The organism is Rathayibacter festucae DSM 15932, assembly GCF_004011135.1.
Lineage (GTDB): Bacteria > Actinomycetota > Actinomycetes > Actinomycetales > Microbacteriaceae > Rathayibacter > Rathayibacter festucae.
The window spans coordinates 2030855-2256626 of the sequence record NZ_CP028137.1 but is presented as its reverse complement, the minus strand read 5'-3'; the positions used below and the strand labels follow the sequence as shown (position 1 = coordinate 2256626).

The window sequence follows — 225772 nt, the reverse complement described above, 5'->3', positions numbered from 1 at the left end:
TGGCGGCCGAGGGGCTGACGCCGTTCCAGCGCGCCGTCGCCCGCGCCTACGGCTCGCGGATCGGCCTCGGCGGCACCCCGCACCACGTCGGCGGCGAGGAGGGCCCGGCCGACACGGTCTACCTCGGCGTCTTCCGCCGCTCCGCCCTCGAGCGCGCCGGCCTCTTCGACGAGCGCTTCAAGCGCGGTCAGGACTGGGAGCTCAACCGCCGGCTGCGCGAGGCGGGCGGACTCGTCTGGTTCACCCCGCGGCTCACCGTCACCTACCGGCCCCGGCCGTCGATGCGGGCGCTGCTGCGGCAGTTCCTCTCCACCGGGATGTGGCGGGGCGAGCTGACCCGGCTGTTCCCGGCCTCGCGGTCCCTCCGCTACTTCGCACCCCCCGTCCTCGTGGCGCTGCTCGCCCTGGGTCTGCTCGCCGGCATCGCCGGAGCGCTGCAGGCGCTGCTCGGCGCCGCGCCCTGGTTGCTGCTCGGCCTCGTCGTCCCGGTCGGCTACCTCGCCCTCGTGGCGGCGGCCACGATCGCCGTCGCCCGCGTCGACGGACCGCGCACGATGCTGTGGTTCCTCGTCGTGATCCCCGCCATCCACGTGGCCTGGGGCACCGGCTTCGTGCTCGGCTTCGCGGGCCTCACCAGCAACATCGCGGCGCACCGCCACCACCCCGCGGCCGACCCCGCCGCCGACTCCGCGAGGGACGCATGACCAGCACCGACAGACCGCGATCGATCGCCGAGCTCCGCGCGGTCGCCCAGCCCCCCGAGGTCCGCGGGCGGCGCAACGCCGAGCACTGGACGGCGTCGCTCTACCTGCGCCGCTTCTCGCCGTACCTGACCATGCAGCTGCTGCGCACCTCGATCTCGGCCAACGGCGTGACCGGGCTGATGATCCTCGTGGGCTGGAGCGCGGCCGCGGCGCTGCTGATCCCCGGGATCGCCGGCGCCGCCCTCGCGCTGATCCTCGGCCAGCTGCAGATGCTCGTCGACTGCTGCGACGGCGAGGTCGCGCGCTGGCGCCGCACCTCGTCGCCCGCCGGCGTCTTCCTGGACAAGGTCGGCCACTACACGACCGAGTCGCTGATCCCGATCGCGCTCGGACTGCGCGCCGCCGGGATCCCCTTCGACGCTCCGGAGGACTTCCTGTGGACCTCGATCGGCCTCGCGCTCGCGCTCGTGATCGTGCTGAACAAGGCGCTCAACGACATGGTGCACGTCGCCCGGGCGAACGCCGGGCTGACGAAGCTCGCCGACACGAAGGGGGAGGCGACGCCGTCCTCCTCCGCTCTCGCGCGCCTGCGCCGTGCCGCGCGGTTCGTGCCGTTCCACCGGCTGTACCACTCGGTCGAGCTGACCATGCTGGCCTTCGCCGCGAGCCTGGTCGGGCTGGTCGTCGGCGCCGGAACGGCCGACCGGGTGCTGGTGTCGGCGCTGCTGCCGCTCGCGCTCCTCGCGCTCGTCGGCCACTTCGTCGCGATCATGGCCTCCAAGCGTGTCCGGTCCTGAGCCGGGCGGACTGCCGCGCGTCGGCGTCGTCGTCCTGACCCAGGGCACGCGTCCCGACGACCTCGCGGCCGGGCTCGCGAGCGTCCTCGCCCAGGAGGGCGTCGAGCTCGACGTCGTCTGCGTCGGCAACGGCTGGGTGCCCGAGGGACTGCCCGAGGGGGTCCGCGCGCTCGCCCTCCCGGAGAACCTCGGCATCCCGGCCGGCCGCAACGCCGGCGTGCCGGCCGTCGCGGGGGAGTACCTGTTCTTCCTCGACGACGACGCGCGCGTGCCCTCGCCGAGCTTCCTCCGCGACGCGATCGCGCTGCTCGCCTCGCCGCGCCGGATCGGCATGGTGCAGCCGCGAGTCGACAGCGTCGACGGCACTCCCGCCCCCCGGCGCTGGACCCCGCGCATCCTCAAGGGCGACCCGCGCCGCTCCGGACCCGTCTTCTCGGTCTGGGAGGGCGCGGTGGTGCTGCGCCGCGACGTCTTCGAGCGGACCGGCGGCTGGGCCGCTCCCTTCTTCTACGCGCACGAGGGCATCGAGCTGGCCTGGCGGGTCTGGGACACCGGGCGCAGCACCTGGTACGCGGGCGAGCTCGTCGCGCAGCACCCGGTGATCCAGCCGACCCGGCACGCCGACTACTACCGGCTGAACGCCCGCAACCGGGTGTGGCTCGCCCGCCGCTCGCTGCCGGCTCCGCTGGCGCTCGCCTACGTCGGCTCATGGACCGCGATCCAGTGCCTGCGCTGGCGGAACGACCGCCCGGCGCTGCGGGCCTGGTTCGCCGGCTGGCGCGAGGGCTGGACCGCCGACCCCGGGGAGCGCCGCATTCTGGCAGGCCGGACGCTGCTGCGCATGACGGTCGCCGGGCGTCCCCCGATCGTCTAGCATCGGGGAATCCGCCCCCCGCCGGGCGGACGCCCCTCGGAAGGACGACGGTGTTCGATTCGACGCAGCCCCCCTCGACAGCTCTGCCCGGTGCAGTGCTGGACGAGCCGGTGCCCACCCCCGACGACCTGATCGCGGCCGTGCGCTCCCGCGTGGACGCCCTCGGCGGGCCGGTCGCCGATCCCGAGTTCCGGTCGCGCCTGGACGCCCGCCTCCCGCGGCTGGTCGATCTGCTCGCCGCGGTCTACGCGCGTCGCGACGACCTCGTCGAGCAGATCGTCGCCCTGGTCGAGCTCGCCGCGACCTCCTGGCAGGAGCGCCCGGAGGACCTGCGCGTGCTCGATCGTGCCCGCGGGCAGCACCCGGACTGGTTCCTCTCGAACAAGGCCCTCGGCGGCGTCTGCTACGTCGACCGCTTCGCCGGCGACCTCGCGGGGCTGCGCGCCGAGATCCCGTACTTCCGCCAGATCGGGCTGAACTACCTGCACCTGATGCCGGTCTTCGACGCTCCGGAGGGGGAGTCGGACGGCGGCTACGCGGTGTCCAGCTACCGCCGCGTGCGCCCGGACCTCGGCGACATGGACGATCTCCGCCTGCTCGCGGCCGAGCTGCGCGAGCACGGCATCGCGCTCGTCGTCGACTTCGTCTTCAACCACACCTCGAACGAGCACGAGTGGGCGCGGAAGGCGCTCGCGGGCGAGCAGCGCTACGAGGACTACTACTGGATCTACCCGGACCGCGAGCAGCCGGACGCCTTCGAGCGCACCACCCGCGAGATCTTCCCGGACGACCACCCCGGCTCCTTCGTGCAGCTCGAGGACGGGCGCTGGGTGTGGGCGACGTTCCACCGCTACCAGTGGGACCTCAACTACTCGAACCCCGAGGTCTTCCGCGCGATGGCGGGCGAGATGCTCTTCCTCGCCAACCAGGGCGTCGACGCGCTGCGGATGGACGCGGTCGCCTTCATCTGGAAGGAGCTCGGCACCACCTGCGAGTCCCAGCCCGAGGCGCACCTGCTGCTGCGCGCGTTCAACGAGGTCTGCCGGCTCGCCGCGCCGTCGCTGCTGTTCAAGTCCGAGGCGATCGTGCACCCCGACGAGGTGATCGAGTACATCGACCTCGAGGAGTGCCAGCTCTCCTACAACCCGCTGCAGATGGCGCTGACCTGGGAGGCGCTCGCGACCCGCGACGTCCGGCTGCTCGCCCAGGCGCTCGAGCGGCGGCACGCGCTTCCGGCCGGGACGGCGTGGGTCAACTACGTCCGCGGGCACGACGACATCGGCTGGACCTTCGCCGACGAGGACGCCGCCGAGCTCGGCATCGACGCGGCCGGGCACCGGCGCTTCCTCAACGACTTCTACACCGACCGCTTCGAGGGGACCTTCGCCCGGGGCGTGCCGTTCCAGGAGAACCCGCGCACCGGCGACCGCCGGGTGTCCGGCACGACCGCCTCGCTCGCGGGCGTCGAGGCGGGCGACCCCTACGGGATCGACCGGGTGCTGCTCGCGCACTCCATCGCCCTCAGCACCGGCGGTCTCCCGCTGCTCTACCTCGGCGACGAGGTGGGACAGCTGAACGACCACACCTACCTGGACGATCCGAGCACCGCGGGCGACTCCCGCTGGGTGAACCGACCGCGGCGGCCCGCCGAACGCTACGCCGAGCGCGAGACTCCGGGGGCCGACGCGGCCGAGATCTTCGGCGGGCTCCTGCACCTGATCGCGGTGCGCAAGCGGACGGACCTCTTCGCGGGCAACGCGCTCACGGTCTTCGACGCGGTCAACGACCACGTGCTCGGCTACCAGCGCCCCGGCGACGGCGAGGCCGTGCTCGTCCTGGCCAACGTCTCCGACGAGGCGCAGGAAGTCGCGCCGGAGCGCTTCGGCGGCTTCGCGCCCGAGGCGGTCGACCTGGTGACCGAGATCGCCGTCGACCTCCGCGAGGGCTTCCGCCTCGCCCCCCTGCAGTTCGTCTGGCTCCGCGTGACCCCGGCCTCCGCCTCGCCGGCCGAGTAGTCCGCAGAGCCTTGCTGGTCGAGTGGACCCGCAGCTCCATGCTGGTCGAGTAGCCCCGGAGGGGCGTATCGAGACCCACCGTCGCGCACGGGCGATGCATCCATGTTGGTCGAGTAGCCCCGCAGGGGCGTATCGAGACCCACCGTCGCACGGAGGCCGGTCTGCAGAGCCGGCCTTCCGGCGACGGTGGATCTCGATACGCCCGCTGCGCGGGCTACTCGATCAGCATGGTGGTCGCTGCTCGGGCTGCTCGATCAGCATGCTCGAACCCGGCTTGTAGCCTGGTCCGATGACACCCGCCCCCCGCGCCGTCCTCTCCCGCCTGCTCCGGGACGCGACGCTGGCGCGCGGAGTGGCCCGCGACCTGCTCACCGCGCGGCGGGCCCGCCGCGACGTCGCCCGCGAGCTCGCGGCCCGGGCGCCGCTGACACCCGGCGTCTTCGAGATCGGCGTCTACTTCGCCGACGGCGACATCAACCTCTACCAGCTGCGCCAGTGGTACGCGCCGCTACAGGAGCTCGCCAAGACCCATCCGGTCGTCCTCCTCTCCCGGAACGCCACCGCCACCCGGGCGCTGCTGCGCGAGAGCCCGCTCCCGGTCGCGCACGTGCGCTCCGTCGCCGACCTCGAGACCGCCATCGACGAGCAGCCGCTGCGGATCGTCCTCTACGTCAACCAGAACGCGCGCAACTTCCAGATGATGCGCTACGGGCGCCGCTGGCACGTCTTCGTCAACCACGGCGAGAGCGACAAGATGTACATGACGACCAACCAGTTCAAGGCCTACGACTACAGCTTCATCGCCGGCGACGCCGCGCTCGCGCGCCTGCGCCGCGTGCTCTGGGACTTCGACTTCGACAAGCGCGCGATCGCCATCGGCCGCCCGCAGGCGGACCACGTCTCCGGCCGCACCCCCTACCCCGCGGACGAGCGCCGCGTCGTGCTCTACGCGCCCACCTGGGAGGGCGACCGCCCCGCCGCCGGCTACGGCTCGATCCGCACCCACGGCGTCGCGCTCACCCGAGCCCTGCTGGCCGACCCGCGCTACCGCCTGGTCTACCGGCCGCACCCGCGCAGCGGCGCCGTCGACCCGGCCTACGGGGCGGCGGACCGAGAGATCGTCGCGCTGATCGCGGCGGCGAACGCGGCGGATCCGGCGGCCCGGCACGTGCACGACACCTCCGCCGAGCTCGGCTGGCAGCTCACCGCCGACATCGCGGTGCTGGACGTCTCGGCCATGGTCTACGACCGGCTCGCGACCGGCCGACCGCTGCTGGTCACCCGGCCGATCAGCCCGGCGGCCGAGGTCGACGAGTCCGGCTACCTCGGCGATGCGGAGTGGCTGCGCGCCGAGGACGCGGCCGCGATCGTCCCCCGGCTCGAGAGCGTCGAGCACGACGAGGCGGCGGTCGAGCGCCTCGAGCGCTGGGTCGCCCACTACTTCGGCGACACGAGCCCCGGAGCCGCGACCGCCCGCTTCCACGCGGCCATCGAGCAGCTGCTCGCCGAGTGGGACCGGCACGCCGAGCTGCACCGCGACGACGCCGCCGTCGACGAGCACGATCCCGAGCACTGAGCGGGCCGTCGGCCACGCTGCCGGGCACCCCTCCGGCGCCCGTCCGTCAAGCCTTCTCCCGCGGCGCGGGCGGCCGTCCGGGCCCCGCTACGCTCGACGCATGATCACCCCGCGCGCCTTCGCCCGCTCCCGCCGGCGTGCCGCCGCGCCGGCCCAGCCCGTCGTCGAACCCGACATCGTGGTGTCGAGCGACCCGGAGCGACCGCAGTTCACCATCCGCTCGTTCCGGATCGGCCTCTTCGGCGGTCTCGGCGTGCTCGTCGCCCTCGTGGTCGGCGGACTGGTCGTCTCGCTGGGCACCGTGCTCACCTACGTGTTCGTCGCCCTGTTCTTCGCCCTCGGCCTCGACCCGCTCGTCTCCTGGCTGGAGAGCAAGAGGATCCCGCGCGCGCTGGCGATCACGATCGTGCTGGCCTCGGTGCTGCTGATCTTCGCCGGGCTGCTCCTCTACATCATCCCGATCCTGATCGAGCAGCTCACGATCTTCGTGACGAGCGCTCCCCGGATCGTCTCCGACATCGCCTCGCAGCCGTGGGTGCTCGACCTGGAGCGGCAGCTCAGCGGCGTCGTCGACGTCGACTCGCTCATCGGCAGCGTGCAGAGCTTCATCGGCAACCCGAACAACCTGCTCTCGCTCGGCGGCGGCATCCTCGCGGTCGGCAGCGGCATCGCGAGCGGCGTCACCGGCGCGATCATCGTGCTGATCCTCACCCTCTACTTCCTCGCCTCGCTGCGCTCGATGAAGTCGGTCGCGTACCGCTTCGCGCCCGCCTCCCACCGCCCGAAGGCGCGCGAGGTCGGCGAGGAGATCACCGGCGCGGTCGGCCGCTACGTCGTCGGCCAGGTCTCGCTCGCGGCGGTCAACGGCGTGCTGACCTTCATCCTGCTGCTGATCATCGGCGGCCCGGTGCCGGCGCTGCTGGCCTGCGTCGCCTTCCTCGGCTCGCTGATCCCGCTCGTCGGGACGATCTCGGGCGCCGTCATCATCTCGCTCGCCTGCCTGCTCGCCTCGCCGGTGACGGCGCTCGTCGCGGCGATCTACTACCTCGTCTACATGCAGGTCGAGGCGTACGTCCTCAGCCCGCGGATCATGAACCGCGCCGTGTCCGTGCCCGGCGCCGTCGTCGTCATCGCGGCCGTCGCGGGCGGCACGCTCGCGGGCGTGCTGGGGGCCCTCGTGGCGATCCCCGTCGCGGCCTCGGTGATCATCGTGGTGCAGAAGGTCGTGTTCCCGAGGCAGGACACCAAGTAGGGTCCTCTGGCGCGTCGCTTCGCGACGGCGCGGGGCGGCTCGGGGCGCGTCACTGCGTGACGGCGCGGGTGCGGTACCTCGCCGCGGCTCCCTCCCGCGCGCCTGCGGCGCGCCCGCCAGACCCGAGCCAGGAGCCGCGACGAGGCACCGCACCCGCGCCTCGTGCTCGGCGGCGGGCCTCAGCATGCTGGTCGAGCAGCCCCGGAGGGGCCCGTCCATGCTGGTCGAGTAGCCCCGGAGGTGCTCATCCATGCTGAGCGAGTGGGCCCTTAGGGGCCCATCCATGCTGGTCGAGTAGCCCCGGAGGGGCCCATCCATGCTGGTCGAGTAGCGCCGCAGGCGCGTATCGAGACCCATGGTTGTCAGCAGGGCAGATCTGCAGACCCGCCTGCTGACGCCGGTGGATCTCGATACGCCCGCTGCGCGGGCTACTCGATCAGCATGACGGCGCCGCAACCATGCTGGTCGAGTAGCCCCGGAGGGGCGTATCGAGACCCGCCGTCCTCAGCGGGGCGGGTCTGCAGGCTCGTCCTCCCCTGACGGTGCGGGATCAGCGGAAGGGCGGCACTGTGCTGTCGATCGTGCTGGTGAAGGCGGTCGCCGACGCCGGGAGCTCGGGCGCGGACCCGGGGGCCCGCACCGCGGGGAGAGTGCGGGTGACCAGGGGGACGGTGCCCGCCCAGACGCCGGGGGTCTGAGCGTCGTCGTCGGAGGGGCCGGCGGCGCGGATCTTGAGGCTCGCCTCGGCGAGGGGCAGGCGCAGGACGAGGGTGGCGGCGATCTCGCGGGCGGTGCTCGGGCGGGTCTCGGCGGGGCGGCCGGGGAGGAGGCGCTCGGTCAGCAGGTCGAGGGCACGGGCCTTGCCGGGGCCCTCGACGGGCTCGGCGCGGCCGAGGATCATCGCGGAGCGGTAGTTCATCGAGCTGTCGAAGGCGGAGCGGGCGACGACGAGGCCGTCGACGAGGGTCACGGCGACGGTGAGCAGCGAGCCGCGCGCCGCCTCGCGCAGGAGGCCGCCGCCGCTCGAGCCGTGCAGGAGGAGGTCGTCGCCGTCGCGGGCGAAGAGGATCGGCAGCACGATCGCGGCTCCGTCGCGGACGACGGCGACGTGCGCGATCAGCGCTTCGTCGAGCAGGGCGTCCAGGGCGCCGCGGTCGAGGACCTGGCGGTCGCGGAGCCGGGTGACGCGGGTGCGGTCGGTGGTGTCGAGGGTGTCCATGGTCCGAGGATCGCGTCCGCACTGGATCTGCGAGAATGCCAGGGAGCCACGGGTCGAGTGGTCCAGAACGGGGGAGTCCATGGCGTCCGGTGATCTCGAGGTGCCGCTGCTGCTGCGTGCGCCGGAGCGCGGAGCGGTCCGCTCCGGGCTGGCCGAGGCGCTGCGGGCGGCGGTGCTCGACGGGCGCTACGGGGCCGGCGATGCCATCCCGTCCAGCCGGGTCCTGGCGCAGCAGCTGGGGGTCTCGCGCGGCTCGGTCGTCGCGGCGGTCGATCAGCTGGTCGGCGAGGGCTACCTCGTGGCGCACCCGCGCGCGGCGGTGACGGTGGCGGCGGACGGGGTGGTCGTGCCGATCCGGTCCCGGGTCGAGCGGGCGGAGCCGGCGGTGTTGCCGGCGACGGCCCGGCTGGATCTGCGGCCGGGGCGCCCGGACACGCGCGATCTCGACGGGCCGGAGTGGCGGGCCGCCTGGCGGCCGGCGCTCTCGGCGCCGCCCTCGGAGCTGCCGTCGGCGGCGGGGCACGCGGGTCTGCGGAGGCGGATCGCCGAGCAGCTGCGGCGCTCGCGCGGGATCGACGTCGAGGCGGAGGACGTCCTCGTGACGAGCGGGACCGCGGATGCGGTCGCCCTGCTGGTGCGGGCGGCCGCCATCGCGCTCGGCCGTCCGGTGCGGGTCGCGGTCGAGGACCCGGGCTACCCGGCGGTCCGGCGGCGGCTGCGCGCCGAGGGGCACGAGGTCGTGGGGGTGCCGGTCGACGCGGACGGCATCGACCTGGACGCGCTCGCGACGAGCGGCGCGGACGTCGTGGTCGTCACGCCTTCGCACCAGTACCCGACCGGGGGCCGCCTGGCGCTCGCCGCCCGGCTCGAGCTGGTGCGCCGCGCGGCGACGGAGCGGCTGCTGGTGATCGAGGACGACTACGACAGCGAGTTCCGCTACGTCGGCGCACCGCTGCCGGCGCTCGCGTCGCTCGACGGCGGCGGGGGAGTGGCGCACGTCGGCTCGTTCTCGAAGACGGTGTCGCCGTGGCTGCGGGTGGCGTATCTGACTCTGCCGCCCTCGTCGTGGCTGCACGGGGCGGTGCGGGAGGTCGACGCCGAGCGCGACGCCTCCGTCTCGGGCCCGACGCAGGAGGCGCTCGCCGCGTTCATGGCGGGCGGCGGCTTCCGGCGGCACCTCACCCGCTCGCGGCGCCGCTACGCGCACCGTCGCGGGCTGGTCCGCGACTTCTCCGAGGCGATCGACTGGGGCTCGGCGCGCGGACTCGACGGCGGGCTGCACGTGGTGCTCGGGCTGCCCGCGCCGCTCACGGCGAGGGCGGTCGTGGCGGCGCTCGCGGCGGAGGGGCTCCTCGTCGCTCCGCTCGACGACTACGCCCTGGCCGACCGCGCGGAGCAGGAGGCGCTGGTCCTCGGCTACGGCAGCGCGAGCGATCTCGAGCTGACCGCCGCGCTGAGCACGATCGACCGGACGGTCCGCGCTCTGCTCGGCGGCGACGCCGGTGTCCGTGGTATCCCTGGAGGATGACCGCCGACTCCGCCCTGCACATCACCGACGACGCCGACGCCGACGCGCTGCTCTCCCGCGACCCGCTCGCCCTGCTGATCGGCATGCTGCTGGATCAGCAGGTCGCGATGGAGACGGCGTTCTCGGGACCGCTCAAGCTCGAGCAGCGCCTGGCCGAGGAGGGGTCGTCCTTCGACGCGGCTGCGATCGCGGACTTCGACGAGGACCGCTTCTCGGAGCTGTCCCGGACACCCCCGGCGATCCACCGCTACCCGGCGAACATGGCCGGCCGGGTGCAGACCCTCTGCCGCGCGATCGTCGACGACTGGAACGGCGACGCCTCGGCCATCTGGACCCGCGACGACCCCGACGGCCGCGAGGTGCTCGCCCGCCTCAAGGCGCTGCCCGGCTTCGGCGACCAGAAGGCCCGCATCTTCGTCGCCCTGCTCGGCAAGCGCCGCGGCTTCGAGGGCGAGGGCTGGCGCGAGGCCGCCGGCGCTTACGGCGAGGAGGACTCGTTCCGCTCGGTCGCCGACATCGTCTCGCCCGAGTCCCTCGCGAAGGTCCGCGCCACGAAGCAGGCCGCCAAGGCCGCCGCCAAGGCCAAGAAGTAGTGCATCGCAGCTCGCGCCCCGGCTTCTGAGCGGACCGCGCCGTCCATGCTGGTCGAGTAGCCGCGCAGCGGCGTATCGAGACCCCGCGTCGTCCGGTGGGTGGATCTCGATACGCGCCCTGCGGCCGCTACTCGATCAGCATGCTGCGGCGGCCGCCACGCATCCGACTGCTGCGGTTGCGGCCGCGCCTGCGACTGCACCTGCGACTGCGCCTGCGCCTGCCGCGCCTGCTGCGCCCGCTGCGTCTGCTCGACGGCCTGCTGAGCGGGACGCAGCCCTTCATGCTGGTCGAGTAGCCGCGGAGCGGCGTATCGAGACCCCGCGTCGTCCGAAGGGCGGATCTCGAGAGGCGCCGCGCAGGCGCTGTTCTATCAGCGGGGAAGCGGTGGACCGAGAGGCGCGGGAGCATGTCCTGCCGGTAGCGTGACGCCGATGCTGCCGTCCGACACCGCGCACCTGCGCTTCCGCGAGATGACCGAGGCGGACCTCGATCTCCTGGCCGAGCTGCTCGGGGATCCCGAGGTGATGCGCTACTACCCGGCCCCGAAGACGCGCGCAGAGGCCGCCGACTGGATCGCCTGGAACCGGCGCAACTACGAGCGCGACGGCGTCGGGCTGTGGGTCATCGAGACGGCGGACGGCGACTTCGTCGGGGACTGCGGCCTGACCTGGCAGAGCGTGAACGGCGTCCCCGAGCTGGAGGTGGGCTACCACGTCCGCTCCTCGCTGCAGGGGCGGGGTTACGCCACGGAGGCCGCGACCGCCTGTCTCGAGCTGGCTCGACGGTGCGGCCTCGCGGAACGCCTCGTGGCGATCATCCATCCCGAGAACAGCGCCTCCCAGCGCGTCGCCGAGAAGATCGGGCTCCTCGTCGCCGGTGAGGACCGCGACGGAGGCCCGCTGGTGCGGATCGTCCTCGCGACGCCGCTCGACGGGTCCCGGTCCCGTCCCGAGGAGGGTTGAGAGACCGGAGAACGGTTCGGCCTGAGCTGCGCGGCCGAGGTCGTCCGGTGGGTGGATCTCGATACGCGCCCTGCGGGCGCTACTCGATCAGCATGCTGCGGCGGTTGCCACGCCTTCGACTGCTGCGGATGCGGTGGCGGCTGCGACTGCTGCACCTGCTCGACGGCCTGCTGAGCGGGCCGCGCCCTCCCCTGCTGGTCGAGTAGCCGCGCAGCGGCGTATCGAGACCCCGGAAGCCGGATCGACTCGTCGATTCCGTTCGGCAGGTGGCCGGCGTCCTCACAACGAAGGCTGAGTGCGTCGAACACGAGCGGGTCCGCTCGTTCGAGACGCTCAGCCTTCGTCGTGCGGGCGCCGAAGGCTAGAGGCGGTCGGCGAGGGCCGAGATGAGGGCCGCGCGGTCCTCGCGGAGGATCGAGGCGCCCGCGCCGGGGATCGTGCGGACCTCCGCGCCGTGGTCGGCGAGCACATCACCGAGCGAGGAGTGGCCCAGCGGGTCCTCGGGCAGCACGACGAGCGTCGGCACAGGGAAGGCGTCCGGAGCGTCGGCGGCGCCGCGCGCCGTCAGGCCGGAGGCGGACTCCGGGTCCCAGAGCGCGTGGGCCGAGACGTCGAGCTCGATCTGCTCGTCGGTCCAGATCGGGTGGCGGTGACGCAGGTCGTCGGCATCGCCCTTCTCGACGTGCGCGATCGAGCCGCCGCGGCGCAGAGCGCTGCCGAGCCCCTTCGCGTCGGAGAAGGCGGGGTCGAGCAGGATCAGCCGTTCGGCGCGGTACTCCGGGGCGAGCCGCGCGGCGACGACCGCGCCGAGGCCGTGGCCGATCACCAGGTCGGGGGTCTGCAGCACCGAGGCGCGCACGTCCTCCGCCCAGTGGTCGACGGAGTAGGCGGGCGACTTCGGCGAGCCGCCGTGCCCGGCGAGATCGGGCGCGACGACGCGGTAGCCGTGCTCGTGCAGCGTCGGCACCAGGGCGTACCAGACGCGCGAGTCCGTGCCGAGGCCGTGCAGCAGCAGGGCGACCTTCTCGCCCGTTCCGCCGTAGTCGCGGACGTGCAGCTCGAGCGGTTCGGCACCGGCCGCGAGCGCCTTCCGCTCGGCCTTGGTCGGCGGGAGCACGAAGGTGTTGCCGAACTCGCGCGGGGCCGGACCGAAGGCGTCCCGCGCGCTCTGCACGACCTTGCGGCCGAGCATCGCGTTGCCGACGCCGCCCAGCGCGGCGCCGATCCCGAACGGCATCGCCCGCCCGACCAGCCCCGCGCCCTGCTGCGCGAGGAAGTGCTTGGCGAAGGACTTCTTGGCCCGGTCGGCCAGCTCGCCGACGAGGAACGACGGCAGCCCCTTGGTCACCACCGAGCCCCAGTACTGGTTCATCCCGGTGCTGGTGCCGGTCGCGTGCCCGGCGACCTGGCGCACCAGCTCGCTGCCGGAGGAGCCCATCATCAGCGTGAGCACGAGGGCGCGGGCGCGGTCCGGGTCCTCGAGGCGGATGCCGTGCACCTCGGTGACCGACTGCGCGAAGAGGGCGCTCGCCTCGAGGAAGCCGATCGCGCCGGCGCCGGAGAGCGCGACGGACGCGGCGGTGCCGATCCCGGGGACGACCGCGGTCGCTCCGATGGCCGCGCCACCGGCGGCGACGCTGGAGAGGTACTGGCGCTCGAGCGAGGTGATCAGCTGCTCGGGAGTCGCGTTCGGCCGGCGACGCCGCAGCGCCCGGATGTTCGCGAGGACCGCGGGCCGCTGGACGGCGAGGACGCGGTCCAGGATCCGGGCCAGCTGCGCGTTCTCGACGTCGGCGGTGCCGGCCTGCTCGAGCTCGTCGCGGTCCTTGCGGTCCTTCTTCGAGGACATGTCTGCACTCCTGCGTCGTGAGGACCCGCGCGTCGCGCTGTCACGGCGAGCTCCGGGCCGTGCGGCTCGGACTGCCGGTCACTCCGCGGCGGGCTGCGCTTTCGGCGCGTAGTCCTCAGAATACCGGGCGAGAACCTGATCGATCGGTGCGTCGAGCACCAGCGCGCCCTTGTCCAGGTAGAGCCCGCGGGTGCAGAAGCGGCGGAGGTCGCGCTCGTTGTGCGAGACGAAGAAGAGCGTCCGGCCGGCCGCGAGCAGCTCCTCGATCCGGGCATAGCACTTCTCGCGGAACGCCTTGTCGCCCACCGCGAGCACCTCGTCGACCAGGATGATCGGCTCCTCGAGCCGCGACACCACCGAGAAGGCGATCCGCACCTTCATCCCGCTGGAGAGGTGCTTGTACGGGGTGTCCAGGAAGTCGCCGATCTCGGCGAACTCGATGATCGAGTCGAACCGGTCGTCGACCTCGCGCTTGGACATGCCGTGCAGCCCCGCGGTCAGGTAGACGTTCTCCCGGACGCTGAGGTCGGCCACGAAGCCGCCGGTGATCTCGATCAGCGGAGCGACCCCGCCGCGGACCTCGACCACGCCCTCGTCCGGCAGCACGACGCCGGCGACGAGCTTCAGCAGCGTCGACTTGCCCTGGCCGTTCCGGCCGACGACGCCGATCGCCTCGCCCGCGTGCACCCGGACGTCGAGCCCGCGCAGGGCCCAGAACTCGCCGGGCCGCGAGCGTCGCGTCCCGCGGGAGAAGAGGTCCTTGAAGGAGCGACGGCCGCGGCGGTTCCGCCGGAACCGGATCCCGAGACCCCGGCACTCGATCACGACGGGCGAGTCCCCGGCGGGAGCGCGGCCGGCGGGGGAGTCGCCGCCGGAAGCGCGGTCGGGGGCGTCCATGCTCACAGCTCCTTCAGCACCGCGCGCTCGGAGCGGCGGAAGACGATCAGGCCGAGACCGAGCACGAGGAACGAGATCAGCACGGAGGTGAGGATGAGCGGCAGGTCGAGCTCGCTCGCGAAGAAGGTGGAGCGGTAGAGCGCGAAGATCCCGCTGAGCGGATTGAGCGCCGCCCACGGCCGGATCGCATCGGGCAGGTTCGCCGTCGAGTAGATGATCGGCGAGGCGTAGAAGAGGAAGCGCAGCACCAGCTTGATCGCGCGCTCGAGGTCGCGGAAGAACACGACGAGCGGGGCGACCAGCAGGCCCACGCCGAGCGTGAGCACGCCCTGAAGCAGGATTGCGAGCGGGAAGAGCAGGATCGCCGGCGTCACTCCCGCTCCCGCGACGACCGCGAAGAGCACGAGCACCGGCAGGCTCGCCACGAACTCGATGCCCTTGGAGAGCACGATCCGGCCGACCCAGATGGTGCGCGGGATCGACGTGGAGCGCACGAGCTTCGCCTCGCGGAGGAAGGCCCGCGTCGCGTCGGACGTCGCCTGGTTGAACCACATCCACGGCAGCAGGCCCGCGAGCAGGAAGACGATGTACGGGTCCTCGCCGACGGTGCGCTGGAACACCACGGTGAAGACGAAGTAGTAGATGCCCGACATCACCAGCGGGTCGAGCACCGACCACACGTAGCCGAGCGCGCTGGTGGCGTAGCGGACTGTGAGGTCGCGCTTGGTCAGCAGCCAGAGCGAGTGCCGATAGCGCCAGGCCCGCGAGCGGTGCGGACGCAGGGCGGTCGCACCGGCGTCGACGCGTGCGGGGCTGCTCACGGCAGGCGACTCCTCTCGACCGGCTCGGATCGAGCCGGACGAGACGCGAGCCTCAGACGAAGAGGTTCGCCCGCTCGAGATCCTCGGCGAAGTCCACCTCGACGGCGTAGAGGTCGGAGATGTCCATCGGCTCGACGAGCAGTCTGTCCTGCTCGATCGCCAACTCTATTCCACGCTCGAAGTAGTCCTGGGCGTCGACCCGGGCCAGCTGGCGGATGAGCGCCGGCTTGTCCGCGGCCGAGACGTAGTTGATCCCAACGGCCTCGCCGAGACCGCGCTTGACGGTCTTGGACAGTTCGTCGATGTAGCCCTCGGCGCTGGTCGTGTACTTGACCTCCTCGTCGGACACCTTCGCGGTGTTGACGGTGACGAAGGAGACGTCCTTCGCGATGAGGTCCGCGGTGCGGTCGAGGATGCGCGGGTCGAAGACGACGTCGCCGTTCATCCAGAGCACGCCGCCCTGGCCCGAGGCCTGCAGCGCGCGGAGGAGGCTCTTGGACGTGTTGGTCTGGTCGTACTGCTCGTTGTAGACGAAGGTCGCCGAGGGGAACGCCTCGATGATGTGCTCGAGCTTGTAGCCGACCACGATGCTCACCGGCACCTTCGTGCCGAAGGCGTGATGGATGTTGTCGAACTGCTGCTGCATGATCGTGCGGCCGTCGCTCAGCGGCGTCAGCGGCTTCGGCAGGGAGCGGCCGAGCCGGCTCCCCATGCCCGCGGCGAGGATGACGACGGAGGCGGGCGCGCCGGTGGAGCCGCCGGCGGAGGCGGTCGGGAAGGGCTTGCTCGTCATGTGTTCTCCTCGCGTCGATCGCGGCGGAACGATGTGTTCACCGCCGCGTAGCGATCCTTAACCGGCGTGCAGCGACCTGATCGCTTCCTGGGTCGCCACTTAGTGTACTGTGCACGCCTTCGAAGGCCAGGGGTTGCCAGGAGCCGTGTCGGGGAGGCGGATCCCAGGCTCCTCTCCACAGGGTCCGGCGCGCCCCGTCCCCGTCCGGAGCGACTTGGTACCGTAGCCGGATGACGTCCGCGACGAACGCCGAGGAATCCGAGCGCGACGGCGCTCCGCCCGCCGAGTCGCCGACTCCCGCAGAACCCGTCGCGACGGAGACCGCGGATCCGGCCGCTCCCGCGCAGACGGCCGACCCCTCGCCGCAGCCCGAGACCGCCCAGCCCGCCGACCCCGAGCACCCCGTCGTCTTCGAGCTGCACGCCCTCACCCGCACCTTCGGGCGCACGGTCGCGGTCGACCGCATCGACCTCGCCGTCCGCGCCGGGACCTTCTACGGGATCATCGGCCCGAACGGCGCGGGCAAGACCACGACGCTGTCGATGATGACCGGCCTCCTCCGCCCCGACACCGGCCGCGTGCTCGTGCACGGCGTCGACGTCTGGAAGGACCCGCGCGCCGCGAAGCCGCTGATCGGCGTCCTGCCCGACCGCCTGCGCCTGTTCGACCGGCTGACCGGCGCGCAGTTCCTCTACTACTCCGCCGCGCTGCGGGGGATCGACCGGAAGACCGCCAAGCAGCGCACGGTCGAGCTCGCGGAGGCGCTCGGCCTGACCGACGCGCTCGAGCGCCTGATCTCCGACTACTCCGCGGGCATGGCCAAGAAGGTCGCGCTCGCCGGCGCGATGATCCACGCGCCCCGCGTCCTGGTGCTCGACGAGCCGTTCGAGTCGGTCGACCCGGTCTCCTCCGCGGCCGTGATCACCGTCCTGCGCCGCTTCGTCGCGGGCGGCGGCACCGTCGTGCTCTCCAGCCACGGCCTCGACTTCATCGAGCGCGTCTGCGACGACGTCGCGGTGATCGTGGGCGGCAAGGTCCTCGCCGCCGGGTCCGTCGAGGAGGTCGCCGGCACCGCGACGCTCGAGGAGCGCTTCCTCGAGCTCGCGGGCGGCAAGCAGATCGCCGAGGGGCTGCAGTGGCTGCACGACTTCTCCGGCTGAGGCTCGACGTCTTGCTCGGCGCCTTCCGCTCGGGCGCGCGGCACACGGGCGGTGCCCTGCTCGGAGTGCTCGTCGTCGTCGTGGCGACCGCGGCGCTCCTGGCCGGTCTCGGCACGCTCGAGCCCGGCTCCTGGCTCGCGGACGACGCCGTCGTCGCCGGGGGAGCGGTCGTCACGCTCGGCTTCCTGGTGCTCCCGTTCCTGCTCGGGCCGAAGGATCCGATGGACCCGCGAGCGTTCCGGCTCTTCGGCATCCCGAGTGGCCGGCTCGCGGCCGCGCTCGCGCTGGCCGGGCTCGTCTCCCTCCCCGTGCTCGCGCTCGTCGTCCTCGGCGCGGCGTCGATCCGGCTCTTCCCGGGCGCCGGACTCCTGGCCGTGCTCGGCCCGCTGCTCGGCGTGCTGACCGCGGCGCTGCTGGCCAGGATCGGCCTCGCCGCCTCCTCGGCGCTGGTGCCCTCCCGCACGGCGCGGGAGCTGCTCGCGGTGCTCGGCCTCGTCCTCCTGCTCACCGCGCCGGTCGCGCTCGTGCTCACCACCGGACTCGACTGGGGCGGCGAGGGCTCCGAGGCGCTGGAGCGGCTCGCCGCCGTCCTCGCGCCCACCCCGTTCGGCGCCGCCTGGGCTATCGCGCCGAGCGCGGCCTCCGGGGCGGCCGCCGGCCCGCTGCTGACCGCGCTGCTCACCCTCGTCGTCGCCGGGGCGCTCTGGTGGCTGGTCGTCCGCGCGCTGACCGTCCGCCCCGAGCGCACCTCCCGGCCGCCGCGGGGGCTCCGCCTGGGCTGGTTCGACGTCCTCGGCGGCAGCCGCACCGGTGCCATCGCCGCTCGGAGCACGACCTACTGGCTCCGTGACCCCCGCTACCAGGCGTCGCTCGTCGCCGTGCCGCTGCTCCCGGTGCTCGCCGTGGTGCTGCTGGCCCTGGTGGGAGTGCCGTTCCCGCTGCTCTCGCTGCTGCCCGTCCCGCTCGTCGCGCTGTTCCTCGGCTGGTTCCTGCACAACGACGTCGCCTACGACGGCTCGGCCTTCTGGCTGCACGCCGCCGCCGGGGTGCGCGGCTGGTCGGACCGGCTCGGCCGCGCCTTCCCGACGCTGCTGCTCGGCCTGCCGGTCGTCGTGCTCGGCTCGCTCGTCAGCAGTGCCACCTCCGGCTTCGACGATGCGCTGCCGGTCCTGCTCGCGGTGAACGCCGCGCTGCTCCTGGTGCCCGCGGGGGTCGCCAGCGCCCTCTCCGCGCGGCTCGCCTATCCGGCACCGCGTCCCGGCGACAGCGCCTTCGTCCAGCCGCAGGCACCGGGAGCGAGCGGGGCCGGCTCGCAGGCGCTCGCGTTCGGCCTCGGGCTGCTGCTCTCGGCACCGGCCGTCGTGCTGGCGGTGCAGACCCTGTTCTTCGAGGGCGACCGGGACCAGGCGATCCTCGCGGGCCTCGGCAGCGCGGTCGGCGTCTTCGCCCTGGGCGTGCTGCTCGGCGGCTTCCTGTTCGACCGCCGCGCAGCCGAGCTGGTCTCGTTCACCAGCCGCTACTGAGCCTCAGCGGGCCCCGCCCGCTCCCGCGCTCCGAGCGTAGGATCGGAGCCATGACGTCCCGATTCGAGAACAGCAGCACCGACCCCCTCGAGGGAGGCGGAGGAACCGCCACCCTCGACCGCGAACTCGAGGAGCTCCTCAACCAGGAGACGATCGAGCCGGGCGACCACGAGCGCTTCTCCCACTACGTCCCGAAGGACAAGATCCTCGAGAGCGCGATGACCGGCAAGCCCGTCCGCGCTCTCTGCGGCAAGAAGTGGCTGCCGGGCCGCGACCCGGAGAAGTTCCCGGTCTGCCCCTCCTGCAAGGAGATCTACGCCCGGATGAAGTAGGGCGCCGGCCCGGCCCCGCAGCGGGAGCCGGGCCCGCCCCGTCCGGGCGCTCCGCGCTCAGGCGTAGCGGGTTGGGATCACCGGGTCGCCGCGGCCGAGGCGCAGCGCGTCCAGCGGCAGCTCGAGCACCGCGTTCGCCCGGTGCTCCCGCGCCGCGACGACGCCGGCTGCGCCGAGGTGCTCCTCGCGGATCCGGCCGTCCTCGATCAGTGGCACCAGCAGCGCGCGCTCGTCCTCGCCGACGGCGCCCTTGGGCCCGGCGCCGACGTGCACGACCTCCTCGACGGCCACGCCGTCCTCGGTGAGGCGCCGCCCCGCGGACTTGCGCCCGCCGATGGAGGCCTTCGCCGCCGACTTCTTGGCGACCGAGACCCACTCGCCCGCGTCGTCCTCGTGCGCGACGAGCTTGTAGACCATGCCCGCGGTGGGGTGGCCGGAGCCGGTCGCGACGGAGGTGCCCACGCCGTAGGAGTCGACGGGGGAGGCGGCCAGCGCCGCGATGCCGTACTCGTCCAGGTCGTTCGTGACGGTGATCCTGGTGCCGGTGGCGCCGAGCCCGTCCAGCTGCGCGCGGACGGCGGCGACCTGCTGCGGCAGATCGCCCGAGTCGATCCGCACTGCGCCGAGCGAGGTGCCCGCGACGCGGACCGCGAGGTCCACCGCGGCGGTGACGTCGTAGGTGTCGACGAGGAGCGTCGTGCCCGGCCCGAGCGCGGCGACCTGCGCGCGGAAGGCGTCCTCCTCGGAGTCGTGCAGCAGGGTGAACGCGTGCGCGGAGGTGCCCATCGTCGGCACGCCCCAGCTGCGGCCCGCCTCGAGGTTCGAGGTCGCCCCGAAGCCGGCGATGTGCGCGGCGCGCGCGGCGGCGACCGCCGAGCGCTCGCCGGCCCGGCGCGAGCCCATCTCGGCCAGCGGGCGGCCGTCGGCGGCGGAGACCATCCGGGCGGCGGCGCTCGCCACGGCGCTGTCGTGGTTGAGCACGCTCAGCACCAGCGTCTCGAGCAGTACGCCCTCGGCGAAGGGCGCCTCGACGATCAGCACGGGGGAGCCGGGGAGGTAGACCTCGCCCTCGCGGTAGCCCCACATGTCGCCCTGGAAGCGGTAGTCGGCCAGCCAGTCCAGCGTGCGGGCGTCGACGACGCGGTTCTCCCGCAGCCAGTCGAGCTCGGCGTCGCCGAAGCGGAAGCGGGAGATCAGCTCGAGCAGGCGGCCGGTGCCCGCGAGGATCCCGTAGCGGCGGCCCGGCGGGAGGCTCCGGGCGAAGACCTCGAACGTGCAGCGCCGGTCCGCGGTGCCGCTGCCGAGAGCGCCCTCGACCATCGTCAGCTCGTAGCGGTCGGTGAGGAAGGCCGTCGCGTCCATCCGACCAGTGTTCCATGCACCGTTCCCCGCACGGGGCACCCTCCCCGGGCGCGGGTAGGCTCTTCCTCCGTGACGGACGCACCCCTCGGCATCTTCGACTCCGGCGTCGGCGGACTCACCGTCGCCCGCGCCGTGATCGACCAGCTGCAGAACGAGTCGATCGTCTACCTCGGCGACACCGCGCACTCGCCCTACGGGCCGAAGCCCCTCGCCGACGTCCGCGCCTACGCCCTGGACACCCTGGACACGCTGGTCGACCAGGGCGCGAAGCTGCTGGTGATCGCCTGCAACACCGCCTCGGCCGCGATGATGCGGGACGCGCGCGAGCGCTACACGATCGGCCGCGGCATCCCGGTGATCGAGGTCATCCAGCCCGCCGTCCGCAGCGCCGTCCGCGACACCCGCAACCGCCGCGTCGGCGTGATCGGCACCGTCGGCACGATCCGCTCGCGCGCCTACGACGACGCGTTCGTCGCCGCACCGGACCTCGAGCTGGTCACCGCCGCCTGCCCGCGCTTCGTCGAGTTCGTCGAGGCCGGCGTCACCTGGAGCGACGAGCTGCTGGCGCTCGCCGAGGAGTACCTCGCGCCGCTGAAGCAGGCGGGCGTCGACACCCTCGTGCTCGGCTGCACGCACTACCCGCTGCTGCGCGGCGCCATCGCCTACGTGATGGGCCCCGACGTCCGGCTGGTCTCGAGCGCCGAGGAGACCGCGCTCGACGTCTACCGCACGCTGGTGGCGCACGGACTGCAGCGCACCGCCGCCGCCCCGCCGACCTACCGCTGGGAGGAGACCGGCTCGAGCGACTTCGTCCGCCTCGCCCGGCGCTTCCTCGGCCCCGAGGTCTCGAGCGTCGACCTCGTCGAGACCGGCACGATCAACCTGCGCGAGCTCGACCGGGCCGCGCGCCGCACGACTCCAGGGAGCCCCGAGTGACCGACAGCACCGCCGCCCAGCCCGCCGCCGCCCAGCCGACCGTCAAGCGCAAGGACGGCCGCGCGCCCGACGAGCTGCGCGCGATCACCATCGAGCGCGGCTGGAGCACCCAGGCCGAGGGCTCCGCGCTGATCTCCTACGGGAACACCAAGGTGCTCTGCACCGCGTCCTTCACCAACGGCGTCCCGCGCTGGCTGCAGGGCAAGGGCAAGGGCTGGGTCACCGCGGAGTACGCGATGCTGCCCCGCGCCACCAACTCCCGGATGGACCGCGAGGCCGTCAAGGGCAAGGTCGGCGGGCGCACCCACGAGATCTCCCGGCTGATCGGCCGCAGCCTGCGCGCCGTCGTCGACACCAAGGCCCTCGGCGAGAACACGATCGTGATCGACTGCGACGTCCTCCAGGCCGACGGCGGCACCCGCACCGCGGCGATCACCGGCGCCTACGTGGCGATGGTCGACGCGATCGAGTGGGCCCGCGGCAAGAAGTACGTCGGCCAGAAGGCGCAGCCGCTGATCGACAGCCTGTCGGCGGTCTCCGTCGGCATCATCGACGGCGTCCCGATGCTCGACCTGGCCTACGTCGAGGACGTGCGCGCGGAGACCGACATGAACGTCGTCGTCACCGGCCGGGGCCTCTTCGTCGAGGTGCAGGGCACCGCCGAGGGCGCCCCCTTCGACCGCCGGGAGCTCGACGCGCTGCTCGACCTCGCCGTCGGCGGCGCGGCCGACCTGGCCCGCTTCCAGACCGAGGCGCTCGCCGCGGGGCAGGACGCGTGAGCCTCGACCTCGTCCTCGCCACCCACAACGCGGGCAAGGTCGAGGAGTTCCGGGCGATGCTGGCCGGAGCGCTGCCGGGCGTCTGCGTCCGCGCCTACGACGGGCCGGAGCCCGTCGAGGACGGTGTCTCCTTCACCGAGAACGCGCTGATCAAGGCGCGGGCCGCGGCGGCGCACACCGGCCTCGCGGCGCTCGCCGACGACTCCGGCCTCTGCGTCGACGTGCTCGGCGGCTCGCCGGGCATCTTCTCGGCGCGCTGGTCAGGCCGCCCGCACGACGCGGTCGCGAACCACGAGCTGCTGCTCGCCCAGCTGGCCGACGTGAAGCCGGAGCACCGCGGCGCGCACTTCGTCTGCACGATCGCGCTGGTCGTCCCCGAGTCGGTCCTGCCCGGCGGCCGCGAGGTCGTGGTCGAGGGCCGCTGGGACGGCGCCATCGCCGCCGGTCCGCGCGGCACGAACGGCCACGGCTACGACCCGGTCTTCGTCCCCTCGGACTCAGCTCTCTCAGCCGCGGAGATCGCCCCCGCCGAGAAGAACGCCCGCAGCCACCGGGCCCGGGCTTTCACCGCCCTCCGAGCCGAACTGACCACCCTGGCGACCACCCTCTCCTGATCGGGGGCGCAGCCTCCCGACCGCGAGATGCCACTTGTGCACGCGACACGCCGTGTCGAGCGTGCACAAATGGCATCTCGCGGGATCGGTCAGTGCTTGCGGCGCTTGTCGTCGACGGCGGTGGGGTCGAGGACGAGGGCGCTCGCCTCCGACGCGTCGGTGTCCTTGTCGGCGGCGAGGCGGGCCTTGCGGCGCTGCTGGAGCAGGTGGAAGACCGTCGGGATGATCGCTAGGGCCACGGCGCCGATCAGGATCACGTCGATGTAGTGCGAGACGAAGTCGGCGACGGGCGGGATGAAGGCGAGCAGCCAGCCGATCAGCGTCACGCCGCTGCCCCAGATCAGGGCGCCGATGGCGTTGTACAGGCTGTACTTGCGGTAGTTCATGTGGGCGACACCGGCGGCGATCGGCGCGAAGGTGCGGACGATCGGCACGAATCGCGCGAGGATCACGGCGAGGCCGCCGAAGCGCTCGAAGAAGGCGTTGGTGCGCTTGACGTTCTCGACGCTGAAGAGGCCCGACTCCTTGCGCTCGAAGATGCGCGGACCGGCCTTGTGCCCGATCAGGTAGCCGACCTCGCCGCCGAGGAACGCCGAGAAGCCGACCGCGAGGCAGATCAGCCAGATCGGGACGCCCAGCCCGCCGTTGGAGGCGTTCTCGTGCGCGAGCAGGCCCGTGATGATCAGCAGGGTGTCGCCGGGGAAGAGGAAGCCGATCAGCAGGCCGGTCTCGGCGAAGACGATCAGGCAGACGACCAGCACGCCCCACGGACCGAAGGAGGTGAGGATCGTCTCCGGGTCCAGCCAGGGGATCAGGGCGGCGTGGTTCAACGGTTCTCCAGTCGATCAGTGCCGTGCGGCCGGCCGACGCCGCAGCCGATCCTCGGTCTGCGGCGGCTCGACCGCGCTCACTGTACCGGCGAAACCGGGAAGACGGCCGGGGCGGCCCCCGAAGGTGGCGTGCCACGCCGGTCACTCCGGTCGCCCCTGGTGCGGAAGGTGGGACTCGAACCCACATGCCTCTCGGCACAGGAACCTAAATCCTGCGTGTCTGCCATTCCACCACTCCCGCGTGCGCGCTCCAGTGTAGGAGGGGAGCGCGAGCAGGGGCCCGCGCGGAGACCGCGTGGCCGCCGGCTGCGCTGCCGGTCAGGTGCGCGGGCGCCGGTGCGGCAGGTACCGCGGGATCCAGCGCGAGAGCGCGGCGGCACCGGCCAGCCCGAGCACGCCCATCGCTCCCGCCGCGAACGGCAGCGAGACCGCCGCGGTCAGCGCGGACACCGCGATCGGGGCCGCGGCGTTGCCCGCGTCGCCGGTGAAGCGGAACGCCCCGAGGAAGGGCGCCGGATCCTTCGGCGGTGCGAGATCCGCGGCGATCGTCATCAGGATGCCCGAGCCGATCCCGTTCGCCACCGCGAGGACGCAGGCCACCGCGATGAACCAGGGCACCGGGTCGGCGGCGAGGAGCGTCGCCACCAGCAGCAGGTGCCCGACTCCGAGGCCGATCATCGACGGGATCGCCGTGGCGCCGCGGCCGAAGCGGTCCATCACCTGCCCGCCCGCGTAGAAGAGGGCGAAGTCGAGGGCCCCGGCGATGCCGATGATGATCGCGGTGTCGGTCTCGGCGAGGCCGAGGCTGACCGCCCAGAGCGGGAGGATCAGCGTCCGGCTCGCGCGCAGGGCGCCGATCACGGCGGCGCCGGAGCCCATCCGCGCGAGCACGCCGCGGTGTGAGCGGAGGGTGCGGACCAGGCCGGGGGAGGACTCCGGCACGGCCGCGGCCTCGGCGGCGGCGTCGAGCACTGGGTCGGCGGCGGCGGAGGCGGCCGCCGCGCGGCGCAGCACCGTCGCCGGGTCCGGCACGAGCAGCAATACGACGACCGCGGCCACGCAGCAGGCGATGTGCACCCAGAAGATCGACTCGACCGAGCCGCTGAGGTGCACGACCCCGGCAGCGAGGAACGGGCCGATCAACCAGCCCGCGCGGAACACCCCCGCGAGGGAGGACAGCGCCCGCGCCCGGTGGCTGATCGGCACGAACGAGGTCATGAAGGCGTGCCGGGCGAGCGCGAAGACCGCCGTCGCGAGGCCGATCAGGAAGACGCCCACGGTCAGCGTCACCCAGGAGGTGGAGACGAGGCAGATCACCAGGCCGAGGATCGAGGCGGCCGAGGCGCCGAGCATCGCGCCGCGCTCGCCGATCCGCGAGACGATCCACCCGCTCGGGATGTCGCCCGCGAGCTCGCCGATCATGATCATGCCCGCGACGAGGCCGGCGATCGCCAGCGTCGCCCCGAGGTCACCGGCGACGGCGGGGAGGAGGGGGATGATCGCGCCCTCGCCGACCGAGAAGAGCAGTGTCGGCAGGAAGGTCGAGAGCAGGAGGGGCCCGACGGGGAAGGGGCGCTCGGCGGTACTGCTCACCAGCCCCATCCTAAGCGCCGCCCGGGCGGCCGCCCGCGGTGAGCCCCGGCGCCCCCGGTAGTCTGGAGCCACCATGCTGGACAACGACTTCACCGAGCAGATCACTGCTCTCCGCTCCACCTTCTCCGACATCCTCGCCGTCATCGACGTCGACGAGCTCCGCTCGAAGATCGAGGAGCTGAACGAGCAGGCGGGCGTCCCCGATCTCTGGGACGACACCGACAACGCGCAGAAGGTGACCAGCGCGCTGAGCCACCGCCAGTCCGAGCTCGCCCGGATCACCGCGATCGAGCGCCGCCTGGACGACCTCGAGGTCCTGGTCGAGATGGCCAACGAGGCCGATGACGCCGAGTCCGAGCAGGAGGCGATCGCCGAGCTCGACGCCCTGCAGAAGACCATGGGCGAGCTCGAGGTGCAGACCCTCCTCGACGGCGAGTACGACGACCGCCCGGCCGTCATCACCATCCGCGCGGGAGCCGGCGGCGTCGACGCCTCCGACTTCGCCGAGATGCTGATGCGGATGTACCTCCGCTGGGCCGAGAAGCACAAGTACCCCGCGACCGTGATGGATGCGAGCTACGCTGAGGAGGCCGGCATCAAGTCCGCCACCTTCCAGATCGACGCGCCCTACGCCTTCGGCACCCTCTCCGTCGAGGCCGGCACCCACCGCCTCGTGCGGATGAGCCCGTTCGGCGCCGCCGGCAAGCGCCAGACGTCCTTCGCCGCGGTCGAGGTCATCCCGCTGATGGAGGAGGCCGGTGCGATCGAGATCCCGGACAACGACATCCGCGTCGACGTCTTCCGCTCCTCCGGTCCCGGCGGCCAGTCGGTCAACACGACCGACTCCGCGGTGCGCCTGACCCACCTCCCCACCGGCCTGGTCGTCTCGATGCAGAACGAGAAGAGCCAGATCCAGAACCGCGCGGCCGCCATGCGCGTGCTGCAGTCGCGCCTGCTGCTGCTGCAGAAGGAGCAGGAGGCCGCGACCAAGAAGGAGCTGGCCGGCAACATCACGGCGAGCTGGGGTGACCAGATGCGCAGCTACGTCCTCGCGCCGTACCAGATGGTCAAGGACCTCCGCACCGACCACGAGGTCGGCAACCCCTCGCACGTCTTCGACGGCGACCTCGACGGCTTCATCGCCGCGGGCATCCGCTGGCGCAAGTCCGCCTGACCCGCGGCGGCCCGGCGCGAGCCGGGCCGGCCCCCTCCGCCCGGGAGCCCCACTCGAGCACGGGCGCGAGGCGGAGCCGACGTTCCGCGAACCCGGAAGGGCCTGAGCGTCGACCGGTTCTACCCTGAGAACGTCTCGATCCGAGACTCTCTCAAGAAAGGTGGAACCATGTCGAAGACTCCTCTCCTGATCGCTGCCGGGGCCGGCGCCGTGCTCGCCCTCGCGGCAGCCGCTCCGGCACAGGCGGACGAGCCGATCGCCGGCCTCCCGCTGTCCTCCGAGACGTCGCTCTCCGACGCCCTCGGGGAGGACATCGCGCTGCGACTCGGAGAGACCCCCGCGAACCCGCTCGCTCCCGCCCGAGCAGCGGACGCCGTCGGGGGTGCCTCCGCGGGAGCGGTCGCCGGCGCCGGGCTCCGAGTCGACGGAGCCGCGCTGCTCGACGGCGTCGAGCTGAGCACACTGGTCCTCGAGGACGAGTGGGCGTCCCTCCCCGTGGAGGGCGACCTCGCGCTGCCCTCCGAGCCCACGGGCTCCGTCGTCGCCGGCGGTGCCGTCGCGGACGCCGCCGCCGTCCTCGACAGCGCCGCTCGCGTCGTCCCGACCGGGGCGGTCGACGGCGATGCGGGCGACGCCCCCTCCGCCGACCGCCGCTGAGCACGTCTCCCCGCCGGCCCGCCGCCCAGCGGACCGGCGGGGAGACCCCCGGGAGCACTCCGGCCGAGCGCCCGGTGGGGCTCGCGCTCCTCGGGCTCGCTGCGCTCGGTGCGGCGGCGGCCGCGTTCGTCGTCGCGTCCGTTATCGGCAACCGGACCGGTGCGTTCGACGCCGTGCCGGACGAGGGGTGGCGGGTCGGCTTCGCGGTGGCGTCGGCGCTCGCCGGTCTGCTGCTGCTCGGAGCCGCCGCGCTGCTCGGACGGGCCTGGGGTGCCGAGCGAGGGGGGTACGTCCTCGCGCCGTACCAGATGGTCAAGGACCTCGGCCGACCACGAGGTCGGCAACCCCTCGCACGTCTTCGACGGCGACCTCGACGGCTTCATCGCCGCGGGCATCCGCTGGCGCAAGTCCGCCTGACCCGCAGTAGCGACGCTCGACGCAAAGCTACGGACGGCTCGCGCCGATACGTCGAGCCGATCGTTGCGGTGCGGCGGATCAGGGTGCTCCTGGTCGAATCAGGGGCGGACAATTCAGGCTCACCGCCCTATCTTCGAGGAGTCCTCATAGTGAGGATCGTTCACGAGGGAGTGAGTCATGTTCAACAAAATGATGAAGATCGGGGCAGGTGGCGCCGGGCTGGCGCTCGTGTTTGGTCTCGTTCCACCAGCCCAAGCTGACGAGCAAGGCGTCCTCAGCGATCTAGCGTCAGTGTCATCGTTCTCCGATAGCGTCGCGACAGACGTCCTTGCTCGGGTCGCCGACGTCTCCGCCCGAGAGGGCGGAGCGGCGATCATGGAGGCGACAGTCGACGGCGTCGAGCTTTCGCTCCCTAGGGATCCTGAGACGCCGATAGAGCTGACGACGACTGGCGATGGAACCATCGAAGTCCTCCTGCCGTTCTCGGAGTCGGCAGCCGACGCAAACGTCGAGACCGATGGGGTCGTCTCGTACGACAACGGCAACCAGTCGACCACCGTTCCGATCCTCAAAGAGGACGGCTCCGTGCAGATCACGACCCTCATCGAGGACGCGTCGTCGCCCACCACTTACGACTACGGTCTCGTCCTCCCCCCTGGAGGATCAGCATCCCTCCAGGACAACGGCGCAGTGCTGCTTGCCGCTGAGACCGGCGACTTCGTCGGCATCGTCGCTCCTGCCTGGGCCACGGATGCGTCAGGGGCGAGCGTTCCGACGCACTACGAGATCGGCAGCGGCATCCTTCGTCAGGTCGTCGAGCACTCCGCCGCTGATACCGCATATCCGGTCGTCGCTGACCCGTGGTTCGGCGTCAATCTGATCGACAGGTTCGCCTGGTCCAAGCCTGACCACCCGACCAATCACGGTCGGGGCTGGACGATCTCTGTCGCTGTCACGCCGATGATGGCTTTGGTCAACGAGCTCGTTGCATCAACGGCAGGGTGGGACGAGCTCGTCTCTCGGATCAGTGCCGACAATCCTGCCGGAACCAACTTCCCGAACCGCTCTTATCAGCTGCAATGGCAATGCCATTCCCTGGGGAAGGCCGCGATCGGGCTGAGCGGATGGCTCGGCATCGACCAGCGTCCGACCTGGGATCTGGAGAGCTGGCGACGAGAGATCAGCGTCCCCGAGGCCTGGGGCGGCGTCATCGACAAGCACTGCAACTGGTAGGGAATCTCCCATGAGCTCTCCGATCGTACGTCCGGTCCGCCCAGCTGTGCTCGGGCTTGCGGTGTTCGCGGCGGCGGCGGCCGCGTTCGTCGTCGCGTCCGTCATCGGCAACCGGACCGGTGCATTCGACGCCGTGCCGGACGAGGGGTGGCGGGCCGGCTTCGCGGTGGCGTCGGCGCTCGCCGGTCTGCTGCTGCTCGGAGCCGCCGCTCTCCTCGGGCGTGCGTGGGGTGCCGAGCGAGGGGGGAGCACTGCCCCCGTGATCGCGACGACGGCGGCCGCGGCGGCGGTCTGCCTCCTCGTCGGGCTGTCGCTCGTGAGCGTCGGGACGGAGGCGGCGACGTCGATGCCGGCTCCTGAGTCGCAGAGGGCGTCCTCGGCTCTCGCGATCGCTCTCCTCGCCTGCGCGGCCGTCTCCGCCTGCTCCTTCGTCGTCGCCCTGGTGCGGCGGCCGGGGGAGTCGCGGGGCGCCTGACTCCCGGGTCATCACCGCCGGAGCGCGCTCGGCTCGACGCGCCGGGCGGCCGGACGGGTCACTCTCCGGGATCGTCGCTTACCCTCGTACCGACATGATTCGCTTCGACAACGTCTCCAAGCAGTATCGGGGTGGCACGAGACCCGCCCTCAACGCCATCGATCTCGAGATCCTCCGGGGCGAGTTCGTCTTCCTCGTGGGCGCCTCCGGGTCCGGCAAGTCCAGCTGCCTCCGCCTGATCCTCAAGGAGGAGCGGCCCTCCTCCGGCTCGATCCACGTGCTCGGGCAGAACCTGGGCAAGATCTCGAGCCGCAAGGTCCCCTACTTCCGCCGCAACATGGGCGTGGTGTTCCAGGACTTCCGGCTCCTCCCGAACAAGTCGGTCTTCGACAACGTCGCCTTCAGCCTCCAGGTGATCGGCAAGTCGAAGGGCTACATCCAGGAGGCGGTCCCCGACACGCTCAAGATGGTGGGCCTCGCCGGCAAGGCCGCGCGCCTGCCGCACGAGCTCTCCGGCGGCGAGCAGCAGCGCGTGGCCATCGCCCGCGCTGTCGTCAACAAGCCCGCGGTCCTCCTCGCCGACGAGCCGACCGGAAACCTCGACCCGACGACCAGCGCCGGCATCATGGCGCTGCTCGAGCGGATCAACGCCGGCGGCACGACCGTGATCATGGCCACCCACGAGGCCGGCATCGTCGACCAGATGAAGCGCCGCGTCATCGAGCTCTCGGCGGGCAGCATCGTCCGCGACGAGAGCCGGGGCGGCTACGGCCAGACCGAGAGCATCACCGTCGTGCACGACGGCGTCGTGGTCGTCGCGGCCGACGACCACCCGACCACCACGTCCTCGATCGCCGTCCCCGTGATCACCGAGAGCGCCCTCGCGCCCGCCGAGGTCCCGGAGGTCGACCTGCGCCACGCGCCGGCGCCCGCCGCCGCCGCGCCGGAGCTCCCCGAGCACGGCGCCGCGTTCGCGCGCCCGCGCCTGCAGCAGACCGCGCCGCAGCCCCGCGTCCCGGAGGGCCGCCGCTCGGCCGCCGCACCCGAGACCCACGTCGCTCCGGCGCGCCCCACCACCCAGTCGAACCCGGTCGTCCCGCCGCCGCCGCCCGCCCCGACCGAGGCGCCCGTCTCGCCGCGCGTGGTCGAGCTGCAGAGCCAGACCGGCCCGATCTACCTCCCCGCCGACACCGGGGCCCTCCCCGAGGAGTCCCTCGCGGCCCGCCTGGGCCTGCGCGCCCACGCGGGCGAGGGCGACGAGTCCGGGGACGACCAGCAGGATGTAGGACCCGTCAAGTGAGATACGCACTGATCTGGTCGGAGGTCTCCAGCGGCCTCCGGCGCAACGTCTCCATGGTCGTCTCGGTGATCCTGGTGACCTTCATCTCGCTCACCTTCGTCGGCACCGCGATCCTGCTGCAGATGCAGATCGGCCAGATGAAGAACTTCTGGTACGACAAGGCCCAGGTCGCGGTGTACATGTGCACCGCCACCTCCGGCGGCGCGAACTGCAGCGGCTCCGACGCGACGCAGGAGCAGATCGACACCGTCGAGTCGCAGCTCGCGGGCGCGACGCTCGCCCCGTACATCGACCGCTCCTACTTCGAGGACCACGACCAGGCCTACGCGAACTTCCAGGAGCAGTTCGCCGGGAACCCGGTCGCCGAGTACGTCACGCCCGACCTGCTCAACCAGACCTTCTGGATCAACCTGAAGGACCCGACGCAGTCGGACGTGCTCGTGGAGAGCCTGTCCAGCGTCTCGGGGGTCGAGAGCGTCACGGATCAGAAGCAGTACCTCGACCAGATCTTCTCGATCCTCAACGCGGCCAGCTACACGGCCATCGGCATCGCCGTGCTGATGCTCGTGGCGGCGGTGCTGCTGATCGCGACGACGATCCGATTGTCGGCGTTCTCGAGGAGACGGGAGCTGGGCATCATGCGGCTCGTGGGCGCCTCGAACCGGTTCATCCAGACCCCCTTCATCCTCGAGGGCGTGTTCGCGGCGCTGCTCGGCTCGATCCTCGCGGGGGTCGCGGTCGTGGCGATCGTGGTCTTCTTCGTGCAGGGGTTCCTCGCGTACCGGATCCCGCTGACGTCGTTCGTGGGCGTCGACGACGCGCTGATCGTGGTGCCGATCCTGATCGTGGTGGGCATAGTCCTGGCGGCGATCTCCGCCAACGTCGCGATCGCGCGGTACCTGCGGGTCTAGACCGCCCGGCGCTCTCGGCCGCGTGCGGCCGTATACTGGTGGGCTGCCCCGATCGGGGCGGCCCACCATCGCTCTCGGACCGAAGGAGCAGCCGTGCCCAGGGAACAGGGACAGAAGGTCGTCGCGACCAATCGCAAGGCGCGCCACGACTACCTCATCGAGGACACCTACGAGGCGGGACTCGTGCTCTCGGGCACCGAGGTCAAGTCGCTCCGCAACGGCCGCGCGTCACTGGTCGACGGCTACGCCTTCGTCGACGGCGGTGAGGCGTGGCTCGACGCCGTGCACATCAACGAGTGGGCCCAGGGCACCTGGACCAACCACCCGCCGCGCCGCAAGCGCAAGCTGCTGCTGCACAAGGCGCAGATCCTCAAGATCCACAACAAGGTGAAGGAGGGCGGGTACACGCTGATCCCGCTCTCGCTCTACTTCAGCGACGGCAAGGCCAAGGTCGAGCTCGCGGTCGCGAAGGGCAAGAAGGACTACGACAAGCGCCAGGTGCTCCGCGAGCGCCAAGACCGCCGCGAGGCCGACCGCGCCATGTCCACCCGCCGCCGCATGGGCGAGTAGGCCGTCCGCGCCGATGTCCCGCAAGCGGGGGAGGCGCGCGCTCCGGTCCTGAGAGACTGGAGGACGTGACCTCTCCCGACAACGCTCCCGACGCGCCGCCCACTGCCGCAGAGGAGCGGACGCGCTGGCGGGCGTTCGCGGTCGCGGTGTCGGTCGCCGCCTTCACGATCCTCGACCTGTCGAAGGTCAACGTCGGGCTGCCCTCGATCGAGAAGTCGCTCTCGGCCGATCCGAGCCAGCTGCAGCTGATCGTCGCCGGCTACGCGCTCGCGTTCGGCCTCTCGCTCGTCCCGTCCGGCAGGCTCGGCGACATCAAGTCGCGGCGCCTGCTGTTCCTCGTCGGTCTCACCGCGTTCACGCTCGCGAGCCTGCTCTGCGCCGTCGCGCCGACGATCGAGCTGCTCGTCGTCGCCCGCTTCATCCAGGGCATCGCCGCGGGCATCCAGATGCCGCAGGTGCTCGGCCTGGTGCAGCAGCTGTTCACCGGGGCCGCACGGGCCCGCGCCTTCGGCGTCTTCGGCGCCGTGATCGGCCTCTCCACGGCGTTCGGGCCGACCCTGGGCGGACTGCTGATCGCGATCGGCGGCGAGCAGGACGGCTGGCGGCTGCTGTTCTGGATGAACATCCCGCTCGGCATCGCCGCGCTCGTCTTCGCCTGGAAGCTGCTGCCGAAGGTCCAGCGGACACCGCAGGGCGACACCTCGCTCGACCCGGTCGGCCTGCTGCTGCTGGGCGTGACGATCTTCGCCTTCATGCTGCCGTTCCTGCTGACCACCGGTGCCTCGACGGACTCGCCGTTCCGCTGGTTCTGGCTGCTGCTGGCGGTCGTCGCCGCGTACGCCTTCGTGAAGTGGGAGGCGCACTACGCCGCGAAGGACCGCACCCCGGTCATCGACTTCCGGATCTTCCGCACCAGCTCGTACCGCAACGGGATCCTGGTCGCGACCTCCTACTTCGCGGCCATCCCGGCGACCTTCCTGCTGACGACGCTCTTCCTCCAGCAGGGCCTCGGCCTCGCGCCGGTGTTCGCGGGAATGGTCAGCATCCCGTTCGCGCTGACCTCGGCGGTGACCGCCTGGTACGGCGGCAAGCTCGTCCAGCGCTACGGGCGCGCGCTCGTCGTGCTGGGCATCGTGCTCGTCGTCATCGGCTTCACGCTGGTGCTGCTGGCGGCCGAGCTGCTGCCGGCCGAGACGGCCGCCTACGGGATGGGCGCGGCGATGCTCGTCGCCGGCGCGGGCGGCGGCTTCGTCGTCTCGCCGAACCAGACGCTGACGCTCGCCGAGATCTCGCCCGAGCAGGGCGGCGTGGCGGGCTCGGTCGGCCAGCTCGGTCAGCGCGTCGGCACCGCGGTCGGCACGGCCTGCGCCTCGGCGATCTTCTTCGCCACCCTCGCCAGCGAGGCGGGGATGGCGGAGGGGCTCGACCGGTACCACGACGCCTTCCGCAACGGCTACTTCGTCACCCTCGGGCTGATCGCACTCGCCCTCGTGCTCGGACTGCTCGATCTGCGCCGTCGACGGGTCACCGCCCGCGCGACGAGGTAGACTCTTCTCTCGTAACTCCACAGTGTGCGACGACGACCCACTCCACCCGGCCCAGTGTCGGCCAAGGCTCAGTGCCGGTGAGTGCTCGCGGGGATGATCGGTTTCGACATTGCCTGCGAAACTGCGAGAAGCGGGTCGAGGATTCAGGGTTATCTCGTTAACGATCTCTGAAAAACACAGGTGCCGAACAGAAGCGCACCGACTTCGCTCTCGCTGCCTAAGCCAGAGTAGATAGTCCGTCAGCCCGTGGGTGCGTCCTCGCCCCGGATCCTGGCGTCATCTAGAGGACTTGCTGCGTCGTTACGCCTGAGGGCGACGCGGGACTTGAACTCGGGCTGGGCCCGTCGACCGATGCGCCAGTGGTAACGGTCGGGGCCGAGTAGAACGCTCTCACTGGCTACACCCGTAGAAGGCGCAGAATCACAGCGATGGACGGGGGTTCGATTCCCCCCATCTCCACCACCGGTCGTCGTCGCACACAGGAGCTGCCGCTCCGAGCCGCTGCCGCTCCGAGCCGCCGCTGCCCTGAGCCGCTGATGCTCCGCGCCGTCACTCCGGACGCACGTCGAGCTGGCGGACGCGGCCGTAGAGGGTCAGCAGCGCGAGGCGCTCGTCGTCGTCGCGCTCCGCGCCGTTCTCCGGACCCTGGAGCGTCTCGGGAGGCGTCCACGCGCGGTAGAGGTTCTCGGGCGTGACGACCGTCGCCATCGCCCCCTCCGGGTAGTTCGGGTGGGCATCGAGGGGCAGCTCGGCGAATCCGCTCGGGAGCATCCGCGCGAGTGCCTGCGTGAGCGGTGCGAGGCGCTCGGCGCGCTCGTCGTCGACGGTCAGCGTCACCGCGTTCATCGCCGCGAGAGCGGCAGCCAGGTGCTCGACGGCATGGTCGTCCGCGCACTCCTCCGTGACCAGGAGGGCGACGACGCCGCGGGGTTTCAGCCAGCCCAGCACGGCCTCCTCGGCGCCGCCGTGCACCGACACGACCCGGTCCGAGGTCAGCGCGTAGTCATGGATGAGCCGGGACCAGCGCCGGACGGAGTCCTCGGTCGAGTCGGCCAGCGCCTCCGCCGCCGAGAGCAGCGCGCACTGCCGCTGCAGCCGGGTGAAGAGGCTGTCCGCCGGCCGGAACTCGTGCTCCGCCGTCGCCGAGCGCTCCGGCTCCGCGCTCTCCGGAACGTCTCCTGCGTGCTCGTGCATCTTCGACTCCTGCAGCGCTTCGCGGCACCCCCGAGCCGTTCGCCGATCGTGTGTGATCGTCCTCCCACAGTGCGCGTGCGCCGCGAACCTGTCAATCGAGGTGCGGAGGGGATTGACCCCGACGCCGGGCGTCCGGGCTGGTCGTCAGCGCGCGGCGCCGAAGAGGCTGCCCGCGGTCTCGCCGGTCGCCGGGTCGAAGACGGCGCAGAGCACGGCGCGGTCGCCGTGGCGCCAGCTGACCTCGGACGGGACGAAGCTGCGGTACTCGAGGGCGGAGTCGCCGTAGGCGATGCCCATCACCGCACCGAACTCGGGCTCGCAGCCGGCGTCCGCCTGGGCCAGCAGGGTGTTGCGGCTGGTGTAGTCGTCGCCGGGCTGCGCGAAGACGTGGAAGACCTCGAGGTCGTGGCTGTCCGCGCAGGGGACGGCCACGAAGTCGGCGACGCGGTCGTCATCCGGCTCCCGGAGGCAGTCGCCCTTCGCCACCGAGAAGGCGTCGACGACGCCCGCGGTGGTGACCGTGCCGCCCTCGTCGCGGAGCGCTGCCGGATCGTCGGAGCCCACGACGGACGAGCACGCCGCGAGCGGGAGCACGGCGGTGAGGAGTGCCGCCGCGAGGAGCGCCGAGCGCCGGCTCATCGGCGGGCGGCGATCGCGAGGACCTCGTCGTGCAGGAGGCCGTTGGTCGCGACGGCGCTGCCGTGCCAGGGGCCGTCCTCGCCGTCGGCGGAGGTGAAGCGGCCGCCCGCCTCCTGGACGATCGGGACCAGGGCGGCGAGGTCGTAGGGCTTCACGTCGAACTCGCCCGCGCCGTCGATGAGGCCCTCGGCGACCAGCATGTAGGGCCAGGCGTCGCCGTAGGCCCGGTCGCGCCAGACGGTGCGGGCGAGCTCCAGCAGCTGCTCGAGCCGGCCGGCGCCGTCCCACTGCTGGATGCTGTTGTAGCTGAAGGTGGCATCGGCGAGGGACGCGACTCCGGAGACCTGGAGGCGGCGCGGCTCCTCGGCGGCGGGGGCGACCAGGACGCCGCGCAGGCCGTCCGGCAGGTCGAGGCTGCCCAGGGGAGCGCGGCTCTCGTCCACCCAGGCGCCGGCACCCTTGGAGGCCCACCAGCGCTTGCCGAGGGCGGGGGCGGAGACGACGCCGACCACCGGGACGCCGTCGATCGCCAGCGCGATCAGGGTCGCCCAGATCGGGACGCCGCGGACGAAGTGCGCCGTGCCGTCGATCGGGTCGAGGATCCACTGGCGAGAGGCCTCGCCGGAGGTGCCGAACTCCTCGCCGAGGATCGCGTCGTCGGGGCGCTCGGCGGCGAGGAGCGCGCGGATCGCCTCCTCGACGGCGCGGTCCGCGTCCGAGACGGGCGTGCTGTCGGGCTTGGTGTCCACGACGAGGTCGAGGGCGAGGAAGCGCTCGCGCGAGATCGCGTCGGCGGCGTCGGCGAGGCGGAGGGCGAGGCGGAGGTCGTCGTCGAGGGTCACGCGTCCACGATACTGAGCGCCCCCGCTGCGCGCGGGTCTCCCCGCCGGTCGAGCGGCGCGCAGCGCGTATCAAGACACGCGTGTGCAGAAGGAGGATCTCGATACGCCCGCTGCGCGGGCTACTCGATCAGCATGGCGCGAGTGTCGATTTGACGAAACGGGGGTGGGCGCTGGTAATGTGATCCCTCGGTTCGGCACGCACGATTCGCCGGTCGCCACGCACCTCTAGCTCAATCGGCAGAGCAACTGACTCTTAATCAGTGGGTTCTCGGTTCAAGTCCGAGGGGGTGCACCACATCGAGACGCCCGCCACTCCGGCGGGCGTTTCGTCGTTTCCGGAGCGTCCGACGTCGTCGCGCTCCGCCTGGGCATCCCCGCAACGTGCGGCGTCGCCCCGTGCGCTCCCCGCCGTGTCCATGGGAGGCTGCCCTCTTCGTCCGATCCGCTCGATGGTGCGCGCCCCTTCCCCCACCCGAAAGGACCGCCGTGCCAGAAGACGCCCTGCAAGAAGTCGGCTCCATCGCCCTCGCCGTGCTGATCGCCGTCGTGATCGCCGTCGTCGTGACCGCGGTCGTGGCGCTGATCATCCGCTCGATCGGCAAGCGCAAGACGTGGGCCCGGCTGCTGATCCGCCGGGTGCGCATCCCGTTCCGCGTGCTGCTGCTCACGATCGCCGTCTGGGCCGCGCTCGCCGCCACCGTCTCCGGTGACACCTGGCCGGGGCTCGTCGACCGGATCTTCCAGATCGCCACGATCGGCGCCGCCGCCTGGCTGGTCGGCGCGACCTTCGTCTTCCTCGAGGACCTCGGCGCCGAGCGCTACCGCACCGACACCGCCGACAACCGGCGCGCCCGACGCCTGCGCACGCAGATGACGATCATCCGGCGGGTGGCCGTTGCGGCCGTCGTCGTGATCGCGATCGGCGCCTCGCTGCTGACCTTCCCCGAGGCGCGGACCGCCGGAGCCTCCCTGCTGGCCTCGGCCGGTGTGCTCTCGATCGTCGCCGGTCTCGCCGCGCAGTCGAGCCTGACCAACATCTTCGCGGGGATGCAGCTCGCCTTCAGCGACGCGATCCGCCTGGACGACGTGGTCATCGTCGAGAACGAGTGGGGCCGGATCGAGGAGATCACCCTGACCTACGTGGTCGTGCACCTCTGGGACGACCGCCGCCTGGTGCTGCCGACCAACTACTTCACCACCCAGCCGTTCCAGAACTGGACCCGCACCGGCTCCGAGCTGCTCGGCGCCGTCGAGCTCGATCTGGACTGGCGCGTGCGCCCCGACGAGATGCGCGCCGAGCTGCACCGGATCCTCGAGGAGACCGACCTCTGGGACCAGCGGGTCAGCGTCCTGCAGGTCACCGACGCGGTCGGCGGCTACGTCCGCATCCGCGTGCTCGTCACCGCGAAGGACGCTCCGACGCTCTTCGATCTGCGCTGCTACGTCCGCGAGGGGCTGGTGAGCTGGCTGCACGAGAGCGACCCGATCGCCCTGCCGCGCCAGCGCGTGGAGATGCAGCACGAGGAGGCGGGCACCGCCCCCGCACCGCGCAGCCGCACGAAGTCGGCGCCGGACAACCTGTTCTCGGGCGACCCGCAGTCCAACGAGCGCGGCGCGCTCTTCACCGGGCTGATCGACCTCCGCGAGACACCCGACCGCGACGGCCGCCGGCACGACTGATCGCCACGGCGGGCGGGACCGGGCCTAGCCCCGCTCGCCCGCGAAGGCGAGCAGCGCCTCGGCGATCTGCGCGTCGGCCTCCTCGTGGCTGATCGTGGCCGTGCCGTCGCCCGGCTGCGGGCCGTACCAGCCGAAGTCGGCGTGGTTCGTCCCGTCGATCTCGACGAAGCGCGCGTCGGCGGGCAGCTGGTCGCTCGCCGCGGAGACCTTCTCCGGGGTGCTCAGGCCGTCCTCCGAGCCGCTCACGCTCAGCACCGGCAGTCCCGACGCGGACAGGTCGTTCGCGCAGTAGCTGCCGAGGAGCACGAGGCCCGCTACCTCGGGGTCCTCGCCCCACTGGCAGGCCTTCACGCCGCCCAGGGAGTGGCCGCCGACCAGCCACTCGTCGACGCCGTCCGCCTGCGCCGTGAAGCTCTCGAGCGAGCGCAGATCGAAGAACGCCAGGTTGAGGATCGGCCGGGTGATCACCACGCTCGCACCCTCCTCGACGAGCGGCGCGAGGGTCGCCTCGTAGGAGGCCGCGTCGACCTTGGCGCCGGGGACGAAGACGAGGCCGACTCCGTCGAGGTCGGTGCCCGCGTCGTCCCTCGGGGTGAGCACGATCGCGGTGTCGGTGCGCTCGACGGCGACCGCGGGGTCCGCGTCGACGCGGGCGAGCGCCTCCGGATCGGGGCCCATCACGATCGAGGACCAGGTCAGGAAGCCGAGGACGGCGACGGCCACGAGGGCGCCGAGGCTCACGAGGACGATCCGCAGCGGGCGGCGGCGCCTCCGCGCGGAGGTCGCGCGCGCGGCTCCGGCGCTCATCGGTGCCGCGCGATCGCGTCGGCGGCCTGGACCAGCGCGAGGTGCGAGAGCGCCTGCGGGGTGTTGCCCGCGTGGCGCCGGTTCTCGACGTCGTACTCCTCCGAGAGCAGGCCGACGTCGTTGCAGAGCCCGACGAGGCGGTCCATCAGGGCGCGGGCGTCGTCGAGGCGGCCGGAGTCGGCGTACTGCCGCACCAGCCAGAACGAGCAGGCGAGGAACGGGTGCTCCCCGCCGGCCAGGCCGTCGACCGAGGACTCGGTGCGGTAGCGGTGCAGCAGGCCGTCGTGCATCAGCGCCCGCTCGAGCTCGGCGACCGTGCCGAGCATCCGCGGGTCGTCGGCGGCCACGAAGCCGACCATCGGCAGCACGAGCAGCGAGGCGTCCACCTCGGTGGAGCCGTAGGACTGCACGTAGTGGCCGCGCTCGGAGTCGAAGCCCTGCTCCTCGATCTCGGCGCGGACGGTGTCGCGCAGCCGCTCCCAGGTCTCGACCGGGCCGTCGAGCCCGTGCTCGCGGACGGCGCGGACGCCGCGGTCCAGCGCCGCCCAGACCATCACCCGGGAGTGGGTGAAGTGCCTCGGCTCGCCGCGGATCTCCCAGATGCCGTTGTCGGGCCGCTGCCAGTTGCTCTCGACGAAGCCGAGCAGCGCGCGCTGCAGCGGCCAGGAGAACTCGGTCTCGTCCACTCCGGCCACGCGCGCCTCGTGCAGCGCCACCATCACCTCGCCGATCACGTCGGCCTGGTACTGGTCGACGGCCGCGTTGCCGATCCGGACGGGGGAGGCGCCGTCGTAGCCGGGCAGGCTCGGCATCTCCCGCTCGGCCAGGTCGCGCTCGCCGGCGAGGCCGTACATGATCTGCACGTCCTCCGGCGAGCCGGCGACCGCCCGGAGCAGCCAGGCGCGCCACTTCTGCGCCTCCTTCTCGAAGCCGTGCGCGAGCAGGGCCTCGAGGGTGAGGGACGCGTCGCGGAGCCAGACGTAGCGGTAGTCCCAGTTGCGGCTGCCGCCGAACTCCTCCGGGAGGGAGGTGGTCGCGGCGGCGACGATGCCGCCGGTCTGGTCGTCGGTCAGCGCGCGCAGCGTGAGCAGCGAGCGGACCACCGCGTCGCGGTGCGGGCCGTCGTAGCGGATCGCGCCGGCCCAGTCCGTCCACCAGCGGACCGTGCGCTCGATCGCCTTGTCGACGTCGAGCACCTTCGGGGCGCGCTGGTGCGAGGGGAACCAGGCCATCGAGAGGTCGACCGTCTCGCCGGCTGCGACGTCGAACTCGGCGGAGTGCACGTGGTCGGTCGCCGAGAGGCGCACGCCGCGGACGACGACCGCGTCGGGGCCGGCGACGGCGACCAGCAGCGGATCCTCGTCCGTGCCCTCCTGGCGCACCCACGGCATCGTGCGGGCGTAGTCGAACCGGATCCGCAGCTCCTGGCGCATCCGCACCGAGCCGAAGACGCCCTTCACGCGGCGGACCAGCTCGGCGCGGTCGTCGCGCAGCGGCATCACGTCGGTGACCTCGACGACGCCGGTCGCGGTGGTCCAGGTGGTGACGAGGGCGAGGGTGTCGCCGAGGTAGTGCCGCTCGACCGTCGCCTCCGCGTCCACCGGCCGGAGCGACCAGCGGCCCTGGTCGTCACCGCCGAGGAGCGCGCCGAAGATCGAGGCGGAGTCGAAGCGGGGGAGGCAGAGCCAGTCGATGCCGCCGTCACGGGAGACGAGAGCGGCGGTGCGGCAGTCGGAGAGGACGGCGTAGTCCTCGATCGGGGAGACCATGCGCTGATCCTGGCAGCAGAACGCTGGGCGCTCCTGCGAGCGGGCGGGGCCGGCCGACCGTGGCGCACCACCGTCAAGGCCGGGAAACGGTCGGCGGGGGCGCCGTAGGGTGTGGCGCATGCCTCAGTCGGTCCACACGCTGCTCATCCTCGGTGCGACGGGCGACCTGTCCGCCCGCCTCCTCCTCCCCGCTGTCGGTCAGCTCCTGACCCGCGAGCCCGATCGCCGCCTGCACCTCGTCGGCGCCGGTCAGGAGGACTGGACGCAGGAGCACTGGCACGAGGTGGTGTCCACGTCGTTCGCCACGGAGACCGCCTCGGGCGCCGGCATCGACGCCCTCGTCTCGGGCACGCGCTACCAGCAGGTGGACGTCACGGATCCGGAGGCGCTCGCCGCGCTGCTCGCGAGCTGCGAGGGACCCGTCGCGATCTACTTCGCCCTGCCGCCGGCGATCGCCGCGAAGGCCTGCGACGCGCTCGCCGCGCACGAGCTGCCGGAGGGGACGGTGCTCGCGCTCGAGAAGCCGTTCGGCACCGACGAGAAGAGCGCCCGGGACCTGAACGCACGCGTCGCCGCGCTCGTCCCCGAGGACCGCGTGCACCGCGTCGACCACTTCCTCGGCCGTGCGACCGTCATGAACCTGCTCGGGCTGCGCTTCGCGAACCGCATCCTCGAGCCGCTGTGGTCCGCGGAGCACATCGAGAGCGTCGCGATCGTCTACGACGAGCAGCTGGGCCTCGAGGGGCGCGCGGGCTACTACGACGGCGCGGGCGCGCTGATCGACATGATCCAGAGCCACCTGCTGCAGGTGCTGGCGGTCGTCGCGATGGAGCCGCCGTCGACCCTCGGCGCGGCGGACCTGCGCGACGCCAAGGGCATCGTGCTGCGGGCGACGCGGCTGCACGGCGAGGACCTGAGTGCGAACTCGCGTCGGGCGCGCTACACCGCCGGCTCGGTCGACGGGCGCGAGCTCCCCGCCTACACGGACGAGAAGGGCGTCGACCCGTCGCGCAAGACCGAGACGCTGGCCGAGCTGACCGTCGAGATCGACACCTGGCGCTGGGCGGGCGTGCCGTTCACGTTGCGCTCGGGCAAGGCGCTGGGGGAGCGGCGGCGCGAGATCGTCATCCGCTTCAAGCCGGTGCCGCACCTGCCGGCCGGCTTCCACGGGACGGCGGAGGCGTCGGTGCTGCGGCTGTTCCTCGCGCCGGACCAGATGGCGCTGGAGCTGAACATCAACGGCCCCGGCGACCCGTACACGCTCGAGCGCGCATCGCTCGAGGCCACCTTCGGCGCGGGGGAGCTGCTGGCCTACGGCGAGGTCATCTCCGGGATCCTCGACGACGACCCGTCGCTCTCGGTCCGCGGCGACGCGGCCGAGGAGTGCTGGCGCATCGTCCAGCCCGCGATCGACGCCTGGCGCGCAGACGACGTGCCGCTCGACGAGTACCCGGCCGGCAGCGAGGGCCCGGAGAGCTGGCCGGCGGTCTGAGCGCGTCCTTGGTGGTCGAGCAGCGGCGGAGCGGCTTCGCGTCTCGGTGGTGAGGGAAAGGACGCGGCTGCGCCGCGACATGCTGGTCGAGTAGCCCCGCTGGGGCGTATCGAGACCGACCGTCACCAGAAGGGCGGGTCTGCAGACTCGTCTTGTGACGATGGTGGATCTCGATACGCCCGCTCCGCGGGCTACTCGATCGACATGGGGACATGCTGGTCGAGCAGCCGCGGAGCGGCGTATCGAGACCCGGCGGCGGGCGCGCAGGGCGTTTCGCGCCACAGCACGGCCGGGCTCCGCTCCGACCTACTGTGATCGGCGACCGGTGCCGAGTACGAGCCGGTCTCCGGTTCGAGGGAGTCTCCGTGGTCGTCGTCCTGTCCCCACTCGCCGGGCGCGCCGTGCCCCTCTCGGCCGTGCCCGATCAGCTCTTCGCGGCCGGCGTGATGGGAGCCGGAATGGCGATCGAGCCTCCCGCGGAGCGCGTCGAGGTCCTCTCGCCGGTCCGCGGGGTCCTGCTCCAGGTCCTGCCGCACGCCTTCGTGGTCGTCGCGGACAGCGGACGAGCGGTGCTCGTCCACCTCGGGATCGACACGGTGGGGCTGAAGGGCGCCGGCTTCACGGTCCTCGCCGCCAAGGGCGACCGCGTCGAGGCCGGGACCCCGGTCCTGGAGTACGACGTCGCGGCGGTCCTCGCCGCGGGACTCCCGACGGTGGTGCCCGTCGTCGTGCTGGAGCGGACCGCGGACCACGTCGACGCCCTCGTGGAGGACGGCGCGTCCGTCCTCGCCGGTGATCCTCTGCTCTCCGCATGACCACCCGCCCTCGGAGCGCGCCCGCCTCCCGCCGTCGCCTCGTCGTCCCCGGCTTCGCCGGTCTGCAGCGCCTCGGCAAGAGCCTCATGCTCCCGATCGCGGTGCTCCCGGCGGCCGGGCTCCTCCTCCGGATCGGACAGCCCGACCTGCTCGGGCGGATCGATCTGCCGGTGATCGGCCCGTTCTTCCAGGCGATGAGCGCGGCGGGCGGTGCCCTCTTCGAGAACCTGGCCCTGCTGTTCGCCGTCGGCGTCGCCATCGGCTTCACCAGGAGGCCGGACGGGTCGACCGCGCTCGCGGCCGTCGTCGGCCACCTCGTGCTCGCGAAGGTCTTCACCGTCCTGTCGCCGATCGTCCTGGCGGGGCGGACGACGGCCGCCGGCGACCAGGTGCAGATCGACTACAGCGTCTTCGGCGGGATCGTGGTCGGTCTGCTCACGGCCGTGCTGTTCGACCGGTTCCACACCATCGCGCTCCCCGCCTACCTCGGTTTCTTCAACGGCCGGCGGTTCGTCCCGATCGTCGTCTCGCTCGCGTGCCTCGTCGTCGGCTTCGGTCTGAGCTGGTTCTACCCGGTCTTCGAGTCCGGCCTCACCGGTCTCGGCGCCTTCATCGGCGGCACCGGGGCGCTCGGCGCCTTCGTCTACGGCTTCGCCAACCGCATGCTGATCCCGCTGGGGCTGCACCACATCCTCAACTCGTACGTCTGGTTCCTCCAGGGCTCGTTCACGAACGCCGACGGCGGCGTCGTCACGGGGGAGCTGACCCGGTTCGCCGCGGGCGACCCGACGGCCGGCGCGCTCACCTCGGGCTTCTACCCGGTGCTCATGTTCGGACTCCCGGCGGCGGCGCTGGCGATGATCCACGTGTCGAACCGCTCGCAGCGCGCGGCCGCGATCGGCATCCTCGGTGCCGCCGGGCTGACCGCCTTCCTCACGGGCATCACGGAGCCGCTGGAGTTCGCGTTCATGTTCGCGGCGTTCCCGCTCTACGTCGTGCACGCCGTGCTGACCGGGCTGTCCCTCGCGATCGCTGACCTCCTCGACATCCACCTCGGCTTCTCGTTCTCCGCGGGGCTCGTCGACCTGCTTCTCTACGGCACGGCGCCCGCCGCGAGGAACGTGGGGCTGCTCGTGGTGATGGGAGTCGTGTACTTCGCCGTGTACTACCTGCTGTTCCGGGTGGTGATCAGGAGGTGGAACCTGCGCACACCGGGGCGGGAGGAGGTCGTCTCCGGAGTGGACGAGGGTGAACCCGTCGCGGTCGCGGCGGAGCCGATCTCCGCGGCGGACGCTCCGCCGGAGTCCGAGGCCGAGTCGCTCATCGCGGCCTTCGGCGGGCGCGGCAACCTCGTCCACGTCGACGCGTGCATCACGCGGCTGCGCGTCCAGGTCGGCGACCGGGCGCTGGTCGATCCCGCGCGGCTGAAGGCTCTCGGCGCGGCCGGTGTGCTGGAGGTCGGCGAGAGCGTGCAGGCCGTCTTCGGCCCCCGCGCGGAGGTGCTGAAGAACGACATCCTCGACGTCCTCTGACGGACGCGGGATCTAGATACCCCCTCTGCGAGGGCTACTCGATCAGCATGCGCGGCCGCGCTGAACATGGTGGTCGAGTAGCCGCGGAGCGGCGTATCGAGACCCGACGGGTCAGCGGGTGGCGTCGGCCGGGGTCGCGACGGAGGCGGCGTCGGGCTCGGCCCAGACGGCGATCGGCTTGGGGTCCCAGGTGAGGGCGGCGGGCTCGGCGACAGGGGCGGCCGACTCCGCGGTGACGGGGGGAGTGGAGGCGCGCATGACGGGGATGGCGGAGGTGATGGGGTTCGCGGTGGCCTCGACGCCGGCGCGGAGCTGCTCGGCCTGGATGGCGGCGGAGAGCTCGTGGGCGAGCGAGCGGGCGAGCATCCCGTGGAAGATCGGGTCGCGGTCGTCCTGGCTGCGGCGGGTGACGACCCAGGCTCCCTCGGCGCCGACGAAGGCGGAGAGGCGCTCGTGCACGACGGCGAAGAGCTCGTCCTGCGTGAGCACGGGGGCCGCGACGACCTCGGGGGCCGGCTGACGGCGCCTCAGACGAAACCTCATGACGAACCCCGTTTCCCGTGCCGCGTGCTGGACCTCCAGTGTCCAGGGGCGACGGTGCCGGAGCGCGCTGACACGCCGCGGCCGGTGGCGCGCGGCGTGTCAGAAGGCGGTCAGCGGTCGCGCTTCTTGCCGTTCTGCTCCTTGACGAGCTCCTTCGAGTCGTAGGAGACCGAGCCGATGGCGACCGCGAGAGCGATCGCCCAGCTGACCCACTGCAGGGCCAGCCGCCAGTCGCGCGGACCCTTGCGCGTCGTCTGCAGGATGGACCAGCCTCCGACGATCGCGCTGATGACGCTGGAATTGAGGATGAACTTGCGCATCGATTGCCTCCTGTGTTCACCACGACGCTAGTGGCCCGGCCCCGTTCCCTCCCAACGGTTGACACCGCCGACGGCCAGCGGACGGCTCCGTCGTCGGTCCCGCCCGCTACGGTGAACCGCTGCTCGGCGCCGGGCCGCGGCAGGGACCGAGGAGAACGGATACGAGATGCGCACGGCTGTGATCGGGGCGGTGCTCCTCGTGCTCGGCGTGATCGCCGCTCTCACCGGGGTCCTGCCGATGGACGCGCTCGGCGAGCTGGTCGAGCGCACCGCGCCGATCCTCGCCTTCGTGGTCGCCGTCACCGTGGTGGCGGAGCTGGCCTCCGAGGCCGGAGTCTTCACGGTCGTGGCCGAGCGGGCGGCGATCTGGGGCCGCGGGCGGACCGCTCTGCTCTGGCTCCTGGTGGTCGCGATGGCGATCGTCAGCACCGTCTTCCTCTCCCTCGACACCACCGCCGTGCTGCTCACGCCGGTCGTCGTGCTGCTCGCCGCGCACGTCCGGGTGTCGCCGCTGCCGTTCGCGATGGCGACCGTCTGGCTCGCCAATTGCGCCTCCCTGCTGCTCCCTGTGTCGAACCTCACCAACCTCCTGGCAGAGAGGCGGCTCGGCGTCGACGGGCCGCTCGCCTTCGCCGCGCTGACCGCCGCGCCCGCGCTCGTCGCCGCGGTCGTCCCAGTCCTCGTGCTCGCGATCCGCTACCGCCGCGAGCTGGCCGGTCGCTACCGGACGGGGGAGCGGACCCCGGTCGAGGACCGCGTCCTGCTGATCGTCGCCGGCGTCGTCGTCGCGCTGCTGCTGCCCGCCCTCGTCTCCGGGCTCGAGGTGTGGATCCCGGCGGCCGTCGCGGCGCTCGCCCTCGTCGTGCTCTTCGCGGTGCGGAGGCCGTCCGCCCTGAAGGTCTCGCTGCTGCCCTGGCAGCTGGTCGTCTTCGCCTCCGGTCTCTTCGTCGTGATGGAGGCGGCGCACCAGCTCGGCCTCGGCGCGGCGCTCGCCGTGGTCGCGGGCGACGGGAGCGGCGTGGGCGAGCTGCTCCGGCTCGCCGGCTCCGGTGTCGTCGCCGCGAACCTCGTCGACAACCTGCCCGCCTACCTCGCGCTCGAGCCGGTCGCCGCCGACCCGGTGCGCCTGGTCGCCCTGCTGATCGGCGTGAACGCCGGTCCGCTGATCACCCCGTGGGCCTCGCTCGCCACCCTGCTCTGGCACCAGCGGCTGACCGCGCTCGGTGTGACGATCTCGTGGCGGCAGTACGCGCTGCTCGGCGCCGTCGCGGTGGTGCCGACGGTCGGCGGTGCGGTGCTCGCGCTGGCCCTCGCCCAGGGCTGAGCCCGGCCCCCGTTCGAGTGCGGCTGGTAGCCTCGGCGGGTACGAAGACGGGCACGACCGACGATCGGGACCACCATTCCTCCGCACTCCGCCTCCGCCCCCGCACCCCTCGAGGACAGCGCCGACGGGACGACTCCAGCCGCCGCCGACCACGCCGCCGGAGCGCGCAACGCGTTCGTCGTGGTCTCGAACCGCCTCCCGGTCGACCGCGTCGTCGACGCCGACGGCACCGCCTCGTGGAAGACGTCGCCCGGCGGGCTGGTCACCGCGCTCGAGCCCGTGATGCGGGCCAACGAGGGCGCCTGGGTCGGCTGGCCCGGGGTCGCGGACGAGGAGGTCGCGCCGTTCGAGAACGACGGCGTGCTGATCGTCCCGGTCGCCCTCAGCGCTCAGGAGCTCGAGGACTACTACGAGGGCTTCTCCAACGACACCCTCTGGCCGCTGTACCACGACGTGATCGCGCCGCCCACCTACCACCGCGAGTGGTGGGACGCCTACGTGCGGGTGAACCGCCGCTTCGCCGAGGCCGCCGCGGCGGTCACCGAGCAGGACGGCGTGGTCTGGGTGCAGGACTACCAGCTGCAGCTGGTGCCGAAGATGCTCCGCGAGCTGCGCCCGGACGTCACGATCGGCTTCTTCAACCACATCCCGTTCCCGCCCTACGGCATCTTCGCCCAGCTCCCGTGGCGCAGGCAGATCGTCGAGGGCCTGCTCGGCGCCGACGTGATCGGCTTCCAGCGCCAGGGCGACGCGGGCAGCTTCCTCCGCGCGGTCCGCCGCCTGCTCGGCTACGACACCCGCAGCACCGTCGTGGAGGTGCCGGTCGAGGACGACGCGGTCGACGGCACCCGCCGGGTCAACCGCTCGCGGCGCGGCGCCAGCGTCCGCCCGGTCGTGGCCCGGCACTTCCCGATCTCGATCGACTCCGCCGCCTTCGAGGCGATGGCGCGCACCCCCGAGATCCAGGAGCGGGCGCGCCAGATCCGCTCCGACCTGGGCGACCCCGAGACCGTCATGCTCGGCGTCGACCGCCTCGACTACACGAAGGGCATCGGCCACCGGCTGAAAGCGTTCGGCGAGCTGCTCGCCGACGGCCGGCTCAGCACCAAGGACGCGGTGCTCGTGCAGGTCGCGAGCCCGAGCCGCGAGCGGGTCGAGACCTACAAGCAGCTGCGGGACGACATCGAGCTGCAGGTCGGCCGGATCAACGGCGACTACGGCACGATCGGCAACCCGGCGATCAGCTATCTGCACCACGGCTACCCCCGCGAGGAGATGGTGGCGCTCTACCTCGCCGCCGACGTGATGCTCGTGACGGCACTGCGCGACGGGATGAACCTGGTCGCCAAGGAGTACGTCGCCTCCCGCTTCGACAACGACGGCGTGCTCGTGCTGAGCGAGTTCACCGGAGCGGCCGACGAGCTCAAGCAGGCCGTCCAGATCAACCCGCACGACATCTCCGGCCTCAAGGACGCGATCGAGAGCGCGGCCCGCATGCCGCGCGCCGAGCGCACCCGCCGGATGCGGGCGCTGCGCCGCCGCGTGCTCGAGAACGACGTCTCGCGCTGGTCGGCGAGCTTCCTCGATGCGCTGAGCGAGCACGCCGCGGGCCAGCAGCTCGACGTGCATCCGGCCGCGCGCGGCCAGGAGGCGCCGCTCGGCCAGGAGGCGGAGCACCACGAGGACGGCGTCCGCGGACGCGCCGCCGAGGACGCGCACCACCAGGACGCCCGCCGCGACGAGGCGGAGGCGTCGCGATGACCGCCGTCATGCCGACCCCCGGCGAGCACCTGCCCGGAGTGCCCGACCGCCTCGTCGCCGCGCTGCACGAGCTGGCCTCTACCGGCCGTCTGCTGGTGGCGCTCGACTTCGACGGGACGCTCGCCCCCGAGGTCGACGACCCGGCGCACGCCCGCGCCCTGCCCGAGGCGCGCGAGGCGGTCCTCCGACTGCTCGCGCTGCCCGGCACCCGCGTCGCACTGGTCTCCGGCCGTGCCCTCGGCAGCCTCGAGGAGGTCGCGCAGCTGCCCGACGAGGCGCTGCTGGTCGGCTCGCACGGCATCGAGATCCGCCTGGACCCGGGCGACGACGCCGTTCGCCTCGACGAGACCGAGCTGGCGAAGGTCGGCGTGCTCGAGGACGTGCTGAAGGGCATCGCCCGCGGGATCGACAACGTCTGGATCGAGGACAAGCCGGCCGGCTTCGCCCTGCACACCCGCCTGGCCACCGACCGGCACAGCCGCGTCGCGCACGTCGTCGCCCTGTCGGAGGCGCGCGCCGAGGTCGAGGGCGTCACTGTCCGCGAGGGCAAGAACGTGCTCGAGTTCTCGGTCCGCTCGACCACCAAGGGCGAGGCCGTGCAGCACCTGCGCCGCTACACCGGCGCGACCGCCGTGCTCTACGCCGGAGACGACGTCACCGACGAGGACGCCTTCGCGGTCCTCGGCACCGGCGACGTCGGCGTGAAGAGCGGTCCCGGCACGACCTCCGCCGCCTACCGCGTCCGCGGCCCGGAGCAGATCGCCCACGTGCTGTCGCTCCTCGCCGACTTCCGCGCCACCGCGGACTGAGTCGTCACCAGCCGCGGCGGGGGTCCTCGCGGTGCAGACGGCGGAGCTCCCCGCTCGCCGCGGCGAAGGACGGATACGCGGCGTCGATCCGGCCCAGGATCGACAGCATGTCGTTCAGTCGGTGCGGGAGTGCCACGTCGAGCAGATCGTCGTGATGGGCGACCCGGTTGCGGAGCCGCCGGAGTGTCTCGAGCTGGTGCCCGAGAGCGACGCGCGACGCGTCGTCCCGAGGCGCGAGCGGGAACGCGCGGTGCAGCGCCTCCGACCAGAGCAGGGACTGGCGAGTCGGGTCGGACGTCGCGTGGAGGAGGCCCACCCACGCCCCGAAGGTCAGCCTCGACACGACATCGTCGTGCTCGGGTGTCGGAGGGCCGGGACGTCCCGATCGTGATCGCCTGTCCGTCTCACCGTGGGAACGTCGCCGTGCCGTCGTGAGCGGAGCGCGAAGCAGGCTGTAGAGCGGGTCGCCGGTCGCGTGCGGCGACGTCCAGTCGGGGCCCGATCCTCGGTCCGCGTTCCACGTGCGCAGCTCCCTGTCCATCGCGTTCCGCACCGCGATCTCGACGAAGAGGAGCTGGGAGTGCAGTGCTCCGGCCACCCGAGTCGCCCACTGACAGAGCTCGACGGCCCGCTCGTACTCGCCGCTCGCCGCCTCGAGGTGAAAGTCGAACCGCGTTCGTCCGAGCAAGGCGATGAGGGAGGCTCGGGAAATCACGAGAGGGATGCTATTCTGGTCGCCGAGCGCCGGGCTTGGATCGGCGCGTAATACCCCGGGAACCCCCGTCTCTGACGGGGGTTCCCTGTTTCCTCTGACGGGGGTTCTCTGTTTCTCCGCGAGCCGCTTCCACACGTCGCGGCGCCGCCGCGGCAGCGCCGGAGCACCGCGCGCGAGGCGGTAGCCTCGTCACATGCCGGAAATCGATTGGAAGCCTCGTTCGCGCACCGTCACGGACGGCATCGAGGCCACGACGTCGCGCGGGATGCTGCGCGCCGTGGGAATGGGCGATGACGACTGGGAGAAGCCCCAGATCGGCATCGCGTCGTCCTGGAACGAGATCACCCCCTGCAACCTCTCGCTGGAGCGCCTCGCGCGCAGCGCGAAGGAGGGCGTGCACTCGGGCGGCGGGTACCCGCTGCAGTTCGGCACCATCTCCGTCTCGGACGGCATCTCGATGGGCCACGAGGGCATGCACTTCTCGCTCGTCTCACGCGAGGTCATCGCCGACTCCGTCGAGACCGTGATGATGGCCGAGCGCCTCGACGGCACCGTCATGCTGGCCGGCTGCGACAAGTCGCTGCCCGGCATGCTGATGGCCGCCGCGCGGCTCGACCTCGCCGCCGTCTTCGTCTACGCCGGCTCGATCGCGCCGGGCTGGGTCAAGCTGTCCGACGGCACCGAGAAGGACATCACGATCATCGACTCCTTCGAGGCGGTCGGCGGCGTCAAGGCCGGGATCATGTCCGAGGAGGACGCCAAGCGCATCGAGTGCGCCTTCGCCCCGGGCGAGGGCTCCTGCGGCGGCATGTACACCGCCAACACGATGGCCAGCGTCGCCGAGGCGCTCGGGATGAGCCTGCCCGGCTCCGCGTCGCCCGCCGCGGCCGACCGCCGCCGCGACTACTTCGCCCGCAAGTCGGGGGAGGCGGTCGTCGAGCTGCTGCGCAACGGCACCACCGCGCGCGACATCCTGACCAAGGAGGCGTTCGAGAACGCGATCGCCGTGGCGATGGCCTTCGGCGGCTCGACCAACGTCATCCTGCACCTGCTCGCGATCGCGAACGAGGCGGAGGTCGACCTCACGATCGACGACTTCAACCGCATCGGCGACACGATCCCGCACATCGGCGACCTCAAGCCGTTCGGCAAGTACGTCATGAACGACGTCGACCGCCACGGCGGCGTCCCGGCCGTGATGAAGGCCCTGCTCGACGCGGGCCTGCTGCACGGCGACTGCCTCACGGTCACCGGGAAGACCGTCGCCGAGAACCTCGCGGCGATGGACATCGCGCCGCTGGACGGCGAGGTCATCCGCACCCTCGACAACCCGATCCACGCCACCGGCGGACTGACCGTGCTCAAGGGCTCGCTCGCTCCCGAGGGCGCGGTCGTCAAGACGGCCGGCTTCGACGCCTCGGTCTTCGAGGGCCCCGCGCGGGTCTTCGAGCGCGAGCGCGCCGCGATGGACGCGCTCACCGACGGCGAGATCAAGAAGGGCGACGTGGTGGTCATCCGCTACGAGGGCCCCAAGGGCGGCCCCGGGATGCGCGAGATGCTGGCCATCACAGCCGCCATCAAGGGGGCCGGCCTCGGAAAAGATGTACTACTGTTGACCGACGGACGATTCTCAGGCGGCACAACCGGCCTGTGCATCGGCCACATAGCTCCCGAATCGGTGGACGCAGGTCCCATCGCATTCGTTCGCGACGGAGACCCGATTCGGGTCGACATCGCCGCTCGATCGATCGACCTACTCGTCGACGAATCCGAGCTCGCCGCCCGCCGAGAAGGCTGGGCGCCCCTCCCTCCGCGCTACACCCGCGGTGTCCTCGCCAAGTACGCCAAGCTCGTCCGCTCGGCCGCCGAGGGCGCCACCACGGGTTGATCCCGGCCCGCTCGGGCCGGCCGCGCACTCGCGCCTCCCGGGCACCGCTCGCTCGCACTCCGAGCTCCCGGTGCCCGCCGCCGCACACCGCTTCGAAGGAATCGACACCCGCATGACCCCGGACCCGTCCGCCGCGCCTCCCGCCCCGACCCCCCAGCCACCACGCTCCGCCGCGTCCGCGTCCTCGGTCGCTCCCGTCGCCGAGTCGCTCACCGGAGCGCAGGCGGTCGTCCGCTCGCTCGAGATGCTCGGGATCGAGGACGTCTTCGGCCTGCCCGGCGGAGCGATCCTCCCCGTCTACGACCCGCTGATGGACTCGTCCAAGATCCGCCACATCCTGGTCCGCCATGAGCAGGGCGCCGGCCACGCGGCCGAGGGCTACGCCGCGGCGACCGGCAAGCTCGGCGTCTGCATCGCGACCTCCGGGCCCGGTGCGACCAACCTCGTCACGGCGATCGCGGACGCCTACATGGACTCCGTGCCGATGCTCGCGATCACCGGTCAGGTCTTCTCGACGCTGATGGGCACCGACGCCTTCCAGGAGGCGGACATCGTCGGCATCACGATGCCGATCACCAAGCACTCCATCCTGGTCACGCGCCCCGAGGACATCCCCTCGGCGCTCGCCTCCGCCGTGCTGATCGCGACGACGGGCCGCCCCGGCCCGGTGCTCGTCGACATCACCAAGGACGCGCAGCAGGACCAGGCGCCGTTCGTCTGGCCGCCCAAGGTCGACCTCCCCGGCTACCGTCCGGTGACGAAGGCGCACGGCAAGCAGATCCAGGCCGCGGCGCAGCTGCTGGCCGAGGCGAAGAAGCCCGTGCTGTACGTGGGCGGCGGCATCATCCGCGCCCGTGCGGCGGCCGAGCTCCTCGCGTTCGCCGAGGCCTGCGGTGCTCCCGTCGTCACGACGCTGATGGCGCGCGGCGCGTTCCCGGACTCGCACGAGCAGCAGCTGGGCATGCCAGGCATGCACGGCACCGTCCCCGCGGTGCTCGCGCTGCAGGAGTCGGACCTGATCCTGGCGCTCGGCTCGCGCTTCGACGACCGCGTCACCGGCAAGGCGGCGCTCTTCGCGCCGAACGCCAAGGTCGTGCACGTCGACATCGACCCGGCCGAGATCTCGAAGATCCGCACGGCCGACGTCCCGATCGTGGGCGACCTCAAGGACGTCCTGCCGGACCTCACCGACGCGTTCGCGAAGGCGATCGACGGCGCCGCGCCCGACACCGCCGACTGGTGGACCTACCTCAAGGGCCTGCAGGAGGAGTTCCCGCTCGGCTACACCGAGCCGGTCGACGGCCTGCTCTCCCCGCAGTACGTGATCAAGCGCATCGGCGAGATCACCGGACCCGAGGGTGTCTTCGCCTCGGGCGTCGGCCAGCACCAGATGTGGGCGGCGCAGTTCATCAAGTACGAGCGCCCGAACTCCTGGCTCAACTCCGGCGGCGCCGGCACCATGGGCTACTCCGTGCCCGCGGCGATGGGCGCCAAGGTCGGCGAGCCGGACCGCACGGTCTGGGCGATCGACGGCGACGGCTGCTTCCAGATGACCAATCAGGAGCTCGCCACCTGCACGATCAACGACATCCCGATCAAGGTCGCGGTGATCAACAACTCCTCGCTCGGCATGGTGCGCCAGTGGCAGACCCTGTTCTACGAGGGCCGGTACTCCAACACCGACCTCAACACGGGGCACGACACCGTCCGCGTGCCGGACTTCGTGAAGCTCGCGGAGGCCTACGGCGCCCTGGGCATCCGGGTCACCAAGCCGGAGGAGATCGACGCGGCCATCGAGCTGGCGATCGCCACCAACGACCGGCCGGTCGTCATCGACTTCGTGGTCAGCCGCGACTCCATGGTGTGGCCGATGGTCCCGCAGGGCGTCTCGAACAGCTACGTCCAGTACGCCAGAGACCACAGCCCGACCTGGGACGACGAGGAGTAGACCGCATGACCCACCACGTTCTCTCCCTGCTCGTCGAGGACAAGCCGGGACTGCTCACCCGCGTTGCGGGACTGTTCGCGCGCCGCGGCTTCAACATCGAGTCGCTGGCCGTCGGGCCGACCGAGCTCGAGGGGCTCTCGCGCATCACGGTCGCCGTGGACGTCGAGGACCTCCCGCTCGAGCAGGTGACCAAGCAGCTGAACAAGCTGATCAACGTCATCAAGATCGTCGAGCTCGACCCCGACCAGTCGGTGCACCGCGAGCACCTGCTCGTGAAGGTGCGCGTCGACAACGTCACCCGCTCGCAGGTGCTCGAGGCCGTGAACCTCTTCCGCGCCCGCGTGGTCGACGTCGCGACCGACGCCCTCGTGATCGAGGTCACTGGCGACTCCGGCAAGACCACCGCGTTCCTCCGGGTCATCGAGCCCTACGGGATCAAGGAGATCGCCCAGTCGGGCCTGCTGGCCATCGGCCGCGGCTCGAAGTCGATCACCGAGCGCGTCTTCAAGAACTGACGGCTCCGCGCCGTCCCCTCTGCTCCGCCCACTCCACAACCAGAAAAGGAAGCATCACGTGACCGAGCTCATCTACGACGCCGACGCCGATCTCTCCATCATCCAGTCCAAGAAGGTCGCGATCGTCGGCTACGGCTCGCAGGGCCACGCGCACGCGCAGAACCTCCGCGACTCCGGTGTCCAGGTCGTCATCGCTCTCAAGGAGGGGTCGAAGTCGACCGCCAAGGCCGAGGACGACGGGTTCGAGGTCAAGAGCGTCGCCGACGCCGCCGAGTGGGCCGACCTGATCATGATCCTCGCGCCGGACCAGCACCAGCGCGCCATCTACAGCGAGCAGATCGCGGACAAGCTGACCGAGGGCAAGACCCTCGCCTTCGCTCACGGCTTCAACATCCGCTTCGGCTACATCGAGGCCCCCGCGGGCGTCGACGTGATCCTGATCGCGCCGAAGGCCCCCGGCCACACCGTGCGCCGCGAGTTCGTCGCGGGCCGCGGCATCCCGGACATCATCGCCGTCGAGAACGACGCGACCGGCACCGCCTGGGAGACCGCGAAGTCCTACGCGAAGGCCATCGGCGGCACCCGCGCCGGCGTCATCAAGACGACCTTCACCGAGGAGACCGAGACCGACCTGTTCGGCGAGCAGGCCGTGCTCTGCGGCGGCACCTCGCAGCTCGTCCAGTACGGCTTCGAGACCCTCGTCGAGGCCGGCTACCAGCCCGAGATCGCCTACTTCGAGGTGCTCCACGAGCTCAAGCTGATCGTCGACCTGATGTGGGAGGGCGGCATCGCCAAGCAGCGCTGGTCGGTCTCCGACACGGCCGAGTACGGCGACTACGTGTCGGGCCCGCGCGTCATCGACCCGAGCGTCAAGGAGAACATGAAGGCCGTCCTGGGCGACATCCAGAACGGCGCCTTCGCGAAGCGCTTCATCGCGGACCAGGACGCGGGAGCGCCCGAGTTCCAGGAGCTGCGCGCCAAGGGCGAGAAGCACCCGATCGAGGAGACCGGCCGCGAGCTGCGCAAGCTCTTCGCCTGGAAGCAGACCGACGAGGACTACACCGACGGCAGCGTCGCGCGCTAGTCGCCCGATTCTGACGACCTGGAGCCCCGGGCCGTCGGCGGACACCGCTTCTGCGGTGGACGTCGGCGGGGCCGGGGCTCCTTCGCGTCCGGGGGCGATCCGCCTCGGTTGGGCGCCATGCTGGTCGAGCAGCCCCCGAGGGGCGTATCGAGACCCGGTGTCGCCGGCAGGGGTGCTCTGCAGACCCTCGTTCCGGCGGTGGTGGATCTCGATACGCCCGCTGCGCGGGCTACTCGATCAGCATGAAGCGGATGCGGTCCGCCGTGGGGTCGAGCCGACTTCCTCGGAGGGGCTCCACTCATGGTGGTCGAGTAGCCGCGCAGCGGCGTATCGAGACCCGGTGTCGTCAGCAGGGCGGGTCTGCAGACTCTTGTTCTCGCGCGGGTGGATCTCGATACGCCCGCTGCGCGGGCTACTCGATCAGCATGCGCGGAGGCATCTCTCGGATGCGGTCCTCCCATGCTGGTCGAGTAGCCGCGGAGCGGCGTATCGAGACCCGGCGTCATCAGCAGGGCGGGTCTGCAGACCCTTGTTCTTGTGCGGGTGGATCTCGAGACGCCCGCTGTGGGCTGCTCGATCGGCGTTCGCAGCGCGGGAGAGCTCACGGGGGGCGCGGGTAGCGTGGGGCGGATGGAGCGACGGGCGCGGCGGCTGCGGCAGTGGGACGAGGGCGTGGCGGCGGCGCGGGACGGGCTGTCGTACGAGGTGTCGGCGGGGATCGTGCTGTGCGGGGTGGCCGGCGGCGGGCTCGCGGCGGCGCTCGCGCTGGCGTCCGGCGGGATCCTCGAGTCGGCGCCGGTCGCGCTGCGGACGGTGACGGCCTTCGCGCTCGCGCTGATCGCCGGCACGGTCCTCGTGGCGACCGCCACCGCCCTGCGTCGACGGACGGAGGCCGCGGGAGCCCGCTTCGCCCGGGGCGCGTGGCCGGTCCCCGCCGACCTCGGACGGGACGACCTCGAGGAGACCGCCGATCTGCCGTCCGACGTGCGACTGCCGGAGGACGCGCTCTCGCCGACGGACCTCGTCGGCATCCTCGCGCCGTCGCGTGCCGCACGGGCCGAGGCGATGAGGAGGGCGGCCACGCGGGATCTGCGGGCCCGCTCCCTCCTGTTCTCGGCGCTCTCGCTCGTCGGCATCGTCCTCGCGCTCGTCGGCGTGCTGCTGATGATCGCGGTGATCGCCCTGCAGGCCTCGGAGGGGGCCGTGGTCACCGCCGCGGTCGTCGTCGCGACCGGAGCTGCGGCCGGGATCGGCTCGTCCCAGGCGAACGGGCTGCCGCTGGCGGTGCTGCGGGCGTCCGACGCCGCTTTGGCGCGGAGCCGCGGGCTGCTGGTCGAGCGCTGGCCGGGGGATCTCGAGGAGGGACCGCTGTCGGTGCGCGGGGGAGTGGCGGCGATCGACCGCCGTCGGCTGACCGGACTGGCGCGGAGGCCGGCGCCGTCGAGCGCGGGTGCGGGACGGGTGGCGCCGATCGTGATGCTCGCGGTGGCGCTGCTGCTGGTGGCGGGGCTGCCGCTGCTGTCCTAGCGGCCCGCGCTTCGGGGGCCGAGCGACCCCTCGCGCAGAACATCAGTGGAGAGTGCTGCTCATCGCCGATGGCCGATGACGAGTGCTCTCGGCCGATGTTCTGCGCGCGAATGCTCGTCAGCGGGCGGCGTCGCGGGCGAGGCGGCGCAGGCCGCCCTTCGGCGGGACGAGCACGGGATCCGGCCAGCGCGGCGAGAGGTGGTCGCCGAGGGTCACCCGGCGGATCTTCCGGCCGACGAGGGGGAGCACCCAGTCGTGCGCCCAGCGGTACTGGTCGCGCAGCAGCTCGCGCGGCGTGAGCGGCTCGGGCGGGTCCCACGGGCCGGCGGAGATGGTGTGCGGCACGCCGAGGACGTCCAGCACCTGGGCGGCGAGCACGCGGTGCCCGCGCTTGGAGAGGTGCATCCGGTCGCTGGACCACATCGCGGACTCGCGGAACGCCTGCATCCGCCAGTAGTCGACGAGGACGGCGCCGCGCTCGCGGGCGATGCGGCGGACGGCGCTGTTGTAGACGCGGTTGCGCTTCACGAACATCCGCGGGGCGGGCAGCCCGGGGATGTCGAAGCCGGTGAAGAGCACGAGCGACGCGCCCGTCGTCGCCAGGGCGTCGACCAGGTGCTCGTAGCCGTCGATCAGGACGCGCATGTCGGTGCCGAGGTCGAGGATGTCGTTGCCGCCGGCGTAGAGGGTGACGAGGGTCGGCCGCAGTTCGAGCGCGGGCGTCAGCTGCTCCGCGGTGATCTGGGCGAGCCGCTTGGAGCGGATCGCGAGGTTCGCGTACTCCCAGCCGGGTTCGGCGCGGGCGAGCCGGTCGGCCACGCGGTCGGCCCAGCCGCGCACGCCGTTGGGCAGGAGCCGGTGCGGGTCGCCGACGCCCTCGGTGAAGGAGTCGCCGATCGCGACGTAGCGGCGCCGGCCGCCCTCCACCCCTCGTTCGTCCGTCCCCGACTGCTCCGCCATCCCCGAAGGGTCGCCCGCCGGGGAGGCCGGGCGGTGACGCAGCGGTGGCGGGGAGGTGTCGGGCTGCTCCGAGCCGACGGCGAGGCCGCGCGGCTAGGGTGTTGCGGTGATCGACAGCAGACCCGAGGACGACCGGGACGACGACGCGCTCAGCTGGGCGGGCGAGGGCGGCGACCCCACCCTGGTGGCGGGCGACGCTCCGGTGCGGCGCCGGACGCCCCGTGCCGTGCGCTCGGCTCCGGAGGTCCGCGCGGCGCGCGAGGGCGACGTCGACGAGCTGCCGGACGAGCTCCGCGAGGACGACGACGAGCTCGAGGACGACGACGAGCTGGAGGACGACGAGCGCGACGCCGCCGACGCGGCGGCCGCCTCCTCCGTGCTGCTGGTCGCGATGGGCGTCGCCGCGGGCCTGTACCTGCTCTGGACGATCGGCTGGATGATCACCGCGACGCGGCAGAACGCCACGGTCGCCGGGACGTTCGGGGGCGACCCGCTCGGCGGCGGACTCTACGGCCTCGGACTCTGGCTCGCGGTCGCGGGGCCGGCGGCCTGGTTCGCCGCCGTGCTGCTCGGCACGCGGAGCGCCCGCACGCGCACCCGGGTTCTCTGGCTGATCGCCGGGCTGATCCTGCTGGCACCCCTGCCGTTCCTGAAGGGGGCGTGATGAGCGACACCGCATCGACCGGCTCCGCCGCGACCGACTCCACCTCCACCGACTCCGTCGCGACCGACATCTCGGCGAAGGCGACCCTCGGCGGCGGCGCGCGCCGCAGCGACCCGCGCCGGCGCCTCCTCCTCTCGGTGCTGATCGCCGCGGTCTTCGCCCTGTTCTTCGCCTGGGACGTCTGGGAGGGGATCGGCAACCTGGTCGGGCTGCGCACCTACGCCGCCACGCTCGGCACCGACCTGAACGGCACGGGCTGGACGGTGCTGCTGCTCGGGCTGGCGCTGCCGGTGGTCTGCTTCGTGCTGGCACTGGTGCTCGGCCGCCGGCGCGGGCTCCTGGCGCGGACCGGGCTGCTGTTCGCGGCGCTCTGCCTCTCCGCGGCGCTGTCGCTCGACGTGCAGCTGATCCTCGGATTCGAGAGCCTCGTCTCGCTGTAGTCCGCGGTCGCGCGCGCGGTCGAGGCCGGGCGTCACACGGCCGGGGACGACTGCGGCCCTCCGCTACAGTGGCGGGGGCTCCACCGGCCCTCGTGCTCGGTGCCCGCTCCGTCCCCTCCCCGAAGGAAGCGCCTCTCGTGACTAAGCCGGTCGTCCTGATCGCCGAAGAACTCTCGCCCGCCACCGTGGACGCCCTCGGTCCCGACTTCGAGATCCGCTCCGTGGACGGCACCGACCGCCCCGCGCTGCTCGAGGCGCTCGGCTCGGCCGACGCGATCCTGGTCCGCTCCGCGACGCAGGTCGACGCCGAGGCGATCGCCGCGGCCCCCTCGCTGAAGGTCGTCGCGCGCGCCGGCGTGGGCCTCGACAACGTCGACATCACCGCCGCGACCGCCGCGGGCGTCATGGTCGTGAACGCGCCGACCTCGAACATCATCTCCGCCGCCGAGCTCACCGTCGGCCACATCCTGAGCCTCGCCCGGCACATCCCTGCGGCGCACAGCGCGCTCGCGCAGGGCCTTTGGAAGCGCTCGAAGTACACCGGTGTCGAGCTCTACGAGAAGACGGTCGGCATCATCGGCCTCGGCCGCATCGGCGCGCTGATCACCGCGCGCCTGCAGGCCTTCGGCGTGAACGTCGTCGCCTACGACCCCTACGTCACCAGCGCCCGCGCGCAGCAGCTCGGCGTGACGCTCCTGCCGCTCGAGGAGCTCCTCGCGCAGAGCGACTTCATCACCATCCACATGCCGAAGACCCCGGAGACCACCGGGATGATCTCGGACGCGCAGCTCGCGCTGATGAAGCCGACCGCGTTCCTGGTGAACGTCGCCCGCGGCGGGCTGATCGACGAGGACGCGCTGCACCGCGCGCTCGTCGCCAAGACCATCGCCGGCGCCGGGCTCGACGTGTTCGTGAAGGAGCCGCCGACCGACTCGCCGCTGCTGGCCCTCGAGAACGTGGTCGTCACTCCGCACCTCGGTGCGTCGACGGACGAGGCGCAGGAGAAGGCGGGCGTCTCGGTCGCGAAGTCGGTGCGCCTCGCGCTCTCGGGCGAGCTCGTGCCGGACGCGGTGAACGTCGCCGGTGGGGTCATCGATCCGTACGTCCGCCCGGGCATCCCGCTGGTCGAGAAGCTGGGCCAGGTCTTCTCCGGCCTCGCCGCCTCGCCGGTCACGTCGATCGACGTCGAGGTGCGCGGCGAGCTCGCCGGCTTCGACGTCAAGGTGCTCAAGCTCGCGGCGCTCAAGGGCGTCTTCAGCAACGTGGTGTCGGAGACGGTGTCGTACGTCAACGCGCCGGTGCTCGCGGAGCAGCGCGGCATCGAGGTGCGCCTGATCACGGACGCGGTCTCGGACGAGTACCGCAACGTGATCACGCTCCGCGGCGCCCTCTCGGACGGCTCGCAGATCTCGGTCTCGGGCACGCTGACCGGCACCAAGCAGGTCGAGAAGCTCGTCGCGATCAACGGCTACGACGTCGAGGTGCCGCTCGCGAAGCACCACGTGGTGATGAGCTACGTCGACCGTCCCGGGATCGTCGCCGTCTACGGCCGCGAGTTCGGCGAGGCGTCCGTGAACATCGCGGGCATGCAGATCGCGCGCACCGAGGCGGGCGGCAAGGCCCTCTCGGTGATCACGATCGACTCGCCGGCGCCGGACGGACTGCTGGAGAAGGTCCGCGTCGCGATCGACGCCGACCTGATGCAGGAGATCGACATCACCGAGTAGGTCCGAGCGCGGCGGAGGAGACGGCAGCATGGAGCGCAGATTCGCCCAGGTCGACGTGTTCGGTGCGGAGCCGTTCCTCGGCAACCCGGTGGCGGTGGTCGTGGACGGCGACGGGGTCTCCGACGCGTCGATGGCCGTGTTCGCGCGCTGGACGAACCTGTCGGAGACGACGTTCCTGCTGCCGCCCACGACCCCGGAGGCCGACTACCGGCTGCGGATCTTCACGCCGCGGCGCGAGCTGCCCTTCGCGGGGCACCCGACGCTCGGCAGCGCGCACGCGTGGCTCGCGGCCGGCGGAGTGCCGCGCGACGCCGGAGTGCTGGTGCAGGAGTGCGCGGGCGGGCTCGTGCGGCTCCGGGTGTCGGACGGGGCGATCGCGTTCGCGGCGCCGCCGCGGCAGCGCACGGGGCCGGTGGACGAGCCGGCGCTGGCGCGTGCGGCGGCGGCGCTGGGACTCGCGCGCGAGGAGATCCTCGGGCACGAGTGGGCCGACAACGGGCCGGGCTGGCTGGCGCTGCGGCTGGAGTCCGCGGAGCGGGTGCTCGCGATCCGGCCGGAGTCGGCGCGGCTCGGCGGGCTCGCGGTCGGCGTGGTCGGACCGCATCCGGCGGGGGCGGAGTGCGCCTTCGAGGTGCGCGCGTTCATCCCGGACGCGGGGGTGGCGGAGGATCCTGTGACGGGCAGCCTGAACGCGGGGATCGCGCAGTGGCTGATCGGGGCCGGGCTGGCGCCCGAGCGGTACGTCGCGGCGCAGGGGACCGCGATGGGGCGCGCGGGACAGGTGCTCGTGGAGCGCGTGGGCGACGACGTGTGGATCGGCGGGGCGACGGCGACGCTGATCGAGGGGACCGTGCGGCTGTAGGCGGCGGGTCTCGATACGCCGGCCTTCGGCCGGCTACTCGACCAGCATGATTTTCGGCATGGCACGGCACGGCATGGCAGGGCAGCGCGTGGCAGGCGCGGCAGGGCGCGGAAACGCGGCGCAGGCGCGGCAGCGGCTGCTCCTTCTCGCTGATCGAGTAGGTCGCGGAGCGGGCGTATCGAGATCCGGCGTGCTGGCGGTGGTGGGTCTCGATACGCCGGCCTTCGGCCGGCTACTCGACCAGCATGCTCCGCGGTCTGCGGCCGACTACTCGGATAGGAAAGAGGGCGGGCGGCCGGGACGGCGCCGCTCCTCCGGGGTCAGCTGGGGAGGAGGCGGGCGATGACGGCGAGGACGTCGGCGGCCTCGCCGCGGGGGCTGTCGCCGGTGGGGAGCAGGGCGGAGTTGTAGTAGAGGCCGTCGCTGAGCAGGACGATGGCGCGGGCGACCAGGGGGTCGCCGACGGCCTCGGCGACGACGGCGTACCAGCTGTCGTGGATGCGGGCGAGGCCGGCGCTCGCGCGCTCGTCGTGGCCCTGGGCCACGCGCGAGACGGCGAGGATGGTGCGGTCGAAGGGGGTGTCCGCGGCGAACGAGGTGCGGATCAGGTACGGCACGACGCCCTCGTCGGACGTGCGGATCCGGTCGATGTCCTCGGCGAGGCGGTCGTCCAGGCGTCCGACGAGTCCGTCGACGAGGGCGTCCTTCGAGGGGAAGTGGTAGAGCAGCCCGCCCTTGGAGACTCCGGCGGCCTTCGCGACGGCGTCGAGGGTGGCCGAGCGCTCGCCCTGCTCGATCAGCAGGGCCTCGAACGCGTCGAGGACGCGGTCGCGGGCGGGGGCGGCGGGCATGGGCTCCATCCTAGGGACGGATCCCGGTTCCGCCCCTGGCTACTGTACCGGCTGGACGGTATACTCGGTCGCGATCACCCCGTTCGAGAGAGAGCACCACTGTGTCCGCCCGCACCGCACCCGTCAGCACCATCACGACCCCCGGCCCCGCCTCGCGCGCCGCCGTCGAGCCCGACGGTCCCCGCGTCGGGCGCCGCGCCTGGTTCGCGCTGGCCGTGCTGATGCTGCCGGTGCTGCTCGTCTCGGTCGACAACACCGTCCTCAACTTCGCGCTGCCGCTGATCGCCGAGGACCTCGGTCCCTCCGGCACCGAGCTGCTCTGGATCGTCGACGCCTACCCGCTCGTGCTCGCCGGACTGCTGGTGGCGATGGGCAGCCTCGGCGACCGGGTCGGCCGGCGGAAGCTCCTGCTGATCGGCGCGGTCGGCTTCGCGGTCGTCTCGGTCGCGGCGGCCTTCGCGCCGACGGCCGGCGCCCTGATCGCCGCGCGCGCCGCGCTCGGTCTCTTCGGCGCGACCCTGATGCCCTCCACCCTCTCCCTCCTGCGCAGCCTCTTCCCGAACCGCGACCAGCGCCGGATGGCGATCGCGATCTGGGCCACCGGCTTCGCGGTCGGCTCGGCCGTCGGCCCGCTGGTCGGCGGCGTGCTGCTGGAGAACTTCCCCTGGGGCTCCGTGTTCCTGCTCGCGGTGCCGGTCCTGCTGCCGCTGGTGGTGCTCGCGCCGATCCTGGTGCCGGAGTCGCGTGACCCGGAGCCGGGCCCGGTCGACGTGGTCAGCATCGTCCTCTCGCTCGCGACGATGGCGCCGATCGTCTACGCGATCAAATCGGCCGCCGAGCACGGGATCGACGCGGTCGCGGTGCTCTCGCTCGTGGTCGGCGTGGTCAGCGGCGTGCTCTTCGTGCGCCGGCAGCAGCGCCGCGAGGTGCCGATGCTCGACCTCTCGCTCTTCCGCCGCGGCTCGTTCAGCGCGGCGATCGTGGTCAACCTGCTCAGCGTCGTCGCGCTGGTGGGCGGTCTGTTCTTCGTCTCGCAGCACCTCCAACTCGTGGTCGGCCTCTCGCCGCTCGAGGCGGGGCTGGTGCTGGTGCCGGGACTCGTCGTGATGATCGGCGCGGGGCTCGGCGTGGTGCCGATCGCCCGGCGGATCTCGCCGCGGATCGTCGTGCCGGCCGGACTCGTGATCTCGGCGGTGGGCTACGCGCTGCTCGCGATCGGCAGTGCGGCACCCGGCGGCGCCTCCGCGCTGACCGTCGCGGTCTCGTTCGCATTCCTCGGCCTCGGGATCGGCGCGGCCGAGACGGTCTCCAACGAGCTGGTGCTCGCGAACGCGCCGGCCGACAAGGCCGGGTCCGCCTCGGCGGTGTCGGAGACGGCGTACGAGCTCGGCGCGGTGCTCGGCACGGCGACGCTCGGCACGGTGCTGACGGCCGCCTACCGGAGCGGCGTGGTGCTGCCCGAGGGCCTCGACGCCGGCCAGGCGCAGCGCGCGGGGGAGACCCTGGGCGGCGCGGTCGCGGTCGCGGGCGAGCTCCCGGCCGAGTCCGCGTCGAGCCTGCTCGCCTCGGCCGGAGCCGCGTTCGACGCGGGCGTCGGCTGGTCGGCCTGGATCGGCGTCGGGCTGGTGCTGCTTGCCGGTGTCGTCGCGGCCTGGCGCCTGCGCCGGAGCTGACGCGGCGCGACCGGCGCGGGCGGCGGCCCGAGAGTACGCTGGGCTGGTCTCCTGCCCCGCACGCTCGAGCGCTCCGCGCGCCCAGTCCTCTGGACGCGCAGCACTCCGGCCCGTGCCCCCCGCACGTCTGAGGACCGCCATGACCCGCACCGTGAAGCTCGCCGTCATCCCCGGAGACGGGATCGGACCGGAGGTGATCGCCGAGGCCGTGAAGGTCCTCGACGCCGTCACCGCCGACTCCGACCTGGTGATCGAGAAGACGCCGTTCTCGCTCGGCGCCGGCCGGTTCCTCGAGACCGGTGACGTCCTCACCGACGAGGACCTCGCCTCGATCTCCGCGCACGACGCGATCCTGCTCGGCGCCGTCGGCGGCGTGCCCGGCGACCCGCGCCTGAAGGACGCGAACATCGAGCGCGGGCTGCTGCTGCGCCTGCGCTTCGCGCTCGACCACTACGTGAACCTCCGCCCGACCCGCCTCTACGCGGGCGTGTCGTCGCCGCTGTCGGCGCCCGGCGAGGTCGACTTCGTCGTCGTCCGCGAGGGCACCGAGGGGCCGTACGTCGGCAACGGCGGGTCGATCCGCCAGGGGACGCCGCACGAGATCGCGAACGAGGTCTCCGTGAACACGGCCTACGGCGTCGAGCGCGTCGTCCGGCACGCCTTCGAGCTGGCCCGCAAGCGCCGCTCGAAGCTGACGCTGGTGCACAAGACGAACGTCCTGGTCTTCGCGGGCTCGCTCTGGAAGCGGCTCGTGGACGAGGTGGGGGCCACCTACGAGGACGTGGCCGTCGACTACCTCCACGTGGACGCGGCGACGATCTTCCTGGTGACCGATCCTGCTAGGTTCGACGTCATCGTCACCGACAACCTGTTCGGCGACATCCTGACCGATCTGGCCGGCGCGATCAGCGGCGGCATCGGACTCGCGGCCTCGGGCAACATCAACCCCGACGGCGCGTTCCCCAGCATGTTCGAGCCGGTCCACGGATCCGCGCCCGACATCGCCGGGAAGCAGCTCGCCGATCCGACCGCCGCGATCCTGTCGGTGGCGCTGCTGCTCGACCACCTGGGTCGCGGCGACGAGGCCGCCCGCGTGACGGCCGCCGTGACCGCCGACATCGAGTCGCGCGACGGCACCCCGCGCTCCACGGCCGCGATCGGCGACTCCGTCGTCTCGCGGCTCCGCTGACCCTCCTCTCCGGCCCCCGCCCCCGGGCCCCACACCACTCCAGGAAGAACCCCTCATGACCGACACCCTCCCCGCGCAGGACCTCGCCTTCGAGGTGACCGCCAACCCCGCGCCCCGCTCCGACGAGGAGCGCGCCCGCATCCTCGCGAACCCCGGATTCGGGGTCCACTTCACCGACCACATGGTCGACATCCGCTGGTCGCGCGCCGGCGGCTGGGACCAGGCGCGCGTCGAGCCGTACGGCCCGATCCAGCTGGACCCGGCCGCGGCCGTGCTGCACTACGCGCAGGAGATCTTCGAGGGGATGAAGGCCTACCGTCACGCGGACGGCTCGATCTGGACCTTCCGCCCCGAGGCGAACGCCGGCCGGCTGCAGCGATCGGCCCGCCGGCTCGCGCTGCCCGAGCTGCCGACCGAGCTGTTCGTCGAGTCGCTGCGGCAGCTGATCGCGGCGGACGGCGCCTGGGTGCCGTCCGAGCCGGAGACGAGCCTGTACCTGCGGCCGTTCATGTTCGCCAAGGAGGCGTTCCTCGGCGTGCGCGCGGCCGAGGAGGTCGGCTACTACGTGATCGCGAGCCCGGCGGGCGCCTACTTCTCCGGCGGCGTGGCCCCGGTGTCGATCTGGCTGTCGACGTCCTTCGCCCGCGCGGGCAAGGGTGGCACCGGTGCGGCGAAGACCGGCGGCAACTACGCCTCGTCGCTGCTGCCGCAGCAGGAGGCGTACCAGCACGGCTGCGCGCAGGTGCTCTTCCTCGACTCGCAGGAGTCGCGCTGGATCGAGGAGCTCGGCGGCATGAACGTGGTGCTGGTGAAGAAGGACGGCACGCTCGTCACGCCGGAGTCGGACTCGATCCTCGAGGGGATCACCCGCGACAGCGTGCTGCAGCTCGCCGAGGACCGCGGCCACCGCGTGGAGCGCCGCCAGGTGTCGATCGACGAGTGGCGCGACGGGGTCGAGTCCGGCGACGTGGTGGAGGTGTTCGCCTGCGGGACCGCGGCGGTCATCACTCCGATCGCCGAGCTCAAGGGCGACGGCTTCTCGGTGGGCCACGAGGGCGCGCCGGCCGGCGCTCTGACGATGTCGCTGCGCGAGGAGCTGACCGACATCCAGTACGGACGTCGCGAGGACACGCACGGCTGGATGACGAGGTTGGACGCATGAAGATCGCACGATTCGCCACGCAGCGCTCCGGGGACAACGGGGGCGCGATCCACTTCGGGATCCTGGACGAGGACGACCTGGTCGTGCTCGCCGGGGACCCGATGTTCGCGGGCTTCGAGACCACGGGGGAGCGGATCCCGCTCGCCGAGGCGAAGCTGCTCGCGCCGGTCATCCCGCGCTCGAAGGTGATCGGGATCGGCAAGAACTACTCCGACCACGCCGCCGAGATGGGCGGCGACGCTCCGGCCGAGCCGCTGATGTTCCTGAAGCCGAACACCTCGGTGATCGGGCCGGACGAGGCGATCGTGCTGCCCGAGGACAGCCAGCAGGTGGAGTTCGAGGGCGAGCTCGCGGTCGTGATCGGGGCCATCGCGCGGAACGTGCGGGCGGAGGACTACGAGGACGTCGTCTTCGGCTACACGATCGCGAACGACGTCACGGCGCGCGACCTGCAGAAGTCGGACGGGCAGTGGGCGCGGGCGAAGGGCTACGACACGTTCTGCCCGATCGGGCCGGTCATCGAGACCGAGTTCGTCTGGAACGAGAGCGCGCTCGAGACGCGGGTGAACGGGCGGCGGATGCAGTCCGGCAACACGGGCGACATGATCCACGGGGTGCCCGAGATCATCGCCTACGTCTCGCGGGTGTTCACGCTGCTGCCGGGCGACATCATCCTGACCGGGACGCCCGCCGGCGTCGGACCGATCGCCAACGGCGACACGGTCGCGATCGACATCGAGGGCATCGGCACGCTGTTCAGCCCGGTGGTGTCCCGAGCCTGACGCTCGTCGCGAGATGCCACTTGTGCACGCTTTTCACGGCGTGTCGCGTGCACAAGTGGCATCTCGCGGTCGGTGACGGGCTCGAGTCAGTCGGCGGAGGCGCGGTCGTCGGTGACGGGGCCGTCGGTGTCGTCCGGGAGGTCGGCGTCGCCGGAGACGGTGTCGCCGGCGCTGTCGCCCTCCGTGACGGTGTCGGAGACGCCGCGGTCGATGGCGGTGCCGCCGGGAGCGGCGCCCGCAGCGCTCGCGTCGGTCGCGTCCTCGTCGGGCAGCACGGTCTGGGCGCCGCCGGTGTTCGGGGTCAGGTCGGACTCCTGCTCGGGCAGGTCCTCGTTCACGTTCTCGGGCACGGGGGCTCCTCTCGTCGGTGGATCCATCGGAGCACGCGGGTGGTCGCGGGCGGCAGGGTCTTGACACGTTCCGGCGGTAGGTAGGTCTCGATACGCGCCTGCGGCGCTACTCGACCAGCATGGTTGGGCTGCAGCGCTGCTCGAACAGCATGGGGGCGCTCCGGCGCTCTGCGACCGGCACGGGGCGGGGCCGTGGCTTCACCGTGCTCCCCGGAGCTGTCAAGTGGAGACGCTCGACGGGGACGGAGTCGTAGCGTCGAAGCATGAGCTCGTCCCGCACGACCCGCAGTTCCGATACCACCGCCACGACCAAGAGCACTGCCACGACGACCGCCGCCGCCGAGAAGGGCCGCGCGAAGAAGACCGCAGCGTCGACCGCCAAAGCGGAGAAGAGCGCTGCGAAGAAGACCACTGCGAAGGTCGCCACCGCGAAGACGACCACCGCGACGAAGAGCGCTGCGAAGACGAGCACCGCGACGAAGGGCGTTGCGAAGACGACCGGCGCGAAGGCCGCTTCCGCGAAGAAGACCACCGCGAAGAAGAGCACGCGCGGCACGATCGATCGGATCGCTCGCGAGGACTTCGGCTGGACGTCGCTGCTGCCGGGGCAGCGCGAGGCGATCGAGTCGGCCGCCGCGGGCCGGGACACGCTGCTCGTGCTCGCCACGGGCGGCGGCAAGTCCGCCGTCTACCAGATCGCCGGCGCCGAGCGCGGGGGCGTCGTGCTCGTCGTCTCACCGCTCGTCGCGCTGCAGGCCGACCAGCTCGCCTCGATCGAGGCCGCGCCGGCCGCGCCGCCCGCCGTCGCCATCAACTCCGCGCAGGGCACGGCCGCCGTCGCGCGGGCCTGGGAGCGCATCGACGAGGGCGGCCCGCTGTACGTGCTGCTCGCTCCGGAGCAGCTGGCCAAGGAGGAGAACGTCGCCCGGCTCGCCGCGGCCGGCGTCTCGCTCCTGGTCGTCGACGAGGCGCACTGCGTCTCCTCCTGGGGCCACGACTTCCGCCCGGACTACCTGCGGCTGAAGGACGTCCGCAGTGCGCTGGGCGACCCGCCCGTGCTCGCGATGACGGCCACCGCCTCCCGGCCGGTGCGCGAGGAGATCATCGACCGGCTCGGCATGACCGACCCCGAGGTGCAGGTGCACGGCGTCGACCGCCCCGAGATCCGCCTCGTGGTGCACCGTCACGAGAGCGAGAACGAGAAGCGCGCGGCCGTCGCCGAGGAGGCTCGGAGCTGGACCGCTCCGGGGCTCGTCTACGTGGCCACGCGCAAGGAGACGGAGACCTACGCGGCGGAGATCGCTGCCGAGGGCCGCTCCGTCGCGGCGTACCACGCGGGGCTCAAGACGAGCGAGCGGCGCGATGTGCACCGGCAGTGGCGCGACGGCGAGCTGGACGTCGTCGTCGCCACCTCCGCCTTCGGCATGGGGATCGACCGCGGCGACGTGCGCTTCGTGCTGCACGCGACGACGTCCGAGTCGCTCGACGCGTACTACCAGGAGATCGGACGGGCCGGTCGCGACAGCGAGCCCGCGACGGCCGCGCTGCACTACCGGCTCGAGGACCTCGGGCTGCGCCGGTTCTTCGCCAAGCGCCGGGTCGAGCCGGCCGCGCTGCGGGTGGTGTGGGCGGCCGTGTCCGACAAGCCGGGCGTGCAGGTCGACGAGCTGGCGGAGGCGCTGGGCAAGTCGCCGCGCACCGTCGCGCGGCTGGTGAACGATCTGGCCGAGGCGGACCTGCTCGAGACTGACGGCGGCCTGCGGGCCGTGAGCGACGCCGGCGGGGACGACGCGGTCCGCGCGGTGAAGGAGGAGCTCTCATCCCGCGAGCGCATCGCGGAGTCGCGGCTGTCGATGATGCGGGCCTACGCGGAGACCTCGCAGTGCCGGCGGCGCGTGCTGCTGGACTACTTCGGCGTCGAGGGTCCGGAGTGGTGCGGCAACTGCGACGGCTGCGAGCGGCACGAGGCGCGCCAGGAGGCGGCCGACGAGGCGGCGTCCGCGGCTCCCTCCGAGGCGCCGATGAGCGTCGACGAGGCCGTCGAGCACCGCGAGTGGGGTGCAGGGACCGTCATGAGCGTCGAGGACGACCGCGCGACGATCTTCTTCGAGTCCGAGGGCTACAAGGTGCTCTCGTTCGCGGCGCTGGAGTCCGGCGTCCTGCGGGAGCGCGAGGCCGTCTCGGCCTGAGTGCGGGCGGGGCGGGGTCTCGATACGCCGTCCTGCGGACGGCTACTCGACCAGCAGGGATGGGCGGCGTCTTCGATGGAGAGGACGCCTTGTCCGGAAGCGACGTTCATGCTGATCGAATAGCGCGCGCGGCTGGCGCCTCGAGATCCACCTGAGTCAGGAGACCGGGTCTGCAGGCCGTCCTGCTGAGGACGGGAGGTCTCGATACGCCCTTTCGGGGCTACTCGACCAGCTTGAAAGGGCAGCCGCACCGCAGTGCGACCTTTCATCGTGACGCGGGGTGCTCGATCAGCGTGAAGGGGCAGCCGCACCGAAGGTGCGACCTCCGCGCGCGGGTGCTGTCCGCGCCGAGCCCCACATGCGAGATGCCACTTGTGAGCGGGCGACACGGCGTGTCGCGCTCACAAGTGGCATCTCGCGGAGGGGGTCAGACGTTCGAGACGGCCGAGCTCACGTCGGTGGGCTTGTCGTAGTCGCCCTCGGGGATGGCGCGGAGCGCGTCGAGGACGTCGCTGTCGGCGCCCTCCTTCTCGGCGGTCTCGACGATCGTGTCCTTCGAGGCCGGGTAGTCGATCCCGGAGAGGTACTTCTGGACCTGGATCGGGTTGGGTGCATCCATCGTGCTGTCCTTTCGTCGTTCGGTCAGTGCTGGTGCTCTTCGGTGAAGAGCCGGTCGAAGGCGTCCACGCGCCGGTCGGTGACCGTCGTGGGCGTCTCGAGGTGCACGGCGCCGCTGGGGACGAGCCCCGCGCCGCCGAAGCGCTCCATGACGCGCCACTGCGCGGCGACGTCCTCGCCGCTGTGCTCCGGGGGCAGCTGCTCCCAGAAGTCGAAGCCGCCGCAGGCGACGAGCGCCTCGCGACGGTAGAGCACGCACGCGCCGAGCCAGGCGACGCGGTAGGCGCGCCAGGCGCCCTCCGGCACGTCGAGGCGGGCGGCGACGTGGGTGAGGTTCGCGGCGTTGTGCAGCGGCCAGCGCTCGAACTCCGGCGTGCCGCGCCGGATCCGCTCGGGCTGCACGCCGTCGTCCCAGGGCTCGAAGGCGGTCTGCTCGTGCGGCCGCTCGTCGCGGAGGTAGGACAGCCCCTGCACGGCCGAGCCGACGAAGCCGCAGCCGAGGCGCCCGAGTGCCTCGTGCAGCCGCGCCAGCGTGCCCGGCTCGAGCCAGACGTCGTCGTCGAGGTAGAGGACCGCCGGGGCGGTCGCGAGCGAGAGGAGGTAGTGCCGCTGCTCCGCGAGGCCGCGGCGGGGGAGGTGCCGGCGCACCAGCGGAGCGCGGCCCTGCGCGGCGAGGATCCGCAGCATCGAGACGACGGTCGGGTCCGTTTCGGTCACGACCGCGTCGGACTGGTCGCTGACGACGACGCGGAACGGCGGATCGTCCTGCGCCGCGAGGCCCGCGAGGGTCGCCGCCAGCTCGGCCGAGCGGCCGGCCGTCGGGATCAGGACGTCGACGGCCGGGGTCTCCGGGGGCAGGTCGCGCCCCCAGAGCCCCGACCAGCGCCGGCTGCTCACGGCGCCGACGACGAGCGGATGCGCTGGACCATCTCGGTCGTCGAGTGCTCGGAGACGTAGCCCACGGTGGTGACGGTGCCGCCGTAGGAGCGGACGACCACCGCCTCCGCGAGCATGTCGGGGGCGTAGTCGCCGCCCTTCACGTAGACGTCGGGCTGCACGCGCTCGAGCAGCGGGATCGGGGTGTCGCCGCTGAAGAGCGTGACGTAGTCGACGCAGCCCAGCTCGGCGATGACGCCCGCGCGGTCGCCCTCGGGGTTGATCGGGCGGCCCTCGCCCTTCAGCCGGCGGACGGAGTCGTCGTCGTTGACCGCGACGACCAGCACGTCGCCGAGCTCGCGCGCCTGGCGGAGGTAGGCGGTGTGGCCGCGGTGCAGCACGTCGAAGCAGCCGTTGGTGAAGACGATGCGGCGGCCCCGACGGGCCTCCTCGGCGAGCACCTCGACCAGCCCGTCCTCGCCGAGCACGACTGCGCCGGGGGCGGCGAGCGAGGCGAGCAGGTCGTCGGCGGTGCAGACGGACGTGCCGGGGCGCTGCACGACCACGTCCGCCGCGGCCTGCGCCAGGTCGACGGCGGTCGCCAGCGAGCGGCCGGCGGCGAGGGCGAGGGTCGCGGTGGCGGCGAAGGTGTCGCCGGCTCCCGAGGCCTGCTTCTCCTCCGCGGGCTGCGCGAAGGTGCGGGAGACGGTGCCGTCGGCGTCGAGGGCGGTCGAGCCGTCGCGGTCGAGGGTGACCACGACGTGGCGGGCACCGGAGCGCTCGCGGAGTCTCTCGGCAGCGGTACGGACGGCGGCGGCGCGCTCGGTGCCGCGGCCGAGCGCGGTGCCGAGGAGTCGCTCCGCCTCCTTCGCGTTCGGGGTGACCAGGTCGGGGGCCGCGAAGGCCCAGTCGGCGAGCTCGTGAGCGTCGATCACGAGGAGGCCGGGGCGCTGAGCGGCGAGCACGCGCTCGACGGCCTCGCGGAGGATCCCGGAGCCGTAGTCGCAGACGAGCACGGCGTCGGCGCCGTCAGCCGCGCGGACGGCGGCCTCGGCGAGCTCGGCCAGCTCGGGGTCGGACGGGCGGTGCGGGCCGGAGTCGACGCGCAGCATCACGCTGTCGCCGCCGACGACGCGGGTCTTGATCGTGGTCGCGGCGTCGCTCCGGACGATCGCGCCGGTGTCCAGGCCCGCGCGCTCGAGCGCGGCGAGGAGGCGGTCGCCCTCGGGGTCGCGGCCGGCGACTCCGACCGTGCGGACCACGGCGCCGAGCGCGCAGAGGTTCGCCGCGGTGTTGGCCGCGCCCCCGGCGACGTCGACGACGTCCTCGAGGCGCAGCACCGGGGCGGGCGCCTCGCGGGTCACCCGCTCGGCCTCGCCGAGCCACCAGGAGTCGAGGATGAGGTCGCCGACGACGGCGACGACCGGCGGCCGCTCGCGCACGTGGGCGACCAGCGCGCTCGCCCGCTGGAGCGCGGAGCCCTCGAGGCTCATCGCCCGGCGCCGGGGAGGACGGGGAGGCCGAAGTGCACGACCGTGGTGGTGGTCATCTCGTCGAGCAGCTCCGGGCCGTAGCCGAAGCCCGAGCCGCTGGTGCCGCGCGGCTGGGCGCTGCCGCCGGGGGCGCCACCGAAGACGCCGTTGATCTTGACGGTGCCGACCGGGAGGGTCGCCGCGGCGCGGTGCGCGTGCTCCATGTCGGCGGTGAGGACGGTGGCGGCGAGGCCGTAGGGACCGGCGGCGGCGCGGGTGAGCGCCTCGTCGAAGTCGTCGACGACGAGGACGGGGGCGACGGGGCCGAAGGTCTCCTCGGTCATCACCAGCATCTCGTCGGTGCAGTCGGCGAGGACGGTGGCGGGGTAGAAGGTGCCGTCGCCGGGCTCGCCGCCGGTGAGGACGCGGGCGCCGTCGCGGACGGCGGAGGTGACGTGCTCGTGCACGGCGTCGCGCATCCGGGCGTCGACCAGGCGGGGGAGCGGGCCGTCGCGCCAGCGCTCGGCCTCGACGACCAGTGCGGCGGTGAAGGCCTCGGCGACGTCGCGGTGCACGTAGATCCGCTCGACGGAGGTGCAGATCTGGCCCGCGTTGGCGAAGGCGCCGAGGGCGGCCTGCTCGGCGGCCCAGACCGGGTCGACGTCGCGGTCGACGACGAGCGCGTCGTTGCCGCCGTTCTCGAGGATGGTGTGCGCGCCGGTGACGGCGGCGATCCGGGCGAGGGCGCGGCCGGTGGCGGTCGAGCCGACGTGCGCGAGGACGTCGACGCCGTCGGTGCGGGCCAGGGCGTCGCCCACGGCGCCGTCGCCCTCGACGAGGGTCAGCACGCCCTCGGGCAGGGCCTCGGCGAGCAGGCGGGTGAAGAGCGCGCCGGTGCCGGGGCTGCGCTCGCTGGGCTTGTGCACGACGACGTCGCCGGAGACGATCGCGGCGCCGAGCATGCCGGCGGCGACGGCGACCGGGTCGTTCCAGGGGGTGAGCGCGAGGACCACGCCGCGCGGGTGCGGCAGGGCGAGGTCGACGTTGAGGGCGCCGCCGCGCAGGCTCTTGCCGCGGTGCAGGGGGCCGAGCTCGGCGTACTGCAGCAGGGTGTCGACGCCGGCGCGGACGCCGCCGAGGGCTTCGCCGGCGGGCTTGCCGGTCTCCTCGGTGTTGAGGTCGGCGAGCTCCTGCTCGCGGGCGGCCACGCGGTGGGCGGCGGCGCGCAGCAGGGCGCCGCGCTCGGCGGGCGCAGTGGCGGCCCAGGCGGGGAAGGCGGCGCGGGCGCGGGAGACGGCGTCGGCGGCGAGGTCGGCGGTGGCGCCGGTCGTGCCGGCGGCGGGGGTCGCGGTGTCGATGGTCACGGTCACCTCTCGGTCGGAGGCGTCCGCAGGGGTCGCGGACGCGCGTGCAGACGTCCGGTACCCGCGCGGCGGCGGCTCAAACGGATACCGCCGCACAACATCAGCTGAGAAGGGTGGGCCTCCTCTGTCAGCCGAGGCCGACCACTCTCAGCTGATGTTGTGCGCGCACCGGGGGGTCAGGCGGCGCCGAGGCGGGTGACGGCGGAGGTGATGGCGGGGGTGGTCTCGCCGTCGGGCCAGCGGAGGGTGACGCCCTCGCCGGGGACGACGCGGCCGATGGCGGCGGTCGTCGTGTGCGGCGTGCCCATGCGGGAGGCGCCGGGGCGGTCGGCGGTGAGCATCGCGAAGCCGGGGAAGCAGGAGAGCCAGTCGGCGAGGCCCGCGGCGGCGGGGCGGGGGATCGCGGCGACCTCGAGCTCGGCGCCCGCGCCGGACGCCTCGGCGAGCATGCCGACGGTGCCGACGAGGCCCGCCATGCTGACGTCCTTCGCACCGTCGGGCGCGCCGGCGCCGACGCTCGCCGCGAGCGCCCGCAGCACCTCCGGTGAGCGGCCCGAGGTCGAGTCCCACTGCAGTCCGGCGTAGCCCGGGCGCCAGACACCGGCGAGGTCGGCGGTCAGGCTCAGCTCGTGGCCGATCGGGGCGCTGCCGGGGACCGGGCGCGCGGTGCGGCCGAGGCCGGTGACCGAGAGTGCGGCCGGGACGCCGAGCTGGGTGTGCCCGCCGAGCAGCGGCACACCCCAGGCCTCGGCGCCGGCGCGCAGTCCGCGGAGGACGCGGGCGGCGAAGGAGGCGTCGCGCGCGGCGACCGCGTCGAGCAGGCCGACCGGATCCGCGCCCATCGCCGTGAGGTCGTTGACGTTGACGAGCACTGAGCACCAGCCCGCCCACTCCGGGTCCCGCTCGACCATCGAGGGGACGATCGCGTCGCAGACGGCGACGAGGTCGGAGCCGGGCACGGGCGCGCCGTCGTCGCCGCGGAAGCCCGGGCCGCCGAGCTGGCCGGCGAAGGCGTCGAGCAGCGGACCGAGCGCGGCCTTCGCACCGCGGGCGAGGCGGTCGAACCGGTCGATCGGCCAGCGCATCCGCACGTGGGGAGTCCCCGCGACCTCGACGGCGCCGAGCCGGTCCCAGCCGAGCCGGCGGAAGAGCACCTCGTTCTGCGTCTGCACCGTCGCCTCGAAGCGGATCACGCCGCGCGCCTCGGCCTCGGCGCAGGCGGCGCGCACCAGTGCGGCGCCGATTCCGGCCCCGCCTCGGGCGCTGCGGCGGACGACCAGCCGACTGCCGGTCCACCAGCCGAGATCCTGCTCGAGCGCGGGCGCGATCCGCACCCCGCCGAGCACGCCGTCGGCCGAGCGGGCCACCAGCACGACGGTGCGCGGATCCTCGTCGAGCGCGTCGCGGTCGTCGGCGTCGAAGAGGCCCTGCTCGCCGACGAAGACCTCGCGGCGCAGCGCGCGGTAGGCGGCCACCTCGGCCGGGTCGGCGACCACGACCACGAAGGTGTCGCGGGCGGCCGGCGCGACCGCGCGGACCCCCTCGAGGATCGAGAGCTCCATCAGGCGCCGGCGGTCTTCAGCACGCCGCAGGCACCGCAGGCCGCGCAGCCCGCCTTCTGCCCGGAGGAGAGCATCCCCGCGGCGATCAGCAGCGCGGCGACCTGCTCGCTCACCTTCTCCAGCAGCGAGCCGGCCGGCGGCAGGACGTGGTCCACCTCCGTCGCGAGCGTCCCCTTGAGCGGCCGGAACGGCACCACGAACGGGTAGATCCCGCGCTCGATCAGCTCGCCGGCGCTGGCGACCAGCTCGTCCGGGTCCTCGCCGAGGCCGACCAGCAGGTAGGTCGAGACCTGGTTGCGGCCGAAGATCCGCACCGCCTCGTCCCAGGCCTCCCAGTACTTCGCGGTCGAGACGCGCGCCTTGCCGGGGGTCCAGCGGCGGCGGATGTCGTCGTCCATCGACTCGATGTGGATGCCGATCGAGAGGGCGCCGGCGTCCTTGAGCTCCTGCAGGGCGGCGAGGTCCTCCGGCGGCTCGCACTGCACCTGGATCGGCAGCCCGGGGACGGCCTGGAGCACCGCGCGGACGCAGCGGGCGAGGTGCCGGGCCCCCCGGTCGCGGCCCTTGGAGGTGCCGGTGGTCATCACCATCTGGCGGATGCCGTCGAGCCGGGCGGCCGCCTCGGCGACCTCGGCGAGCTGCGCAGGGGTCTTCACCGCGATGGTCGAGTCGTTGGCGAGCGAGGCCTCGATCGCGCAGAAGCGGCAGCGCTCGGCCTCGTCGTAGCGCATGCAGGTCTGCACGACGGTGGTGGCCAGGATGTTCCGGCCGTGCAGGCGGGCGATCTTCTCATAGGAGACGCCGTCGGCGGTGCTCAGGTCGTAGAAGCGCGGGCGCTTCACCGGCTCGACGTCCAGGCCGATGTCGGCGCCGTCGAGCAGGAGGCGGCCGTTCGTGACGGCGTAGGGGCTCTTCGGGTTCACCGGGATGGCGGCGCCGAGCCCGCCGAGCATCACGTGCCCGTCGTCGCTCGGGCCGGCGCCGGCCTCGCGGTGCACGGGGGCGTCGACGCGGATGCCCTGGAGGGCGATGTCGACGCGGGTGCGCAGGGCGGAGGAGCCGGTGCGGCGGACGGGGGCCGAGCCGCAGGCGTCGGGGCCGCAGGAGGAGTCGGCGGAGTCGGAGGGGGCGGGATCGGCGGTGCGGAGGCGGGGCGTCTGCAGATCGGTCATGGTGCTCCTCGGAGTCTCGAGTCGAGCGGTGCGCGACGGCGGAGTCCGACGTCGTGAGCCTCCATTAGGTCAACGCGGTGTTTCGGAGCGATGACATCGGGAACGCGATCGTGTTACATCCGTCGGCGGCCCCGACGTGCACCCGACGCCCGCCCGGCGTCACGCAGGCTTCTTCTGGCCGAAACCACTCCGAAACACGAGCGGCCTTGACTGGACGCAGTCGGGACGAACGCTCCCGACCCGGCCCCGTCGCTCCGCTCGTCCTCGCACCGCCCCGAGCGACGCCGGCCTCTGCATCACAGCACCGCCCGTTCCACCCGGCACTCCTGTCCCTGCACCACTCGCTCGCGCCCCGCCCGGCGCGCTCCTCACCGAACCCCGGAGGTTCTCATGACCGACGACCAGACCACCCCCGCCGACCACAGCACCGACGACCAGGCCGCGATCGAGGAGCAGATCAGCGCCAACATCGAGAAGTCGCGCTCCGAGATCGCGCACCCCTCGCTGCCCAAGGGCAGCAACCTCTACGGCTCCACCAAGGTCTTCCCCGACTACCAGGCCGAGCCCGGCCAGTCCTACTTCACGCTCGTGCACGGCATCGCGCACGAGTCCTCGGTCAGCTTCGTCGCGATCCTGCAGGCGACCCGCGCGGCTCGCAAGGGCTTCGAGTCGGCCGTCTACTTCTACGGCCCCGGCACGATCAACGCGATGGCCACCCGCGGCTTCCCGACGGTCGGCGACTCCGGCTTCCCGGGCGAGCAGAACATCAACGACGCCCTGAAGACCTTCATCGACGAGGGCAACCGCGTCTTCGTCTGCCGCTTCGGCATGGCGCTGCACGGCCTGCGCGAGGAGGACCTGATCGAGGGCACCATCCCGTGCCACCCGCTCGACGTCCAGGACGCCGTCATCCACTACGCCCGCAAGGGCGCCATCATCAACTCGACCTACAACCTCTAGGCGCCCGCCATGACCGTCGTCGGATCGGTCGCGGCGAACTTCACCCGCGACCTCGATCAGAACTACGCGCTCATCGCCGCGCTGGCCGAGGAGGCCCGCGAGAAGCGGGTCGAGTTCCTCGTCCTGCCCGAGGCCGCGATCGGCGGCTACCTCTCCTCCCTCGGCAATCACGGCGACACGGTCAAGACGACCACCCGCTCGATGCCCCCGGCGATCGCGCTGGACGGGCCGGAGCTGCGCCGGGTGCAGGAGATCGCCGGCGACCTGCTGGTCGCGATCGGCTTCTGCGAGCTCGACGCGGACGGCGAGACCCGCTACAACGCGGCCGCCCTGCTCGACGGCGGGCAGATCTACGGCAGCTACCGCAAGGTGCACCAGCCGCTCGGCGAGCACATGTCGTACTCGCCCGGGCCCGGCTACTCGGTCTTCGAGACGCCGGTCGGCCGGGTCGGGCTGCAGATCTGCTACGACAAGGCCTTCCCGGAGGCGGCCCGCTCGATGGCGCTGGACGGGGCGGAGATCATCGCCTCGCTCTCGGCCTGGCCTGCCGCCCGGACGGCGACGGCGGAGAACCTGCAGGAGGACCGCTGGACCTACCGCTTCAACCAGTTCGACATCGCGCGGGCCCTGGACAACCAGGTGTTCTGGCTGGCGTCGAACCAGTCGGGCACCTTCGGGTCGCTGCGCTACGTGGGCAATGCGAAGGTCGTCGATCCGGGCGGCAACATCCTGGCGACGACGCTGCTCGGCTCGGGCATGGCGGTCGCCGACATCGACGTGCGCGGCACCTTCGAGGCGATGCGCGGCGGGATGTTCCACCTCCGCGACCGGCGGCCGGACGCCTACGACATCGACCGCGTCTGGAGCGAAGGGCTGGTCCATGCCTGAGATGACCTTCCACGTCCGCTGGCCGGACGGCGTCGAGGAGCGCTGCTACTCGCCGAGCCTGGTGATGCACGACTACCTCGCCGAGGGCGAGAGCTACCCGATCGAGGACTTCGTCGGCCGCTCGACCGAGGCGCTGCGGCTGGCGAGCGAGCGGGTGCGCGCGAAGTTCGGCTTCGCCTGCACCTCCGCGCTGCAGCAGGAGTCGGAGATCCTCGCGGCCGCCGCGCGCTTCGACGGCGGGCGGGTGCGGGTGCTGGCGATGGATCCGCCGCTCCCTCCCGCCTCCGTCCCCGCGTCCGCGCAGGGGGCCCGCGCATGACCGCGCTCGAGAACGGCCGGCACCTCCCGGTCGCCGTGATCGGCGCCGGCCAGGCCGGGCTCTCCATCAGCCGCCTGCTCACCGACCAGGGCGTCGAGCACCTCGTGATCGAGCGCGACACGATCGCGCACGACTGGATCGACCGCCGCTGGGACAACTTCACCCTCGTCACGCCGAACTGGCAGTGCCGGCTGCCCGGCTACCCCTACGACGGTGACGACCCGGACGGCTTCATGACCCGCGCCGAGGTGCACGCCTGGGTGCGGCGCTACGCCGAGTCGTTCGGCGCGCCGGTGGCCGAGGACACCGAGGTGCTGCGGATGCGCGAGAGCGCGGACGGGGCGTTCGAGATCGTCACCTCGCGCGGCACGATCACGGCGGACCAGGTCGTCGTCGCCACCGGCGGCTACCACCGGCCGGTGCTGCCGGCGGTCGCGCACCGCATCCCCGACTCGATCGTGCAGCTGCACTCCGCCGACTACCGCTCCGCCGCGGCGCTGCCCGTGGGCGGCGTGCTCGTGGTCGGCTCCGGCCAGTCCGGCGCGCAGATCGCGGAGGACCTCTTCCTCGAGGGACGCGACGTGCACCTGGCGCTGGGGACGGCTCCGCGGGTCGCCCGGTTCTACCGCGGGCGCGACTGCGTCGCCTGGCTCGCCGACATGGGCGTCTACGACGTTCCGGTGCACGCGCAGGTGGGCGGGCTCTCCAAGCGGGAGTCGACCAACCACTACGTCACCGGGCGCGGCGGCGGCCGCGACATCGACCTGCGGGCGTTCGCGCGCGACGGGATGACGCTCTACGGCCGGCTGCAGCAGGTCGACGGCGGGTCGCTCCGCTTCGCGCCGACGGCCGAGGCGTCGCTCGACTACGCGGACTCGGTCGCCGAGTCGATCAAGAACGACATCGACGCCTACATCGAGCGCTCGGGTGTCTCGGCGCCGACCGAGGCCCGGTACGCGCCAGTCTGGCGGCCGGAGCGCGAGATCGAGGAGCTGGATCTGGCGGCCGCCGGGATCACGAGCATCGTCTGGGCGGTCGGCTTCCGCTCCGACTACTCCTGGATGCAGATCGGCGTCTTCGACGGCGCCGGGCACCCCACCCACCGGCGCGGCGCGACCGCCGTGCCCGGGCTGCACTTCCTCGGGCTGCCGTGGCTGAACACCTGGGGCTCCGGGCGGTTCGAGGCGATCGCGCGCGACGCGGAGCACGTGGCGGAGCAGCTGCTCGGCGGCGCGCGGATGGACCGGCTCGAGGGCGCCGCGGTACGGTGACGGCCACGCGCTCGGCCCGAGCGCACCGCTCTGCCGCGCGGGGCGGAGGAGAGCGGAGGCTCTCCCTCCGCCCCGGCGCACCGTCCGCCCGCAGAGGGCGGGAGAGAAGGACCATGTCGACGATCACGATGGCCGCGGTCGCGGCGCACTTCGGCCGCGACATCGAGCGCACCCTCGTCAAGCTGCCCGGCATGATCGCGAGCGCGCAGGAGCGCGGGATCGACCTGCTGGTGCTGCCGGACGCGACCCTCGGCGGCTACCTCCTCGACATGCACCACCCCGGCCCCGACGACCTGCCGCAGGCCGTGGAGGTCGACGGACCGGAGGTCGCGGCCGTCGCGGCGATGGCGGGCGACACCACGGTCTGCTTCGGCATCGCGGAGCGCGCGCTGGAGGGCGGCGAGGTGCGGCGCTACAACTCGGCGGTCTGCGTGCAGGGCGGCGAGGTGGTCGGGACGCACCGCAAGGTGCACCTGCCGCTGGGCGAGTCCGAGGCGTACGCCGCGGGCGACTCCTTCCGCTCGTTCGACTCGGCCGTGGGGCGGATCGGGATGATGATCGACTTCGACAAGACCTTCCCGGAGTCGGCCCGCTCGCTCGCCCTCGACGGGGCCGAGATCCTGTGCTGCCTCAGCGCCTGGCCCGCGAGCGTGACCGACCGCTCCGACCGGATCCGCAACGACCGCCAGGCGCACCTGTTCGACCTCTACGACTGCGCGCGTGCCGCGGAGAACCAGGTCTACCTGGTCTCCTCGAACCAGACCGGGGTGCTCGGCGGGCTGCGCTTCCTCGGGCAGGCGAAGGTCGTGGACCCGGCCGGCGAGATCCTCGCGAAGACCTGGGCGAAGGGCGGGCTGGCGGTCGCGACCGACGACGTCTCGGCCTCCGTCGCCCGCGCCCGCCGCAGCATGGACCACCTGCGCGACCGCGCCGAGCACGCGTACCACCGCGCGGCTCCCACCGTCTGAACCCGGGGCCGCCCGACCGACCGGTGCCGCCTTTGGGCGCCGCCCCGCCTGAAGGAGACCCCGTGCGGATCGCGCAGCTGACCTACTCCACGAAGCCCCGCGGCGGCGTGGTGCACACGCTCGCGCTCTCAGAGGCGCTGGCCCGGCGCGGGCACGAGGTGACCGTCTGGACGCTCGGCCGCGGCGGCGACTCCGCGTTCTTCCGTGCGGTCGATCCCGCGGTGGCGGTCCGGGTGGTGCCGTTCGCGGCGCGCGACGGGGAGGACGTCGGCGACCGGATCGTCCGCTCGCTCGATGCGATGGCTGTGGCGCTGGGGGAGGACGGCGGGGAGTGGGACGTCGTGCACGCGCAGGACTGCATCTCGGCGAACGCCGCGCTCGACGCCGGCTTCGCGGGGGCCGGCGGGCTGCTCCGCACGGTGCACCACCTGGACGCCTTTACGACGCCGGCGCTGATCGCCTGCCACGAGCGCGCGATCACCGGTCCGGCCGGTCTGCTCGCGGTGTCGCGAGCGGTCGCCGACGAGGTGGCGGTGGGCTGGGGGCGGGCTCCGGCGGTGATCCCGAACGGCGTCGACGCGGCGCGGTTCGCGGCCGCGGACGGCGGTGCTGCGGCGGGGGAGTGGCGGGCCCAGCTCGGCCGCTACGTGCTCGCGCTCGGCGGGATCGAGCCGCGGAAGGGCAGCATCGACCTGCTGGAGGCGTTCGCGGGGCTGGCTCCGGGGACCGCGCTCGTCTTCGGCGGCGGGGAGACGCTGTTCGACTACCGGGGCTACCGCGAGGAGTTCGAGCGCCGGGCGGCCGAGCTGGGCGTCGTGCCGGTCGTGCTCGGCACGGTGCCCGAGGAGCGGCTCGCGGCCCTCGTCGCTGGTGCGGCGGTGCTCGGCTTCGTCTCGACCAAGGAGGGCTTCGGGCTGGCGGCGATGGAGGCGCTCGCCGCGGGGGTGCCGGTCGTCGCGCGCGATCTGCCGGTGCTGCGCGAGGTGTTCGGGGAGACCGTGGCGTACGGGAGCGACGTGGCGGGGATTCGGGCGGCGCTCGCCGCGGCGCTCGCGGGGGAGGCGCCGGAGCCCGGGCCCGGGCGGGAGCTGGCGTTCTCGCACTCGTGGGACGACGTCGCGGTGAGTCACGAGGCGCTGTACCGGGCGCACGCGGGCGCCGCCTGATGCGCCGGTCGTTCTCGCGCTGCTTCTCGGCGCTCGCCGAGCAGGACCCCGAGCGCGTCGTGGTCGTCGCGGACGACGCGACCCTCAGCGCGGGCGCCCTGGACCGGGCCTCGAACCGGCTCGCGCGCGCCTACGCGGCGCGGGGCGTCACTCCGGACTCGCTCGTCGCGGTCTCGCTGCCCAACAGCGCCGAGCTGGTGCTGGCCTGCGCGGCGATTTGGAAGGCGGGCGCGACACCGCAGCCGCTGTCGCGCGGGCTGTCGGCGCGGGAGCTCGCCGAGGTCGGCGCGCTCGGGCGGCCGTCGCTGAGCATCGGCGTGGAGCTGGAGGGCGTGCCCTTCGTGCCCGCCGGGTTCGCGCCCGATCCGGCGCTGCCGGACGACGAGCTGCCGGATCTCTGGGCCTCGTCCTGGAAGGCGCCCGCCTCCTCCGGCAGCACCGGGCGGCCGAAGATCGTGCTCGTGGCGGCGCCGGCGCTGATGGATCCGACGCAGCCGGTCGCAGCGTTCCTGCCGCGGGAGGGGGTGCAGCTCGTGGCCGGGCCGCTCACGCACTCCGCGACCTTCACCTACGCCTTCCGGGGGCTGCTGACCGGGCAGCGGCTGGTGATCCTGCCGCGCTTCGACGAGGCGCGGGTGCTCGCGGCGATCGCGGAGCACCGGGTGACCTGGGCGCTGCTGGTGCCGACGATGATCCACCGGCTGCTGCGCGCGCCCGGGCACCGGGACGCGGATGTGTCGTCACTCGAGACTGTGCTGCACCTCGGCTCGCCGTGCCCGCCCGCGGACAAGCGCGCGCTGATCGACTGGATCGGTGCCGAGCGGGTCGTCGAGGTCTACGCCGGGAGCGAGTCGAACGGGCTGACCATGATCCGCGGCGACGAGTGGCTGGACCGGCCCGGGAGCGTCGGGCGGCCGATCGGCGGGACGGAGCTGCGGGTGCAGCGGCCGGACGGGTCGGAGTGCGCGGCCGGTGAGCCCGGGCTCGTGCAGCTGCGCCGCGGGGAGCCGACCTACCGCTACCTCGGCGGGGAGTCGAAGCGGACCGACGACGGCTGGGACACCCTCGGCGACCTCGGCTTGGTCGACGCCGACGGCTTCCTGACGGTGCTCGACCGGGCGGACGACCTGATCCTGCGCGGCGGGGTGAACATCTACCCGGCCGAGATCGAGCGCGTCCTGGAGGAGCACCCGGCGGTGCGCGGCGCGGTCGCCTTCGGCGTCCCGGACGCCGAGCTCGGCCAGGCGATCGAGGCGGTGGCGGACATCGCGGACGCCGTCGTGACGGCGGAGGAGGTGCTCGCCTTCGCCCGCGAGCACCTCGGCTCCCGGGCACCGCGGGCTCTGCGACTCCAGCGGACCCCGCTGCGCGACGACGCGGGCAAGATCCGCCGCGGGGCGCTCGCCGGCGACTGAGCAGCCGCGCAGGCGGGCCCGCGCGGGCCGGCTGCCCGCCGCCCGCCGCACAACATCAGCTGAGAGGGGGGTCCCTCCCCCCACAGCGGAGGCCCTCCCTTCTCAGCTGATGTTGTGCGGGGCTCGACGGCTGCCTCCGGTTTCGGATCGCCTCGGACGGGGAAGAGGAGGAGTGCCCCTTCCCCGGAGCCGCCCCGCGCGACTCCGCCCCATCGAGAGGAACGACCGTGGTCGCCATCGCCCCGCTCCGAGACCGCTTCGACGGAGTCGAGAGGATCGCCGTGCTGCGCGGCGGCGGACTCGGCGACCTGCTGTTCGCGCTGCCCGCCGTGGACGCGCTCGCCGCCGCCTACCCGGGCGCCGAGATCGTGCTGCTCGGCACTCCGGCGCACCGCGTGCTGCTGCAGGGCGTGGAGTCGCCGGTGAGCGACGTCGAGATCCTGCCGGTGGCGCAGGGCGTCCGCGACGGCGAGGGGGAGGACCCGCAGGTCGTCGAGGACTTCACCGAGCGGATGCGCGCGCGCCGCTTCGATCTCGCGGTGCAGCTGCACGGCGGCGGCCGCTTCTCCAACCCGTTCCTGCAGCGCCTCGGCGCGCGGCACACGATCGGCTCGCGCACCGACGACGCGGCCGAGCTGGAGCGCACCATCCCCTACGTCTACTACCAGCACGAGATGCTCCGGGCGCTCGAGATCGTCGGGCTCGCGGGGGCCCCGGCGGTGCGCCTCGAGGCGTCGCTGCAGGTCGATCCGGAGCGCCGCGACCGCCTCGCTGCGGCCCTCCCCGCCGGGGGGCCGCTGGTGCTGATCCACCCGGGCGCGACCGACGTCCGGCGCCGCTGGAGCTCCGCGAACTTCGCCGAGGTGGCCCGCGCGCTGCTGGCCGACGGCGCGCGCGTGCTCGTCGTGGGCGACGCCTCCGACGCGCCCGCCGCTGAGGCGATCGTCGCGGGCGCTCCAGGCGCGGTGTCCTGGGCGGACCGGGTCGAGCTCCCGGATCTCGGTCCGCTGCTCTCGCTCGCCGACCTCGTCCTCGGCAACGACAGCGGACCGCGGCACCTCGCGGCGGCGGTCGGTGCTCCCACGGTCGGCGTCTTCTGGGTCGGCAACGCGATCAACGCGCAGCCCCTCGGCCGCCAGCGCCACCGCGTGCAGCTGAGCTGGACGACCCGCTGCCCGATCTGCGGGATCGACGTCACCCAGGTCGGCTGGACCGCCCCGCGCTGCGAGCACGAGCTGTCCTTCGTCGACGACGTCCCCGTCGCCCGGGTCCTCGAGGACGTCCGCGGCGTCCTGGCCTCCACCCGCTGACGTCCCCCAGGCCCTGCCCTCCAACTGCGAGATGCCACTTGAGTACGCGACACGCCGAGGCGTGCGTACTCAAGTGGCATCTCGCGGAGCCCCGACGGGGGCGTCAGCTCACGGCCAGGAGGGCTCCTCCTCGTGGGTGATGACGAGCTCGCGGACCTCGCAGCCGCGGGGCTGGCCGAGGACGAACATCACGGCGTTGGCGACGTTCTCCGGGTCGTTGAGGAGCGCGTCGGGGCCCGGCTTGTACTGGGCGTCGCGGTCGTCGAAGAAGCGGGTCTTCATGCCGGAGGGGATCAGCGTGGTGACGCCGATCTCGCCCTTGGTCTCGGCCGCGAGCGCACGGGTGAAGCCGAGCACGCCGAACTTCGACGCGCAGTAGGCGGTGGCGTCCGAGACGGCCTTGATCGCGAGCGAGGACGCGACGGTGACGACGCGGCCGTGGGTCTCGGTGAGGAACGGCAGCGCCGCGCGGACGACGGCCGCGGTGCCGAGCAGGTTGACCGAGATCACGCGCTCCCACTCCTCCGGGTCGACGTCGACGAGGCGGCCGCAGCGGTCGATGCCGGCCGCGGTGACGACGGCGTCGAGACCGCCGTGCTCGCGGGCGATCTCGACGACGGCCTTCTCGGCCTCACGGGTCTTGGCGACGTCCACCTGGTAGGCGGCGACGCCCTCCTGGACGTTCGACACGTCGCGGTCGAGGACGATCGGGGTGCCGCCCGCGGCCGTGACGGCGGCGGCGACGGCGGCTCCGAGTCCGGAGGCGCCTCCGGTGATCAGGACGCGGCCGATGGGGGTGGGGGTGGTGGTCATGGGTGTCCCTTCCAGGATCGTCAGCGCCGACGGGATCGGCGCAGCGGGGCGGTGGTCGGCCGGAGCCGACGCGGTCAGCCGACGCGCGCGAGCGCGGCGGCGAGATGGGTGGTCGAGCGGCCCGCGTGGTACGGCACCGTCAGGACGCGGCCGCCCCACTCGGCGACCGTGGCGGTCTCGGGCAGCGATTCGGCGGAGTAGTCGCCGCCCTTCACCCAGACGTCCGGGCGGATGCGGCGCAGCGCCTCGTCGGGGGTGTCCTCGCCGAAGACGAGCACCGCGTCGACGCACTCGAGCGCGAGCAGCAGGTCGACCCGGTCGTCCTCGGGGATGATCGGCCGGGCCGGTCCCTTGAGCCGGCGCACGGAGTCGTCCGAGTTCAGGCAGACGATCAGGCAGTCGCCGAGCGCCCGGGCGGCCGAGAGCGTGCGGGCGTGGCCGGCGTGCAGCAGGTCGAAGCAGCCGCCGGTCGCGACCACGGTGCCGCCGCCGCCGCGGACGGCCTCGGCGACGCGCAGCGCGTCCACTCCCGACGCCCCGTGCAGGGCGGCGGTGTCGGCCGGAGCGCCGAGGGAGACGACTCCGCCCGCGAGCAGGTAGGCCCCGGCCGCGGCGACGGCCGCGCCGACCGCCTCGGAGGGGCTGGCCCCGCCGGCCAGCGCGACGGCGGCGGAGGCGGCGAAGCGGTCGCCCGCCCCGCAGGGATCGGTCGGCGGCACGGCGGCGGCGGGGTGCACGACCGGGACGCCGGCGCCGCGCGAGCGGACCAGAGCACCGCCGGAGCCCATCGTCACGGCGACCGCGCCGCAGCCCCAGCGCTCGAGCAGCGTCGTCGCGGCGGTCTCGGCGAGGGTGACGCCGCGGCCACTCGCCCCGGAGAAGCCGGTCGCCTCGCCCAGGTTCGGCGTCGCGAGCGTCGTCCCGGCGACGGGCTCGGTCCCGCGCGGATGCGGATCCCAGACCAGCGGCACGGTGAGAGCGTCGAGGGCGGCGCGGAGCGAGGCGTCCTCGGTGAGCCGGCGGCCGTAGTCCGCGACGACGACCGCGTCGACCTGGCCGAGTGCGGCGAGCATCTCCTCGGTCACGGTCGGCACCGGCGGGCGCTCGCAGCCGCGGTCGAAGCGGACGACCGCCTGACCGGAGGCGGTGACCCGGGTCTTCACGGGCGTCGGCGCGCCGGAGGGCCCGGCGACCACTCGGACGCCGTCGAGGGCGGCGAGCAGCTCGGCCGCGTCGGGATCGGCGGCGTCGGCCAGCGCCGTCACCAGCACGACCTCGTGGCCGTCGCGCACCAGCATCCGCGCGACCAGCCCGGCACCGCCGGCGCGCACCCCGCGGGTCGACACGTCGACCACCGGCACCGGCGCGTCGGGGCTCAGCCTCTCGGCCGGCCCGGAGAGGTCGACGTCGAGCATCACGTCGCCGACCACGGCGATTCGCAGGCGGCTCACGCGGCCGCCCCCGTCCGCACGCGGATCCGGTGCTCGAAGGCCCGGCAGAGCGCGTGCACCAGCACGAGCTGCGCCTCCTGCACGTTCGAGCCGTGGCCCTCGAGCGCGATCGACTCGTCGCAGGCCTCGGTCAGCGGGTTGGGTCCGTCGCCGGTGAGCGCCCAGGTGCGGGCGCCGGCCGCGCGGGCCGCCTCGGCCGCGTGCAGCAGGTTGGCGCTGCGGCCGCTGGTCGAGAGCAGCACGACGACGTCGCCGCTGCGGGCGTGCGCGGTGACCTGGCGGGCGAAGACGTGGTCGAAGCCGTAGTCGTTGCCGATCGCGGTGAGGCTCGAGGTCTCGGAGTGCAGCGAGATCGCGGAGAAGGGGATGCGGTCGCCGTCGAAGCGGCCGACCAGCTCGGCGGTGAGGTGCTGGGCCTCCGCGGCCGAGCCGCCGTTGCCGGCCGCCAGCAGCCGGGCGCCGGTGTGCAGGCGGTCCGCCAGCTCGACGCCCCAGGCGACGATCCGGTCGGAGTGCCGCTCGAGCTGCGCGACGACGTCGAGCGCGCGGGCGACGTGGTCGTCGACGAGGCGCCGGGCGGCGTCCGTCGGGGTGTCGGACGGCGTGTCCGTCGGGGTGTCCAGAACGGTGTCGATGCTCATCTGCGCGGGGCCGCCTTCCGGGGGGTGGAGGAGAGGGAGGTGCGAGCGGTGCCGCTCCTGGCGGCATCGCCGTCGCCGAGTCCGGCGAGGGTGGTCAGGTAGGCGCGCTCGGTGTCCGCAGCGACGCGGTCCCAGGAGTAGCGCGACTCGACGCGGGCGCGGCCGGCGGCTCCGTAGGCGCGGGCGCGCTCGGGGTCGGCGATCAGCGCGGCGAGGGCCTCGGCGAGGGCGGCGGGGTCGCGCGGCGGCACGTGCACGCCGGTGACGTCCTCGACGACCGTGTCGATCAGCCCGCCGACGGAGGAGGCGACCACCGGCACGCCGCAGGCCATCGCCTCCAGCGGGGTGATGCCGAACGGCTCGTACCAGGGCGCGCAGATCACGATGTCGGCGGAGCGGAGCATCGCCGGCATCTCGGTCTGCGAGAGCTGGCCGGCGAAGACCACGCGGTCGGCGACTCCGAGGCCCTCGGCGACGCCGTGCAGGCGCTGGTACTCCGGGTCGGCGATGAGCGCGTCGCCCGAGCCGGAGCCGCCGACGACGACCAGCTCGGCGTCGCAGCCGTCGGCGACCAGGCGGGCGAGCGCCTCGATCGCGTGGCCCATGCCCTTGCGGGGCACGAGGCGGCCGATGCTCATCAGGCGCACCCGCCCGGTGCGCTCGGCGACCGGCCCGTCGGGCGTGAAGCGCTCGAGGTCCACGCCGCAGGGCACCACCGAGATGCTCGAGGTGGGCACGCCGAGGCCCTTGAGCTCGAAGGCCTCGTCGGAGCAGGTGGCGACGACGCCGTCCGCCCGCTGGCCGACGCCGGGCTCGAGCCAGGCGCGCTCCTCGGGGCTGGTGTCGAGCGCGCCCTGCTGGCGGCGCTTGACCACGCCGAGCGCGTGGAAGGTGTGGAAGACGGGCACGCGGCGCCCGGTGGCCCGCTCGACCCGCTCGGAGGCGTCGAGCGCGGCGACCCCGGACATCCAGAAGTGGCTGTGCACCAGGTCGGGTCGGGAGTCGAGCCAGTCGTTCGCGAGGTCGACGGCGAAGTCGCCCATGAACGGCAGCAGCTCGTCCTTCGAGACCTTCGCGGCCGGTCCGGCGTCGATGTGCACGACCTCGACGCCGGAGGTGAAGGGCACCCGGCGGGGGAGCGACGGGTCGTCGCGCCGCGTGTAGACGGTCACGCGGTGGCCGCGGCGCGCGAGTGCGTCGGCGAGGGCCGCGACGTGCACGTTCTGGCCGCCGGCGTCGACGCCGCCGAGCGTCGCCAGCGGGCTGGCGTGCTCGGAGACCATCGCGATCGAGAGGGGTCGGGCGGTGCTCATCGGGTGCTCCCTTCGCGGGTTCCGGCGGTGGAGAGGGTGCGCGGGGCGGCGGCGAGGTCGCCGAGCACCTCGTCCCAGTCGCGGTGGAACCGGCCGAGGCTGTAGCGCGCGAGCGCCGCCTCGCGGGCGACCGCGCCGGCGATCGCGGCCCGCTCCGGATCCTCGATCAGCGCGCGCGCGGCCGCGGCCAGCGCGTCCAGGTCGTTCGAGATCGCGCCCGCCTCGGGCGGCACGGCGCGGCCGGCCTCGGTGGTCTCCAGCGCGACGACCGGCATCCCCAGGTGCATCGCCTCGAGCAGCGCGAGGCCGAGCGAGGTCCAGCGGAAGGGGTGCAGGTAGACGCGGCGGCGGGCGAGCTCCGCGTGCATCGCGCCGGTCTTCACGTCGCCGAGCACGTCGAGCCGGTCGGCGGGCAGCCCGGGGGTCCCGACGAGCCCCTCGGTCTTCATCCCGAAGACGTCGAGCGGGGCGACCGCGGCGAAGCGCGGCAGCAGATCCGTGCCGGTCACCCGCTGGCGGCGCACCGGCTCGTTGATGACGACGCCGAAGCGCGCGAGCTCTCCGGAGTAGAGAGGACCGGGGTCGTTGATCCCGTGCTCGATCACCGTGGTGCGCGTCGAGCCGGTGTCCCACATCAGCGCGTTGAAGTGCGTGACGTGCACGAGGAGGAGGTCGTCGCGGTCGGCGAGCGGGTGGCGGTTGTCGGGCACGTCGCCGCGGGGCGTGTTGTGCTCGACGTAGACCGCCGGGATCTCGCGGCCGAGCCGGCGGCCGAGCAGGCGCTCCGCCTCGGCGAGCTCGTCGGGCCGCTGGAGGAGCACGACGTCGACGTCGGCGTCGCGCAGCTCCTCCGGGGCGATCTCGATCGTGTTCGGCCAGTCGCGGCCGCCGGTGCCGAGGCCCCAGCCGTCGCGGGCGGGAGTGGTGGGCAGCAGGTACTCGTGGTCGCCGCGGACGAACGCGTCCGCCCAGCCGCCGTGCACGTGCCAGAGCAGGATCCTCATGCGAGCGCCTCCGAGGGTGTCGTGGTGGATGTCGTGGAGTCGCGCCGCGGGAGCGCGCGGAGCCGGTGGGCGGCGGCGACCGCCTCCTCGGCGCTCACCCCTGCCAGGCAGGGGTGGCCGGGGACGGGGCAGACGCGGGCGCGCGAGCCGGCGCAGGCGGCCTGCTGGTCGCCGAGCAGCTCGACCGGCACGCCGTACGGCGCCCACCGGATCGCTGGGACGACGGGCGCGAACAGGCTGACCACCGGCGTGCCGACGGCCGCCGCGAGGTGCGCCGGTCCGGTGTTGCCGCTGATGACGACCTCGGCGCGGGCGAGCACCTCGGCCGCACCGGCGAAGTCGGTCGCGCCGCCGAGGTCGATGCCGCGGCTGCCGGCGACGAGGGCGGTCAGCGCACGCTCGCCAGGGCCGCCGGTGACGGCGACCGCGACTCCGGAGTCCGCGAGCAGCTCGACCGCGCGCGCCGCGTTCTCCGCCGGCCAGGCCCGCGCGGGCACTGCCGCTCCGGGGTGCACGACGACGTAGGGTCCGACGCCCTCGAGTGCGGCGGGGAGATCGCCGCCGCGGTTCACCCGCAGCAGCCCGTCGTCGTCCTCGGGCAGCGCGAAGCCCGCGGCCGCCGCGATGGCGAGCGCGCGCTCCGGCTCGGGCTGGTCCTCCTCGAGCGTCTCGCCCGGGACGAGCCGCACGTCGAGCAGCGCGCCGGCGAAGTCGACGGACGCGCCGGAGATCCGTGCGACGCCGGACAGGCGCAGCAGCAGCGCCAGCGGCAGCGGCGACTGGTGGAAGGAGGTGAGGATCACGGCCTCGTCCGGAGCGAACTCCTCGACGATCGCGCGCAGCTCCGCCACGAGGGCGGAGTCGACCGGGCGCGAGGCGTCGCCGATCCACGGGCAGGACCAGGTGCGCACGGCCACAGGCCCCGGCAGCAGCGCCGCGGCGGGCGCGCCCTGCGGTCCGGCGAGCAGCAGCACCTCGGCGTCGGCCGCGATCGCGCGGACGGCCGGTCCGCAGAGCAGCACGTCGCCGGCGCTGTCCAGGCGCGCCACCAGCACGCGGCGGGTCATTCGGCGTCCTCGTCCGGCTGCATCGCCAGCAGCAGCTCGACGGCCTCGAGGAGTGTCGCCGCGCGCAGCGGTGCGGCGGCGACCTCCTCGGCCCGGGTGATCGGGGTGGGCACGAGCACGCCGCGGGCCCCCGCGGCCGCGGCCGCGCCGACGTCGGCGCCGATGTCGCCGATCACCGCGAGGGAGCCTGCGGGCAGTCCGAGGGTCTGCGCGGCGTCGAGCACCATGCCCGGCGCGGGCTTGCGGCAGGCGCAGCCGTCCTCGGGGCCGTGCGGGCAGAGCATCCAGGCGTCGAAGCCGCCGAACAGCTCGTCCACCCGGCGGTTCACGGCGTCGGCCTGCGCGCGGTCGATGATGCCGCGGGCGATGCCGGACTGGTTCGTGACGACACCGAGCTTCAGTCCCGCCTCGCGGGCCCGCTCGACCGCGTCCAGCGCGGTGGGCATCGGCTCGACCAGCGCCGGGTCGCCGTTGTAGGGCACGTCGACCACGAGCGTCGCGTCGCGGTCGAAGAGGATTCCGCGCAGCCGCGCAGCGCGCGGGGCGGGGGCGTCCTCCGCGGTGCGGTGCGCGGAGCCCGGCTGGATCGAGTCGTTCACCTCTCCCTCGTACCCCCCTCCTCCGGGTTCCAAACGCGGGGGAGGAGAAGTGGTCCGCTCGGGCGCGTCGGAGCCGCGGGGCCGCCCGCTCGAGATCCGCGCGTCTGAGGTCGCCGGAGCGGGGTACGGGACCTCCGACAGGAAGGAGGCGCCGTGCGCGCTCTCACCGACCCGGACGGAACCCCGGAGATCCTCGCCCTGCGAGCCCTCAAGCTCGGCGACATCCTCGTGGCCGTCCCCGCCCTCAAGGCGCTGCGCCGCGGCTTCCCCGAGCACCGGCTGATCCTCGCGACCACGCCCTGGCTGGAGCCGATCGTCGACCTCATCGACGGCCTCGACGCCCTGGTGCCGACCCTGCGCGGGCTGGACGATCCGCTGCCCGTCGCGCCCGGCCGCATCGAGCTCGCCGTCAACCTGCACGGCAACGGCCCGGAGTCCCGCGACGCCCTGATCGCGCTCGAGCCCGAGCGCCGCCTCGAGTTCCGCGTCCCCGCCCTCGACCCCGACGCGAGCCACGACGACCCGCGCCCGCTCTGGATCGACGGCGAGCTGGAGCGCGCCCGCTGGGCCCGCCTGGTCAACTCCATCGGCCTGGACGCCGACCCCGAGGACGTCGGCATCGCCGTCCCGGCCGTGCCCGCGCCCGTCGACGGCGCCGCGATCGTGCACATCGGCGCCTTCTACGGCTCGCGCGAGTGGCCGGAGGAGCGCTTCGCCGCGGTCGCGCGGTCGCTGGCCGCCGAGGGGCACCGCGTCGTCTACACCGGAGGCGCAAACGAGGCCGACCGTGCCCGCCGCGTCGCCGAGCTGGCCGGAACGGGCGAGGTGCTCGCCGGCGCGATCGATCTGAGTGAATTCGCCGCGGTCGTCGCCGCCGCGGAGGTGCTCGTCACCGTCGACACCGGTGCCGCGCACCTCGCCTCCGCCTACGGCATCCCGTCGGTCGTGATCTTCGGACCGGCGCCGCCCGAGGCCTGGGGCCCGCCGGTCAGCGGACCGCACGTCGTGCTGACCGACGCGTCGCTGCGGCGCGGCGACGTCTTCTCCTCCGAGCCCGATCCGGCGCTCCTCGCGGTGCAGACGGAGCACGTCCTCGACGCGCTCGCCACCCTGCCCTCGCGCGCCGGCGCGCACCTCAGGCGGTCCGCAGCCGCGCCGCAGGGTGGACGGGCGTGACCACGGCGACCGACGCGACCCGCGCGCGGCTCGTCGGCTGATGACTGCGCGACGGGGCGCCGAGGCGGTCGGCGAGCTGCGCGAGGATCCGGCGCTGCAGCCGCGAGACCTGCATCTGCGTGGTGCCGAGCGCGTCGGCGATCTGCTGCTGCGTCATCTCCTCGACGAAGCGCATCCGGAGCAGCTCGCGCTGGCCGTTCTCGAGCTCGGCGAGCGCCCGGGCCAGGCCGTGCCGGCGGTCGATCGCCGCGAGGTCCTCGTCCTCCCCGCCGATCGTCTCGGCCAGCCGGACCCCGGTCTCGCCGACGGTCTCGTCGAGGGAGAGCGGATGCCCGGCCGCGCGCGCGTCGGCGACCTCGGCCGGCTCGACGCCGAGCCGCGCGGCGATCTCCCGATCGCTCGGGTGGCGGCCGAGCTCCTGCGCGAGCTCGTCGGCGACGACGGCCGAGCGGCGGTGCAGCTCCTGCACGCCGCGGGGCGGGCGGATCATCCAGCCGAGGTCGCGCAGGTGGCGCTTGAGCTCGCCGGTGATGGTGGGCACCGCGAAGGCGGCGAAGCTGTCGCCGCGCTCCGGCGTGAAGCGGCGGGCGGCCTTGACCAGCCCCACGTAGGCGACCTGGCGGAGGTCCGCGCGGTCGCCGCCGGCGCGGGATACGCGGTTCGCCATCGCCTCGGCCAGCCCGAGGTGGTCGAGCACGATGCGCTCCCGGATGCGGGCGCCCTCGGCGTCGTCGGCGGTCGCCGCCGCCTGGAAGAGCGAGAGGGTGCGGGCGTCCTTCTCCTCGCGCGGCGAGGCGGGCTCGCTCGGCGAGTCGGTCGCAGGGGCGAGCGCTGAGAGGGCGGTGTCGAGAACGACCGTGCTCATCGGGACCCCTTTCCGGGCATGCTGGCGCGTCCGGGGCGGCGGGATGCGACGCGCTCGTCGTCGAGCGGCCCCGGGGGAGAAGCAGTAGCCACAGGCCACCACTGCTCCTCCCGTTCGAGAAGTCCGTTGACTCGGAGCACTGCTTCGCGCTAAGAGCTCCGCCCGCCCCGGCCGCTTCGCACCCTGCCGCTGCGACCTCCGGCTCGCGATTCCGCCCTCGGCTCGCCGAATCCCCTGATTCCCGCGTGCCCGACCGGATTCCGCGAGCCCGAGGTCGGCCCGAGCCCGCCCGTGTCCAGTACCGGCGCCCCTCCCCGCCCCGCCGCTAGAATCGCCCCGTATGTCTGAGCTCACCCCGCCCTCCGATCGCGCCCACGACGCGCACCCGTTCACGACCGCGACCGGGAGCGACGTCCGCGTCCGCTTCTGCCCGTCCCCGACCGGGACGCCGCATGTCGGCCTCATCCGCACCGCCCTGTTCAACTGGGCCTACGCGCGGCACACCGGAGGCACCTTCGTCTTCCGGATCGAGGACACCGACGCGGCCCGCGACAGCGAGGAGAGCTACGAGCAGCTCATCGACGCGCTCCGCTGGCTGAAGCTCGACTGGGACGAGGGCGTCGGCGTCGGCGGCCCGCACGGCCCGTACCGCCAGTCCGAGCGCAGCGACGTCTACACCGACGTCATCCAGCGCCTGCTCGCCTCCGGCCACCTCTACGAGAGCTATTCGAACGCCGAGGAGATCGACGCGCGCAACGAGGCGGCCGGCCGCGCCAAGCAGCACGGCTACGACAACTTCGACCGCGACCTCACCGAGGAGCAGCGCGCCGCCTTCCGCGCCGAGGGCCGGAGCCCCGCGCTCCGCCTGCGCGTCCCGGACGCCGACCTCTCCTTCGACGACCTCGTCCGCGGCGAGATCACCTTCCCGGCCGGCTCCTTCAGCGACTTCGTCGTCGTCCGCCCCAACGGCCAGCCGCTCTACACGCTGGTGAACCCGGTCGACGACGCGCTGATGCAGATCACCCACGTCCTCCGCGGCGAGGACATCCTGCCCTCCACCGCTCGCCAGATCGCGCTGTACCACGCGCTGATCGACATCGGACTGACGACCTTCGTCCCGCGCTTCGGCCACCTCCCCTACGTGATGGGCGAGGGCAACAAGAAGCTCTCCAAGCGCGACCCCTCCGCCAACCTCTTCCACCACCGCGACCGCGGCTTCATCCCCGAGGGCCTGGTCAACTACCTGGCCCTGCTCGGCTGGTCGCTCACCCACGACCGCGACGTCTTCTCGATCGACGAGATGATCGCCGCCTTCGACGTCGCCGACGTGAACCCCAACCCGGCGCGCTTCGACCTCAAGAAGGCCGAGTCGATCAACGGCGACCACATCCGCCTGCTCGCGGTCGACGACTTCACCGAGCGGACGATCCCCTACCTGATCGCCGCCGGCGTCCTCGAGACCGAGCCGACCGCCGACCAGCGCGCCGTCCTCGACGCCGCCGCCCCGCTCGTCCAGGAGCGCATCGGCCTGCTCGGCGAGGCGCCCGGCATGCTCGGCTTCCTCTTCACCACGGCCGACGCCCTCTCCTACGACGAGGACGCGCTGAAGGGCCTGCCCGCGAACGCCGGCGAGGTCATCGCCGCGTCGATCGGCGCCCTCGAGCTCGTGCCCGAGGGGGAGTGGCTGACCGCCTCGATCCAGGAGGCGCTCGCCGGCGCGCTGATCGAGGGCCTGGGCCTCAAGCCCCGCATCGCCTACGGGCCGCTGCGCACCGCGATCTCGGGCCGCCGCGTCTCGCCGCCGCTGTTCGAGTCGATGGAGATCCTCGGCAAGTCCGAGTCGATCGCCCGCCTCGCCCGCCTCGCCGACACCCGGAGCTGATCGTGGCGGAGGTGCAGGGCGGCCACTACGACGTCGTCATCATCGGCGCCGGTCCCGCGGGGCTCTCGGCGGGGCTGAACCTCGTCCGCGCGCGCCGCAGTGTGCTGCTGCTCGACAGCAACCGGCCGCGCAACGCGGCGACCCTGCACTCGCACGGCTTCCTCACCCGCGACGGCGTCTCGCCGCTGGAGCTGCGACGCCTCGGCCGCGCCGAGCTCGAGCAGTACGACGAGGCCGAGGTGCACAACGCGATGGTCACCGCCGTCGAGCGCTCCGGCGGCGAGTTCGTCGTCACCGCGAAGGGCGTCCGCGGCTCGGCCGACCGCTCGGTGCTGGCGACCGCGGTCGTCGTCGCCGGCGGCCTCTCCGAGCGCCTCCCGACGCTGCCCAGCCTCCGCGCCTACTACGGCACCGCCGTGCACAGCTGCATGGAGTGCGACGGCTACGAGAAGGCCGGCGAGCCGCTGGCCCTGATCGGCGAGACCGCCGACCTCGCCGAGCGCGCCATGCTCCTCTCGCAGTGGTCGACCGACCTCATCGTCTTCACCAACGGCGTCGGAGTCGTCAGCGACACCGACGAGTCGCTCCTGAACTCGATCGGCATCCGCATCGAGCGCCGCCCCGTCGCCGACCTGGTGGGGGAGCGCGCCGTGATGACCGGCGTCGCCCTCGCCGACGGCGACGTGATCCCGCGCACCGGCGCCTTCGTCCGCCCGGTCTGGGTGCCCGTCCTCGACTACCTCGACCCGGCCGGCCCCGAGGTCGACCCCGAGGGCTTCCTCCGCGTCGACGCGGGCGGCCGCACCTCCGTCCCCGGCCTCTACGCCGCCGGCGAGGTCACCGCCCCCGGACCGCAGCAGCTGATCGTCGCCGCCGGCTCCGGCGCGCAGGTCGCCTCGGCGATCAACCGCGACCTCGTCCGCGCCCGCCTCGGCGAGGCCGCGCCCGAGTCGGAGGCCCTCGCCGTGCACGATCGCGGAGCCGATTTGAGCGGCGTGCGTCCGTAGGGTACTGTCGTCTCTCGGCGCCGAGTTCCACTCCGGCCGCTGCCTGGTCCCGGCCTCACCGCCGCATGACCATTGGGGTATGGTGTAATTGGCAACACGACTGATTCTGGTTCAGTTGTTCTTGGTTCGAGTCCAGGTACCCCAGCACTGAAGTGCTCGCGAGAGTCGAAGCATCGCCCGGAATTCGTCGCCGCTGTGGTTCCTCTCGCTGCGATCCCGCCCGTGCGTCCGTTCTTCGCGATCGCGCCGATCCGCCTCGTCGCGCGGCGACCCGAGCGCGGTCCTGCTCTCCGCCCGGCACCTCCGCGCGTCCCGCGCGAACGACCACGCATCCGCCGTCCGGCCGACGCCCGGGAACCCCGTCCATGCCACGATGAACCTGTACATCGCTCAGAAACCCGCCCCGCGCGGGTTCCGAGAAGGGGGTCCCTCGTCCATGAATTCTGATCTGCTCTGGGTCGTCGGCGCCGGCATCGTCGTCGGTGTCGTGCTGCTGCTCGCCATCATCGGCTTCTTCATCTTCCGCGCCTGGTACCAGGTCCCGCAGGCCGACGAGGCCATCGTGATCGTCGGAAAGAAGCAGAAGGGCGACGACGGCCTGACCTCGAACATGACCGTCATCACCGGCGGCGGCGCGTTCGTCAACAAGCTGACCCAGCGCTCCGACCGCATCTCGCTGCGGTCGCGGCAGATCAAGATGGAGCCGGTCGCGCAGACCAAGAACGGCGTGACGATCCACCTCGCGGGCGTCGCCCTCGTCAAGATCGGCTCGACGCCGGATCAGGTGCGCGCCGCTGCCGAGCGGTTCGCCTCGCAGGACCAGTCGATCGACGTCTTCACCACCGAGCAGCTCGAGGGCGCGCTGCGCGGCGTCGTCGCGAAGCTCAGCGTCGAGGAGGTCATGCAGGACCGCCAGAAGCTCGGCGACGAGATCGCCGAGGGCATCAAGGGCGACCTGCTCGCCCAGGGGCTCGTCCTCGACTCCTTCGCCATCCAGGGCGTCACCGACCGCAACGGCTACATCGAGGCGCTCGGAGCGCAGGAGATCGAGCGCGTCCGCCGCGAGGCCGACGTCGCCCGGATCAACGCGGCCCGCGAGGTCAAGGCCCGTCAGCTCGCCACCGACGAGGCGAACCTGATCGAGCAGACCGCCTTCGACAAGAACACCGCCGCCTCGAAGTCCGAGGTCGGCCGCGCCAACGCCGAGGCCGAGCAGGCCGAGAACCTGGCCCGCGCCGAGCGCGAGCAGGCCGTCCTCGTCCAGCGCGCCGAGAACCGGCAGGCCGAGCTCGACGCCGACGTCAAGCGCGTGGCCGACGCCGAGAAGTACCGGCGCCAGACCGAGGCCGACGCCGACGCCTACGGCCGCGCGAAGAAGGCCGAGACCGACCGCCAGGTCGCGCAGCAGGTGTCCGACGCCGAGGCCTACGCCGTCCAGCGCCAGGCGGAGGCCCGCCAGGCGTCGGCCGCGGCCGAGGCGGCAGCGGTCAGTGCCCGCGCCGAGGCGGAGGCCCACGCTCTGCGCGCCAAGGCCGGCGCCGAGGCCGAGGCCCTGCGCGCGAACGCCTCCGCCGAGGCGGAGGCCATCCGCACCAAGGGTGAGGCGAGCGCGGCTGCGATCCAGGCCGAGGCGGAGGCGCTCCGCGAGAACCAGGAGGCGATCCTGGGCCGCGAGCTCATCGGACAGCTGCCGTCCCTGATGGCGGAGTTCGCGAAGGGCTACCAGAACGTCGGCACCATCACCCTGATCGGAGGCGACACCGCGGCCACGCACATCGCCCGCGAGCAGGCGGCGAGCCTCTCGGCCACGTTCGACAGTGTGAAGTCCGCGACCGGCGTCGACCTCGGAGCCATCCTCCAGGGCCAGGCCTTCGGCCGGGGCGTGGCCTCGACCTCGGCCGCCGAGCCCGCCCCGTCGGCCGATCCCACCGCCGTCCCCTCCACGAGCTGACGACCCGGAGTCGCCCGCCCTCGACGCGGGCGGCCCGGCGTGGTGGGGCCGCGGACGCCGGCGCGGGGGCCGCCGGCGCTTCTCCTCCTGCCGGAGGATCCCCGTTGGGCCCTCTGCTTCCTAGGCTGGCCGGATGTTCGCAGGACTCGCCGGCTGGCACGTCGTCATCATCCTCGGCGTCCTGTCGCCGGTCCTCGTCGCCGCGATCGGCGTCCCTGTCGCCGTCGCGCAGGGCCGTGCCCGCCGCGACGCGGGCCTCGTGACGGATCCGCGCGTCAACACCGTCTCGATCGTGGCCTTCGTGGCCGCCTTTGTGGTCGGTCTCGTCGGCCTCGTCCTCGGCCACGTCGCCCGGGCTCAGATCCGGCGCACCGGCGAGGCCGGCTGGGGCTTCGCCACCTTCGCCCTCGTCCTCGGCTACTGGTCGACGGCTCTCGCCGTCCTCGCGGGCGTCTCCCTGCTGGTCTCCGCACTCGCCTGAGCGCCCCGACTCCGCGCCCCGCCCGGCCGTCACCGATCCGTCACCCGCGGTCGCGCCGACCGCCCGCGGACGACCCTCCGCGCCGGATCGACGCCCCCTCGCTCGACGAGCACGCGGCGGGCGATCCGTCCACTCCCCGTGCACTCCGCGGTCCGGACGTACGCTGGCCCGATGGGACAGGGGAGGGCGCGCGGGCTCGGCCGGGCCGCCGTCGTCCTGACCGCGGTGCTCCTGCTGACCGGCTGCAGCGGCGACTCCTTCCGCGCCGACTTCGCGCGCACCTTCGGCAGCGACGAGGCGGTCGCCGACGTCGAGCTCGCGACCGTCGAGGACATGCCGTTCACCGGCGGCGTCAGCGCCGAGATCGTGGCCCGTGGGGACCTGTCCGACGCCGACCTGACGTCCCTCGCCGAGCGGTTGGCCGCCTTCGCCGCGAAGCGCCCGACGGGTGACGTGCGGATCCTCCTCGACGCCGAGGACCTCACGCTGCCCGTGTCCGGCGCCGAGGACCTCACGTCCGGCCGGATCGCCGCCGCGCTCGCGCTGCGCGAGGACCCACGAGTCGAGTCCCTCGCCCTCGCCGCCGACGACAGTGAGGACCGCGTGAGCGGCCTGAGCCTCTTCCTCTCGGAGCAGGCGACCGCCGACGACGCCTTCGCGCTCGCCCGCGACGCCCCCGCGCTCCTCCCCGACGCCCCGCCCCTGCACGTGAGCGTCCAGAGCGCCGACCGCTCCCTGCTCGTGAGCGGCACCCCGGGCCCGTGGCTCGATGACGCCGAACGCCTCTGGACAGCGATCTCGGCCGCGGTCCCCACCACGGGCTTCCGCGCCGCCCCCGACCACCTCGCCGTGACCCTGGCGAGCGACGCCGACCGCGCCGCGGCGACGCTCGCCGCCGCCGCCGTCCCCAGCGGCGCGACCGCGGTCACGTTCTCCGGCCCCTGACCGCCGAGGACGCCACTCCGTCCGCTGCCCATCGCGCAGCGAGGTGCAGGTCGTTACCGTCGGGGGACGACCGATCAGCCGGAGGAGGATCCGTGAAGCGCAAGGACCTGACCGCAGAGGCTCTGCGCCGTGCCGCAGAGCGATCGACGCGGGCTTCGGCGGCTCTGGAGAACCGCTCGGTGCCGACCGATGCGGTCCGCTCCGACAGGGTGACTCGGTTCCTCGCCGCGCGGAAGCCCCGCGCCTGACGGGCGCCGGCCCCGTCTGCCGCGAGACTCCGCCGGAGCCGGACGAACCCGACGCTCTCACCCCTTCGCTCCGCACCTCCTCGGGCTGGTACCCGCGCAGGCTCGACCTGGTCGAGGCGGAGCAGGCGTTCGCGGTCGAGGTCGGTTCCTCGAGCGCGTACAGGGTCATCAGCTCCTGCGCGTCCGCGCCGGACTGCGGGTGAAGGAGCGGATGGCGAGAATCGCGTCTCCGCCGGGGTGCCGTGCGGCGGACCAGGGCTGCCGGACGACCCTCGTGCACGCGCTGTTTCGCGCCGTCAGGACATTCAGAAGTCGTTCTGAACTACGATCGAGCGATGGCCATCACCCCGATCCCGACGTTCCAGTCCTCCGAGCTGAGCCGGAACGCGCGCGCCGTCTTCGCCGCGGCGGAGGAGCAGCCGGTCGACGTCACGCGTCGCGACGGGGACGACCTCGTGCTGATGTCCAAGCGCGAGGCGGACTCGCGCGAGCAACTCCTGCAGCTGGCCGCGCAGCTCATCGCGGTCTCGACCGACGACCGGGGGACGCTCGGCGACCGGATGGCGCAGGTCTTCCCCTGGATGCTCGCGCTGTCCGGCTCGGACCGGGAGCAGTGCGCGAAGGATCTGCTGTCGACGGCCCGCGCGTCCTTCGCCACCGGGCACGCGCACCTCGCCGCGGCCGAGCTGGTCTCCTGGCGGGAGTCGGCCACGGCGATCGCCGACGGACTCGCGATCATGCCGGTCGACTGGCTCGAGACCGGCATCGTCGTCGAGCGTCCCTGACGGTGGCGAGGGACAGCCGCGTCGAGCGGCCGCTCAAGAAGTCCGAGTACGAGATCCGCTTCGCGACGCTGCAGGCGCAGAAGGGCTGGACCGATCTCTGCGCCACCAGCCGGAACGCCGTGACGGAGGCGTGGGACTTCCTGACGCGGACGCCGACGGAGACGACCCCGTCCAACTACCGGTTGCGGGGCGAGCTCGGCACCCTGACGAAGGGCGCCGACGTGCACGAGCGCTGGCAGCACAAGCCGACGCGGCAGGGCGACGCGCGCCTCTGGTTCTTCGTGGTGGGGCGGACGGTGTTCCTCGAGCAGGTGCACACCCGGCATCCGAACGCGACGAAGTGAGTCACGCCTCCGCGGTGCCGAGCTCCTTGCGCATCTGGATCGACGTCGGCTCGTAGCCGAGCGACTCGTACAGTCCCCGCGCCGTCGTGTTGAAGCCGAAGACGTTCAGCGCGAGCGCCCGGTAGCCGCGCGAGCGGGCGTGCTCCTCCGCCAGCAGCATCGCCGCGCGGCCGAAGCCACGGCCGCGCTCCGACGGGTCGACCTCGACGTCCCAGATGTAGGCGACGCCCTCGAGCTCCTGCGGGTGCGGGCCGACCCAGATCACGCCGACCGGGCGTTCGTCGTCGAGGACCCGCAGCAGGTCGTGACCCGGTGCGAGCACTCCGCCAGGGAACAGCCGCTCGTCGTTCGCGTCCGCGTTCCGCAACGCCGCGGCCTCGTCGTCGCCCGCGCGCATCCGGTCCGCGACGTAGGACGCGCGCTGGACGGACATCCACTCGGCGAGTTCGGCGAGCGGGAACGGTGCGAGCGACACGGGCATGCCCCCACGCTCGCACACCCGCCGCGCAACATCAGCTGAGACGGGTGGGCCTCGCCCCACAGGGGAGGCCCACCCCTCTCAGCTGATGTTGCGCGCGGCTCCGGCGCCGAACCGCGATCAGGAGCGGTCCGCGCCCTCGTTCTCCGCCGCCGCGGTCTGCTCCGCGTGCTTCTTCTTGCCGAAGCGCGTCGCCAGGAACAGCAGCGTGCCCACGACCACGTAGCCGGCGGTCCCGAGCCAGACCACGCCGGTCTGCTGCGTCAGCAGCACGACGCTCGTAATGATCGCGAGGACCGGCACGACGCGCGGCACCGAGAAGTGCGGGTGGTCGACGCGGTCCTTCTTCAGCACGAGCACCGAGATGTTCGCCGAGATGAAGACCAAGAGCAGCAGGAGCACGGTCGTCTCGGCCAGCGTGCCGACGTCGCCGATCAGGCTGAGCAGCATGGTCACGCCGCCGACGACGACGATCGAGACCCAGGGGGTGCGTCGGTTCGGCAGCACGCGGCCGAAGGCGCTGGGCAGCAGACCGGAGGACGCCAGTCCGAATCCGACCCGGCTCGCCATCACCATGAACAGCAGCGCGCCGTTCGCGATCGCGATGAGCGCGATCAGGCCGAACAGCCACGGCGGCACCGCCACGCCGCTGGCCGCGACCACGTCGAGCAACGGGCCGGTCGACTCCGCGAGCTCCTCGTTCGGCAGCACGATCACGGCGCCGAGGGCGATCAGCAGGTAGACCACGGCGGCGGTGATCAGCGCGCCGAACAGCGCCCGCGGGTAGACCTTCGAGGGGTTGCGGACTTCCTCGGCCATGTTCGCCGCGGCCTCGAAGCCGAGGAAGGAGAAGAACGCGACGATGGAGGCGGCGAACGCGCCCTGCAGCGGCGCGACCTCGGGGTTGAACTCCAGGACGCGGCCGGCGTCGCCGTTGCCGCCGCCGAAGAAGATCGCCGCGCAGACGATCACGATCACGAGTCCGCTGACCTCGATCACCGAGGCGACCAGGTTCGCGGTCAGCGACTCCTTCACCCCGCGCAGGTTGATCAGCGTGAGCACCGCGATGAAGACGATCGCGGTCGGCACGGGCGGCACGTCGAGCAGTGCGCCGAGGTAGTCGCCGGCGAACGCGTTGGCGAGCGAGGCGGCGGTGGTGATGCCGGAGGCCATCATCAGGAAGCCGACCAGGAACGACAGGTACGGCTTGCCGAACGCCCGGTCCACGTAGCGGGCGGCGCCGCCGGCGTGCGGGTACTTGGTGATCAGCTCGGCGTAGGTGCCGGCCGTCAGCAGCGCGATGACGAGCGCGATCAGCAGCGGCAGCCAGATGACGCCGCCGACGTCGGCGGCCATCGTGCCGACGAGCGTGTAGATGCCGGCGCCGAGCGTGTCGCCGACGATGAAGGCGAAGAGCAGCGGGCCGGTGATGACCTTCTTCAGCGACCCTCCGCCCTTCGCGGGGGCACTGGCGGCGGCGTTCGTCGTTTCGGTCATCCGGCGATTCCAACGAGAACGGGCGCCAGGCGCAACCCCCGCCGCGAGATCGCTTCGGGATTTCTCATGCTGGAAACACGCGGGGGAGTGTCCGGATCCGGACCGGAGCGTCTCCGGAGCCGGGCGGGACGCTCGTTCGTCCCGATTCCGGTCGACCCGCAGGCTGCCGGACGACGCCGCGCCCGTCTCCCCGCTCGCCACCCCGTGCGCCACGATGAGCGGACGCCCCGCGACGGATCGAGGACCCCCTGCACGACAGCACCCCGCGTCCCGGTCTTCCCGAGCGGCTCGCGCGCCTGATCCGCCTCCGCACCGTCTCCGCCGAGCTCGAGACCGTCGACGAGGCGCTCGCGCTGCTCCGCGAGCTCTATCCCCTGACCCACGAGCGTCTCGAGACCGAGCGGATCACCGACCGCGGACTCCTCTACCGCTGGCCGGGCCGCGACTCCCGTGCGGACCCGCTGGTCCTGATGGCGCACCTGGACGTGGTGCCGGTCGAGGACCCCGCCGCCTGGACGCACCCGCCCTTCGGCGGCGACATCGTCGAGGGCGCCGTCTGGGGCCGTGGCGCCCTCGACGACAAGGGCCCGCTCGTCGTCGTGCTCGAGGCGGTCGAGAACCTGCTGTCCGCCGGCGTCGTGCCGGCCCGCGACGTCCTGCTGGCCTTCGGAGGCGACGAGGAGGTGCGCGGGGCATCGGCCCGCGCGATCGCCGAGACGCTGCACGAGCGCGGGATCATGCCCTGGCTCGTGCTCGACGAGGGCAGCGCCGTCGTCGAGGCGCCGCTGCCCGGAGTCGTCGGGCCGGTCGCGATGATCGGCGTCGGCGAGAAGGGCCTGCTCACGCTCCGGCTGACCGCGCGCTCCGCCGGCGGTCACGCCTCCGCCCCGCCGCGACTCACCGCGGTCGGCCGCCTGGCGCGGGCGATCACCCGGCTCACGCCCTCGACCTTCCCCGCCCGGGTCCCGGAGGCGCTGGCCCGCGCGCTCGCACTCCTCGCCGACCGCGCACCCGGCGCCCGCGGCGCGCTCTACCGGCTGCTCGGCGCCCGGCCGCAGCTCGCCGCGCCCGTGCTCGCGGCGCTCGGTGGCGAGACGGCGGCCCTGGTCCGCACCACGATCGCGCCGACGATGCTCCGCGCGGGGACCGCCGACAACGTGCTCGCGGCGGAGGCGTCCGCCGTGCTGAACCTGCGCCTGGCCCCCGGGGAGACCGCGGCCGGGGCCGCCGAGCGCGTCCGCCGGCGGATCCGCGACCGCGAGGTGACCGTCGAGGTGGTGCTGGGGGAGGACCCGTCGCCGCAGTCGCCGAGCGACGGCGCCCCCTTCGCGGCGCTGCGGGCGGCGCTCGCCGTCTCGCACCCGGAGGCGGCGGTCGTCCCCTACGTCATCAACGCGGCGACCGACTCCCGCCACCTGCACCGCTTCGCCCCCGCGGTGTACCGCTTCGCACCGCTCCTGATGACGAAGGAGCAGCGCGCCGGGATCCACGGCGTCGACGAGCACGCCGACATCGCGGCCCTCGAGCGCGGCGAGCTCTTCCACCGCGCCCTGATCACCGGGCTCGACGCGTGAGGGCCCGGTGAGCCGCAGGCCGCGCAGGCGCCGGGTGTAGGTTCGTCCGTCGTGGAGACGGTGCCGATGCAGACCCAGGATCACGAGCGGACCCAGGACGGGCCACCGGCCGGGGACCGCGTGCTCGCCGATCTGCGCGCGCTGCTCGGCGACCGCGTCCTCACCGACGCCGACGTCCTCGAGGCCTACCGCCACGACGACGCCGAGTGGGCGTCCTCCGGGCTGCCGCTGGCGGTCGTCCTCGCCGAGAGCGCGGAGGACGTGGCGCACGCCGTCCGCGTCGCCGCCCGCGCGGGTCTGAGCGTCGTCCCGCGCGGAGCCGGAACCGGCCTCTCCGGCGGGGCCAACGCGCTCGCCGGCTGCCTCGTCGTCTCGCTCGAGCGGATGGACGCCGTCCTCGAGATCGACGCGGACGAGCGCTTCGTCGTCGCCCAGCCCGGCGTGATCAACGACGCGCTGCGGGCGGCCGTCGCCGAGGCTCTACTCTGGTACCCGCCGGACCCGGCCAGCTCCGCCATCTCGACCATCGGCGGCAACGCCGCCACCAACGCCGGCGGCATCTGCTGCGTGAAGTACGGCGTCACCCGCGACTACGTCCTCGGCATGAAGGTCGTCCTCGCCGACGGCTCGCTCGTCAGCCTCGGCCGCCGCACCGCGAAGGGCGTCGTCGGCTACGACCTCACCGGCCTGATGGTCGGCTCGGAGGGCACGCTCGGCATCATCGTCGAGCTGACGCTCCGCCTGCTCCCGCTCGCGGGCCGTGAGCAGCGCGCGATCGTCGGCTCCTTCGGCTCGCTCGAGGACGCCGGAGTCGCGGTCGCCGCGATCTCGGCCGCCGGCATCATCCCCTCCGCCCTCGAGATCATCGACAGCACCTGCCTGCGCGCCGTCGACGACTGGCAGCACCTCGGGCTCCCGCACGGCGTCGACACGCTGCTGCTCGCCAAGGTCGACGAGCCGGGGGAGGCGGGTCGCACCGCCGCCGACCGCGTCGAGGCGCTGATGGCCGGTGCCCGCGCGCTCTCGGTCGAGCAGGCCACCGACCAGGACGAGGTCGACCGGCTCTTCCTCGCCCGTCGCCTGGCCTACCCGGCGCTCGAGCGCCTCGGTCCGGTGCTCACCGAGGACGTCTGCGTGCCGCGCCGGGCGGTCCCGGAGATGCTCGCGCGCATCCGCTCGGCCGCCGCTGACCACGACGTGGTCATCGCGACCATCGCGCACGCCGGCGACGGCAACCTGCACCCGCTGATCATCGCGCCCGAGGGCGACGAGGCCGCGAAGGCCCGGGCGAAGAGCGCCTTCGACCGCATCGTCGAGGACTGCCTCGACCTCGGCGGCACCGTCACGGGCGAGCACGGCGTCGGTCTGCTGAAGCTGCCGGGAGCGGCGGACGAGCTCGGCCCGCGCGTGCTCGGCATGCACCGCTCGATCAAGGACGCCCTCGATCCGCTCGGCGTGCTCAACCCGGGCAAGGCGTTCCCGGGCTGAGGCCCCGCTCTCGGTTCTCCCGGGATCAGCGCGCCAGGAACTCCAGCAGCGCCTCGGTGAAGACCTTCGGCTGCTCGATGTTCGCCGCGTGCCCGTCCTTCTCGATGACGAGGGAGTCGCCGCGCGGGGCGAGCGAGGCAGCGGCGGCCGCGTGCTCGGCCGGCCAGAACTCGCTCTCGCGCCCGGCGACGAAGAGCACCGGCACGCTCGTCCGTGGGATCACCGGCCGCCAGTCCGCCTTCGCGTGGTCGTTCAGCAGCCGCCGCTCGGTCTCGGTCAGCTCCCGGCGCTCGCCGCCGCCGAGTGCCTTCAGCAGCCGCGCGATCCGCACTGGCCCCTTGGACGCGACACTCCAGCGGCCGGGATCCGGGATCGTGGTCGCGAAGAGGGTGTCGCGGTTCGCCTCGGTGTAGTCGTAGAAGCCGTAGGGCCAGTCTTCGCCGTTGAGCATGCGCGGCGTCTGGTCGACGATCACGATGCAGTCGATGCGGCTCTCTCCGGCGCTCTCGTCGGTGCTCTCGTCGGCGCTCTCTCCGGTGCTCTCTCCGGTGCTCTCGTCGGTGCTTCCCGCCGTGCCTCCCGCGGAGTCCGCCAGGAACGCCCAGATCGAGTTCCCGCCCATCGACCCGCCGACCAGTGCCGCGCCGCGCAGATCCAGGTGCCGGAGCAGCTGCGCGAGATCCGCGCCGTGCCGGAGCATCGTCGCGCCGGCCTCCGTCCGCTCGGACAGCCCGTGCCCGCGCCGGTCGAACGAGATCACCCGGTAGCCGGCCTCCGCGAGCGGCCCCTGCTGCGGCTTCCAGCTCGTCGCCGGCGCCTTGAACCCGGCGATCAGCACCACCGGCCGCCCGGCCGGGTCGCCCTGCTCGGTCCAGCTCAGCCGGACCCCGTCGTCCGTGGTGAAGTCCGGCATCGTGGCCCCTCGTCGCTCTCGTCGCGGCCTGCTCCGGCCGCTCCCCGCCACGCTAGTGCGACGGGAGGCGCGCGTCGCCGCCCGCGGGGACCCACTCGCGATCAGGCCTCCTCGAGCACGCTCCGCACCGCGTCGTTGGCCTCCCGCCACTCCTCCGGGTCGGCCTCCTCCCAGAGCTCGGTGAGTTCGCTGCCGGGCGAGTCGGCGGCGGCCAGCGCGGCGAGGGCCAGTGCGACGAGCTCGTCGTCGGGTCGCCCGGCGCGCTGCACGAAGTGCGCGATCGTCTCGGCGTGCGGACCGCCCTCCCGGCCGAGTCCGCGTGCGACCACCTCGGCGGCCGCGATCGCGAGGGTCGCCGCATCCGCGTCCACCTGCGTCGGCGAGACCGCGGCGTCCAGCGCCTCGCGGACGTATTGCCAGTCGCCGGCCTCGTCGAGCTCGTAGACCCAGTCGCTCGCCGTGTCGTTGCCGAACGGCTCTCCACTCCATGCACCCATGGCCCGACGCTACGCCGACGCGCGCGCGGCCGCATCGCCGACGCTCCGATCGATCCGTCGGAGAAGCACCTGTCGACGCGCGCGACACCGCCGTTCGCGACGGATCGACCCGGGAGGTCGCGCTGCCGGGCCCGCGGATTGCCCGTTCCGCGTTCTCCGGGCGTTCACCACGGCGAGCTCCCGGCGCGTGACCCGGCTCGCCCGCACTGGGTAGGCTGTACTGCTCCGTCGTCGAGGGGGAGCGGTCGCGGAGGAACGATGGGCAAGAAGCGCAATCAGGGACGATCCGGGAACGGGCGCTCCGGCGGCTCCGGCGGCCAGGGCGGCGGCCGCACGGCCGAGACCGCGCTGATGGTGCGGTTCCGCAGCTGGTACCGGTCGCACCTCGCCGACGTCGCCGTCCTGCACGAGCACCTCGACGTCGACGAGGCCGTGGAGGTCCTCACCGACCTCTTCGCCATGACCCGCGACCTGCGCCCGCGCGGCTCGTTCGCCCAGCCCGACGCCGAGCTCCTCGAGGCCGTCTTCGACCAGATCGAGGCCGACCTCTCCGGCGAGGAGAGCGAGGCCGACCTGGACGACACCCTCTTCACCGTCGCCGAGGTCGTCGAGCACTTCCTCGACTTCCTCACCGACGAGGACCTCTGGACCGGCACCGACGAGGAGCTCGACGAGTGCCAGGCCGTGCTCGACGAGGTCCTCGACCTCGCCGGCTCCTTCGTCGAGGCCGTCCTCGACGACCTGCTCGAGGTCGAGGAGATCCCGGACGCCGAGATGCTCTCCGCCGCCCGCGCCACCGCCCTCGTGCACGCCGCCGACGTCGTCGTCGAGCACCTCGCCGGCGCCGACGGAGCGACGATCTCCGAGCGCGCCGCCCGCGAGATCGTGGTCGAGGCCGGCGTCGCCTCCGCCGGCTCGTCGCCGAGCGACGACGCCGTCCGCATCCCGGTCTCCGCCTGGTGGGACGCGCTGGTCGCCTCCGACGTGCTCGACGCCGACGGCTCCACCGCGGGCCTCGGTGACGCCGCGCCGGCCTGGCGCAGCTCCGAGGCGCGCGAGGCCACGGTCGAGCGCATCGCCTACATCGCCCGCTTCATCGAGCTCTGGCTCGTCAGTGCGCAGGAGGCGCTCGCCGCCGCCGACACCGAGAACGGCGCGTTCTCGCCGCGCGAGCGCGCGATCACCACCACCGACGCCGTCCTGGCCCGGATCGCGGTCGCCTGCCAGGCGCAGATCCACGAGGGCCTCGTCGTCGGCGAGCTGGTCGACGAGCTCGCCGCCGAGCTCGACGTCTCGCTCGAGGACGCCCTGGACGAGCGCGAGCGGATGGTCGGCGCGGCCGAGCGGATGCTCGACGACGCCGCCGAGCTCGGACTGCTGCTGCACTCGCCCGAGTTCGGCTACGTGCTCCCCGAGGGCCTGCAGCCGGTCCTCGCCTCGGTCGTCCGCGCGAGCATCGTGCTGCTCGGCGCCCGCGACGCCACCCGCCTCGAGATCCTCGACGAGGCGACGGAGGACACCGACTCCGCCTACGCCCTGCACGTGTCGCTGCTCGGCACCAAGCCGGTCGTCTGGCGCCGGCTCGAGCTGTCCTCGGAGTCGTCGCTGCGCGATCTGCACCTCGCCCTGCAGCTCTCGCTCGGCTGGACCGACGCGCAGCCGCACTACTTCAGCGTCGGCGTGCCCGACGAGGAGCAGGCGCCGATCGGCTCGCCGGCCGACGCGGAGGAGCTCGGCTCCGGCCTCGTCGACGAGGGCGGTGTCGCGCTCGCCGAGGTGCTCGAGAGCGTCGGCGACGAGCTGTTCTACGTCTACGACCTCGAGGACGAGTGGCGCCACGTCATCCGCCTCGAGTCGGTGTCGCCGCTCAGCGCAGCCCTGCCGCGCTGCACCGGCGCGCGCGGAGCCGCTCCGCTCGACGCGCCCGGCGGCCCGGCCGCCTGGGCCGACACGGTCCGCGCCGCGACGGACCCGTCGTCCGCCGACCACGCGGAGGCACTCGACGCCCTCGGGCTCGCCCCGGAGGCGGCGTTCGACCCCGCGAGCGTCGACGTCGACGGCATCAACCGCTCGCTCGGCCTGCTCCGCGCGGCGGTCTGACCGGTCCGCGCCGCAGAGCGTCAGCCGAGAGGCCCCGTCATCGCCGATCGCGGCTGACCGGGCCTCTCGGCTGATGCTGTGTCGTCAGTTCCCCGTCACGGGGTGAGCAGCAGCTTGCCGATGTGCCCCGAGGCGGTCATCCGCTCGTGCGCCCGCTCGGCCTCGACCAGCGGGATCACCTCGTCGACGACCGGTCGCACCGTCCCGTCCGCGACGAGCGGCCAGACGCTCTCGCGCACCGCGGCGACGATCGCGCGCCGCTCCTCCAGCGGCCGGGCACGCAGCGTCGTGGCGTGCACCGCCGCGCGCTTGCGCATCAGCGTCCCGATGTCGAGGGAGCCCTGCGCGCCGGACTGGTTGCCGATGAAGACGACGCGGCCGCCGAGCGCGAGCGCCTCGACATCGCGGGCGAGGTAGTCGCCACCGACCGGATCCAGGATCACGTCGACCCCGCCGTCCGTCTCAGCGGCGATCCGCTCGACGAAGTCCTGCTCGCGGTAGTCGATCAGGATGTCCGCGCCGAGCGCCCGGCAGGCGTCGAGCTTCCGCGGGCTGCCGGCCGTCACGGCGACCCGGGCGCCGATGGCCGAGGCGATCTGGATCGCGGTGGTGCCGATCCCGCTGCCGCCGCCGTGGATCAGCACGGTCTCGCCGGCGCGGAGCCCCGCGACCAGGACCAGGTTCGACCAGACGGTCGCGGTCGTCTCGGGCAGCGCGGCGGCCGAGATCAGGTCGACGCCCTCCGGCACCGGCAGCAGCAGCCCCGCGTCGACGACGACGTGCTCCGCGTAGCCGCCGCCGGAGAGCAGCGCGCAGACCTCGTCGCCGTGTGCGACCGTCGTGACGCCCTCGCCGAGGCCGACGACCGTTCCGGACACCTCCATGCCGAGGATCTCCGACGCTCCGGCCGGCGGCGGGTAGACGCCCGCGCGCTGCCCGAGGTCGGCGCGGTTCACGCCCGCGGCGGCCACGCGGAGCAGCACCTCACCGGGTCCGGGGGAGGGGGTGGCGGTCTCCTCGAGCACGAGGCGGGAGTCGGGGCCGGGGTTCTCGACGCGGATCGCAAGCATGCCGCGATGCTACGCCGCGCGCCTCCACGGGCGGTCCGGTCCGATCCGCAGGTGATCCGGCGCTCCGCCGGCGCCTCTGCGCGGACGAGAGCGCGCTCCCGCCGGGATCGCCTGCGGATCGCACGCAGGCGTCAGGCGTGCTCCGCCAGGAACGCCAGCACCGCGTCCTTGAACGCCCGCGCCGGCACGGTGCTCGTGTGATCGCGGCCCGGGACGCTGACGAAGCGCGCGCCCGCCTCCTCCGCCAGCCGCGCCCCGCCGGGCGCGATCGGGTCGGCCCCGCCCGTCACCATCAGCGTCGGCAGCTCCGGGTGCGCGCCGAGCTCCGGATGCGCCCCGCCGCGCACCCCGTCGGCCACGGCCACCAGGGCGGCCAGGTCGTTCCCGGCGACGCCCTCCGCCATGCCGATGAACGCGCGGGTGAACCGGTCGTCGATCTCGCCGCCGTCGGCCACCCGCGCACGCGCCGCCGCCGCATCGAAGTGCCGCAGCGGCTCGCCCACCGTGAGCCCGCCGAGGCTGAGCGTCGCCAGCAGCTCCGGATGCTCCAGCCCGAGCACCCAGCCCATCCGCGCGCCGAGCGAGTAGCCCAGGTAGTGCGGAGCGATCAGGTCGTAGGTCTCGATGACCCGCACGAGGTCGGCGACCATCAGCTCGACCCCGTAGGCGCCGGCCCGGTGCGGCTTCTCGCTGGCGCCGTGCCCGCGCTGATCGAGCGCGACGACCCGGTATCCGGCGCGGCTGAGGGTCCGCAGCCAGCCCGCCGTCTCCCAGTTCAGCACCGCGTTCGACGCGAACCCGTGCACCGCCAGCACGGTCGGCGCCCCCTCGTCGCCGAGCGCGTACGTCGCGATCCGCGTCCCGTCATCGGCGACCACGGACACGGGCGAGGGGAAGGCGATCGGCGTCACCCCACCACCCTGCCATCCCGCGAGCGCCTGCTCCTCCGCGCTCCGCGGTGTCCGGGCCGGCGAGCCCGGTGTCGGACCCTCGGTAGGCGACGAGCCTGCGTCCTACGCCATCCACCCCGCGAAAGCTGCTAGCAAGCCTCGCCTCCACAGCCATGTGCGTATGGTGTGCGAATGACGGAGCCAGAGCACTCGAGTACCCGGCGGAACCGGAGGTCACTGTACGGGGAGCACACGCCGTGGGGCTTCCTCGCGATCCTGTTCGTCGGGATGACCATCGGCGGCGCCGTCGCCAGGGCCGCCGGCGTGACCGATTCCCTGAACATCGCGTCGATCTGCGTCTCCGTCGTGACGACTCTTCTCGTCAGCCGACTGGTGCTCTTCCTCCGGCACCGCAGGCGCTGATCGCAACCGTCGGTGACCGCTGTCGAGGTCGTGGAACAGGACGTCGAATCGCCGTCAGCGCACCGGCCGGGAGGAGCGGACGGACGGCACCGCGATGACGAGGCGGACGCTCCGGCCGCGTCCCGAGCGGACGCCGAGCACGACGCAGAGGACGAGGTGGCTCAGCTGCCGGTCACGGCGACGACGCCGTTGCGATCGCTCCGCCGATTCGGGCGAGCGGACTCCGAGAGAGGCGTGATCGCGCGCCAAGTTCGCGCAAGCGCTCCTGACTTCGGTGGTTTCACAACCATTTCAGTATGGTTCTCAGATGGGTGAGGCAGAGCAGCCGAAAGACGAGCCGAAGCGTGACCCGATATGGGGAACACGCACACCGTGGGGATTCTGCGTGACCGCCTTCGTCGGATCATGGTGCGGCGGCGCCATCTCCCGAGCAGTCGGAGCGATCGACCCGTGGACAGTGGTGATCAATTCCGTCTCCATCGCGATCACGTATTTCATCTGCCGTGCAGTGCTCACCCTTTGGCGCAGTCAGCGCCGATGACACAATCCAGGAAGGTACTCAATGAAGAGCATTCGAACGACACTGACAGTGGTGGCTGTCTGCGCGGCGACCCTCAGCGGAGCCCCCTTCGCCGCAGCATCGGCCGCGGCGGAAGCACCAGCACAGGTGCGGTCCAGCGGACATGTCGAGCTGACCGTGAAGCGAGCGACCGACTCGACCATCACCTTCGACGTCGGCGGTGGAGCCAGGCCAGTGACGTCGAAGGACGGCCGTGTCCGCATCACCGATGGGAGCGTCACCTCGGAGGCCCTGCCCACCAGGATCGGCGCCGCCAACGGGCAGACCGTGAGCGGCAGTTGGACCGTCGACGACTCGGACACGATGACCTTCCACTTCACGCCGTTCGAGATGCGGCGAGCCCTTGCTGGAGTCGCGGTGGCTGGGGCTCTCTCGAGCGACTGGACCTCGAAGGAGTGGGGTCACTGCGTGGCGAAATCGGGAGTCAATGCCGCCGTGCTCGGGGGCCTCGGCGGTGCGATCACCGGGGCGGGAGCGGTCGTCACGGCGACAGGAGGCTTGATCTTCGGAATCCTCGGCGGCGCGCTCAATTGCTGAAGCCCCGGCGGAGGGCCATGTTCGGCTCGCTCAGCGCACCGGCCGGGAGGAGCGGACGAACGGCACCGCGATGACGAGGCGGACGCTGCGGCCCCGTCCCGAGCGGATGCCGAGCACGACGCAGAGGACGAGGTTCAGCACGAAGAGGCCGAGGATGGCCGCGATGGTGAGGGTGGGCCAGCCGCCGCCCCAGGTGTCGCGGACCGAGACGAGCGCGAGGTGCAGCGGCACGAGCATCAGCTGGAGCGCGAGGTAGGTCAGCTGCCAGTTCACGGCGACGACGCCGTTGCGGTCGCTCAGAGTGCCGCCGCGACGCCGGGCACCCCAGGCCAGCACCGTCGCCGTCACCGAGATCAGCGGGGAGAGGATCACGAAGCCTGCGATCGCCGACAGTCCGGCGAGCCAGACCGCGCGGGCCCCGCGGCCGTCGCGGCGACGGCGCAGCGTCTCGTCGTCGTCCATCCGCGGCCGCTCCCTCGCGATCGTCCCGGCGCACCGCCGGTCGTCCCAGTCTCGCACCGGCCCCCGGGAGTGAGCGGGGGGTTCCCCCTCCCGCCCGGGGGTTAGCCGGATGGGGGAGGATCCGCGTCCTCCGTAGCGTGGAGGCATCGCCGGGCGCCCCCGGCACCGCACCCCGCAGAAGGAGCACCGACCATGTCGAACGCCGAGACCACCCCGACCGCCGCCACCCCGACCGCCGCCACCACGTCCACCCGCACCACCGCCGCCGACGAGCAGCCCACCGAGGTCTACGGCTCGACCGCCGTCCTCACCGACCCGGCCCCGGAGTCGCGGCAGCAGCAGTCCGAGCAGCAGGACCCGCCGTTCGAGCGGCCCGTCGCGCAGCACCCGGCCCCCTACGGCGTCCCGCCCGTCTCCGCCGCCCCGGCCCCGTCCACCCCGTTCTCGCTGACCAGCCTCATCCTCGGCGTCACCTCCGTCTTCTTCGGCCTCACCGTCATCGCCCCCGTCGCCGGCCTCGTCTTCGGCATCCTGGGCCTCCGTCGCGAGCCGACCGGCCGCACGCTCGCGATCTGGGGCATCGTCCTCAACGCGGTGATGATCAGCCTCGTCGTGCTCTTCGTCGTCGCCCTGCTCTTCCTCGGCCTGCTCGTGCCGTTCGTCGCGATCGCGACCGGCACCGACGTCAACTGACCGGGCGGGCGCTCCCGACTCAGGTCAGGAACGCTCGCAGCAGCGCCGCGGAGGCGTGCACGTGCTCGGTCATCAGCCGGGCCGCCTCCGCCGCCCGACCGGTGAGGATCGCCGTCACGAGCGCCCGGTGCTGCTCGTCCGCGTGGGCGATGTTCCGCGGCAGCAGCGGGATGTCGTCCAGCAGGGCGTTCACCCGCGTCCGGCTCTCGGCCACGAGCGGCAGGAGCGACGGGACGCCGGCCAGCTCCGCGATCGTCAGGTGCAGCCGGGAGTCGAGCCGCCGATAGTCCTCGGGACTCGCGCCCTCGACGTCCGCGAGGGCTTGGAACAGCTGCTCCCGGTCGGCGGCGGTCAGGTCCGCGCCTGCCGCGAGCCGCGCGGCCCCCACCTCGAGGATCTCGCGCAGCGCCACCACGTCGTCGATCTCGGCCCGGTCGAAGCCGCGCCGTCCGATCGGCGCCGCCGGCAGCTCCTCCGCCACGAAGGTCCCGCCGTACCGGCCGCGCCGCACCACCAGGTAGCCCGCGTCCGCGAGCGACGCGATCGCCTCGCGCAGGGTGTCGCGCCCCACGCCGAGCTGCGCGGCGAGCTCGCGCTCGGAGGGCAGCCGCTCGCCCGGCCCCACGAGCCCGAGACTCACCGTCTGCATCAGCCGCTGCACCGTCTCCTCGAAGGCGTTGATCCGGAGCAGCCGCCGCAGGATCGCCTCCCTGGCGCTCGCCGCGGGAGCCGCCGGCCGGCCGTCCCCGTCGGCGTCCGCCTCGTCCGTCCCGGTGCCCGCGCTCACGTCGTGCTCACTCCGGGGTCACGTAGGCGGAGGAGATGCCGCCGTCGACGAGGAACGTCGACCCGGTGATGAAGGACGCGTCGTCGCTGGCGAGGAACGCGACCGCAGCGGCGAGCTCCTCCGGCTCGGCGAAACGCCCCACCGGGATGTGCACGAGCCGGCGCTGAGCCCGCACCGGGTCCGCCGCGAACAGCTCCTGCAGCAGCGGGGTGTTCACCGGACCCGGGCAGAGCGCGTTCACCCGGATGCCCTGGCGCGCGAACTGCACGCCCAGCTCGCGGCTCATCGCGAGCACACCTCCCTTCGATGCGGTGTAGCTGATCTGCGAGGTCGCCGAGCCGAGCACCGCCACGAACGAGGCCGTGTTGATGATCGATCCACGGCCCTGCTTCGTCATGTGCCGGAGTGCGGCACGGCAGCAGAGGTAGACCGACTTGAGGTTGACGTCCTGCACGCGCTCCCAGGCCGGCAGCTCGGTCGTCTCGATCGAGTCGTCGTCGGGCGGCGAGATGCCCGCGTTGTTGAAGGCGATGTCCACCGAGCCGTAGGCGTCGACCGCGGCCTGGAAGAGCGCGTCGACCTCCGCCTCGCTGGTGACGTCGACCCGGACGAACATCCCGCCGAGCGCCTCCGCGACCTCGGTGCCGCGCGCGACGTCGACGTCGGCGATCACCACGCGCGCCCCCTCGCGGGCGAAGCGCGTCGCGGTGGCGAGGCCGATCCCGCTGGCGCCGCCGGTGACGACGGCGACCTTGCCGGCGAGGCGCTGCGTGAGGTCGATCGGGGTGGTGTCGAGGGGAGGGAGAGCCATGGTGCGGCCTTTCACGGGAGGGTGCGGGGGTGGAACGGAGCGGGTCAGTCGGCCGCGAAGAAGATGTTCTTGGTCTCGGTGAAGCCGAGCGCCGCGTCGGGTCCGAGCTCGCGGCCGAGCCCGGACTGCTTGAAGCCGCCGAAAGGGGTCGAGTAGCGGACCGAGGAGTGCGAGTTGACGGACAGGTTGCCGGCCTCGACCGCCCGTGACATCCGCAGCGCGCGGCCGAGGTCGCGGGTCCAGATCGAGCCGGAGAGGCCGTAGTCGGTGTCGTTGGCGAGCCGGATCGCGTCGGCCTCGTCCTCGAAGGGGAGGACGGAGACGACCGGGCCGAAGACCTCCTCGCGCCAGACCGGGTCGCCGCTCGAGGGCAGCAGCACGGTCGGCGGGAACCAGAAGCCGGGGCCGGCGGGGGCCGAGCCGCGGAACGCGACGGGTGCTCCCTCCGGGACGAAGGCGGCGACACGCTCGTGGTGCGCGGCCGAGACCAGCGGGCCCATCTCGGTCGCCGCGTCGCGCGGATCGCCGACCACGACTCCCTGCACGGCCGGCTCGAGCAGCTCGAGGAAGCGGTCGAGGACGCGCCGCTCGACCAGGATCCGGCTGCGGGCACAGCAGTCCTGGCCGGCGTTCTCGAAGACGCCGTACGGGGCGGTGCTCGCGGCGCGCTCCAGGTCGGAGTCGGCGAAGACGATGTTCGCGCTCTTGCCGCCGAGCTCGAGCGTGACCCGCTTCACCTGGTCGGCGCAGCCCGCCATCACCCGCTTGCCGACGCGCGTCGAGCCGGTGAAGACGACCTTGCGGACCAGCGGATGGGTCACGAAGCGCTCGCCGACGACGTCGCCCCGGCCGGGCAGCACCTGGAAGAGGCCCTCCGGCAGTCCGGACGCGAGGGCCAGCTCGGCGAGGCGGAGGCTCGTCAGCGGCGTCCACTCGGCCGGCTTCAGCACGACGGCGTTGCCCGCGGCGAGCGCCGGTGCGAAGCCCCAGGAGGCGATCGTCATCGGGAAGTTCCACGGCGTGATGATCCCGACGACGCCGAGCGGCTCGTGCACCGTCACGTCCAGCCCGCCGGCGACCGGGATCTGCGCGCCGAGCAGGCGCTCCGGAGCGGCGGAGGAGTACTCGAGGACGTCGCGGACGTGCCCCGCCTCCCAGCGCGATTGCGTGATCGGGTGACCGGAGTTCCGGGTCTCGAGCTGCGCCAGCTCCTCGATCGCACCGTCGACGGCGGCGGCGAATCGGCGGAGGGCGCGGGCCCGGTCGAGCGGGGCCAGCGCCGCCCAGCCGCGCTGCGCCGCGGCCGCGCGCTCGATCGCGGCGTCGACGCTCGCGAGGTCGGCGAGAGCGACCTCGTCGAAGGCGGCTCCCGTCGAGGGGTCGACGAGGGTCTGCACGGTCGTCCGCGCGGTGGTCGTCTGCGGGGTCGTCGTCTGCGGGGTCATCGGTGTGCGTCCTTCGGGGTGCTGGGGGAGGAGCCTTCAGCCGTGCCGGTGCCCGCGCGGTGCGCGAGCGCGGCGGCCACCAGGCCGGTGAAGAGGCGGGTGTCGGCGGTGTCCTCCTCCGGGTGCCACTGCACGCCGAGCGCGAAGCGGCGCCCCGGCAGCTCGAGCGCCTCGATGGTGCCGTCGGCGGTCCGCGCGGCGACCTCGAGGCCGTCGGCGACCCGGTCGACCGCCTGGTGGTGGTAGACCTGCGCGACCACGGCGTCCTCGCCGAGCAGTCCGCGCAGGCGCGACTCCGGCTCGACCGCGACGTCGACGTGCGAGAACACGCCGCCGCCCGCCTGGTAGCGGCGGTCGCCGACCACGTCGGGCAGGTGCTGGTGCAGGGTGCCGCCCAGCGAGACGTTGAGCAGCTGCGCACCGCGGCAGATGCCGAGGAACGGCAGGTCGGCCTCGAGCGCGGCGGTCATCAGGTGGTCCTCCCACGCGTCGCGCTCGGGGCGGGGCGCGTCGGTCTCCGGGTGCGCCTCCTGGCCGTAGCGGGCGGGGTCGATGTCCTTGCCGCCGCAGACGATCAGCCCGTCGAGGCGCTCGACGACGGCACGCGCGGTCTCCGCCGAGGCGGGCTGCGGCGGCAGGAGCAGCGCGACGCCGCCGGCCCGCGTCACCGAGTCGATGTAGTTCGCGGGCAGGAAGGACGCCTCGACGTCCCAGACGCCCGAGACGGCGCGCTCGCGGTAGGTGGTGAGCCCGATGATCGGACGCGGGGCGACGGGACCCTGCTCGGAGTCCGTCCGCAGGTCAGAGCCGCTCAAAGCCGCGCACCCTCTCCCAGTCGGTGACGGCGGCGTCGTAGGCGGCGAGCTCCACCCGGGCGTTGTTCACGTAGTGGTCGACGACCTCGTCGCCGAAGGCGGCCCGGGCCAGGGCGGAGGACTCGAACAGATCGGCGGCCTCGCGCAGCGTCGTCGGGACGCGCGGCGCTCCGGAGCCGTAGGCATTGCCGGTGCAGACGTCCTCGAGCTCCAGCTCGTTCTCGATGCCGTGCAGCCCGGCGGCGACGAGCGCGGCGACGGCCAGGTACTGGTTGACGTCGCCTCCCGGAACCCGGTTCTCGACGCGCATCCCGGCGCCGTGGCCGACGACGCGCAGGGCGCAGGTGCGGTTGTCGAGACCCCAGGCGACCGCGGTCGGCGCGAACGACCCGTCGACGTAGCGCTTGTAGGAGTTGATGTTCGGCGCGAAGAAGAGGGTGAACTCGCGCAGCGCGGCGAGCTGGCCGGCCAGGTAGTGCCGGAAGAGCGGCGACATCCCGTGCTCGCTCTCCGCATCGGCGAAGACGGGCGTGCCGTCGGTACCGCGGAGGGAGAGGTGGATGTGGCAGGAGTTGCCCTCGCGCTCGTTGAACTTGGCCATGAAGGTCAGGCTCTTGCCGTGCCTGTCGGCGATCTCCTTCGCCCCCGACTTGTAGATCGAGTGGTTGTCGCAGGTGACGAGGGCGGCGTCGTAGCGGAAGCCGATCTCCTGCTGGCCGAGGTTGCACTCGCCCTTGATGCCCTCGCAGTACAGGCCGGCGCCCTCCATCGACACCCGGATGTCCCGCATCAGCGGCTCCATCCGGGTCGAGGCGAGCAGCGCGTAGTCGATGTTGTAGTCGCTGGCGGGCGTGAGGCCGCGGTAGCCCTTCGCGAAGGCCTCGCGGTAGGAGTCGTCGAACACGATGAACTCGAGCTCGGTGGCCACGAACGCCTCGAGGCCGCGCTCGGCCAGGCGGTCCAGCTGCGCGCGGAGGATCTGCCGCGGCGCCTCGCCGACCGGAGCGTCGTCGAGCCAGGTGAGATCGGCCGTGACCAGCGCGGTCCCCGGCAGCCACGGCGCGAGACGCAGCGTCGACAGGTCCGGGATCATCTTCATGTCGCCGTAGCCGCGCTCCCAGCTCGAGATCGCGTATCCCGCGACGGTGTTCATCTCGACGTCCACCGCGAGCAGGTAGTTGCAGCACTCGGCGCCGTGCGCGGCGACGTCGTCCTGGAACAGCCGCGCCGAGATGCGCTTGCCGACGAGCCGGCCCTGCATGTCGGTGAAGGCGACGATCACCGTGTCGATCTCGCCGGCCTCGATGAGGGTGTCGAGTCGCTCGAGGGTGAGCATGCCCCGCACCGGGGCGGGGTCGGCGGCACGGCGTCGATCGGCGGCACTGCTCTCGGCGCTGACAGGTGCCATGGGATGCCTCCGGGGGTCACTCCGCCGGGTGGCCGGACGAGGCCGCATGGTCGGATCGGGGTCCATTGAAGCACAGCCGCTGATCCCGAGGGAGTGAGGTTGGCGCTGGTGGCGCGGGATGCGCGTCATCCCTCCGGACCTTCGGATCGCGCCGTTCACACCGTCGTAACGCCATCGGGCTTCCCAGCGTCCATTGAGGTCCCTATGCTCGGACCACCCGAGCCGAGGAGACCCGATGGCAGAGCAGACGAAGCAGACTCCGACGAGCAAGGGTGCGAGGCGCCCGGCGGCGTCCGGGCCCGACTCCGCGAACGTCACCAGCACCGCGGGGGTGACCTACCGCGAGGCCGAGGCCGGCTACTTCGAGAAGCGCACCCTGCGCCGCTCCGCGGGCGTCTGGGGCCTGTGGGGACTGGCGGTCGCCGCCGTCATCTCCGGCGACTTCTCCGGCTGGAACTTCGGCATCGACTTCGCCGGCTTCGGCGGCATGCTGATCGCCTTCGCCGTCCTCGTGGTGATGTACTACGGCCTCATCTTCTCGATCGGCGAGATGTCCGCCGCGATGCCGCACACCGGCGGCGCCTACTCCTTCGCCCGCTCGGCCATGGGGCCCTGGGGCGGCCTGGTCACGGGGCTGGCCGAGACCATCGAGTACGTGGCCACCACCGCCGTGGTCGTGTTCTTCTCCGCGCAGTACGCGAACGGGGTGACGAGCGAGCTGCTCGGCTTCGACCTCTCCGGCGCGATGTGGATCTGGTGGCTGGTCCTCTACATCGTCTTCGTCGCGCTGAACTCGGCGGGCGCGGCGATCTCGTTCCGCTTCGCGATCGTCGTCTCGATCGTGTCCATCGCGATCCTCCTGGCCTTCTCCGTGATGGCCCTGCTCTCGCCGGCGCTGGACTGGTCGAGCCTGTGGAACATCGCGCCGGACGCGGGTCAGACCGAGTTCCTCCCGCACGGCGTCCTGCCGATCCTCTTCGCGCTGCCGTTCGCCATGTGGTTCTTCCTCGGCATCGAGGAGCTGCCGCTCGCGGCCGAGGAGGCGCACGACCCGGTCCGCGACATCCCCCGCGCCGGCTTCTGGGCCCGCGGCACCCTGATCGTGACCGGCCTGCTCGTCCTCTTCCTCAACACGGCGCTGATCGGTTCCGAGGACATGGGCGTCTCGACCGAGCCGCTGCTCGACGGCTTCCGCGCGATGGTCGGCGACGGCGCGGCCGCCGTGCTCGCGCTCTTCGCCCTGATCGGACTGCTCGCGTCGCTGCAGGGCATCATGTTCGCCTACGGGCGCAACATGTACTCGCTCTCCCGGGCCGGCTACTACCCGCGGGTGTTCTCGCTGACGGGTAAGCGCCAGACGCCGTGGATCGCGCTCACCGTGGGCGCCGTGATCGGCTTCGTCGCCCTCGTCGTCGTCGACGTGCTCAGCCGGCTCGACCCGGACAACGCCGGCGCCGTCGCGGGAGCGATCGTGCTCAACATCGCGGTGTGGGGCGCGGTCGTCGCGTACTTCATGCAGATGGTGTCCTTCGTGCTGCTGCGCCGACGGTTCCCGAACGCGAGCCGGCCGTACCGCAGCCCGTGGGGCCTTCCGGGGGCGGTGATCGCGGCGCTGATCAACGTGCTGATCTTCCTCGGCTTCCTCTTCAACGACGCGTTCCAGCCGGCGATCATCGCGATCGCCGTGGTCTACGTGGTCATCCTGATCGGCTTCGCCGTCTGGGGCCGGAAGCGCCTCGTCCTCTCACCCGAGGAGCGCTACGCGCTGAGCGGTGGACTGCAGGCGGCGCCGAGCATCCCGGAGCCGGACCGCGTCGACTGAGCGCGGGGCGGGCGGGGGCGCCGCTGTCTCAGCCCCGGCCGCCCCGGCTGTCGTAGGCGCGGTCGAACGCGACGGGGGAGTAGCCGTCGCGCCGGACCGCGAGTGCGAGCGGAACCGCGACGGCGGCGAGCAGGACGGGGACGAGCGCGAGGACGAGGAGCAGGGCGAGCATGGGGCATCCGATCTCGAGGTGATGCTCCGAGAGTGGCCCGGTCCACTCGGCTCTGGGGAGGAGAAGAAGGGCCACCCTGCCGGTAGCGGCCCTTCGGTGGCCGCTTCGATCGGGGTGGCCTGGTCAGTGGTCGAACCGTCCGCCCGGGCGGCCGCCGCCGATCCGTCGGGAGATGGCGCGCCGGAGCGTGCGTCGAACGCCGCCGACCCGGCGGATCGGAGCCCCGGCGTAGGCTGGCCGGGCAGTTCGCGGACCCCCTGCACCCTTCGGGGCCGCACGACGACAGCGACGGAGCTGACGTGACATCCGCCTCGACCACCCTCCCCGAGAGCATCGACCCTGCGAGCAACGACCCCGTGAGCAACGGCCCGCGGGGCACCGCCCCGCAGGCCCCGCCGGAAGGACCCCCCGTGGACGCCGCCACCCGCACCGAGACCGACTCGCTCGGCCCGCTCGACATCCCGGCCGACGCCTACTGGGGCATCCACACCGCCCGGGCGCTCGACAACTTCCCGATCTCCAAGCGCCCGATCTCGATCTATCCCGATCTGGTCCGCGCACTCGCGACCGTCAAGCTCGCCGCCGCGCGTGCGAACACCGAGATCGGCAGCCTCGCCCCGGCGAAGGCCGAGCTGATCGAGCAGGCCTGCCGCCGGATCATCGACGGCGAGTTCCACGACCAGTTCGTGGTCGGCGTGATCCAGGGTGGCGCGGGCACCTCGACCAACATGAACGCGAACGAGGTCGTCGCCAACGTCGCCCTCGAGATCGCCGGGCGGCCCAAGGGCGACTACGCCTTCCTGCACCCGCTCGACGACGTGAACCGCAGCCAGTCCACCAACGACGTCTACCCCACGTCGATCAAGATCGCGATGACCTGGTCGCTGCGCCGCCTGCTCGACGAGCTCGCCCTGCTCCAGGCCGCGTTCTCGCGGAAGGCCGTCGAGTTCGGCAGCGTCCTCAAGGTCGGCCGCACCCAGCTGCAGGACGCCGTGCCGATGACCCTCGGCCAGGAGTTCCACGGCTTCGCGACCACGCTCGGCGAGGACCACGCGCGCCTCTCCGAGACGATCTGGCTGCTCGCCGAGGTCAACATCGGCGCCACCGCGATCGGGACCGGCATCACCGCCGACCCGCGCTACGGCGCCGCCGCCGTCCGGCACCTCAACGAGCTCACCGACCTCGACCTCGAGATGGCGCAGGACCTCGTCGAGGCCACCAGCGACACCGGCGTCTTCATGTCGTTCTCGAGCGCGCTGAAGCGCTCAGCCATCAAGCTGTCGAAGATCTGCAACGACCTGCGTCTGCTCTCCTCCGGCCCGCAGGCCGGGTTCGGCGAGATCAACCTGCCGTCGCGCCAGGCGGGCTCGAGCATCATGCCCGGCAAGGTGAACCCGGTGATCCCCGAGGTGGTCAACCAGGTCGCCTACTCGGTGGCGGGCGCCGACGTCACCGTGACGATGGCCGCCGAGGCGGGTCAGCTGCAGCTGAACGCGTTCGAGCCCGTCATCGCGCACTCGCTCCTGCAGAGCATCACCTGGATGACCCAGGCCTGCCTCACCCTGCGCATCAACTGCATCGACGGCATCACCGCGAACGTCGACCGGCTCGAGGCGATGGTCGCCTCCTCCGTCGGCGTCGTGACCGCGCTGACCCCGAGCATCGGCTACACCGCGTCGGCGGCCATCGCGAAGGCCGCGCTCGCCACCGGCCGCAACGTCGCCGACCTCGTCGTCGAGGCGGGCCTGATGTCCCGCGAGGAGGTCCTGCGCCTCATCTCGCCCGCCCGCCTCTCCGGCATCGAGGCGATGACCGCGGCCCTCCCGATCATCGAGCCCCCCACGGAGTAGCCCGCCCCGCCCCCTCCGCGAGATGCCACTTGTGCACGCCTTCCTCGGCGTGTCGCGCTCACAAGTGGCATCTCGCGGGGAGCAGCTGCTGAGTATCGCTCGGGCGGTTCGCACTCAGCGCCGGCGTGTCGCCATCCGCTGGTCGCGAGATGCCTCTTCGGTACGGCTCCTGCGGCGTGTCGCGTACTCAAGTGGCATCTCGCGGAGATCGTCCTGCGAGGTGGCCGCGGCGGTGCGAAGCCTTCCCGCGAGATGCCACTTGTGCGCGACTCTTGCGGCGAGTCGCGCTCACAAGTGGCATCTCGCGGCGAGGTGGCGGGCGGCGTAGCTGCGCCAGGGCGCCCAGGGGCGAGCGGCCGCGGCGAGGGCTCGGGGAGTCGAGGGGAGGCCGAGTGCGGCGGCGCCGGCGCGGACGGCGCGGTCGTGGGCCGGGAAGACGTCCGGGTCGCCGGTGATCCGCGCCGCGACGGACGCGGCCGTGGCCGGGTCGATGCCGTCGTTGGCGAGCAGGCGCTCCACCAGGTCCTCGCGGCGGAGGCCCGCGTCCAGGCGCAGAGTGCCGTCAGCCAGGAGGGCCGCACTCCGCCGGACCGTCTCGTTCCGGTGTTCGGAGCCACGCAGCACGTCCGCTCCGTTCTCCGCGATCGCCGCGGGGGAAGGGAACGCGTGGGTGACGCCGCCGGCGGCGAGGCCGACGGGCAGCGGCTCGCCGAGCGCCGCGACCAGCCGGGCCAGCGCCGTGCGCGCGACCGCGGTCGGCGCACCGAGCCCGATCAGCGCGCGCAGCAGGGTCTCGGCCGGGTCGACGGAGCCCGCCAGTCGGATCCCGGGAGTCGCGGAGACCAGCGGCGCCAGCACCGGATCGGCGCCGAGCGCCTCGTCGATCGCGGCGGAGTCGGCGTCGAGGTCGAGCAGCCGGCGCACCCGCGCGACCAGGGGGCCGACATCGGCCACCGAGACCAGGGTCGCGGTGCAGCGGATCGCCTCGCCGTCCGGCTCGAGCCGCACGACCGCCGGGCCGCCGGGCAGCGCGAGCGAGCGCGAGTACCGGCCCGGCCCCGCCTCCTCGAGCCCCGGAACTGCGTCGGCGCCGAGGACGGCGAGCACGCCCGGATCGAACGGTGCCCGCACGGCGAGCCGCAGCTCGAGCGTCGTCGCGCCCGCGTGCACGGCCGCCTCCGACCGGCCTCCCCGGGCCGAGGCCCGCAGCGCGCTCGGGCTCCGCTCGTACACCTCCTGGATCGTCGCGTTGAACTGCCGGATGCTCGCGAACCCCGCGGCGAACGCCACCTCCGAGACCGGCAGCTCCGTGCCGGTGAGCAGCAGCCGCGCGGTCTGTGCGCGCTGCGCCCGGGCCAGGGCGAGCGGAGGCGCGCCCAGCTCGACCCGCAGGATCCGTCCGAGCTGCCGGGCGCCGTAGCCCAGGCGCCCGGCCAGCCCCTCGACCCCCTCGCGATCGACCACACCGTCGCCGATCAGCCGCATCGCGCGCGCCGCGGTGTCGTCGCGGAGGTTCCACTCGGGCGACCCGGGCACCGCATCGGGGAGGCAGCGCTTGCAGGCGCGCAGGCCCGCCTCGTGCGCGGCCGCCGCGGTCGGATAGAACCGGACGTTCGCGGGCCGGGGCGTCGTGGCGGGACAGCTCGGCCGGCAGTAGATGCCGGTCGAGTGCACCCCGGTGATGAAGCGGCCGTCGAAGCGGGAGTCGCGCGAGGCGACCGCGCGGTAGCGCTCCTCGAACAGCGGATCCTCGACCATGCTCCGAGCCTGGCACGCCCCGCGCCTGGAGGATCGCGGGAATCGGACACGGCCCCGCGAGCTGCGCCGCTGCCCACCCGCACGACGGAGCCGCTTCGCGACTCGGCGGTGAGGGGAGGATGCGGCGGCGCCCCTCTTCATGGTGGCGGATCTCGATACGCCCGCTGCGCGGGCTACTCGATCAGCATGGACTTCCCACACCGACGAGGTCATGGTGGTCGAGTAGCCCCGGAGGGGCGTATCGAGACCCGCCGTCGATCAGGGCGGGTCTGCAGACTCGACCTTCTGATGGTGGTGGATCTCGATACGCCCGCTGTGCGGGCTACTCGATCACCCTGGCGGTCCCGCGGCGCTCCCCACCCGCACCCGCTGTCAACCGCCGGACCGCGCGCCCGCCGGTGCCCTACTCTCGGAGCCCATGAGCGCCTATCCGCCGCCGGCCCCCGCCCGCCCCTCGATCGTCCCGACGGTGCTGGGCGCGATCGGCGTCGCGCTGCTGGGGGTCCTGCTGCTCCTCGTCCTCGCCTACGTCGTCTCCGGGCTCGGCGCGACCGCGGCCGGGATCTGCGCGGTCGTCGCCCTGGTACCGCTGCTGATCGTGCTGGCCGGCGTCCGCTGGGTCGACCGCTGGGAGCCGGAGGCGCCGCTCGGCCTCTGGTTCGCCTTCCTCTGGGGAGCGGCCGGCTCGGTGGCCATCTCGCTGCTGGTCGACCTCGGCGTGCAGATCGCGGTCTACGCCTCCGGTGCGCAGCCGAGCGAGTCGGACTTCGTCGGCGCCGTGATCCAGGCGCCGATCGTCGAGGAGTCGGCGAAGGGCCTCGGCGTCCTGCTGATCCTGCTGATCTGGCGCCGCAGCTTCGACGGACCGGTCGACGGCATCGTCTACGCAGCGGTCGTCGCCTCCGGCTTCGCCTTCGTCGAGAACATCCTCTACTTCGGCAGCGCGCTGGTGGAGGGCGGCCTCGGCTCGCTCGCCGTCACGTTCTTCCTCCGCGGGGTGCTGTCGCCCTTCGCGCACGTGCTCTTCACGTCCTGCACCGGCGCGGCCCTCGGGTTCGCGATGAGCCGCCCGCCGGCCGCGCGCCTGCCGATCGCGCTCCTGGGACTCGCCCTCGCGGCGTTCCTGCACGCGCTCTGGAACGGCTCGTCCTTCCTCGTCGCCGACTGGTTCGGGTTCTACGGGGTCGTGCAGGTGCCACTGTTCGTCGTCGCGGTCGTGGTCGTGGTGCTCCTGCGCCGGCAGGAGCGGCGGGTCACGCTCGCGCGACTCGGCGACTACTCGGCTGCCGGCTGGCTCTCGCCGACCGAGGTGCGGATGATCGGCACCGCCGAGGGTCGTCGCACCGCGGCGCGCTGGGCCCGGGTGGCCGGGGGCGACCGGCCCCGGGCGATGCGCGGCTTCATCCGCTCTGCGACGAGGCTCGCGCACGTGCGCCAGCAGCAGCTCGCCGGCCGCGGCGGTCGAGCGGCCGCCGTCGACGAGCGCGTGCTGCTCGACGAGCTCGTCGCCCGCCGCGCGGCGCTCACCGGCGGCTGAGCGGTCCGGACCGAGGGATCAGCGGGCCGCGAGGTCCGCGAGAGGACAGGAGCAGGACATGGCGGACGCCATCGAGATCGCGGCCGGCGACGGCAGGACGATCGTCGTCCACGACAGCGGCGACGAGGGGCGGCCGCTGCTCTGGCAGCACGGCTCCCCGCAGACCGGCGCCCTGCTCGCCCCGGTGCTCGAGGCCGCCCGCGCGCGCGGACTCCGTCTCCTCTCCTACGCGCGCCCCGGCTACGGCGGCTCGACCGCGCAGCCGGGCCGCGACGTCGCCTCCGCGGCGGAGGACGTCCGCGCCGTGCTCGACGCGCTGGGACTCGACCGGATCCTCACCGCGGGCGCCTCGGGCGGCGGCCCGCACGCCCTGGCCTGCGCCGCACTGCTCACCGACCGGGTCGACGGCGTCGCCGTCCTCGCCTCACCAGCCCCGGACGACGGCGACCCCGCCTGGTTCGACGGCATGGCCGCTCCGGGCGGCCTCGCCTCGGCGCGAGACGGCCGCGAGGCGCGCGCCCGCTTCGCCGAGACCGACGAGTTCGACCCCGAGTCGTTCGTCGCGGCCGACTACGCGGCCCTCGAGTCGGAGTGGGCGGCCCTCGGCGAGGACGTCGCGCGCTCGGAGCAGTGGGGTGACGGCGGTCTGATCGACGACGACGTCGCCTTCGCCGCGCCGTGGGGAGTCGACCTCGCGGCGATCCGCTGCCCGGTCGTCCTCGTCCAGGGCGGCCTCGACCGCGTGATCCCGGCGCAGCACGCGCGACGGCTCCGGGCGCTGCTCCCGACCGCCGAGCTGATCGAGCACCCGGACGACGGCCACGTCTCGGTGCTGCGTCGGCTGCCCGAGGCGCTCGACCGCCTTCTCGCCCTGCGCTGATCGCTCCGTGCGGAGGGCGGATCGTCGATCGCCCCGTGCCGACCCGGAGTCGGCGGCCTCAGTCGGCGCGCAGCACCCGGCGCTCGCCGGCGGTCACCGCGACGCCGAGGCGGTTCTGCGCGGGCGGCAGCGGGCAGTTGTAGTGCGGCGAGAACCCGCACGGCGGGATGTAGGCGCGGTTGAAGTCGAGCAGCACCGGGCCGGGCGTCCCGGCGTCGGCCGCTCCGCCCAGGCGCTGCACCACGAGGAACCGGCCGACCGGGTAGCTCTTCAGCTCCGGGTCGTCACTGCGGTTGGTCGGGTCGCCGAACGGGACGAGCAGCGTGCCGCCGTCGTCGAACGCGGCGACCGTGTACTCGTGCGCCCGCCCGTCGTCGACGAGCGAGAAGGTGATGTCGCCGGGCACGACGAGGTCGCGCGTCGCCCCGTTGTCGCGCAGGTGCTCGAACGGGATGGTGCGCGCGTCGTCGACCGGCTCGAACCAGGCCTCGAGCACCCAGGCGGCGTCGAAGGGGAAGGTCTCGATCGCGTCGAACGAGCGGATGCCCTCGGAGGCCGCGTCCCAGACGCGGTAGCCGTACTCCTCCTCGCCGGTGTCCAGGCTCGCGCGGCGCATCCGGGTGAGGGTCGCGGTCGGCCCGTAGCCGGCCAGCGCGGCCTCGTCGTCGACGCTCTCGCCCGGCTCCAGCCAGCGGGTCTCGACCAGGGCCAGGTCGCCGCGCGGGCCGGTGACCCGCTCGGCGCGGCGCGCGAGCCACGACTCCCAGCCGGCGCGGGCCGACTCGGTGGTGTCGATCGAGGCGCGGGAGGGGGCGGTGACAGTGCTGCTCGTCGAAGGCATGCACCGTGCAACGCGGGGGCGGCCGCTTCTCTTCCCGAGGGAGTTGAAGGAGCCGAGGGGGACGAGGGACCCGAGGGGATCGAGGGCGCCGCAGATGAGACGGCTCTCATCTTCGTCTCACACCCGGCTTACGCCCCGTCGGGAGGCTGTGAGCACGGGTCGAGGATCCGCCGCGGCCACCGGGCCGCGCTCATCGCCTTCGAGGGGAACGACATGGTCATCCGCATCGCCCTGTACTCGCACGACTCGGTGGGGCTCGGCCACGTGCGGCGCAACGTCGCTCTCGCGCACGCCCTGAACAGCGCGCTGCCCGAGCTGCTCGGCGAGGAGGTGACCGGCCTGCTGGTGACGGGTCAGTCCTCCGCCACCGCGTTCGCCGCGCCCGACGGCTGGGACTGGCTCGCGCTCCCCGGCGTCACCACCGGCGAGCAGGGCTACCGCTCGCGCCACCTCGACGTCGAGCTGCGCATTCTGACCAGCCTGCGCGGCGACGTCGTCCGCGCCGGTCTCGCCGCCTTCGCCCCCGACCTGGTGATCGTCGACCGGCACGCGTTCGGCGTGCACGGCGAGCTCGAGCCCGCGCTGCGCGCCGTCCGCTCTGCGAATCCCGCCGCGGTCGTCGTGCTCGGACTGCGCGACGTGCTCGACCGCCGCTCCGCGACCTCGGCCGAGTGGAAGGCGATCGGCGGGGCCGGTGCCGTCCGCGAGCTGTACGACGCCGTCTGGGTCTACGGCGACCCGACCGTGCACGACCCGGCGGCCACCGGCGAGATCCCGCGCGGGCTGCACGACCTCGTCGCGCACACCGGCTTCCTCGCGAACGGCCGGCTCGGCGCCGGTCACTCCGTGGTCGAGGAGCCCTTCGTCCTCACCACCGTCGGCGGCGGCTCGGACGGCCGGGCGATCGCCGAGGCGGCGGTCGCGGCGGAGGTGCCGGTCGGCTACCGACACGTCGTCGTCACCGGACCGCAGATGCCGGCCGAGCACCGGCGGGCGATCCGCGCCGCCGCCGGCCCCGCGACCACGGTGGTCCGCTCGGTCCCGGACGCGCTCGCGCTGCTGCGCCGGGCCTCCGCCGTGGTGAGCATGGGCGGCTACAACACCGTCTGCGAGGTGATGAGCACCACGGTGCCGGCCCTGATCGTGCCGCGCTCGCACCGCCGCCAGGAGCAGCGGCTGCGGGCGGAGGCGCTCGAGGCCTGCGGCGCCGTCGAGGTCCTCGCGCCCGCCGAGGTCAGCGCCGAGCGGCTCGGCGCCTGGTTCGCGGCGAGGGTCGGCACCGAGGTGCAGCGCACGGGGATCGACCTCGACGGTCTCGCCGCCGTCGGTCCGCTCGCCGCCCGTCTCGTCACCGCCGCCCGCGGCACCGCGGCCGAGGAGGCGGACCGTGCCGTCTGACGCTCCGGCCCCCACCCCGCCCGCCGCCCCTGTCCCGTCCGCCACCGCCCCCGGAGGAGCCCCGATGCCCCGCACCGCCTACGTCCTCAAGGTCTACCCGCGCTTCTCCGAGACCTTCGTCGTCTCCGAGATCCTGGCCCGCGAGGCCGCGGGGGAGGACCTGGTGATCTTCTCGCTGCGCGCGCCCGACGACCCGCGCTTCCACCCCGAGCTGGCCCGGGTGAGCGCACCGGTGCGCTACCTCGACAAGCCGGTCAAGGCGTCCGCCCTCTGGCAGGGCCTGCGGGCCGCCGAGCAGTCGCCGGAGCTGCTGGCCGCCGTCGGCCGGCTGCTGCCGGAGCTGCTGCGCGCGAGCCCGGAGGACGCGGCGCAGGCCGTGCAGCTCGCCGCCGCCGTCCAGCGCGAGGGCGTGACGCACCTGCACGCGCACTTCGCCTCGAGCGCCACCACGGTCACCCGGCTCGCCTCGCTGCTCACGGGAGTGCCCTACTCCTTCACCGCGCACGCCAAGGACCTCTTCCACGAGTCCGTCGACGCCGCGGACCTGGAGCGCAAGCTCGCCGGCGCCCGCTTCGCCGTCACGGTCAGCGACTACAACGTGCTGCACCTGGCCGCGCGCTTCCCGGCAGCGAGCGCCCGGGTGCACCGGGTCTACAACGGGCTCGAGCTCGAGCGCTTCGCCTTCTCGCCGCGGCCCGAGCGCACCGGCGTGCTCCGGGTCGCCGCGGTCGGCCGGCTGGTCGAGAAGAAGGGCTTCTCGGTGCTCGTCGACGCCGTCGCGATGCTCGCCCTCGGCGGGACCGCCGTCCAGGTCGAGATCGCAGGCGGAGGCGAGCTGCACGACGCGCTCGCCGAGCGGATCCGCGCCGCCGGCCTCGACGGGAGCGTCCGGCTGCTCGGCCCGGTGCCGCAGAACGAGGTCGCGGAGCTGCTGCGCCGCGCCGACGTCTTCGTCGCTCCCTGCGTGGTCGGCGCCGACGGCAACGCCGACGGTCTGCCGACCGTGCTGCTGGAGGCGATGGCGACCGGGGTGCCCTGCATCTCGACCGCGGTCACCGGGATCCCCGAGGTGATCCGCGACGGCGACACCGGAGTCCTCTGCCGTCCGGGCCGCGCGGACGACCTCGCCCGCGCGCTGCAACGGGTGGTGGATCCCGACTTCGACACCGCCGGGATCGCCGCCCGCGCCCGCGCGCTGGTGGAGCGCGAGTTCGACTCCCGAGGGCAGGCGCGCACGCTCGCCGCGCTGACCCTCGCGGCGCCCGCGCCCGCCCAGCCCGCGGCGGCGGCGGCCTGATGCGCGTCGCGTTCGTCTGCGCCGACCCCGGCGTGCCGGTCTTCGGCAGCAAGGGCTCCTCCGTCCACGCCCAGGAGATCCTCCGCGCCTACCGCGCGCGCGGCGACGAGGTCCGCGTCTACTGCGCCCGGGCCGGCGACAGCGTCCCCGCCGACCTGCAGGACGTCGAGGTGCTGGAGCACCGCACCCGCGTGCAGGACCCGGCCGCGCGCGAGCGTGCCGTGGAGGAGGCCGCCGCCCACCTCGCCGAGGCGGTCGTGCTCGACGGCTGCGACCTCGTGCACGAGCGCTACTCCCTCTTCAGCCGCGCCTCCGCCCTGGTCTCGCGTGCCCTGGGCGTCCCCGCGGTGCTCGAGGTGAACGCGCCGCTGATCGACGAGCAGCGCGAGCACCGCGTCCTCGTCGACGAGGCGCGAGCGGAGCAGGCGACCCGCGCGGTGCTGTCCTCGGCCGCGGTCGTCGCCTGCGTCTCCGAGCCCGTCGCCCGCTGGGCCGCCGAGCACGGCGCCGCCGCACCGCTGGTCGCGCCCAACGGCGTGAACACCCGCCGCATCCAGCCCGGCCCCGCGCGCTCCGGCGGCCCGCTCGTCGTCGGCTTCGTCGGCACCCTCAAGCCGTGGCACGGCGTCGGCGGCCTGCTCGACGCCGTCGCGCTGCTCGACCCCGAGCGCGTCCGCCTCCTGGTGATCGGCGACGGCCCGGAGGGACCGGCCCTGCGCGAGCAGGCCGGGCGCCTCGGCCTCGACGTCGAGTTCACCGGCGCCGTCGCCCCCGCGGACATGCCGGCGCAGCTCGCCCGCCTCGACGTCGGCGTCGCGCCCTACCCGGCGCGCGAGGGCCAGGACTACTTCTCGCCGCTCAAGGTCTACGAGTACCTGGCCGCCGGTCTGCCCGTGATCGCCACCGCCGTCGGGCAGATCCCCGCGATCCTCCGGCACGGGGTCACCGGCCTCGTCGTCGAGCCGGGGCGGCCGGAGGCGCTCGCCGCGGCCGTCGCGGACCTCGCCGCCGACCCCGCCCGCCGCCGCGCGATGGGCGCCGCCGCCCGGGCTGACGCGGTCGCCGAGCACGACTGGTCGCGGGTGCTCGAGCGGATCCTCGCCGCTGTCCCCGTCGATCGTTCCGCGGGCAGGCGCATCGACGACGTGCGCACCGGCACCGGCACCAGCACCGACAGCACCGAGGAGGCCGCCGCATGAGCCGCACGAGCCGCAGCACCCCCGACCCCGGCGCCCTCCGCCGCAGCCTCGGCATCGTCCGCCCGCACCTGCGCGAGCACCGCTTTCTGATGCTCGGCGGCCTCGTCGCGTTGCTGGCCGAGGTGATCCTCCGGGTCCTCGAGCCGTGGCCGCTGAAGATCGTGATCGACAGCGTCAGCGCGAGCCTGGGCGCCACGGCCGGCGCCAACGCCGGCACCCCGCCCGCCACCATCGGCCTCCTCGTCGCCTGCGGCGCGATCCTGCTCGGCCTGGTGGGCCTGCGCGCGATCACCGCCTACCTCTCCACGATCGCCTTCGCGCTGGTCGGCTCGCGGGTCGCGACCGCGCTCCGCGCCCGCGTCTTCGCGCACGTGCAGGCCCTCTCGCTGCGGTACCACACGGTCTCCTCGGCCGGTGACACGGTGCAGCGGCTGGTCGGCGACATCGGCCGGCTGCAGGAGGTCGCGGTCACCGCCGGGCTCCCGCTGGTCGGCAACGTGATCACGCTGGTCGTCCTGACCGTCGTGATGCTGTGGCTGGATCCGCTGCTCACACTGGTCGTGATCGGCGCCGCGATCGTCTATCTCGTCTCCTCCCGCCGCAGCTCGAGCTCGATCACCAGCGCCTCGCGCTCCACCCGCAAGGGCGAGGGCGCGCTGGCCGACACCGCCGCGCAGACCCTCGGCGCGATCCGCGTCGTCCAGGCCTACGGGCTGGAGAAGGAGGTGGGCGGCGCGTTCGACCGCGGCAACGCGACGGCGCTGCACCAGGGAGTGAAGGCCCGGCGGCTCGCCGCCGCGCTCGAGCGCCGGACCGACGTGATCGTCGGCGCCGCGACCGCCCTCGTGCTGGCCGGCGGCGGCTGGCGGGTGCTCGAGGGGCAGATGACTCCGGGCGATCTCGTGGTCTTCACGATGTACCTCAAGATCGCTATGCGCCCGCTGAAGGACCTCGCGAAGTACACCGGCCGGATCGCGCGCGCCGCCGCCTCGGGCGAGCGGGTCGCCGACCTCCTCGACGAGGAGATCGAGGTGCACGACCGCCCGGGCGCGCGAGCGCTGGTCACGACGGCGGGTGCCGTCTCGTTCGAGGCGATCGGCGTCGACGACGGCTACGGCCGCGCGCTCTTCACCGACCTGTCGCTGCAGCTGCGCGGCGGCGAGAGCGTCTGCCTGCTCGGTGCCTCGGGTGCCGGCAAGTCGACGCTCGTGAGCCTGCTCGTGCGCGCCTCCGACCCGCGCCGCGGCCGCATCGCGATCGACGGGACGGATCTGCGCGACGCGACGCTCGCGAGCCTGCGCTCGAGCATCTCGCTGCTGCTGCAGGACTCGGTCCTCTTCGCCACGACGGTCCGCGAGAACATCCGCTACGGACGCCTCGACGCGAGCGACGCCGACGTGGAGGAGGCCGCCCGCCGCGCGAACGCGCTCGACTTCGTGCTGGCGCTGCCGCACGGCTTCGAGACCGTGCTCGGCGAGCGCGGCGGGACCCTCTCCGGCGGGCAGCGTCAGCGGATCGCCATCGCCCGTGCGCTGCTGCGCGACGCGCCGGTGGTCGTCCTCGACGAGGCGACGACCGGGCTCGATCCGGAGGCGCGCGCCCAGGTCGCGCAGTCGCTCGCCGAGCTCACCCGCGGCCGCACCACGATCTCGATCACCCACGACCCCGCCGCGATCGCGGGCGCCGACCGCCTGCTCTGGCTCGAGGACGGCCGCATCGTCGAGGACGGGACACCCGAGGAGCTGCTCGGCCGCGACTCCCGCGTCGCCGCCTGGTTCCATCGCGCCGCGGCGACCGAGCCCGGAGCGGAGGTGCGCGCATGAGCGCCCGCACCGGCGCCGACAGGTCCGCCGTCACGACCGCCGTCACGACCACCGTCACGGAGGCGGCCGTCGCCGACCTCGCCCGCCGCGACCCGGCGCTGCCCGCGCTCGCCGAGCTCCTCGACCCCCGGCGCCTCGCCGAGGCCCTGGGCCGTCCCGTGCGGGTCACCCGCCGCCGCTGGAAGCGCTCCGCGGACGTCGTGGCCGCCTTCGACTCGGCCGACGGCCCGGGCTGGATCGCCTCCTACGCCGACCCGGCCAAGCTCGACAAGACGCGCGAGCGCGCCGCCCGCGTGGGCGTCGAGCTGCGCGAGCACCCGAGGCTCGCGGCCGTGAGCGGACCGGTGCGCGCCGATCGCGAGCTCTCGCCGACACTGCGGCGTCTCGCGCTCGCCGAGCCGGGACTCCTCGAGCGCTCGCAGGTGCTCCGGCACAATCCGCACCGCCGGCTGGTCCTGGCGGACGGGTCGCGCGTCGTCAAGATCGTGCCGCGCGGAGCCGCCGCCTCGGTCGCCGAGGTCGCGCGCGTGCAGGCGGAGCTGGCCGCGCAGGGCGTGCCGGTGCTCGTGCCGACGGTGCTCGGCTCCGGAGCGGCGTCGACTCCGTGGTGGGGCGAGGGCGATCTCGCCGGGCACCCTTCGGCCGGCGGCGCCGAGGCCGCCGGTGCGGCACTCGCCCGGCTGCACGAGGTGCGCGGAGTGCGCGTGCCCGGCGGCTCCCGCGCCGAGGTCGCGACGGCGGTCCGCGCGCTCGTCGACCTCGCGCCGGGCCTCGCTCCGCGGCTCGAGCGACTCGGCGCGGCCCTGGCCGTCGAGGCTCCCGCCCGCTCGGTCGTCGTGCACGGCGACTTCTCCGCCGACCAGGTCCTCGTCGGCGACGGCGTCCGCCTGATCGACTTCGACCGCGTCCGTCGCGACGAGCCCGAGCGCGATCTCGGCGGGCTGGTCGCGGCCGAGGCCCCCGGCTCCGCCCTCGCGGAGGCGCTGCTCGACGCCTACCGGGCAGCCGGGGGAGTCATCGACGAGGCGGCGCTGCGCCGTCGCACGGCCTCGAGCGTGCTGCTGCGCGCGGTCGAGCCCTTCCGCACCGCGCTGCCGGACTGGCGCGAGCGCCTCGACGACGCCGTCGCCCGCGCCGAGGAGGTGCTCGGATGACGACCGCCCCGGACCTGCTGAGCTTGCCGAGTGCGCTGAGCGCGGCGCCCGCCGTTCCCGCCGAGGTCGTCGAGGACGGCGTGAGGTGGACCGTCTCGCGCGCCTGGCCGTCCCGCGACGGAGCGGATCTCGAGGCCCGCACCGCCGGCTCGCCCGAGGTGCGCGCCGGCCGCTGGACCGCCGAGCGAGGTGTCCGGCTGCTCCCGGTCGGCACCGACCGCCGCCTCCCGGCGCTCGAGCACGCCCGCCGTGAGGGCGCCGTGATCGTGCACCGGCCCGGCCGCCGTGCCGTGGTGCGCGCCGCAGACGGCAGCAGCTTCCTCAAGGTCCTCCGCCCGCAGGCCGCCCCCGCGGTGGTCGCGGCCCACCGGAGCGCCGAGGCGTTCGCCGCGGGCTTCGACCTGCCGCGGCTGCTGCACCGCCCGGACGACCCGGAGGGACTCGTCCGCTTCTCGGCGCTGCCCGGACGCACCGTCCTCGAGGTCGGCTCCGACCCGCGGACCACCGCCGTCCAGTGGCGTGCGCTCTGGGGGCGCTGGGCCGAGGGCTGGGCGCTCCTGCCCGCGGCGCCGGCCGAGCTGCCCGAGCACGGCCCGGAGGCGGAGGCCGCCGTCGTCACGCGCTGGGCGGCCCTCGCCGCGCCACTGCTCCTCCCCGGGCTGCGCGCCGAGGTGCTCGCGGCCGCCGAGCGGGTGGCGGAGTCACTCCTCGCGGGGCCCGTCGAGCCGCTCGTGCTCTCCCATCGCGACCTGCACGACAAGCAGCTGCTGGTCGCGGAGAGCGGGCTCGCCCTGCTCGACCTCGACACCGCCGCACGGGCCGAGGCGGCGCTCGACCTCGGCAACCTGCGGGCCCACCTGCGGCTGCGCACCGCGCAGGGCCTGCTGCCCGCGGATCTCGCCACCCGGGCCGCCGCCGTCGTGGACCGGGCGGCCGAGCACGCGGGCGCCTCGCCCGAGCGCCTCGCGGCCTGCGAGACCGCGACCCGGTTCCGCCTCGCCTGCCTCTACCTCTTCCGCCCGGCCTGGCGCTCGTCGGCCGCCCACTCGCTCACCCGCCTCGCTGGAAGGATCATCGCTCCATGAGAAGATCATCAGGAAACCCGTTCCGCCGCCCCGATCCCGACACGACCGATCAGGAGACGCCGATGCCCCGTCGCGGGCCCGTCCTGCTCGCCGCCGCGGCGGCCCTCTGCCTGGCCGCGATCGCCGGGGGAGTCGTCACCGTCGCGAGCGCGCTGCAGCAGCCCCCGCAGGTCACCGAGATCGGCTCGACGCCCGTCGTCGGACCGAGCCGCGCCCCCGGTGCCGGCGAGACCCCGGGCGCCGACCCGTCGAGCACCGATCCGGCCGGCGACCCGGCCGGCGCCGATCCCGCCGCGACCGATCCCGCCGCCGTGGACCCCGCCGCCACGACGGCGCCCCCGGCCCGGCCGCACCGGCCCCGCAGAGCCCGGCCGCCGAGCAGGGCGGCGGCACCGCCCCCGTCCCGGTCGTGCCGGTCCCGGCCCCTGCGCCGGCCGACGGGGACGACGACGGCGACGACGAGGACACCGACGACCCGGACGACGACATCGACGACGACACGGACGACTGAGGACGGTGCCCGTCCCGGTACCGCTCGGCGCCGGTGGAGGACCGCTCCGCCTCAGCCCACCATCCGGTAGCCCATGCCGCGCACCGTCTCGATCCGCTCGGCCCCGATCTTGCCGCGCAGATACCGCACGTAGACGTCGACGACGTTCGAGCCCGGATCGAAGTCGAACCCCCAGACCCGGCTCAGCAGCTGCTCCCGGCTGAGCACCTGCTCCGGGTGGCGGAGGAACTCCTCCGCCAGCGCGAACTCCCGCGCCGAGAGGTCGAGCGTGCTGCCCTCGACCGTCGCCCGGCGAGAGCGCAGATCGAGGGTCACTCCGCCGTGCACGAGCAGGCCGTCGTCCTCGGCCGGACCCGAGCCCGCCGCTGCGTCGCGCAGCCGCACCCGGATCCGCGCGAGCAGCTCGTCGAAGCGGAACGGCTTGGCGAGGTAGTCGTTCGCGCCGAGGTCGAGCCCCTCGACCGTGTCGCCGACGGAGCTGCGCGCCGTCAGCATGATCACCGGCAGTGTCGCCCCCTCCGCCCGCAGCGTGCGCAGCACGGCGAAGCCGTCCATGCCGGGCAGGCCGACGTCCAGCAGCACGAGGTCGAACCCGCCGTTGCGCAGATACGCGAGCGCGTCGTCGCCGCGCGCCGCCCGGGTCGTCGTGTAGCCGGCCGAGCGCAGGCCCTTCTCGACGAAGGCGGCGATGCGCTCCTCGTCCTCGGCGATGAGGATGGTGCTCACTGTGCTCGTCCTCTCGGGGGAACGTCGGTCGATTCGTCGTCGGCGGGGGAGCGCCGCTCGAGGGGGAGCGAGAGCGCGAAGCGGGTGCCGCGGCCGGGGACGGAGTCGAGCTCGACCCGGCCGCCGTGCGCGCGGGCGATCGCGGAGACGATCGCGAGGCCGAGCCCGGAGCCGCGGATGCCGCGACCGTCGTCGACGCGGCCGAAGCGCTCGAAGATCCGCTCGCGCGCCGCGGCCGGGATCCCGGGTCCCTCGTCGGTGACGAACAGCTCGACCCGGTCGCCGCGCCGCTCGCTGCCGAGCACGACCGCCGAGCCCTCCGGGCTGTACTTCGCGGCGTTGTCGGCCAGCTGCAGCCAGGCCTGGGTGAGCCGCGCCGGATCCGCGTTCACCTGCACCTCGGCCACGGGCCCTGCCCGCCAGTCGCGTCCGGGGATCACCGCGACCTTCGCCAGCACCCGCCGGGTGAGCTCGCCGACGTCGACCGGCTGCAGCGGGACGCGGTCCTCGCGCTCGGCCTCCGACAGCTCGGCGATGTCCTCCAGCAGGTGCCCCATCCGGTCCAGCTCGTCGAGCGCTATGGCGCGAGTGGCCTCGACGTCGCAGGGGTCGCGGGCGTCGACGAGCTCGAGGTGGCCCCGGACGATCGTGATCGGCGTGCCCAGCTCGTGGCGCACGTCCGCCAGCAGCCGCCGCTGTGCGTCGAACGAGCCCTCGAGCCGCCCGATCATGTCGTTCACGGTGCGGGTCAGGTCGGAGACGTCGTCGTCTCCGCCGACCGGGATCCGCTCGCCGAGATCGGTCGCGGTGATCCGGGACGCGGTGCGCCGCAGCTCGCGGATCGGGGAGAGCAGGCGACCCGCGACGAACCAGCCCACGAGTCCCGTCGCCGCGAGCGCCAGCGCGGCGATCACGGCGTAGCTCCGCGACACGTCCGCGAGGTCGGAGAGCCGAGCATCGGTGTCGACCGCCGTCACGTACACCCCGGCCGCGTCCGAGCCCTCGACGCGCAGGGGCACAGCGGCGTAGCGGAGCGTCCCGTCCTCCGTCTCGCCCCAGCCGAGCACCGTCGCTCCCGCCGCCGTCTCTCCCGACACGCGGGCGAGGAAGTCGGGGTCGTCGTCGAGCAGGAAGCTGAGGGCGTAGGGCTGCGGCTCCCAGCGGGCGATTCCGTCGACCAGGCCCACGGTGCTCCCGTCCAGCCGCGGCAGCACCTGCCCGAGGACGGTCCGCAGCAGGGCGTCGATGTCGGTGAACCCGGAGCCGTCCGTGGGAGCCGCGGTGAGCGGCGACTCGTCCGGCTCGATCCGAGTCGCCTCGGCGGGGGACTCCACGATCGTTCGCACGCTCTCGACCTGCTGGCGCAGCTCCTCGTCGATCGAGGCGAGGATCCGGTCGCGCTGCAGCAGGAACGACGCGCCCCCCGAGACCAGCAGGCCGAGCGCGGTGACGACCAGGATCGCCGCGAGGATCCGCACCCGGACGGAGCGCAGGCGGCGCACCGGGGCGAGCGCGGGTGTCGGAGTCATGCGGGCTCCCGAGGGCGTGGCCGTGCGTGGGCAGGCGGTCGAGAGCCCTGAGGTTCCCGCCCTCATCATCGCAGCAGCTCGCACGGATCACTGAGAAGCTTCTCAGGAGGAGCGGGGACGGGACCGCGCGAACCTGCCCGTTAAAGACCTCGACGCCCTGCGGCAGCGGCAGGGCCGGCTGCTCTGACGGGGCGTCGAGCTCTTCTTGACCGACAGCATGCGCCTCTCGGCGGCCGTCCGCAAGAGGGCGGCGCCGTTCGCCCACGGCGAGGCGCGAGAAGCCCCGTCGCGCGGGTCGGCACCCGCGCGGTCGTTAGACTGGACCGCCTGTTTTCGACGGTCCCCGGAGCGCATCCGCCTCCCGCCCGAGACCGCGGAACCGGCAGGGAAGGGCGCACGATGACGGACAGCGACACGATCCTCGAGTCCGAGCTCTCGCGCGAGCGCGCGTACGTGGCGGGGCTCTACGCCCGCCTCGACGAGCTGATCGCGCAGTCCAGGGAGGCGCTCGACTCGGTCCGGATCGAGAGCGTCGGCGGCAACCACCAGAGCCGGTCCGAGCGCGACGCGTTCGCGCGCCTCTACGAGGACCGCATCCGCTCGCTCTCCGGCGCCGACGACCGCCTCGCCTTCGGCCGGCTCACTCTCGCCGACGCCGAGACCGAGCACCGCTACATCGGCCGCATCGGCCTCCGCGACGACGAGCAGGACACCCTGCTGCTCGACTGGCGCGCCCCCCAGTCGGCCGCCTTCTACCAGGCCACCGCCGCCCGCCCGATGGGCACCCGCGCCCGCCGGCACCTGACCCTCCGCGGCCGCGAGGTGATCCGCTTCGAGGACGAGGTCTTCGACGAGGAGCTGCTCCGCGAGGGCACGGCGCTCCAGGGCGAGGGCGCGCTGATGGCGGCTCTCGGCGCCCAGCGCACGGGACGGATGCACGACATCGTCGCGACCATCCAGAGCGAGCAGGACCGCATCATCCGCTCCGAGCTGCGCGGCGTGCTCGTCGTGCAGGGCGGCCCGGGCACCGGCAAGACCGCGGTGGCGCTGCACCGCGCCGCCTACCTCCTCTACTCGCACCGCGACCGGATCGCGTCCTCGGGTGTCCTCGTCGTCGGGCCGTCGCGCTCCTTCCTGCGCTACATCGAGGCGGTGCTGCCCTCGCTCGGCGAGACCGGCGTCGTGCTCTCCACCCTCGGCCAGCTCTACCCGGGCCTCGACCTGATCGAGGAGGACCGCCCCGCGGTCGCCCGGGTCAAGGGCTCCGCGCGGATGGCCGAGCTGCTCAAGCGCGCCGTCCGCTCGCGCCAGGCCGTGCCAGCCGAGACGCTGGTCCTCGACGTCAACGGCGAGAAGCTGCGGCTCGAGCCGCACGAGGTGGAGCGGGCGATCACCCGCGCCCGCGACTCGCGCAAGCCGCACAACGAGGCCCGCGTCACCTTCGTCAAGGCGATGATCACCCAGCTGACCAGGCAGCTCGCCGACCAGCTCCGCAGCCACGGCAACACGGTCGACGAGGCCGACGAGGCGGTCCTCCGCGAGGACGTCCGCACCGCGTACGACGTCCGCGTCGCCCTCAACACCGCGTGGATCCCGCTCACCCCGGAGAAGCTGCTGCAGGACCTCTACGCGCGGCCGAACTGGTTCGCCTCGCTCACCCCGCGCTGGACCCCGGACCAGCGCGCCCTGCTCCGCCGCGACCGCGATGCCGCCTTCACCGTCTCGGACGTGCCGCTGCTCGACGAGGCGGCCGAGCTCCTCGGCGCCTACGACGACCACGCCGACGCGCAGAAGAAGGCCGAGAAGGAGCAGCGCCGCCGCGACGTCGAGAACGCCGAGGCCGCGATCCGCAACATGGGCGTCGACGGGCTGGTCAACGCCAAGGACCTCGCGGCCGGCTTCGCCGAGCGCACCAGCGTCGGCGCCACCGCCGAGCGCGCGGCGGCAGACCGCTCCTGGACCTACGGGCACGTCGTGGTCGACGAGGCGCAGGAGCTCTCGCCGATGCAGTGGCGGGTGCTGCTGCGGCGCTGCCCGATGCGCTCCTTCACCATCGTCGGCGACGTCGCCCAGGCCTCCGGCGCCTCGGCCGCGTCCAGCTGGGACGCCGCCCTCCGCGACACCTTCGGCCGGCAGGGCCGCGACGGCGAGGCCGCGCCGTGGCGCCTCGAGGAGCTGACCGTCAACTACCGCACGCCCGCGCAGATCGTCGCCTACGCCGAGCGCACCGCGCGCGAGAACGGGCTCGAGATCACCCCGGGCGAGGCGGTGCGCTCCACGGAGTGGCCGGTCCGCACGGTGCGCGACCGCGGCGGCGCCGTGCTCGCCGACCGGGTGCTCGCCGTCGTCCTGGAGGACCGCGCGATCGGGGACGGCACGCTCGCCGTGATCGCGCCCGACGACGAGCTCGACGCGATCACCGCGCGGCTGGAGCAGGAGCTCGGCCGCGAGGTCGGCCGCGGCTCCCGGGGACTCGACCGTCCGGTCGCCGTGCTCTCGACGGCCGATGCGAAGGGGCTCGAGTTCGACTCCGTCGTGATCGCCCGGCCGCGGCTGATCGCGGCGGAGGAGCGCGGCGCCGCCTCGCTGTACGTCGCGATGACCCGGCCGACCCAGCGCCTCACGCTGGTCGAGTGAGCCGGTCGGAGTGGCGGCCGGCGGGGATCGAGCGTCCAGGGCGTCCCTCCTAGGATGGAGAGCATGAGCAGCGAGAACCTGACCAAGCCCGAGCTCGACGCCCCCGACGGCCCGGCCCCCGACACCCTCGTCGTCGAGGACCTCGTCATCGGCGACGGCGCCGAGGCCCAGCCCGGCTCCACCGTCGACGTGCACTACCTCGGCGTCGAGTACGACACCGGCGAGGAGTTCGACTCCTCCTGGAGCCGCAACCAGTCGATCAACTTCCCCCTCAACAACCTCATCCGCGCCTGGCAGCAGGGCATCCCCGGCATGAAGGTCGGCGGCCGTCGCAAGCTGGTCTGCCCGCCCGCCCTCGCCTACGGCCCCGCCGGCGGAGGCCACCCCCTCTCCGGCAAGACCCTCATCTTCGTGATCGACCTCCTCGGCACCAAGTAGCCCGCTGGTCGAGTAGCCCCGCAGGGGTCGACCATGCTGGTCGAGTAGCCCCGTAGGGGCGTATCGAGACCCACACCGCAAGCACCGAAGGCGCAGCCCCCGTTCACCGGGGCCTGCGCCTTCGTCGTTCCCCGCCGCCGCCCCTCAGCGCGGCTGCGCCCTCTTCACCCGATCGACCAGCTCGCGCCAGGCCCCGTCGAGCTCCGTCTCGCCGAGCCGCACAGTATGCGTCTGCACTCGGATCTCGTAGACGAACCGGTCGGGCCGCCCGGCGGGGGTCGTCGCGGCGCGCGGCCGGTCGTCCCAGTCGAGCGAGCCGAGCAGGTCGTGCCACGCGCGCTCATCCGGCTGCGCATCCACATTGATCCGCCAGACCCGGCGGAGCCCGGCGAAGCCGCCACTGCGCGACACGATCACATCCATGGCCGCGATCGTACGCGCCCGCCCCCACAGCATGCTGGTCGAGCACCCCGCGCACCGGGCAACCTGTGCCGATCGAGCAGCCCGCGCATCTGGCGCCCCGTGCTGCCCGCGTGGTCCGCGCAGTGGACGCCCATGCTGATCGAGTGGTCCGCCCAGCGGGCGCCCATGCTGCGCCCATGCTGCGCGTGTGGTCTGCGCGTCGGGCACCCCATGCTGATCGAGTAGCCCGCGCAGCGGGCGTATCGAGATCCACTACCGCCGAGAGGCGAGTCTGCAGACCGGACTGCTGACGGTGGTGGGTCTCGATACGCCCCTGCGGGGCTACTCGACCAGCATGGGGAGGCCCTGCGGGGCTACTGACCAGTATGGGGAGGCCCTGCGGGCTACTCGACCAGCAGGAGGAGGCGGCTGCGCCGGCTGCTCGACCGGCAGGGGGAGCCGGCTACTCCGGCAGCGCGACCCCCACCGTCGTCCAGCCGGCGCGGACCGCCGCCTCGACGTCGGAGCCGGCGCCGAAGCGCTCGGCCGCCGCGGCCACGGTGAGGGCGGCGAAGCCCTCGAAGTCCGCCGTCGCCGTCAGCACGCCGCCGGTCAGCACGTCGTACCAGACCTGCCCCGCGCGCTCCCACGAGGGACCGCCGAGCTCGATCGCCGCCACCGCGAAGGCGCGGTTGGGGATGCCGGAGTTGATGTGCACGCCGCCGTTGTCGTCCTCGGTGTCGACGTAGTCGGCCATCGAGCCGGGCTGCGGGTCCTTGCCGAGCACGTCGTCGTCGTAGGCGGTGCCCGGCGCGATCATCGAGCGCAGCGCGGTGCCCTGCACCTCGTCGGTGAAGAGGCCCTCGCCGATCAGCCAGCTCGCGTCCGCCGCGCCCTGCCCGGCGCCGAACTGCTCGAGCATCGCGCCGAAGACGTCCGAGATGGACTCGTTCAACGCTCCGGACTGCCCCCGGTAGACGAGGTTCGCGGTGTACTCCGTGATCCCGTGCGCCAGCTCGTGGCCGATCACGCTCTGCGAGACCGTGAAGCGGCGGAAGACCTGCCCGTCGCCGTCGCCGAAGACCATCCGCGAGCCGTCCCAGAAGGCGTTGTCGTAGTCCTCGCCGAAGTGCACCGTGGCGTCCAGCGGCAGCCAGGCGTCGTCGATGGAGTCGCGGCCGAAGGCCTGCTGGAGGAACTCGGACATCGCGCCGAGACCGTCGTAGGCCTCGTCGGCCGCGGCGTCGCCGGTGGCGGGAGCACCCTCGGTGCGCACGACGGTGCCGGGCAGGGTCTCGGTCGACTTCGCGTCGGAGATCGTGCGCTGCAGGGCGGCGACCCGCTCGGCGCGGGGGACGGGCGACGCGGTGGCGGTCGAGCGCCCGGGGGAGGGCTCGCCCGGGCGGACGCGGCGGAAGGGCACGTCCTGCTCCAGGGAGCGGCTGGCCGCCCGCGCGGCCCGGGCGAACGCCGGGTCGTCGAGTCGGGCGATGCGGACGAGGAGATACGGCGGCACGACTGTTCTGCTCATGGCCCGATCCTCGCACCCACCCCCGACACGGTCGCGGGCTCGCCGCTCGCGGCCCGATGCGGTAGCGGGGCGCCGCGCGCTAGCCTGGCGAGCGACGAGCGGCATCCACGGACCGGGGCGCACCCGAGGACTTGAGGCGGACATGGGCATCATCACGCGGGGCTTCTTCGGCAAGCGCGAGCAGAACCCGGACATCCCGCCGGGCCAGTACCTGGAGAAGGGCTTCCCCGTCCTCTCGATCGGGCCGACCCCGAACATCCACGAGTGGGCCTTCTCGATCGACGCCGGCCCCGCCGGAGTGCGCCGCTGGACGGCGGACGAGTTCGCCGCGCTGCCCCGCGAGGACATCCACACCGACCTCCACTGCGTCACGCGCTGGTCCAAGCTCGCCACGAACTGGCGCGGCGTCTCGGTCGACCTCCTGCTCGACGGCATCGAGAGCGACGCCGGCTTCGTGATGGCGCAGAGCTACGGCGGCTACACGACCAACCTGCCGCTCTCCGAGATCCGCGACGGCAAGGCCTGGATCGCGACCGAGTTCGAGGGCGCGCCGCTCGCGGCCGAGCACGGCGGCCCGGCCCGGCTGCTCGTGCCGCACCTCTACCTCTGGAAGAGCGCGAAGTGGGTCCGCAGCCTCCGCCTGATGCCCGGCGACGAGCCCGGCTTCTGGGAGCAGAACGGCTACCACATGCACGGCGATCCCTGGAAGGAGGAGCGCTACTGGTGATCTGGACGGAGGCGGTGACCGAGTCGGTCCTGCCGCTCACTCCGACCTCGCGCCTGATCGTGCTCCGCGTGCCGGGCTGGCCCGGGCACCTCGCCGGGCAGCACCTCGACGTGCGGCTCACCGCACCCGACGGCTACCAGGCCAGCCGCTCCTACTCCATCGGCGCGCCCTCCGACGGCGAGCGCGTCGAGCTGGCCGTCGAGCGCCTCGACGACGGCGAGGTCTCGCCGTACCTGGTCGAGGGCCTGGAGGCGGGTGACCGCCTGGAGGTGCGCGGTCCGATCGGCGGCTGGTTCGTCTGGCGTCCCGAGCAGACCGAGCCGGTGCAGCTGATCGCCGGCGGCAGCGGACTGGTCCCGCTGATGGCGATGGCCCGCGAGCACGGCCGCATCGGGAGCGTCGCCCCGATGCGCCTGCTCTACTCCGTGCGCTCCAGCGTCTTCGCCTACTACCGCGACGACCTGCGCGCACTCGGCGAGCTGCCCGCCGACCGCGGCGGCGTCGAGACCGAGCTCGTGTACACCCGCGTCGCCCCGCCCGATGCCGCCCGTCCCGCGGGCCGGCTCACGCCCGAGCTGCTGGCCGCGCTGGCGATCCCCGCCTCCGAGGAGCCGACGGTCTACGTCTGCGGCCCCACCGCCTTCGTCGAGGCCGTCGCCACAGCCCTGGTCGCCCAGGGCCACGACCCCGCCCGAGTCCGCACCGAGCGCTTCGGCGGCCCCTGAGCGCTGCCCCCCTCCGCGAGATGCCACTTGCGCACGCGACACGCCGTGAAAAGCGTGCACAAGTGGCATCTCGCGGAGGGGAAGGAGCCGCGGCTACTCGAAGGAGACGGTGCGGTTCTCGCCGATGTCGGGCTGGCCGCCGGTCACGGCCGCCTTGGCGACCTTGAAGAGCACGACGGGGGCGGGGGAGTCGGTCACCCAGAGCTCGACGGTCTCGGCCGAGACGCGCAGCAGCGCGACGCTCGGGTCGTCCTTGCCGTCGGGGAACCAGGCCGAGATCGAGGGCGACCACAGCTCGTCCACCTTGGCGGGGTCGTGCACGACGGTCGCCGAGCCGGCCACCGACAGGTAGCCCTTCTTCGACTCGAAGGCGACGTTGACGCTCGGGTTGACCCGGATGTCGTCGACCTTCGCCGACGGGTCCTGGGTGAAGAACCAGAGGTCGCCGTCGAAGTCGACGTCCTGCGCGGCGAGCGGCCGGCTGACGAGCTGCCCGGTCTCGTTGACGGTGGTGAGGAGTCCGATCTTCGCGCTCTTCACGATCTCGGTGATCTGAGCGCGGTCGTCGTCCGTGGCGGGGGTGATGGTGGTGTCGGTCATGCTGCCGACGCTACGCGGAAGCACGGACGCCGCAAGGGGTGGCGAGTGCGTCGACCGCCTGGCTAGCGTCGAGGGATGGACACCACCACGTACACGGCCATGCTCGACAGCGGCGCGGAGCAGGAGAGCATCCGCCTCGAACTCATCGACGGCTCCCCGCAGCGCTCCCTCACCCGCCTCGCCGACATCGACGGCGAGGAGGTCGAGGTCGTCTGGGAGCTCGACGGCGAGATCGACGGTTTCCACGTCTACCGCCCCGTCCGCGTCGAGGGACGCGACGACGACAGCGGCGAGGTCTCCGACGACCTCACCGACGGCAACGCCGCCGGCGCCTACGCCGGGGAGTGATCCCTCGACCGCGCCGCCCGCCCCGATCGGGGCGCGGCGCGGTCAGGCCACCGGGTGCAGCGCGTCGTAGCGCCGGAAGCCCGGGCTGAGCCGCAGCACCGCCGCCAGGATCAGGACGATCGCGAGGCCGCCGGCCAGCGGCGGCAGCCAGAGCAGCGCGAGCGAGGCGAGCAGCCCCGTGTAGAGGTCGCCGACCCGCGGTCCGCCCGTCACCACCACGATGAAGACGCCCTGCAGCCGCCCCCGCATGTTGTCGGGCACCGCGGTCTGCAGCATCGTCTGCCGGAAGATCGAGCTGACGTTGTCGGCCGCACCGGCTCCTGCGAGCGCGACCGAGGCCGCGGCGATCAGGCCGAGGTTCGGCTCCGAGGCGTCGTGCGCCGTCAGTTCCGCCACCAGCAGCACCGCGCCGAAGCCGACGATCAGCACTCCGTAGGCCTGGATCGACCGGCCGATCGCGAGCCCCTGGCTCCGCACCCCGGTCAGCCGCCCGGAGAAGACGCTGCTCAGCAGCGCCCCGACCGCGTACGCCGCGGTGAGGAAGCCGACGGTCACCGCCCCGCCGCCCAGCAGCAGCGCGGCCGCCGCCGGGAAGACGACCCGCGGCTGCCCGAACGTCATCGCCACGATGTCGACGAGGAAGGACAGCCGGATGTTCGGCGCCCCGCGCAGGAACCGCAGCCCGTAGCGCAGCGACTCCAGCCCCGGCCGCTGCCGCTCGCCCTCGGGCACCAGCGCGGGCAGCCCGGCGATGCCGAGGAACGCCGCGAGGAAGAGCACCACGTCGATCGTGTAGGTCACCGCGAAGCCGGAGGAGGCGACCAGCACGCCCGCGAGAGCCGGCCCGACCGTCACCTCCACGCCGCCCGCGATACCGCCGAGCGCCGCCGCCGCCGGCACCAGCTCGAGCCGCAGCAGCCGCGGCGCCACCGTCATCCGGGTCGCGCCGATGATGGTCGTCGCCACGGCGTTGACCGCCGTCAGGGCGTAGAGCGTCAGCGGAGTCTCCGCACCGAACCAGGCGAGCGCCGCGATCGCCGCGGTCGAGCCCCAGGCGACGATCGCGGATAGCAGCAGCACCAGCCGCCGGTCGAAGGCGTCCGCGAGCATGCCGCCATAGAGCCCGGCGATCACGGTCGGCACCAGCGCCACCACGCCGACCATCGCGACGGCGAGCGTCGAGCCGGTCAGCTCGTAGATGTGCAGGCCGACGGCGACGATCGTCATCTGCCCGCCGATGCCCGAGATCACGTTGCCCGCCCAGAGACGGGCGAAGGCGGGGGACTCGCGGAGGGGGGAGAGGTCGACGACGTGGCTGCGCCGGGGCGCGGAGGGGGGCTGGCTCACCCGCTCCATTCTCGTGCCTGCCCGCAGGGACCGTGCGGAGGCGACGGCGGTGGTGCTGCACGGCGGTAGTGCGCGGTGATGCTGCGCGGCGATCCGCCGCACGGGGCCGTCAGGACGGAGCCCGTAGGGTGGGGAGCATGAGCACGTCATCCGACGGCGCGCCCCGACGCCCGCGCACCACCGCGTCGCGCGTCGCCGGCGCCGCCCCCGCGCGCCGCGCCGCCGCCCCCGCTCCGCGCCCCCGGACCCGCACCGCGAGCTCGAGCGCTGCGGCCTCGGGGGGCCGCTTCGCCGCGCTCCGTCGTCGCTACGGCGCCGCGACGGCCTCGATCCTCCTCGCGATCGTCGTCGTCCCGATCGCGTTCTTCGTCTGGTACGCGATCATCTCCCTCGGCGCCTACCCGGGCGACCAGGCCGTCAGCGACCTGCTCGTCGGCGTCCTCTACACCGCGATCATCCACGCGCTCCTGCTCGCCGGCGTGCTGCTCGGCGTCTCCTCGATCCGCGCGCGACGCCGCGAGGGCCGTCCGGCGATCGCCGGCTGGATCGGCGTCGTGCTGAACGTGCTCGTCGTCCTGTTCTGGGAGCTGCTCGTCTCGCCGTGGCTCGTCGAGCTCTGGAACCGGGCCGTCGGCGCCTGACCACCGGTCCCCGCCGGCCGGCTCCCGATCCGCTCGACCACCGGCCCCTGCGCTCTGGTAGGCTCCTCAGGTTGCCGTCAGACGGCCGCGGATCAAGAGAGCCCACGCATCAGGCGCCGGGCACCGCGCAACGAGAGAGAGGGGATCCCATTCATGGCACTCGAAGCAGACGTCAAGAAGGCGATCATCGAAGAGTACGCGACCCACCCCGGTGACACCGGATCCCCCGAGGTGCAGGTGGCCGTCCTGACCAAGCGGATCAAGGACCTCACCGAGCACCTCAAGGAGCACAAGCACGACCACCACTCGCGTCGTGGTCTGCTGCTGCTCGTGGGTCAGCGCCGTCGACTCCTCGGCTACCTGTCGGACGTGGACATCAGCCGCTACCGCTCGCTGATCGAGCGTCTCGGCCTGCGTCGATAGTCCCCTCCGCTCCTCCCTTCACCGGGTCGAGCGCGGGGTCTCGATGACACCGCGATCTTCTTCAGAACGGGCCGCTCTCCTCCGGGAGGGCGGCCCGTTCCGCGTTCCCGGGGTCGGAGCACCGAGGGGCTCCGCTCAATCCGGGCGCTCAGTCCAGGCGCTCCGGCCGGTCGACGCCGCCCCAGGAGAAGCCGGCCGACGCCGCGAACCAGTCGGCCGCCGACCGCGCGAGCGCCGCGTCCGCCTCCGGCCGTCCGGGCAGCGCCAGGGCCTCGGCGAGACCGGGGAGGGTCCATCGGTCGTCGAGGGCCTTCGCCTGCGCCCGCTGCCAGGCGTCGGCGCAGGCGGGCTCGCCGGCGGCCCGGGTCATCGAGGGGGCCCCGGGGGCGGCGCCGTCCCGCACGAGCGCGAGCGCGCAGGTCAGCGCCGCCGTCCGCACGACGCTCCGGGGCGCCCGCGGCGGCTCGGTGGCGCGCACCTGGTCCTGTGCGCCGACGATCGCGGTCAGCGCGAGGAAGAGCCGCGTGGCCTCCTCGTCCGGCCGCGGCGCGAGCCGGCCCGGACCGGCCGAGATCGCGGCGGACGCTCCCGGAGGGAGCACCAGGCCGCGGCCGATCCGAGCGGAGTACGCGCTCAGCAGACCGGTGACCCCGGCGTCGCGGCGCGGATCGTTCTGACCGACCACCCCGCGCACCCCGGGATCGCTCAGCACCCAGACGACGGGGGTGTCGTTGTGGATCGTCAGACTCCGGTGGTCGTCGTCGACGCAGGCGAGCAGGTGCCCGGCCAGCGCCTCGCCCTCGCGGTCGAGCACCGAGGAGGAGGCGAGCAGCTCGCGAGGCTCGTCGCAAGGGCCCGCGGACGCTCCCGCCGAGGAGGGCAGGGCGGCGAGGGGAGCGAGCGCGCCGAGCGCGAGAGCGAGCACCGCGATCGCGACGACGGAGGCCGCGCCCGCGCCGAGGAGCCGGCCGGGGGAGTCGCCGCGGACAGCGTCCCCGGGAAGGCCGCCCGGCCGCACTCGACCCCGCCGCACCCGATCGAGCGCGGACGCCACCGTGCCTCGACGCACCATGCGGGACTCCCTCTGCTCGGAGGCTAGACCCGGAACCGGCGTCTGACCAGGCCCTGAGCGCGACCGAAAAGGGGAGGGGCGGGAATTCCTTCGAGAATTCTCCGGAGAGGTGCATCCGCGCAGGCCCCTCGGACGGAAGTAGTGGTGAAGGCCCTTCTCGAGAACCCACCGACCCGCCCGCGGGTCCCATCGTGAAAGAGGAACACCGTGACCACCTCCCGCCTCACCCACCGCCTGCTCGCCGGGGCCTGCCTCGGCACCCTCGCCGTCGCCGGTCTCGCCGCCGCTCCCGCGAGCGCGGCCGACGCCGACTCGGCCGACCTCTACGTGCTGCACGCGGTCCCCGACACCCCGGTCGACGTGTACGTCAACGGAGCACTGACGCTCGACGACTTCACGCCCGGCTCGCTGGCCGGCCCGCTCGACCTGCCCACCGGCACCTACACCGTCGCGATCACCGCCGCGGACGCCGCCGACGCGAGCGCCCCGGTCATCGGCCCGGTCGACCTCGCGCTCGAGGCCGGCAAGAGCTACACCGTCGCCGCGCACCTCAAGCCCGACAACACCCCCACCGCGACGCTTTTCCCGAACGACATCTCCGCCACCGCGGCCGGAGAGGGACGCCTCACGGTCCGCCACATCGCCGCGGCCCCCGCGGTGGACATCCTCGCCGGCGGCTCGCCGGTGCTGACGAACGTGACCAACCCGAACGAGGGCATCCTCAACCTCGCTCCGGCCACGATCTCGACCGTGGTCGCCGCGACCGGGACCACCGCTCCGGTCATCGGCCCGGCCGACGTCCAGGTCCAGGAGGGCGTCAACACGATCGTCTACGCCTGGGGCAGCCTGGAGAAGGGCAACCTCGCCCTCGCGACGCAGACCATCGGCGGTCTGCACTCGTCGCCGTCCGGTGTCCCCGCCGGTGAGGCCGGCCTCGCGGCCGACAACCGCACCGACGCCGCCGCCGGCTGGTGGGGCGCTGCCGCGCTCGCCTCGCTCGCGCTGATCGGTGCCGCGCTGGTCGGCCGCCGCAAGGCCGTCGCCGGTCGCTGACCGACGCGCACGACCGCCGGTCGCTGACCGGCACCGAAGACCGCCGGTCCCCGACCGGCACCGAAGACCGCCGGCCCGGTGTGCCCCCGCACCCGGGCCGGCCGCCGACCACGACGAGAGGAGGACGTGATGAGCAGGATCCCCACCCGGCCGCGCGCTCTCCTCGTGGTCGGCGCGATCGCGGTCGGCCTCGGCCTCGGCGGCTGCTCGGCACAGGCGGTCGGGGTCGTGCCCGCCCCTGACGCGAGTGCGCCGCTCCCGACGTCGACGCCGGCCGCGATCCCCTCCAGCACACCCGGTCCGTCCGCCGCCGCGGTGCCGGACGTCCCGGTCGCGGACGCCCGCCTCGGTGCGACGCCCGCGCCGGTGGTGCTCGCGCCGACGCGCCTGGTCGTCGACGGCCTGCCGATCGACATGCCCGTGCAGCCGGTCGGCGTCGCCGACGACGGCACGATGGAGCTGGTCCCCGACACCGATGTGGCCGGCTGGTACCGCTACGGCCGGGGGCTCGACACCGCCGAGGGGACGACCGTGATCGCCGCCCACGTCGACTCCCTCACCTACGGGCTCGGCCCGTTCGCCGAGCTGAAGAAGGCGCAGCCCGGCCAGCGCATCGGCCTGACGGGCGAGGACGGCGTCCAGCGCGTCTACACGGTGGACACCGTCGAGACCACGGAGAAGACCACGGTCGACCTCTCGAGCGTCTTCGTCCAGGACGGCGCCGCCCGGCTGGTCCTGATCACCTGCGGCGGCGACTTCGACTACGACACCCGTCACTACCTCAGCAACGTGGTCGTCACCGCGACCCCCTCGCCGTGACCGCCCGACGATGACTCCCGCCGGCCGCTTCCGTGCTCCCGCCGTGAGCGAGCCGTAGCATGAGCATCACCGCAGCGCCGCAGGCCGCCGAGCCACTCGCGACCGGGCCCCGCTGCCGCCCCCAGTCCAGGAGGACCCCCCTGAGCGACGCCCAGACCCGCGAGCCCGACGACGAGGCCGCCGACGAGCGCGCCCTCGTCCAGCGCCTCGGCCTCCGGTTCGCCGCGGGGGAGGAGTCGGCGCTCGCCGAGGCCTACTCCCGGTGGTCCCCGCTCGTCTTCACCCTCGCCCTGCGCTCACTCGGCGACCGCGGCGACGCCGAGGACGTGGTCCAGCGGGTCTTCGTCTCCGCCTGGACGGGGCGCGGCAGCTTCGACCCCGGCCGCGCGGCGCTCGGCGCCTGGCTGGTCGGGATCTCGCGCAAGCGCATCGCGGACGCCCACGAGAACCGCTCGCGCGAGCGCCGGCTCACCGCCGCACTGGTCGCGGTCGCCCCCGTGGACCAGGGCGAGCCGGCGGTCGACCTCGAGGAGCGGGTCCTGGTGGCCGACGAGCTCGCCCGCCTCGACCCGGTCCCGCGGCGGGTGATGAGCCTCGCCTTCTACGACGACCTGACCCACACCGAGATCGCCGAGCGGACCGGCCTGCCGCTCGGCACCGTCAAGAGCCACATCCGCCGCAGTCTCGACAGACTCCGCTCCCGATTGGAGGTGAGCAGCACATGACCCACCTCGATCCCGACGAGCTCGCCCTCCTCGCCCTCGGCGAGGACTCCTCCGACGCCGCCGCCGCCCACCTCGAGGCGTGCCCCGAGTGCGCTCAGCAGCTGGTCGAGCTCGGCCACGCCGCCGGTCTCGGTCGGCAGAGCCGCTCGCTGACCCTCGAGGCGCCGCCGGCGGAGGTCTGGGACCGGATCCGCGGCGAGCTCGCGCTGGGGACCGCGGATGCGCCGATCGCCCCGGTCACCGCGCTCCCGGTGGGCCGCCACACGCCCTCGCACCGTCGACCGCGCGCTCGCCGGCTGCTCCCCGCGGCGCTCGCCGCCCTCGCTGCCCTGGCGATCGGCGTCGTCGGCGGCTTCTGGCTGCAGGCCTCGCAGGGCACCGACGCGGTCGTGGTCGCCCGCGCCGATCTCGCCGCCTTCCCCGACTGGCAGGGCGCGAGCGGCAGCGCCGAGCTCGAGGACGCCGACGGCGAGCGCCAGCTGGTCGTGCACCTCGACGCGGCCGGCGCGACCGACTCCTACCGCGAGGTCTGGCTGATCGCCGCCGACGCCACCGGACTGGTGGGGCTCGGGGTGCTGGACGGCACGGACGGCCGCTTCACGGTCCCCGCCGACATCGACCTCGCCGAGTACTCGCTCGTCGACATCTCCGAGGAGCCCGACGACGGCGACCCGCAGCACTCCGGCGACTCGATCGTCCGCGGACCGCTTCGCGAGGGCTGAGCGCCCGCCGGGCGGACCGGCCGAGGCGTCAGACCGCCCCGGTCCGCTCCGCCAGCAGCGCGGTGAGGGCCTGCACGGCCGCGGAGGGACGCTGCGCACTGCAGACCGAGACCTCCCAGACCAGTCCGGGCCAGTCGAGCTCGATCGCGGTCACCCCCTCCAGCGGCGCGATGCCCGATCGGGGGACCACCGCGGGTCCGAGACCGGCCTGCACGAAGAGCGGGATCGCGGGCAGGTCGGCGACCTCGGTCGCGACCCGTCGCGTCGCTCCCGCCGCGCGGAAGGCCCGGTCCACGCTGACGCGGTTGCCGAAGCCGGACGGGGTGTCGATGAACGCCGCGCCCTCCAGGTCCGCGGGGGAGGGCCGCACCAGCCCCGCCAGCGGGTCCGCGCTGTCGACCAGCAGCACGTAGCGGTCGCGGACGACGGTCGTCACGGCGAGATCGTCCAGCTCGGCGACCGGCAGCGCGAGCAGCGCCACATCGAGCCGGCCGCGGCGCAGGTCCTCCGCCAGCCCGGTCGATCCGCTCGGCGAGGTGCGCAGGAGCAGGTCCACCAGCGGATGCCGCCGCCGGAACGCACCGAGGACACCCGGCAGGTCGAGGATGTCGAGCGCCGAGAAGGTGCCGACCCGGACCCGGCCGCGGAGCCCCGCCGCGTCCTCCGCCGCGAGCGAGCGCATCCGGTCGACGCTGTCGATCGCCGCACGAGCCGAGGGCAGCAGCGCCTCGCCGACGGCCGTCAGCGCCACGCGCCGCGTCGAGCGGGTGAACAGCGGCGCCCCCAGGTCCTGCTCGAGCGTGCGGACGGTCGCCGACAGCGTCGACTGCACCACGTAGAGGCGGGCGGCCGCGCGGGTGAAGCTGAGCTCCTCCGCAACGGCGACGAAGGCGGCGAGCTGACGATCGTCCATCCTTGAATCATGCAGGATCGTCGATCAATGCATCCACAATCCTCCGTTGGACGTGGACGATCGGGAGGAGCAGTCTGGGCGCATGCCGACCACCGGAACCCCCGCCGAGCGCACGACCGCCCGCACCGCCTCCTCCGCCTCCCGCCGCCCCGAGCTCGGGCACCACCTCGGCTTCTGGGTGATCGCGGTCGCCTTCCTCTCCGTGATGGCCTTCTCCACCGTGCCGACCCCGCTCTACGCGATCTACCAGCAGCGCGACGGCTTCCCCGCCTTCGTCGTCACCGTGATCTTCGCGGCCTACGCCGTCGGAGTGGTGGCCAGCCTCTTCCTCGCCGGACACGTCAGCGACTGGCTCGGCCGGCGCCGCATCCTGCTCGCCGCGATCCTCGTCGAGGTGCTGGCGAGCATCGTCTTCCTGCTCTGGCCGGACGTGCCGGGGCTGATCGTCGCCCGGCTGCTGACCGGCATCGGCGTCGGCGCGCTCACCGCGACCGCCACCGCGCACCTCTCCGAGCTCCGCGCGATCGCCCGGCCGGAGGAGGGACCCGGCGCCTCGCGCGCCGTCTCTACCCTCGTGAACGTCGGCGGCCTCGCGCTCGGCCCGCTGATCGGCGGCGTCCTCGCGGTGACCGTCGACCGCCCCCTCGTGGTGCCCTACGAGGTCTTCCTGGTGCTGCTCGTCGTGCTCGGCATCGCGGTCGCCCTGGTCCCCGAGACCGTCGAGCGCCGGGAGGAGCTGCCCGCCTACCGCCCGCAGCGGCTCGCCGTCCCCGCCGCCTCGCGCGGCACCTTCCTCTCGGCCGCCGTCGGCGCGTTCGCCGGCTTCGCCGTCTTCGGCCTCTTCACCTCGCTCGCGCCGACCTTCCTGGCCGGTCGCTTCGGCGAGACCTCGCACCTGCTGGCGGGCGTCGTCTCCTTCGGCGTCTTCGCGGCCGGAGCCGTCGCCCAGCTGACCGCCGGGCGGCTGCCCGTCCGCCGCGCGCTGCTCCTCTCCGCCGCGGCCCTCACCGTCGGGCTCGTGCTCGTCGCCTGGGGCGCCGTCGCCGTGGTGCTGCCCGCCTTCATCGGCGGCGGCGTGATCGCCGGGGCCGGCGTCGGCCTGATCTTCCGCCTGGCGCTCGGGGTCGCCGGCTCGCTCGCCTCCGACGAGACCCGCGGCGAGGTCCTCGCCGGGATGTTCCTCGCCTCCTACGTCGGTCTCGCGGTCCCGGTCCTCCTGATCGGCGCGGCGCTCGCCGTCCTCCCCGCGGTCCCGGTGCTGGTCGGCTTCGTGGCGATCGTGCTCGCGCTGGTGCTGGTGGCCATCGCGCGGATGCTGCGCTCGGCCGTCTGAGGACGCCCGCCGCGGGAGGCGGGCGCGGCCCGCGACACGGGCGGCCCCGGCGCTCCATGATGGAGGCATGAAGCTCTTCTCGTTCGGCCGCTCCGACTCCGACCCCCTGCCCGCCGGCGACCGCGGCTCGGGCAAGCTCGACGACTACGACTACGAGCTGCGGCCCAAGTCCAAGCGCGGCGACACCTTCCTCGGCATCGCCGACTCCCTGCCGCACCAGGACGAGCTGGCCCGCGTGCACGCCCTCGGCGAGGAGGAGATCACGGCGGTCATCCCGCGCCGCACGATCGAGGAGGAGCGCACCGACGCCCCGATGCCGGTCCGGCTCTTCGCGAACCACCGGCCGACCGACCTCGTCGGCTACGTCCCCCGCGGTCTGGAGAACGTGGTCGAGGCGGCGCTCGCCCGGCTCACCGAGGCCGGCAAGCAGCCGCGCATCCCCGCCCGCATCGTGAAGGGCAAGGGCGGTCTCCGGGTCCAGCTGCTGATGCACGAGACCCGTGGCTGACGACCGGGGGCCGCAGGGATCGTCGTCCCCGGCGGAGTTCTGGGGCAGCCCCGCCCCCGCCGGTCCGCCGCCCGGCTGGTACCCGGATCCCGCTCAGGTGAACACGCAGCGCTACTGGGACGGCCGGGCCTGGACCGGGCACCACGCTCCGCTCGCGCCCGCGGCACCCGCCGTCGGCAACGCCGCCGCGACCGCGTCTCTCGTCCTCGGGATCCTCGGGCTGCTCCTCACGCCGATCCCGCTGTTCATCGGCCTGCTGCTCGGCGGCCCGCTCGACGTGCTCGCCGTCGTCTTCGGCGTCGTCGGCCTCGTCAAGGGCGGCGCGCGGCGGGGCGCGGGCGTCACCCGCGCGGTGGTCGGACTCGTCCTCGGCGCCCTCATGCTCGCGGCGATCACCGTCGGGGCCGGCACGATCTGGTAGCCGTGCGGCGGTGCTCCCGGGGCGGAGCCGCGCGGCACTCCCGCGGTTCCTGGTCGATCGGGGCCCGCACTGATAGCATGAACCGGTTCCGAATCCGGAAGCGACCGCCGGTCGCCGTCGGGTTCGAACCACGGAGCAGGCCGGCAGGAAGCTGGTCCTCGGTGGTGGAGTCCCGGTTCGCGACATCACGTGCTGCTGCAGCGCAGTGGACGATGTCGGGCAGACCCGGAGCCCTTCTACTGGTGGCCAGCACGAACGCCCTCCACACGACGGCACGGCGCGAAGCCCTGCCGTGGGATCGCGTGCGATTCCTGACCGTCATGCCGCTCCGACGAACGCCGGCGCCCAGAGGGGTGCCGCTGCAGACGTTAAGGAGACAGACCTCTTGGAAGGTCCTGAAATCACATTCGCCGAAGCCGTTCTCGACAACGGCTCGTACGGCACCCGCACCGTCCGCTTCGAGACCGGCCGCCTCGCGCAGCAGGCTCAGGGCGCGGTCGCCGCGTACCTCGACGAGGACACCATGCTCCTCTCCGCCACCTCGGCGTCGAAGAACCCGAAGGACAACTTCGACTTCTTCCCGCTGACCGTCGACGTCGAGGAGCGCTCCTACGCCGCCGGCAAGATCCCCGGCTCGTTCTTCCGCCGCGAGGGCCGCCCCTCCACCGAGGCGATCCTGGTCTGCCGTCTGATCGACCGGCCGCTGCGCCCCTCGTTCGTCGAGGGCCTGCGCAACGAGGTCCAGATCGTCATCACGGTCCTCAGCATCGCCCCGGACGAGTTCTACGACGCCCTCGCGATCAACGCAGCGAGCGCCTCGACCCAGATCTCCGGCCTGCCCTTCTCGGGCCCGGTCGCCGGTGTGCGCCTCGCGCTCATGTCCGACGGCTCCGGCAACGACCAGTGGGTCGCCTTCCCCAAGGCCTCGCAGCTCGAGAACGCCGTCTTCGACCTCACCGTCGCCGGCCGCGTCGTCACCAACGAGGACGGCTCCTCGGACGTCGCCATCATGATGGTCGAGGCCGAGGCCACCGACGTCTCGTGGAACCTCATCAAGGCGGGCGCCACCAAGCCCGACGAGGCCGTCGTCGCCCAGGGCCTCGAGGCCGCCAAGCCCTTCCTCCGCGCGCTCGTCGAGGCGCAGTCGAAGCTGGCCGCCGAGACCGCGAAGCCGGTCAAGGACTACCCGGTCTTCCTGCCCTACGCGCAGGAGACCTACGACAACGTCGCCGAGCTCAGCTACGACGAGCTCGTCCGCGTCTATCAGATCGCCGACAAGGTCGAGCGTCAGGACGCCGACGACGCCCTCAAGGCGAAGGTCAAGGAGCAGATCGCCGAGCGCATCGCCTCCGGCCGCCTCTCCGCCGAGGCCTTCGCGCAGGTCGGCGCCGCGTACAAGTCCGTCACGAAGGTGGTCGTCCGCGGCCGCATCCTCCGCGACGGCGTCCGCATCGACGGCCGCGGCCTGGCCGACATCCGACCGCTCGACGCCGAGGTGCAGGTCATCCCGCGCGTCCACGGCTCGGCGATCTTCCAGCGCGGCGAGACCCAGATCCTGGGTGTCACCACGCTGAACATGCTCAAGATGGAGCAGCAGATCGACTCGCTGTCGCCCGTCACGAAGAAGCGCTACCTGCACCACTACAACTTCCCGCCCTACTCGACCGGTGAGACCGGCCGCGTCGGGTCGCCGAAGCGTCGCGAGATCGGGCACGGCTTCCTCGCCGAGCGCGCCCTCGTTCCGGTGCTGCCGAGCCGCGAGGAGTTCCCCTACGCGATCCGCCAGGTGTCCGAGGCGCTCAGCTCCAACGGCTCCACCTCGATGGGCTCCGTCTGCGCGTCGACCCTGTCGCTCCTCAACGCCGGTGTGCCGCTGCGCGCCCCGGTCGCGGGCATCGCGATGGGCCTCGTCTCCGACGTGGTCGACGGTCACACCCGCTACGCGGCGCTGACCGACATCCTGGGCGCCGAGGACGCGCTCGGCGACATGGACTTCAAGGTCGCCGGCACCTCCGAGTACGTCACGGCCATCCAGCTCGACACGAAGCTCGACGGCATCCCGTCGTCGGTCCTCGACGCCGCGCTCAAGCAGGCCAAGGACGCCCGCACCACGATCCTCGCGGTGCTCACGGCGGCCATCGACCAGCCCGACGAGATGGCCCCGACCGCGCCCCGCGTGATCTCGGTCCAGATCCCCGTCGACAAGATCGGCGAGCTGATCGGCCCGAAGGGCAAGACGATCAACGCGATCCAGGACGAGACCGGCGCCGACATCTCCATCGAGGAGGACGGCACCGTCTACATCGGCGCCGTCGACGGACCGTCGGCCGAGGCCGCTCGTGCTCAGGTCAACGCCATCGCGAACCCGACCAACCCCGAGGTCGGCGAGCAGTTCCTCGGAACCGTCGTCAAGATCGCGACCTTCGGCGCGTTCGTCTCGCTCCTCCCCGGCAAGGACGGACTGCTGCACATCAGCGAGGTCCGCAAGCTCGCCGGTGGCAAGCGCGTCGAGAACGTCGAGGACGTCCTCGGAGTCGGCCAGAAGCTGCTCGTCTCGATCACCAAGATCGACGACCGCGGCAAGCTGTCCCTCGCGCCCGTCGTGGCCGAGGACGCCGAGGCGCCCGTCGAGGTCCCCGCCGAGAGCTGATCCCTCCCGCACGACGGACGCCCGTCCCACTCCGGTGGGGCGGGCGTCCGTCGTTCCCGGGTGCGGCCGCACCCCGGTGGCCCGGCGGCCCGTCGTCCGTGGGGTACGGTGGCGGGACCGTGCCGTCGCACCGCCCCGACCGGAGGACCCCGTGACCGACTCGACGCCCCCGGCCCTCGCGCCGGAGACGCCCCTTCCGCCCCGCCTCCTCGGAGCCACCGGTCTGCCCGTGCACCCGGTCGCCCTGGACGGCTCCGTCTTCGGCTGGGCCGCGAGCATCGACGAGACCACCGAGGTCCTCGACGCGTTCGCCGAGCTCGGCGGGACGCTGATCTCGACCGCCGACCACTACGCCACCGGGCGCAGCGAGTACATGATCGGCCGCTGGCTCGAGCAGTCCACCCGGCGCGACGAGCTGCTCGTCGCCACCAAGGTCGGCCGCCACCCCGACGCCCCGGGCCTCGCGGCCGAGGACGTGCGGGTCGCGATCGAGGGCTGCCTCGAGCGGCTCGGCACCCGGATCGACCTGCTCTCCTTCGACAGCGAGGACCCGGAGGTCCCGATCGCCGAGAGCCTCGCCGCCGTCGCCCCGTTCATCGAGAACGGCTCGGTCGGCGCCCTCGGCGCGGCGCACTTCAGCGGCGCCGCCCTCGCCGAGGCGGAGGCGGCGGCTCGCGACCTGGGCCTGCCCGTCTTCACCGCGGTGATCGCCGAGTACAACCTGATGGAGCGGAAGCACTACGAGGCCGACGTCGCCCCCGAGGTGCTCCGCCAGGGTCTCGGCACCCTCGCCCGCCTGCCGCTCGCGAGCGGCTACCTCACCGGGCGGCTGCGCCACCGCTCCGACGAGCCGGAGTCGGTCATGTTCGAGGCCGCCCTCGACTACGTCGGCCGGCACGGCAACAAGGTGCTCGCGGCGCTCGACGAGGTCGCGGAGGCGCACGGCAGCAACCCCGGCACCGCCGCGCTCGCCTGGGTGCTCGCGCACCAGGAGGTCTCGGCCGTCATCGTGCGCGCCCGCGGCGCCGAGGAGCTGGCGTCGATCTTCGGAGCCGCGACGCTGCCGATCACCCGCAGCGAGATCGCCCAGCTCGACCGCGCCTCCGCCTGAGCGGCGCCCCCGCAGGTCGCTGGGCAGCACACGCCGGCCCGGCAGCGCCCCGCCAGAGCAGGGGCGCTGGCGAGCCGGGGGTCAGCGACGCAGGATGCGCGCCTCCCACGGCCCGAGCGTCGATCCCGACGCGCCCGCGACGTTGCCCAGCACCGTCTCGGCTTCGGCCCACTCCTCGAGCAGCGCGACCTCGAGCGGCTCGCCGGAGACGTTGCCGACCACGAGCAGCTCGCTCGCCCCGGTGCGCGTGAACGCGAAGAGCGTCGGATGCTCGGCCTCGAGCAGGGCGAAGCGGCCCAGCTGCACCGTCTCGTCCTCGTGCCGCAGCGCGATCAGCGCGCGGTAGTACTCGAAGACGGAGCGCTCCGCCCCGCGGTCGGCCGCGACGTTCACCTCGACGTGGTTCGGGTTGACCGGGATCCACGGCTCGCCCGTCGTGAAGCCGGCCTGCGGTCCGCCGTCCCACTGCACCGGCGTCCGCGCGTTGTCGCGGCTCTGCGCGCGCAGCCCAGCGAGCACCTGCTCCGGGTCCTCGCCGCGCTCCTCGACCGCCTCGGCGTAGTAGTTCAGCGACTCGACGTCGCGGAAGTCCTCGATGCCGGCGAACGGCGCGTTGGTCATGCCGATCTCGTCGCCCTGGTAGATGTACGGCGTGCCGCGCTGCAGGTGCAGGAGCGTCGCCCAGAGCGTGGCCGACTCGTAGCGCCAGGCGCCGTCGTCGCCGAAGCGGGACACCAGCCGGGGCTGGTCGTGGTTGCCGAGGTAGAGGCTGTTCCAGCCGCGCTCGGCCAGCCCGTCCTGCCAGCGGGCGAGATTCGCCTTCAGGGCGACGAGATCGAGCGGGACCGGGTGGAACTTGTCGACGCCGTGGTCGATGCCGACGTGCTCGAACTGGAAGACCATGTCGAGCTCGCGCCGCTCCGGGTCGGTGACGAGCACCGCCTCCTCGAGCGTGACGCCCGGCATCTCGCCGACCGTCATCAGGGCGCCCTCGCGCCCGGCGAAGACGGCCTCGTTCATCTCGCGGAGGAACTCGTGCAGCCGGGGGCCCACCCCGCCGACGATCCCGGAGCCGCCGCCCGGCCCGTCGATCTCGTCGACGTTCTTCGAGACCAGGTTGATGACGTCCATCCGGAAGCCGTCGACCCCGCGGTCGAGCCACCAGTTCATCATCGCGTGCACCGCGTGCCGGACCTCCGGGTTCTCCCAGTTGAGGTCGGGCTGCTGCACCGCGAAGAGGTGCAGGAAGTACTCGTCGGTCGCCGGATCGAGGGTCCAGGCCGGGCCGGAGAAGTAGGAGCGCCAGCCGTTGGGCTCGGCGACGTCGAGGCTCGCGGCGGCGGTGGCCTCGAGCTCGGCGTCCGGCGCGAGCGCCGCCTCAGGAGCGGCGTTCTCGCGCCCCTGCCGCCACCAGTACCAGTCGCGCTTCGCGTCCTCCTGCGAGGAGCGCGACTGCACGAACCAGGCGTGCTCGTCGCTGGTGTGGTTCACCACGAGGTCCATCACCAGCTTGATCCCGCGCTCGTGCGCCTCGGCGAGGAGCAGGTCGAACTCCTCGAGCGAGCCGAACAGCGGGTCGATGTCCTGGTAGTCCGAGATGTCGTAGCCGTTGTCGTGCTGCGGCGACGGGTAGACCGGCGACAGCCAGACGACGTCCACGCCGAGGTCGGCGAGGTGGTCGAGATGCACGCGGATGCCGCCGAGGTCGCCGAACCCGTCGCCGTTCGAGTCGGCGAACGAGCGGGGGTAGATCTGGTAGACGACCGCGCTCGTCCACCAGGGCGTCGCGGGGGTCGGGGTGAGGGGCTCCATGGCCTGAATCTAGCCGCCACCACCGACGCCGGCGGGGTCGCCGCACCGTCGCCGGCCGCCCTCGCGAGACCGCCGGAGAACGCCGTGTAACGATCGGGTTAAGCGTTCGCGGGCGCCCCGCGAGGCGCCCGCCGCGCTCGGATACCCTCGGTCCCGGCGGACCCGACCGCCGCGGGGGAGTGGGCGAGTGGCGAGGGTGAAGTCCGGCTCTGCCGCGCGGACGATGCGCGGCACCGCGGCGCATCCGCCCCTCGCGGACAGCGGGCCCGTCGTGGCCCCCGCCGCCGTCCGGCGCTCTCTCGGCGACACGGCCGAGGCCCTCTTCCCGCTCGTCCTCGACGCCGCAGCCCTCGCGCGGCGCGAGGACGGCGGCCCCGAGCTGCTCGAGCGCTTCGCGGCCTGGGGCGGCGACGGCGTCGTCGTCGCGGACACCGCCGGATCCGCGACGGGGGAGGAGCGGGTCGGCGCCTGGCTCGCCGGCCACCGCGACCGCGATCGGTTCCGGCTGCTCGGCCGCTTCGGCGGCTCCCCGTCCGCCGTCGCCTCCCCGCGCGCCCTGGTGACCCGGGTGGAGGAGACACTGCGACGCCTCGGAGTCGAACGACTCGACGTCCTCGCAGTCCGCCCCGACGGCGCCGGTCGCCTCGACCAGCTGCTCAGCGCCGTCGAGGTCCTGCTCGCCCGCGGTCTCGTCGGCACCGCCGTCGCCTCGGGATTCGCCGCCGAGGAGCTCTTCGAGGCGCGCGTGCTCGCCGGCCACGGCCACCCGCGGTTCGCCGGCGTCGAACTGCCCTACAGCCTGCTCGACAGCACCCGGGCGGACGGCGACCTCGGTCTGGTCGCGGCCGGCCAGGGTCTCTCGCTGCTCTGCACGGCGCCGCTCGCGCACGGCTTCCTCGACGGCGTCGAGCGCGGGCGGAGGCAGCTCGGCCGGCTCCCCGACGGCGTCCTCGCCGCTGCCCACGTCGGGCGGCGCGGGCGACGCGTGCTGGTCGCCCTCGACGCCATCGGCGCCGAGCTCTCGGCCACCCCGGCCGCCGTCGCACTGGCCTGGCTGCTCTCCCGGCCGGGAGTGACCGCGGCTGCGGTCGCCCCGCGCTCTCCGGCCGACGTCGACGCCGTGGTGCGCGCCGTCTCGCTCGAGCTCGACGCCGGGCACCTGGCGGCCCTGGAGCGCGCCCGCCGCTGACGGGTCGCGCAGGGATCACCCGGTGCAGGTGGCCTAGGCTGTGCCGGATGAACCACGGTGTCGCACTCCCTCTCGAACAGCCGGAGACGACCATCGGGGCCGCCGGCGGCTCGCTCGTCCGCCGGACCGTCCTCTCGAGCGGTGTCCGCATCCTCAGCGAGGCGATGCCCGGGGCCCGCAGCGCGACGATCGGCTTCTGGGTCGCGGCCGGCTCGCGCGACGAGGCGCCCGCCCTGCCCGCGGTCGACGGCCGTCCCGCCGTGCCGTCCAACTTCGGCTCCACGCACTTCCTCGAGCACCTGCTCTTCAAGGGCACGGGCACCCGGTCGGCGCTCGACATCGCGGTCGCCTTCGACTCGGTCGGCGGCGAGCACAACGCGCTGACCGCCAAGGAGTACACCTGCTACTACGCCAAGGTGCAGGACCGCGACCTGCCGATGGCGGTCGAGGTCATCGGCGACATGGTCACCTCGAGCCTGCTCGACCCGGCCGAGTTCGAGACCGAGCGGGGCGTCATCCTCGAGGAGCTCGCGATGGCCGACGACGACCCGGCCGACGTCGCCAGCGAGCGGCTCTTCGAGGCCGTCTTCGGCGACCACCCGCTCGGGCGCCCGATCGGCGGCACCCCCGCGATCATCGGCGAGGCCACCCGCGACGCCGTCTGGGCGCACTACCGCGCCGCCTACCGCCCGCGCGACCTCGTCGTCACGGTCGCGGGAGCGGTCGACCACGAGGTGCTCGTCGCCCAGCTCGAGCGTGTCCTCGCCGCCGACGGCTGGGATCTCAGCACGCCGGCCGCGCCGGTCGAGCGCCGGGTCGGCGGCTCGGCCGTCTTCACCCGCGGCACCGCCCTCTCGATCACGCACCGCCCGACCGAGCAGGCGAACCTGCTGATCGGCTTCCCCGGCCTGGCCGCCGCGGACGACCGGCGGATGACGATGGGCGTGCTGAACTCGATCCTCGGCGGCGGCATGTCCTCGCGCCTCTTCCAGGAGGTGCGCGAGAAGCGCGGCCTGGCCTACTCCGTCTACTCGTTCGCCCCGTCCTACTCCGACGCGGGCCTCTTCGGCCTCTACGCGGCCTGCACGCCGTCGAAGGCGGGCACCGTCGCCGAGCTGCTGCTGGCCGAGTTCACCCGGCTCGCCGAGCACGGCGTCACCGCCGACGAGCTCGCCCGCGCCCGCGGCCAGCTCTCCGGCGCGGCGGCGCTCGCGCTGGAGGACTCGGACACCCGGATGTCGCGGCTCGGCCGCTCCGAGCTGACCTTCGGCGAGTTCGTCGACCTCGACGAGAGCCTGCGCCGACTCGCCCTCGTCGGCGCGGAGGACGTCCAGGCACTCGCGGCAGACTTGGCCCGGGGGCCGTCGTCGATCTCGGCCGTCGGAGCGGTCGACGAGTCGACCTTCGCCGGCATCGCCGAGATCGAGACCACTCCCGCGGCCTGATCCGCTCTGAGAACACCCGCTGACCGCGCACCGTCGCGCCGCACCAGGGAGGACCTCCGTGTCCCACTACATCTACCTCGTCCGCCACGGCGAGCAGCAGGACGCCGAGCACGGCATGCCCGACGGCCCGCTGTCGGCCCGTGGCGAGCGCCAGGCCCGGCTCATCGCCGAGCGGCTCGGCGGCGTCCCCTTCACCGGGGCGTGGCACTCGCCGCTGCGCCGGGCGGAGGAGACCGCCGCACGCTTCCAGGCGATCCTGCCCGGGCTGTCGATCGAGCCGTCCTCGCTGCTGTTCGACTGCATCCCCTCCGGCCCGACGCCGGACATGCCGCGCGCCTTCGAACCGTTCTTCGGCAGCGTCACCCCGGCCGAGATCGACGCCGGGCACGCGCAGATGCAGGACGCCGTGGCCGAGTTCCTCGCCCCGTCCCGCGAGGACCGCCACGACCTGCTCATCACGCACAACTTCGTCATCGGCTGGTTCGTCCGGCACGTCTTCGACGCCCCGGACTGGCGCTGGCTCGGCGTGAACCAGGCGAACTGCGGCCTGACGATCATCCGCGTCCGCTCCCGCAAGCCCCCGGTCCTCGTCGTGCACAACGACCTCGCCCACCTCCCCGTCGAGCTGCGCACCGGCCTCCCCGAGGCCCAGTCCTACTGACCCCCGCGACTGCGGCGAGGAAGCTGCGCTGCTCGCCCCCCCAAGGACGTCGGTCTCGATACGCCCCTTCGGGGCTACTCGACCAGCAGGGGAAGAGGCCCCTCTGGGACTGCCCGACCAGCCGGGGTCGCGCTGCATGCTGATCGAGTAGCCCGCGCAGCGGGCGTATCGAGATCCACCGCCACCGGCAGCCCCGCGTCACCCGCGGTCGTTAGGCTGGCACGGTGACCACCTCCGTCGCCGTCGTCGGTGCAACCGGCAAACTCGGCTCCCTCACCTGCTCGCTCCTCGAGGCCTCGGAGGAGTTCGACCTCGTCGCCCGGCTCGGCTCGCGCAGCGACCCGCGCGAGATGCTGGCCGCCGACGTCGTCGTGGACATGACGCTCCCCGCGGTCAGCCAGCAGATCGTCGACCTCGCCGTCGCGAACGGCAGGAAGGTTCTCGTCGGCACCTCCGGCTGGACCGGTGACCGCATCGCGGCGCTCCGCCGCAGCGTCGACGCCCAGCCCGGCGCCGGCGTGGTGATCATCCCCAACTTCTCGCTCGGCTCGGTCCTCGCCACCGCGCTGTCGACCGTCGCGGCGCGCTTCTTCGACGCGGTCGAGATCGTCGAGACCCACGGCGCGCGCAAGGTCGACTCGCCCTCCGGCACCGCCGTGCGCACCGCAGAGCTCCTGCTCCGCGCGCGCGCCGAGCTGGGCCCCGTCCAGGCGCCGCACACCGACCAGCGCGCCCGCGGCCAGCAGGTGGCGAGCATCCCGGTGCACAGCCTGCGCCTGCCCGGAGTCGAGGCGCGCCAGGAGGTGGTCTTCGGCGGCACCGGCGAGACGGTCACGATCCGCCACGACACCACGTCCTCCGCGTCCTACGAGGCCGGCATCCTCCGCGCCCTCGACGCCGTCCGCAGCACCACCGGCGTGATCGTCGGCCTCGACGCGCTGATCGACTTCCGAGCCGCCTTCGACGCCGCACCCCTGGCCGAGCAGGTCCGCGACGAGCCGGCGATCAGCGACGACGCGCCCTCCGGTCAGGCCGCGGCCGCCACGAGCACCCCGTGACGACCCGCATCGGCGTCGGCCTGATGGCCGTCCTCCTCGCGCTCTACCTCTTCGTCTGCCTGCAGTACTCGTACGTCGCCTTCGCCGCCGGAACGGTGCCGGGCATCGTGATGGGCATCGGCCTGCTCGTCCTCGGCGGGGTCGGCGTCTGGGGGCTCGTGCGCGAGATCTCCTTCGGCGTCCGCGCCGAGAAGCTGGCCCGGCGCCTCGAGTCCGAGGACGCCCTGCCCTCCGAGGTCCTCGAATCCAGCGCGACCGGCCGACTCGACCGGACCGAGGCCGACGCGCTCTTCCCGCGCTACGCGGCCGACGTCGACGAGGACCCCGAGAGCTGGCGCGCCTGGTACCGGCTCGGCCTCGCCTACGACGCGAGCGGTGACCGCAAGCGCGCCCGCGGGGCGATCCGCCGCTCGATCGCCCTGGAGCGCGAGCGGCCCGCCTGATCGGCGGCGCTCAGTCCGCCAGCACCGCCTGCAGCGCCTCGGCGACCGTGCGGTGCCGGAAGACGAAGCCGTCGTCGAGCAGCCGCTGCGGCACCAGCCGCTGGCTCGAGAGCAGCAGCTCGTGCCCCGCGTCGCGCAGTGCGAGCTCGATGATCCTCTCGGGGACGGGCAGCTTGAACGGCCGGTGCAGCAGCTCGGCCAGGGTGCTCATCACCTCGTTCGCCGTCGCGGCCTCGGGCCCCGCGAGGTTGACCGGGCCGGAGAGCGACGAGGTCAGCAGGTGCCGGATCGCGGCGGCCTCGTCGTAGTGGCTGATCCACGGCCAGTACTGCTGTCCGCCGCCCAGCGGGCCGCTCAGCCCCAGCTTCGTCAGCGGCAGCAGCGGCTTCAGCGCACCGCCGTTCCCGAGCACGAGCCCGGTGCGCACCGTCACGACGCGCGCGGTCTCGGGAGCGAGCAGCGCCGCCTGCTCCCAGCGCTCGACCACGTCGGCGAGGAAGCCCTCGCCGCGGGGGGACTCCTCGGTCAGCTCCTCGCCCGGCCGGTCGCCGTAGTAGCCGACGGCCGAGGCGTTGAGCAGGATCGACGGGGGAGTGGACGCCATCCGCATCGCGTCGGTGATGGTCTGCGTGGCCTGCACTCGCGAGTCGAGGATCTCGCGCTTGTACGAGGAGGTCCACGGGAGGCGGCTGATCGAGGCGCCCGAGAGGTTGATCACGGCGTCGACGCGGTCGAGCACGCTGAAGTCGAGCATGTGCGAGGCGGGCGCCCAGTGGAACTCGTCCGGGCTGGTCGGGGCGTGGCGGACCAGGCGGAAGATCTCGTGCCCGTCCGAGCGGAGCTGGCGCACCAGCTCCGAGCCGATCATGCCGCTCGCCCCGGAGATCAGGACCCGCAGCCGCTTCGGAGCCGCGGACTCCTCCTGTGCGCGGGTCGCCGTGTCCGGCGCCTCACCGGGCGGCACGGCCGGCCGCGGTGCCGCCGTGCGGGTGGAGCGCCGGGGGGAGTCGCCGGCGCCGCCGGTCCCGTCCTGGTCCGAGTGCCGTGCGGTCGATTCGCTCATGGTGCCTCCCGAGGCCCGTCGCGGGCCGCCCGCGAAGCGGGATTCAGCCTAGGGCCTCAGGCCCGGGAGCCGGCCGTGCGGCCGAGGACACCGGCACGCACCAGGAGCAGGTAGAGCTCGCAGCCCAGGCAGAGGCCGAACGCCGCGTTGAGGAAGGCGGCGAGGAAGGCGATCGCGGCGGCGACGGGGACCGCACCCGGCACTCCGGCGAGGTGCAGGACGACTCCCGCGGCGGTGACGAGCAGCCCGACCAGCTGGGCGAAGCGCGGCGGGCGGGCGTCCTCCCACTCCGTCGGCGGAGCGAGGCGGGGCCGGAGGAGGCGGCGGAAGACGACCGCCCAGGGCCCCGAGCCGACACCGCGGGAGGCCGACCAGGCGAACAGCGCCGCGAGGACCGCCAGCAGCAGGAAGCCGGGCTGGACGAGCCGGGCGACGGAGTCCGCCGGCACCGGCGCCGCGAGCCCGAGCCCCACGGCAGCGAGCAGCAGCACGGCGGTGACGGAGGCGGCGAAGCGCGGTCCACGCGGATCGACGGAGCCGGCGGGCGGGGCGGTGGTCATGCTGTCTCCAGTCGGTCGAGCTCGGCGAGGACGACGGCCCGCGCCGGAGCGCCGGCGATGCGGCTGCGGGCCACGCCGTCGGCGTCGAGCACGAGCAGGGTCGGGGTCTGCAGGATGCGGAAGCGGTCGGCCAGGTCCGCCCGGCGGGTCAGGTCGACGTCGAGGTGCACGACGCCGTCGCGACCGGCGGACACGTCGGCGAGCATCCGGTGCACCGCCGGGCAGCGGGCGCAGTACTCGGTGGAGAACTGCACGATCGTCGCTCGCGGGCCGAGGACCGCGCCGTCGACCAGCGCGGCCGGATCGATCCGCTCGGCGGAGGCGGCGGGCCGGGCGCGGACACGCCCGGCCGCGCGCCGCCGAAGCAGCCCGAGGGCGGTTCCGAGCGCGACGAGGCCCAGCAGGGCGGCCGCGATCTGGAGAGGGTCCACGCGATCACGGTAGGCGCCGGCCGCCCTGCACGCCCGTTCATTGCGCTCTGCGTCGACGGACCGTGCTCTATCGTCGAAGCCGTGACCGAGCAGAGCGAACCCGAGCAGAGCGAACCCGACAGCCCCGTTTTCCGCTCCGATGTGGTCGTCGAGCTCGTCCGCTCCAGTGCCCACGACTCCGACGTGCTCTTCGCCGCCCGCGTCTCGACGCAGGGCGAGAAGACCCTCGCCGGCGCCCTCGACGAGGAGTCGGCCGACAGCGAGCTGCAGGGCAAGCGCGACCGCGGCCTGATCAACTACCTGATGCGCGACCGCCACGGCTCGCCCTTCGAGCACAACTCGATGACCTTCTACGTGCAGGCGCCGATCTTCGTCTTCCGCGAGTTCATGCGGCACCGCATCGCCTCCTACAACGAGGAGTCGGGCCGCTACCGCGAGCTCCGCCCCGTCTTCTACGTGCCCGGCCCGCAGCGCAACCTCGTCCAGGTCGGCAAGCCCGGCGCCTACTCCTTCGAGCCCGGCACCCCCGAGCAGACGGAGCTCGTCGTCGCCGAGACGCGCCGCGCCAGCACCCAGGCCTTCGAGGCGTACCAGCGGATGCTCCAGGAGGGCGTCGCCCGCGAGGTCGCCCGCATCGTCCTGCCGCTCAACATCTACTCCTCGATGTACGTGACGCTGAACGCCCGCTCGCTGATGAACTTCCTCTCCCTGCGCACCAAGCGCGAGGACTCGACGTTCCCCTCCTTCCCGCAGCGCGAGATCGAGATGGCCGCCGAGCAGATGGAGCAGCACTTCGAGCAGCTCATGCCCCTCACCGCCGCCGCCTTCACCGCGAACGGCCGCGTCGCCCCCTAGCAGCGTCCCTGCCCGCACCGCGTCCGCTCTGCAGGTGCCTGTCCGCTCTGCAGGTGCCTCTCCGATCTGCAGGCGATCCGAGGACGAAGCCGCCTCGAGCCGCGCGAGTAGGCCCGGGCGGGCCGGGATCGCCTGCACATCGCACCACTCCCCGCGGAAGCGTCCCCCTCCACAGGAGCCGTGGCGGCAAATTGTCCACCGATCGCAGTGTGCGCCGCCCGCGCGCCCTTCCTGCGCGGCCACGCTCTCCCTGTGCGCGCGTCCTCCGGCTCCGTCCTCCGTGCCGGAGGCCTGGTGAAGACCGAGCAGTTCCTCCGAGAGGGCTCCTCCGCACGCGAGCTCCGCGAGGCGGTGAAGACCGGAGCGCTCCTCCGCGTCCGGAAGGGCTGGTACGCCCTTCCCGGAGTCGACACCGGAATCGAGCGCGCCTTCCGCGTCGGCGGGGTCCTCGCCTGCGCGAACGCCGCCGTGGCGCACGGGCTCTGGGTCCCGCGCTTCCGCGGCCTGCACGTCGCCGTCGGTGCCCACACCTCACGACTCCGTGATCCGGACCGTCACGCCGTCCGGCTCTCGCATGATCCCGACGTCGTCGTCCACTGGTCGAAGGAGGCACCGCGACCCTCCGCGCTGGTCCAGGCGCTCGAGGACTGCGTCGTCGAGGCGGCGGCCTGCCAGGGCGCCGAGTTCGCCTTCGTCCTCCTGGAATCGGCGCTGCACCGGCGGCTCCTCGACTCCGCAGGTCGGGCGCGGCTCCTCGCGAGGCTGCCGACTTCCCATCGGCGGCTCCTCCGCCGGGCCGGCTCGTCCTCCGAGAGCGGGCTGGAGTCGATGGTCGCCTTCCGGCTGCGAACGCTCGGGATCGCCTTCCGCCAGCAGGTGCGCATCGGCCGCCGGCGCATCGACTTCCTGCTCGGCGAGGTGCTCGCCCTCGAGGTGGACGGTGCTGCGTTCCACGATCCCGAGCACGACAACCGGCGCGATGTCGAGCTCGGCCTGCTCGGCTACTGCGTCCGCCACTACCGCACCTCCCTCGTCCTCGACGACTGGCCGCTCGTGGAGGCCGACATCCTCGCCGCCCTCTCCCGCGGAGATCACGTCCGCAGCTGACTCCCTCCGTCGGCGCACGGCGGGGACCCGTTCGATCTGCAGGTGTTCGAGCCCCGTCGAAGTCTCTGGCGCGGCTGAAAGCCCGTTCGGCTCGGCGACTCCTGCAGATCGAACGAGAGCGTGCAGACCCGGCCGGCAGCAGCGGATCAGAACGCTCCGGCCCGCGGCCGCCGACCCGTTACCCTGGGCTCGTGTCAACTCCGGAGAATCCTTTCGGCCAGGTCCTGGTCGCCCTGGTCACCCCGTTCACCGCCGACGGCGAGGTCGACTGGCCCGGCGTCGAGAAGCACATCGACGACTGCATCGCGAAGGGCGCCGACGGCATCGTCGTCACCGGCACCACCGGCGAGACCAGCACGCTCACCGACCCGGAGAAGATCCGGCTCGTCGAGGTCGGCAAGTCCGTCGCCGCAGGTCGCGCGAAGATCATCACCGGCGGCGGCTCGAACGAGACCGCGCACGCGATGCAGCTCGCCCGCCAGAGCGAGAAGGCCGGCGCCGACGGCAACATGATCGTCACGCCGTACTACAACAAGCCCACCCAGGCCGGCATCCTCACCCACTTCCGGATGATCGCCGACGCGACCGATCTCCCGGTCATCCTCTACGACATCCCCGGCCGCACCGGCGTGCCCATCCGCTACGAGACGATCCTCCGCGCGGCCAAGCACCCCAACATCCTCGCCGTGAAGGACGCCAAGGGCGATCTCTCCGAGGTCAGCCGCGTCCTCAACCAGACCGACCTGATGTACTTCTGCGGCGACGACGCCAACGTCCTGCCCGAGCTGGCGATCGGCGCCACCGGCCTGATCGGCGTCACCGCCAACATCGCCGCCTCGCCCTACCGCACCATCGTCGACGCCGTGAACTCCGGCGACCTCAAGGCCGCGACCCTCGCGCACCAGCAGCTCGAGCCGCTCGTGCGCGCCGTGATGACCCACGTCCCCGGCACCGTCGCGGCGAAGTACATCCTGCACGGCCTCGGCCGCATCTCCTCGCCCCGCGTGCGCCTGCCGCTGGTCGGCCCCGAGGAGTCGGAGGCCGCCCTGATCGAGGACGAGCTCGGCCTGGTCCGCGACATCCCCGGCGTCGACTTCCGCAACTTCCGGCCCGACCGCAACGCCGCCGCGGGCGGCGCGCTGCCGAAGGTCGCCGGCACCACACGCTGACGCCGCACGAGCGGCACGGACGACTCCCGACCGAGGAAGAGGAGGGCGCATGCCCAGTCCCGTGATCACTCCTGCCGCGCTCGAGGCGGGCACTCTGCGCATCATCCCGCTCGGCGGCCTCGGCGAGATCGGCCGCAACATGACGGTCTTCGAGATCGACGGCAAGATCCTCGTGGTCGACTGCGGCGTGCTCTTCCCGGAGGAGAACCAGCCGGGGGTGGACCTGATCCTCCCCGACTTCACCCCGATCAAGGACCGCCTCGACGACATCGTCGGCGTCGTGCTGACCCACGGCCACGAGGACCACATCGGCGCCGTCCCCTACCTCCTCAAGCTCAAGCCGGACATCCCGCTGATCGGCTCGACCCTGACGCTCGCGCTGGTCGAGGCGAAGCTGAAGGAGCACCGGATCAAGCCGTACACGCTCGCGGTGAAGGAGGGCGACGTCGAGAACCTCGGGCCCTTCGAGCTCGAGTTCGTGGCCGTCAACCACTCCATCCCGGACGCTCTCGCCGTCGCGATCATCACCGACGCGGGCTCGGTGCTGCACACGGGCGACTTCAAGATGGACCAGCTCCCGCTCGACGGGCGCATCACCGATCTCCGCGCCTTCGCCCGCCTCGGCGAGGAGGGCATCGACCTCTTCATGGTCGACTCGACCAACGCGGACGTGCCCGGCTTCACGCCGAACGAGCGCGACATCGGCCCGGTCATCGAGAGCGTGATGGCGAAGGCGACCCGCCGGGTGATCGTGGCGAGCTTCTCCAGCCACGTGCACCGGGTGCAGCAGGTGCTCGACGCCGCGCACGCCAACGGCCGCCGCGTGGCGCTGCTCGGCCGCTCGATGGTCCGTAACATGGGCATCGCCGCCACCCTGGGGTACCTGAAGGTGCCGGAGGGCGTGCTGATCGACGTCAAGAAGGCCGGCGACATCCCCGAGGACGAGATCGTCTACATGTCCACCGGCTCCCAGGGCGAGCCGATGGCGGTGCTCAGCCGGATGGCGAACCTCGACCACCAGATCCAGCCCGGCGAGGGCGACACCGTCATCCTCGCGTCGAGCCTCATCCCCGGCAACGAGAACGCGGTCTACCGCGTGATCAACGGCCTGACCAGGCTCGGCGCCACCGTCGTGCACAAGGGCAACGCGAAGGTGCACGTCTCGGGTCACGCCGCCGCCGGCGAGCTCATCTACTGCTACAACATCCTCAAGCCGCTCAACGTCCTGCCGGTGCACGGCGAGTACCGCCACCTCGTCGCCAACGCGAAGCTCGCGCAGGCCACCGGCATCGCGGAGGAGAACACGATCATCGCGGAGGACGGCACAGTGCTGGACCTCCGCGACGGCGTCGTGACCGTGGCCGGCCAGCTCGACCTCGGCTTCGTCTACGTCGACGGCTCGTCCGTCGGCGAGATCACCGACGCCGACCTCAAGGACCGCCGCATCCTCAGTGAGGAGGGCTTCATCTCGATCATCGTCGTCGTGGAGGCGGGCACCGGCCGGATCGTCGTCGGTCCCGAGATCCACGCCAAGGGCTTCGCGGAGGACGACAGCGTCTTCGACGACGTGAAGCCGCGCATCGCGAAGGCCCTCGAGGAGGCGGTGCAGAGCGGAGTCAGCGACCAGCACGCGCTCTCGCAGAGCATCCGCCGGGTGGTCGGCCGCTGGGTGAACACGACCTACCGCCGCCGCCCGATGATCGTCCCCCTGGTCATCGAGGCCTGACCCGCGGACGGAGTGCCCCCGACGCTCCGGCCCGTTCCCGCACCGCCACCCGCCCCGGGCACCCGTCCGCACCTCATGCCAGACCCGATCCCCCACGGAGACCGCGCATGGACCACTCGATCCGCCCCGCCCGCCGCGAGGACGCCCCCTTCCTCGCCGACATGCTCGTGGACGCCGCGAACTGGAACTGGACGGCGGCCCGCACCCGCATCGACGTCCTCGAGGAGGAGTCGACCCGCCGCTACGTCGCCGGCTGGCCCCGCCCGGGCGATCTCGGCTCGGTCGCCGAGACCGCCGACGGCGAGCGGATCGGCGCCTGCTGGTTCCGCCTCTTCAGCGCCGCCGCACCCGGCCGCGGGTTCGTCGCCGCGGGCGTGCCCGAGCTGACCCTCGGGGTGCGGCCGGTCTGGCGCGCGCAGGGCATCGGCCGCGGGCTGCTGCGCGCCGCACTGGATCAGGCACGCACCGCCGGCTACGCGCGCGTCTCGCTCAACGTGTCGACGGACAACTTCGCCCGACGGCTCTACCGGAGCGAGGGCTTCAGCGCGGTGGCCGACCGCGGCGACGCGGAGACGATGGTCGCGACGCTGCGCTGAGCGGGCGCGGTGCGGGCGCCGCGCGCCCGCCGCCCTCCGGCGCGGGTCCGCGGCGATGACGGAGGCGGCGGGTACGGTGGCCCTATGGCGACGACTCCGAAGACGACCTCCCGCGCGAAGGCGAGCGCCCCCGCGCGCTCGAGCACTCCGCGCTCCGGCCGCGGCTCCGGGCGGGGATCGTCCGAGAAGAGCACGGTCGCGTTCAGCTCGACCCCGCGCACGAATCCGCTCGTCACCGTCTGGATGGCGCTGGCGCACCTGGCCGGCGGTGCCGCCCGCGCGCTCGGTCCGGAGCGCCTGGCGAAGGAGGAGCGCCGCGACGGACTCCCCTTCCTGCTCCTGCTGCTCGCCATCACCGGGGCGGTGGTGGAGTGGTTCCTCGCGACCGACCCGGTCGCCCTCGTGCTCGACGCCTGGAGCTTCGGCGGCCTGTTCGGCCGCGTCGCCTACGTCCTCCCCGTGGTGCTGCTGCTCTTCTCGCTCTGGCTCTTCCGCCACCCGCGATCGGTCGACGACAACGGCCGCATCGGCGTCGGCCTCGCCGTCCTGCTGATCTCCTCCGCCGGTCTCTGCCACGCGCACCTCGGCGCGCCGCAGCCGGGCTCGGGCATCGAGCAGATGGCCGCCGCCGGCGGTGTCCTCGGCTGGCTCGTCGGTGCGCCGCTCGTGGCGATCGCGACCGTGCCGGGCGCCACGGTGCTCCTCTCGCTGGTCGTCCTGCTCTCCCTCTTCATCATCACCAAGACCCCGCCGAACCGGATCGCCGCCCGCTCGCGCGAGCTCTACGGCTACCTCTTCGGCGCCCCCGTCCTCGACGACGAGGAGCGCGCGCGCCTCAAGGCCGAGCGGGCCGCGAGCAAGGCGGCCGCGAAGGCCGAGAGCGAGAAGGCCGACGACGAGCAGGAGGACGGCGGCGAGCTGCCCTGGTGGCGCCGCACCGACTCCGGTCGCGAGGACGAGCCGACCGTCCAGGCCGAGCTCCCGATCGACGCGCTCGGCGACGAGGACGAGGCGCCGAAGGGCCGCAAGAGCCGCGGCCGCGCGAAGGGCTTCGACACCGCGCTCGAGGAGCCGGCGTCCGCCGACCGCGACGAGCCGGCCGACCCGCCCACCCGCTCGTACGCGACCGAGGTGATCTCCGAGGCCGAGTCGGCCGAGGCCGCCCTGGCCCGCCACGATCAGAGCGCGACCACCCGCATCCCGCTGGGCGTGGTGGACGACGACGCGACCGGCGTGATCGCGCTCGACGACCTCGACGTCGCCCCCGCCGTCCCGCTGCCGCCGGTGATCGAGACCGGCCCGATCGCCCCCGTCGTCGCCGACCCCACCGCCGACTTCGACTCCTCCTTCGAGGAGGAGACCCCGTACCGCCTGCCGTCCGCCTCCGCCCTCTCCACCGGCACGCCGTCGAAGGCGCGCTCGGCGGCGAACGACGAGATGGTCCGCGCGCTCACCGAGGTGCTCCAGCAGTTCAACGTGGATGCGACGGTCACCGGCTTCTCCCGCGGCCCGACGGTCACCCGCTACGAGATCGAGCTCGGCCCGGGCGTCAAGGTCGAGCGCGTCACGGCGCTGAGCAAGAACCTCTCCTACGCGGTCGCCAGCAACGAGGTGCGGATCCTCTCGCCGATCCCGGGCAAGAGCGCGATCGGCGTGGAGATCCCGAACACCGACCGCGAGATCGTGTCGCTCGGCGACGTCCTGCGCTCCGCCGCGTCGACGACGTCGACGCACCCGATGACGATCGGCGTCGGCAAGGACGTCGAGGGCGGCTACGTGGTGGCCAACCTCGCCAAGATGCCGCACCTCCTCGTCGCCGGCTCCACCGGCTCCGGCAAGTCCAGCTTCGTGAACTCGATGATCACGAGCCTGCTGATGCGCGCGAGCCCGCAGGACGTCCGGATGGTGCTGATCGACCCCAAGCGCGTCGAGCTCACGATCTACGGCGGCGTCCCGCACCTGATCACGCCCATCATCACGAACCCCAAGAAGGCCGCCGAGGCGCTCCAGTGGGTCGTGAAGGAGATGGACATGCGGTACGACGACCTCGCGTCGTTCGGCTACCGGCACATCGACGACTTCAACGCGGCGGTGCGCAGCGGCGAGATCAAGCTCCCCGCGGGCAGCAACCGCGTCCTCCGGCCCTACCCCTACCTCCTGGTGGTCGTCGACGAGCTCGCCGACCTCATGATGGTCGCCCCGCGCGACGTCGAGGACTCGATCGTCCGCATCACCCAGCTCGCCCGCGCCTCCGGCATCCACCTCGTGCTGGCCACCCAGCGGCCGAGCGTCGACGTCGTCACCGGCCTGATCAAGGCCAACGTGCCCAGCCGCCTGGCCTTCGCCGTGACGAGCGTCACCGACTCGCGGGTCATCCTCGACCAGCCCGGCGCCGACAAGCTCATCGGCCAGGGCGACGGCCTGTTCCTGCCGATGGGCACGAACAAGCCGATGCGCGTCCAGGGCGCCTGGGTCCGCGAGGAGGAGATCGCCAAGGTCGTCGAGCACGTCACGCGGCAGGCCCAGCCGGAGTACCGCCAGGACATCACGGTCCAGGCGCAACGCAAGGAGATCGACTCCGACATCGGCGACGATCTCGAGCTGCTGATGGCGGCGGCGGAGCTCGTGGTCAGCACGCAGTTCGGCTCGACCTCGATGCTGCAGCGCAAGCTCCGCGTCGGCTTCGCGAAGGCGGGCCGCCTGATGGACCTGCTCGAGTCCCGCGAGGTCGTCGGCCCCTCCGAGGGGTCGAAGGCGCGCGACGTGCTGGTGACCGCCGAGCAGCTGCCGGGGGTCCTCTCGCGGATGCGCGGCGAGGAGCCCGGCGAGCACGCCGCCGCGCCGTCGCCGACCGCGCCCGACGCCTACGCCGATCCGCTGGCGGAGCCCTCGGGCCCGGTCGCGACCGACTACCACGACGACGACGAGGGCTCCGACGACGACGCCTGGGCGCTCACGGGGCGCGACTGAGCGATGACCGCGCCGAATCGACCGATCACGAGGAACGGCTCAGACCGATGACCAGCCCCACCGCGCACGCCGACGCCGCCCCGAGCAACTGGAACCTGCCCAACGCGATCACCGTGGTGCGCATCCTGCTCGCCCCGGTGTTCTTCTGGCTGCTCCTGGCCGACAACGGCGAGGACGGCGGCGTGCGCATCGCGGCCGCGCTGCTCTTCATCGTCGCGATCGCGACCGACGGGATCGACGGCCACATCGCGCGCAGCCGCGGGCTGGTCACCGACCTCGGCAAGCTGCTCGACCCGATCGCGGACAAGGTGCTCACCGGCGCCGCGCTGGTCGGCCTCTCGATCCTCGCCGAGCTGCCCTGGTGGGTCACGATCGTCATCCTCGTCCGCGAGATCGGCATCACCGTCTTCCGGATGGCCGTCCTCTCGGACCGGGTGATCCCCGCCTCCCGCGGCGGCAAGCTGAAGACGATCGTGCAGTCCGTCGCGATCTCGCTCGCGCTCCTGCCGCTCTGGACCTTCCTCGGCGAGTGGGTGCACTGGCTGAACGGCATCACGATGACGGCCGCGGTCGTCCTCACCGTCGTGACCGGCATCGACTACCTCGCCGACGCGGCGCGCCAGAGTCGCGCGGCCCGCGGGCGCCGATGAGCGCCGAGGAGCTGCTGCGGGCACTCGCGGAGCGCGGTCTCGCGCTGGCGGTCGCGGAGTCGCTGACGGGCGGGGCGCTGAGCTCAGCCCTGGTCGAGGTGCCCGGCGCCTCCGCCGTCTACCGCGGGGGAGTGGTGTCCTACGCCACTGATCTGAAGCACCGCCTGCTCGGGGTCGACGCGGAGCTCCTGGCGCAGGAGGGACCCGTCCACCCCGTGGTCGCCGTGCAGATGGCGCGCGGCGTCGCCCGGCAGCTCGGCGAGGCCGGCGCGAGGACCGTCGGCGTCGCGACGACGGGGGTCGCGGGCCCGGAGCCGCAGGGCGGAGCGGCCGTCGGCACCGTGTTCGTCGCGGCGGTCCTGGGCGAGGCCGAGCTCGTGCGCGAGCACCGCTTCGAGGGCGGGCGGCCCGAGATCCGCGCCTCGTCCGTCGCCGCGGCACTCGATCTGGCCGGCGAGCTCGCGGCCTCGGCCGTGTGACGTCCGAGAGTCCCCGAACCGCCTCGGAATCGTGGAATGCGCAGGGTTTCGGCCGGGTTACATCTGACGTCGCTCACACGCAAAGTCCAGTCATCCGGTATTAGAGTCGACTCACACGAGCCGGGTAGTGAACAGCTATCCGGCTCTCTCGTACACATCCCCTTCGAATCCGATGCTCCGGCATTCCTCGAAGCGGTGCGCGAGAAGCGGTTGACGTGGAGAAGGAGGGTCCAGTGGTTCTAGTTCGTCAGGAGATCGGCGATGTCCTCAGGGACTTTCGCCTGCAGAAAGGTCGCACCCTGCGCCAGGTGGCGAGCAAGGCGAGTGTCGCTCTCGGCTACCTCAGCGAGGTCGAGCGCGGTCAGAAGGAGGCGTCGTCCGAGATCCTCGCCTCGGTGGCCGATGCGCTCGACACCCCGATCTCGGTGATCATGCGCGAGGTCGGCGACCGTCTCGCGGTCATCGAGGGGATCGACACGATCCCCGACACCATCCCGGCCGACATGGTCGCCGGATTCGACGCGGACCTCGTCTCGCAGTAGCGGATCCGTCCTCTTCCCACCCACCGCACCGCACCTCGCGAAGGGCGCCCGAGCTCCGGCTCCGGCGCCCTTCGTCGTTCCCGGAGACGCACCCGCCCGAACCCTCCGGGCTTCCGCCCCGGTTCGGCTTGTTACCGTGGACGCATGCGCCTGAGCGAGTTCCAGCAGCTGGTCGACGACGAGTTCGGCGACGCGTACGCGCGCGTCCTCGTGTCCGACCTCGTGCTGACCGAGCTCGGCGGGAGGACCGCGCAGAAGGCCCTCCGCGACGGTGCGGAGCCCCGAGAGGTCTGGATCGCGCTGTGCCGCGCCAACGACGTCCCCGAGGGCCGCTGGCACGGGATCGACCCGGCGAAGCGCCGGCACTGACGCCGGGCGGCTCCCGCGGTCGCCTGCCGCCCGAAGTCGTGTTCGACACGCCGGGCGCGCCAGCATCGAATCCCTGTTCGAACGGGTCTAAGCTCCTCACCAGAAGCAGGATCGCCTCCGTCTCCACAGAAGCGGTCCGGCTCGGCGCCGATGTCGGTGGTCGGGCCTACCGTCGACATCAGTCACACGGACTGCTTCACCGCCTTGTCGCAACCGGCCGGGACCGCATTCAGGGGCACTCGCCCGCGAACGGCTCCGGTACGACACGACAGCCTGTAGGCGATACCACCACGACACGAGAGCGAGACGGCCATGCCCAGTTCCTCAGACCGCGAGAAGTCCCTCGAGACCGCACTCGCCCAGATCGACCGCCAGTTCGGCAAGGGCGCCGTCATGCGCCTCGGCAGCGACGACCGCGCCCCCGTCGAGGTGATCCAGACCGGCTCGATCGCGCTCGACGTCGCGCTCGGGATCGGCGGACTCCCGCGCGGCCGCATCGTCGAGATCTACGGCCCCGAGTCCTCGGGAAAGACCACGCTGACCCTGCACGCGATCGCCAATGCCCAGCGCAACGGAGGCATCGCGGCCTTCATCGACGCGGAGCACGCGCTCGACCCCGAGTACGCCAAGAAGCTCGGCGTCGACATCGACTCGCTCCTCGTCTCGCAGCCGGACACGGGCGAGCAGGCGCTCGAGATCGCCGACATGCTCGTGCGCTCCGGCTCCATCGACCTCATCGTCATCGACTCCGTCGCGGCGCTCGTGCCCCGCGCCGAGATCGAGGGCGAGATGGGCGACTCGCACGTCGGCCTCCAGGCCCGCCTGATGTCGCAGGCCCTCCGCAAGCTCACCGGTGGCCTGAACACCACGAACACCACGATGATCTTCATCAACCAGCTCCGCGAGAAGATCGGCGTCTTCTTCGGCAGCCCCGAGACCACCGCGGGCGGCAAGGCGCTGAAGTTCTACGCGTCGGTCCGCCTCGACATCCGCCGCATCGAGACGCTGAAGGACGGCACCGACGCGGTCGGAAACCGCACTCGCGTCAAGGTCGTCAAGAACAAGATGGCGCCGCCGTTCAAGCAGGCCGAGTTCGACATCCTCTACGGCATCGGCATCTCCCGCGAGGGCAGCCTGATCGACTTCGGTGTCGAGCACGAGATCGTCCGCAAGTCGGGCGCCTGGTACACCTACGACGGCGACCAGCTCGGCCAGGGCAAGGAGAAGGCGCGCCAGTTCCTCATCGACAACCCGGACATCGCGGCGGAGATCGAGAAGCGCATCCTGATCAAGCTCGGCGTCGTCGCCGACCCGAACGCCGTGGTCGACGCCGCCCCGGTCGCGATCGAGACGAAGCAGCCGGTCCGCGAGACCAAGCCGCCCGTCCGCAAGGGCGCGTAGCCCGTGGGGGAGAAGGCTGCGGAGGGGGCACAGGGTCGGCCCGTGGCCTTCCTCCCCTGGGTCAAGGACGACGGGGCGGCCGCCGAGGTGGTCGAGCCCGCTGTCGACGCGATCGCAGAGCTCTCGGCGCACGTCGCGCGTCGGGACGCGGCGCCCTCGAGGGCTCCGGGCCGGTCGTCCCGATCGGACGACTCCGCGGCGGACGTCGCAGAGGACGACTCCCCGGAGGAGGACTCCTTCGCGGAGGATCTCCCCGAGGAGCCCGACCCCGAGCAGATCGCCGACCGCATCGTCCGCGGCCTGTCGCGGAAGAGCCTCTCGGTCGCCGAGGTCGAGGCGCGCCTCTACACCGAGGGCGTCGCCGAGAAGGACGCGATCGACATCCTCGAGCGCTTCACCCGCTTCGGCTATCTCGACGACTACAAGATGGCGGAGTCGCTGGTGATCCAGCTGCGCGAGCGCAAGAAGCTCGGTCGCTCGTCGATCATGCAGGAGCTGCGCGCCCGCAAGCTCGACCCGGATGCGATCGCGACGGCGCTGGACGAGTTCGACGGCGACGACGAGTACCGCACCGCGATGGAGCTCGCGCGCAAGCGCCTGCCGAGCCTGCGGTCGCTCTCCGATGAGGTCGCCGAGCGCCGCCTCTCCGGGTTCCTCGCTCGTCGCGGCTACGCCGGCGCACTGGTGCAGCGCGTCGTCCGCGAGACGGTGCGCAAGCCCGGCTCGAGCGTCCGCTTCCGCTGAACGACCGCGCCGCCCGGTCGCCGAGAGGCGGCCGGAGCGGCGCGTAGAATCGCACACCATGAGCACGCTCGGTCCGGTGACCTCCCCCCTCGTCGATGCGCGGCCGAGGACCTACGAGGTCCGCACCTTCGGCTGCCAGATGAACGTCCACGACTCCGAGCGGCTGAGCGGCTCGCTCGAGGCGGCCGGCTACGTCTCGGCCGACGGCGCCGAGGCCGACATCGTCGTCATCAACACCTGCGCCGTCCGCGAGAACGCGGATAACAAGCTCTACGGCAACCTCGGCCACCTCGCCTCGGTGAAGCGCCGGCACGAGGGCATGCAGATCGCCGTCGGCGGCTGCCTCGCGCAGAAGGACAAGAACGTCATCCTCGAGAAGGCTCCGTGGGTCGACGTCGTCTTCGGGACGCACAACATGGGGGCGCTGCCGAGACTGCTCGAGCGGGCCCGGCACAACGACGAGGCCCAACTCGAGATCCTCGAGTCGCTCGACGTCTTCCCCTCGACGCTGCCGACCAAGCGCGACTCGACCTACAGCGGCTGGGTCTCCATCTCCGTCGGCTGCAACAACACCTGCACCTTCTGCATCGTCCCCGCACTGCGCGGCAAGGAGAAGGACCGCCGTCCCGGCGACGTGCTCGCCGAGATCCAGGCACTCGTCGACGACGGTGCGATCGAGGTCACCCTCCTCGGCCAGAACGTGAACTCCTACGGTGTCGAGTTCGGTGACCGGCAGGCGTTCTCGAAGCTGCTCCGTGCCGCGGGCACGATCGACGGGCTCGAGCGGATCCGCTTCACCAGCCCGCACCCGGCCGCCTTCACCGACGACGTCATCGACGCGATGGCCGAGACGCCGGCCGTCATGCCGCAGCTGCACATGCCGCTGCAGTCCGGCTCCGACCGCATCCTCAAGGCGATGCGCCGCTCCTACCGCTCCGAGCGCTTCCTCGGGATCCTCGACCGCGTCCGCGACCGGATCCCGCACGCGGCGATCAGCACCGACATCATCGTCGGCTTCCCCGGCGAGACCGAGGCCGACTTCCAGGAGACCCTGCGCGTGGTCGAGGCGGCCCGCTTCGCCTCCGCCTTCACCTTCCAGTACTCCATCCGCCCGGGGACGCCCGCGGCGACGCTGCCCGACCAGATCCCGAAGGCCGTCGTCCAGGAGCGCTTCGAGCGCCTGGCCGCGCTGCAGGACTCGATCAGCGAGAGCGAGAACCGCACGGTCGTCGGGCGCCGGGTCGAGGTGCTCGTCGCGACCGGCGAAGGCCGCCGCGACAGCGAGACGCACCGACTCAGCGGCCGCGCCGAGGACAGCCGCCTCGTCCACTTCGACGTCCCGGCCGGCTCCGAGCAGCCGCGCCCCGGCGACGTCGTCAGCGTCGAGGTCACCCGCGCCGCGCCCTTCTACCTGATCGCCGGCTCGATCGACGGTGCTCCGCTGCAGGTCCGCCGCACCCGCGCCGGCGACGCCTGGGACCGCGCGCAGACGGAGTCCTGCGGCGTCCCCGCCGCGCCGGACACCACGGGAGCACCGAGGGTCTCGCTCGGCCTGCCCTCGCTCCGCCTCCGCCCGATCACGCCGGCCGCGCCGGAGACGCTGACCACGCCGATCTACGACGCCCTCGATGGCGAGCGCTGAGCGGGCGGCGCCCGCCCTCCTCACCGTCGTCGGCGCCACGGGCACCGGCAAGTCCGACCTCTCGCTCGCCCTCGCCGCCGCGATCCGCGCGTCCGGCGGTGCGGCCGAGGTCGTCAACGCCGACGCGATGCAGCTCTACCGCGGCATGGACATCGGGACCGCGAAGCTCCCGCAGGAGGAACGCCAGGGCGTGCCGCACCACCTGCTCGACGTCCTCGAGGTCACCGAGGACGCCTCCGTCGCCCGGTACCAGCGTGAGGCCCGCGCCGTGATCGACGACGTCCTGGCGCGCGGCGCGACCCCGATCCTCGTCGGCGGCTCCGGCCTCTACGTCTCGAGCGTGATCTTCGAGTTCTCCTTCGCCGGCACCGATCCCGCGGTCCGGCGGTCCCTCGAGGAGACGGCCGAGCGCGAGGGGTCCGCGGTGCTCTTCGAGCGGCTCCGCGCCGTCGACGCCGAGGTCGCCGCGCGGATCGGCCCGCACAACGTCCGACGGATCGTGCGCGCTCTCGAGATCACCGAGCTCACCGGCTCGCCGAACAGCGCGCTGATGTCGGACACCCCCGTCCCGTGGCGCCCGAGCACGGTCCTCGCGCTGTCCGCACCGCGGGACGTCCTCGTCGAGCGGCTCGACCGCCGGGTCGAGCGGATGTGGGCGGGCGGCATGCTCGACGAGGTCGAGCGCCTCGTGCCGCTCGGCATCGAGCGGGGCGTCACCGCCAGCCGGGCCATCGGCTACGCCCAGGCGCTCGCGCAGCGCTCGGGCGAGCTGACCCAGGAGGAGGCGATCGCCTCCACCCAGGCGCTCACCCGCCGCTACGCCCGCCGGCAGAACAGCTGGTTCCGCCGCTACCAGGCGGCGCGCTGGCTCCCGTTCGACGCTCCTGACCTCCTCGAGCAGGCGCTCGCCCTCGCCCAGGTCGGGGCTCCAGCGCCTCGCTAGGCTGAGCGCCATGACGATCGAGCTGCACTTCACCAAGGGCCAGGGCACCGGCAACGACTTCGTGCTCTTCAGCGACCCGGACGGTGAGGTGGACCTCTCGCCCGCGCAGATCGCGATGATCTGCGACCGGCACTTCGGCGTCGGCGCCGACGGCATCATCCGCGCGGTCCGCTCCCGCGCCCTCGCCGACGGCGCGGCCGCCCTCGAGCAGGAGCCCGAGGCGGAGTGGTTCATGGACTACCGCAACGCCGATGGCTCGATCGCCGAGATGTGCGGCAACGGCATCCGCGTCTACGCGGCGTTCCTGCTCGCCGGCGGTCTCGCGACCCTCGAGCAGGGCGACACCCTCCCCATCGGCACGCGCGCCGGGGTCCGCGACGTCACCCGCAGCGGTGCCGGCTTCCAGGTCGACCTCGGCCGCTGGGAGCTGGCCGGCGGCGAGCCGCTCGTCCGGGCCAAGGAGCTGAAGGTGCCGCGTCCCGGTCTCGGGCTCGACCTCGGCAACCCGCACATCGTCGTCGCGCTGAGCAACGACGAGGAGCTGGACGAGGCCGACCTCAGCTACATCCCGCAGATCGAGCCGGAGCCGGCCGACGGGGCGAACGTCGAGTTCGTCGTGCCGGGCGAGCCGCTGGTGCACGACGGCATCGGCCGGATCCGGATGCGCGTCCACGAGCGCGGCAGCGGCGAGACGCTCAGCTGCGGCACGGGCGCCGCCGCGGCGGCCCTCGCCGTGCGCTACTGGGCCGGAGCGCGCGCTCCGCAGTCCTGGCGCGTGGAGGTCCCCGGCGGCACGCTGGGCGTGACGATGTTCCCGACCGAGGAGGGCGAGCACGTCGGCCTGTCCGGCCCGGCCGACCTCGTCTACACCGGCACGATCCGGATCGACTAGCTCGGGATCGACCGGCTGGGCACCGATCCGTTCCGGCGAGCGCGGCCGATTCCCGCGATCAGGCGGTGCGCGTGGTGCGGATGACGCGGAAGCCCTTGGCGGAGGAGATCCGGTCGACCTCGAGCCGGCCCTCGAACGTCTCGGTCAGCCAGGTCAGCAGCGAGTCGGCGCCGAGATTGCGCTGGACGACGAGCCATGCCTCCGCTTCCGGCTCGAGGCGCGGCAGCCAGCGCTCGAGCAGTGCGTGCAGCTCGGCCTTGCCGACCCGGATCGGCGGGTTCGACCAGACGGCGGCGAAGCGGACGTCCTCGGGAACATCCTCGGGCAGCACGGCGTTGACATTGGAGACACCGAGTTCTGCGCAGTTGCGGCGGACGAGCTCGAGCGCCCGCTGGTTGACGTCGACCGCCCACACCCGGGCGTCGGGGGAGCCGAGCGCCAGGGCGAGCGAGATCGGTCCCCAGCCGCAGCCGAGATCCAGGAGGTCCCCGCTCGCGGGGGCGTCGGGGACCGCGTCCAGCAGGACCCGGGTGCCGAGATCGACGTGGCCGGGGCTGAACACCCCGCCGGCGGTCGTGACCTCGAGGTCGCGGCCGGCGATCCGGGCGCTGATCCTGCGGGGTCGGAGGTCGCCGTCGGGAGTGCTGGTGAAGTAGTGCTCGGCGGCCATGAGAAGTGAACTTATCAACAGCTGAGGAGTTAGTGTTATCCGGATGACGGAAGACCTGAACGAGACCGACACGACCGAGGCCGTGGACGTCGTCTCGCGGGTCCTGGCGAACGCGCAGTCGCGCTCGTCGGGATATTCGCGGTTCGTCGCGGGCGGAGCCCAGGCGCTGCAGAGCGCCGGAGGCGACGTCGAGCGCGACGCCGAGCAGACCAGCGACGGCGATCAGTTCGATCGCGAGGACCGGCAGGCGCTGCGGCGCGTGGCCGGCCTCTCCACCGAGCTCGAGGACGTCACCGAGGTCGAGTACCGCCAGCTGCGCCTCGAGAACGTGGTGCTGATCGGCGTGTACTCGCAGGGCTCGATCGAGGACGCGGAGAACTCGCTGCACGAGCTCGCCGCCCTGGCCGAGACCGCGGGAGCGACCGTCCTGGACGGTCTGCTGCAGCGCCGGCCGCACCCCGATCCGAGCACCTACCTGGGCAAGGGCAAGGCGGAGGAGCTCGCCGGGCTCGTCGCCGCCCTCGGCGCCGACACGGTCGTCGCCGACACCGAGCTGGCTCCGAGCCAGCGCCGCTCGCTGGAGGACGTGGTGAAGGTCAAGGTCATCGACCGCACGGCCGTCATCCTCGACATCTTCAGCCAGCACGCCACGAGCCGCGAGGGCAAGGCGCAGGTCGAGCTCGCGCAGCTCGAGTACCTGCTGCCGCGCCTGCGCGGCTGGGGCGAGTCGATGTCCCGCCAGGCCGGTGGCCAGGTCGGCGCCGGCGCCGGCATGGGCTCGCGTGGTCCGGGTGAGACGAAGATCGAGCTCGACCGCCGCCGCATCCACACCCGCATGGCGCGCCTGCGCAAGCAGATCACCGCGATGAAGCCCGCCCGGGAGGCGAAGCGCGCCAACCGCAAGCGCAACGCGGTGCCGTCGGTCGCCATCGCCGGCTACACCAACGCCGGCAAGTCCAGCCTGCTCAACCGGATGACGCACGCGGGCGTGCTCGTCGAGAACTCGCTCTTCGCGACACTCGACGCGACGATCCGCAAGTCCGAGACCCCGGACGGGCGCGGCTACACGCTCGCCGACACCGTCGGCTTCGTGCGCGCCCTGCCGCACCAGCTGGTGGAGGCGTTCCGCTCGACCCTGGAGGAGGTCGCCGACTCGGACATCATCGTCCACGTCGTCGACGCCTCGCACCCGGACCCCGCGGGGCAGATCGCGACCGTCCGGGACGTCATCGGCGAGGTGGGTGCACGGAGCATCCCCGAGATCATCGCGTTCAACAAGTCCGATCTCGTCGACGAGGGCCAGCGGCTCGTGCTGCGCGGTCTCGCCCCCGGCGCCGTCTTCGTGTCGGCGCGCACCGGCGAGGGGATGGACGAGCTCCAGGCGAAGATCGCCGAGATCCTGCCGGAGCCGCAGATCGAGATCGACCTGCTCGTGCCGTACGACCGCGGCGACGTGGTCTCCTCGCTGCACCGCAACGGCCGGATCCTCTCGACGCAGTACGTCGAGGGCGGCACGCACGTCCACGCGCTCGTGCACGAGGACCTCGCCGGCTCGCTCGGCGAGTTCGCGGCTCCCGTCGCCGCCGTCGAGGTGTAGCGGCGGGGCCGTCACCTGCGCTCGAAGCGCCCGCGACCACGGATCACCTCCGCGGTCGCGGGCGCTTCGTCGTCACGCTGCGCGAGCTGCTCGCCGTGCCTCCCGGTGAATGCAGGAGGGGCGGACGGCTCGATGCCGTCCGCCCCTCCTGCGCGTGTGCGCCGCCGCGTCAGACGGAGCGGAGCACCGCGACGATCTTGCCGAGGACCTCGGCCTCGTCGCCGAGGATCGGCTCGAAGTTGGAGTTGCGGGGGAGCAGCCAGGTGTGGCCGTCGCGCTGGCGGAGGACCTTGACGGTCGCCTCGCCGTCGAGCATCGCGGCGACGATCTCGCCGTTCTCCGCGGTGCGCTGCGAGCGGACGACGACCCAGTCGCCGTCGCAGATGGCGGCGTCGATCATCGACTCGCCGACCACCTTGAGCATGAAGAGCTCGCCCTTGCCGACCAGCTGGCGGGGGAGCGGGAAGACCTCGTCGATCTGCTGGTCCGCCATGATCGGCACGCCCGCCGCGATCCGGCCCACCAGCGGCACCATCGCCGCGTCGGCGACCGTCGCCGTCGACTCGAACGAGCCGTCGTCCTCGGTCGAGCTCGGCACGTCGATGAGGATCTCGAGCGCCCGGGGGCGGTTGGGATCGCGGCGCAGATACCCGCTCAGCTCGAGCTGGTTGAGCTGGTGGGTCACGCTGGAGAGCGAGGCGAGGCCGACGGCGTCGCCGATCTCCCGCATGCTCGGCGGATAGCCGCGGCTGGACACCGAGCGCTGGATGGCGTCGAGGATCGCGAGCTGCTTCGCGCTGAGATTCTTCCGGCGGCGGCCCGCCGCGGGCTTCGCCGCCGCCTTCGCCTTCGGCGCCGGAGTCGTCGTCCTGGCCGCCTTCGCCCCGGCCGTCTGCGCGTCGCTCACGATCGTCCCTCTCTCGGTGCGCACGCCGCGTGCGCGCCCTCTCCGTCCGCGTCGAGCACCGATGTCGGTGGTCGCTGCTGTACTGACTGCGGACTCTCGAAACTGTATCCGGCGGGGGTCCGCGTTCGAAACATTCGTTCGAGTGTGTCGCGCGATTCAGCAATGGATGCGACGCGACCGGGTCTTGCCCGGCGCGGTATTCGAAGATATATTCGGAACAGAGGTTCGGACCGGGTCCTCCCGGCCGAGGCCCCGGCCCGAACCCCTGCTGAAAGGAGCGATCACCATGACCGCACAGCCCTCCACCATCGCGCAGCACCAGCCCTCCGCGCAGCACGTCACCCCTGCCGAGCAGCCCGGTGCGCGCACCCGCCTGCGCCTGACCCGTCGTGGTCGCGCCGTCCTCGCGACGCTCGGCGCCCTGCCCCTCGTCGCGGGCGCCTTCGTCTTCGGACTCAACGGCGGCGGAGCCGTCGCCTCGGGCGAGAGCGCCGACGTTGAGTTCCAGTACGTCACCGTCCGCGCCGGCGAGTCCCTCTGGTCCCTCGCGGAGGAGCTCGCACCGGACTCCGACCCGCGCGACGTCGTCTACGACATCCAGTCGCTCAACCAGCTGGCGAACGCCGGCCTCGAGCCCGGGCAGCGCCTCGCGATCCCGGCGCAGTACGACCTCGCGGACTGATCGAGCGCACCGAGTGCCCCGGTACCATTCCGGGGTGACGACTCTCGACGATCTCCCCCTCCGCGACGACCTGCGCGGTCAGCAGCCCTACGGCGCTCCGCAAGCCGTCGTGCCCGTGGCCCTCAACGTCAACGAGAACACCCACCCGGTCCCTGACGACGTCATCGCCGACATCGTCGAGCGGGTGTCCGTCGCCCTCCGCACGGTGAACCGCTACCCCGATCGCGAGTTCCGGGAGCTGCGCGACTCCCTGGCCGGCTACCTCGGCCACGGTCTGACCGCCGACTCGATCTGGGCTGCCAACGGCTCGAACGAGGTCCTCCAGCACGTCCTGCAGGCCTTCGGCGGCCCCGGCCGCTCACTGCTCGGCTTCTCGCCGACCTACTCGATGTACTCGATCCTCGCCTCCGGCAGCGGCACGCGCTGGGTAGGCGTCGACCGCGAGGACGACTTCCGGGTGTCCGCGTCGTACGCCGCCGACGCGGTGCGCCGCGAGCGCCCCGACATCGTCTTCCTCTGCGCGCCGAACAACCCCACCGGAACCCCGCTGGACCTCGAGACGATCGCCGCCGTCTACGACGCGACCGACGGCATCGTCGTCGTCGACGAGGCCTACGCCGAGTTCGCCGGCCGTGACGCGCCGACCGCCCTCAGCCTCCTCGAGGGCCGCCCTCGCCTGCTCGTCTCCCGCACGATGAGCAAGGCCTTCGCCTTCGCCGGCGTCCGCCTCGGCTACCTCGCCGCGGACCCCGCCGTCGTCGACGCCCTCCGCCTGGTGCGCCTGCCGTACCACCTCTCCGCGCTGACCCAGGCGGCCGCGACCGCGGCGCTCGCCCACGCGGACGAGATGCTCGCGATGGTGGGCGAGATCATCGTCCAGCGCGACCGGATGATCGACGGACTGCGCGAGCTCGGCTACACCCCGCACGAGACCGGCAGCAACTTCGTCCTCTTCGGCGGCGTCGCCGACCCCGGCGCGATGTTCGAGGCGCTGCTCGCGCGGGGCATCCTGATCCGCGACGTCGGCATCCCGAACCACCTGCGAGTGAGCGCGGGCACCGAGGCCGAGACCACCGCCTTCCTCGAGGCGGTCGCCGCGCTGCCCGCCCCGTCGGCGGACCCCGCGGTCGCCCTGGCCCGCGAATAGCCGCCCGGAGGGTCGGCGGCCCCCGAATACACTGGAGACCATGACCTCCTCGAGCGCCGCTCCCGGGCGCACCGCCTCCCTCCGTCGTGCCACCAGCGAGTCGAGCATCGAGCTGTCGATCGACCTCGACGGCACCGGTGTCGCGGACCTCTCCACCGGCGTGCCCTTCTTCGATCACCTGCTGACGGCGTTCGCGAAGCACTCGCTGACCGACCTGACCGTCCGCGCCACCGGCGACATCGAGATCGACATCCACCACACCGCCGAGGACATCGGCATCGTGCTCGGCACCGCGATCAAGCAGGCGCTCGGCGACAAGGCCGGCATCTCCCGCTTCGGCGACGCCCTCGTCCCGCTCGACGAGGCGCTGGTCCAGGCCGTGGTCGACATCTCCGGCCGTCCCTACCTCGTGCACGGCGGCGAGCCGGAGGGCTTCGCGCTGCACCTGATCGGCGGCCACTTCACCGGATCGATGGTCCGCCACGTCTTCGAGGCGATCGCCTTCAACGCCGGCCTGACCGTGCACGTCACCGTGCTCGGCGGGCGCGATCCGCACCACATCGCCGAGGCCGAGTTCAAGGCGTTCGCGCGCGCGTTCCGCCAGGCCAAGGCCTTCGATCCGCTGGTCGCCGGGGTGCCGTCGACGAAGGGCGCGCTGTGAGCGGCGCCCGGCCGTCCGTCGTCGTCTACGACTACGGCTCCGGCAACGTCCACTCGGCCGTCAAGGCGCTCGAGCTCGCCGGTGCCGACGTCGAGCTGACCTCCGACCGCACCCGCGCCCTCGAGGCCGACGGCCTGCTGGTCCCGGGGGTCGGCGCGTTCAGTGCGGTGATGTCGGCGCTGACGGCGGCGCGCGGCGGCGAGATCATCGAGAAGCGCCTCGCCGGCGGTCGCCCGGTGCTCGGCATCTGCGTCGGGATGCAGGTGCTCTTCGAGCGCGGCGTCGAGCGCGGCGTCGAGAGCGAGGGCCTGGGGGAGTGGCCGGGAACGGTCGACCTGCTCCCCGCCGAGGTCGTGCCGCACATGGGCTGGAACACCGTCGACGTGCCCACCGGCTCGCGGCTGTTCGACGGCATCGAGGACGAGCGCTTCTACTTCGTGCACTCGTACGGCGCCCGGGAGTGGACGCTGGACGTCATGCCGCCGTTCCCGCGCCCGGCCGTCACCTGGGCCGACCACGGCGGCCGCTTCATCGCCGCGGTGGAGAACGGCCCGCTCTCGGCGACGCAGTTCCACCCCGAGAAGTCCGGCGCCGCGGGCCTGCGCCTGCTCTCGAATTGGCTGGGCGGGCTCCGCACGAACTAGGATCGGCCGGTGGTCGGCGGCTCCCCGAGCGCCGCGGCCGCACCAGCTCCGAGACTGAGGATGACGATGAGCGAGTTCACCAAGGCCCCGGGCCTGGTCCTTCTCCCCGCGATCGACGTGGCCGGCGGCAAGGCCGTCCGCCTGACGCAGGGCGAGGCGGGCACCGAGACGAACTACGGCGACCCGATCGACGCGGCCGGCGACTGGGCCGACCAGGGCGCGGAGTGGATCCACCTCGTCGATCTCGACGCCGCCTTCGGCCGCGGTGACAACCACGGCATCATGAAGAAGGTCATCCGCCAGGTCAAGGGCGTCAACGTCGAGCTCTCCGGCGGCATCCGCGACGACCGCAGCCTGGAGTCCGCGCTCAACGCCGGGGCGAAGCGCATCAACCTCGGCACGGCCGCTCTGGAGAACCCGGAGTGGGCCGCCAGCGTCATCGCGCAGTACGGCGACCAGATCGCGGTCGGCCTCGACGTGCGCGGCACCACCCTCGCGGCGCGCGGCTGGACCAAGGAGGGCGGCGACCTCTGGCAGGTCCTCGAGCGCCTCGAGGAGGCCGGCTGCACCCGCTACGTCGTCACCGACGTCACCAAGGACGGCACCCTCAAGGGCCCGAACCTCGAGCTGCTCGAGCAGGTCATGGCGCGCACCCACCGCCCCGTCATCGCCTCGGGCGGCATCTCCAACCTCGACGACATCGCGGCGCTCCGCGACCTCGTGCCGCAGGGCCTCGAGGGCGCGATCGTCGGCAAGGCGCTCTACGCCGGAGCGTTCACGCTCGCCGAGGCGCTCGACGTCGCCTCCGAGTGACCGGATCGCCCTCGGGTGAGGGCCGGGCGCTCCCCGCGCACCTGACCGACTCGGCCGGGACCCCGTGGGCCGGCCGCCACTTCGAGCAGAGCGCCTCGACGGACGACGACGGCAGCGCGCCCGAGGCCCTGGTCCGGGCCCTTCGCTCGTTCGGCGCCGGCGACGCGGGCCCGGAGGCGGTGGTCGACGCGCTGCGCGTCTCGCGCCTGCTCATCCCCCTGGTCGCGAAGCTCGGCGAGGAGGCCGAGGGGGTCGCCGGGCTCCGCGCCGACAAGTCGCAGGAGCTGTCGATCGTGACGGTCGCCGGGCCGGACGGCCGCACCGTCCTCCCGGTCTTCAGTGACGTCGAGGCGATGCGGCGCTGGGACCGCCTCGCGCGCCCCGTCCCGGTCGACGGCCGGCGGGCGGCGCTGGCCGCGGTGGCGGAGGAGACCGAGCTGATGGTCCTCGACCCCGCCTCGCCGCACGAGTTCGCCGTCCGGCGTCCGGCGCTCTGGGCGATCGCCGAGGGCTCGCCGTGGCGATCGAGCCCGGCCGATCCGGAGGTCCTCACCGCGCTGCGGGCGAGCGCCGACGGGGAGGACGCCGTCGTCTCGCTCGACGTGCAGCCGGGCGACAGCCGTCAGCGGCTGACGGGACCGGAGCTCGTCATCGTGCTGGAGCTGCGGCCCGGTCTCGACCGCTCGGCGCTCGGCGAGCTGGTCGCGCGCCTGGGCGAGCGCTGGGCCGCCGACGAGATCGTGGCCGCCCGGGTCGACTCGATGACCCTCCAGCTGGCGTCCGCTCCGACGGGCTGACCCGGGCGCCGCCGCTCAGGTGACCGGGCCGGTCCACTTCTCGCCGGGGCCCTTGCCGATCGGGTCGGCGATCGGCGACGCCTCGCGGAAGGCGAGCTGCAGCGTCCGCAGTCCGTCGCGCAGGCTGCGCGCGTGCATATCGCTGATGTCGGGGGCACCCGCCGTGACCAGGCCGGCGAGGGCGTTGATCAGCTTGCGCGCCTCGTCGAGGTCGACCTGCGCGCCCGGCTCGTCGGCGAGACCGCACTTCACCGCGGCGGCGCTCATCAGGTGCACCGCGGCGGTCGTGATGATCTCGACCGCCGGCACCTCGGCGATGTCGCGGGTCGCCTCCACGTCGGAGTCGTCGCCGAACCGTCGGGCGTAATCGTCGTCGTGCTGAGCCATGGGTCCCTCGTTCGGTGAGTCCGGCGCTCGCGAGGACCCCGAGGCGGTGCTCGAGGGGGCACTCGCGGGGGAGGGTGAGTGGCGGGCGCTGCCCGCTGCCCTTCCGGCCGGAAGTCTGCTATGGTGATGCGGGCTCCGAGGCATGTCCTCGGTTCGAAAGTGGAGATTCTCCCACCCGCGCTTGACCGCTTCACTAGGTTACCGGGTCAGAAGCACTCCGCCTCCGGCAACGGGGGCAGGGCTGCGGTCCTCGAGACACGTCTCGGGGAGCGCGTCGTAGGGTGCAGCGCAGCGCGGTAGACGCGCTTCGCACAGGGAATCACCTCTCTCGGGATGCGCCGGACGAAGAATCCGGCCGCAGAGCAGCAACTCACCGAGATCAGAGGAGAAACGCAATCAGCGATCCCCGTACCAACGACCGAATCCGCGTCCCCGAGGTCCGCCTCGTGGGTCCCGCCGGAGAACAGGTCGGCGTCGTGAAAATCGAGGTCGCCCTGCGACTCGCGCAGGACGCAGACCTGGATCTGGTCGAGGTTGCTCCCAACTCCAAGCCTCCCGTCGCCAAGATCATGGACTACGGGAAGTTCAAGTACGAGCAGGCCCAGAAGCTCAAGGAAGCCCGTCGCAACCAGGCGAACACGATCCTCAAGGAGGTCCGTTTCCGCCTGAAGATCGACAAGCACGACTACGAGACCAAGCGCAAGCGCGCCGAGGGCTTCCTGAAGGCCGGCGACAAGGTCAAGGCCATGATCCTGTTCCGCGGTCGCGAGCAGTCCCGCCCCGAGATGGGCGTGCGGCTCCTGCAGCGCTTCGCGGAGGACGTGTCCGAGTTCGGCCAGGTCGAGTCCACCCCGACCATCGACGGTCGCAACATGGTGATGGTCATCGGCCCGCTGAAGAACAAGTCCGAGGCGAAGGCCGAGGCGAACGCCGTCCGCGCCGCTCGTCGCGAGGCCAACACCCCCGAAGAGGAATCGGCCGAGTCCGAATCCGTCTGATACTTCGCCGCCCCGTCCTCGGGGCCGGTGGACGCCCCGCTCGCGGGGCACCAGTTTCGCCCGCCGAGTGCGCGTGCGACGTCGACAAGGAGAGAACATGCCCAAGATGAAGACCCACTCGGGTGCCAAGAAGCGTTTCAAGGTCACGGGCTCCGGCAAGCTCATGAAGCAGCAGGCCGGCATGCGTCACAACCTGGAGTCGAAGTCCAGCGTCCGCACCCGCCGCCTGAACCAGGACCAGGTCCTCGCCCCGCAGGACGCCAAGGTCGCCAAGAAGCTTCTCGGCCTGTAGTCGACCACCGCGGCAGCCCGCTGCCGTCGTAGTCCTCGACAACCGACTCGGATCGTAAGGAAGAAAGAGAAATGGCAAGAGTCAAGAGGGCGGTCAACGCCCACAAGAAGCGTCGCGTCATCCTCGAGCGCGCCAAGGGCTACCGCGGCCAGCGCTCGCGTCTGTACCGGAAGGCCAAGGAGCAGGTCACCCACTCCCTCGTCTACTCGTACCGCGACCGCCGTGCGAAGAAGGGCGAGTTCCGCCGCCTCTGGATCCAGCGCATCAACGCCGCGTCCCGCGCCAACGGCCTGACCTACAACCGCTTCATCCAGGGCCTCGCCCTGGCCGGCATCCAGGTCGACCGCCGCATCCTCGCTGACCTCGCGATCACCGAGCCCGCGACCTTCACCGCCCTCGTGGCGAGCGCGAAGGCCGCACTGCCGGCCGACACCTCGGCCCCGAAGGCCGCGTAGTCCGCAGCACTTCCCCGAAGGGGGTCACGACGAGAGTCGTGGCCCCCTTCGTCGTTCCCGCAGGACGTCGTTCCGGCAGGTCCTCGTGCCCGCAGGACCTCGTTCCCGCAGGTCGCCTTCCCGGCGGGCGACGTGTCGACCGGGCCCCGCGACGGTGCGCCGATAGGCTCGCCGCATGCTCGACAACCCCCGTTCTCCCCGTGTCCGCTCCGTCGCCAAGCTCACCCGGCGTCCGGCACGGCAGGAGTCGGGGCTCTTCCTCCTCGAGGGCCCGCAGGCGATGTCCGAGGCGCTGCGCTACCGCCCCGAGCTGCTGATGGAGTCGTTCGCGACCCCCACCGCGCTCGAGCGCCACCCCGAGATCGTCGCCGCGGCCGAGGAGGCCGAGGTCGAGATCGAGTACGTGACCGAGGACGTCCTCGACTCGATGGCCGACACCGTCACGCCGCAGGGCTTCGTGGCCGTCTGCCGGCAGTTCCCGACCTCGCTCAAGGACGTCGTCGCCTCCGAGCCGCGCCTCGTCGCCGTGCTGGAGGAGGTCCGCGACCCGGGCAATCTCGGCACGATCATCCGCGCGGCCGACGCCGCGGGCGCCGACGCTGTCGTGCTGACCGGCCGCTCCGTCGACCTCTACAACCCCAAGGTCGTCCGCTCGACCACGGGCTCGCTGTTCCACCTGCCCGTCGCGGTCGGAGCCGAGCTGCCCGACGTGCTGCAGCGGCTGCGCTCCGCAGGCCTCCGTGCCGTCGCCGCCGACGTCAAGGGCGAGGGCCTGCTCGACGTGCGCGCCCGGGGCGACCTCGCGCAGCCGACGGTCTGGGTGTTCGGCAACGAGGCCCGCGGCCTCGAGGACGAGTCGCTCGAGCTGATGGACGGCGTCGTGGCCGTGCCGATCTACGGCGCCGCGGAGTCGCTCAACCTCGCCACCGCCGCCTCGGTCTGCCTCTACGAGAGCGCCTTCGCGCTCCGCTCCTGACGTGCCGCTTCACGCGCAGTTCTGAGACGTTTCACGCCAGAACTGAGAGAAGACCACCTCGGCATGGTATGAGGCTGGGAGCGAGCCCCGGTTGTTGCGCTCTGGTTAAGAATCCGCTCATGATTTGACCCACCCATGCCCGTGTGATTCTCTGACGGAATGGAAGCACCCTCCCAGGCCGGGCGATCGTCCGCTGCCGCCCGCGAGCCCCTCGTCGTCCTCGACGGGGTCCAGAAGCACTACGGCGAGTTCCAGGCGCTGAAGGACATCGATCTGACGATCAACCGCGGCGAGGTGGTCGTGGTGCTCGGTCCCTCCGGGTCGGGTAAGTCCACGCTCTGCCGCACGATCAACCGCCTGGAGACCATCTCCGGCGGCACGATCTCGATCGACGGTCAGACGCTGCCGGAGGAGGGCAAGGGGCTCGCCGCCCTGCGCGCCGACGTCGGCATGGTCTTCCAGTCCTTCAACCTCTTCGCGCACAAGACGATCCTCGAGAACGTCACGCTCGGGCCGATCAAGGTCCGCAAGCTCTCGCGCAAGGCCGCCGAGGCGGAGGCGCAGGCGCTGCTCGACCGCGTCGGCGTCGGGCACCAGGCGGGCAAGACGCCCGCCCAGCTCTCCGGCGGTCAGCAGCAGCGCGTGGCCATCGCCCGCGCCCTCGCGATGAAGCCGAAGGTGATGCTCTTCGACGAGCCGACCTCCGCGCTCGACCCCGAGATGATCAACGAGGTCCTCGACGTGATGGTCGGCCTCGCCGAGGAGGGGATGACGATGATCGTCGTCACCCACGAGATGGGCTTCGCGCGCAAGGCCGCGCACCGCGTCGTCTTCATGTCCGACGGCGAGATCCTCGAGGACACCGATCCCGAGTCGTTCTTCACCGCCCCCCGGACCGACCGGGCCAAGGACTTCCTCTCGAAGCTGATCACCCACTAGGTCTCCGGCGCCGCGGGCGGACCCCGCCTCGGCCGCCGTTCGACAGGTCGCCCCCCGAACCCCGGGGAGCGACCGGACATCGCCCGCTCCAGCGGGCCACACCCCAGGAAGGACGATCATGCGCACCAAGCTCATGTTCATGACCGCGGGACTCGCCGCAGCGGCCCTCACCCTCGCCGGCTGCGCCGGTGACTCCGGAACCGGCGGCGGCTCGGACTCCGGCTCCGAGGGGAGCGGAGCGGCCTACGAGGTCGCGACCGACGTCACCCTCGAGGGCAGCCCGACCTTCGACGCCATGACGGCGGACGACACGGTCACCATCGGCGTCAAGGAGGACCAGCCGGGTCTGGGCTACCTCGACGCCGCGACCGGGGAGCGCTCCGGCTTCGACATCGAGATCGCGAAGTGGGTCGCGGCCTCCCTCGGCTTCTCCGCGGACAAGATCGAGTACCAGCCGATCCCCTCGGCGAACCGCGAGGCGTCGATCGTGAACGGCGACATCGACTACTACGTCGGCACCTACTCGATCACCGACAAGCGCAAGGAGCAGGTCGGCTTCGCCGGACCGTACTTCGAGACCGGGCAGCAGCTGCTGGTCGCCGCGGACAACGACACCATCACGGGTCCGGACGACCTCTCGGCCGACACCACCGTGTGCTCCGCGACCGGCTCCACCCCGATCCAGAACATCCGCACCAACTACCCCGAGGTCCCGACCGAGGAGTTCGACACCTACTCGCAGTGCGTCGACGCCCTGGCCGACGGCCAGGTCGACGCGGTCACCACCGACGGCGCGATCCTGATCGGCTATGCCGCCCAGCGCCCGGACGACCTGAAGGTCGTCGGCGAGCCCTTCAGCACCGAGCTCTACGGTATCGGCCTCGCGAAGGACGACACCGCACTGCGCGGCTTCATCAACGAGATGCTGACCGACGGCGGTGACACCTGGAGCGCGATCTACGACGAGACCCTCGGCCAGTCCGGCACCACGGTCGAGCAGCCCGCAGTCGACGCCTACTAGGCCGACCCCCTGAGGAGTCCCGGGGTGGCGCGTCGCGCACCGCCCCGGGACCTCCTCTGCCCCGCGCCGCACCGGCGACCGCTTCCACCTCCCCGATGAAAGGGCACGCAGCATGGATGTTCTCCTGAACAACCTCGACGTGTTCGTCCCCGCGTTCGGCAACACCCTGCTGCTGTTCGTCGTGTCGCTCGTCTTCGCTCTCCTCCTCGGCACCGTGGTCGGAGCGATGCGCGTCTCGCCCGTCCCGATCGCGCGAGCGGTCGGCACCGTCTACGTCAACACCATCCGGAACACGCCGCTGACGCTGCTGATGTTCTTCTTCGCCTTCGGCTACCCCAAGCTCGACCTGCCGGACGTCGAGTACACGAACCTCGCGATCGCCGCCCTGAGCATCTACACCGCGACCTACGTCGCCGAGGTGCTCCGCTCCGGGATCAACACCGTGCCGATCGGCCAGGCCGAGGCGGCCCGCGCGATCGGCCTCGACTTCGGGCTCACGATGACCCAGGTGGTGCTGCCGCAGGCGTTCCGCTCGGTCATCCCGCCGCTGATGAGCGTGCTGATCGCCCTCCTCAAGAACACCACCGTCGCCGCCGGCTTCTCGGTCGCCGAGGCCGGGACGATCGTCCGCGTGCTCAACGAGCGCGGCGAGAACAGCCTCATCGTCGTGCTCTGGGTCGCCCTGGTCTTCGTGGTCCTCGTCACCGCGCTCTCCCTCCTCCAACGCCAGCTCGAGAAGAAGTGGAGGGTCGCCCGATGAGCTCCGTCCTCTTCGACAACCCCGGACCCCGCGCGGTCGCCCGCAACCGCGTCATCGGCGCCGTCGTCGTCCTCGTCCTCGTGGCGCTGCTGGCCTTCGTGCTCTGGCGCTTCGCCGAGTCCGGGCAGTTCTCGCCGGCCAAGTGGCGGGCGTTCGGCTACCCGCTGGTCTGGCAGAGCATCGGCGCCGCTCTCGGGCAGACGCTCGCCGCCTTCGCCACCGCGGGCGTCGCGAGCATCGTGCTCGGCCTGCTGCTGGCGATCGGCCGCCTCTCCGACCGCCGCTGGATCAACATCCCGGTCACGCTCTTCATCGAGCTGTTCCGCGCGATCCCGGTCCTCATCCTGATGATGCTGATGTACTACGGGCTCCCGTTCGTCGGCCTCAAGCTCACGCCGTACCTCGCCGTGGTCATCGCGCTCACGCTCTACAACGGCTCCGTCTTCTCCGAGATCTTCCGCGCCGGCATCGAGGCCCTCCCGCGCGGCCAGAAGGAGGCGGGCTACGCGATCGGCCTGCGCAAGGCGGGCGTCATGCGCCTCATCCTCTTCCCGCAGGCGATCCGGTCGATGCTGCCCGTGATCATCGCCCAGCTCGTCGTCGCCCTGAAGGACACCGCGCTCGGCTCGATCATCACCTACAACGAGCTGCTCTACTACGCCCGCTACCTCGGCAACCAGCCGAGCCTGGACAGCCCGATCATCCCCGCCGCCATCGTGGTCGGCGCGATCTACATCGGCATCTGCCTGATCCTCTCCGGCATCGCCAAGTGGGTCGAGATCCGCACCAAGACCGGCGGCCGCAAGGGCACCGGCCACCCGGCGGTCCGCGCGACGACCGACACGGCACTGATCGCCGCCCAGGACTGAATCTTTTGGTCGGGATCGCCTTCGGCGATCCCGACCGCGGTCGGCTGACGAGGCGGTCGCGTTCCGCAGAGCGTCCTGCGTCCGCCTAGCGCGAATCGCTGGCACGCGATTCGCACGTTCGCCTTGCGGGCGGTCGGCGATCTGCAGGGTTCCCGTTCGATATCCCTGCACATGCTGGTCGAGTAGCCCCGGAGGGGCGTATCGAGACCCACCGCTCCGCGAGGAGGACTGGCGGGCGTCGGTTCCGGCGCTGGTGGATCTCGATACGCCGGCGTCGCCGGCTACTCGATCAGCATGCAGGGGCCGGTCGTCCGATTCGGTGGGCATCGACCCTTGGGGTCGGCCGGATCCGCGATCGGCCGCGCGGGCGGGCGAGCGCGTCCGCCCGCCGCGGCGAGCGGGCCGCGCGGGGCATCCCTACACTGGGGGATCGTGTCTGACAGCAACCCGATCACCGACGAGGCCGTCTCGGCGGCGACCGCGGAGGCGCTCACCGCGATCCGCGCGGCCGCCGATTCCGCCGCTCTGAAGGCGGCTCGCACCGCCCACCTCGGCGAGGGCTCGGCCCTCGCCCGACTGAACGCGCTGATGCGCTCCGTGCCGCCGGAGTTCAAGGCGGCGTCCGGCAAGCTCGTGGGCGGCGCCCGCAAGCAGGTCGGCGACGCGTACGCCGAGCGCGAGGCGGAGCTGGTCGAGGCCGAGCAGGCCGCGGCACTCGATGCCGAGCGCGTCGACGTCACCGCCGGCGCGAGCTTCGTGCGCCAGGGCGCCCGCCACCCGCTCTCGCTCCTCCAGGAGTCGATCGCCGACGTCTTCGTCGGCATGGGCTGGGAGATCGCGGAGGGGCCGGAGCTGGAGAACGAGTGGTTCAACTTCGACGCGCTGAACTTCGACGAGGACCACCCGGCGCGTGCGATGCAGGACACCTTCTTCGTCGACCCGGTCGAGTCGCACCTCGTGCTGCGCACCCACACCTCGCCGGTGCAGATCCGCTCGATGCTCGAGCGCACCCCGCCGATCTACGTGATCGCGCCCGGCCGCGTCTACCGCACCGACGAGCTCGACGCCACGCACACCCCCGTCTTCACGCAGTTCGAGGGCCTCGCCGTCGACCGCGGCCTGACGATGGCGCACCTGCGCGGCACCCTCGAGCACGTCGCCCGCCTCCTGTTCGGCGACGAGGCGAAGATCCGCCTGCGCCCCAATTACTTCCCCTTCACCGAGCCGAGCGCCGAGCTCGACATCTGGCACCCCACCTTCGTCGGCGGTGCCCGCTGGATCGAGTGGGGCGGCTGCGGGATGGTGAACCCGAACGTCCTGCGCTCGGTCGGCATCGACCCGGACGAGTACTCCGGCTTCGCCTTCGGGATGGGGATCGAGCGGACCCTGATGTTCCGCAATGACGTGAAGGACATGCGCGACATGGTCGAGGGCGACGTCCGCTTCAGCAAGCAGTACGGGATGGTGATCTGATGCGCATCCCGCTGAGCTGGCTGGGTGAGTACGTCGACCTCGAGCAGGGCGTCACGACCGAGGCCGTGCACGCGGCCCTGGTGTCGGTCGGCCTGGAGGAGGAGGACGTCCACCGCTTCGAGGTGTCCGGCCCCGTCGTGGTGGGCGAGGTCCTCGACCTCGTGCCCGAGCCGCAGAAGAACGGCAAGACCATCAACTGGTGCACCGTCCGGGTCGCGCCCGAGGGGGAGCGCGCGGCCGACGGCGGCGACGACGTCCGCGGCATCGTCTGCGGAGCGCACAACTTCGCCGCCGGCGACAAGGTCGTGGTCTCGCTGCCCGGCGCCGTGCTGCCCGGCCCGTTCCCGATCTCGGCGCGGAAGACCTACGGTCACGTGTCCGACGGGATGATCGCGTCCACCCGCGAGCTCGGCCTCGGCGACGACCACGAGGGCATCCTCCGGCTGGCGAGCCTCGGCATCGACCCCGAGGTCGGCACCGACGCGATCGCGCTGCTCGGGCTGGACGACGCCGCCGTCGAGGTCAACGTGACCCCGGACCGCGGCTACGCCTTCTCGATCCGCGGCATCGCCCGCGAGTACGCCCACGCGACCGGCGCCGACTTCCGCGACCCCGCGCTGGCGATCACCGCGCCCGAGCGGCTCGAGTCCGCCCCCGTCTTCCCCGTCGCGGTCCAGGACGAGGCGCCCATTCGCGGTCGCGTCGGCTCGTCCGTCTTCGTGACCCGCGTGGTGCGCGGCATCGACCCGTCGCTGCCGACCCCGCCGTGGATGATCGCGCGCCTGCGCCTGGCCGGCGTGCGCTCGATCTCGCTGGTCGTCGACATCACCAACTACGTCATGTTCGAGCTCGGGCAGCCGCTGCACGGCTACGACCTCGAGCGCCTGGAGGGCGGCATCGTCGTCCGCCGCGCCCGCGCCGGCGAGACGCTCGAGACGCTCGACGGCCAGACCCGCCGCCTGCACTACGAGGACCTGCTGATCACCGACGACGGCGGGCCGATCGGGCTCGCCGGGGTGATGGGCGGCGCCCGCACCGAGATCACGGACACCACCGCCGACGTCCTGATCGAGGCCGCGAACTTCGACCCGGTCTCGATCGCGCGGACGGCCCGCCGCCACAAGCTGCCGAGCGAGGCCTCGCGACGCTTCGAGCGCGGCGTGGACCCGCTGGTCGCGCCGGTCGCCGCCGCGCGCGCGGTGCAGCTGCTGGTCGAGCTCGCGGGCGGCACCGCCGACGAGCTCGGCTCGGTGCTCGCCGATTCCGACACGGCGTCGGCGATCGAGCTCCCCGACGGCTACATCTCCGGCCTGATCGGCCTCGAGTACACGGCGGAGGAGATCCGCGGCGCCCTCGTGGAGATCGGCGCGAGCGTCGAGGCCGGGGGAGCGGGCCTGCTCGTCACCCCGCCGAGCTGGCGGCCCGACCTGACCGACCGCTCGACCCTCGCGGAGGAGGTCGCCCGGATCACCGGCTACGACCGCATCCCGTCGATCCTCCCCGTCGCGCCTCCCGGTCGCGGCCTCACGCCCGGTCAGCGCCTGCGCCGGACGGTCGCGCAGTCGCTGGCGGCCGCCGGGCTCACCGAGGTGCTGTCCTACCCGTTCCTCTCCCGCTCGATCAACGACCGCTTCGGCTCCGTCGACGGCGCGCCGGTGCAGCAGGTCTCGCTGGCGAACCCGCTGGACGCGACGGCGGGGCAGCTGCGGCTCTCCCTCCTGCCCGGACTCGTGCAGGTCGCGGCGCGCAACCGCTCGCGCGGCCTCGTCGACCTGGCCGTCTACGAGATGGGCTCGGTCTTCCTGCCGCAGAGCGGCGCTCCGTTCGGCTCCGAGGGGCTGCCCCTCGCCGGCGCGCGTCCGTCCGCGGAGATCGAGGCGGCGCTGAACGCGGGGATCCCGCGGCAGCCGCTGCACGTGGCTGCGCTGCTGACGGGCTCGGCGCTCGAGCGTCAGCCGGGAGTGGCCGCGCGCGACTTCGACTGGCGCGACGCGCTCGACGTCGTGCGCGCCGTCGCGGCCGCCTCGGGCGTGGAGCTGCAGATCCGCCAGGGCTCGCACGCCGCCCTGCACCCGGGCCGCACGGCCGAGGTGCTGCTGGACGGCGCCGTGGTCGGCCACGCCGGCGAGCTGCTCCCGTCGCTCGCCGACGACCTCGACCTGCCGCACCGCGTGGCGGTGGTCGAGCTCGACCTCGATCCGCTGATCGCCCGCGCCGGCCGCCTCGTCGTCGCGCGCCCGGTCGGGGCTCTGCCCGCCGCGACGCAGGACCTCTCGCTGGTCGTGCCTGTCGCCGTGCCGGCCGCCGACCTGCAGGCCGCCGTGGCCGAGGGCGCCGGCGAGCTGCTCGAGGCGATCCGCCTGGTCGACGACTACCGCGGTGCGGGCGTCCCCGAGGGCTCGAAGTCGCTGACCTTCGCGTTGCGCTTCCGTGCCGCCGACCGGACGCTCACCGCCGCCGAGGCCAGCGCGGCGAAGGAGAGCGGCACCGCGCTCGCCGCCGAGCGCTTCGGCGCGAGCCCGCGCGAGTGAGCGGACGGCCGCCGGCTCCGGTCGGCGGCCGCCCGCGGCCACCGGGCCAGGGCGGGTCCCGCCAGCGACTAGGCTCTCGGGCATGACTTTTTCCGTGGCGGTGGCCGGAGCGAGCGGGTACGCGGGCGGCGAGCTGCTCCGCCTGCTCGCCGATCACCCCGAGTTCGAGGTGCGCACGGTCACGGCGCACTCGAACGCCGGCCAGCCCCTCGCCGCGGTGCAGCCGCACCTGCGCTCGCTGCGCCACCTCGAGCTCGTCGACACGACGACCGAGAACCTGGCGGGCCACGACGTCGTCTTCCTCGCGCTGCCGCACGGCAGGTCCGGCGAGATCACGGCGACGCTCCCCGACGACGTGCTCGTCGTCGACTGCGGCGCCGACCACCGGCTGACCGACGAGCAGGACTGGGCCGACTACTACGGTGGCGAGTTCGCGGGCGCCTGGCCCTACGGCCTGCCCGAGCTGATGCTGCCCGGCACCGGCCGGCAGCGCGACGTGCTGGCGGGGGTCCGCCGCATCGCGGTGCCCGGCTGCAACGTCACCGCGATCACGCTCGGCCTCGCGCCGGGGCTCCACGCCGGAGTGATCGAGGCCGCCGATCTGGTCTCGGTCCTCGCCGTCGGCCCGTCCGGGGCGGGCAAGAGCCTGCGGACCGATCTGCTCGCGAGCGAGCTGCTCGGCTCGGCGCACGCGTACGGCATCGGCGGCGGGCACCGGCACAACCCGGAGATCCGGCAGAACCTCGCGCTCGCCGGTGCCGGTCCCGTCTCGATCTCGTTCACCCCGATCCTGGTGCCGATGTCGCGCGGCATCCTCGCGACCTCGACCGCTCGGCTCGCGCCGGGAGTGTCCGCGCAGGACGTGCGCGCCGCGTGGGAGTCGGCCTACGCCGACGAGCCCTTCGTCCAGCTGCTGCCGGAGGGGACCTTCCCGCGCACAGCCGACACCGTCGGCGCGAACACGGCGCTGATCGGGGTCGCCGTGGACGAGCGCGCCCGCCGCGTCGTGGTGGTCACCGCGCTCGACAACCTGGTCAAGGGCACCGCCGGCGCCGCGATCCAGTCGACCAACATCGCCCTCGGTCTCCCGGAGACCCTCGGCCTGAGCACGAACGGAGTCGCGCCGTGAGCATCACCGCCGCAGCAGGATTCGCCGCGGCCGGCGTCGTCGCCGGTCTCAAGTCGACCGGCGCCCGCGACCTCGCCCTCGTGCACAACCTCGGCCCGCTGCAGAACGCCGCGACGGTCTTCACCAGCAACCGCTGCAAGGCGAACCCGGTGCTCTGGAGCGAGCAGGTCATGCGCGACGGCATCGTCTCGGCGATCGTCCTCAACTCCGGCGGCGCCAACTGCTACACCGGCGCCGCGGGCTTCCAGGTCACCCACGCGACGGCCGAGGCCGTCGGCGGGAGCCTGGGCGTCTCGGCGGGCGACGTGCTCGTCTGCTCCACCGGTCTCATCGGCGATCAGCTCGACCTCGGCAAGCTGACGGCCGCGGTGACCGAGGCCTCGGCGGCTCTCCCGGGCGCGACCGGCCCGGAGGCGGGCGAGGACGCGGCCCGCGCGATCATGACGACCGACACCGTGCCCAAGCAGGCGACCGTCCGCTCCGAGCAGGGCTGGACCGTCGGCGGCATGGCCAAGGGCGCGGGGATGCTCGCGCCCGGTCTCGCGACGATGCTCGTCGTGATCACCACCGACGCGGTCCTCGACTCCTCCGAGCTCGACACCGCGCTGCGGGCGGCGACCCGGGTCACCTTCGACCGCCTCGACTCGGACGGCTGCATGTCGACGAACGACACCGTGGCGCTGCTGGCGAGTGGCGCGAGCGGGGTGCGCCCCGAGTCGGCCGACTTCACCGCCGCGCTCACCGAGGTCTGCCGCGACCTCACCCTCCAGCTCCAGGCCGACGCCGAGGGCGCCGCGCACGACGTCGCGATCCGGGTGCTGAACGCGGCGACCGAGGACGAGGCCGTCGTCGTCGCCCGCGCTGTCTCGCGGAGCAACCTCTTCAAGGCCGCGATCTTCGGCAACGATCCGAACTGGGGCCGGGTGCTGGCCGCGGTCGGCACCACCGACGCGCAGTTCGACCCCTACGGCATCGACGTGGCGATGAACGGCGTGCAGGTCTGCCGGGCCGGCGAGCCCGACGCGAGCCGCGACCTGGTCGACCTCGCCCCGCGCAAGGTCTCGGTCGACATCGATCTGCACGCCGGCGACGCCACGGCGACGATCTGGACCAACGACCTCACCCACGACTACGTCCACGAGAACTCGGCGTACTCCAGCTGATGGCCGACGAGAATCCGACGGACTCCGAGAATCCGTTGAGCACCGGGGACCCCACCGAGGCCGAGACGCTCGCGCTGCGCGACGCCGTGGCCGTCAAGGCCGGCACCCTGATCGAGTCGCTGCCCTGGCTGCAGCGGTTCCACGGCAGGACGATGGTGATCAAGTTCGGCGGCAACGCCATGGTGTCGGAGGAGCTCCAGCGCGCCTTCGCGCAGGACATCGTCTACCTGCACTACGCGGGCATCCGCCCCGTCGTCGTGCACGGCGGCGGTCCGCAGATCTCCGCGATGCTCGACCGACTCGGCATCGCCAGCGAGTTCCGCGGCGGCTACCGGGTGACCAGCCCCGAGGCGATGGACGTCGTGCGGATGGTGCTCACCGGCAGCATCAGCCGCGACATCGTCCGGCGGATCAACGAGTACGGGCCGCTGGCCGCCGGCATCTCCGGCGAGGACGCGGGCCTCTTCGTCGGTCGCCGGCGCGGCGTGGTCCTCGACGGGGTCGAGCACGATCTCGGCCTGGTCGGCGACGTGATCTCCGTGGACCCCGCGGCCGTCCTCGCCCAGCTCGACGCCGGCCGCATCCCGGTCGTCTCCTCGATCGCGCCCGACTCCGACGACCCGACGCAGTCGCTCAACGTCAACGCCGACGCGGCCGCGGCCGCGCTCGCCGTCGCCGTCGGCGCCGAGAAGCTCGTGATCCTCACCGACGTCCCGGGCCTCTACGCCGACTGGCCCGATCGCGGCTCGCTCGTCTCGCACATCGCGTCCGACGAGCTCGCGGCGCTGCTGCCGTCGCTCGAGTCGGGGATGATCCCCAAGATGACGGCCTGCCTCGACGCGGTCCGCGGCGGCGTGCCGAAGGCCGCGATCATCGACGGCCGCGTCCCGCACTCGATGCTGCTCGAGGTCTTCACCTCCGAGGGCGTCGGCACCGAGGTCGTCGCCTCGGCCGACCCCCGCGACCGGGAGCGAACGTCGGGCCGCTGACCACCAGCGGCCCCGGCTCCGAGCGCCGCCCCGACGGGGTGCGCGCACCGACGGCCCTCCCGGCCGGTCCGCTTCCGCTCGAAAGGCTCGACATGTCCACCGATACCGCTCCCGGCATCCCCGCGCCCGAGGTCCCCGCCTCCGATCCCGCACCCGTCTCCGCCCGCACCGCGGAGGCCCGCGACCGCTACGCCGCCGCGATGATGCAGACCTTCGCCGCTCCGCTCGCCGTCCTCGAGCGCGGCGAGGGCTGCCGGGTCTGGGACGTCGACGGCCGCGAGTACCTCGACTTCCTCGGCGGGATCGCGGTGAACTCGCTCGGCCATGCGCACCCGGTCTTCGTCGAGGCCGTGAGCCGCCAGGCCGGCGCGCTCGCGCACGTCTCCAACTACTTCGCCACCGCCCCGCAGATCCGGCTGGCCGAGAAGCTCCGCGAGCTGACCGGGGCGGGCGAGGCGGGCCGCGTCTACTTCGCGAACTCCGGCACCGAGGCGAACGAGGCGGCCTTCAAGCTCGCCCGCCTGCACGCGGCCGGCGGCCGGCACCGGATCCTGGCGCTGCAGAACGCCTTCCACGGGCGCACGATGGGCGCCCTCGCGATGACCGGCAAGGCCGCGATGCGCGCGCCGTTCGAGCCGATGCCCGGTGGAGTCGAGCACATCGAGGCGACGGTCGAGGCCCTCGAGGCCGCGATCGACGAGTCGGTCGCCGCGCTGATCGTCGAGCCGATCCAGGGTGAGGCGGGCGTGATCCCGCTGCCGGACGGCTTCCTCGAGCGGGCGCGGGAGCTGACCCGGGAGCGGGGCGCCCTGCTGATCGTCGACGAGATCCAGACCGGCATCGGCCGCACCGGCAGCTGGTTCGCCTACCAGCGGGCCGGCATCCTGCCCGACGCGATCACCCTGGCCAAGGGACTCGGCGGCGGCTTCCCCGTCGGTGCCCTGGTCACCTTCGGCGCGGCCTCCGAGCTGCTGCAGAAGGGCCACCACGGCAGCACCTTCGGCGGCAACCCGCTCGCGACCGCGGTCGCCGGCGCGGTGATCGGCGAGATCGAGCGCGCCGACCTGCTCCGGAACGCCCGGGAGCGCGGAGCGCAGCTGACCGCGGGCGTGCTCGGCCTCGGCTCACCGCTGATCGCCGGGGTGCGTGGCGCCGGTCTCCTGCTCGGCATCGCGCTCAGCGAGCCCGTCGCCGCCCGGCTCGCCGCGGCCGCCATGGCGGAGGGACTCATCGTCAACGCGCCGAACGAGTCCAGCATCCGGATCGCGCCGCCCCTCATCATCACCGCCGCCGACGTCGACGAGTTCGTCGCCCGGTTCGGCCGCGCGGTGCGGGCGCTCGACGCCTGAACGACCCGACCTCCTCCTCCGATCGAAAGCGAACCGCAGCCGTGACCCGCCACTTCCTCCGCGACGACGACATCACCCCCGCCGAGCAGGCCGAGATCCTCGATCTCGCTCTGGAGCTCAAGCGCGACCGCTTCTCGCGGACGCCGCTCGCCGGCCCGCAGACCGTCGCGGTCATCTTCGACAAGTCCTCCACCCGCACCCGGGTGTCCTTCGCCGTCGGCATCGCCGATCTCGGCGGCAGCCCGCTGATCATCTCGACGGCGAGCAGCCAGCTCGGCGGCAAGGAGACCGCCTCCGACACCGCGCGCGTGCTCGAACGCCAGGTCGCGGCCATCGTCTGGCGCACCTACGCGCAGTCCGGGCTGGAGGAGATGGCGGCGGGCACCCGCGTCCCCGTGGTCAACGCGCTCTCGGACGAGTTCCACCCGTGCCAGCTGCTCGCCGACCTGCTGACGATCCGCGAGCACCGCGGTCGCCTCGCCGGCCTCACGCTGACCTTCTTCGGCGACGGCGCGAGCAACATGGCGCACTCCTACCTGCTGGCCGGTGCCACCGCGGGCATGCACGTCCGGATCGTCTCTCCCGCGGACTACGCTCCCGCTCCGGCCGTGCTCGCGGACGCCCAGCGCATCGCGGCCACCACCGGCGGCTCGGCCACCACCACGACCGACCCGGCCGCGGGCGCCGCCGGCTCGGACATCGTGATCACCGACACCTGGGTGTCGATGGGCAAGGAGGAGGAGAAGGCCGCGCGAGTCGCCACCTTCCGCGACTACCGCGTCGACTCCGACACCATGGCGGCCGCCGCCTCCGATGCGCTCTTCCTGCACTGCCTGCCCGCCGACCGCGGCTACGAGGTGACCGCCGACGTGATCGACGGTCCGCAGAGCGTGATCTGGGACGAGGCGGAGAACCGCCTGCACGCCCAGAAGGCCCTGCTGGTCTGGCTCCTCGAGCGCGCCGGCACGCCCGACGCCGCTCAGTAGACTCGACAGCCGACCCCGAGGAGAACCATGACGGAACGACCCTCCGCCCGCGCGGGCGAGGCCGGCGCGCTCTGGGGAGGCCGGTTCGCCGGCGGCCCGTCGCCCGAGCTGGCCGCGCTCTCGAAGTCGACGCACTTCGACTGGCAGCTCGCCGAGTACGACATCGCCGGCTCCCGCGCGCACGCCCGGGCCCTCGCGACCGCCGGCTACCTCGACGACGCCGAGCTGACCGGGATGCTCGACGCGCTCGAGCGCCTGCGCTCGGCGGTGGTCGAGGGCCGCTTCACCGCGGACGACGCCGACGAGGACGTGCACGGCGCGCTCGAGCGCGGCCTGATGCTCGAGGCGGGCCCGGAGCTCGGCGGCAAGCTGCGCGCCGGGCGCTCGCGCAACGACCAGATCGCGACGTTCGTGCGGATGTACCTCCGCGACCACGCCGCCGTCATCGCCGAGCTGGTGGTGCAGCTGATCGACGCGATCGCCGCGCAGGCCTCCGCCCACCCTGCGGCGATCATGCCCGGCCGCACGCATCTGCAGCACGCGCAGCCGGTGCTGCTCGCTCACCACCTCCTCGCGCACGCGTGGGCGCTGCTGCGCGACCTCGAGCGGTTGCGCGACTGGGCGGTCCGCGCCGACGTGTCGCCGTACGGCTCCGGTGCCCTCGCCGGCTCGACCCTCGGGCTCGACGCCGAGGCGGTCGCCCGCGAGCTCGGCTTCGCCGCGAGCGTGCCCAACTCGATCGACGGCACCGCGAGCCGCGACCTCGTCGCCGAGTTCGCCTTCGTCAGCGCGATGATCGGCATCGACGTCTCGCGGATCGCGGAGGAGATCATCCTCTGGAACACGCGCGAGTTCGCCTTCGTCACCCTCGACGACGGCTACTCGACCGGGTCGTCGATCATGCCGCAGAAGAAGAACCCCGACATCGCCGAGCTCGCGCGCGGCAAGGCGGGTCGCCTGCTCGGCAACCTGACGGGCCTGCTCGCGACACTGAAGGCGCTCCCGCTCGCGTACAACCGCGACCTGCAGGAGGACAAGGAGCCGGTCTTCGACTCGGTGACCACGCTCGAGGTGCTCCTCCCCGCGTTCAGCGGGATGATCGCCACGCTGACCTTCCACACCGACCGGATGGCCGAGCTCGCCCCGCAGGGCTTCTCGCTCGCGACCGACGTCGCCGAGTGGCTGGTCAAGAAGCACGTCCCGTTCCGCGACGCGCACGAGATCACCGGCGAGCTGGTCAAGCTCGCCGAGACCCGGGGCCTCGGTCTCGAGGACCTCGACGACGAGGCGCTGCGCTCGGTGTCGCCCCTGCTGACGCCCGACGTCCGCTCGGTGCTCAGCATCGGGGGCTCGGTCGCCAGCCGCGACGGCGTCGGCGGCACCGCACCCGACCGGGTGGCGGAGCAGCTCGCGCAGCTGACCGAGCGCGTGCGCGTCGTCCGGTCCGCCCTCCGCGGGGACGGGTCGTGACCCTCCAGGGCCCGCCCGGCGACGACGGCCGTCCGCCGCTGCCGCCGTGGCAGCAGCGGACCCTCGTCGTCGTCGCGGGTGTCGTGATCATCGCGGTGATCATCGTCACCGTGGTCTCGGGCCAGAGCTTCTTCTAGGGATGCCGGAGCCGCTCGACCTGTCGCGCTCGGCCCTCGAGGTCGCTCCCGATCTGCTCGGAGCGGTGCTGCTGCACCGCACCGACGAGGGCATCGTCGGCGTCCGGCTGACCGAGGTCGAGGCCTACCTCGGACTCGGCGAGGACCCGGGTTCGCACGCGCACCGGCGCCGGTCGCCGCGGAACGCGCCGATGTTCGGGGAGCCGGGCACGGTCTACGCGTATTTCAGCTACGGCATGCACACCTGCGTCAACCTGGTCTGCTCGCCGGCCGGCACGGCGTCCGCGGTGCTGCTGCGCGCCGGCGAGGTGGTCGTGGGGGAGGAGCTGGCGTTGCTCCGACGCGGACCGGTCCGCCCGAGGGACCTCGCCCGCGGTCCGGCGCGGCTCGCCAAGGCGCTGGGGGTGACCCTCGCGGAGTCGGGCGATCCGATGGCTCTCTCCTTCGAGCTGCTGCCGCGCGAGTCGCCGGTGCCGATCGAGTCGTCCGCCCGGACCGGGGTCTCCGGCGAGGGCGGCGACGCCGCCTTCCCCTGGCGGTTCTCGATCCCCGGAGATCCATCGGTCTCGCCCTACCGGCGGGCGGTGGCCCGGCGTCGCCCGGACGCCGGCGGCGGTCAGCCCGCCAGGTAGAGCCGCGCGAGGATCCCGAGCGCCGCGGACCAGGCGAGGCTGGCGAGCGTGCCGATGATGAAGCGCTCGCGTGCCTCGGGGGACGCCAGCTCGCTGAAGCGGCCGACGCCCTTGACGGCGACGATCACGGCGACGCCCTCCGGCAGACCGCTGAGCAGGGCGCCCGCGGTGGCGATCCGCTCGAGCACGCCGATGGTGGTGCCGCCGCGCAGCACCTCGATCGGCTGGCCGATCGCCGACGGAGCGACCCCGGGGGTCCCCGGACGCTGAGCGGCGGCGATCATGATGCCGCCGTGTGCACCGCTGCGGGAGTCGGTGGTCGCCAGATCGAGGGTGAGCAGGACCACCGGCCCGCCGCCGAGGACCGCGAGTGCGAAGGCGAGCACCACGACGGCGAGAGCGAGCGCCGGGGGAGCGGAGGCGCCGGCCACGCCGGTCAGCAGGAAGGCGGCGGCCGCGGCGCCGATGCTGATCCAGCCGAGCGAGGGGCGGCGCAGGCGCACCGCGAGGACGGCGCCCGCGACTCCGGTGAGGAGCACCAGGAGCACGCCGGTCCAGGAGGCGGACTGCGCGGCGACGGCGAAGGTCTCGGGCAGTGCGGTGCGGAGTGCCGTCATCGGGGTGTCCTCTCGGAAGCGGAAGCGGAAGCGGAAGCGGAAGCGGAAGCGGAAGCGGAAGCTGCGTCGGTCTCGATCGATCCGCGCTGCGACGGGTCGGTGCTCGCCGCCGCGTCGGGGTCGAGCGTACGGTCGACCACCGTCAGCAGCCGGGCGAGGGCGTCCCGTGCCGGTCCATCGGCGCGCGCGCTCGCGGTCCGCACCCGGAGGCTGACCGCCTGGGGGGTGACGGCGAGACGCTCGGCGGCCTCCTTCTGCGAGAGCCCCGCGTCCAGGAGGTCGACGATCTCCCACCCGGCCGGGGTCCGCGAGTCCCGGAGGTGGAGCAGCGGATCGAACAGAGCCTGGGCGTCGCCGACCGAGGGGAAGGCGTCGTCGGGGGAGCCGTGGCCGGACGGATCGGAGCCGGAGGCACCGGGGTCGAGGGAGAAGCGGGTCGCCCGTCCCTTCGCCGCCTCGACCGCGCGCCGCGCCGCGAAGTACGCCGCTCCGCGGGCGGCGCGGGTGGTCCGGGGCAGCGGCCGCTCGATCGCGCCGATGCCGAGGCCGATGCTCCAGTGCCCGGAGCGGTGGAGCGCGAGGACCACGGACACGACGGCCTCGGCGCGGTCGAGCACGAACTGGAACTCGTCGCCCGCGGTGCGCTCGGGAGGGAGCACGAAGGACGACTCCTTCGATTCGAGCAGAGCGGCGATCGCCTGCTCGACCCGGTCGTCGTCGTGACGACTGTCGCGCTGATCGGCGGTGATGACGAACACGATGACCTCCTCGATCAAGTATCAGGGCTTGATGCCGTGACATCAAGCTCTCGGACTTGATCCCACGCCGAGCGAGCCGCCGGCCTCGCGCTACCCTGGACGGGTGACCGATCAGGACTCCCGCGGATCCGCGACCACCCCGTCGCTCGATCCCTCGTTCGAGAACGTCTGGGACGAGCTCGTCTGGCGTGGCGCGATCCACGTGTCGACCGACGCGGCAGCACTGCGCGAGCTCCTCGCCGGAGACCCGATCACCTACTACTGCGGCTTCGACCCGACCGCGCCGAGCCTGCACCTGGGCAACCTGGTGCAGCTGATCGTGCTCCGCCGGCTCCAGCTCGCCGGGCACCGTCCCCTCGGTCTCGTCGGCGGATCGACCGGGCTCATCGGCGACCCGCGGCCGACGGCGGAGCGGACGCTCAACTCCCGCGAGACGGTGGTCGAGTGGGTGTCCCGCCTGCAGGCGCAGGTGTCGCGGTTCCTCTCGACCGAGGGGGAGAACCCGCTGCGGCTGGTGAACAACCTGGACTGGACGGCGCCGCTGTCGGCGATCGACTTCCTCCGGGAGATCGGCAAGCACTTCCGGGTGGGCACGATGCTCAAGAAGGACGCGGTCAGAGCCCGCCTGAACTCCGACGCGGGGATCAGCTACACCGAGTTCAGCTACCAGATCCTGCAGGGGCTGGACTACCTCGAGCTCTACCGCCAGTACGGCTGCGTCCTGCAGACGGGTGGCAGCGATCAGTGGGGCAACCTCACCAGCGGGACCGATCTGATCCACCGGACGGAGGGGGTCTCGGTGCACGCCATCGGGACGCCGCTGGTGATGAACTCCGACGGGACGAAGTTCGGCAAGAGCGAGGGCAACGCCGTCTGGCTCGACCCGTCGCTCACCAGCCCGTACGCGTTCTACCAGTTCTGGCTCAACACCGACGACCGCGATGTGGCGGCCCGGCTGAAGACCTTCACCTACCTGCCGCGCACCGAGATCGAGCGGCTCGAGCAGGCGAGCGTCGAAGCACCGTTCAAGCGGGAGGCGCAGCGCGCGCTCGCGAGCGAGGTCACCACTCTCGTGCACGGGGAGGCGGTGACGGCCTCGGTGATCGCAGCCTCCTCGGCGCTCTTCGGTCGCGGGTCGCTGGAGGGCGTCGACGCGGGGATCCTGCGGGGAGCACTCCAGGCGGTGACGACGGTCGAGGCGACCGCGGCGACTCCGGTGGTGCAGGCCTTCGTGGAGGCCGGACTCGTCACGAGTCTCGGCGAGGCCCGCCGGGCGATCGGCCAGGGCGGTCTCTCGGTGAACAACACCGCGGTGTCGGACGACGCCGCCGTGCTCGGCGACCTCCCGCTGATCGACGGGATCGCGGTGCTGCGCCGAGGCAAGAAGAGCTTCGCCGGCGCATTCGTCTCCTGACGCGGACCCGGTCCGCGCCGAGAGGAGCCCGGATCGCGACACGCCCGGGCGACGAGCGATTTGCAGGGCCGCGAAACCTCGACGTAATGTAACTCCTCGTCAGCCCAAAGGAGCGGACAGCGAGAGTCGGATGCAGAGCATCGTGACCCGCCGGCCCCCCTCAAGCGATGACCATCCCCTCGCTCTCAAGCCTGTTAGAGATTCGTCTCTTGATGGCGGCGGATCGCGAGCGTAAGATGCAAAGCCTCCGCGGGACCCAGGTCCTCGGCTTCGGTGCACGGCCTCGGCTGCGCACGATGACGGCGAGACGATCTCCGGATCCGACGCCGAGCATCACGAAGACGCCGACTTGACACGGCCTGCGGATGTGCTAAGTTAGTCGAGTTGCCACGGAGGCGATCGGGACTTCGATTCTGATAATCCTACCCGGTCTCGGCGACACGAACAAATCGAACGGTCCGCCTGAATCAGGCCGGCTTTCGATACAACATCTTCGATCACTTCCGTTGTGAAGCATCTCTTCTGGTGTGGAGGCGGGATGTGTCCGATTCTTGAGAACTCAACAGCGTGCACTATGTTCAATGCCAAATTTATAACCCCGTCCGGGTCTTGTGATCCGGTTGGGTTCCTTTGGAAATTGATGTCAGTAATGATGTCTTATTTGCTAGAGGTCAAACTTGAGTGCCTTCCTTTCGGGGTTGGTGTTCGTAATATTTTTACGGAGAGTTTGATCCTGGCTCAGGACGAACGCTGGCGGCGTGCTTAACACATGCAAGTCGAACGATGAAGCCCAGCTTGCTGGGTGGATTAGTGGCGAACGGGTGAGTAACACGTGAGTAACCTGCCCTTGACTCTGGGATAAGCGCTGGAAACGGCGTCTAATACCGGATACGACCTGCCCCGGCATCGGGTGCGGGTGGAAAGTTTTTCGGTCAAGGATGGACTCGCGGCCTATCAGGTAGTTGGTGAGGTAATGGCTCACCAAGCCGACGACGGGTAGCCGGCCTGAGAGGGTGACCGGCCACACTGGGACTGAGACACGGCCCAGACTCCTACGGGAGGCAGCAGTGGGGAATATTGCACAATGGGCGAAAGCCTGATGCAGCAACGCCGCGTGGGGGATGACGGCCTTCGGGTTGTAAACCTCTTTTAGTAGGGAAGAAGGGCTTCGGCTTGACGGTACCTGCAGAAAAAGCACCGGCTAACTACGTGCCAGCAGCCGCGGTAATACGTAGGGTGCAAGCGTTGTCCGGAATTATTGGGCGTAAAGAGCTCGTAGGCGGTTTGTCGCGTCTGCTGTGAAAACCCGAGGCTCAACCTCGGGCCTGCAGTGGGTACGGGCAGACTAGAGTGCGGTAGGGGAGAATGGAATTCCTGGTGTAGCGGTGGAATGCGCAGATATCAGGAGGAACACCGATGGCGAAGGCAGTTCTCTGGGCCGTTACTGACGCTGAGGAGCGAAAGCGTGGGGAGCGAACAGGATTAGATACCCTGGTAGTCCACGCCGTAAACGTTGGGAACTAGATGTGGGGACCTTTCCACGGTCTCCGTGTCGCAGCTAACGCATTAAGTTCCCCGCCTGGGGAGTACGGCCGCAAGGCTAAAACTCAAAGGAATTGACGGGGGCCCGCACAAGCGGCGGAGCATGCGGATTAATTCGATGCAACGCGAAGAACCTTACCAAGGCTTGACATATACCGGAAACTTCCAGAAATGGTTGCCCCGCAAGGTCGGTATACAGGTGGTGCATGGTTGTCGTCAGCTCGTGTCGTGAGATGTTGGGTTAAGTCCCGCAACGAGCGCAACCCTCGTTCTATGTTGCCAGCACGTCATGGTGGGAACTCATAGGAGACTGCCGGGGTCAACTCGGAGGAAGGTGGGGATGACGTCAAATCATCATGCCCCTTATGTCTTGGGCTTCACGCATGCTACAATGGCCGGTACAAAGGGCTGCGATACCGTAAGGTGGAGCGAATCCCAAAAAGCCGGTCTCAGTTCGGATTGAGGTCTGCAACTCGACCTCATGAAGTCGGAGTCGCTAGTAATCGCAGATCAGCAACGCTGCGGTGAATACGTTCCCGGGCCTTGTACACACCGCCCGTCAAGTCATGAAAGTCGGTAACACCCGAAGCCAGTGGCCTAACCGCAAGGAGGGAGCTGTCGAAGGTGGGATCGGTGATTAGGACTAAGTCGTAACAAGGTAGCCGTACCGGAAGGTGCGGCTGGATCACCTCCTTTCTAAGGAGCATCTGGACACCATGCGCTTCGGCGTAGAGGTTGTTCCAGGCGCCAGATCAAAGCGAATGTCTTTGCTGGTAGCTCATGGGTGGAACATTGAACTGGGTGCAGGAAGAGATTCGTCTCGTGTCAGTACAGCCTTCGGGTTGGGAACGCATGAGCGGGTGGGCGACTGCACATGCACGCTGTTGGGTCCTGAGGGACCGGGCCGGCTGCTCCTTCGGGGGTGGCTGGATCTCGACTCTCCTGGATCCTTTCTTCACGCCTGGGTGTGTGGGGGAGGGATACCGCCCGTATTTTGAGAACTACACAGTGGACGCGAGCATCTTAGACTCGGGCAGCCTTTGCGGGTTGTTCGGGTCGACAAGATTCGCAAGGAGCAGCCTTCGGGTTGTGTTCTTGCCAATCATTGGATCTGCAACTTTTCGAGTTGTGGTTTCTTAAACTCATGTGATTTTCAAGTTTTTAAGAGCAAACGGTGAATGCCTTGGCATCTGGAGCCGAAGAAGGACGTCGTAATCTGCGATAAGCCTCGGGGAGCTGATAAACGAGCTGTGATCCGAGGATTTCCGAATGGGGAAACCCCGCCAGGCCCCTTGTGGTGACCTGGTGACTCCCGCCTGAATATATAGGGCGGGTAGAGGGAACGTGGGGAAGTGAAACATCTCAGTACCCACAGGAAGAGAAAACAACAGTGATTCCGTCAGTAGTGGCGAGCGAACGCGGAAGAGGCTAAACCGAATCATGTGTGATACCCGGCAGGGGTTGCATGGTCGGGGTTGTGGGACTTTTCGTTGTGTTCTGCCGAGCACTGAACGTTACAGCGCATCATAGACGAACAGGTTTGAATGCCTGGCCAGAGCGGGTGCGAGCCCCGTAGTCGAAATGGTGTTATGGCGTGAAGAGTATCCCAAGTAGCACGGGGCCCGAGAAATCCCGTGTGAATCTGTCAGGACCACCTGATAAGCCTAAATACTCCCAGATGACCGATAGCGGACAAGTACCGTGAGGGAAAGGTGAAAAGTACCCCGGGAGGGGAGTGAAATAGTACCTGAAACCGTTTGCTTACAAACCGTCGGAGCTCCCATGTTGGGGTGACGGCGTGCCTTTTGAAGAATGAGCCTGCGAGTTAGTGCTCTGTGGCGAGGTTAACCCGTGTGGGGCAGCCGTAGCGAAAGCGAGTCCGAATAGGGCGATTCAGTCGCAGGGTCTAGACCCGAAGCGAAGTGATCTATCCATGGCCAGGTTGAAGCGACGGTAAGACGTCGTGGAGGACCGAACCCACTTCAGTTGAAAATGGAGGGGATGAGCTGTGGATAGGGGTGAAAGGCCAATCAAACTTCGTGATAGCTGGTTCTCTCCGAAATGCATTTAGGTGCAGCGTTGCGTGTTTCTTGCCGGAGGTAGAGCTACTGGATGGCCGATGGGGCCCAAAAGCTTACTGACGTCAGCCAAACTCCGAATGCCGGTAAGTGAGAGCGCAGCAGTGAGACTGTGGGGGATAAGCTTCATAGTCGAGAGGGAAACAACCCAGACCACCAACTAAGGTCCCTAAGCGCGTGCTAAGTGGGAAAGGATGTGGAGTTGCACAGACAACCAGGAGGTTGGCTTAGAAGCAGCCACCCTTGAAAGAGTGCGTAATAGCTCACTGGTCAAGTGATTCCGCGCCGACAATGTAACGGGGCTCAAGCACGCCACCGAAGTTGTGGCATTGACATTAGTGGTAGGCCTTCGTGGTCCAGCCGTGTTGATGGGTAGGAGAGCGTCGTGTGGCGAGTGAAGCGGCGGTGTGAACCAGCCGTGGACGCCACACGAGTGAGAATGCAGGCATGAGTAGCGAAAGACGGGTGAGAAACCCGTCCTCCGGAAGACCAAGGGTTCCAGGGTCAAGCTAATCTTCCCTGGGTAAGTCGGGACCTAAGGCGAGGCCGACAGGCGTAGTCGATGGACAACGGGTTGATATTCCCGTACCGGCGAAGAACCGCCCAAGACAATCCAGTAGTGCTAAGTATCTGAATCCCTTTGATGGATCCCTTCGGGGTGAAGCGTTGGGCCTAGCGTACGACCCCGTGCTGGTGCGTTTAGCGTATTAACGGGTGTGACGCAGGAAGGTAGCCGAGCCGGGCGATGGTTGTCCCGGTCTAAGGATGTAGGGCGAACGATAGGCAAATCCGTCGTTCACATAGCCTGAGATCTGATGGGTAGACGCAAGTCGAAATCGGTGATCCTATGCTGCCAAGAAAAGCATCGACGCGAGGTTCTAGCTGCCCGTACCCCAAACCGACTCAGGTGGTCAGGTAGAGAATACTAAGGAGATCGAGAGAATCGTGGTTAAGGAACTCGGCAAAATGCCCCCGTAACTTCGGGAGAAGGGGGGCCTGAGGCGTGAACGGACTTGCTCCGGGAGCGTTCGATGGCCGCAGAGACCAGTGGGAAGCGACTGTTTACTAAAAACACAGGTCCGTGCTAAGTCGCAAGACGATGTATACGGACTGACGCCTGCCCGGTGCTGGAAGGTTAAGAGGAACGGTTAGCCGCAAGGCGAAGCTGAGAATTTAAGCCCCAGTAAACGGCGGTGGTAACTATAACCATCCTAAGGTAGCGAAATTCCTTGTCGGGTAAGTTCCGACCTGCACGAATGGCGTAACGACTTCCCAGCTGTCTCAACCGCGAACTCGGCGAAATTGCATTACGAGTAAAGATGCTCGTTACGCGCAGCAGGACGGAAAGACCCCGTGACCTTTACTATAGTTTGGTATTGGTGTTCGGTGTGGCTTGTGTAGGATAGGTGGGAGACTGTGAAGCGGGCACGCTAGTGTTCGTGGAGTCATTGTTGAAATACCACTCTGGTCACTCTGGATATCTAACTTCGGACCCTAATCGGGTTCAGGGACAGTGCCTGATGGGTAGTTTAACTGGGGCGGTTGCCTCCTAAAGAGTAACGGAGGCGCCCAAAGGTTCCCTCAACCTGGTTGGCAATCAGGTGTCGAGTGTAAGTGCACAAGGGAGCTTGACTGTGAGACTGACAAGTCGAGCAGGGACGAAAGTCGGGACTAGTGATCCGGCAGTGGCTTGTGGAAGCGCTGTCGCTCAACGGATAAAAGGTACCTCGGGGATAACAGGCTGATCTTGCCCAAGAGTCCATATCGACGGCATGGTTTGGCACCTCGATGTCGGCTCGTCGCATCCTGGGGCTGGAGTAGGTCCCAAGGGTTGGGCTGTTCGCCCATTAAAGCGGTACGCGAGCTGGGTTTAGAACGTCGTGAGACAGTTCGGTCCCTATCCGCTGCGCGCGCAGGAAATTTGAGAAGATCTATCCCTAGTACGAGAGGACCGGGATGGACGAACCTCTGGTGTGTCAGTTGTTCCGCCAGGAGCACCGCTGATTAGCTACGTTCGGAACGGATAACCGCTGAAAGCATCTAAGCGGGAAGCCGGCTTCGAGATGAGATTTCCATCCCTTCGGGGGAGAGGCTCCCAGCCAGACGACTGGGTTGATAGGCCGGATGTGGAAGACAGGACTAAAGACTGTCGGAGCTGACCGGTACTAATAAGCCGATAACTTGATAATCACTACACTCATACCGTTGTAAAGGCTGGTAGGAGTGGTCAGAGATTGCTTGCGTCCACTTTGTGGTTCCCAGAATACGGGCTCCATACCGCGGGTCGTGTTCGCAAAGACACGACCTGCACACCGCACCTTCGGGGCGGACAACAGAACACACGCATGACGTGTGACCCAGATTTGACCACCACCACGCCTCAGGCTGGTGGGTGTGTCTGAGAGGGTTACGGCGGCCATAGCGAGAGGGAAACGCCCGGTCACATTCCGAACCCGGAAGCTAAGACTCTCAGCGCCGATGGTACTGCAGGGGGGACCCTGTGGGAGAGTAGGACACCGCCGGACACCAATTCACGATGGCCACCCAGAAATGGGTGGCCATCGCTGTTTAACCAGAGGTTCCACAGAAGGAGCCATCAGCCGCTCGACGCGGCGCCGTGAGGAGTGACGATGTCCGAGGACCGCACGTCCGGAAGCGAGAGCGTCGAACTCGGCGATCGTCTCGACGACATCGAGCAGTCGCCCTTGGCGTCGCGGGCCGCCGCCTATCTGGAACTGCAGGAGCAGCTGCGGATCCGGCTCGAGGGTGGTGACTCCGCTCGATGACCGACTCCGAGGATCAGCGACTCGACACCGCTCTCGCCTCACGAGGCATCGCTCGATCGCGAGTGCACGCGGCGCGCATGATCGCCGACGGCGTCGTCACCGTGGACGGTGCGCCGGCGCTCAAGCCGTCGATCCGAGTGCGGCCCGAGCAGGAGGTCGCCGTCGCCTCGCTGGACCACTACGTCAGCCGGGCGGCCCACAAGCTGATCGCCGCACTGGACGCCTTCCCCACCGTGCGGGTCGACGGCGCGAACGCCCTGGACGTCGGGGCCTCCACCGGCGGCTTCTCCCAGGTGCTCCTGGAACGCGGAGTCGCGTCGGTGATCGCGCTCGACGTCGGTCACGGGCAGCTGGCGCCGCGGATCCGCTCCGACGAGCGAGTGCACGTCATCGAGGGCTTCAACGCCCGGGAGATGACGGCGAGCTCGCTCGCGGCGGCCTCCCGAACGGATGTCGTGCCGGACCTCGTCGTCGCCGACGTCTCCTTCATCTCCCTGTCGATGGTGCTGCCGGCGGTCGCCGCCTCCGTCGCGCCGAGTGCCGACTTCGTCGTGCTGGTCAAGCCGCAGTTCGAGGTGGGCCGTCTCGGCATCAAGGAGGGGATCGTCCGCGATCCGGAGCTCCGGCGCGAGGCGCTCTCGGACGTGCTCTGGTCCGCGTGGGACGCGGGACTCGGAGTGGCCGGCCTGATCGCCTCGCCGCTCCCGGGTGGCGCTGGGAATCAGGAGTATCTGGTGCACCTCCACCGCGACCGCGGAACGATTCCGACAGAATGGAGGGACGCGGTCACCGCGCTCACCCTCGGGTGACGCGATCGTGTCCGCCGCCGTCGATCGACCCGAAGGACACCCACTCGATGCAGTCCCCTCCTGGCGAGCGCAACATCCTCGTCATCGCCCACACCGGACGGGCGGACTCCCTCGAAGCGGCGATCCTCGTGGTCGGACGCCTCCGCGGGTCCGGAGCCCGGCCCGTGCTCTGCGCCGACGACAAGGGCGACATCGTCCGCACCGCGCCCGAGCTCAGCGACGTGGCCGTCCTCGGTGCCGACGTCACGCTGGAGGAGATCGAGCTGGTCTTCGTCCTCGGCGGGGACGGCACCATCCTGCGCGCGGCCGAGATCGTCCGGACCGGCACGGCTCCGCTGCTCGGGGTGAACCTCGGCCATGTCGGCTTCCTCGCCGAGAGCGAGCGGGACGACCTCGATGACGCGGTCGCGCGCGCACTCGACGGCGACTACGCCGTGGAGGAGCGGATGACGCTGCACGTGCGCGTCAAGATCGACGACGCCGTCGTCTACGAGACCTGGGCGCTCAACGAGGCGACCGTCGAGAAGGGCAGCCGCGAGCGGATGCTCGAGGTGATGGTCGGCGTCGACGGCCGCCCGCTCTCCAGCTTCGGCTGCGACGGCATCGTCGTGTCGACGCCCACCGGCTCGACCGCCTACGCGTTCTCCGGCGGTGGTCCCGTCGTCTGGCCCACGCTCGAGGCGATGCTGCTCGTGCCGCTCAGTGCGCACGCCCTGTTCGCCCGCCCGCTCGTCGTGGGGCCGGACTCCAGCCTCGCCGTCGAGGTGAAGGAGCGCACCGACGGCGTCGGCGTGCTCTGGGCCGACGGCCGGCGCACCTATGAGCTGCCGCCCGGGGCGCGGGTGGTCTACCGCCGCTCGCCCGTGCCGGTGCGCTTCGCCCGCCTGCACGACGCCCCGTTCACCGATCGCCTGGTGCAGAAGTTCGGTCTCCCCATCCGCGGATGGCGGGGGTCGGCGGAGACGGAGTAGCCGCATGCTCGAGGAGCTGCAGATCCGCGACCTCGGCGTCATCGCCGAGGCGACCCTCCCGCTCGGACCGGGATTCACCGCCGTCACCGGCGAGACCGGTGCCGGCAAGACCATGGTCGTGACCGCCCTGGGCCTCGTGCTCGGCGCGCGCTCCGACGCGTCCGCCGTCCGCTCCGGCAGCAAGCAGGCCTGGGTGTCGGGCCGCTGGCTCGTGCCCGAGGAGGGCGCGGTCGCAGATCGCGTCCACGACGCCGGCGGCGACCTCGACGGACCCGAGCTGCTGCTCGCCCGCTCGGTCTCGGCCGAGGGGCGCGGCCGCGCCGTCGTCGGCGGCCGCAGCGCCCCGGTCAGCGTGCTCAGCGAGCTGGCCGATCAGCTCGTCGTGGTGCACGGGCAGTCGGATCAGATCCGGCTCCGCTCGGCCGCCGCGCAGCGCGACGCGCTCGACCGCTTCGGCGGACCCGAGCTGGGGGAGGCCCTGCGCGACTACGCGAGCGCCTTCGAGCGCTGGCGGGCCAACCGCGAGGAGCTCGACGAGCTGACCACAGCACGCGAGTCGCGGGCACGCGAGGCGGAGCGACTTCGCAGCGCGCTCGCCGAGATCGAGGTGGTCGCCCCGCAGCGCGGCGAGGACGTCGAGCTCTCGACGCAGTCCGAGCGGCTCGGCAGCATCGAGCAGCTGCGCATCGCCGCGGGCGAGGCCCGCGAGGCCGTGTCCTCGGAGGAGCTCGACGGCCGGGACGCCCTGGGCCTCGTCGAGATCGCCCGCCGGGTGCTCGAGCGCGCCGCGGAGCACGACGCGGCACTCGAGCCGCTGACCCAGACCCTCGGCGAGGCGTCGGTGCTGCTCGGCGACGTCGCGGCCGGCCTCTCCTCCTACCTCGCCGAGCTCGACCTCGACGGCGCGCACGACCTCGAGCTGATCGAGAACCGCCGGGCGGAGCTCTCCGCCCTGGCCCGCACCTACGGACCGACCCTCGACGACGTGCTCGACCTGGTCGACTCCTCCGGCCTGCGGCTGCTCGAGCTCGACGGCGACGACGAGCGGATCGCGGCCCTCGAGGCGGACACCGCCGCCGACGCCGATCTGGTCGAGCGGCTCGCCGACCGGCTGACCGAGCTGCGCACCGCGGCCGCCGCCGAGCTGGGTGCGCGGGTGAGCGACGAGCTGACCGCGCTGGCCATGGCCGACGCGCGCCTGCACGTGCAGGTCGGCAGCGCGAGCGAGCCGACGGTGCACGGGCGGGACACGGTCGAGATGCTGCTGCAGCCGCACACCGGGGCCACTCCGCGCGCGCTCGCGAAGGGCGCCTCCGGGGGAGAGCTCTCGCGGGTGATGCTCGCGATCGAGGTGGTCGTGGCGGCGAACGATCCGGTGCCGACGTTCGTCTTCGACGAGGTCGATGCAGGCGTCGGCGGTGCGGCGGCGATCGAGATCGGTCGCCGGCTCGCGCGCCTGGCCGAGACGTCGCAGGTCATTGTCGTGACGCACCTGGCCCAGGTCGCGGCCTTCGCGACCAACCACCTCCGGGTCGAGAAGGGCTCGGACGGCTCGGTCACCTCGAGTGCGGTGACGCAGCTGGACGCTGAAGAGCGGGTCTCCGAGATGGCGCGCCTGCTCTCCGGGCTGACCGACTCCGAGAACGCCCTGGCGCATGCGCGCGAGCTGCTCGAGTCGAGCCGGCGGCGCTGACGACGCGCAGTGCGCCGCCCCCCGACCGGTGCGAAATCGGCGGCGGCGGCGCCCGGAGCCGGTTCTGCTGTTACGGTGGAACCCCGTGGTGGACAATTCGAACTCGGGCCTTTCCTCTTCCTCTTCCGACACTTCTGCGGCCGGGCGCGACACCGCCCCCGCGAAGGTCACGAAGCACATCTTCGTCACGGGCGGGGTCGTCTCCTCGCTCGGCAAGGGCCTGACGGCCGCCAGCCTCGGCAACCTGCTCACCGCGCGCGGACTGCGCGTCGTGATGCAGAAGCTCGACCCCTACCTCAACGTGGATCCCGGGACGATGAACCCGTTCCAGCACGGCGAGGTCTTCGTGACCGACGACGGCGCCGAGACCGACCTCGACATCGGGCACTACGAGCGCTTCCTCGACATCAACCTCAACCAGGCGGCGAACGTCACCACCGGTCAGATCTACTCCCGGGTGATCGCCCGCGAGCGGGCCGGCGAGTACCTCGGCGACACGGTCCAGGTCATCCCGCACATCACCGACGAGATCAAGCGCCGCATGCGCCTGCAGGCCGAGGACGACCCGCAGCCCGACGTGATCATCACCGAGATCGGCGGCACCGTCGGCGACATTGAGTCGCAGCCCTTCATCGAGTCGGCCCGCCAGGTGCGCCACGAGCTCGGCCGCCGCAACGTCTTCTTCGTGCACGTCTCGCTCGTGCCGTTCATGGGCGCCTCCGGCGAGCAGAAGACCAAGCCGACCCAGCACTCCGTCGCCGCGTTGCGCTCGATCGGCATCCAGCCGGACGCGCTGGTGCTGCGCAGTGACCGGCCGGTGTCGGAGTCGAACAAGCGCAAGATCGCGCTGATGTGCGACGTCGACGAGCAGGCCGTGGTCAACGCGAAGGACGTCGCGTCGATCTACGAGATCCCCTCGATGCTCAACGAGCAGGGGCTCGACTCCTACATCATCGACCAGCTCGACCTGTCGGCCGGCGAGGTCGTCTGGGACGGCTGGTCGCAGCTGCTCGAGGCCGTGCACGAGCCCAAGCACGAGGTGACCATCGGCCTGGTCGGCAAGTACATCGACCTGCCCGACGCGTACCTCTCGGTCACCGAGGCGCTGCGCGCCGGCGGCTTCGCGCAGCAGACCAAGGTCGTCCTGCGCTGGATCGCGTCCGACGGACTCGAGGACCCGGAGGCGGCCGCGAAGGCGCTCTCCGAGCTCGACGGCATCTGCGTCCCCGGCGGCTTCGGCATCCGCGGCATCGAGGGCAAGCTCGGCGCGCTGCGCTTCGCCCGGGAGAACGGCATCCCGACCCTGGGCCTGTGCCTGGGGCTGCAGTGCATGGTGATCGAGTACGCGCGAAACGAGGCCGGGCTCGAGGGCGCGTCGTCCTCCGAGTTCGACCCGGAGACCGAGTT

General features: G+C 72.5%; 210 protein-coding genes, 3 tRNA genes, 3 rRNA genes, 1 other RNA gene and 1 pseudogene (2 of these 218 cut by a window edge). 152 read left to right on the top strand and 66 right to left on the bottom strand.

Translation table 11 applies throughout. From position 1 onward, the window contains the following. From C1I64_RS10585 to C1I64_RS10560, 6 genes are all read left to right on the top strand, one after another. Positions 1 to 704 carry the 3' portion of a glycosyltransferase family 2 protein gene (locus tag C1I64_RS10585; RefSeq protein WP_127887175.1) on the top strand. It extends 391 nt beyond the left edge of the window, so only the last 704 of its 1095 coding nucleotides appear in the window; the start codon falls outside the window, past its left edge; it ends in the stop codon at positions 702 to 704. Further along, the gene (locus C1I64_RS10580; RefSeq protein ID WP_127887174.1) at positions 701 to 1501 is read left to right on the top strand and encodes a CDP-alcohol phosphatidyltransferase family protein; all 801 of its coding nucleotides are present in this window, start codon (positions 701 to 703) and stop codon (positions 1499 to 1501) included. Before C1I64_RS10585 ends, C1I64_RS10580 begins: the two co-directional genes overlap by 4 nt. Continuing rightward, positions 1488 to 2375: a glycosyltransferase family 2 protein gene (locus C1I64_RS10575; RefSeq protein WP_127887173.1), complete on the top strand. Its 888-nt coding sequence runs from the start codon at positions 1488 to 1490 to the stop codon at positions 2373 to 2375. The genes C1I64_RS10580 and C1I64_RS10575 overlap by 14 nt, the downstream gene beginning before the upstream one ends. Before the next feature lie 110 nt (positions 2376 to 2485). After that, positions 2486 to 4390, top strand: coding sequence for an amylosucrase (locus tag C1I64_RS10570; RefSeq protein WP_127887172.1), 1905 nt, complete (start codon positions 2486 to 2488; stop codon positions 4388 to 4390). Between the two features lie 289 nt (positions 4391 to 4679). After that, positions 4680 to 5966 carry a hypothetical protein gene (locus tag C1I64_RS10565; RefSeq protein ID WP_244209446.1) on the top strand — a complete coding sequence of 429 codons (1287 nt, stop codon included), beginning with the start codon at positions 4680 to 4682 and terminating at the stop codon, positions 5964 to 5966. A gap of 100 nt (positions 5967 to 6066) precedes the next feature. Then, positions 6067 to 7218 (top strand): AI-2E family transporter, encoded by a 1152-nt coding sequence (locus C1I64_RS10560; RefSeq protein ID WP_127887171.1) that lies wholly within the window; start codon positions 6067 to 6069, stop codon positions 7216 to 7218. A gap of 550 nt (positions 7219 to 7768) precedes the next feature. On the opposite strand, the gene C1I64_RS10555 is transcribed toward C1I64_RS10560, so the two are convergent. After that, complete coding sequence (locus tag C1I64_RS10555; protein ID WP_127887170.1) at positions 7769 to 8437, bottom strand: pyridoxamine 5'-phosphate oxidase family protein; 669 nt, start codon at positions 8435 to 8437, stop codon at positions 7769 to 7771. A gap of 79 nt (positions 8438 to 8516) precedes the next feature. On the opposite strand from C1I64_RS10555, the gene pdxR reads away from it, so the two are divergent. The 4 genes from pdxR to C1I64_RS10535 all read left to right on the top strand — a co-directional run bounded on the left by pdxR (position 8517) and on the right by C1I64_RS10535 (position 11521). Next, entirely contained in the window at positions 8517 to 9965 is a 1449-nt protein-coding gene (pdxR, locus tag C1I64_RS10550; RefSeq protein WP_164874509.1) for a MocR-like pyridoxine biosynthesis transcription factor PdxR, read from the top strand. Further along, the gene (locus C1I64_RS10545; protein ID WP_127887168.1) at positions 9962 to 10558 is read left to right on the top strand and encodes an HhH-GPD-type base excision DNA repair protein; all 597 of its coding nucleotides are present in this window, start codon (positions 9962 to 9964) and stop codon (positions 10556 to 10558) included. Before pdxR ends, C1I64_RS10545 begins: the two co-directional genes overlap by 4 nt. Before the next feature lie 95 nt (positions 10559 to 10653). Further along, entirely contained in the window at positions 10654 to 10854 is a 201-nt protein-coding gene (locus C1I64_RS10540; protein ID WP_127887167.1) for a hypothetical protein, read from the top strand. A gap of 136 nt (positions 10855 to 10990) precedes the next feature. Further along, positions 10991 to 11521: a GNAT family N-acetyltransferase gene (locus C1I64_RS10535; protein WP_127887166.1), complete on the top strand. Its 531-nt coding sequence runs from the start codon at positions 10991 to 10993 to the stop codon at positions 11519 to 11521. 361 nt (positions 11522 to 11882) lie between these two features. On the opposite strand, the gene C1I64_RS10530 is transcribed toward C1I64_RS10535, so the two are convergent. From C1I64_RS10530 to C1I64_RS10515, 4 genes are all read right to left on the bottom strand, one after another. After that, positions 11883 to 13370: an alpha/beta fold hydrolase gene (locus C1I64_RS10530; protein WP_127887165.1), complete on the bottom strand. Its 1488-nt coding sequence runs from the start codon at positions 13368 to 13370 to the stop codon at positions 11883 to 11885. A gap of 78 nt (positions 13371 to 13448) precedes the next feature. Beyond that, on the bottom strand, positions 13449 to 14267 hold the full coding sequence (locus C1I64_RS10525) for an ABC transporter ATP-binding protein (protein ID WP_127887164.1): 819 nt from the start codon (positions 14265 to 14267) through the stop codon (positions 13449 to 13451). Positions 14268 to 14269: 2 nt separating this feature from the next. Continuing rightward, positions 14270 to 15088 (bottom strand): ABC transporter permease, encoded by an 819-nt coding sequence (locus C1I64_RS10520; RefSeq protein WP_397459915.1) that lies wholly within the window; start codon positions 15086 to 15088, stop codon positions 14270 to 14272. A gap of 52 nt (positions 15089 to 15140) precedes the next feature. Then, on the bottom strand, positions 15141 to 15881 hold the full coding sequence (locus C1I64_RS10515; RefSeq protein ID WP_127887163.1) for a phosphocholine cytidylyltransferase family protein: 741 nt from the start codon (positions 15879 to 15881) through the stop codon (positions 15141 to 15143). Positions 15882 to 16111: 230 nt separating this feature from the next. On the opposite strand from C1I64_RS10515, the gene C1I64_RS10510 reads away from it, so the two are divergent. The 3 genes from C1I64_RS10510 to C1I64_RS10500 are packed head-to-tail and all read left to right on the top strand — an operon-like array spanning position 16112 to position 18896. Next, the gene (locus C1I64_RS10510; RefSeq protein WP_127887162.1) at positions 16112 to 17041 is read left to right on the top strand and encodes an ABC transporter ATP-binding protein; all 930 of its coding nucleotides are present in this window, start codon (positions 16112 to 16114) and stop codon (positions 17039 to 17041) included. After that, positions 17017 to 18564, top strand: a complete 1548-nt coding sequence (locus tag C1I64_RS10505; RefSeq protein WP_164874508.1) for an ABC transporter permease — start codon at positions 17017 to 17019, stop codon at positions 18562 to 18564. Before C1I64_RS10510 ends, C1I64_RS10505 begins: the two co-directional genes overlap by 25 nt. 50 nt (positions 18565 to 18614) lie before the next feature. Next, on the top strand, positions 18615 to 18896 hold the full coding sequence (locus tag C1I64_RS10500; protein WP_123448008.1) for a DUF3039 domain-containing protein: 282 nt from the start codon (positions 18615 to 18617) through the stop codon (positions 18894 to 18896). Positions 18897 to 18953: 57 nt separating this feature from the next. Here the strand turns inward: C1I64_RS10500 and C1I64_RS10495 are convergent, their stop codons facing one another. After that, on the bottom strand, positions 18954 to 20258 hold the full coding sequence (locus tag C1I64_RS10495; protein ID WP_127887160.1) for a nicotinate phosphoribosyltransferase: 1305 nt from the start codon (positions 20256 to 20258) through the stop codon (positions 18954 to 18956). 69 nt (positions 20259 to 20327) lie between these two features. Between C1I64_RS10495 and murI the strand changes: the two genes are divergently transcribed. The 3 genes from murI to rdgB are packed head-to-tail and all read left to right on the top strand — an operon-like array spanning position 20328 to position 22587. Beyond that, on the top strand, positions 20328 to 21194 hold the full coding sequence (gene murI, locus C1I64_RS10490) for a glutamate racemase (protein ID WP_127887159.1): 867 nt from the start codon (positions 20328 to 20330) through the stop codon (positions 21192 to 21194). Then, entirely contained in the window at positions 21191 to 21973 is a 783-nt protein-coding gene (gene rph, locus C1I64_RS10485; protein ID WP_123705079.1) for a ribonuclease PH, read from the top strand. The genes murI and rph overlap by 4 nt, the downstream gene beginning before the upstream one ends. Then, positions 21970 to 22587, top strand: coding sequence for an RdgB/HAM1 family non-canonical purine NTP pyrophosphatase (gene rdgB, locus C1I64_RS10480; protein WP_127887158.1), 618 nt, complete (start codon positions 21970 to 21972; stop codon positions 22585 to 22587). The genes rph and rdgB overlap by 4 nt, the downstream gene beginning before the upstream one ends. 89 nt (positions 22588 to 22676) lie before the next feature. Here rdgB and C1I64_RS10475 read toward each other — a convergent pair whose 3' ends face one another. From C1I64_RS10475 to C1I64_RS10465, 3 genes are all read right to left on the bottom strand, one after another. Beyond that, a complete protein-coding gene (locus C1I64_RS10475) occupies positions 22677 to 23417 on the bottom strand; it encodes a DedA family protein (RefSeq protein ID WP_127887157.1) in 741 nt (246 codons plus the stop codon). Positions 23418 to 23574: 157 nt separating this feature from the next. Continuing rightward, positions 23575 to 23658: transfer RNA gene (locus C1I64_RS10470), tRNA-Leu, on the bottom strand. Between the two features lie 77 nt (positions 23659 to 23735). Beyond that, positions 23736 to 25010: an MFS transporter gene (locus C1I64_RS10465; protein ID WP_244209445.1), complete on the bottom strand. Its 1275-nt coding sequence runs from the start codon at positions 25008 to 25010 to the stop codon at positions 23736 to 23738. A gap of 73 nt (positions 25011 to 25083) precedes the next feature. Here C1I64_RS10465 and prfB (C1I64_RS10460) point away from each other — a divergent pair, with 73 nt between their 5' ends. From prfB (C1I64_RS10460) to ssrA, 10 genes and pseudogenes are all read left to right on the top strand, one after another. Beyond that, positions 25084 to 26184, top strand: coding sequence for a peptide chain release factor 2 (prfB, locus tag C1I64_RS10460; RefSeq protein ID WP_123448001.1), 1101 nt, complete (start codon positions 25084 to 25086; stop codon positions 26182 to 26184). A gap of 168 nt (positions 26185 to 26352) precedes the next feature. Then, positions 26353 to 26841 (top strand): hypothetical protein, encoded by a 489-nt coding sequence (locus C1I64_RS10455; RefSeq protein ID WP_127887155.1) that lies wholly within the window; start codon positions 26353 to 26355, stop codon positions 26839 to 26841. Positions 26842 to 27125: 284 nt separating this feature from the next. Further along, positions 27126 to 27258, top strand: a pseudogene (gene prfB / locus C1I64_RS10450) (peptide chain release factor 2); the annotation flags it as partial. 177 nt (positions 27259 to 27435) lie between these two features. Next, a complete protein-coding gene (locus C1I64_RS10445) occupies positions 27436 to 28491 on the top strand; it encodes a hypothetical protein (RefSeq protein ID WP_127887154.1) in 1056 nt (351 codons plus the stop codon). Positions 28492 to 28501: 10 nt separating this feature from the next. Then, on the top strand, positions 28502 to 28966 hold the full coding sequence (locus tag C1I64_RS10440) for a hypothetical protein (protein WP_127887153.1): 465 nt from the start codon (positions 28502 to 28504) through the stop codon (positions 28964 to 28966). A gap of 94 nt (positions 28967 to 29060) precedes the next feature. Then, on the top strand, positions 29061 to 30266 hold the full coding sequence (ftsE, locus tag C1I64_RS10435; protein WP_127887152.1) for a cell division ATP-binding protein FtsE: 1206 nt from the start codon (positions 29061 to 29063) through the stop codon (positions 30264 to 30266). Continuing rightward, positions 30263 to 31177 carry a permease-like cell division protein FtsX gene (ftsX, locus tag C1I64_RS10430; RefSeq protein WP_123447997.1) on the top strand — a complete coding sequence of 305 codons (915 nt, stop codon included), beginning with the start codon at positions 30263 to 30265 and terminating at the stop codon, positions 31175 to 31177. The genes ftsE and ftsX overlap by 4 nt, the downstream gene beginning before the upstream one ends. Before the next feature lie 93 nt (positions 31178 to 31270). Continuing rightward, positions 31271 to 31747, top strand: coding sequence for an SsrA-binding protein SmpB (smpB, locus tag C1I64_RS10425; protein ID WP_123447996.1), 477 nt, complete (start codon positions 31271 to 31273; stop codon positions 31745 to 31747). A 65-nt stretch (positions 31748 to 31812) separates the two neighbouring features. Continuing rightward, positions 31813 to 33294: an MFS transporter gene (locus C1I64_RS10420; RefSeq protein ID WP_243587418.1), complete on the top strand. Its 1482-nt coding sequence runs from the start codon at positions 31813 to 31815 to the stop codon at positions 33292 to 33294. Between the two features lie 89 nt (positions 33295 to 33383). After that, positions 33384 to 33756: a transfer-messenger RNA gene (gene ssrA, locus C1I64_RS10415) on the top strand. Positions 33757 to 33843: 87 nt separating this feature from the next. Here ssrA and C1I64_RS10410 read toward each other — a convergent pair. The 3 genes from C1I64_RS10410 to C1I64_RS10400 form a co-directional block, all read right to left on the bottom strand. After that, on the bottom strand, positions 33844 to 34488 hold the full coding sequence (locus tag C1I64_RS10410) for a hypothetical protein (RefSeq protein WP_127887151.1): 645 nt from the start codon (positions 34486 to 34488) through the stop codon (positions 33844 to 33846). Positions 34489 to 34632: 144 nt separating this feature from the next. Continuing rightward, a complete protein-coding gene (locus tag C1I64_RS10405; protein ID WP_127887150.1) occupies positions 34633 to 35127 on the bottom strand; it encodes a septum formation family protein in 495 nt (164 codons plus the stop codon). Further along, positions 35124 to 35969, bottom strand: coding sequence for an inositol monophosphatase family protein (locus tag C1I64_RS10400; RefSeq protein ID WP_127887149.1), 846 nt, complete (start codon positions 35967 to 35969; stop codon positions 35124 to 35126). Before C1I64_RS10400 ends, C1I64_RS10405 begins: the two co-directional genes overlap by 4 nt. Positions 35970 to 36188: 219 nt before the next feature. Here C1I64_RS10400 and C1I64_RS10395 point away from each other — a divergent pair. Further along, positions 36189 to 36264: transfer RNA gene (locus tag C1I64_RS10395), tRNA-Lys, on the top strand. 191 nt (positions 36265 to 36455) lie between these two features. Beyond that, positions 36456 to 37649, top strand: coding sequence for a mechanosensitive ion channel family protein (locus tag C1I64_RS10390; RefSeq protein WP_127887148.1), 1194 nt, complete (start codon positions 36456 to 36458; stop codon positions 37647 to 37649). A gap of 24 nt (positions 37650 to 37673) precedes the next feature. Here C1I64_RS10390 and C1I64_RS10385 read toward each other — a convergent pair whose 3' ends face one another. Further along, on the bottom strand, positions 37674 to 38456 hold the full coding sequence (locus tag C1I64_RS10385) for an alpha/beta hydrolase (protein ID WP_127887147.1): 783 nt from the start codon (positions 38454 to 38456) through the stop codon (positions 37674 to 37676). Next, positions 38453 to 40225, bottom strand: coding sequence for a glycoside hydrolase family 15 protein (locus C1I64_RS10380; protein ID WP_127887146.1), 1773 nt, complete (start codon positions 40223 to 40225; stop codon positions 38453 to 38455). Before C1I64_RS10380 ends, C1I64_RS10385 begins: the two co-directional genes overlap by 4 nt. Positions 40226 to 40343: 118 nt before the next feature. Between C1I64_RS10380 and C1I64_RS10375 the strand changes: the two genes are divergently transcribed. The 3 genes from C1I64_RS10375 to C1I64_RS10365 all read left to right on the top strand — a co-directional run bounded on the left by C1I64_RS10375 (position 40344) and on the right by C1I64_RS10365 (position 44064). Next, positions 40344 to 41717: a glucose-6-phosphate dehydrogenase gene (locus C1I64_RS10375; RefSeq protein WP_164874507.1), complete on the top strand. Its 1374-nt coding sequence runs from the start codon at positions 40344 to 40346 to the stop codon at positions 41715 to 41717. A gap of 365 nt (positions 41718 to 42082) precedes the next feature. After that, a complete protein-coding gene (locus C1I64_RS10370; RefSeq protein WP_127887145.1) occupies positions 42083 to 42532 on the top strand; it encodes a PTS sugar transporter subunit IIA in 450 nt (149 codons plus the stop codon). After that, positions 42529 to 44064: a PTS transporter subunit EIIC gene (locus tag C1I64_RS10365; protein WP_127887144.1), complete on the top strand. Its 1536-nt coding sequence runs from the start codon at positions 42529 to 42531 to the stop codon at positions 44062 to 44064. Before C1I64_RS10370 ends, C1I64_RS10365 begins: the two co-directional genes overlap by 4 nt. 111 nt (positions 44065 to 44175) lie before the next feature. Here C1I64_RS10365 and C1I64_RS10360 read toward each other — a convergent pair whose 3' ends face one another. After that, positions 44176 to 44607 carry a hypothetical protein gene (locus tag C1I64_RS10360; RefSeq protein ID WP_127887143.1) on the bottom strand — a complete coding sequence of 144 codons (432 nt, stop codon included), beginning with the start codon at positions 44605 to 44607 and terminating at the stop codon, positions 44176 to 44178. A gap of 110 nt (positions 44608 to 44717) precedes the next feature. Continuing rightward, the gene (locus C1I64_RS10355) at positions 44718 to 44927 is read right to left on the bottom strand and encodes a hypothetical protein (protein WP_123447985.1); all 210 of its coding nucleotides are present in this window, start codon (positions 44925 to 44927) and stop codon (positions 44718 to 44720) included. 166 nt (positions 44928 to 45093) lie between these two features. On the opposite strand from C1I64_RS10355, the gene C1I64_RS10350 reads away from it, so the two are divergent. From C1I64_RS10350 to otsB, 3 genes are all read left to right on the top strand, one after another. After that, the gene (locus C1I64_RS10350; RefSeq protein WP_127887142.1) at positions 45094 to 46251 is read left to right on the top strand and encodes an SLC13 family permease; all 1158 of its coding nucleotides are present in this window, start codon (positions 45094 to 45096) and stop codon (positions 46249 to 46251) included. Between the two features lie 180 nt (positions 46252 to 46431). Then, the gene (locus tag C1I64_RS10345; protein ID WP_127887141.1) at positions 46432 to 48012 is read left to right on the top strand and encodes an alpha,alpha-trehalose-phosphate synthase (UDP-forming); all 1581 of its coding nucleotides are present in this window, start codon (positions 46432 to 46434) and stop codon (positions 48010 to 48012) included. Beyond that, a complete protein-coding gene (gene otsB, locus C1I64_RS10340) occupies positions 48009 to 48821 on the top strand; it encodes a trehalose-phosphatase (protein WP_127887140.1) in 813 nt (270 codons plus the stop codon). The genes C1I64_RS10345 and otsB overlap by 4 nt, the downstream gene beginning before the upstream one ends. A gap of 4 nt (positions 48822 to 48825) precedes the next feature. Here the strand turns inward: otsB and C1I64_RS10335 are convergent, their stop codons facing one another. Continuing rightward, a complete protein-coding gene (locus tag C1I64_RS10335; RefSeq protein WP_127887139.1) occupies positions 48826 to 49164 on the bottom strand; it encodes a hypothetical protein in 339 nt (112 codons plus the stop codon). Positions 49165 to 49729: 565 nt separating this feature from the next. On the opposite strand from C1I64_RS10335, the gene ilvD reads away from it, so the two are divergent. From ilvD to C1I64_RS10310, 5 genes are all read left to right on the top strand, one after another. Then, positions 49730 to 51424 carry a dihydroxy-acid dehydratase gene (gene ilvD / locus C1I64_RS10330; protein ID WP_123447980.1) on the top strand — a complete coding sequence of 565 codons (1695 nt, stop codon included), beginning with the start codon at positions 49730 to 49732 and terminating at the stop codon, positions 51422 to 51424. A gap of 112 nt (positions 51425 to 51536) precedes the next feature. Continuing rightward, on the top strand, positions 51537 to 53372 hold the full coding sequence (locus C1I64_RS10325; RefSeq protein WP_127887138.1) for an acetolactate synthase large subunit: 1836 nt from the start codon (positions 51537 to 51539) through the stop codon (positions 53370 to 53372). A gap of 5 nt (positions 53373 to 53377) precedes the next feature. After that, a complete protein-coding gene (gene ilvN, locus C1I64_RS10320) occupies positions 53378 to 53887 on the top strand; it encodes an acetolactate synthase small subunit (protein ID WP_123447978.1) in 510 nt (169 codons plus the stop codon). Positions 53888 to 53906: 19 nt separating this feature from the next. Next, positions 53907 to 54971, top strand: coding sequence for a ketol-acid reductoisomerase (gene ilvC, locus C1I64_RS10315; RefSeq protein ID WP_279392109.1), 1065 nt, complete (start codon positions 53907 to 53909; stop codon positions 54969 to 54971). 630 nt (positions 54972 to 55601) lie between these two features. Next, positions 55602 to 56498, top strand: coding sequence for a hypothetical protein (locus tag C1I64_RS10310; protein ID WP_127887137.1), 897 nt, complete (start codon positions 55602 to 55604; stop codon positions 56496 to 56498). 117 nt (positions 56499 to 56615) lie between these two features. On the opposite strand, the gene C1I64_RS10305 is transcribed toward C1I64_RS10310, so the two are convergent. Further along, on the bottom strand, positions 56616 to 57458 hold the full coding sequence (locus C1I64_RS10305; RefSeq protein ID WP_127887136.1) for an SGNH/GDSL hydrolase family protein: 843 nt from the start codon (positions 57456 to 57458) through the stop codon (positions 56616 to 56618). A gap of 106 nt (positions 57459 to 57564) precedes the next feature. On the opposite strand from C1I64_RS10305, the gene C1I64_RS10300 reads away from it, so the two are divergent. The 4 genes from C1I64_RS10300 (at position 57565) to C1I64_RS10285 (ending at position 61151) form a co-directional block, all read left to right on the top strand. Next, a complete protein-coding gene (locus tag C1I64_RS10300; protein ID WP_127887135.1) occupies positions 57565 to 58122 on the top strand; it encodes a hypothetical protein in 558 nt (185 codons plus the stop codon). Beyond that, the gene (locus tag C1I64_RS10295; RefSeq protein ID WP_127887134.1) at positions 58122 to 58562 is read left to right on the top strand and encodes a hypothetical protein; all 441 of its coding nucleotides are present in this window, start codon (positions 58122 to 58124) and stop codon (positions 58560 to 58562) included. Before C1I64_RS10300 ends, C1I64_RS10295 begins: the two co-directional genes overlap by 1 nt. Before the next feature lie 137 nt (positions 58563 to 58699). Continuing rightward, positions 58700 to 60289: a phosphoglycerate dehydrogenase gene (gene serA, locus C1I64_RS10290; RefSeq protein ID WP_123447972.1), complete on the top strand. Its 1590-nt coding sequence runs from the start codon at positions 58700 to 58702 to the stop codon at positions 60287 to 60289. A gap of 28 nt (positions 60290 to 60317) precedes the next feature. Beyond that, positions 60318 to 61151 carry a PhzF family phenazine biosynthesis protein gene (locus C1I64_RS10285; RefSeq protein WP_127887133.1) on the top strand — a complete coding sequence of 278 codons (834 nt, stop codon included), beginning with the start codon at positions 60318 to 60320 and terminating at the stop codon, positions 61149 to 61151. Between the two features lie 320 nt (positions 61152 to 61471). Here the strand turns inward: C1I64_RS10285 and C1I64_RS20745 are convergent, their stop codons facing one another. Beyond that, positions 61472 to 62002: a TetR/AcrR family transcriptional regulator gene (locus C1I64_RS20745; RefSeq protein ID WP_123447970.1), complete on the bottom strand. Its 531-nt coding sequence runs from the start codon at positions 62000 to 62002 to the stop codon at positions 61472 to 61474. Positions 62003 to 62133: 131 nt separating this feature from the next. Between C1I64_RS20745 and C1I64_RS10275 the strand changes: the two genes are divergently transcribed. The 4 genes from C1I64_RS10275 to C1I64_RS10260 all read left to right on the top strand — a co-directional run bounded on the left by C1I64_RS10275 (position 62134) and on the right by C1I64_RS10260 (position 66808). Then, a complete protein-coding gene (locus C1I64_RS10275) occupies positions 62134 to 63675 on the top strand; it encodes an MFS transporter (protein WP_244209579.1) in 1542 nt (513 codons plus the stop codon). Positions 63676 to 63814: 139 nt separating this feature from the next. Then, the gene (locus tag C1I64_RS10270) at positions 63815 to 64864 is read left to right on the top strand and encodes a 3-isopropylmalate dehydrogenase (RefSeq protein ID WP_127887132.1); all 1050 of its coding nucleotides are present in this window, start codon (positions 63815 to 63817) and stop codon (positions 64862 to 64864) included. A gap of 55 nt (positions 64865 to 64919) precedes the next feature. Next, complete coding sequence (locus tag C1I64_RS10265; protein WP_123734014.1) at positions 64920 to 66026, top strand: branched-chain amino acid aminotransferase; 1107 nt, start codon at positions 64920 to 64922, stop codon at positions 66024 to 66026. Further along, on the top strand, positions 66023 to 66808 hold the full coding sequence (locus tag C1I64_RS10260; RefSeq protein ID WP_127887131.1) for a fumarylacetoacetate hydrolase family protein: 786 nt from the start codon (positions 66023 to 66025) through the stop codon (positions 66806 to 66808). The genes C1I64_RS10265 and C1I64_RS10260 overlap by 4 nt, the downstream gene beginning before the upstream one ends. A gap of 86 nt (positions 66809 to 66894) precedes the next feature. Here the strand turns inward: C1I64_RS10260 and C1I64_RS10255 are convergent, their stop codons facing one another. Continuing rightward, positions 66895 to 67158 (bottom strand): hypothetical protein, encoded by a 264-nt coding sequence (locus tag C1I64_RS10255; protein WP_127887130.1) that lies wholly within the window; start codon positions 67156 to 67158, stop codon positions 66895 to 66897. A 263-nt stretch (positions 67159 to 67421) separates the two neighbouring features. Between C1I64_RS10255 and C1I64_RS10250 the strand changes: the two genes are divergently transcribed. Further along, a complete protein-coding gene (locus C1I64_RS10250; RefSeq protein WP_127887129.1) occupies positions 67422 to 69347 on the top strand; it encodes a RecQ family ATP-dependent DNA helicase in 1926 nt (641 codons plus the stop codon). A 427-nt stretch (positions 69348 to 69774) separates the two neighbouring features. Here C1I64_RS10250 and C1I64_RS10245 read toward each other — a convergent pair whose 3' ends face one another. The 6 genes from C1I64_RS10245 to C1I64_RS10220 form a co-directional block, all read right to left on the bottom strand. After that, the gene (locus C1I64_RS10245; RefSeq protein WP_123447964.1) at positions 69775 to 69966 is read right to left on the bottom strand and encodes a DUF2795 domain-containing protein; all 192 of its coding nucleotides are present in this window, start codon (positions 69964 to 69966) and stop codon (positions 69775 to 69777) included. 23 nt (positions 69967 to 69989) lie between these two features. Next, complete coding sequence (locus C1I64_RS10240) at positions 69990 to 70862, bottom strand: glycosyltransferase family A protein (protein WP_208645114.1); 873 nt, start codon at positions 70860 to 70862, stop codon at positions 69990 to 69992. After that, positions 70859 to 72334: a D-glycero-beta-D-manno-heptose 1-phosphate adenylyltransferase gene (rfaE2, locus tag C1I64_RS10235; RefSeq protein ID WP_127887128.1), complete on the bottom strand. Its 1476-nt coding sequence runs from the start codon at positions 72332 to 72334 to the stop codon at positions 70859 to 70861. The genes C1I64_RS10240 and rfaE2 overlap by 4 nt, the downstream gene beginning before the upstream one ends. Beyond that, complete coding sequence (locus tag C1I64_RS10230) at positions 72331 to 73677, bottom strand: aldehyde dehydrogenase family protein (RefSeq protein ID WP_425272904.1); 1347 nt, start codon at positions 73675 to 73677, stop codon at positions 72331 to 72333. Before C1I64_RS10230 ends, rfaE2 begins: the two co-directional genes overlap by 4 nt. Positions 73678 to 73853: 176 nt before the next feature. Further along, positions 73854 to 75239 carry an MSMEG_0567/sll0787 family protein gene (locus tag C1I64_RS10225; RefSeq protein ID WP_127887126.1) on the bottom strand — a complete coding sequence of 462 codons (1386 nt, stop codon included), beginning with the start codon at positions 75237 to 75239 and terminating at the stop codon, positions 73854 to 73856. Then, positions 75239 to 76411, bottom strand: a complete 1173-nt coding sequence (locus tag C1I64_RS10220; protein ID WP_123447960.1) for an MSMEG_0568 family radical SAM protein — start codon at positions 76409 to 76411, stop codon at positions 75239 to 75241. Before C1I64_RS10220 ends, C1I64_RS10225 begins: the two co-directional genes overlap by 1 nt. A gap of 390 nt (positions 76412 to 76801) precedes the next feature. Here C1I64_RS10220 and C1I64_RS10215 point away from each other — a divergent pair, with 390 nt between their 5' ends. The 8 genes from C1I64_RS10215 (at position 76802) to C1I64_RS10180 (ending at position 84708) form a co-directional block, all read left to right on the top strand. Beyond that, positions 76802 to 77371, top strand: a complete 570-nt coding sequence (locus C1I64_RS10215) for an MSMEG_0572/Sll0783 family nitrogen starvation response protein (RefSeq protein ID WP_123705041.1) — start codon at positions 76802 to 76804, stop codon at positions 77369 to 77371. Between the two features lie 9 nt (positions 77372 to 77380). Then, on the top strand, positions 77381 to 78259 hold the full coding sequence (locus C1I64_RS10210) for a carbon-nitrogen hydrolase family protein (protein WP_127887125.1): 879 nt from the start codon (positions 77381 to 77383) through the stop codon (positions 78257 to 78259). Further along, the gene (locus C1I64_RS10205) at positions 78252 to 78578 is read left to right on the top strand and encodes an MSMEG_0570 family nitrogen starvation response protein (protein WP_127887124.1); all 327 of its coding nucleotides are present in this window, start codon (positions 78252 to 78254) and stop codon (positions 78576 to 78578) included. Before C1I64_RS10210 ends, C1I64_RS10205 begins: the two co-directional genes overlap by 8 nt. Continuing rightward, entirely contained in the window at positions 78575 to 79849 is a 1275-nt protein-coding gene (locus C1I64_RS10200; RefSeq protein WP_127887123.1) for an MSMEG_0569 family flavin-dependent oxidoreductase, read from the top strand. The genes C1I64_RS10205 and C1I64_RS10200 overlap by 4 nt, the downstream gene beginning before the upstream one ends. A 113-nt stretch (positions 79850 to 79962) precedes the next feature. After that, positions 79963 to 80817 (top strand): carbon-nitrogen hydrolase family protein, encoded by an 855-nt coding sequence (locus tag C1I64_RS10195; RefSeq protein WP_127887122.1) that lies wholly within the window; start codon positions 79963 to 79965, stop codon positions 80815 to 80817. Between the two features lie 62 nt (positions 80818 to 80879). After that, on the top strand, positions 80880 to 81983 hold the full coding sequence (locus C1I64_RS10190; protein WP_127887121.1) for an MSMEG_0565 family glycosyltransferase: 1104 nt from the start codon (positions 80880 to 80882) through the stop codon (positions 81981 to 81983). Beyond that, a complete protein-coding gene (locus C1I64_RS10185) occupies positions 81983 to 83398 on the top strand; it encodes an AMP-binding protein (protein ID WP_127887120.1) in 1416 nt (471 codons plus the stop codon). The genes C1I64_RS10190 and C1I64_RS10185 overlap by 1 nt, the downstream gene beginning before the upstream one ends. A 227-nt stretch (positions 83399 to 83625) precedes the next feature. Beyond that, the gene (locus tag C1I64_RS10180; RefSeq protein WP_127887119.1) at positions 83626 to 84708 is read left to right on the top strand and encodes a glycosyltransferase family 9 protein; all 1083 of its coding nucleotides are present in this window, start codon (positions 83626 to 83628) and stop codon (positions 84706 to 84708) included. Positions 84709 to 84816: 108 nt separating this feature from the next. Here C1I64_RS10180 and C1I64_RS10175 read toward each other — a convergent pair whose 3' ends face one another. The 7 genes from C1I64_RS10175 to C1I64_RS10145 all read right to left on the bottom strand — a co-directional run bounded on the left by C1I64_RS10175 (position 84817) and on the right by C1I64_RS10145 (position 91596). Next, the gene (locus tag C1I64_RS10175; protein ID WP_127887118.1) at positions 84817 to 85521 is read right to left on the bottom strand and encodes an SDR family oxidoreductase; all 705 of its coding nucleotides are present in this window, start codon (positions 85519 to 85521) and stop codon (positions 84817 to 84819) included. 74 nt (positions 85522 to 85595) lie between these two features. Further along, positions 85596 to 86963, bottom strand: coding sequence for a PfkB family carbohydrate kinase (locus C1I64_RS10170; RefSeq protein ID WP_127888523.1), 1368 nt, complete (start codon positions 86961 to 86963; stop codon positions 85596 to 85598). 5 nt (positions 86964 to 86968) lie between these two features. After that, positions 86969 to 87613 (bottom strand): D-sedoheptulose-7-phosphate isomerase, encoded by a 645-nt coding sequence (locus tag C1I64_RS10165; protein WP_123447949.1) that lies wholly within the window; start codon positions 87611 to 87613, stop codon positions 86969 to 86971. Further along, complete coding sequence (locus C1I64_RS10160; protein WP_127887117.1) at positions 87610 to 88926, bottom strand: glycosyltransferase; 1317 nt, start codon at positions 88924 to 88926, stop codon at positions 87610 to 87612. Before C1I64_RS10160 ends, C1I64_RS10165 begins: the two co-directional genes overlap by 4 nt. Next, the gene (locus C1I64_RS10155; protein WP_127887116.1) at positions 88923 to 89930 is read right to left on the bottom strand and encodes a glycosyltransferase; all 1008 of its coding nucleotides are present in this window, start codon (positions 89928 to 89930) and stop codon (positions 88923 to 88925) included. The genes C1I64_RS10160 and C1I64_RS10155 overlap by 4 nt, the downstream gene beginning before the upstream one ends. Next, the gene (locus C1I64_RS10150; protein ID WP_127887115.1) at positions 89927 to 90997 is read right to left on the bottom strand and encodes a glycosyltransferase family 9 protein; all 1071 of its coding nucleotides are present in this window, start codon (positions 90995 to 90997) and stop codon (positions 89927 to 89929) included. The genes C1I64_RS10155 and C1I64_RS10150 overlap by 4 nt, the downstream gene beginning before the upstream one ends. Next, on the bottom strand, positions 90994 to 91596 hold the full coding sequence (locus tag C1I64_RS10145) for an HAD family hydrolase (protein WP_308197651.1): 603 nt from the start codon (positions 91594 to 91596) through the stop codon (positions 90994 to 90996). Before C1I64_RS10145 ends, C1I64_RS10150 begins: the two co-directional genes overlap by 4 nt. 153 nt (positions 91597 to 91749) lie before the next feature. On the opposite strand from C1I64_RS10145, the gene C1I64_RS10140 reads away from it, so the two are divergent. Then, positions 91750 to 92772 carry a glycosyltransferase family 9 protein gene (locus tag C1I64_RS10140; protein ID WP_127887114.1) on the top strand — a complete coding sequence of 341 codons (1023 nt, stop codon included), beginning with the start codon at positions 91750 to 91752 and terminating at the stop codon, positions 92770 to 92772. Here C1I64_RS10140 and C1I64_RS10135 read toward each other — a convergent pair. After that, entirely contained in the window at positions 92732 to 93637 is a 906-nt protein-coding gene (locus tag C1I64_RS10135) for a sigma-70 family RNA polymerase sigma factor (RefSeq protein WP_164874506.1), read from the bottom strand. The genes C1I64_RS10140 and C1I64_RS10135 overlap by 41 nt on opposite strands. Positions 93638 to 93977: 340 nt before the next feature. Between C1I64_RS10135 and gltX the strand changes: the two genes are divergently transcribed. From gltX to C1I64_RS10095, 8 genes are all read left to right on the top strand, one after another. Next, positions 93978 to 95519: a glutamate--tRNA ligase gene (gene gltX, locus C1I64_RS10130; RefSeq protein WP_127887112.1), complete on the top strand. Its 1542-nt coding sequence runs from the start codon at positions 93978 to 93980 to the stop codon at positions 95517 to 95519. A gap of 11 nt (positions 95520 to 95530) precedes the next feature. Next, a complete protein-coding gene (locus C1I64_RS10125; RefSeq protein ID WP_123737304.1) occupies positions 95531 to 96526 on the top strand; it encodes an NAD(P)/FAD-dependent oxidoreductase in 996 nt (331 codons plus the stop codon). A gap of 73 nt (positions 96527 to 96599) precedes the next feature. Then, positions 96600 to 96671 (top strand) — tRNA-Gln (locus C1I64_RS10120). A 291-nt stretch (positions 96672 to 96962) separates the two neighbouring features. Further along, positions 96963 to 98477 (top strand): SPFH domain-containing protein, encoded by a 1515-nt coding sequence (locus C1I64_RS10115; RefSeq protein ID WP_123737241.1) that lies wholly within the window; start codon positions 96963 to 96965, stop codon positions 98475 to 98477. Positions 98478 to 98610: 133 nt separating this feature from the next. Next, a complete protein-coding gene (locus C1I64_RS10110) occupies positions 98611 to 98958 on the top strand; it encodes a DUF4190 domain-containing protein (RefSeq protein WP_127887111.1) in 348 nt (115 codons plus the stop codon). 171 nt (positions 98959 to 99129) lie between these two features. Next, entirely contained in the window at positions 99130 to 99903 is a 774-nt protein-coding gene (locus C1I64_RS10105) for a hypothetical protein (RefSeq protein WP_127887110.1), read from the top strand. A 583-nt stretch (positions 99904 to 100486) separates the two neighbouring features. Beyond that, entirely contained in the window at positions 100487 to 100936 is a 450-nt protein-coding gene (locus tag C1I64_RS10100; protein WP_127887109.1) for a prevent-host-death protein, read from the top strand. Positions 100937 to 100938: 2 nt separating this feature from the next. Then, complete coding sequence (locus C1I64_RS10095; RefSeq protein ID WP_123447935.1) at positions 100939 to 101280, top strand: hypothetical protein; 342 nt, start codon at positions 100939 to 100941, stop codon at positions 101278 to 101280. 1 nt (position 101281) lies between these two features. Here the strand turns inward: C1I64_RS10095 and C1I64_RS10090 are convergent, their stop codons facing one another. Beyond that, positions 101282 to 101761, bottom strand: coding sequence for a GNAT family N-acetyltransferase (locus tag C1I64_RS10090; protein ID WP_127887108.1), 480 nt, complete (start codon positions 101759 to 101761; stop codon positions 101282 to 101284). Between the two features lie 117 nt (positions 101762 to 101878). After that, positions 101879 to 103255, bottom strand: coding sequence for an APC family permease (locus C1I64_RS10085; RefSeq protein ID WP_127887107.1), 1377 nt, complete (start codon positions 103253 to 103255; stop codon positions 101879 to 101881). Positions 103256 to 103491: 236 nt separating this feature from the next. Between C1I64_RS10085 and C1I64_RS10080 the strand changes: the two genes are divergently transcribed. Together C1I64_RS10080 and C1I64_RS10075 are read left to right on the top strand one after the other, a co-directional pair. Next, on the top strand, positions 103492 to 104829 hold the full coding sequence (locus C1I64_RS10080; RefSeq protein ID WP_341867846.1) for a M20/M25/M40 family metallo-hydrolase: 1338 nt from the start codon (positions 103492 to 103494) through the stop codon (positions 104827 to 104829). Positions 104830 to 104895: 66 nt separating this feature from the next. Further along, entirely contained in the window at positions 104896 to 106317 is a 1422-nt protein-coding gene (locus C1I64_RS10075; protein WP_127887105.1) for an FAD-binding oxidoreductase, read from the top strand. A 25-nt stretch (positions 106318 to 106342) separates the two neighbouring features. On the opposite strand, the gene C1I64_RS10070 is transcribed toward C1I64_RS10075, so the two are convergent. Together C1I64_RS10070 and C1I64_RS10065 are read right to left on the bottom strand one after the other, a co-directional pair. Continuing rightward, on the bottom strand, positions 106343 to 107230 hold the full coding sequence (locus C1I64_RS10070; protein WP_127887104.1) for an alpha/beta fold hydrolase: 888 nt from the start codon (positions 107228 to 107230) through the stop codon (positions 106343 to 106345). A gap of 101 nt (positions 107231 to 107331) precedes the next feature. Next, a complete protein-coding gene (locus C1I64_RS10065; RefSeq protein ID WP_127887103.1) occupies positions 107332 to 107727 on the bottom strand; it encodes a DUF4259 domain-containing protein in 396 nt (131 codons plus the stop codon). A gap of 258 nt (positions 107728 to 107985) precedes the next feature. On the opposite strand from C1I64_RS10065, the gene C1I64_RS10060 reads away from it, so the two are divergent. Then, complete coding sequence (locus tag C1I64_RS10060) at positions 107986 to 109827, top strand: plasmid pRiA4b ORF-3 family protein (RefSeq protein WP_127887102.1); 1842 nt, start codon at positions 107986 to 107988, stop codon at positions 109825 to 109827. Between the two features lie 95 nt (positions 109828 to 109922). On the opposite strand, the gene C1I64_RS10055 is transcribed toward C1I64_RS10060, so the two are convergent. Both C1I64_RS10055 and C1I64_RS10050 read right to left on the bottom strand, forming a co-directional pair. Continuing rightward, the gene (locus C1I64_RS10055) at positions 109923 to 110897 is read right to left on the bottom strand and encodes an NAD(P)H-quinone oxidoreductase (protein WP_127887101.1); all 975 of its coding nucleotides are present in this window, start codon (positions 110895 to 110897) and stop codon (positions 109923 to 109925) included. Between the two features lie 131 nt (positions 110898 to 111028). Then, the gene (locus tag C1I64_RS10050) at positions 111029 to 111808 is read right to left on the bottom strand and encodes an alpha/beta fold hydrolase (protein ID WP_127887100.1); all 780 of its coding nucleotides are present in this window, start codon (positions 111806 to 111808) and stop codon (positions 111029 to 111031) included. Positions 111809 to 111979: 171 nt separating this feature from the next. Between C1I64_RS10050 and C1I64_RS10045 the strand changes: the two genes are divergently transcribed. The 3 genes from C1I64_RS10045 (at position 111980) to C1I64_RS10040 (ending at position 113327) form a co-directional block, all read left to right on the top strand. After that, positions 111980 to 112210: a hypothetical protein gene (locus C1I64_RS10045; protein ID WP_127887099.1), complete on the top strand. Its 231-nt coding sequence runs from the start codon at positions 111980 to 111982 to the stop codon at positions 112208 to 112210. Between the two features lie 307 nt (positions 112211 to 112517). Beyond that, a complete protein-coding gene (locus C1I64_RS20055; RefSeq protein WP_164874505.1) occupies positions 112518 to 112751 on the top strand; it encodes a hypothetical protein in 234 nt (77 codons plus the stop codon). Between the two features lie 21 nt (positions 112752 to 112772). After that, on the top strand, positions 112773 to 113327 hold the full coding sequence (locus tag C1I64_RS10040) for a hypothetical protein (protein ID WP_127887098.1): 555 nt from the start codon (positions 112773 to 112775) through the stop codon (positions 113325 to 113327). Between the two features lie 30 nt (positions 113328 to 113357). Here the strand turns inward: C1I64_RS10040 and C1I64_RS10035 are convergent, their stop codons facing one another. Beyond that, the gene (locus C1I64_RS10035; RefSeq protein WP_159422373.1) at positions 113358 to 113789 is read right to left on the bottom strand and encodes a magnetosome magnetite crystal formation protein family; all 432 of its coding nucleotides are present in this window, start codon (positions 113787 to 113789) and stop codon (positions 113358 to 113360) included. A 192-nt stretch (positions 113790 to 113981) separates the two neighbouring features. Between C1I64_RS10035 and C1I64_RS20545 the strand changes: the two genes are divergently transcribed. Next, a complete protein-coding gene (locus C1I64_RS20545; RefSeq protein ID WP_244209443.1) occupies positions 113982 to 114482 on the top strand; it encodes a DUF4190 domain-containing protein in 501 nt (166 codons plus the stop codon). Between the two features lie 19 nt (positions 114483 to 114501). Here C1I64_RS20545 and C1I64_RS10025 read toward each other — a convergent pair whose 3' ends face one another. The 5 genes from C1I64_RS10025 to C1I64_RS10005 are packed head-to-tail and all read right to left on the bottom strand — an operon-like array spanning position 114502 to position 119676. Then, complete coding sequence (locus C1I64_RS10025) at positions 114502 to 115269, bottom strand: FadR/GntR family transcriptional regulator (protein ID WP_127887096.1); 768 nt, start codon at positions 115267 to 115269, stop codon at positions 114502 to 114504. A gap of 7 nt (positions 115270 to 115276) precedes the next feature. Continuing rightward, positions 115277 to 116080 (bottom strand): 3-oxoacyl-ACP reductase, encoded by an 804-nt coding sequence (locus C1I64_RS10020; RefSeq protein ID WP_123447921.1) that lies wholly within the window; start codon positions 116078 to 116080, stop codon positions 115277 to 115279. A gap of 44 nt (positions 116081 to 116124) precedes the next feature. Next, on the bottom strand, positions 116125 to 117525 hold the full coding sequence (locus C1I64_RS10015) for an aldehyde dehydrogenase family protein (protein WP_127887095.1): 1401 nt from the start codon (positions 117523 to 117525) through the stop codon (positions 116125 to 116127). After that, positions 117522 to 118340, bottom strand: coding sequence for a gamma-glutamyl-gamma-aminobutyrate hydrolase family protein (locus tag C1I64_RS10010; RefSeq protein WP_244209442.1), 819 nt, complete (start codon positions 118338 to 118340; stop codon positions 117522 to 117524). Before C1I64_RS10010 ends, C1I64_RS10015 begins: the two co-directional genes overlap by 4 nt. Then, complete coding sequence (locus tag C1I64_RS10005) at positions 118327 to 119676, bottom strand: glutamine synthetase family protein (RefSeq protein ID WP_127888520.1); 1350 nt, start codon at positions 119674 to 119676, stop codon at positions 118327 to 118329. Before C1I64_RS10005 ends, C1I64_RS10010 begins: the two co-directional genes overlap by 14 nt. A 307-nt stretch (positions 119677 to 119983) precedes the next feature. Here C1I64_RS10005 and C1I64_RS10000 point away from each other — a divergent pair, with 307 nt between their 5' ends. After that, positions 119984 to 121570: an amino acid permease gene (locus C1I64_RS10000; RefSeq protein WP_127887094.1), complete on the top strand. Its 1587-nt coding sequence runs from the start codon at positions 119984 to 119986 to the stop codon at positions 121568 to 121570. Between the two features lie 28 nt (positions 121571 to 121598). Here C1I64_RS10000 and C1I64_RS20050 read toward each other — a convergent pair whose 3' ends face one another. Continuing rightward, positions 121599 to 121742 (bottom strand): hypothetical protein, encoded by a 144-nt coding sequence (locus C1I64_RS20050; protein WP_164874504.1) that lies wholly within the window; start codon positions 121740 to 121742, stop codon positions 121599 to 121601. Positions 121743 to 122152: 410 nt separating this feature from the next. Here C1I64_RS20050 and C1I64_RS09995 point away from each other — a divergent pair, with 410 nt between their 5' ends. Further along, positions 122153 to 123592, top strand: coding sequence for an aspartate ammonia-lyase (locus C1I64_RS09995; protein ID WP_208645113.1), 1440 nt, complete (start codon positions 122153 to 122155; stop codon positions 123590 to 123592). 288 nt (positions 123593 to 123880) lie between these two features. Here C1I64_RS09995 and C1I64_RS09990 read toward each other — a convergent pair whose 3' ends face one another. Beyond that, entirely contained in the window at positions 123881 to 125350 is a 1470-nt protein-coding gene (locus C1I64_RS09990) for an Ada metal-binding domain-containing protein (protein WP_127887093.1), read from the bottom strand. 418 nt (positions 125351 to 125768) lie between these two features. Between C1I64_RS09990 and C1I64_RS09985 the strand changes: the two genes are divergently transcribed. Beyond that, positions 125769 to 126887 carry a PrsW family intramembrane metalloprotease gene (locus tag C1I64_RS09985; RefSeq protein WP_127887092.1) on the top strand — a complete coding sequence of 373 codons (1119 nt, stop codon included), beginning with the start codon at positions 125769 to 125771 and terminating at the stop codon, positions 126885 to 126887. 58 nt (positions 126888 to 126945) lie between these two features. Beyond that, complete coding sequence (locus C1I64_RS09980) at positions 126946 to 127767, top strand: alpha/beta fold hydrolase (protein ID WP_127887091.1); 822 nt, start codon at positions 126946 to 126948, stop codon at positions 127765 to 127767. Between the two features lie 58 nt (positions 127768 to 127825). Here the strand turns inward: C1I64_RS09980 and C1I64_RS09975 are convergent, their stop codons facing one another. Next, positions 127826 to 128608 (bottom strand): DUF1684 domain-containing protein, encoded by a 783-nt coding sequence (locus C1I64_RS09975; RefSeq protein ID WP_127887090.1) that lies wholly within the window; start codon positions 128606 to 128608, stop codon positions 127826 to 127828. Positions 128609 to 128821: 213 nt separating this feature from the next. On the opposite strand from C1I64_RS09975, the gene C1I64_RS09970 reads away from it, so the two are divergent. The 6 genes from C1I64_RS09970 to C1I64_RS09945 all read left to right on the top strand — a co-directional run bounded on the left by C1I64_RS09970 (position 128822) and on the right by C1I64_RS09945 (position 136564). Next, positions 128822 to 130006 (top strand): glycosyltransferase family protein, encoded by a 1185-nt coding sequence (locus tag C1I64_RS09970; protein WP_127887089.1) that lies wholly within the window; start codon positions 128822 to 128824, stop codon positions 130004 to 130006. Positions 130007 to 130070: 64 nt separating this feature from the next. Then, positions 130071 to 131303 carry a glycosyltransferase gene (locus C1I64_RS09965; RefSeq protein WP_127887088.1) on the top strand — a complete coding sequence of 411 codons (1233 nt, stop codon included), beginning with the start codon at positions 130071 to 130073 and terminating at the stop codon, positions 131301 to 131303. Continuing rightward, entirely contained in the window at positions 131303 to 132502 is a 1200-nt protein-coding gene (locus C1I64_RS09960) for a glycosyltransferase family 4 protein (RefSeq protein WP_127887087.1), read from the top strand. Before C1I64_RS09965 ends, C1I64_RS09960 begins: the two co-directional genes overlap by 1 nt. After that, entirely contained in the window at positions 132499 to 134325 is a 1827-nt protein-coding gene (locus C1I64_RS09955) for an ABC transporter ATP-binding protein (RefSeq protein WP_127887086.1), read from the top strand. Before C1I64_RS09960 ends, C1I64_RS09955 begins: the two co-directional genes overlap by 4 nt. Beyond that, positions 134322 to 135479 (top strand): aminoglycoside phosphotransferase family protein, encoded by a 1158-nt coding sequence (locus C1I64_RS09950; RefSeq protein WP_127887085.1) that lies wholly within the window; start codon positions 134322 to 134324, stop codon positions 135477 to 135479. Before C1I64_RS09955 ends, C1I64_RS09950 begins: the two co-directional genes overlap by 4 nt. Beyond that, the gene (locus tag C1I64_RS09945) at positions 135476 to 136564 is read left to right on the top strand and encodes a hypothetical protein (RefSeq protein WP_127887084.1); all 1089 of its coding nucleotides are present in this window, start codon (positions 135476 to 135478) and stop codon (positions 136562 to 136564) included. The genes C1I64_RS09950 and C1I64_RS09945 overlap by 4 nt, the downstream gene beginning before the upstream one ends. 562 nt (positions 136565 to 137126) lie before the next feature. On the opposite strand, the gene C1I64_RS09940 is transcribed toward C1I64_RS09945, so the two are convergent. Then, on the bottom strand, positions 137127 to 137801 hold the full coding sequence (locus tag C1I64_RS09940; RefSeq protein ID WP_127887083.1) for a response regulator transcription factor: 675 nt from the start codon (positions 137799 to 137801) through the stop codon (positions 137127 to 137129). Beyond that, positions 137798 to 139330 (bottom strand): sensor histidine kinase, encoded by a 1533-nt coding sequence (locus C1I64_RS09935; RefSeq protein ID WP_164874503.1) that lies wholly within the window; start codon positions 139328 to 139330, stop codon positions 137798 to 137800. The genes C1I64_RS09940 and C1I64_RS09935 overlap by 4 nt, the downstream gene beginning before the upstream one ends. Before the next feature lie 399 nt (positions 139331 to 139729). Between C1I64_RS09935 and C1I64_RS09930 the strand changes: the two genes are divergently transcribed. Beyond that, the gene (locus C1I64_RS09930; protein ID WP_127887081.1) at positions 139730 to 141967 is read left to right on the top strand and encodes a HelD family protein; all 2238 of its coding nucleotides are present in this window, start codon (positions 139730 to 139732) and stop codon (positions 141965 to 141967) included. A gap of 63 nt (positions 141968 to 142030) precedes the next feature. Further along, a complete protein-coding gene (locus C1I64_RS09925; RefSeq protein WP_056042273.1) occupies positions 142031 to 142405 on the top strand; it encodes an FKBP-type peptidyl-prolyl cis-trans isomerase in 375 nt (124 codons plus the stop codon). Between the two features lie 144 nt (positions 142406 to 142549). Here the strand turns inward: C1I64_RS09925 and C1I64_RS09920 are convergent, their stop codons facing one another. Beyond that, positions 142550 to 142828: a protealysin inhibitor emfourin gene (locus tag C1I64_RS09920; protein WP_127887080.1), complete on the bottom strand. Its 279-nt coding sequence runs from the start codon at positions 142826 to 142828 to the stop codon at positions 142550 to 142552. Between the two features lie 442 nt (positions 142829 to 143270). Beyond that, entirely contained in the window at positions 143271 to 144338 is a 1068-nt protein-coding gene (locus C1I64_RS09915) for a M4 family metallopeptidase (RefSeq protein ID WP_127887079.1), read from the bottom strand. Positions 144339 to 144480: 142 nt separating this feature from the next. Here C1I64_RS09915 and C1I64_RS09910 point away from each other — a divergent pair, with 142 nt between their 5' ends. Both C1I64_RS09910 and C1I64_RS09905 read left to right on the top strand, forming a co-directional pair. Beyond that, the gene (locus tag C1I64_RS09910; RefSeq protein WP_123447901.1) at positions 144481 to 145065 is read left to right on the top strand and encodes a molybdopterin-dependent oxidoreductase; all 585 of its coding nucleotides are present in this window, start codon (positions 144481 to 144483) and stop codon (positions 145063 to 145065) included. Further along, positions 145062 to 145790 carry a ferredoxin reductase gene (locus C1I64_RS09905; RefSeq protein ID WP_341867827.1) on the top strand — a complete coding sequence of 243 codons (729 nt, stop codon included), beginning with the start codon at positions 145062 to 145064 and terminating at the stop codon, positions 145788 to 145790. Before C1I64_RS09910 ends, C1I64_RS09905 begins: the two co-directional genes overlap by 4 nt. Positions 145791 to 145883: 93 nt before the next feature. Here the strand turns inward: C1I64_RS09905 and C1I64_RS09900 are convergent, their stop codons facing one another. After that, positions 145884 to 146390 carry a pyridoxamine 5'-phosphate oxidase family protein gene (locus C1I64_RS09900; RefSeq protein WP_127887078.1) on the bottom strand — a complete coding sequence of 169 codons (507 nt, stop codon included), beginning with the start codon at positions 146388 to 146390 and terminating at the stop codon, positions 145884 to 145886. Positions 146391 to 146465: 75 nt separating this feature from the next. On the opposite strand from C1I64_RS09900, the gene C1I64_RS09895 reads away from it, so the two are divergent. Continuing rightward, the gene (locus C1I64_RS09895) at positions 146466 to 146738 is read left to right on the top strand and encodes a hypothetical protein (RefSeq protein WP_127887077.1); all 273 of its coding nucleotides are present in this window, start codon (positions 146466 to 146468) and stop codon (positions 146736 to 146738) included. Between the two features lie 42 nt (positions 146739 to 146780). Here the strand turns inward: C1I64_RS09895 and C1I64_RS09890 are convergent, their stop codons facing one another. Then, a complete protein-coding gene (locus C1I64_RS09890; RefSeq protein WP_127887076.1) occupies positions 146781 to 148094 on the bottom strand; it encodes an MFS transporter in 1314 nt (437 codons plus the stop codon). 128 nt (positions 148095 to 148222) lie between these two features. On the opposite strand from C1I64_RS09890, the gene C1I64_RS20045 reads away from it, so the two are divergent. Continuing rightward, positions 148223 to 148726: a hypothetical protein gene (locus tag C1I64_RS20045; RefSeq protein ID WP_159422391.1), complete on the top strand. Its 504-nt coding sequence runs from the start codon at positions 148223 to 148225 to the stop codon at positions 148724 to 148726. A 153-nt stretch (positions 148727 to 148879) separates the two neighbouring features. After that, positions 148880 to 149149, top strand: coding sequence for a 30S ribosomal protein S15 (rpsO, locus tag C1I64_RS09880; protein ID WP_123447896.1), 270 nt, complete (start codon positions 148880 to 148882; stop codon positions 149147 to 149149). Between the two features lie 148 nt (positions 149150 to 149297). Here rpsO and C1I64_RS09875 read toward each other — a convergent pair whose 3' ends face one another. After that, positions 149298 to 150221: a hypothetical protein gene (locus C1I64_RS09875; RefSeq protein WP_127887075.1), complete on the bottom strand. Its 924-nt coding sequence runs from the start codon at positions 150219 to 150221 to the stop codon at positions 149298 to 149300. A gap of 207 nt (positions 150222 to 150428) precedes the next feature. On the opposite strand from C1I64_RS09875, the gene C1I64_RS09870 reads away from it, so the two are divergent. From C1I64_RS09870 to C1I64_RS09855, 4 genes are all read left to right on the top strand, one after another. After that, positions 150429 to 151274, top strand: a complete 846-nt coding sequence (locus tag C1I64_RS09870; protein WP_127887074.1) for a DUF4397 domain-containing protein — start codon at positions 150429 to 150431, stop codon at positions 151272 to 151274. A 129-nt stretch (positions 151275 to 151403) separates the two neighbouring features. Then, on the top strand, positions 151404 to 152093 hold the full coding sequence (locus tag C1I64_RS09865) for a class F sortase (RefSeq protein WP_127887073.1): 690 nt from the start codon (positions 151404 to 151406) through the stop codon (positions 152091 to 152093). A gap of 59 nt (positions 152094 to 152152) precedes the next feature. Further along, positions 152153 to 152818: an RNA polymerase sigma factor gene (locus C1I64_RS09860; protein WP_127887072.1), complete on the top strand. Its 666-nt coding sequence runs from the start codon at positions 152153 to 152155 to the stop codon at positions 152816 to 152818. Continuing rightward, positions 152815 to 153540 carry an anti-sigma factor gene (locus C1I64_RS09855; RefSeq protein WP_127887071.1) on the top strand — a complete coding sequence of 242 codons (726 nt, stop codon included), beginning with the start codon at positions 152815 to 152817 and terminating at the stop codon, positions 153538 to 153540. Before C1I64_RS09860 ends, C1I64_RS09855 begins: the two co-directional genes overlap by 4 nt. A gap of 28 nt (positions 153541 to 153568) precedes the next feature. Here the strand turns inward: C1I64_RS09855 and C1I64_RS09850 are convergent, their stop codons facing one another. Then, complete coding sequence (locus C1I64_RS09850; protein WP_127887070.1) at positions 153569 to 154453, bottom strand: LysR family transcriptional regulator; 885 nt, start codon at positions 154451 to 154453, stop codon at positions 153569 to 153571. A gap of 82 nt (positions 154454 to 154535) precedes the next feature. On the opposite strand from C1I64_RS09850, the gene C1I64_RS09845 reads away from it, so the two are divergent. The 5 genes from C1I64_RS09845 to C1I64_RS09825 all read left to right on the top strand — a co-directional run bounded on the left by C1I64_RS09845 (position 154536) and on the right by C1I64_RS09825 (position 160476). Further along, positions 154536 to 155786: an MFS transporter gene (locus tag C1I64_RS09845; protein ID WP_127887069.1), complete on the top strand. Its 1251-nt coding sequence runs from the start codon at positions 154536 to 154538 to the stop codon at positions 155784 to 155786. A gap of 67 nt (positions 155787 to 155853) precedes the next feature. Continuing rightward, positions 155854 to 156294: a hypothetical protein gene (locus C1I64_RS09840; RefSeq protein ID WP_127887068.1), complete on the top strand. Its 441-nt coding sequence runs from the start codon at positions 155854 to 155856 to the stop codon at positions 156292 to 156294. After that, positions 156287 to 156715, top strand: a complete 429-nt coding sequence (locus tag C1I64_RS20355) for a DUF2510 domain-containing protein (RefSeq protein ID WP_123447887.1) — start codon at positions 156287 to 156289, stop codon at positions 156713 to 156715. Before C1I64_RS09840 ends, C1I64_RS20355 begins: the two co-directional genes overlap by 8 nt. 385 nt (positions 156716 to 157100) lie before the next feature. Beyond that, positions 157101 to 159365: a polyribonucleotide nucleotidyltransferase gene (locus C1I64_RS09830; RefSeq protein WP_123447886.1), complete on the top strand. Its 2265-nt coding sequence runs from the start codon at positions 157101 to 157103 to the stop codon at positions 159363 to 159365. 151 nt (positions 159366 to 159516) lie between these two features. Beyond that, entirely contained in the window at positions 159517 to 160476 is a 960-nt protein-coding gene (locus C1I64_RS09825) for an aldo/keto reductase (RefSeq protein WP_164874502.1), read from the top strand. 81 nt (positions 160477 to 160557) lie between these two features. Here C1I64_RS09825 and C1I64_RS09820 read toward each other — a convergent pair whose 3' ends face one another. Continuing rightward, positions 160558 to 162288: a glycoside hydrolase family 13 protein gene (locus C1I64_RS09820; protein ID WP_127887066.1), complete on the bottom strand. Its 1731-nt coding sequence runs from the start codon at positions 162286 to 162288 to the stop codon at positions 160558 to 160560. A 196-nt stretch (positions 162289 to 162484) separates the two neighbouring features. On the opposite strand from C1I64_RS09820, the gene C1I64_RS09815 reads away from it, so the two are divergent. From C1I64_RS09815 to C1I64_RS09795, 5 genes are all read left to right on the top strand, one after another. After that, positions 162485 to 163477 carry an aldo/keto reductase gene (locus tag C1I64_RS09815; protein ID WP_127887065.1) on the top strand — a complete coding sequence of 331 codons (993 nt, stop codon included), beginning with the start codon at positions 162485 to 162487 and terminating at the stop codon, positions 163475 to 163477. A gap of 47 nt (positions 163478 to 163524) precedes the next feature. Then, positions 163525 to 164922 (top strand): M16 family metallopeptidase, encoded by a 1398-nt coding sequence (locus C1I64_RS09810; protein ID WP_123447882.1) that lies wholly within the window; start codon positions 163525 to 163527, stop codon positions 164920 to 164922. A gap of 58 nt (positions 164923 to 164980) precedes the next feature. After that, entirely contained in the window at positions 164981 to 165583 is a 603-nt protein-coding gene (locus C1I64_RS09805) for a histidine phosphatase family protein (protein ID WP_127887064.1), read from the top strand. Between the two features lie 224 nt (positions 165584 to 165807). Beyond that, a complete protein-coding gene (dapB, locus tag C1I64_RS09800) occupies positions 165808 to 166641 on the top strand; it encodes a 4-hydroxy-tetrahydrodipicolinate reductase (RefSeq protein WP_127887063.1) in 834 nt (277 codons plus the stop codon). Then, on the top strand, positions 166638 to 167084 hold the full coding sequence (locus C1I64_RS09795) for a hypothetical protein (protein WP_127887062.1): 447 nt from the start codon (positions 166638 to 166640) through the stop codon (positions 167082 to 167084). Before dapB ends, C1I64_RS09795 begins: the two co-directional genes overlap by 4 nt. 10 nt (positions 167085 to 167094) lie before the next feature. Here C1I64_RS09795 and C1I64_RS09790 read toward each other — a convergent pair whose 3' ends face one another. Genes C1I64_RS09790 through C1I64_RS09780 form a run of 3 tightly spaced genes read right to left on the bottom strand, consistent with a single transcriptional unit; the run spans position 167095 to position 169138 of the window. Continuing rightward, complete coding sequence (locus C1I64_RS09790) at positions 167095 to 168147, bottom strand: TIGR01777 family oxidoreductase (RefSeq protein ID WP_127887061.1); 1053 nt, start codon at positions 168145 to 168147, stop codon at positions 167095 to 167097. Between the two features lie 56 nt (positions 168148 to 168203). After that, complete coding sequence (locus tag C1I64_RS09785; protein ID WP_127887060.1) at positions 168204 to 168707, bottom strand: DUF4395 domain-containing protein; 504 nt, start codon at positions 168705 to 168707, stop codon at positions 168204 to 168206. Further along, positions 168704 to 169138 carry a thioredoxin family protein gene (locus C1I64_RS09780; protein WP_123733947.1) on the bottom strand — a complete coding sequence of 145 codons (435 nt, stop codon included), beginning with the start codon at positions 169136 to 169138 and terminating at the stop codon, positions 168704 to 168706. The genes C1I64_RS09785 and C1I64_RS09780 overlap by 4 nt, the downstream gene beginning before the upstream one ends. Before the next feature lie 81 nt (positions 169139 to 169219). On the opposite strand from C1I64_RS09780, the gene thyX reads away from it, so the two are divergent. The 15 genes from thyX (at position 169220) to dapF (ending at position 185223) form a co-directional block, all read left to right on the top strand. After that, positions 169220 to 169993: an FAD-dependent thymidylate synthase gene (thyX, locus tag C1I64_RS09775; RefSeq protein WP_127887059.1), complete on the top strand. Its 774-nt coding sequence runs from the start codon at positions 169220 to 169222 to the stop codon at positions 169991 to 169993. Positions 169994 to 170245: 252 nt separating this feature from the next. Then, entirely contained in the window at positions 170246 to 171100 is an 855-nt protein-coding gene (locus tag C1I64_RS09770) for a type IV toxin-antitoxin system AbiEi family antitoxin domain-containing protein (RefSeq protein WP_127887058.1), read from the top strand. 191 nt (positions 171101 to 171291) lie between these two features. Then, positions 171292 to 172269, top strand: a complete 978-nt coding sequence (gene dapA / locus C1I64_RS09765) for a 4-hydroxy-tetrahydrodipicolinate synthase (RefSeq protein WP_123444538.1) — start codon at positions 171292 to 171294, stop codon at positions 172267 to 172269. A gap of 49 nt (positions 172270 to 172318) precedes the next feature. Further along, positions 172319 to 173995, top strand: coding sequence for a ribonuclease J (locus C1I64_RS09760; protein WP_127887057.1), 1677 nt, complete (start codon positions 172319 to 172321; stop codon positions 173993 to 173995). Positions 173996 to 174102: 107 nt separating this feature from the next. Then, the gene (locus C1I64_RS09755; RefSeq protein WP_123444536.1) at positions 174103 to 174591 is read left to right on the top strand and encodes a GNAT family N-acetyltransferase; all 489 of its coding nucleotides are present in this window, start codon (positions 174103 to 174105) and stop codon (positions 174589 to 174591) included. An 84-nt stretch (positions 174592 to 174675) separates the two neighbouring features. Further along, the gene (locus C1I64_RS09750) at positions 174676 to 177561 is read left to right on the top strand and encodes an FtsK/SpoIIIE family DNA translocase (RefSeq protein ID WP_127887056.1); all 2886 of its coding nucleotides are present in this window, start codon (positions 174676 to 174678) and stop codon (positions 177559 to 177561) included. A 47-nt stretch (positions 177562 to 177608) separates the two neighbouring features. Next, entirely contained in the window at positions 177609 to 178211 is a 603-nt protein-coding gene (gene pgsA / locus C1I64_RS09745; protein ID WP_123737189.1) for a CDP-diacylglycerol--glycerol-3-phosphate 3-phosphatidyltransferase, read from the top strand. Next, complete coding sequence (locus C1I64_RS09740) at positions 178208 to 178690, top strand: CinA family protein (RefSeq protein ID WP_127887055.1); 483 nt, start codon at positions 178208 to 178210, stop codon at positions 178688 to 178690. Before pgsA ends, C1I64_RS09740 begins: the two co-directional genes overlap by 4 nt. 233 nt (positions 178691 to 178923) lie before the next feature. Beyond that, entirely contained in the window at positions 178924 to 179232 is a 309-nt protein-coding gene (locus C1I64_RS09735) for a helix-turn-helix domain-containing protein (protein ID WP_123704950.1), read from the top strand. A gap of 144 nt (positions 179233 to 179376) precedes the next feature. Further along, entirely contained in the window at positions 179377 to 179601 is a 225-nt protein-coding gene (locus C1I64_RS09730) for a DUF3046 domain-containing protein (RefSeq protein ID WP_123444531.1), read from the top strand. Between the two features lie 312 nt (positions 179602 to 179913). Then, positions 179914 to 181002, top strand: a complete 1089-nt coding sequence (gene recA / locus C1I64_RS09725; RefSeq protein WP_123444530.1) for a recombinase RecA — start codon at positions 179914 to 179916, stop codon at positions 181000 to 181002. 42 nt (positions 181003 to 181044) lie between these two features. Then, positions 181045 to 181746 (top strand): regulatory protein RecX, encoded by a 702-nt coding sequence (locus tag C1I64_RS09720; protein WP_164874501.1) that lies wholly within the window; start codon positions 181045 to 181047, stop codon positions 181744 to 181746. Between the two features lie 58 nt (positions 181747 to 181804). Further along, a complete protein-coding gene (miaB, locus tag C1I64_RS09715; protein WP_127887053.1) occupies positions 181805 to 183388 on the top strand; it encodes a tRNA (N6-isopentenyl adenosine(37)-C2)-methylthiotransferase MiaB in 1584 nt (527 codons plus the stop codon). Next, the gene (miaA, locus tag C1I64_RS09710) at positions 183375 to 184331 is read left to right on the top strand and encodes a tRNA (adenosine(37)-N6)-dimethylallyltransferase MiaA (protein ID WP_127887052.1); all 957 of its coding nucleotides are present in this window, start codon (positions 183375 to 183377) and stop codon (positions 184329 to 184331) included. Before miaB ends, miaA begins: the two co-directional genes overlap by 14 nt. A 10-nt stretch (positions 184332 to 184341) precedes the next feature. Then, entirely contained in the window at positions 184342 to 185223 is an 882-nt protein-coding gene (dapF, locus tag C1I64_RS09705; RefSeq protein WP_123444526.1) for a diaminopimelate epimerase, read from the top strand. A gap of 58 nt (positions 185224 to 185281) precedes the next feature. Here the strand turns inward: dapF and C1I64_RS09700 are convergent, their stop codons facing one another. Continuing rightward, positions 185282 to 185893 (bottom strand): class I SAM-dependent methyltransferase, encoded by a 612-nt coding sequence (locus C1I64_RS09700; RefSeq protein ID WP_127887051.1) that lies wholly within the window; start codon positions 185891 to 185893, stop codon positions 185282 to 185284. A 43-nt stretch (positions 185894 to 185936) separates the two neighbouring features. Between C1I64_RS09700 and hflX the strand changes: the two genes are divergently transcribed. Then, on the top strand, positions 185937 to 187490 hold the full coding sequence (gene hflX, locus C1I64_RS09695; RefSeq protein ID WP_127887050.1) for a GTPase HflX: 1554 nt from the start codon (positions 185937 to 185939) through the stop codon (positions 187488 to 187490). A 169-nt stretch (positions 187491 to 187659) separates the two neighbouring features. Here hflX and lexA read toward each other — a convergent pair whose 3' ends face one another. Beyond that, the gene (lexA, locus tag C1I64_RS09690) at positions 187660 to 188271 is read right to left on the bottom strand and encodes a transcriptional repressor LexA (RefSeq protein WP_243582392.1); all 612 of its coding nucleotides are present in this window, start codon (positions 188269 to 188271) and stop codon (positions 187660 to 187662) included. A gap of 412 nt (positions 188272 to 188683) precedes the next feature. On the opposite strand from lexA, the gene C1I64_RS09685 reads away from it, so the two are divergent. The 6 genes from C1I64_RS09685 (at position 188684) to C1I64_RS09660 (ending at position 193141) form a co-directional block, all read left to right on the top strand. Continuing rightward, on the top strand, positions 188684 to 189079 hold the full coding sequence (locus C1I64_RS09685) for a LysM peptidoglycan-binding domain-containing protein (protein ID WP_185019934.1): 396 nt from the start codon (positions 188684 to 188686) through the stop codon (positions 189077 to 189079). Between the two features lie 34 nt (positions 189080 to 189113). Continuing rightward, on the top strand, positions 189114 to 190226 hold the full coding sequence (locus C1I64_RS09680) for a histidinol-phosphate transaminase (RefSeq protein ID WP_127887049.1): 1113 nt from the start codon (positions 189114 to 189116) through the stop codon (positions 190224 to 190226). A gap of 40 nt (positions 190227 to 190266) precedes the next feature. Then, complete coding sequence (hisB, locus tag C1I64_RS09675) at positions 190267 to 190887, top strand: imidazoleglycerol-phosphate dehydratase HisB (protein ID WP_123444522.1); 621 nt, start codon at positions 190267 to 190269, stop codon at positions 190885 to 190887. After that, positions 190884 to 191531: an imidazole glycerol phosphate synthase subunit HisH gene (gene hisH / locus C1I64_RS09670; RefSeq protein WP_127887048.1), complete on the top strand. Its 648-nt coding sequence runs from the start codon at positions 190884 to 190886 to the stop codon at positions 191529 to 191531. The genes hisB and hisH overlap by 4 nt, the downstream gene beginning before the upstream one ends. A gap of 66 nt (positions 191532 to 191597) precedes the next feature. Further along, positions 191598 to 192344, top strand: a complete 747-nt coding sequence (gene priA / locus C1I64_RS09665; protein ID WP_123705565.1) for a bifunctional 1-(5-phosphoribosyl)-5-((5-phosphoribosylamino)methylideneamino)imidazole-4-carboxamide isomerase/phosphoribosylanthranilate isomerase PriA — start codon at positions 191598 to 191600, stop codon at positions 192342 to 192344. Next, a complete protein-coding gene (locus C1I64_RS09660; RefSeq protein ID WP_244209440.1) occupies positions 192341 to 193141 on the top strand; it encodes an SseB family protein in 801 nt (266 codons plus the stop codon). The genes priA and C1I64_RS09660 overlap by 4 nt, the downstream gene beginning before the upstream one ends. Before the next feature lie 15 nt (positions 193142 to 193156). On the opposite strand, the gene C1I64_RS09655 is transcribed toward C1I64_RS09660, so the two are convergent. Continuing rightward, on the bottom strand, positions 193157 to 193528 hold the full coding sequence (locus C1I64_RS09655) for a DUF1844 domain-containing protein (protein WP_123444520.1): 372 nt from the start codon (positions 193526 to 193528) through the stop codon (positions 193157 to 193159). 395 nt (positions 193529 to 193923) lie between these two features. Here C1I64_RS09655 and infC point away from each other — a divergent pair, with 395 nt between their 5' ends. The 18 genes from infC (at position 193924) to C1I64_RS09570 (ending at position 211697) form a co-directional block, all read left to right on the top strand. After that, complete coding sequence (infC, locus tag C1I64_RS09650; RefSeq protein ID WP_123444546.1) at positions 193924 to 194526, top strand: translation initiation factor IF-3; 603 nt, start codon at positions 193924 to 193926, stop codon at positions 194524 to 194526. A gap of 97 nt (positions 194527 to 194623) precedes the next feature. Further along, entirely contained in the window at positions 194624 to 194818 is a 195-nt protein-coding gene (gene rpmI, locus C1I64_RS09645; RefSeq protein WP_056042364.1) for a 50S ribosomal protein L35, read from the top strand. A 71-nt stretch (positions 194819 to 194889) separates the two neighbouring features. After that, positions 194890 to 195273, top strand: coding sequence for a 50S ribosomal protein L20 (rplT, locus tag C1I64_RS09640; protein WP_123444519.1), 384 nt, complete (start codon positions 194890 to 194892; stop codon positions 195271 to 195273). Between the two features lie 175 nt (positions 195274 to 195448). After that, positions 195449 to 196249 (top strand): TrmH family RNA methyltransferase, encoded by an 801-nt coding sequence (locus C1I64_RS09635; RefSeq protein WP_123444518.1) that lies wholly within the window; start codon positions 195449 to 195451, stop codon positions 196247 to 196249. Positions 196250 to 196408: 159 nt separating this feature from the next. After that, positions 196409 to 197188 (top strand): amino acid ABC transporter ATP-binding protein, encoded by a 780-nt coding sequence (locus C1I64_RS09630; protein ID WP_123444517.1) that lies wholly within the window; start codon positions 196409 to 196411, stop codon positions 197186 to 197188. Positions 197189 to 197306: 118 nt separating this feature from the next. Beyond that, positions 197307 to 198209, top strand: a complete 903-nt coding sequence (locus C1I64_RS09625) for a glutamate ABC transporter substrate-binding protein (protein ID WP_127887047.1) — start codon at positions 197307 to 197309, stop codon at positions 198207 to 198209. 112 nt (positions 198210 to 198321) lie between these two features. Continuing rightward, positions 198322 to 198969 (top strand): amino acid ABC transporter permease, encoded by a 648-nt coding sequence (locus tag C1I64_RS09620; protein WP_123444515.1) that lies wholly within the window; start codon positions 198322 to 198324, stop codon positions 198967 to 198969. Beyond that, positions 198966 to 199838 carry an amino acid ABC transporter permease gene (locus C1I64_RS09615; RefSeq protein ID WP_123444545.1) on the top strand — a complete coding sequence of 291 codons (873 nt, stop codon included), beginning with the start codon at positions 198966 to 198968 and terminating at the stop codon, positions 199836 to 199838. Before C1I64_RS09620 ends, C1I64_RS09615 begins: the two co-directional genes overlap by 4 nt. 432 nt (positions 199839 to 200270) lie before the next feature. Then, entirely contained in the window at positions 200271 to 201311 is a 1041-nt protein-coding gene (gene pheS, locus C1I64_RS09610) for a phenylalanine--tRNA ligase subunit alpha (protein WP_123444514.1), read from the top strand. Continuing rightward, positions 201311 to 203842 (top strand): phenylalanine--tRNA ligase subunit beta, encoded by a 2532-nt coding sequence (pheT, locus tag C1I64_RS09605; protein ID WP_127887046.1) that lies wholly within the window; start codon positions 201311 to 201313, stop codon positions 203840 to 203842. The genes pheS and pheT overlap by 1 nt, the downstream gene beginning before the upstream one ends. 82 nt (positions 203843 to 203924) lie before the next feature. Beyond that, entirely contained in the window at positions 203925 to 204971 is a 1047-nt protein-coding gene (argC, locus tag C1I64_RS09600; protein WP_127887045.1) for an N-acetyl-gamma-glutamyl-phosphate reductase, read from the top strand. Beyond that, a complete protein-coding gene (gene argJ, locus C1I64_RS09595; protein ID WP_127887044.1) occupies positions 204968 to 206134 on the top strand; it encodes a bifunctional glutamate N-acetyltransferase/amino-acid acetyltransferase ArgJ in 1167 nt (388 codons plus the stop codon). Before argC ends, argJ begins: the two co-directional genes overlap by 4 nt. Before the next feature lie 35 nt (positions 206135 to 206169). Further along, entirely contained in the window at positions 206170 to 207123 is a 954-nt protein-coding gene (argB, locus tag C1I64_RS09590; RefSeq protein WP_243587322.1) for an acetylglutamate kinase, read from the top strand. 92 nt (positions 207124 to 207215) lie between these two features. Continuing rightward, positions 207216 to 208472, top strand: a complete 1257-nt coding sequence (locus tag C1I64_RS09585) for an acetylornithine transaminase (RefSeq protein WP_127887042.1) — start codon at positions 207216 to 207218, stop codon at positions 208470 to 208472. 41 nt (positions 208473 to 208513) lie between these two features. Continuing rightward, on the top strand, positions 208514 to 209458 hold the full coding sequence (gene argF, locus C1I64_RS09580) for an ornithine carbamoyltransferase (RefSeq protein WP_127887041.1): 945 nt from the start codon (positions 208514 to 208516) through the stop codon (positions 209456 to 209458). Between the two features lie 27 nt (positions 209459 to 209485). Beyond that, complete coding sequence (gene argH / locus C1I64_RS09575) at positions 209486 to 210928, top strand: argininosuccinate lyase (RefSeq protein WP_127887040.1); 1443 nt, start codon at positions 209486 to 209488, stop codon at positions 210926 to 210928. Further along, on the top strand, positions 210925 to 211065 hold the full coding sequence (locus C1I64_RS20035) for a hypothetical protein (RefSeq protein ID WP_159422422.1): 141 nt from the start codon (positions 210925 to 210927) through the stop codon (positions 211063 to 211065). Before argH ends, C1I64_RS20035 begins: the two co-directional genes overlap by 4 nt. A gap of 2 nt (positions 211066 to 211067) precedes the next feature. Then, positions 211068 to 211697 carry a DNA-3-methyladenine glycosylase gene (locus C1I64_RS09570; protein WP_127887039.1) on the top strand — a complete coding sequence of 210 codons (630 nt, stop codon included), beginning with the start codon at positions 211068 to 211070 and terminating at the stop codon, positions 211695 to 211697. Here C1I64_RS09570 and C1I64_RS09565 read toward each other — a convergent pair. Together C1I64_RS09565 and C1I64_RS09560 are read right to left on the bottom strand one after the other, a co-directional pair. Continuing rightward, positions 211682 to 212314 (bottom strand): hypothetical protein, encoded by a 633-nt coding sequence (locus C1I64_RS09565; protein ID WP_244209439.1) that lies wholly within the window; start codon positions 212312 to 212314, stop codon positions 211682 to 211684. The two genes, C1I64_RS09570 and C1I64_RS09565, sit on opposite strands and share 16 nt — an antisense overlap. After that, entirely contained in the window at positions 212311 to 213072 is a 762-nt protein-coding gene (locus C1I64_RS09560; RefSeq protein WP_208645112.1) for a DNA-binding protein, read from the bottom strand. The genes C1I64_RS09565 and C1I64_RS09560 overlap by 4 nt, the downstream gene beginning before the upstream one ends. Before the next feature lie 103 nt (positions 213073 to 213175). On the opposite strand from C1I64_RS09560, the gene tyrS reads away from it, so the two are divergent. The 9 genes from tyrS to C1I64_RS09520 all read left to right on the top strand — a co-directional run. Continuing rightward, positions 213176 to 214486 (top strand): tyrosine--tRNA ligase, encoded by a 1311-nt coding sequence (tyrS, locus tag C1I64_RS09555; RefSeq protein ID WP_127887038.1) that lies wholly within the window; start codon positions 213176 to 213178, stop codon positions 214484 to 214486. Between the two features lie 715 nt (positions 214487 to 215201). Further along, positions 215202 to 216724, top strand: a 16S ribosomal RNA gene (locus C1I64_RS09550). Positions 216725 to 217179: 455 nt separating this feature from the next. Continuing rightward, positions 217180 to 220295: ribosomal RNA gene (locus C1I64_RS09545) — 23S ribosomal RNA — on the top strand. A gap of 219 nt (positions 220296 to 220514) precedes the next feature. Beyond that, positions 220515 to 220631 (top strand): 5S ribosomal RNA (gene rrf, locus C1I64_RS09540). Together the 16S, 23S and 5S rRNA genes form the textbook arrangement of a ribosomal RNA operon. Before the next feature lie 105 nt (positions 220632 to 220736). After that, positions 220737 to 220892 carry a hypothetical protein gene (locus C1I64_RS20030; RefSeq protein WP_164874500.1) on the top strand — a complete coding sequence of 52 codons (156 nt, stop codon included), beginning with the start codon at positions 220737 to 220739 and terminating at the stop codon, positions 220890 to 220892. Further along, a complete protein-coding gene (locus C1I64_RS09535; RefSeq protein WP_127887037.1) occupies positions 220889 to 221701 on the top strand; it encodes a TlyA family RNA methyltransferase in 813 nt (270 codons plus the stop codon). Before C1I64_RS20030 ends, C1I64_RS09535 begins: the two co-directional genes overlap by 4 nt. A 47-nt stretch (positions 221702 to 221748) precedes the next feature. Beyond that, positions 221749 to 222672 carry an NAD kinase gene (locus C1I64_RS09530; RefSeq protein WP_123446532.1) on the top strand — a complete coding sequence of 308 codons (924 nt, stop codon included), beginning with the start codon at positions 221749 to 221751 and terminating at the stop codon, positions 222670 to 222672. Between the two features lie 4 nt (positions 222673 to 222676). Then, complete coding sequence (gene recN / locus C1I64_RS09525) at positions 222677 to 224365, top strand: DNA repair protein RecN (RefSeq protein ID WP_123446036.1); 1689 nt, start codon at positions 222677 to 222679, stop codon at positions 224363 to 224365. 67 nt (positions 224366 to 224432) lie between these two features. Next, a protein-coding gene (locus C1I64_RS09520; RefSeq protein ID WP_185019975.1) for a CTP synthase crosses the window boundary here: on the top strand, positions 224433 to 225772 show its 5' portion. The gene runs 424 nt beyond the window's last position; 1340 of the gene's 1764 nt are visible here — the first part of the coding sequence; it begins with the start codon at positions 224433 to 224435; its stop codon lies off the right edge, out of view.

Excerpts from the sequence above, each read along its gene's own strand:
- C1I64_RS10580 (WP_127887174.1), top strand. The coding sequence starts at position 701 with ATGACCAGCACCGACAGACCGCGATCGATCGCCGAGCTCCGCGCGGTC.
- C1I64_RS10565 (WP_244209446.1), top strand. The coding sequence starts at position 4,680 with ATGACACCCGCCCCCCGCGCCGTCCTCTCCCGCCTGCTCCGGGACGCG.
- C1I64_RS10560 (WP_127887171.1), top strand. The coding sequence starts at position 6,067 with ATGATCACCCCGCGCGCCTTCGCCCGCTCCCGCCGGCGTGCCGCCGCG.
- C1I64_RS10555 (WP_127887170.1), bottom strand. The coding sequence starts at position 8,437 with ATGGACACCCTCGACACCACCGACCGCACCCGCGTCACCCGGCTCCGC.
- pdxR (WP_164874509.1), top strand. The coding sequence starts at position 8,517 with ATGGCGTCCGGTGATCTCGAGGTGCCGCTGCTGCTGCGTGCGCCGGAG.
- C1I64_RS10545 (WP_127887168.1), top strand. The coding sequence starts at position 9,962 with ATGACCGCCGACTCCGCCCTGCACATCACCGACGACGCCGACGCCGAC.
- C1I64_RS10535 (WP_127887166.1), top strand. The coding sequence starts at position 10,991 with ATGCTGCCGTCCGACACCGCGCACCTGCGCTTCCGCGAGATGACCGAG.
- C1I64_RS10530 (WP_127887165.1), bottom strand. The coding sequence starts at position 13,370 with ATGTCCTCGAAGAAGGACCGCAAGGACCGCGACGAGCTCGAGCAGGCC.
- C1I64_RS10525 (WP_127887164.1), bottom strand. The coding sequence starts at position 14,267 with ATGGACGCCCCCGACCGCGCTTCCGGCGGCGACTCCCCCGCCGGCCGC.
- C1I64_RS10515 (WP_127887163.1), bottom strand. The coding sequence starts at position 15,881 with ATGACGAGCAAGCCCTTCCCGACCGCCTCCGCCGGCGGCTCCACCGGC.
- C1I64_RS10510 (WP_127887162.1), top strand. The coding sequence starts at position 16,112 with ATGACGTCCGCGACGAACGCCGAGGAATCCGAGCGCGACGGCGCTCCG.
- C1I64_RS10500 (WP_123448008.1), top strand. The coding sequence starts at position 18,615 with ATGACGTCCCGATTCGAGAACAGCAGCACCGACCCCCTCGAGGGAGGC.
- C1I64_RS10495 (WP_127887160.1), bottom strand. The coding sequence starts at position 20,258 with ATGGACGCGACGGCCTTCCTCACCGACCGCTACGAGCTGACGATGGTC.
- prfB (WP_123448001.1), top strand. The coding sequence starts at position 25,084 with ATGCTGGACAACGACTTCACCGAGCAGATCACTGCTCTCCGCTCCACC.
- C1I64_RS10455 (WP_127887155.1), top strand. The coding sequence starts at position 26,353 with ATGTCGAAGACTCCTCTCCTGATCGCTGCCGGGGCCGGCGCCGTGCTC.
- C1I64_RS10445 (WP_127887154.1), top strand. The coding sequence starts at position 27,436 with ATGTTCAACAAAATGATGAAGATCGGGGCAGGTGGCGCCGGGCTGGCG.
- C1I64_RS10440 (WP_127887153.1), top strand. The coding sequence starts at position 28,502 with ATGAGCTCTCCGATCGTACGTCCGGTCCGCCCAGCTGTGCTCGGGCTT.
- ftsE (WP_127887152.1), top strand. The coding sequence starts at position 29,061 with ATGATTCGCTTCGACAACGTCTCCAAGCAGTATCGGGGTGGCACGAGA.
- C1I64_RS10410 (WP_127887151.1), bottom strand. The coding sequence starts at position 34,488 with ATGCACGAGCACGCAGGAGACGTTCCGGAGAGCGCGGAGCCGGAGCGC.
- C1I64_RS10405 (WP_127887150.1), bottom strand. The coding sequence starts at position 35,127 with ATGAGCCGGCGCTCGGCGCTCCTCGCGGCGGCACTCCTCACCGCCGTG.
- C1I64_RS10385 (WP_127887147.1), bottom strand. The coding sequence starts at position 38,456 with ATGAGCGCCGGAGCCGCGCGCGCGACCTCCGCGCGGAGGCGCCGCCGC.
- C1I64_RS10380 (WP_127887146.1), bottom strand. The coding sequence starts at position 40,225 with ATGGTCTCCCCGATCGAGGACTACGCCGTCCTCTCCGACTGCCGCACC.
- C1I64_RS10375 (WP_164874507.1), top strand. The coding sequence starts at position 40,344 with ATGCCTCAGTCGGTCCACACGCTGCTCATCCTCGGTGCGACGGGCGAC.
- C1I64_RS10365 (WP_127887144.1), top strand. The coding sequence starts at position 42,529 with ATGACCACCCGCCCTCGGAGCGCGCCCGCCTCCCGCCGTCGCCTCGTC.
- C1I64_RS10360 (WP_127887143.1), bottom strand. The coding sequence starts at position 44,607 with ATGAGGTTTCGTCTGAGGCGCCGTCAGCCGGCCCCCGAGGTCGTCGCG.
- C1I64_RS10355 (WP_123447985.1), bottom strand. The coding sequence starts at position 44,927 with ATGCGCAAGTTCATCCTCAATTCCAGCGTCATCAGCGCGATCGTCGGA.
- C1I64_RS10350 (WP_127887142.1), top strand. The coding sequence starts at position 45,094 with ATGCGCACGGCTGTGATCGGGGCGGTGCTCCTCGTGCTCGGCGTGATC.
- otsB (WP_127887140.1), top strand. The coding sequence starts at position 48,009 with ATGACCGCCGTCATGCCGACCCCCGGCGAGCACCTGCCCGGAGTGCCC.
- ilvD (WP_123447980.1), top strand. The coding sequence starts at position 49,730 with ATGCCGGAAATCGATTGGAAGCCTCGTTCGCGCACCGTCACGGACGGC.
- C1I64_RS10325 (WP_127887138.1), top strand. The coding sequence starts at position 51,537 with ATGACCCCGGACCCGTCCGCCGCGCCTCCCGCCCCGACCCCCCAGCCA.
- ilvN (WP_123447978.1), top strand. The coding sequence starts at position 53,378 with ATGACCCACCACGTTCTCTCCCTGCTCGTCGAGGACAAGCCGGGACTG.
- C1I64_RS10310 (WP_127887137.1), top strand. The coding sequence starts at position 55,602 with ATGGAGCGACGGGCGCGGCGGCTGCGGCAGTGGGACGAGGGCGTGGCG.
- C1I64_RS10305 (WP_127887136.1), bottom strand. The coding sequence starts at position 57,458 with ATGGCGGAGCAGTCGGGGACGGACGAACGAGGGGTGGAGGGCGGCCGG.
- C1I64_RS10295 (WP_127887134.1), top strand. The coding sequence starts at position 58,122 with ATGAGCGACACCGCATCGACCGGCTCCGCCGCGACCGACTCCACCTCC.
- C1I64_RS10285 (WP_127887133.1), top strand. The coding sequence starts at position 60,318 with ATGGAGCGCAGATTCGCCCAGGTCGACGTGTTCGGTGCGGAGCCGTTC.
- C1I64_RS20745 (WP_123447970.1), bottom strand. The coding sequence starts at position 62,002 with ATGCCCGCCGCCCCCGCCCGCGACCGCGTCCTCGACGCGTTCGAGGCC.
- C1I64_RS10270 (WP_127887132.1), top strand. The coding sequence starts at position 63,815 with ATGACCCGCACCGTGAAGCTCGCCGTCATCCCCGGAGACGGGATCGGA.
- C1I64_RS10265 (WP_123734014.1), top strand. The coding sequence starts at position 64,920 with ATGACCGACACCCTCCCCGCGCAGGACCTCGCCTTCGAGGTGACCGCC.
- C1I64_RS10260 (WP_127887131.1), top strand. The coding sequence starts at position 66,023 with ATGAAGATCGCACGATTCGCCACGCAGCGCTCCGGGGACAACGGGGGC.
- C1I64_RS10250 (WP_127887129.1), top strand. The coding sequence starts at position 67,422 with ATGAGCTCGTCCCGCACGACCCGCAGTTCCGATACCACCGCCACGACC.
- C1I64_RS10245 (WP_123447964.1), bottom strand. The coding sequence starts at position 69,966 with ATGGATGCACCCAACCCGATCCAGGTCCAGAAGTACCTCTCCGGGATC.
- rfaE2 (WP_127887128.1), bottom strand. The coding sequence starts at position 72,334 with ATGAGCCTCGAGGGCTCCGCGCTCCAGCGGGCGAGCGCGCTGGTCGCC.
- C1I64_RS10225 (WP_127887126.1), bottom strand. The coding sequence starts at position 75,239 with ATGGAGCTCTCGATCCTCGAGGGGGTCCGCGCGGTCGCGCCGGCCGCC.
- C1I64_RS10220 (WP_123447960.1), bottom strand. The coding sequence starts at position 76,411 with ATGACCGATCTGCAGACGCCCCGCCTCCGCACCGCCGATCCCGCCCCC.
- C1I64_RS10215 (WP_123705041.1), top strand. The coding sequence starts at position 76,802 with ATGACCGACGACCAGACCACCCCCGCCGACCACAGCACCGACGACCAG.
- C1I64_RS10210 (WP_127887125.1), top strand. The coding sequence starts at position 77,381 with ATGACCGTCGTCGGATCGGTCGCGGCGAACTTCACCCGCGACCTCGAT.
- C1I64_RS10205 (WP_127887124.1), top strand. The coding sequence starts at position 78,252 with ATGCCTGAGATGACCTTCCACGTCCGCTGGCCGGACGGCGTCGAGGAG.
- C1I64_RS10200 (WP_127887123.1), top strand. The coding sequence starts at position 78,575 with ATGACCGCGCTCGAGAACGGCCGGCACCTCCCGGTCGCCGTGATCGGC.
- C1I64_RS10195 (WP_127887122.1), top strand. The coding sequence starts at position 79,963 with ATGTCGACGATCACGATGGCCGCGGTCGCGGCGCACTTCGGCCGCGAC.
- C1I64_RS10185 (WP_127887120.1), top strand. The coding sequence starts at position 81,983 with ATGCGCCGGTCGTTCTCGCGCTGCTTCTCGGCGCTCGCCGAGCAGGAC.
- C1I64_RS10175 (WP_127887118.1), bottom strand. The coding sequence starts at position 85,521 with ATGACCACCACCCCCACCCCCATCGGCCGCGTCCTGATCACCGGAGGC.
- C1I64_RS10165 (WP_123447949.1), bottom strand. The coding sequence starts at position 87,613 with ATGAGCATCGACACCGTTCTGGACACCCCGACGGACACGCCGTCCGAC.
- C1I64_RS10160 (WP_127887117.1), bottom strand. The coding sequence starts at position 88,926 with ATGAGCACCGCCCGACCCCTCTCGATCGCGATGGTCTCCGAGCACGCC.
- C1I64_RS10155 (WP_127887116.1), bottom strand. The coding sequence starts at position 89,930 with ATGAGGATCCTGCTCTGGCACGTGCACGGCGGCTGGGCGGACGCGTTC.
- C1I64_RS10150 (WP_127887115.1), bottom strand. The coding sequence starts at position 90,997 with ATGACCCGCCGCGTGCTGGTGGCGCGCCTGGACAGCGCCGGCGACGTG.
- C1I64_RS10135 (WP_164874506.1), bottom strand. The coding sequence starts at position 93,637 with ATGAGCACGGTCGTTCTCGACACCGCCCTCTCAGCGCTCGCCCCTGCG.
- gltX (WP_127887112.1), top strand. The coding sequence starts at position 93,978 with ATGTCTGAGCTCACCCCGCCCTCCGATCGCGCCCACGACGCGCACCCG.
- C1I64_RS10115 (WP_123737241.1), top strand. The coding sequence starts at position 96,963 with ATGAATTCTGATCTGCTCTGGGTCGTCGGCGCCGGCATCGTCGTCGGT.
- C1I64_RS10110 (WP_127887111.1), top strand. The coding sequence starts at position 98,611 with ATGTTCGCAGGACTCGCCGGCTGGCACGTCGTCATCATCCTCGGCGTC.
- C1I64_RS10105 (WP_127887110.1), top strand. The coding sequence starts at position 99,130 with ATGGGACAGGGGAGGGCGCGCGGGCTCGGCCGGGCCGCCGTCGTCCTG.
- C1I64_RS10100 (WP_127887109.1), top strand. The coding sequence starts at position 100,487 with ATGGCCATCACCCCGATCCCGACGTTCCAGTCCTCCGAGCTGAGCCGG.
- C1I64_RS10090 (WP_127887108.1), bottom strand. The coding sequence starts at position 101,761 with ATGCCCGTGTCGCTCGCACCGTTCCCGCTCGCCGAACTCGCCGAGTGG.
- C1I64_RS10085 (WP_127887107.1), bottom strand. The coding sequence starts at position 103,255 with ATGACCGAAACGACGAACGCCGCCGCCAGTGCCCCCGCGAAGGGCGGA.
- C1I64_RS10075 (WP_127887105.1), top strand. The coding sequence starts at position 104,896 with ATGCAGACCCAGGATCACGAGCGGACCCAGGACGGGCCACCGGCCGGG.
- C1I64_RS10070 (WP_127887104.1), bottom strand. The coding sequence starts at position 107,230 with ATGCCGGACTTCACCACGGACGACGGGGTCCGGCTGAGCTGGACCGAG.
- C1I64_RS10065 (WP_127887103.1), bottom strand. The coding sequence starts at position 107,727 with ATGGGTGCATGGAGTGGAGAGCCGTTCGGCAACGACACGGCGAGCGAC.
- C1I64_RS10060 (WP_127887102.1), top strand. The coding sequence starts at position 107,986 with ATGGGCAAGAAGCGCAATCAGGGACGATCCGGGAACGGGCGCTCCGGC.
- C1I64_RS10055 (WP_127887101.1), bottom strand. The coding sequence starts at position 110,897 with ATGCTTGCGATCCGCGTCGAGAACCCCGGCCCCGACTCCCGCCTCGTG.
- C1I64_RS10045 (WP_127887099.1), top strand. The coding sequence starts at position 111,980 with ATGACGGAGCCAGAGCACTCGAGTACCCGGCGGAACCGGAGGTCACTG.
- C1I64_RS20055 (WP_164874505.1), top strand. The coding sequence starts at position 112,518 with ATGGGTGAGGCAGAGCAGCCGAAAGACGAGCCGAAGCGTGACCCGATA.
- C1I64_RS10040 (WP_127887098.1), top strand. The coding sequence starts at position 112,773 with ATGAAGAGCATTCGAACGACACTGACAGTGGTGGCTGTCTGCGCGGCG.
- C1I64_RS10035 (WP_159422373.1), bottom strand. The coding sequence starts at position 113,789 with ATGGACGACGACGAGACGCTGCGCCGTCGCCGCGACGGCCGCGGGGCC.
- C1I64_RS20545 (WP_244209443.1), top strand. The coding sequence starts at position 113,982 with ATGTCGAACGCCGAGACCACCCCGACCGCCGCCACCCCGACCGCCGCC.
- C1I64_RS10020 (WP_123447921.1), bottom strand. The coding sequence starts at position 116,080 with ATGGCTCTCCCTCCCCTCGACACCACCCCGATCGACCTCACGCAGCGC.
- C1I64_RS10015 (WP_127887095.1), bottom strand. The coding sequence starts at position 117,525 with ATGACCCCGCAGACGACGACCCCGCAGACGACCACCGCGCGGACGACC.
- C1I64_RS10005 (WP_127888520.1), bottom strand. The coding sequence starts at position 119,676 with ATGCTCACCCTCGAGCGACTCGACACCCTCATCGAGGCCGGCGAGATC.
- C1I64_RS10000 (WP_127887094.1), top strand. The coding sequence starts at position 119,984 with ATGGCAGAGCAGACGAAGCAGACTCCGACGAGCAAGGGTGCGAGGCGC.
- C1I64_RS20050 (WP_164874504.1), bottom strand. The coding sequence starts at position 121,742 with ATGCTCGCCCTGCTCCTCGTCCTCGCGCTCGTCCCCGTCCTGCTCGCC.
- C1I64_RS09990 (WP_127887093.1), bottom strand. The coding sequence starts at position 125,350 with ATGGTCGAGGATCCGCTGTTCGAGGAGCGCTACCGCGCGGTCGCCTCG.
- C1I64_RS09985 (WP_127887092.1), top strand. The coding sequence starts at position 125,769 with ATGAGCGCCTATCCGCCGCCGGCCCCCGCCCGCCCCTCGATCGTCCCG.
- C1I64_RS09980 (WP_127887091.1), top strand. The coding sequence starts at position 126,946 with ATGGCGGACGCCATCGAGATCGCGGCCGGCGACGGCAGGACGATCGTC.
- C1I64_RS09975 (WP_127887090.1), bottom strand. The coding sequence starts at position 128,608 with ATGCCTTCGACGAGCAGCACTGTCACCGCCCCCTCCCGCGCCTCGATC.
- C1I64_RS09970 (WP_127887089.1), top strand. The coding sequence starts at position 128,822 with ATGGTCATCCGCATCGCCCTGTACTCGCACGACTCGGTGGGGCTCGGC.
- C1I64_RS09965 (WP_127887088.1), top strand. The coding sequence starts at position 130,071 with ATGCCCCGCACCGCCTACGTCCTCAAGGTCTACCCGCGCTTCTCCGAG.
- C1I64_RS09960 (WP_127887087.1), top strand. The coding sequence starts at position 131,303 with ATGCGCGTCGCGTTCGTCTGCGCCGACCCCGGCGTGCCGGTCTTCGGC.
- C1I64_RS09955 (WP_127887086.1), top strand. The coding sequence starts at position 132,499 with ATGAGCCGCACGAGCCGCAGCACCCCCGACCCCGGCGCCCTCCGCCGC.
- C1I64_RS09950 (WP_127887085.1), top strand. The coding sequence starts at position 134,322 with ATGAGCGCCCGCACCGGCGCCGACAGGTCCGCCGTCACGACCGCCGTC.
- C1I64_RS09945 (WP_127887084.1), top strand. The coding sequence starts at position 135,476 with ATGACGACCGCCCCGGACCTGCTGAGCTTGCCGAGTGCGCTGAGCGCG.
- C1I64_RS09935 (WP_164874503.1), bottom strand. The coding sequence starts at position 139,330 with ATGACTCCGACACCCGCGCTCGCCCCGGTGCGCCGCCTGCGCTCCGTC.
- C1I64_RS09930 (WP_127887081.1), top strand. The coding sequence starts at position 139,730 with ATGACGGACAGCGACACGATCCTCGAGTCCGAGCTCTCGCGCGAGCGC.
- C1I64_RS09925 (WP_056042273.1), top strand. The coding sequence starts at position 142,031 with ATGAGCAGCGAGAACCTGACCAAGCCCGAGCTCGACGCCCCCGACGGC.
- C1I64_RS09920 (WP_127887080.1), bottom strand. The coding sequence starts at position 142,828 with ATGGATGTGATCGTGTCGCGCAGTGGCGGCTTCGCCGGGCTCCGCCGG.
- C1I64_RS09915 (WP_127887079.1), bottom strand. The coding sequence starts at position 144,338 with ATGAGCAGAACAGTCGTGCCGCCGTATCTCCTCGTCCGCATCGCCCGA.
- C1I64_RS09910 (WP_123447901.1), top strand. The coding sequence starts at position 144,481 with ATGGGCATCATCACGCGGGGCTTCTTCGGCAAGCGCGAGCAGAACCCG.
- C1I64_RS09900 (WP_127887078.1), bottom strand. The coding sequence starts at position 146,390 with ATGACCGACACCACCATCACCCCCGCCACGGACGACGACCGCGCTCAG.
- C1I64_RS09895 (WP_127887077.1), top strand. The coding sequence starts at position 146,466 with ATGGACACCACCACGTACACGGCCATGCTCGACAGCGGCGCGGAGCAG.
- C1I64_RS09890 (WP_127887076.1), bottom strand. The coding sequence starts at position 148,094 with ATGGAGCGGGTGAGCCAGCCCCCCTCCGCGCCCCGGCGCAGCCACGTC.
- C1I64_RS20045 (WP_159422391.1), top strand. The coding sequence starts at position 148,223 with ATGAGCACGTCATCCGACGGCGCGCCCCGACGCCCGCGCACCACCGCG.
- rpsO (WP_123447896.1), top strand. The coding sequence starts at position 148,880 with ATGGCACTCGAAGCAGACGTCAAGAAGGCGATCATCGAAGAGTACGCG.
- C1I64_RS09875 (WP_127887075.1), bottom strand. The coding sequence starts at position 150,221 with ATGGTGCGTCGAGGCACGGTGGCGTCCGCGCTCGATCGGGTGCGGCGG.
- C1I64_RS09865 (WP_127887073.1), top strand. The coding sequence starts at position 151,404 with ATGAGCAGGATCCCCACCCGGCCGCGCGCTCTCCTCGTGGTCGGCGCG.
- C1I64_RS09860 (WP_127887072.1), top strand. The coding sequence starts at position 152,153 with ATGAGCATCACCGCAGCGCCGCAGGCCGCCGAGCCACTCGCGACCGGG.
- C1I64_RS09855 (WP_127887071.1), top strand. The coding sequence starts at position 152,815 with ATGACCCACCTCGATCCCGACGAGCTCGCCCTCCTCGCCCTCGGCGAG.
- C1I64_RS09850 (WP_127887070.1), bottom strand. The coding sequence starts at position 154,453 with ATGGACGATCGTCAGCTCGCCGCCTTCGTCGCCGTTGCGGAGGAGCTC.
- C1I64_RS09845 (WP_127887069.1), top strand. The coding sequence starts at position 154,536 with ATGCCGACCACCGGAACCCCCGCCGAGCGCACGACCGCCCGCACCGCC.
- C1I64_RS09840 (WP_127887068.1), top strand. The coding sequence starts at position 155,854 with ATGAAGCTCTTCTCGTTCGGCCGCTCCGACTCCGACCCCCTGCCCGCC.
- C1I64_RS09820 (WP_127887066.1), bottom strand. The coding sequence starts at position 162,288 with ATGGAGCCCCTCACCCCGACCCCCGCGACGCCCTGGTGGACGAGCGCG.
- C1I64_RS09810 (WP_123447882.1), top strand. The coding sequence starts at position 163,525 with ATGAACCACGGTGTCGCACTCCCTCTCGAACAGCCGGAGACGACCATC.
- C1I64_RS09790 (WP_127887061.1), bottom strand. The coding sequence starts at position 168,147 with ATGAGCGAATCGACCGCACGGCACTCGGACCAGGACGGGACCGGCGGC.
- C1I64_RS09785 (WP_127887060.1), bottom strand. The coding sequence starts at position 168,707 with ATGACCACCGCCCCGCCCGCCGGCTCCGTCGATCCGCGTGGACCGCGC.
- C1I64_RS09760 (WP_127887057.1), top strand. The coding sequence starts at position 172,319 with ATGCCCAGTCCCGTGATCACTCCTGCCGCGCTCGAGGCGGGCACTCTG.
- C1I64_RS09755 (WP_123444536.1), top strand. The coding sequence starts at position 174,103 with ATGGACCACTCGATCCGCCCCGCCCGCCGCGAGGACGCCCCCTTCCTC.
- C1I64_RS09750 (WP_127887056.1), top strand. The coding sequence starts at position 174,676 with ATGGCGACGACTCCGAAGACGACCTCCCGCGCGAAGGCGAGCGCCCCC.
- pgsA (WP_123737189.1), top strand. The coding sequence starts at position 177,609 with ATGACCAGCCCCACCGCGCACGCCGACGCCGCCCCGAGCAACTGGAAC.
- C1I64_RS09740 (WP_127887055.1), top strand. The coding sequence starts at position 178,208 with ATGAGCGCCGAGGAGCTGCTGCGGGCACTCGCGGAGCGCGGTCTCGCG.
- C1I64_RS09730 (WP_123444531.1), top strand. The coding sequence starts at position 179,377 with ATGCGCCTGAGCGAGTTCCAGCAGCTGGTCGACGACGAGTTCGGCGAC.
- recA (WP_123444530.1), top strand. The coding sequence starts at position 179,914 with ATGCCCAGTTCCTCAGACCGCGAGAAGTCCCTCGAGACCGCACTCGCC.
- miaB (WP_127887053.1), top strand. The coding sequence starts at position 181,805 with ATGAGCACGCTCGGTCCGGTGACCTCCCCCCTCGTCGATGCGCGGCCG.
- miaA (WP_127887052.1), top strand. The coding sequence starts at position 183,375 with ATGGCGAGCGCTGAGCGGGCGGCGCCCGCCCTCCTCACCGTCGTCGGC.
- dapF (WP_123444526.1), top strand. The coding sequence starts at position 184,342 with ATGACGATCGAGCTGCACTTCACCAAGGGCCAGGGCACCGGCAACGAC.
- C1I64_RS09700 (WP_127887051.1), bottom strand. The coding sequence starts at position 185,893 with ATGGCCGCCGAGCACTACTTCACCAGCACTCCCGACGGCGACCTCCGA.
- hflX (WP_127887050.1), top strand. The coding sequence starts at position 185,937 with ATGACGGAAGACCTGAACGAGACCGACACGACCGAGGCCGTGGACGTC.
- C1I64_RS09685 (WP_185019934.1), top strand. The coding sequence starts at position 188,684 with ATGACCGCACAGCCCTCCACCATCGCGCAGCACCAGCCCTCCGCGCAG.
- hisB (WP_123444522.1), top strand. The coding sequence starts at position 190,267 with ATGACCTCCTCGAGCGCCGCTCCCGGGCGCACCGCCTCCCTCCGTCGT.
- priA (WP_123705565.1), top strand. The coding sequence starts at position 191,598 with ATGAGCGAGTTCACCAAGGCCCCGGGCCTGGTCCTTCTCCCCGCGATC.
- C1I64_RS09655 (WP_123444520.1), bottom strand. The coding sequence starts at position 193,528 with ATGGCTCAGCACGACGACGATTACGCCCGACGGTTCGGCGACGACTCC.
- rpmI (WP_056042364.1), top strand. The coding sequence starts at position 194,624 with ATGCCCAAGATGAAGACCCACTCGGGTGCCAAGAAGCGTTTCAAGGTC.
- rplT (WP_123444519.1), top strand. The coding sequence starts at position 194,890 with ATGGCAAGAGTCAAGAGGGCGGTCAACGCCCACAAGAAGCGTCGCGTC.
- C1I64_RS09635 (WP_123444518.1), top strand. The coding sequence starts at position 195,449 with ATGCTCGACAACCCCCGTTCTCCCCGTGTCCGCTCCGTCGCCAAGCTC.
- C1I64_RS09630 (WP_123444517.1), top strand. The coding sequence starts at position 196,409 with ATGGAAGCACCCTCCCAGGCCGGGCGATCGTCCGCTGCCGCCCGCGAG.
- C1I64_RS09625 (WP_127887047.1), top strand. The coding sequence starts at position 197,307 with ATGCGCACCAAGCTCATGTTCATGACCGCGGGACTCGCCGCAGCGGCC.
- C1I64_RS09620 (WP_123444515.1), top strand. The coding sequence starts at position 198,322 with ATGGATGTTCTCCTGAACAACCTCGACGTGTTCGTCCCCGCGTTCGGC.
- C1I64_RS09615 (WP_123444545.1), top strand. The coding sequence starts at position 198,966 with ATGAGCTCCGTCCTCTTCGACAACCCCGGACCCCGCGCGGTCGCCCGC.
- pheT (WP_127887046.1), top strand. The coding sequence starts at position 201,311 with ATGCGCATCCCGCTGAGCTGGCTGGGTGAGTACGTCGACCTCGAGCAG.
- argC (WP_127887045.1), top strand. The coding sequence starts at position 203,925 with ATGACTTTTTCCGTGGCGGTGGCCGGAGCGAGCGGGTACGCGGGCGGC.
- C1I64_RS09585 (WP_127887042.1), top strand. The coding sequence starts at position 207,216 with ATGTCCACCGATACCGCTCCCGGCATCCCCGCGCCCGAGGTCCCCGCC.
- argH (WP_127887040.1), top strand. The coding sequence starts at position 209,486 with ATGACGGAACGACCCTCCGCCCGCGCGGGCGAGGCCGGCGCGCTCTGG.
- C1I64_RS09570 (WP_127887039.1), top strand. The coding sequence starts at position 211,068 with ATGCCGGAGCCGCTCGACCTGTCGCGCTCGGCCCTCGAGGTCGCTCCC.
- C1I64_RS09565 (WP_244209439.1), bottom strand. The coding sequence starts at position 212,314 with ATGACGGCACTCCGCACCGCACTGCCCGAGACCTTCGCCGTCGCCGCG.
- C1I64_RS20030 (WP_164874500.1), top strand. The coding sequence starts at position 220,737 with ATGTCCGAGGACCGCACGTCCGGAAGCGAGAGCGTCGAACTCGGCGAT.
- C1I64_RS09535 (WP_127887037.1), top strand. The coding sequence starts at position 220,889 with ATGACCGACTCCGAGGATCAGCGACTCGACACCGCTCTCGCCTCACGA.
- C1I64_RS09530 (WP_123446532.1), top strand. The coding sequence starts at position 221,749 with ATGCAGTCCCCTCCTGGCGAGCGCAACATCCTCGTCATCGCCCACACC.
- recN (WP_123446036.1), top strand. The coding sequence starts at position 222,677 with ATGCTCGAGGAGCTGCAGATCCGCGACCTCGGCGTCATCGCCGAGGCG.